This is a genomic window from Rummeliibacillus suwonensis (assembly GCF_007896435.1).
Classification (GTDB): Bacteria; Bacillota; Bacilli; order Bacillales_A; family Planococcaceae; genus Rummeliibacillus; species Rummeliibacillus suwonensis.
This window is the reverse complement of the sequence record NZ_VCBL01000002.1, coordinates 288,356-456,569: the sequence shown is the minus strand read 5'-3', so window position 1 is coordinate 456,569 and position 168,214 is coordinate 288,356. Positions and strand designations below refer to the sequence as shown.

Annotated in this window: 143 protein-coding genes, 7 tRNA genes, 1 other RNA gene and 4 riboswitches (1 of these 155 only partly in view); of the genes, 107 read left to right on the top strand and 44 right to left on the bottom strand. The window is 36.2% G+C overall.

Going from position 1 to position 168,214, the window contains the following annotated elements; translation table 11 throughout:
• Nucleotides 1-120: 120 nt before the first annotated feature.
• The 7 genes from FEU33_RS15420 to FEU33_RS15390 all read left to right on the top strand — a co-directional run bounded on the left by FEU33_RS15420 (nucleotide 121) and on the right by FEU33_RS15390 (nucleotide 716).
• Nucleotides 121-197, top strand: a tRNA-Asp gene (locus tag FEU33_RS15420).
• Between the two features lie 26 nt (nucleotides 198-223).
• Nucleotides 224-299 (top strand) — tRNA-Phe (locus FEU33_RS15415).
• 7 nt (nucleotides 300-306) lie between these two features.
• Nucleotides 307-379: transfer RNA gene (locus FEU33_RS15410), tRNA-Thr, on the top strand.
• 9 nt (nucleotides 380-388) lie between these two features.
• A tRNA-Tyr gene (locus FEU33_RS15405) sits at nucleotides 389-472 on the top strand.
• An 8-nt stretch (nucleotides 473-480) separates the two neighbouring features.
• Nucleotides 481-557 (top strand) — tRNA-Ile (locus tag FEU33_RS15400).
• Nucleotides 558-566: 9 nt separating this feature from the next.
• Nucleotides 567-643, top strand: a tRNA-Asn gene (locus FEU33_RS15395).
• A gap of 1 nt (nucleotide 644) precedes the next feature.
• Nucleotides 645-716 (top strand) — tRNA-Glu (locus FEU33_RS15390).
• 542 nt (nucleotides 717-1,258) lie between these two features.
• Here FEU33_RS15390 and FEU33_RS15385 read toward each other — a convergent pair.
• From FEU33_RS15385 to FEU33_RS15375, 4 genes are all read right to left on the bottom strand, one after another.
• Nucleotides 1,259-1,639, bottom strand: a complete 381-nt coding sequence (locus FEU33_RS15385; protein ID WP_146550362.1) for a MerR family transcriptional regulator — start codon at nucleotides 1,637-1,639, stop codon at nucleotides 1,259-1,261.
• A 79-nt stretch (nucleotides 1,640-1,718) separates the two neighbouring features.
• A complete protein-coding gene (locus FEU33_RS18900) occupies nucleotides 1,719-1,886 on the bottom strand; it encodes a Rossmann-fold NAD(P)-binding domain-containing protein (protein WP_186731446.1) in 168 nt (55 codons plus the stop codon).
• A 109-nt stretch (nucleotides 1,887-1,995) separates the two neighbouring features.
• A complete protein-coding gene (locus FEU33_RS15380) occupies nucleotides 1,996-2,733 on the bottom strand; it encodes an SDR family oxidoreductase (protein WP_146550361.1) in 738 nt (245 codons plus the stop codon).
• A gap of 618 nt (nucleotides 2,734-3,351) precedes the next feature.
• Nucleotides 3,352-4,251 (bottom strand): LysR family transcriptional regulator, encoded by a 900-nt coding sequence (locus tag FEU33_RS15375; RefSeq protein WP_146550360.1) that lies wholly within the window; start codon nucleotides 4,249-4,251, stop codon nucleotides 3,352-3,354.
• A gap of 132 nt (nucleotides 4,252-4,383) precedes the next feature.
• Here FEU33_RS15375 and FEU33_RS15370 point away from each other — a divergent pair, with 132 nt between their 5' ends.
• From FEU33_RS15370 to FEU33_RS15260, 24 genes are all read left to right on the top strand, one after another.
• The gene (locus tag FEU33_RS15370; protein WP_146550359.1) at nucleotides 4,384-5,085 is read left to right on the top strand and encodes a CoA transferase subunit A; all 702 of its coding nucleotides are present in this window, start codon (nucleotides 4,384-4,386) and stop codon (nucleotides 5,083-5,085) included.
• A gap of 23 nt (nucleotides 5,086-5,108) precedes the next feature.
• Complete coding sequence (locus FEU33_RS15365; RefSeq protein WP_146550358.1) at nucleotides 5,109-5,762, top strand: 3-oxoacid CoA-transferase subunit B; 654 nt, start codon at nucleotides 5,109-5,111, stop codon at nucleotides 5,760-5,762.
• 130 nt (nucleotides 5,763-5,892) lie between these two features.
• Nucleotides 5,893-7,077, top strand: a complete 1,185-nt coding sequence (locus tag FEU33_RS15360; RefSeq protein WP_146550357.1) for an acetyl-CoA C-acetyltransferase — start codon at nucleotides 5,893-5,895, stop codon at nucleotides 7,075-7,077.
• Nucleotides 7,078-7,373: 296 nt separating this feature from the next.
• A complete protein-coding gene (locus tag FEU33_RS15355; protein WP_146550356.1) occupies nucleotides 7,374-8,804 on the top strand; it encodes a GntP family permease in 1,431 nt (476 codons plus the stop codon).
• A 41-nt stretch (nucleotides 8,805-8,845) separates the two neighbouring features.
• The gene (locus FEU33_RS15350) at nucleotides 8,846-9,631 is read left to right on the top strand and encodes a 3-hydroxybutyrate dehydrogenase (protein WP_146550355.1); all 786 of its coding nucleotides are present in this window, start codon (nucleotides 8,846-8,848) and stop codon (nucleotides 9,629-9,631) included.
• 47 nt (nucleotides 9,632-9,678) lie between these two features.
• A complete protein-coding gene (locus FEU33_RS15345; protein ID WP_146550354.1) occupies nucleotides 9,679-10,620 on the top strand; it encodes a 3-hydroxyacyl-CoA dehydrogenase family protein in 942 nt (313 codons plus the stop codon).
• A gap of 390 nt (nucleotides 10,621-11,010) precedes the next feature.
• Complete coding sequence (locus tag FEU33_RS15340; protein WP_146550353.1) at nucleotides 11,011-11,196, top strand: hypothetical protein; 186 nt, start codon at nucleotides 11,011-11,013, stop codon at nucleotides 11,194-11,196.
• Between the two features lie 509 nt (nucleotides 11,197-11,705).
• Nucleotides 11,706-11,864: a hypothetical protein gene (locus FEU33_RS18895; protein WP_186731445.1), complete on the top strand. Its 159-nt coding sequence runs from the start codon at nucleotides 11,706-11,708 to the stop codon at nucleotides 11,862-11,864.
• A gap of 1,176 nt (nucleotides 11,865-13,040) precedes the next feature.
• Entirely contained in the window at nucleotides 13,041-13,925 is an 885-nt protein-coding gene (locus FEU33_RS15335; protein ID WP_146550352.1) for a LysR family transcriptional regulator, read from the top strand.
• A 152-nt stretch (nucleotides 13,926-14,077) separates the two neighbouring features.
• Complete coding sequence (locus tag FEU33_RS15330) at nucleotides 14,078-15,403, top strand: LLM class flavin-dependent oxidoreductase (RefSeq protein ID WP_146550351.1); 1,326 nt, start codon at nucleotides 14,078-14,080, stop codon at nucleotides 15,401-15,403.
• A 60-nt stretch (nucleotides 15,404-15,463) separates the two neighbouring features.
• Entirely contained in the window at nucleotides 15,464-16,477 is a 1,014-nt protein-coding gene (locus FEU33_RS15325) for an LLM class flavin-dependent oxidoreductase (RefSeq protein WP_146550350.1), read from the top strand.
• A gap of 259 nt (nucleotides 16,478-16,736) precedes the next feature.
• Nucleotides 16,737-17,009, top strand: a complete 273-nt coding sequence (locus tag FEU33_RS15320; RefSeq protein WP_146550349.1) for a glutaredoxin family protein — start codon at nucleotides 16,737-16,739, stop codon at nucleotides 17,007-17,009.
• 271 nt (nucleotides 17,010-17,280) lie between these two features.
• Nucleotides 17,281-18,591 carry an IS4 family transposase gene (locus FEU33_RS15315; protein ID WP_186731444.1) on the top strand — a complete coding sequence of 437 codons (1,311 nt, stop codon included), beginning with the start codon at nucleotides 17,281-17,283 and terminating at the stop codon, nucleotides 18,589-18,591.
• A gap of 510 nt (nucleotides 18,592-19,101) precedes the next feature.
• Entirely contained in the window at nucleotides 19,102-19,854 is a 753-nt protein-coding gene (locus FEU33_RS15310; protein ID WP_146550347.1) for an amino acid ABC transporter ATP-binding protein, read from the top strand.
• A gap of 98 nt (nucleotides 19,855-19,952) precedes the next feature.
• The gene (locus FEU33_RS15305) at nucleotides 19,953-20,771 is read left to right on the top strand and encodes a transporter substrate-binding domain-containing protein (RefSeq protein WP_146550346.1); all 819 of its coding nucleotides are present in this window, start codon (nucleotides 19,953-19,955) and stop codon (nucleotides 20,769-20,771) included.
• Nucleotides 20,772-20,804: 33 nt separating this feature from the next.
• A complete protein-coding gene (locus FEU33_RS15300; RefSeq protein ID WP_146550345.1) occupies nucleotides 20,805-21,509 on the top strand; it encodes an amino acid ABC transporter permease in 705 nt (234 codons plus the stop codon).
• A 14-nt stretch (nucleotides 21,510-21,523) separates the two neighbouring features.
• A complete protein-coding gene (locus FEU33_RS15295; RefSeq protein WP_146550344.1) occupies nucleotides 21,524-22,231 on the top strand; it encodes an amino acid ABC transporter permease in 708 nt (235 codons plus the stop codon).
• Nucleotides 22,232-22,866: 635 nt separating this feature from the next.
• Complete coding sequence (locus FEU33_RS15290; RefSeq protein WP_146550343.1) at nucleotides 22,867-23,145, top strand: glutaredoxin family protein; 279 nt, start codon at nucleotides 22,867-22,869, stop codon at nucleotides 23,143-23,145.
• Between the two features lie 82 nt (nucleotides 23,146-23,227).
• Nucleotides 23,228-24,160: an ABC transporter permease gene (locus tag FEU33_RS15285; RefSeq protein WP_146550342.1), complete on the top strand. Its 933-nt coding sequence runs from the start codon at nucleotides 23,228-23,230 to the stop codon at nucleotides 24,158-24,160.
• A 3-nt stretch (nucleotides 24,161-24,163) separates the two neighbouring features.
• Nucleotides 24,164-25,057 (top strand): ABC transporter permease subunit, encoded by an 894-nt coding sequence (locus FEU33_RS15280; RefSeq protein ID WP_146550341.1) that lies wholly within the window; start codon nucleotides 24,164-24,166, stop codon nucleotides 25,055-25,057.
• Between the two features lie 13 nt (nucleotides 25,058-25,070).
• Nucleotides 25,071-27,095 (top strand): ABC transporter ATP-binding protein, encoded by a 2,025-nt coding sequence (locus FEU33_RS15275; protein WP_146550340.1) that lies wholly within the window; start codon nucleotides 25,071-25,073, stop codon nucleotides 27,093-27,095.
• 26 nt (nucleotides 27,096-27,121) lie between these two features.
• The gene (locus FEU33_RS15270; RefSeq protein ID WP_146550339.1) at nucleotides 27,122-28,786 is read left to right on the top strand and encodes an ABC transporter substrate-binding protein; all 1,665 of its coding nucleotides are present in this window, start codon (nucleotides 27,122-27,124) and stop codon (nucleotides 28,784-28,786) included.
• Nucleotides 28,787-28,857: 71 nt separating this feature from the next.
• On the top strand, nucleotides 28,858-29,913 hold the full coding sequence (locus FEU33_RS15265; RefSeq protein ID WP_146550338.1) for an LLM class flavin-dependent oxidoreductase: 1,056 nt from the start codon (nucleotides 28,858-28,860) through the stop codon (nucleotides 29,911-29,913).
• A 254-nt stretch (nucleotides 29,914-30,167) separates the two neighbouring features.
• The gene (locus FEU33_RS15260) at nucleotides 30,168-30,593 is read left to right on the top strand and encodes a hypothetical protein (RefSeq protein WP_146550337.1); all 426 of its coding nucleotides are present in this window, start codon (nucleotides 30,168-30,170) and stop codon (nucleotides 30,591-30,593) included.
• 292 nt (nucleotides 30,594-30,885) lie between these two features.
• Here FEU33_RS15260 and ssrS read toward each other — a convergent pair.
• Nucleotides 30,886-31,079, bottom strand: a non-coding RNA gene (gene ssrS, locus FEU33_RS15255) — 6S RNA.
• Nucleotides 31,080-31,643: 564 nt separating this feature from the next.
• On the opposite strand from ssrS, the gene FEU33_RS15250 reads away from it, so the two are divergent.
• Nucleotides 31,644-32,243, top strand: a complete 600-nt coding sequence (locus FEU33_RS15250; protein WP_146550336.1) for a nitroreductase family protein — start codon at nucleotides 31,644-31,646, stop codon at nucleotides 32,241-32,243.
• Nucleotides 32,244-32,263: 20 nt separating this feature from the next.
• The gene (locus FEU33_RS15245) at nucleotides 32,264-32,758 is read left to right on the top strand and encodes a flavin reductase family protein (protein WP_146550335.1); all 495 of its coding nucleotides are present in this window, start codon (nucleotides 32,264-32,266) and stop codon (nucleotides 32,756-32,758) included.
• 89 nt (nucleotides 32,759-32,847) lie between these two features.
• Here the strand turns inward: FEU33_RS15245 and FEU33_RS15240 are convergent, their stop codons facing one another.
• Complete coding sequence (locus FEU33_RS15240) at nucleotides 32,848-33,486, bottom strand: YfbR-like 5'-deoxynucleotidase (RefSeq protein ID WP_186731443.1); 639 nt, start codon at nucleotides 33,484-33,486, stop codon at nucleotides 32,848-32,850.
• Nucleotides 33,487-33,902: 416 nt separating this feature from the next.
• Here FEU33_RS15240 and FEU33_RS15235 point away from each other — a divergent pair, with 416 nt between their 5' ends.
• A complete protein-coding gene (locus FEU33_RS15235) occupies nucleotides 33,903-34,340 on the top strand; it encodes a hypothetical protein (protein ID WP_146550334.1) in 438 nt (145 codons plus the stop codon).
• A 306-nt stretch (nucleotides 34,341-34,646) separates the two neighbouring features.
• Here FEU33_RS15235 and FEU33_RS18890 read toward each other — a convergent pair whose 3' ends face one another.
• Entirely contained in the window at nucleotides 34,647-34,814 is a 168-nt protein-coding gene (locus FEU33_RS18890) for a hypothetical protein (protein WP_186731442.1), read from the bottom strand.
• A gap of 808 nt (nucleotides 34,815-35,622) precedes the next feature.
• Here FEU33_RS18890 and FEU33_RS15230 point away from each other — a divergent pair.
• The gene (locus tag FEU33_RS15230) at nucleotides 35,623-36,150 is read left to right on the top strand and encodes a thioredoxin domain-containing protein (protein ID WP_146550333.1); all 528 of its coding nucleotides are present in this window, start codon (nucleotides 35,623-35,625) and stop codon (nucleotides 36,148-36,150) included.
• A gap of 974 nt (nucleotides 36,151-37,124) precedes the next feature.
• On the opposite strand, the gene pbp4 is transcribed toward FEU33_RS15230, so the two are convergent.
• Nucleotides 37,125-39,122 (bottom strand): penicillin-binding protein PBP4(5), encoded by a 1,998-nt coding sequence (gene pbp4 / locus FEU33_RS15225; RefSeq protein ID WP_146550332.1) that lies wholly within the window; start codon nucleotides 39,120-39,122, stop codon nucleotides 37,125-37,127.
• Nucleotides 39,123-39,243: 121 nt separating this feature from the next.
• Between pbp4 and FEU33_RS15220 the strand changes: the two genes are divergently transcribed.
• Nucleotides 39,244-39,729 (top strand): hypothetical protein, encoded by a 486-nt coding sequence (locus FEU33_RS15220; protein ID WP_146550331.1) that lies wholly within the window; start codon nucleotides 39,244-39,246, stop codon nucleotides 39,727-39,729.
• 249 nt (nucleotides 39,730-39,978) lie between these two features.
• Here the strand turns inward: FEU33_RS15220 and FEU33_RS15215 are convergent, their stop codons facing one another.
• A complete protein-coding gene (locus FEU33_RS15215; RefSeq protein WP_146550330.1) occupies nucleotides 39,979-40,488 on the bottom strand; it encodes a ferritin in 510 nt (169 codons plus the stop codon).
• A gap of 534 nt (nucleotides 40,489-41,022) precedes the next feature.
• Between FEU33_RS15215 and FEU33_RS15210 the strand changes: the two genes are divergently transcribed.
• The 5 genes from FEU33_RS15210 (at nucleotide 41,023) to nrdF (ending at nucleotide 45,983) form a co-directional block, all read left to right on the top strand.
• The gene (locus FEU33_RS15210; RefSeq protein WP_244951060.1) at nucleotides 41,023-41,553 is read left to right on the top strand and encodes a hypothetical protein; all 531 of its coding nucleotides are present in this window, start codon (nucleotides 41,023-41,025) and stop codon (nucleotides 41,551-41,553) included.
• A 432-nt stretch (nucleotides 41,554-41,985) separates the two neighbouring features.
• A riboswitch (cobalamin riboswitch) is annotated at nucleotides 41,986-42,168 on the top strand.
• Nucleotides 42,169-42,326: 158 nt separating this feature from the next.
• Nucleotides 42,327-42,557 (top strand): glutaredoxin family protein, encoded by a 231-nt coding sequence (locus tag FEU33_RS15205; RefSeq protein WP_146550329.1) that lies wholly within the window; start codon nucleotides 42,327-42,329, stop codon nucleotides 42,555-42,557.
• A complete protein-coding gene (nrdI, locus tag FEU33_RS15200) occupies nucleotides 42,554-42,925 on the top strand; it encodes a class Ib ribonucleoside-diphosphate reductase assembly flavoprotein NrdI (RefSeq protein ID WP_146550328.1) in 372 nt (123 codons plus the stop codon). The genes FEU33_RS15205 and nrdI overlap by 4 nt, the downstream gene beginning before the upstream one ends.
• A complete protein-coding gene (nrdE, locus tag FEU33_RS15195) occupies nucleotides 42,922-45,015 on the top strand; it encodes a class 1b ribonucleoside-diphosphate reductase subunit alpha (RefSeq protein WP_146550327.1) in 2,094 nt (697 codons plus the stop codon). Before nrdI ends, nrdE begins: the two co-directional genes overlap by 4 nt.
• Nucleotides 45,003-45,983 carry a class 1b ribonucleoside-diphosphate reductase subunit beta gene (nrdF, locus tag FEU33_RS15190; protein WP_146550326.1) on the top strand — a complete coding sequence of 327 codons (981 nt, stop codon included), beginning with the start codon at nucleotides 45,003-45,005 and terminating at the stop codon, nucleotides 45,981-45,983. The genes nrdE and nrdF overlap by 13 nt, the downstream gene beginning before the upstream one ends.
• A 373-nt stretch (nucleotides 45,984-46,356) precedes the next feature.
• Here nrdF and FEU33_RS15185 read toward each other — a convergent pair whose 3' ends face one another.
• The gene (locus FEU33_RS15185; RefSeq protein WP_146550325.1) at nucleotides 46,357-47,154 is read right to left on the bottom strand and encodes an HAD family hydrolase; all 798 of its coding nucleotides are present in this window, start codon (nucleotides 47,152-47,154) and stop codon (nucleotides 46,357-46,359) included.
• A gap of 365 nt (nucleotides 47,155-47,519) precedes the next feature.
• Between FEU33_RS15185 and FEU33_RS15180 the strand changes: the two genes are divergently transcribed.
• From FEU33_RS15180 to mprF, 5 genes are all read left to right on the top strand, one after another.
• Complete coding sequence (locus FEU33_RS15180; protein ID WP_244951059.1) at nucleotides 47,520-48,641, top strand: sensor histidine kinase; 1,122 nt, start codon at nucleotides 47,520-47,522, stop codon at nucleotides 48,639-48,641.
• 331 nt (nucleotides 48,642-48,972) lie between these two features.
• Complete coding sequence (locus FEU33_RS15175) at nucleotides 48,973-49,191, top strand: hypothetical protein (protein ID WP_146550324.1); 219 nt, start codon at nucleotides 48,973-48,975, stop codon at nucleotides 49,189-49,191.
• A gap of 147 nt (nucleotides 49,192-49,338) precedes the next feature.
• Complete coding sequence (locus FEU33_RS15170; protein ID WP_146550323.1) at nucleotides 49,339-49,764, top strand: helix-turn-helix domain-containing protein; 426 nt, start codon at nucleotides 49,339-49,341, stop codon at nucleotides 49,762-49,764.
• Nucleotides 49,765-50,348: 584 nt separating this feature from the next.
• The gene (locus tag FEU33_RS15165) at nucleotides 50,349-51,140 is read left to right on the top strand and encodes a LysM peptidoglycan-binding and 3D domain-containing protein (protein WP_146550322.1); all 792 of its coding nucleotides are present in this window, start codon (nucleotides 50,349-50,351) and stop codon (nucleotides 51,138-51,140) included.
• Nucleotides 51,141-51,453: 313 nt separating this feature from the next.
• Entirely contained in the window at nucleotides 51,454-54,033 is a 2,580-nt protein-coding gene (gene mprF, locus FEU33_RS15160) for a bifunctional lysylphosphatidylglycerol flippase/synthetase MprF (protein ID WP_146550321.1), read from the top strand.
• A 322-nt stretch (nucleotides 54,034-54,355) separates the two neighbouring features.
• On the opposite strand, the gene FEU33_RS15155 is transcribed toward mprF, so the two are convergent.
• Nucleotides 54,356-54,679, bottom strand: a complete 324-nt coding sequence (locus FEU33_RS15155; RefSeq protein WP_146550320.1) for a hypothetical protein — start codon at nucleotides 54,677-54,679, stop codon at nucleotides 54,356-54,358.
• Nucleotides 54,680-55,283: 604 nt separating this feature from the next.
• Here FEU33_RS15155 and FEU33_RS15150 point away from each other — a divergent pair.
• A complete protein-coding gene (locus tag FEU33_RS15150) occupies nucleotides 55,284-56,399 on the top strand; it encodes an amidohydrolase (protein ID WP_146550319.1) in 1,116 nt (371 codons plus the stop codon).
• 246 nt (nucleotides 56,400-56,645) lie between these two features.
• On the opposite strand, the gene FEU33_RS15145 is transcribed toward FEU33_RS15150, so the two are convergent.
• Nucleotides 56,646-57,890: a hypothetical protein gene (locus FEU33_RS15145; RefSeq protein WP_146550318.1), complete on the bottom strand. Its 1,245-nt coding sequence runs from the start codon at nucleotides 57,888-57,890 to the stop codon at nucleotides 56,646-56,648.
• Between the two features lie 100 nt (nucleotides 57,891-57,990).
• Here FEU33_RS15145 and FEU33_RS15140 point away from each other — a divergent pair, with 100 nt between their 5' ends.
• Complete coding sequence (locus FEU33_RS15140) at nucleotides 57,991-59,100, top strand: mandelate racemase/muconate lactonizing enzyme family protein (RefSeq protein ID WP_146550317.1); 1,110 nt, start codon at nucleotides 57,991-57,993, stop codon at nucleotides 59,098-59,100.
• Between the two features lie 15 nt (nucleotides 59,101-59,115).
• Nucleotides 59,116-59,796, top strand: coding sequence for a GNAT family N-acetyltransferase (locus tag FEU33_RS15135; protein WP_146550316.1), 681 nt, complete (start codon nucleotides 59,116-59,118; stop codon nucleotides 59,794-59,796).
• Between the two features lie 285 nt (nucleotides 59,797-60,081).
• Here the strand turns inward: FEU33_RS15135 and FEU33_RS15130 are convergent, their stop codons facing one another.
• From FEU33_RS15130 to pepT, 5 genes are all read right to left on the bottom strand, one after another.
• Nucleotides 60,082-60,291 (bottom strand): hypothetical protein, encoded by a 210-nt coding sequence (locus tag FEU33_RS15130; RefSeq protein ID WP_146550315.1) that lies wholly within the window; start codon nucleotides 60,289-60,291, stop codon nucleotides 60,082-60,084.
• Between the two features lie 45 nt (nucleotides 60,292-60,336).
• Nucleotides 60,337-61,617 (bottom strand): Nramp family divalent metal transporter, encoded by a 1,281-nt coding sequence (locus tag FEU33_RS15125; protein WP_146550314.1) that lies wholly within the window; start codon nucleotides 61,615-61,617, stop codon nucleotides 60,337-60,339.
• Nucleotides 61,618-62,567: 950 nt separating this feature from the next.
• A complete protein-coding gene (locus tag FEU33_RS15120) occupies nucleotides 62,568-63,278 on the bottom strand; it encodes a hypothetical protein (RefSeq protein WP_146550313.1) in 711 nt (236 codons plus the stop codon).
• A gap of 726 nt (nucleotides 63,279-64,004) precedes the next feature.
• The gene (locus FEU33_RS15115) at nucleotides 64,005-64,994 is read right to left on the bottom strand and encodes a DMT family transporter (RefSeq protein WP_146550312.1); all 990 of its coding nucleotides are present in this window, start codon (nucleotides 64,992-64,994) and stop codon (nucleotides 64,005-64,007) included.
• A gap of 27 nt (nucleotides 64,995-65,021) precedes the next feature.
• Complete coding sequence (gene pepT, locus FEU33_RS15110) at nucleotides 65,022-66,248, bottom strand: peptidase T (RefSeq protein WP_146550311.1); 1,227 nt, start codon at nucleotides 66,246-66,248, stop codon at nucleotides 65,022-65,024.
• A gap of 480 nt (nucleotides 66,249-66,728) precedes the next feature.
• On the opposite strand from pepT, the gene FEU33_RS15105 reads away from it, so the two are divergent.
• Nucleotides 66,729-68,417 carry a hypothetical protein gene (locus FEU33_RS15105; RefSeq protein WP_146550310.1) on the top strand — a complete coding sequence of 563 codons (1,689 nt, stop codon included), beginning with the start codon at nucleotides 66,729-66,731 and terminating at the stop codon, nucleotides 68,415-68,417.
• Nucleotides 68,418-68,617: 200 nt separating this feature from the next.
• Here FEU33_RS15105 and nfsA read toward each other — a convergent pair whose 3' ends face one another.
• Together nfsA and FEU33_RS15095 are read right to left on the bottom strand one after the other, a co-directional pair.
• Nucleotides 68,618-69,349 carry an oxygen-insensitive NADPH nitroreductase gene (gene nfsA, locus FEU33_RS15100; RefSeq protein ID WP_146550309.1) on the bottom strand — a complete coding sequence of 244 codons (732 nt, stop codon included), beginning with the start codon at nucleotides 69,347-69,349 and terminating at the stop codon, nucleotides 68,618-68,620.
• Between the two features lie 258 nt (nucleotides 69,350-69,607).
• Nucleotides 69,608-71,080 carry a DASS family sodium-coupled anion symporter gene (locus FEU33_RS15095; protein WP_425328619.1) on the bottom strand — a complete coding sequence of 491 codons (1,473 nt, stop codon included), beginning with the start codon at nucleotides 71,078-71,080 and terminating at the stop codon, nucleotides 69,608-69,610.
• A gap of 808 nt (nucleotides 71,081-71,888) precedes the next feature.
• Nucleotides 71,889-72,004, top strand: a riboswitch (SAM riboswitch).
• 576 nt (nucleotides 72,005-72,580) lie between these two features.
• Between FEU33_RS15095 and FEU33_RS15090 the strand changes: the two genes are divergently transcribed.
• Nucleotides 72,581-73,861, top strand: coding sequence for an O-acetylhomoserine aminocarboxypropyltransferase/cysteine synthase family protein (locus tag FEU33_RS15090; protein ID WP_146550307.1), 1,281 nt, complete (start codon nucleotides 72,581-72,583; stop codon nucleotides 73,859-73,861).
• Nucleotides 73,862-74,232: 371 nt separating this feature from the next.
• A complete protein-coding gene (locus FEU33_RS15085) occupies nucleotides 74,233-75,219 on the top strand; it encodes a homoserine dehydrogenase (RefSeq protein WP_146550306.1) in 987 nt (328 codons plus the stop codon).
• Nucleotides 75,220-75,596: 377 nt separating this feature from the next.
• Here the strand turns inward: FEU33_RS15085 and FEU33_RS15080 are convergent, their stop codons facing one another.
• Entirely contained in the window at nucleotides 75,597-75,827 is a 231-nt protein-coding gene (locus FEU33_RS15080; protein ID WP_146550305.1) for a MerR family transcriptional regulator, read from the bottom strand.
• A 291-nt stretch (nucleotides 75,828-76,118) separates the two neighbouring features.
• Here FEU33_RS15080 and FEU33_RS15075 point away from each other — a divergent pair, with 291 nt between their 5' ends.
• Both FEU33_RS15075 and FEU33_RS15070 read left to right on the top strand, forming a co-directional pair.
• Complete coding sequence (locus FEU33_RS15075) at nucleotides 76,119-76,820, top strand: response regulator transcription factor (RefSeq protein ID WP_146550304.1); 702 nt, start codon at nucleotides 76,119-76,121, stop codon at nucleotides 76,818-76,820.
• Between the two features lie 143 nt (nucleotides 76,821-76,963).
• Nucleotides 76,964-79,171 carry a sensor histidine kinase gene (locus FEU33_RS15070; protein ID WP_146550303.1) on the top strand — a complete coding sequence of 736 codons (2,208 nt, stop codon included), beginning with the start codon at nucleotides 76,964-76,966 and terminating at the stop codon, nucleotides 79,169-79,171.
• Nucleotides 79,172-79,385: 214 nt separating this feature from the next.
• On the opposite strand, the gene FEU33_RS15065 is transcribed toward FEU33_RS15070, so the two are convergent.
• Nucleotides 79,386-80,678, bottom strand: a complete 1,293-nt coding sequence (locus FEU33_RS15065; RefSeq protein WP_146550302.1) for a helix-turn-helix domain-containing protein — start codon at nucleotides 80,676-80,678, stop codon at nucleotides 79,386-79,388.
• A gap of 474 nt (nucleotides 80,679-81,152) precedes the next feature.
• Between FEU33_RS15065 and FEU33_RS15060 the strand changes: the two genes are divergently transcribed.
• From FEU33_RS15060 to FEU33_RS15010, 11 genes are all read left to right on the top strand, one after another.
• A complete protein-coding gene (locus FEU33_RS15060; protein ID WP_146550301.1) occupies nucleotides 81,153-81,506 on the top strand; it encodes a lmo0954 family membrane protein in 354 nt (117 codons plus the stop codon).
• Between the two features lie 15 nt (nucleotides 81,507-81,521).
• Nucleotides 81,522-82,178, top strand: coding sequence for a PspA/IM30 family protein (locus FEU33_RS15055; RefSeq protein ID WP_146550300.1), 657 nt, complete (start codon nucleotides 81,522-81,524; stop codon nucleotides 82,176-82,178).
• Nucleotides 82,179-82,634: 456 nt separating this feature from the next.
• The gene (liaF, locus tag FEU33_RS15050; RefSeq protein WP_146550299.1) at nucleotides 82,635-83,330 is read left to right on the top strand and encodes a cell wall-active antibiotics response protein LiaF; all 696 of its coding nucleotides are present in this window, start codon (nucleotides 82,635-82,637) and stop codon (nucleotides 83,328-83,330) included.
• Nucleotides 83,327-84,376: a sensor histidine kinase gene (locus FEU33_RS15045; protein WP_146550298.1), complete on the top strand. Its 1,050-nt coding sequence runs from the start codon at nucleotides 83,327-83,329 to the stop codon at nucleotides 84,374-84,376. Before liaF ends, FEU33_RS15045 begins: the two co-directional genes overlap by 4 nt.
• Nucleotides 84,354-84,986, top strand: coding sequence for a response regulator transcription factor (locus FEU33_RS15040; RefSeq protein WP_146550297.1), 633 nt, complete (start codon nucleotides 84,354-84,356; stop codon nucleotides 84,984-84,986). Before FEU33_RS15045 ends, FEU33_RS15040 begins: the two co-directional genes overlap by 23 nt.
• Nucleotides 84,987-85,076: 90 nt before the next feature.
• Nucleotides 85,077-86,168, top strand: coding sequence for a metallophosphoesterase (locus FEU33_RS15035; protein ID WP_146550296.1), 1,092 nt, complete (start codon nucleotides 85,077-85,079; stop codon nucleotides 86,166-86,168).
• Between the two features lie 405 nt (nucleotides 86,169-86,573).
• A complete protein-coding gene (locus tag FEU33_RS15030) occupies nucleotides 86,574-87,401 on the top strand; it encodes an undecaprenyl-diphosphate phosphatase (RefSeq protein WP_146550295.1) in 828 nt (275 codons plus the stop codon).
• A gap of 226 nt (nucleotides 87,402-87,627) precedes the next feature.
• Nucleotides 87,628-88,353 (top strand): response regulator transcription factor, encoded by a 726-nt coding sequence (locus FEU33_RS15025; RefSeq protein ID WP_146550294.1) that lies wholly within the window; start codon nucleotides 87,628-87,630, stop codon nucleotides 88,351-88,353.
• On the top strand, nucleotides 88,343-89,698 hold the full coding sequence (locus FEU33_RS15020; protein ID WP_146550293.1) for a sensor histidine kinase: 1,356 nt from the start codon (nucleotides 88,343-88,345) through the stop codon (nucleotides 89,696-89,698). Before FEU33_RS15025 ends, FEU33_RS15020 begins: the two co-directional genes overlap by 11 nt.
• Nucleotides 89,685-90,374: a PepSY domain-containing protein gene (locus tag FEU33_RS15015; protein ID WP_146550292.1), complete on the top strand. Its 690-nt coding sequence runs from the start codon at nucleotides 89,685-89,687 to the stop codon at nucleotides 90,372-90,374. The genes FEU33_RS15020 and FEU33_RS15015 overlap by 14 nt, the downstream gene beginning before the upstream one ends.
• 81 nt (nucleotides 90,375-90,455) lie before the next feature.
• Nucleotides 90,456-91,778, top strand: a complete 1,323-nt coding sequence (locus FEU33_RS15010; RefSeq protein WP_146550291.1) for a PepSY domain-containing protein — start codon at nucleotides 90,456-90,458, stop codon at nucleotides 91,776-91,778.
• 167 nt (nucleotides 91,779-91,945) lie between these two features.
• Here the strand turns inward: FEU33_RS15010 and FEU33_RS15005 are convergent, their stop codons facing one another.
• From FEU33_RS15005 to FEU33_RS14990, 4 genes are all read right to left on the bottom strand, one after another.
• Nucleotides 91,946-93,637, bottom strand: coding sequence for a b(o/a)3-type cytochrome-c oxidase subunit 1 (locus FEU33_RS15005; protein ID WP_146550290.1), 1,692 nt, complete (start codon nucleotides 93,635-93,637; stop codon nucleotides 91,946-91,948).
• Nucleotides 93,634-94,116, bottom strand: coding sequence for a cytochrome c oxidase subunit II (locus FEU33_RS15000; protein WP_146550289.1), 483 nt, complete (start codon nucleotides 94,114-94,116; stop codon nucleotides 93,634-93,636). Before FEU33_RS15000 ends, FEU33_RS15005 begins: the two co-directional genes overlap by 4 nt.
• A 24-nt stretch (nucleotides 94,117-94,140) precedes the next feature.
• Complete coding sequence (locus tag FEU33_RS14995; RefSeq protein WP_146550288.1) at nucleotides 94,141-94,263, bottom strand: cytochrome c oxidase subunit 2A; 123 nt, start codon at nucleotides 94,261-94,263, stop codon at nucleotides 94,141-94,143.
• A 718-nt stretch (nucleotides 94,264-94,981) separates the two neighbouring features.
• Nucleotides 94,982-95,773 (bottom strand): TIGR00266 family protein, encoded by a 792-nt coding sequence (locus FEU33_RS14990; protein ID WP_146550287.1) that lies wholly within the window; start codon nucleotides 95,771-95,773, stop codon nucleotides 94,982-94,984.
• A gap of 836 nt (nucleotides 95,774-96,609) precedes the next feature.
• Here FEU33_RS14990 and FEU33_RS14985 point away from each other — a divergent pair.
• Nucleotides 96,610-97,782 (top strand): saccharopine dehydrogenase family protein, encoded by a 1,173-nt coding sequence (locus FEU33_RS14985; RefSeq protein WP_146550286.1) that lies wholly within the window; start codon nucleotides 96,610-96,612, stop codon nucleotides 97,780-97,782.
• Nucleotides 97,783-97,841: 59 nt separating this feature from the next.
• Here FEU33_RS14985 and FEU33_RS14980 read toward each other — a convergent pair whose 3' ends face one another.
• Nucleotides 97,842-99,242 (bottom strand): polysaccharide deacetylase family protein, encoded by a 1,401-nt coding sequence (locus FEU33_RS14980; protein ID WP_146550285.1) that lies wholly within the window; start codon nucleotides 99,240-99,242, stop codon nucleotides 97,842-97,844.
• Nucleotides 99,243-99,381: 139 nt separating this feature from the next.
• Between FEU33_RS14980 and FEU33_RS14975 the strand changes: the two genes are divergently transcribed.
• Together FEU33_RS14975 and FEU33_RS14970 are read left to right on the top strand one after the other, a co-directional pair.
• Complete coding sequence (locus FEU33_RS14975; protein WP_146550284.1) at nucleotides 99,382-100,131, top strand: threonine/serine exporter family protein; 750 nt, start codon at nucleotides 99,382-99,384, stop codon at nucleotides 100,129-100,131.
• Between the two features lie 10 nt (nucleotides 100,132-100,141).
• Nucleotides 100,142-100,606 (top strand): threonine/serine exporter family protein, encoded by a 465-nt coding sequence (locus FEU33_RS14970; protein WP_146550283.1) that lies wholly within the window; start codon nucleotides 100,142-100,144, stop codon nucleotides 100,604-100,606.
• Between the two features lie 195 nt (nucleotides 100,607-100,801).
• Here the strand turns inward: FEU33_RS14970 and FEU33_RS14965 are convergent, their stop codons facing one another.
• The gene (locus FEU33_RS14965; protein WP_146550282.1) at nucleotides 100,802-102,814 is read right to left on the bottom strand and encodes a putative bifunctional diguanylate cyclase/phosphodiesterase; all 2,013 of its coding nucleotides are present in this window, start codon (nucleotides 102,812-102,814) and stop codon (nucleotides 100,802-100,804) included.
• 203 nt (nucleotides 102,815-103,017) lie between these two features.
• Here FEU33_RS14965 and FEU33_RS14960 point away from each other — a divergent pair, with 203 nt between their 5' ends.
• The 3 genes from FEU33_RS14960 to FEU33_RS14950 all read left to right on the top strand — a co-directional run bounded on the left by FEU33_RS14960 (nucleotide 103,018) and on the right by FEU33_RS14950 (nucleotide 108,038).
• Nucleotides 103,018-103,932, top strand: coding sequence for a DMT family transporter (locus FEU33_RS14960; protein ID WP_146550384.1), 915 nt, complete (start codon nucleotides 103,018-103,020; stop codon nucleotides 103,930-103,932).
• Between the two features lie 556 nt (nucleotides 103,933-104,488).
• The gene (locus FEU33_RS14955; protein ID WP_146550281.1) at nucleotides 104,489-106,222 is read left to right on the top strand and encodes an ABC transporter ATP-binding protein; all 1,734 of its coding nucleotides are present in this window, start codon (nucleotides 104,489-104,491) and stop codon (nucleotides 106,220-106,222) included.
• Complete coding sequence (locus tag FEU33_RS14950) at nucleotides 106,215-108,038, top strand: ABC transporter ATP-binding protein (RefSeq protein WP_186731441.1); 1,824 nt, start codon at nucleotides 106,215-106,217, stop codon at nucleotides 108,036-108,038. The genes FEU33_RS14955 and FEU33_RS14950 overlap by 8 nt, the downstream gene beginning before the upstream one ends.
• Before the next feature lie 271 nt (nucleotides 108,039-108,309).
• On the opposite strand, the gene FEU33_RS14945 is transcribed toward FEU33_RS14950, so the two are convergent.
• Nucleotides 108,310-109,362, bottom strand: coding sequence for an acyltransferase family protein (locus tag FEU33_RS14945; protein ID WP_146550280.1), 1,053 nt, complete (start codon nucleotides 109,360-109,362; stop codon nucleotides 108,310-108,312).
• Between the two features lie 116 nt (nucleotides 109,363-109,478).
• On the opposite strand from FEU33_RS14945, the gene FEU33_RS14940 reads away from it, so the two are divergent.
• Complete coding sequence (locus tag FEU33_RS14940) at nucleotides 109,479-110,342, top strand: GNAT family N-acetyltransferase (protein ID WP_146550279.1); 864 nt, start codon at nucleotides 109,479-109,481, stop codon at nucleotides 110,340-110,342.
• Between the two features lie 263 nt (nucleotides 110,343-110,605).
• Nucleotides 110,606-110,746 carry a hypothetical protein gene (locus tag FEU33_RS18885; protein ID WP_186725895.1) on the top strand — a complete coding sequence of 47 codons (141 nt, stop codon included), beginning with the start codon at nucleotides 110,606-110,608 and terminating at the stop codon, nucleotides 110,744-110,746.
• Nucleotides 110,747-110,943: 197 nt separating this feature from the next.
• Here the strand turns inward: FEU33_RS18885 and helD are convergent, their stop codons facing one another.
• Nucleotides 110,944-113,175 (bottom strand): RNA polymerase recycling motor HelD, encoded by a 2,232-nt coding sequence (helD, locus tag FEU33_RS14935; RefSeq protein WP_186731440.1) that lies wholly within the window; start codon nucleotides 113,173-113,175, stop codon nucleotides 110,944-110,946.
• A gap of 139 nt (nucleotides 113,176-113,314) precedes the next feature.
• Between helD and FEU33_RS14930 the strand changes: the two genes are divergently transcribed.
• The 5 genes from FEU33_RS14930 (at nucleotide 113,315) to FEU33_RS14910 (ending at nucleotide 115,973) form a co-directional block, all read left to right on the top strand.
• The gene (locus FEU33_RS14930) at nucleotides 113,315-114,049 is read left to right on the top strand and encodes a glycerophosphodiester phosphodiesterase (RefSeq protein ID WP_146550277.1); all 735 of its coding nucleotides are present in this window, start codon (nucleotides 113,315-113,317) and stop codon (nucleotides 114,047-114,049) included.
• Nucleotides 114,050-114,523: 474 nt separating this feature from the next.
• Nucleotides 114,524-114,742: a hypothetical protein gene (locus FEU33_RS14925; protein ID WP_146550276.1), complete on the top strand. Its 219-nt coding sequence runs from the start codon at nucleotides 114,524-114,526 to the stop codon at nucleotides 114,740-114,742.
• A 169-nt stretch (nucleotides 114,743-114,911) separates the two neighbouring features.
• A complete protein-coding gene (locus tag FEU33_RS14920) occupies nucleotides 114,912-115,277 on the top strand; it encodes a DUF2089 domain-containing protein (RefSeq protein ID WP_146550275.1) in 366 nt (121 codons plus the stop codon).
• A 14-nt stretch (nucleotides 115,278-115,291) separates the two neighbouring features.
• A complete protein-coding gene (locus FEU33_RS14915) occupies nucleotides 115,292-115,681 on the top strand; it encodes an SHOCT-like domain-containing protein (RefSeq protein WP_146550274.1) in 390 nt (129 codons plus the stop codon).
• Between the two features lie 10 nt (nucleotides 115,682-115,691).
• Complete coding sequence (locus FEU33_RS14910; RefSeq protein WP_146550273.1) at nucleotides 115,692-115,973, top strand: hypothetical protein; 282 nt, start codon at nucleotides 115,692-115,694, stop codon at nucleotides 115,971-115,973.
• 236 nt (nucleotides 115,974-116,209) lie between these two features.
• Here the strand turns inward: FEU33_RS14910 and FEU33_RS14905 are convergent, their stop codons facing one another.
• On the bottom strand, nucleotides 116,210-117,232 hold the full coding sequence (locus FEU33_RS14905; protein ID WP_146550272.1) for a DUF2804 domain-containing protein: 1,023 nt from the start codon (nucleotides 117,230-117,232) through the stop codon (nucleotides 116,210-116,212).
• 180 nt (nucleotides 117,233-117,412) lie between these two features.
• Here FEU33_RS14905 and FEU33_RS14900 point away from each other — a divergent pair, with 180 nt between their 5' ends.
• Nucleotides 117,413-117,892, top strand: a complete 480-nt coding sequence (locus FEU33_RS14900) for an amidase domain-containing protein (RefSeq protein ID WP_146550271.1) — start codon at nucleotides 117,413-117,415, stop codon at nucleotides 117,890-117,892.
• A gap of 118 nt (nucleotides 117,893-118,010) precedes the next feature.
• Nucleotides 118,011-118,589, top strand: a complete 579-nt coding sequence (locus FEU33_RS14895; RefSeq protein ID WP_146550270.1) for a nitroreductase family protein — start codon at nucleotides 118,011-118,013, stop codon at nucleotides 118,587-118,589.
• Between the two features lie 257 nt (nucleotides 118,590-118,846).
• Here FEU33_RS14895 and FEU33_RS14890 read toward each other — a convergent pair whose 3' ends face one another.
• The gene (locus FEU33_RS14890; RefSeq protein ID WP_146550269.1) at nucleotides 118,847-120,229 is read right to left on the bottom strand and encodes a dipeptidase; all 1,383 of its coding nucleotides are present in this window, start codon (nucleotides 120,227-120,229) and stop codon (nucleotides 118,847-118,849) included.
• A 160-nt stretch (nucleotides 120,230-120,389) separates the two neighbouring features.
• On the opposite strand from FEU33_RS14890, the gene FEU33_RS14885 reads away from it, so the two are divergent.
• Nucleotides 120,390-121,625 carry a hemolysin family protein gene (locus FEU33_RS14885; protein ID WP_146550268.1) on the top strand — a complete coding sequence of 412 codons (1,236 nt, stop codon included), beginning with the start codon at nucleotides 120,390-120,392 and terminating at the stop codon, nucleotides 121,623-121,625.
• Nucleotides 121,626-122,356: 731 nt separating this feature from the next.
• A complete protein-coding gene (locus tag FEU33_RS14880) occupies nucleotides 122,357-122,905 on the top strand; it encodes an RNA polymerase sigma factor (protein WP_146550267.1) in 549 nt (182 codons plus the stop codon).
• A gap of 601 nt (nucleotides 122,906-123,506) precedes the next feature.
• On the opposite strand, the gene FEU33_RS14875 is transcribed toward FEU33_RS14880, so the two are convergent.
• The 6 genes from FEU33_RS14875 to FEU33_RS14850 form a co-directional block, all read right to left on the bottom strand.
• Nucleotides 123,507-123,932: a MarR family winged helix-turn-helix transcriptional regulator gene (locus FEU33_RS14875; protein ID WP_146550266.1), complete on the bottom strand. Its 426-nt coding sequence runs from the start codon at nucleotides 123,930-123,932 to the stop codon at nucleotides 123,507-123,509.
• A gap of 24 nt (nucleotides 123,933-123,956) precedes the next feature.
• On the bottom strand, nucleotides 123,957-124,361 hold the full coding sequence (spx, locus tag FEU33_RS14870; protein WP_146550265.1) for a transcriptional regulator Spx: 405 nt from the start codon (nucleotides 124,359-124,361) through the stop codon (nucleotides 123,957-123,959).
• Nucleotides 124,362-124,610: 249 nt separating this feature from the next.
• Entirely contained in the window at nucleotides 124,611-125,498 is an 888-nt protein-coding gene (locus FEU33_RS14865) for a YitT family protein (protein WP_146550264.1), read from the bottom strand.
• A gap of 355 nt (nucleotides 125,499-125,853) precedes the next feature.
• On the bottom strand, nucleotides 125,854-127,416 hold the full coding sequence (locus tag FEU33_RS14860; protein ID WP_146550263.1) for an ABC-F family ATP-binding cassette domain-containing protein: 1,563 nt from the start codon (nucleotides 127,414-127,416) through the stop codon (nucleotides 125,854-125,856).
• 297 nt (nucleotides 127,417-127,713) lie between these two features.
• Nucleotides 127,714-127,902, bottom strand: coding sequence for an SE1832 family protein (locus FEU33_RS14855; RefSeq protein ID WP_146550262.1), 189 nt, complete (start codon nucleotides 127,900-127,902; stop codon nucleotides 127,714-127,716).
• A 47-nt stretch (nucleotides 127,903-127,949) separates the two neighbouring features.
• Nucleotides 127,950-129,026 (bottom strand): PseG/SpsG family protein, encoded by a 1,077-nt coding sequence (locus FEU33_RS14850; RefSeq protein ID WP_146550261.1) that lies wholly within the window; start codon nucleotides 129,024-129,026, stop codon nucleotides 127,950-127,952.
• Nucleotides 129,027-129,306: 280 nt separating this feature from the next.
• On the opposite strand from FEU33_RS14850, the gene FEU33_RS14845 reads away from it, so the two are divergent.
• The 3 genes from FEU33_RS14845 to abc-f all read left to right on the top strand — a co-directional run bounded on the left by FEU33_RS14845 (nucleotide 129,307) and on the right by abc-f (nucleotide 131,863).
• Complete coding sequence (locus tag FEU33_RS14845) at nucleotides 129,307-129,870, top strand: NADPH-dependent FMN reductase (RefSeq protein ID WP_146550260.1); 564 nt, start codon at nucleotides 129,307-129,309, stop codon at nucleotides 129,868-129,870.
• A gap of 116 nt (nucleotides 129,871-129,986) precedes the next feature.
• Nucleotides 129,987-130,127 (top strand): RAxF-45 family protein, encoded by a 141-nt coding sequence (locus FEU33_RS18880; RefSeq protein WP_186725898.1) that lies wholly within the window; start codon nucleotides 129,987-129,989, stop codon nucleotides 130,125-130,127.
• Nucleotides 130,128-130,228: 101 nt separating this feature from the next.
• Complete coding sequence (gene abc-f, locus FEU33_RS14840; protein ID WP_146550259.1) at nucleotides 130,229-131,863, top strand: ribosomal protection-like ABC-F family protein; 1,635 nt, start codon at nucleotides 130,229-130,231, stop codon at nucleotides 131,861-131,863.
• Between the two features lie 292 nt (nucleotides 131,864-132,155).
• On the opposite strand, the gene FEU33_RS14835 is transcribed toward abc-f, so the two are convergent.
• Complete coding sequence (locus tag FEU33_RS14835) at nucleotides 132,156-134,345, bottom strand: DNA topoisomerase III (protein ID WP_146550258.1); 2,190 nt, start codon at nucleotides 134,343-134,345, stop codon at nucleotides 132,156-132,158.
• Between the two features lie 315 nt (nucleotides 134,346-134,660).
• Here FEU33_RS14835 and FEU33_RS14830 point away from each other — a divergent pair, with 315 nt between their 5' ends.
• The 12 genes from FEU33_RS14830 to FEU33_RS14775 all read left to right on the top strand — a co-directional run bounded on the left by FEU33_RS14830 (nucleotide 134,661) and on the right by FEU33_RS14775 (nucleotide 148,671).
• Nucleotides 134,661-135,479: a histidine racemase CntK family protein gene (locus tag FEU33_RS14830; protein ID WP_146550257.1), complete on the top strand. Its 819-nt coding sequence runs from the start codon at nucleotides 134,661-134,663 to the stop codon at nucleotides 135,477-135,479.
• A 17-nt stretch (nucleotides 135,480-135,496) separates the two neighbouring features.
• Nucleotides 135,497-136,285, top strand: coding sequence for an SAM-dependent methyltransferase (locus FEU33_RS14825; protein WP_146550256.1), 789 nt, complete (start codon nucleotides 135,497-135,499; stop codon nucleotides 136,283-136,285).
• A gap of 27 nt (nucleotides 136,286-136,312) precedes the next feature.
• On the top strand, nucleotides 136,313-137,632 hold the full coding sequence (locus FEU33_RS14820; protein ID WP_146550255.1) for an opine metallophore biosynthesis dehydrogenase: 1,320 nt from the start codon (nucleotides 136,313-136,315) through the stop codon (nucleotides 137,630-137,632).
• 194 nt (nucleotides 137,633-137,826) lie between these two features.
• Entirely contained in the window at nucleotides 137,827-139,401 is a 1,575-nt protein-coding gene (gene cntA, locus FEU33_RS14815) for a staphylopine-dependent metal ABC transporter substrate-binding lipoprotein (protein WP_186731450.1), read from the top strand.
• Nucleotides 139,402-139,464: 63 nt separating this feature from the next.
• Nucleotides 139,465-140,400, top strand: a complete 936-nt coding sequence (opp1B, locus tag FEU33_RS14810; protein WP_146550254.1) for a nickel/cobalt ABC transporter permease — start codon at nucleotides 139,465-139,467, stop codon at nucleotides 140,398-140,400.
• Nucleotides 140,397-141,287 (top strand): staphylopine uptake ABC transporter permease subunit CntC, encoded by an 891-nt coding sequence (cntC, locus tag FEU33_RS14805; protein ID WP_146550253.1) that lies wholly within the window; start codon nucleotides 140,397-140,399, stop codon nucleotides 141,285-141,287. Before opp1B ends, cntC begins: the two co-directional genes overlap by 4 nt.
• 3 nt (nucleotides 141,288-141,290) lie before the next feature.
• Nucleotides 141,291-142,106, top strand: a complete 816-nt coding sequence (cntD, locus tag FEU33_RS14800; RefSeq protein ID WP_146550252.1) for a staphylopine uptake ABC transporter ATP-binding protein CntD — start codon at nucleotides 141,291-141,293, stop codon at nucleotides 142,104-142,106.
• Nucleotides 142,100-142,843, top strand: coding sequence for an ABC transporter ATP-binding protein (locus tag FEU33_RS14795; RefSeq protein ID WP_146550251.1), 744 nt, complete (start codon nucleotides 142,100-142,102; stop codon nucleotides 142,841-142,843). The genes cntD and FEU33_RS14795 overlap by 7 nt, the downstream gene beginning before the upstream one ends.
• Before the next feature lie 37 nt (nucleotides 142,844-142,880).
• A complete protein-coding gene (gene cntE / locus FEU33_RS14790; protein ID WP_146550250.1) occupies nucleotides 142,881-144,056 on the top strand; it encodes a staphylopine family metallophore export MFS transporter CntE in 1,176 nt (391 codons plus the stop codon).
• A gap of 1,056 nt (nucleotides 144,057-145,112) precedes the next feature.
• Nucleotides 145,113-145,766, top strand: a complete 654-nt coding sequence (locus FEU33_RS14785; RefSeq protein ID WP_146550249.1) for a hypothetical protein — start codon at nucleotides 145,113-145,115, stop codon at nucleotides 145,764-145,766.
• Between the two features lie 15 nt (nucleotides 145,767-145,781).
• Nucleotides 145,782-146,264, top strand: a complete 483-nt coding sequence (gene ybaK, locus FEU33_RS14780) for a Cys-tRNA(Pro) deacylase (RefSeq protein WP_146550248.1) — start codon at nucleotides 145,782-145,784, stop codon at nucleotides 146,262-146,264.
• A 289-nt stretch (nucleotides 146,265-146,553) separates the two neighbouring features.
• Nucleotides 146,554-148,671: a choice-of-anchor J domain-containing protein gene (locus FEU33_RS14775; RefSeq protein WP_146550247.1), complete on the top strand. Its 2,118-nt coding sequence runs from the start codon at nucleotides 146,554-146,556 to the stop codon at nucleotides 148,669-148,671.
• Between the two features lie 82 nt (nucleotides 148,672-148,753).
• Here FEU33_RS14775 and kdpC read toward each other — a convergent pair whose 3' ends face one another.
• Genes kdpC through FEU33_RS19440 form a run of 4 tightly spaced genes read right to left on the bottom strand, consistent with a single transcriptional unit; the run spans nucleotide 148,754 to nucleotide 153,230 of the window.
• On the bottom strand, nucleotides 148,754-149,362 hold the full coding sequence (gene kdpC, locus FEU33_RS14770) for a potassium-transporting ATPase subunit KdpC (RefSeq protein WP_146550246.1): 609 nt from the start codon (nucleotides 149,360-149,362) through the stop codon (nucleotides 148,754-148,756).
• A 21-nt stretch (nucleotides 149,363-149,383) separates the two neighbouring features.
• A complete protein-coding gene (gene kdpB, locus FEU33_RS14765) occupies nucleotides 149,384-151,429 on the bottom strand; it encodes a potassium-transporting ATPase subunit KdpB (RefSeq protein ID WP_146550245.1) in 2,046 nt (681 codons plus the stop codon).
• Between the two features lie 11 nt (nucleotides 151,430-151,440).
• Nucleotides 151,441-153,144 (bottom strand): potassium-transporting ATPase subunit KdpA, encoded by a 1,704-nt coding sequence (kdpA, locus tag FEU33_RS14760; RefSeq protein WP_146550244.1) that lies wholly within the window; start codon nucleotides 153,142-153,144, stop codon nucleotides 151,441-151,443.
• A 14-nt stretch (nucleotides 153,145-153,158) separates the two neighbouring features.
• On the bottom strand, nucleotides 153,159-153,230 hold the full coding sequence (locus tag FEU33_RS19440) for a potassium-transporting ATPase subunit F (RefSeq protein ID WP_425127966.1): 72 nt from the start codon (nucleotides 153,228-153,230) through the stop codon (nucleotides 153,159-153,161).
• 278 nt (nucleotides 153,231-153,508) lie between these two features.
• Here FEU33_RS19440 and FEU33_RS14750 point away from each other — a divergent pair, with 278 nt between their 5' ends.
• The 5 genes from FEU33_RS14750 (at nucleotide 153,509) to FEU33_RS14730 (ending at nucleotide 161,183) form a co-directional block, all read left to right on the top strand.
• Nucleotides 153,509-156,166 carry a sensor histidine kinase gene (locus tag FEU33_RS14750; RefSeq protein WP_146550243.1) on the top strand — a complete coding sequence of 886 codons (2,658 nt, stop codon included), beginning with the start codon at nucleotides 153,509-153,511 and terminating at the stop codon, nucleotides 156,164-156,166.
• A complete protein-coding gene (locus FEU33_RS14745; RefSeq protein ID WP_146550242.1) occupies nucleotides 156,156-156,875 on the top strand; it encodes a response regulator transcription factor in 720 nt (239 codons plus the stop codon). The genes FEU33_RS14750 and FEU33_RS14745 overlap by 11 nt, the downstream gene beginning before the upstream one ends.
• 163 nt (nucleotides 156,876-157,038) lie before the next feature.
• Nucleotides 157,039-158,235: a glycine C-acetyltransferase gene (locus tag FEU33_RS14740; protein WP_186731449.1), complete on the top strand. Its 1,197-nt coding sequence runs from the start codon at nucleotides 157,039-157,041 to the stop codon at nucleotides 158,233-158,235.
• Nucleotides 158,236-158,801: 566 nt separating this feature from the next.
• Nucleotides 158,802-160,487: a methyl-accepting chemotaxis protein gene (locus FEU33_RS14735; RefSeq protein ID WP_186731439.1), complete on the top strand. Its 1,686-nt coding sequence runs from the start codon at nucleotides 158,802-158,804 to the stop codon at nucleotides 160,485-160,487.
• Nucleotides 160,488-161,021: 534 nt separating this feature from the next.
• Entirely contained in the window at nucleotides 161,022-161,183 is a 162-nt protein-coding gene (locus tag FEU33_RS14730; protein WP_146550240.1) for a YezD family protein, read from the top strand.
• A gap of 124 nt (nucleotides 161,184-161,307) precedes the next feature.
• Nucleotides 161,308-161,418: riboswitch (SAM riboswitch) on the bottom strand.
• Between the two features lie 124 nt (nucleotides 161,419-161,542).
• On the opposite strand, the gene FEU33_RS14725 is transcribed toward FEU33_RS14730, so the two are convergent.
• The gene (locus FEU33_RS14725; protein ID WP_146550239.1) at nucleotides 161,543-162,718 is read right to left on the bottom strand and encodes a pyridoxal phosphate-dependent aminotransferase; all 1,176 of its coding nucleotides are present in this window, start codon (nucleotides 162,716-162,718) and stop codon (nucleotides 161,543-161,545) included.
• A gap of 163 nt (nucleotides 162,719-162,881) precedes the next feature.
• On the opposite strand from FEU33_RS14725, the gene FEU33_RS14720 reads away from it, so the two are divergent.
• From FEU33_RS14720 to FEU33_RS14705, 4 genes are all read left to right on the top strand, one after another.
• Nucleotides 162,882-163,670 carry a carbon-nitrogen family hydrolase gene (locus tag FEU33_RS14720; protein ID WP_146550238.1) on the top strand — a complete coding sequence of 263 codons (789 nt, stop codon included), beginning with the start codon at nucleotides 162,882-162,884 and terminating at the stop codon, nucleotides 163,668-163,670.
• A gap of 193 nt (nucleotides 163,671-163,863) precedes the next feature.
• Nucleotides 163,864-163,963: riboswitch (SAM riboswitch) on the top strand.
• A gap of 124 nt (nucleotides 163,964-164,087) precedes the next feature.
• On the top strand, nucleotides 164,088-165,101 hold the full coding sequence (locus FEU33_RS14715) for a methionine ABC transporter ATP-binding protein (protein ID WP_146550237.1): 1,014 nt from the start codon (nucleotides 164,088-164,090) through the stop codon (nucleotides 165,099-165,101).
• Nucleotides 165,091-165,783, top strand: a complete 693-nt coding sequence (locus FEU33_RS14710) for a methionine ABC transporter permease (protein WP_146550236.1) — start codon at nucleotides 165,091-165,093, stop codon at nucleotides 165,781-165,783. Before FEU33_RS14715 ends, FEU33_RS14710 begins: the two co-directional genes overlap by 11 nt.
• Before the next feature lie 146 nt (nucleotides 165,784-165,929).
• The gene (locus FEU33_RS14705) at nucleotides 165,930-166,769 is read left to right on the top strand and encodes a MetQ/NlpA family ABC transporter substrate-binding protein (protein ID WP_146550235.1); all 840 of its coding nucleotides are present in this window, start codon (nucleotides 165,930-165,932) and stop codon (nucleotides 166,767-166,769) included.
• A gap of 154 nt (nucleotides 166,770-166,923) precedes the next feature.
• On the opposite strand, the gene FEU33_RS14700 is transcribed toward FEU33_RS14705, so the two are convergent.
• Complete coding sequence (locus FEU33_RS14700) at nucleotides 166,924-167,559, bottom strand: hypothetical protein (RefSeq protein WP_146550234.1); 636 nt, start codon at nucleotides 167,557-167,559, stop codon at nucleotides 166,924-166,926.
• A 243-nt stretch (nucleotides 167,560-167,802) separates the two neighbouring features.
• Here FEU33_RS14700 and FEU33_RS14695 point away from each other — a divergent pair, with 243 nt between their 5' ends.
• Nucleotides 167,803-168,214, top strand: the beginning of a protein-coding gene (locus tag FEU33_RS14695) for an L-threonine 3-dehydrogenase (protein WP_146550233.1). It continues 536 nt past the right edge of the window; 412 of the gene's 948 nt are visible here — the first part of the coding sequence; the start codon lies at nucleotides 167,803-167,805; its stop codon lies off the right edge, out of view.

The following is a 168,214-nucleotide window of genomic DNA, read 5'->3' as shown; positions in this document are numbered from 1 at the left end:
GGAATACCCAAGTCTGGCTGAAGGGATCGGTCTTGAAAACCGACAGGCGGGTCAAACCGCGCGGGGGTTCGAATCCCTCTTCCTCCTCCATTTTGTTTAGATGTTTCTACATAAATAATTGGTTCGGTAGTTCAGCTGGTTAGAATGCCTGCCTGTCACGCAGGAGGTCGCGGGTTCGAGTCCCGTCCGAACCGCCATCTTTTATAATGTATAAATTTATAGTGGGTCGGTAGCTCAGTTGGTAGAGCATTAGATTGAAGCTCTAAGTGTCGGCAGTTCGATTCTGTCCCGACCCACCATAATTATGCCGGTGTAGCTCAGTTGGTAGAGCAACTGACTTGTAATCAGTAGGTCGAGGGTTCGACTCCTTTCGCCGGCATCGTCAGTTGGAGGGGTAGCGAAGAGGCTAAACGCGGCGGACTGTAAATCCGCTCCTTCGGGTTCGGCAGTTCGAATCTGCCCCCCTCCACCAAAGTATATGGGCCTATAGCTCAGCTGGTTAGAGCGCACGCCTGATAAGCGTGAGGTCGATGGTTCAAGTCCATTTAGGCCCACCATAATATGATTCCGAAGTAGCTCAGTTGGTAGCAGCATCTGACTGTTAATCAGAGGGTCGCAGGTTCGAGTCCTGCCTTCGGAGCCAAGGCCCCTTGGTCAAGCGGTTAAGACACCTCCCTTTCACGGAGGTAACATGGGTTCGAATCCCGTAGGGGTCATATAAAAATCCTTAAGAATTATTATTTCTTAGGGATTTTTTTTGTGGAAATCGTAGCTAAGTGCTATGATTTTATACTATTTGTGTTTTATGTTGGCATTGAGAGAACAGAACCAGTTTAAACTATGACAAAAAATGATGCCTACCACATTTTTTACACAACTTCTTCAACCTTTTTTCTGATCAGTTTTTTTAATGTTATCTAAGAAAAACTTTATCCTCGTAAGCTAGTGGGATTTTACCGTTACTGGATCGTATGCAAGAAGAATAAGCTTTTTACTGGATAGAGTGTAGCGATTTTTTTTATTTCATTATTTGTTAGCGCAAAGTCAAATACATCAAAACTTTCTTAGGTCAGTGATTTGATATACACCATAACCGAGTTTTGGCATCTGTATACCATTTGATAATGTGACTGTTTCCATAATGCCCCTCCCTCAAAAAATATTACTTCTTAAAAGTGCGTCACTGTATATTGAACAAAAAAGAGGAGTAATACAAGAAAGGTGTATCTCTGAACTTTGAAGCTGTTATACCCTAGTGCTATCGTTCTAATTTTTTCTCTGCAGGAATCATGTGTGTTTCATAGTTATTGATTTTAAAAACTAGCTTGTCATGCGCTTCTTGCATTTCTTGCATACGTTCTTTCAGTAGATTGACTTGGTCTTGTAAGATTTCAATTCTAGCAGGGATGGTTTTATCATCACCTGTTTGAAAAGGTTGAATATATTCGATGAGTGCTTCCACTGACAAACCAGCATTTCGCATATGTCTGCTAAATTCAATCCAACGAATATCGATGTCTTGAAAATTACGTACGCCGTGCATATTTCTTGTCACTGGTGGAATTAATCCAATACGCTCGTAATAGCGAATGGTATCAGAGGAGACACCGGTTAATTCACTTACTTTTTTGATATTCATACATAGCGCCTTCCTTCAAACAAAAACTTTATTTAGTAAATACTTTATCATAGACTCCTAATACGCCAACTACAATTAATCACGAAACATTGTTTTCATTCATCGCTTGAATGGTTGCGACCACAACGTTTGGTTTATCTGTATTTAGATAAACCATATCTTGGTCAACCATTGTAAAAGAAAGGGTAGCATGATCCAGAATATCACCATCAACTATTGTTTCTCTTTTTTTAACTTCTAGTTGCACACGTTTTTATCAAATAATATCAATTGTGCCTCTGTTTATACAAGGAGCATAGAAACCAGAATTCTAGAAATTTAACCAGCGGCACCTAAAATGACTATCTTCCCTTTCATTAAGGTATTTGTACCGTCGGACGAACGATGATTTCGTTCATTGTTGTATCTTGCGGCATATCTATTGCAAAGGCAATGATTTCAGCCATACGTTCTGCTGGAACGGCCACCGCATCATATAATTTATCCATACCATTTTTCAAATCTGCATCGGTGATATGTTGTGGTAATTCAGTGTCAATAGCTCCTGGAGAAAGAACGGTGACGCGGATGTTACTACCCACTTGTGCTTCTTCTTGACGTAACGCTTCGCTAATTGCAAGCACTGCATATTTTGTTGCACTATATACACCACCACCTGGATGGGTCATGTGCCCAGCAATAGAAGAGATATTAATGAAATGTCCTGCTCGTTGTTCACGCATAGTTGGCAGGCCAGCGGCAATACCATGTAGCACACCTTTGATATTGACATCAATCATTTGATTCCATTCGTCAATTTTTAGCTTATCAAATGTTGAATGCGGCATTAATCCAGCATTATTGATCCATACATCAATGCGGTCAAATTTTTCAACAGCTAGTTTTCCCAGTGCTTCAACATCTGCCAATTTTGTCACATCTGTGGCTAAAATTTCTGCAGCTCCGTCTTTTGCTTCGATATCTTCTTTAATTTTAGTTAAACGTTCCATACGACGCGCACCAAGTACGACCTTGTTGCCTTTTTCAGCAAGTAATTTTGCGGCTGCTTCTCCTATGCCACTTGAAGCACCAGTGATAACGATAACTTTTGGCATTTTTTATTCCCACTTTCTTTGATTCAATTTTTAATACTCGTCAATAGTAAACCTTGAAGTGAACTCTAAGGCAAGCGATTTGGTTGCTCACTTACCCAATGGAAAGATAAAGCCTAAAGCAAGGGGTGCGGAGGGAAGAAGGGATGCAAAAAGTAACGGCAAGAAGGATGCCAGATTTTATGATTTTGCTTGCGACTTCAATAATTCACTTGCAAATCATCTCAATTTGAATACTCCTTTGCGACTTTGGAAAAGTAAGGGTCTTATTCAATTGGTTAAGTTGGCAACGGCTTCGGAGCCAATATCGTGTTGATCCGAGGAGATTGAAGCCGAGCCTGTGGAAAGCGCCGTTTGGAGCAGAACATACAAGTCTGAGCATCAATGCTCGTATTAATGGAAAATGTTCGCGTTTTTTATCTGGATTTTGCAGTATGAAATTGATTTGAGTAATATTTTATCCTGCTTTAACGGGCAGTAAGAGATCAACTACCCTTAAAAGTCCGATTGGTTCGGGCGGGCAAGATGTTGGTCACTCAGATGTTGCCACAGGATGTGACAACACCTGAGTTCCTTTAGTTCAGTGGGGGATAAAGAAAACCCCACTCGTGGAGTTTCACTTTATTTCGCAGAATTTTTCTCATTTGGATTTTCTATAAGCATTTTTAGTAATTCTCTTGTTGCAAAAGAGTGATAGGTGTCCTTTTTAGTGATAATGCCAAGTCTCCAATGAAAAACAGAATCTTTGATTGAAATCATTTTAACCTTTGGATTATTTTGTTTATAAAAGATTGATTTTGGCAAAAGGGCAATGCCCATCTTAGCTGAAACTAGTTCAGTGATTAGATCCCACTGAGAAGTCTTGTACGAAACGTTTGGTTCAAATCCATTTGCTTGACAAGCATTTATGACTGAATCATGTATGGTGAAATCATCCGAAAACAGGATGAATTTTTCATCTTTTAATTCACTAATGGACAATTTTTCTCTGTTTGCAAGTGGATGCTCATCGTAAATAAATACTACAAATTCATCTGAAATAAAGGGATAAACGTTCAACTTTTCTTCATCCACTGGTAGTACACAAATCGCCAAATCAACCTCGCTATTTTCTACAAGCTGAACAATTCTTTTAGCACCTAATTCAACAAGTTGAAGCCATACTTTTGGATATTTTGCATGAAATTTAAGGGCCATATCGGGGAAAACAAGGGTACCTACTAATGGTGGTATGCCTATTTTGATTTCCCCTGTTTTAACATTTCTTAGTTCGTCTAATAGGATCTTTAGTTCTGAAAGAGATTCTAAAGATTTTTGACCTTGTTGATAGACAGTTTTGCCGGCATCTGTTAACGAAAGGTGTCGTGTAGAGCGATCAAATAGTTCTACCTGCAATTCCTCTTCTAGCCTTTTGACAATTTTACTGAGGGAAGGCTGGGATAGGAATGTATGCTCGGCTGCTTTTGTAAAACTTTGCTGGTCTGCTACCTCCATAAATAACTGTATCTGTCGTAGATCCATGATATGTCCCCTCCATTTATTCGCTGTATTCATACTATTTATTCTATTTATGAATTTTACTTATAAAAGGCTAAATTGTAAACTAATTTATGTAGTAATAAGAAGCTAGTATCCATGCAAAGGGGTAATTATATGAAGAAAAGTAAAGTGATGAATTCATTTGTGGAAGCGGTTTCTGATATTGAAGACGGATCTACTTTAATTGTTGGTGGTTTTGGACTTTCAGGGATTCCTGAATTTTCTATACAAGCACTTAAAGAAAAGGGCACAAAAGATTTAACTGTTGTGAGTAATAATTGCGGAGTAGATGATTGGGGATTGGGGTTATTACTTGCTAATCGTCAAATTAAAAAAATGATTTCTTCATATGTAGGAGAAAATAAAACGTTTGAACAGCAATTTTTAAGCGGTGAATTAGAAGTTGAGCTAGTCCCACAAGGTACTCTTGCAGAAAGAATTCGTGCTGGTGGAGCTGGAATCCCAGGCTTTTATACAGCAACAGGAATGGGGACGCCAATTGCTGAAGGGAAGGAAACCAAGGATTTTGATGGTAAAACATATCTTCTTGAACGTGGAATTGTAGGGGATTTTGCACTAGTAAAAGCTTGGAAAGCAGATACACTTGGAAACTTAGTATTTCGAAAGACAGCTCGTAATTTTAATCCACTTGCAGCTATGGCGGGAAAAATAACGATTGCGGAAGTGGAGGAAATCGTTGAACCAGGAGAATTAGATCCTGATGAAATTCATTTACCAGGCATTTATGTACAACGACTTCTACTTGGAACGGATTATCAAAAACGAATTGAGAAACTCACAGTTGTGAAAGCTTAATTTAATAGAATGGAGTGTCGGAAATGAAAGATACACATCTTAAAATTGTGAAGAGAGCCGTTAAGGAAGTTGAAGATGGTATGAATGTCAATCTTGGTATTGGTATACCTACGCTTGTCGCAAATGAAATTCCTACTGATTTTAACATTTTACTTCAATCGGAAAATGGACTATTAGGTATTGGGGCTTATCCGTTAGAAGGAATGGAAGATCCAGATCTCATCAACGCTGGTAAGGAAACCGTTACAGCGGTACCGGGTGCATCCTTTTTTGATAGTGCAGAATCATTTGCCATGATTCGAGGAGGGCATATAGATTTAGCGATTCTTGGTGGTATGGAAGTATCTGAACAAGGGGATTTAGCAAACTGGATGATTCCAGGAAAAATGGTAAAAGGGATGGGCGGAGCCATGGATCTTGTGAATGGTGCCAAAAAAGTGATTGTTCTAATGGAGCATGTTAATAAACATGGTGAATCAAAGATTAAAAAAGAATGTACATTACCTCTTACTGGAAAGCAAGTTGTACAACGATTAATCACTGATTTAGCAGTTTTTGATTTTACTCCGAATGGAATGCTTCTAATCGAAATACAAGAAGGGGTATCGATGGAAGAAGTGAAAACGAAAACAGAAGCTTCATTTACAGTATCGCCTGAGTTAGTTTCTACACGATGATCTTTATATAGACAGAACAAAGGGTGTTCAATAAAACAAGTCTAAAAGATTAGTATATTTTTTAGAAGAGAACGACATATGACGGAGAAAAATAGCGTTTTAAACATGAAGAAATAAAGGGGATAACTATATGCGTGATGTTGTTATTGCAAGTGCTGTTAGAACACCAATTGGTAGTTTTATGGGTGCTTTACATAATACACCTGCTACAGAGCTAGGGGCAATTGTTATTAGAGAATCTTTAATTCGTGCAGGTATTCAAGGGGAACAAGTGGATGAAGTCATCATGGGGAATGTTCTTCAGGCTGGTCTCGGTCAAGGACCTGCGCGACAAGCCGCACTTAAAGCGGGATTACCAATTGAAGTAACTGCTATGGCCATTAATAAATTATGTGGTTCTGGATTGAAGGCTGTCCATCTTGCTACACAAGCTATCCAGATAGGTGATGCTGAAGTTATAGTGGCAGGTGGAATGGAAAATATGAGTATGGCACCTTACTTATTGACAGAAGGACGTTCGGGGTATCGTATGGGCGACGGGAAAATATACGACAGTATGATTTTAGACGGTCTACAATGTTCTATTAATTCTTATCATATGGGAATCACTGCTGAAAATATAGCAGAAAAATACAATATCAGTAGAGAAGAACAAGACGAATTTGCAGCTTGGAGCCAACAAAAAACAGAGGTAGCTATTAAGACAGGAAAATTCAAAAATGAGATTGTGCCAATAGAAATTCCTCAACGTAAGGGTAATCCAATTGTTTTTGATACAGATGAATTTCCACGTGAAGGAGTCACTTCTGAAAAGCTCGCTAAATTAAAACCAGCTTTTAAGAAAGACGGTACTGTAACTGCAGGTAATGCATCTGGTATTAATGATGGAGCAGCTGCATTGGTATTAATGAGTCGAGAAAAGGCAAAAGAACTGGGCGTTAAACCACTCGCGATCATTCGTGGCAATGGTTCAGCAGGTGTAGATCCAAAAATTATGGGGATTGGGCCAGTACCTGCAACAAAAAAGGCACTAAAAAAAGCAGGGCTAACGATGGATGCAATAGATCTTGTTGAAGCAAACGAAGCATTTGCTTCACAATCACTGGCAGTAGGGAAAGAATTAAACATTCCTAGAGAAATACTGAATGTCAACGGTGGTGCGGTTGCATTAGGCCATCCTATAGGTGCTAGTGGTGCACGTATACTGGTCACTTTGTTATATGAAATGCAACGTCGTAATGCTCACTATGGATTGGCTACCTTATGCATTGGAGGCGGCCAAGGAGTTGCGACTATTATTGAAATTGAAAAATAAAGTGAAACTCCATCAGTGGGGGTTTTCTTCATCCCCCACTGAACTAGAGGAACTCAGGTTAAAAGCGCCACGTCCTGTGACAACACCTGAGGAACCAACATCTTGTTGGCCCAAACCAATCGGACTTTTACGGGCAGTTGATCCCCCATCTATCTTTTTCGTTTCTCCCTAAATCTTGAGATGGGGTCTTACTGCTCGTTAAAGCGGGATAAATAGAGGCGCAGTATGAAAAGATAAGGGTTAAAAGTCTACTTGGATGGGTTTCATATGATGTTCAATTTTAAAGGGGGATCCTTATGGATTTATTGATTATTCTACTTGCGCTAGGACTTTTAATATTTTTTGCCTACTGCGGATATTCAGTTATATTAATGGCACCTATTTTTGCGTTACTAGCAGTTTTATGTATAGATCCAGCAAATATTTTGCCATTCTTTTCTGGCATATATATGGAAAAAATGGTGGGGTTCATTAAAAATTATTTCCCCGTTTTCTTATTAGGGGCGATATTCGGGAAAATCATTGAAATGTCTGGAATTGCTGAATCTATTGCAAAAACGATTATTCGTTTGATAGGAAAAAAGCAAGCGATGTTAACCATTGTCCTTTTAGGTGCCATTTTAACTTATAGTGGGGTTAGCTTATTTGTAGCAGTTTTTGCCATCTATCCGTTTGCTGTCCAATTATTTAAAGAGGCAGATATACCAAAAAGACTTATGCCAGCAACCATTGCACTTGGAGCATTTACATTTACAATGGATGCTTTACCTGGAACACCACAAATTCAAAACGTTATCCCTACTACTTTCTTTGGGACAGATATTTATGCTGCACCTGTTCTAGGAATACTAGGTGCCATTGTTGTCTTAGGTGGTGGCCTAGCTTATCTAGAGTTTAGAAGGAGACAGGCTAAAAAAGCAGGGGAAGGTTATTCTGGAATTGCAGATGAAACTGCTGCAACAGCTGAAGTGCCTATAAATGAAGAAAATTCTATTACGATAAACTCAAATCCATCTGTATTTCGACAAATTTTTGCGTTTATACCGCTTGTCCTCGTAGCAGTGATGAATAGATATCTGACTACGGCTATACCAAGATGGTATCCGGATGGCTTTGATTTTGCTGCCATTGGATTAGATAACTATACAGTGGATGTAAAGGCAAATGCTGCAATTTGGGCAGTTGAAATTGCATTAGTTGTCGGAATCGTTACGGCTCTTGCTTTTGGGTGGAATCGAGTAACGACAACGGTGAAAGAAGGGCTTAATACTAGTATTGGTGGTTCATTACTAGCGGTTATGAATACTGGATCTGAATATGGTTTTGGTGGAATTATCGCTGCACTTCCTGGATTTGCTCAAATCAATCATGCATTATCAGGTACTTTTTCCAACCCTTTAGTTAACGGAGCTGTTACGACTAGTGCTCTTGCTGGTGTTACGGGTTCTGCATCAGGAGGTATGGGGATCGCATTAAGTGCAATGGCCGAAACATACAATAAAGCAATTACTGCGGCTCATATTCCACCGGAAGTCATGCACCGTATTGTGGCAATGGCATCAGGGGGAATGGATACACTTCCACATAACGGGGCAGTTATTACTTTGCTTGCGGTAACAGGATTAACTCATAAACAATCATATGGTGATATTTTCATGATTACAGTTATTAAATCATTGGCTGTGTTCGTCGCTATAGCTCTTTACACTTGGTTTGGTATTGTATAAAAAATATATTCAGAGACATCCTTGATAAAGGAGGAGAAATAATGAGTGGAACATTAGAAGGAAAAGTAGCATTTATTACCGGATCGGCAAGTGGGATCGGGTTAGAAATTGCTAAAACTTTTGCAAAAGAGGGAGCAAAGGTTGCTATTTCAGATATGAATAAAGAAAAAAGTGATCAAATAGCATTAGAATTAAAGGAACAGGGATTTGAAGCTTTATCGGCTCCTTGTGATGTTACAGATGAAGAAGTCTATAAAAATAGTCTGGAACTTGCATATGAAACCTTTGGTAAACTTGATATTTTAGTCAATAATGCAGGACTTCAGCATGTAGCGCCAATCGAGGAATTTCCGACTGATAAATTCGAATTATTAGTAAAGGTCATGTTAACGGCACCATTTATAGGGATTAAAAATGTGTTTCCAATGATGAAAAAACAAGGCTTTGGAAGGGTTATTAATATGGCTTCTATAAATGGAGTAGTTGGTTTTGCTGGGAAAGCTGCCTATAATAGCGCCAAACATGGAGTGATTGGATTAACAAAGGTTGCAGCTTTAGAGGGTGCTGAACACGGAATTACAGTGAATGCTTTGTGTCCAGGCTATGTTGATACGCCACTTGTACAAAATCAATTGAAGGATATAGCAAAAACAAGAAATATTAGTGTGGATAAAGTTGTTGAGGAAGTATTTTTCCCGCTTGTCCCTCAAAAAAGATTATTAGATGTATCTGAGATTGCTGACTACGCTGTATTCTTGGCAAGTGACAAAGCAAGAGGTATCACAGGACAAGCAGTCATTCTAGATGGCGGTTATACTGCTCAATAGTTTTCATATTAATTTTTTTGATCCGGGTAATTAGGAGGTTATATTAGATGAAAGCACAAGATATTCAAAACGTTGTTTGTGTTGGCGGAGGAACGATAGGAGCAAGTTGGGCAACCTACTATCTTTGGAAAGGGTTAAATGTGACCATTCAAGATATTAATGAAGAAGCATTAGCGAGAGCGAAAACTTTAATAGATTCTAACCTGGATTTCTTAGTTGAAAAAGATATTATAACAACTGAAGTGAGTAATGATGCTAAAGAACGAGCAGTTTACACTGTTGATATGGAGAAAGCGTTTACTAATGCTCAATTTGTTCAAGAATCAGCTTATGAAAGCTATGAAGTCAAGCAAAAAATTGTTAGTGAAGTGGATAAATACGCTCCTAAAGCTATCTATGCAAGCAGTTCTTCGGGTCTTTTAATCAGTGAAATCCAAAAATTTTCTCAGTACCCAGAAAGATGTATAATAGCCCATCCTTTTAACCCACCACATCTTATCCCTTTAGTTGAGATTGTTAAAGGGAAGAAAACAAGCGATGAATTTGTATCAGTAGCCTATGATTTCTTTAAATCCATTGATAAAGAACCCATTATTCTTCATAAAGAAGTTCCAGGTCATGTGGCAAATCGTATTTCGATGGCAGTATGGAGAGAGGCTACTGATTTAGTTTTAAATGGCGTATGTTCAGTAAAGGATGTAGACAGAGCCGTTTGTTATGGTCCAGGGTTACGATACGCATTAATGGGGCCACATTTAATTTATGAACTTGCCAATCCCGATGGTATTATTGGAACGATCCGTCATCTTGGTCCATCTATGAATTCTTGGTTAGAAGATATGAATGATTGGAAAAAAATACCTGATAATGCTGAAACAATCATTAATGAAGGACTTCAAGATGAAATGAAAAACATTTCTCCACAAGAATTAATGGCATGGCGTGATGATAAGCTGATCGAAATCTTAAAGCAAGTAGGCAAACTTTAATTATATTTTCCAGTATTCTTATAGAAGAGGCTGTCCTAAAATGGACAGCCTCTTTTTGAATATGAATTAATACACTTTTACATATATGTTACGAGGAAATCTATACTGAAAAATATCACACAGGCTTTTAGGTTGAAAAGCCTTAATTGAACATAACATGCAAGCAGTTAGTTATAATGTAGATAATAACGATTTTGAATTTAAAACAACAGCTTTTCTATAATAAATGGAGCTGGAAATACCTATTTTTCCTAATCAATACTTCTGATAAAGTGAAACTCCATCAGTGGGGGTCTTACTGCTCGTTAACGCCGGATAAATTATAAAACTAAGTAAGAGAATAATTTGATAAGCATAACATTTCAATATCCATTATTATGGGGGGATTTAATGAATAAACTAGTATCATTAGCTATTGCGGCTCTAATTTTTTCGGTAATATTAGGAATTGCATTAGTAATTGATTTTATTCATGAGGGAACTTTTAATAGACTATTAACAACCAATTCTATTTTATTATTCATTATAGGTATTATTTATCTTTTTTTAGACAAAAGGCAGAAGAATAAAACTTGAAAGAGGGGTGAGCTTTAGGCTTTTGATAATTTACAATGTTAAGTTTTAAAGTATTTTATCAATAGAATAAATGGAGACAATAATATACGAAACAAACCTAATAATTCATATTCATTCATTAACTCAACTTCTCCATACAAAGTGAAAGGATATTTCAATATCTTTGACCATTCTTAAATGTATATAAATTAAGATCTGCATTATAGTATTCTTTAAAGATGTCTTTTACAACTTTCGGTTGGTCATCAAAATCAATATTATTAATTTCAGAATATTGGACAGGAAAATAGGGGAATTCTCTAAAGTGTTGACCGCATTTTTAGCGGATGCATTAAAGGTAAAAAGAGAAACAGATGAAATCAAGAAAGCACATAAAATAATTGCGATTTTTTTCATGTCTATATCTCCTCATTATTTGTATTTATTATTACAAAGCACTATTATATATGTAATGATAAGTATATTTTACTACTTAACTAAAATATGTAAGATAAAGGATGATATAGACCATGATGGATGTTATTATATTTTTTACATTAGGTGCGACATTTTTAGTAATAATATTGGTCTTATTTGTTATTTCTTTATTAAAAAGAAATAGTCAGAAAGAGGATTCTGAAATTTATAAAGAATTAAGAAAAATACAAGATACTCTAGAAAAAAATTAAAATAAATTTCTAATATTTATATTAGAATCAATTTCATAAATCATTTTCTTCTTAAAAAATACAAACATTTAACAATAACTAATTTTGATAGTTGTGGAGCGGAGGACGGCAACTTTTCGAAAACGCATGCGCATTTCCTTCGTGCGGTGTTAGTTCAAGGAGGATTATTCAAAGTCCTACGAGAAAAGCTTGAGTTGAAAGCCCCGCAGTAACCTTTTGAAGGACAAAGTTCGCCGCGTCCTATGACAATGGCTTCGGGGTCAACATCGTATCGATCCGAGGAGATTGAAGTCAAGCCCGTGGAAAGCGCCATCTGGAGCGGAACAAAATTTCTGAATATTCATGTTCATGTCGATTTAAAATGTTCGTGTTTTTTATCTGAATTTTACGTTATGAAATTGATTCATTTATATTTAAATCAAATATCTCGATAAATAAAAGGTTAGCTCTTGACTCTACGCGACTTCATTTTGAAGCAGTTTCCATTTCTAGTAGCTTTGTTCTTACTTAGAATGTGAGGTAAATCAATTGTAAAGATCGTTTCTAAAAATATAGAGTGGAAATTTGTCTGTTTTCTTTGAATCATCTCTTTCAATATACATGAGGCATTATTGATAAAATAAAAAGCAGAACTAGGTAAAAGAAACAAAGCGTGAAAAATGTAGTACAACACATTTTTCACGCTTTGTTTTGCTCATTTTTAAAGGATTGTTCAAAAAAGGGTGGTATTTTTTTAAATATATCTCTCATGAATGGGCAGTAAATACTCCACCGTAAGATCCAGCAAAAGGAAAGAAGATAGGAGGGGGATCAACTGTCTCATACGCCCGATTGGTTCGGGACAATAGGATGTTGGTCACTCAGGTGTTGCCACAGGACGTGGCGTTCTTAACCTGAGTTCCCCTATTTCAGTGGGGATGAAGAAAACCCCCACTGATGGAAGCTTCACTTTATCCTATATGAAAAAAGGAGTAAGCTCCCATATCAAGAACCAAGTAATCAGAAGAGGATAAGATTAGTGGCATACTACGTGCATAAGTCTGATTAGTTTCATGCCACGTCTAGTGGTGGGATCAAGAAGCCCCAACTGGATGAAATTTCATGCTATGAACATTGCAAAAAGGAAGTGAACATCGTAATGTTAAATAAAATCTAAAAAAAGAAAGGAGATAGACTATGAATATCGATCACCTAGAAGCATTTATGTATGTGGTTCATTTAAAAAGTGTCCATAAAGCATCTAAAGCGCTATTTTTATCTCAACCGACAGTGACTGCGCGTATTAAAACGTTAGAACGAGAATTGAGTACGAATTTATTTATCCGACAAGGGAAAAATTTAATCTTAACGTCACAAGGCAAGGAATTTATTCCATATGCTCAACAGATATTGAAGACATTAAGAGAAGGAAAGCTTCAACTAAAGCAGCAAACTGCTCAAAATGAAATTGTCATTGGTTCCAATGTTATTACTTCACAATATTTTATCCCGCATGCCATTACTTTATGGAAAAGGGCTCATCCTCAACTGCGCTTTAAACTTACGGCAACTACAAATGATGATTTGATTACTAAATTATTAAATCATCAAGTAGATTTTGCTTTTATGAGATTGATGGGGAATGAGGGAATTCATCAAGAAGCATTATTAGATAATTCAGTACGACTAATTGTTTATCCGGATCATCCATTTTTAAAGCATCAAAAAGTGACAGTAAAAGAATTAGCAAAAGAATCACTCGTTTTTTTTGAGTGTGGTGCATTCGATTGGGATTTAATTTATAAATTGTTTGAAGTGGAAGGGATAGAACCAAATATTGACTTCAAAGTAGATTATCTGGAGGTCGCTAAATCCTTAATCAAACATAAGCAAAGTATTGGTTTTTTACCTTATTTATGTGTGAAAGAAGAATTAGAAAAAGGTGAGTTATTTGAAGTTGATACAACTCATTTACTTCAAATCAAACAGCATATCTATTTATCCTATATAGAACAGGATGCCGTCAGTCTACTGAAAGATAGTATTAAAGAATCTGTTCAACAATTTAATCAATTGGATTGATAGAATTTTTTTATTGATCTAAAAATTTTTCTATCGTAAAAGGTATTGTCATATGTCTCTTATAAATGTTAGGATTATTTTCAACAATAATTTCTTATAATTCTTATAAATATACTTAGAATTATAGGAAAATAAAAAATGGAGGGATTTATATGGCTGGACAAAGAAAGATTAAATTTGGCGCAATCATTCATGGGGTAGGGGGCAATATTTCTGGATGGAGACATCCAAAGGCATTAACAAATGCAAGTGTCAACATAGACTTTTATAAACAGCAGGCTTTAAAAGCAGAAGAAGGCAAATTTGATTTGGTCTTTATTGCAGATGGGTTATATATAAATGAACAATCGATACCGCACTTTTTAAATCGTTTTGAACCAATCACGATTTTGTCAGCTTTGGCAACGGTGACTTCTCATATTGGTCTCGTAGGGACAGTATCTACTTCTTATAGTGAACCTTTTACCATTGCTCGTCAGTTTGCTTCTTTAGATCAGATTAGTCATGGTCGTGCAGGATGGAATGTTGTGACAACACCGCTTGAAAAAACAGCTCTAAATTATAACAAGACAGTTGATGAACATCCTAATCATGCGAAACGTTATCGAATAGCCGAAGAATATTTAGAAGTCGCAAAAGGTCTATGGGATTCTTGGGATGATGATGCTTTTGTAGCAGATAAAGAAAATGATATCTTTTTTGATCCTAAAAAATTGCATCATTTAGATCATCAGGGTGAATTCTTTTCTGTTGCTGGTCCCTTAAATATTGCACGCAGCAAACAAGGACAACCAGTTGTTTTCCAAGCGGGATCTTCAGATGCAGGAAAACGTTTAGCAGCGAAAGAGGCCGATGCTGTGTTTACAGGTCACCCAACGTTAGAAGAAGCACAAAGTTTTTATCAGGATGTTAAACAAAGAGCTGTTGAGTTTGGACGGAATCCAGATGAAATCGTGATTTTACCGGGCATAGCACCAATTATCGGTGATACAGAAGAAGCAGAGCAAAAATACGAGGAATTAGCAAATTTGGTTTCAATTGATAGAGCCATCGCTTATTTAGGCCGTTATTTTGATCATCATGATTTTTCACAGTATCCATTAGATGAATCTTTCCCAGAATTAGGAGAAATCGGTTCAAATAGTTTCAAAAGTCATACAGATCGCATTAAGAAAGAGGCAAAAGAGCAACATTTGACATTACGCCAAGTAGCTTTAAGAGAAGCAACACCACATACCGATTTTATCGGAACACCTGAAAAAATTGCAGATTTGGTACAAGAATGGTTTGAAAAACTTGGTGCAGATGGTTTTATTGTTGGCTCTACACTTCCTGGTGGACTAGATGATTTTGTGGATAAGGTGGTACCTATTTTGCAACAACGAGGTATTTATCGAGAAGATTATGAAGCAGATACATTAAGAGGAAATTTAGGATTACCCTTTAAAGAGAGTCGTTATGTGAAAGAAACTGTGTAAAATTTTTTATCGATAAAACCTAGTTAACAAATAGATATAGTAAATAAGGAGGGAATCTTAATGGGGTATAAAATCGGCATTTTAGATCAAAGTCCGGTAATTGAAGGCTTATCAAATCACGACATTCTACAGAGAACCGTCCAATTAGCGCAAAAAGCTGAAAAGTGGGGGTATGAAAGATTTTGGGTGTCTGAACATCATAACTCACAAGATGTACTTGGATCGGCCCCTGAAGTATTAATTCCTTATCTTTTGGCTAAGACAAATACGATTCGCATTGGATCGGGTGGTGTGATGCTGCAGCATTATAGTCCATATAAAGTGGCTGAGGCTTTTCAAGTATTGGCCACATTAGAACCGGGACGTGTGGATTTGGGTGTTGGTAAAGGACCTGGCGGATTACCATTATCAACGAGAGCATTACAGTATGGTACGGTCAATACAGGTAAAGACTTTGAGGAACGTCTAACATTTTTGCAGCAAGTATTAAACGGCAATATACCAGCTGATCATCCGTTAGCAGGTATTCAAGCCATACCCAAACCGCCTAAACAGCAAGAGCTTATTTTATTGGGTGCAAGTCCAAATAGTTCTCGTCTGGCAAGCAAGTTAGGCTTAACATTTTCGTTTGCTCGTTTCTTTAATAGTGATGATCGTAGTCTAATAGAAGCGGCTAAAGACTATCGAGAAAATCATAAAGATGGCCATTTTATCTTAGCCGTTTCAGTTATTGCTGCGCCTACAACCGAGGAAGCAAAACAGCTTGCCGGCATTCAACAACTTGTTAAGATCCATTTGGCTAGTGGTCGAGTCTTAACACTTCAAAATGAAGAAGCAGCAGAAAAGTTCGGCAAAGAATCTGGAGAGGAATACGAAGTGAAAGTGCATGAGGCAAACTTCATTGCGGGCACGCCTGCTGAGGTGAAAGAAGAACTGGATCGCTTACATCAACAGCTTAATGTGGATGAATTTATCATTCATACGCCTGTCAAAGATGACAAAGCAAGACTCCGTTCATTTGAATTATTAAGCCCGCTTTCACTTTTTAAAGAAAAAGAATCCATTACACTTTAAAATTTCTCTCACATTAACGGGCAGTAAGAAACCACTTCGACTCAAGAAAAAAGTAGAGGGTAAGTGGGGGAGGGGATCAATTCCAGGTGAAAGCCGATTGGTTCGGGCCAACAGGATGTTGGTCACTCAGGTGTTGCCACAGGACGTGGCGCTTTTAGCCTGAGTTCCTCTATTTCAGTGGGGGATGAAGAAAACCCCCACTGATGGAGTTTCACTTTATAATAAAAAAGATTTTTTACACATTAGGAGGAATAGGAACATGGCAGAAAATTTATCAATCGTCGTTTGGGCAAAAAAAGGTTGCAGTTATTGCAATGAGGTAAAGGAATATTTAACGGCAGAAAAGCAAGATTTTAAGGTAGTTGATGTAACAGATCATGATGAATTCCGAGATATTTTAGATATTAAATATGGTGTACGACATGTACCTGTTGTAGAGATCGGGCGTAATGATACGTATCAAGCTGTCACAGAAGTAGGAATTGAACATTTACAAAAGGCTTTGCAAGAAGCAGATTTGGCAGTTCATTAGTTGTACTTCCTATTAATAGGCACTAAGATTCCCTATCAAGAATCCAATATAAAACAGGAGAATAGGTGGGGGAACTAGCTGCTAGAAAAGTACGGTCAGTTCAACAAGCACACAGTGGGGATCAGGAAAACTTCTCTACTGTGTGAAGTTTTATTTTATCCCGCGTTAACGGGCAGTAAGACCCCAATGTTGTCAGGTTAGTAGATTTTGGTATTATAAAGGAAAACGATAGAAATGGGCGATGCAACGTGAAAAAAAAGGAAAAACACTGTTGGAACGTGCAATTCTTATGATTCAGGGAGAAGAATTTAAAAATAAGTCAAAAAAAAGCGAAAAAGATTTTACGAGAAAAAGAAAAATTGGATTTGTACCCTTGGTTTGTCTTGTGCTTCGAATGATTCGAAAATCAACGCAATTAGAGTTGGATGAGTTTCGAGAAAGATTTATGCCAGAATTGGCAGAGAAAACTTCCTATACAAAGCAATCATTTTCGGAGGCAAGACAAAAGCTGTCTCCAGTCGCCTTTACCCTTCTAAACGATGAAATCGTTCGAGGGTTTTATGAAGACGATGATTTCAAAAAGTTTAAAGGATTTCGTCTGTTAGCGAGCGATGGCAGTTTAATAGAAGTGCCAAATACATTAGAAACCCAGCAAACCTACGGATATATAAGTACTCATAAGGATGGGGTTAAAGCGGCACGCGCCCTCTCGTCTTCTTTATTTGATGTTGAAAATAAAATTCTTATCAGCAGTTGTCTAAGCAGGTATGACGATAACGAGCGAAGCCTGGCTAAACGAAATATTGATAACCTTCTGAGCTTTGAAGGCTCTTCTATTCCTAATTTGATTCTGTTTGATCGTGGGTATCCATCAGCCGACTTCATCAAGTACTTGGAAGAAAAAGGGATCAAGTATGTCATGCGATCCCATACCTCTTTCTACAAAGAAGTGGTCAATACCTCCATGCCTGATGAACAAGTACAAATCGAAATTACAAGAGAAAGGGCATATTTTTTAAAAAGACAAGGAACCCCAATCAAGAAAGGAACCCTATTAGGGCTTCGCGTGTTGACAGTAGAATTACCCACTGGAGAAATAGAAATTTTGCTTACAAACCTAAACAAAGATGAACTTAGCTATGAAGAAAGCAAAACACTCTATTTCAAAAGATGGGGAATTGAAACTAGATTTAATGAGCTAAAACATAAATTTGAGATCGAAAATTTTTCTGGAGAAAAACCAATCATAATTGAACAAGACTTCTACGCAGCGGTGTTCTTGAGTAATATTGCGTCCATCTTTGAGCAGGAAGCTGAAGCAGAGTTACGAGAAAAGAATAAGAACAAAACACTCAAATATGAAGAATACCGAATCAACAAAAACATTCTCGTAGGCAAATTAAAAAACCGTTTGATCGAAATGATTTTGGAAGAAGACAATGGTAAAAAAGATGTTCTTTACAAGCGATTCTTAAAGGAACTTCAGCGAAATATTGTTCCTGTTATTCCTAATCGATCGTACAAACGAGATAAACAAACAAAGTGTAATCGTTACGCAAAATCAAAACGGCGTAGCTTATAACTCACATTCCGCATGAAAAATAATCCAATTTATACGCAAATTATAAGTCTGGCCGGATAGACATGAATATTTTTATGTCAAACCAGCTCGAAAAAACAAATGCTTAATAGGAAATTCTGCAGGACCGTCAGAGAAATGTCGAATAAAGCCGATAATCTAAGAAAAAAGCAAGGAATTGTCGGCTAGCCAGCTGAAACAAACAATTTTTATCAGAAATTATTCGAGGTGTGTCTTTGGCCTGCGAAATGTGAGTTTTCATACGGTTTTAAAGACGTTAACCTGACAACATTGAGTAAGACCCCCACCTCAAGGTTTAGAGAGAAACGAGAAAGATAGGTGGGAGATCAACTGCCCGTAAAAGCCCGATTGGTTTAGCTAACCATCAGTGGGGGATGAAGAAAACCCCCCACTAATGGAAGCTTCACTTTATCTGACATATAAGTGAACAATACTAGGTTTTCGGTTCAGGGTTACTTAAGCAAAAAAATATTCAAGAGAGGGAGGGGTACAATGATTGATATTGTAGGGCTGAAGAAGAGCTTTGGACATAACGAAGTATTAAAGGGAATCAATATACACGTTGAAAAGGGTGAGATCATCTCGATTTTAGGGCCGAGTGGCTCAGGGAAAACAACGCTTTTGAGATGTCTGAATTATCTAGAAAGTCCAGATGAAGGGGAAATCATAATTGACGATGTTTCGATCAACGCACGAAAAGTAAATAAAAAGGAAGTCTATCAATTACGAAAAAAATCTGCAATGGTCTTCCAAGGTTATAATTTATTTCAACATAAAACGGCATTACAAAATGTAATGGAAGGGCTTGTTGTGGTGCAAAAAAAGAGTGTCAGTGAAGCTAAAGAGAAGGCACTTAAAGTTTTGCAAAAAGTAGGATTGGAAAATAAAATCGATGCTTACCCTAGTCAGTTATCAGGCGGGCAACAGCAACGCGTGGGAATTGCTAGAGCACTTGCCTTGAATCCAGAAGTTATCTTATTTGATGAACCAACTTCAGCTCTCGATCCTGAATTAGTAGGAGAAGTATTAGCGGTCATTGCTAAAATCGCTCGAGAAGGAAAAACAATGATTATCGTTACTCATGAGATGAATTTTGCGAGAGAAATATCTAATAGAATCATCTTTATGGATGGCGGTGTAGTGGTTGAAGAAGGTATTCCACAACAAATCTTTACAGAACAAAAAGAAGAACGAACGAAGCAGTTTTTAAAACGAATGACACCTGAATTGGATTATTCAATCTAAAATGGCATGGTCATGACCATTTTGTGCATAAATATATTACGTTTTCACTATAAATCATAGTAAACAAATTAGAATAATATAAATAAGGAGATGAACGGATGAAACATATAAAAAAACTTTGGATTGGAGTCATGATCTCCTCAATTGCTTTATTAGGTGCATGTTCTTCTAAAGCGCAATCAGATGAAAAGGAAAATGGAAGTTCTTCTAAGGTCAAAACCATTATTGTTGGGACAGGTACACAATTTCCCAATGTTTGCTTTATCGATAAAAACGGCAAGCTGACAGGGTATGATGTTGAAATTGTACGAGCAATCGATAAAAAGCTTCCAGAATATAAATTCAAGTTCAAAACGATGGAATTTTCAAACTTGTTATTAAGCCTACAAACCAAAAAAATCGATCTAATCGCACATCAAATGGAAGTCAATAAGGAAAGGCAAGAAAAGTTTCTATTCAACAAAGAACCGTATAATGTTTTCCCACTAAAAGTAACCGTTTTTAAGGGAAACAATGAGATTAAATCGATTAATGATTTAAAAGGTAAGAAAGTAAGTGTCACGGCAACTAGTAACTCCGCTGTGTTTATAGAAGATTACAATAAAAAACATCATTTAGGAGCCAAAATCGTGTATGGATCTAGTTCAGCTGATAGTAATGAACAGTTGAAAAAGGGAAGAATTGATGCGCTTATTTCAACGCCATTTGCAGTGGATTTCAATAATGAGCAAGTAGATGCACAACAAAAGGTCGTTGGCGATACATTATTAAATTCTAAAGTATATTTCTTATTAAATAAAGATGAAACAACGCTTTCCAATCGAATCGATGAGGCATTAAAAGAGTTAAAAAAAGAAGGAGTCGTTAGTGAATTGAGTAAAAAATGGCTTGGAGCAGATTACTCAGTAGATTTTTAATATCGTTGAGAAAGTTTTAAAGGAGGTGAGTGGATGGGGAAAGCATTCGATCCCGCGCTAATCATTGAGTTTATTCCTATGCTCGTAAAATACTTAGGTGTGACCTTAGAAATTTTATGTTTCTCAATCCTGTTCGGAACGATCCTTGGAATAATCGTAGCATTACCAAAACTCTTTCATGTTCCAATAGCAAGGCAGATCGTTACAGTATACATTTCATTCATAAGAGGAACCCCCATTCTTATTCAACTTTTTCTAGTTTATTACGGTTTACCAGCATTTTTGAGTATATGGGATATTGATATCACTAGGATGGATGCTCTTTATTTTGTCATCATTACGTATTCATTAAGTCACGGTGCTATTTTTGCAGAGATTTTTCGAAGCGCCATTCAAGCAATTGACGTTGGGCAGACCGAAGCAGCCTATTCCGTTGGCATGAAACCTATCCAAAGTTTTTTTAGAATTGTATTTCCACAAGCGATTCGAATTGCCTTTCCGAATATGGCCAATTCGGTTATTGGTTCTCTGAAAGATACTTCGTTAGCTTTCACTATTGGTGTGATGGATATGATGGGTAGAGGTGAAACGTTGATTGCATCTACAGCACATGCTTTAGAGGTATATATTTCATTATCGATCGTGTATTACGTAATAGTGCTGCTATTCGAAAAAGTGTTCAGTGTTTCTGAGAAATATTTGAATCGTTATCATTCTCAGGGCATTTCTTCTATTTGATAGGGGGCAACAGTATGGTTATTGATTTTTCTTTTGTATGGATTGCTTTCAAAGAAATTTTAAAGGCGGTTCCTTTAACTCTAATACTTACATTTGTACCTATTGTGGTTGGGTTTTTGATTGGTTTAGCTGTAGCTTTGATAAGAGCTCATAACATAAAATTTTTAAGCCCAATAGCTAATTTCTATGTTTCTTTTTTTAGAGGCACGCCTGCAATTATGCACATTATGGTGATCTATTTTGGATTTCCTATTCTTTTAGATTATGTCATCAAGAAATTCAATTTACCTTTCCAATCAAATCATGTACCAATTGTAGTATTTGTGATAACAGCATTATCTTTGACTGCCGGATCTTACTTATCTGAAATTATTCGATCGGGGATCTCAAGCGTTTCAAAAGGTCAAATCGAAGCGGCTTATACAATTGGTATGAATACATTCCAAGTTGTAAAAAGGATTATCTTACCACAGGCACTCGCTCAATCTGTTCCGAATATAACGAATCTTATCATTGGCTTTTTGCATACGACCTCCATTGCCTTTCTTGTTTCACAAAAGGAAATTACTGGCGCCGCTAATATAGTTGCTTCAAAGAATTTAAAGTTTCTAGAAGCTTTTATAGCTGCTGGGATTATTTACTGGGCGATTACGCTGATCATTGAAACCATTGCATATTTTCTTGAAAAGAAGGCAAAGTCCTATAGTAGAAGCGCATTTTAAAAGGCAAAATCTAGATATTATTTGGAGAAGAAAAGGAATTTTATGGAGAGCATTATCACAATCGATCCCTTATCACAAGGGGTTGCGCGATATTCTAGTTGCTAGCCATTGACATAACGATAGTTACAAAAAATAGAAGATTGACTTGTACGAAAAACTAGGCGTTCAACATGATTACACAAAAGAATTCCAAAGCGCGTTTTAAAGCAAAATGTCATCGCTTTGATATTCAGAAAAATTTAATGACTGTTTTAAATATTTTTAAAGAAAAGGGTATCAGGTACGTTTGTGTTTATTATCCAATTTTATCTATTGAAATATAGATAATCGGCTGATTTCCGCTACGGCTTGCTCGCTTTCCTGCGAGCGAGCGCTGAGCCGCTTCCTTCGCTGCGCTCGTGCAGGGTCTCAGCTGTCTCGCTTTTCCCGCGGAACATTGAATTGGCTTCCTGAATCCACACCGCACGAAGGAAATGCGCATGCATTTTCGAGGAGTCGAGCAAGCCTCCGCTCCAATCTATATAAATGGAAGCTTAAAATAGGGGATTTTTCATATTTATGCTCATATTTATCTTATTTTTTCCTAATCAACGCGTCTGACAGAATAAACAAAATTTTGAATGGAGGAGTTTTAAATGGCACAACAATTATCAATCGTCGTTTGGGCAAAAAAGGGATGCAGTTACTGCAATGACGTAAAGGATTATTTAAAGAAACATCATTTGGAATACCAAGTGGTCGATGTAACAGATCACGATGAATTTCGCGATATTTTAGATGTTAAATACGGCGTTCGCCATGTACCAGTCGTAGAACTTGGCGTTAACAACCAATTTCAAGGTGTAACAGAAATAGGAATCGAACATTTAGAAAATGCATTACAAGCAGCAAGTGAAGTTGCCCCATCTAAATAGAGGGTCAATCCAAAACAGCATTTAGGATAAGGAATACGCAAATACTTTCTGCTGTACCTTGTGGAAGAAAGGATAGTGGAAGATGTTAAAATTATTGATTAATCGTTGTTGTACCGCTCTATTTGTATTATTTGGTTCATTGCTCGCTGTTTTTTCTATTAATTATTTTTTACCAACGGATGTCGTGGATTCATTATCAGCATCCAATGCCTCGAATCCAGAGATAGCAGAAAATTTAAGAAAAGAATTGGGACTGAATCAGCCTTTTTATACACAATTTTCCCATTATATCATTGGTATTTTACATGGTGACTTTGGGGCATCCGCAATTGATGGAGAACCTGTTATCGATAAAATCATCACACAGTTTCCGGCAACCCTTTCGCTTACATTAACAAGCATTTTAATCGCTATGATTGTTGGTTTGACATTAGGTGTACTAGCAGCAGTACATCAAAATACAGTCATTGATTATGTGGCAAGAGTGATCGGTTTATTTGGTATTTCAATGCCAACATTTTGGTCTGGTATATTACTTATTCTTATTTTTTCAATTTCTTTAGGATGGTTTCCAGCAATGGGGTCTGAGGGCTTTTCCACTTTAGTTCTTCCATCCATTACTCTGGGGCTTGTAGGGGCAGGGTTCATCGTTCGAGTTGTTCGTAATAGTATGCTGGAAATTATTAGCGAGAATTTTATCCAGACTCTACGCGCAAAAGGGCTTTCTGAAAGAATGGTTATCTATAGACATGCATTACGTAATGCACTCATTCCTGCTATTACGATCATTGGTGTAATTATCGGCGACTTTTTAGGAGGAACTGTAGTCATCGAAACAGTATTTGCTAGAAAAGGGATTGGCCGTTTAGTAGCAGACGCTATCATTGCAAAAGATTTGCCAATTGTTCAGGGAGTCGTATTCTTCACAGCTATATTTTATGTTGTCATAAACTTATTGGTCGATATTTCTTACTCAGTTATAGATCCACGGATTCGTAGACAGATAGGGAGGTAATGTATGAGACAGGTTATTTCAGAGTATAAGAATCACAAGGATGTCACGATATTAAAGAAAAAGCCTATGATATTACATTCACCGAAGTTCAGCAATATATTCCTATGGTTGTCCATTCTCGTTATTATTTTTTTAGGTAGTTGTTCAATTATACCAGGATGGATCACACCATATACACCTACAACGATGCAGGCTGATCAAATTTTACAAGCACCATCGTTCAAGCATTTATTTGGTACAGATTATTTTGGTAGGGATGTTTTTAGTTTAGTTGTCTATGGTAGTAGGGCTTCTTTGTTAGTCGGCATTTGTGCAGTATTAGTAAGTAGTTTAGTTGGTAGTGCGTTAGGCATGATTGTAGGATATATTGGTGGATTTATGGATGTGATTTTCATGCGTATTGTGGAAATCATTCAAACCATCCCAAGTATTTTGTTAGCATTAGCTCTGGCTGCAGCGATGGGACCTAGCTTTGTAAATTTGGTCATAGCTATTACAATATCAGCTATTCCCGGTTATGCAAGAGTCATGAGAGGACAGATATTGAGTATTAAAAATCGCCCTTTTATATTAGCTTCTCGATCCATCGGTACACCAAGCTATATTATTTTTTTAAAACATATTTTGCCTAATTCTTATTCACCATTGATCGTAATGGCAACAAATGGTTTAGGAACTGCTATTTTAACCAGTGCAGGATTAAGTTTTTTAGGGTTAGGTGTGATAAGGGATATACCAGATTGGGGGCTTTTGCTCTCACAAGGCCGAAACTATTTAACTGCTGGTTGGTGGATTGCTACTTTCCCAGGACTTGCGATTGCTCTATTTGTGTTAGCTGTCAACATCATTGGTGATAGTTTAAGGGATTATTTTGATCCGAAAAAAAGAATAGAGTAGGGGGTGATGTACCTTGGGGAAACCATTATTAAATGTAAGCGAGTTAACAGTAGATTTTAAAACAAAAAGAGGCTTATTAACAGCCATTTCTAATATTTCTTTAACTATTAAGCCTAGTGAAACGGTATGCATAGTTGGAGAATCAGGAAGCGGCAAATCCGTAACTTCAAAAGCGATCATGCGCTTAATAGATGATGAAAATGGTGTGATTTCGAAAGGATCTATTCAACTGGAAGATCAAGATTTAAACCTATTAACTAAGAGAGATTTAAATCGTATTCGAGGCAAAAAAATCGCTATGATTTTTCAGGAACCTTCATCGGCTTTTGATCCTGTTTTTACAATAGGTGATCAGATTGTTGAAACGATTGTGAAGCACTTGAAACTTTCGAAAAAGGAAGCTTGGCAAAGAGGCATCGAATTATTAAAAAAAGTTGGGTTATCTGAGCCTGTAATCAGGATGAAGCAATACCCAAACGAGTTATCGGGTGGAATGCTACAACGGGCTATGATCGCTATGGCTCTATCCTGTAATCCTGATTTGCTGATTGCGGATGAGCCGACTACTGCCTTAGATGTGACCATCCAATCGCAAATTATTGAATTATTAAATTCTTTAAAAAAGGAATTTCATATGGCCGTGCTATTGATCACACATGATTTAGGAGTGGCTGCACAGTTGGCCGACCGAATTGTTGTGATGTATGCTGGCACAATTGTAGAAGAGGGAAAGGTTGAAAAAATTTTCTCGCAACCACATCATCCATATACAAGCGGATTGCTGCAATCCATTCCAAAGCTAGATGCTAAAAAGGAAACTAAATTATTCTCTATAGAAGGAACGATCCCTAGTTTATCAAATATCCCGAGCGGTTGTCGTTTCCATCCAAGATGTCCCTTTGCAACGGAAAAATGTCGTTTAGAAAGTCCGCCGTTAAAAAATATTGATGGGCAACAGAGTGCATGCTGGCATACGAGTGAACTGATCAATCATGAAAATAAGTTTCACGATGAATTACAACTGGGGCGAACGCAAGAAACGATCCCTATTCAACAAGAAGTCACTGAACAGGAGCCATTGTTCGAGGTTCGCGAGCTAAGTAAGTATTACCCTATCAAACATTCTCATAAAACGATTAAAGCAGTCGATCATGTTTCCCTAAAGATTTATAAAGGAGAAACATTTGGATTGGTAGGGGAATCGGGCAGTGGTAAATCGACATTTGGCCGAACACTTTTACAATTGGAAAAACCTACAGACGGTGAAGTGTTATTCGATGGCCAATCTCTAGCTGCATTCAATCATCGTGAATTACGCCAAAAGCGCCGAGAAATGCAAGTGATTTTTCAAGATCCGTATGGTTCTCTTGATCCGAAATGGACAATCGGCAGTATTATTGCGGAGCCTTTAAAAACGCACTTAAAAAAACAAAGTAGGAAGGAAATTTTAGCGGCTGTAAAAGAACTTATGGTGAAAGTAGGCCTAGAACCAGAATGGATCGACCGACATCCGCATGAATTTTCTGGCGGGCAACGGCAAAGAATTGGTATTGCCAGAGCCATGGCAGCTAATCCCTCATTTGTGTTAGCGGATGAAGCTGTTTCTGCTTTAGATGTTTCGGTACAAGCACAAATTATTAATCTTTTAAAAGAATTACAGCAATCATCAGGATTGACCTATCTGTTTATCGGGCACAACTTAAATGTCGTTCGGCATATTTCGGATCGTATTGGTGTGATGTATTTAGGGAAAATAGTTGAAATTGCTTCAAGCGAAGAATTATTTGAAAACCCTTTACACCCATACACATCAGGCTTGATCAAATCAATTCCAAGTATTGAAACGATCGGTACACATCAAATAGATACATTGAAGGGCGAAATACCATCACCCTCTGATCCACCATCTGGTTGTGCGTTTCGTACAAGATGTCCATTTGCTACAGAATTATGTCATAAAGAAGTACCTACGTTAAAGGAATATCAAACAGCCCATTTTGCGGCATGTCATTATGCAGAAAAAAGAAAAGTCGATTGAAACGATCGTTGAGAGGATGAATAGTTATGTTGAAAATAAGAAAGTCTTTATTATCCATATTTTTATTGACCCTGAGTCTAGCGCTCTTACTAGCGGGATGTTCTTCTAATGGAGATGCAGGATCAAAGACCTCTAGTTCTAATAATACACAGGCTGATGAAAAAGAAAAGGCTCCAAAAGAAGGGGGAGAACTTACTTACGCTTTAGCGACTGCACCGGATACTTTAGATCCTCACGTCAGCGGTATGGCGGTTGCAACGCGTGTCATTAAGAGCATTTTTGAATCACTTGTTTATAAAGATGAAAATAATGAAATCCAACCATGGCTTGCTACTGAGTGGAATGTGTCTAATGACAAAAAGACCTATACTTTAAAATTAAGAAAAGATGTAAAGTTCCAAGATGGAGAGCCATTTAATGCAGAGGCAGTAAAATATAATTTTGAGCGAATTGCTGATCCAGCTACGAAAGCACTTACTGCTAGTGTTTATACAGAGCCAGTGAAATCAGTAAAAGTAGTAGATGATTACACAGTGAAAATCGAACTGAAACATCCATCTGCTAGTTTCTTAGCTATATTAGCTCATTCTAATTTATCCATCGTATCACCTAAAGCTGCCAAAAAATATGGAAGTCAGTTTGGCTTGCATCCTGTAGGAACAGGTCCATTCAAGTTTGAAGAGCTTTCAGCAAATAACAAAATCGTACTATCTAAGTTCAAAGATTACCACGGACAATACCCTCTTGCTCAACATGAAGGTGCAGCTTATTTAGATAAATTGACATTTAAAATTGTATCAGAAGAGGCAACACGTATTGGTAGTGTACAGAGTGGGCAAATAAAGGCTGCAGAAACAGTACCACCACAAGATATTGTTTCGATCAAAAAAGGCAAACAATTAAAGCTGTGGGAGGCTGAAGCAGCTGGGTTATCTTATACACTTTTTGTCAATAACACAACTGCTCCATGGAATGATGTAAAAGCTCGCCAAGCATTAAAACAAAGTATTGATGTTGATCGTATTGTTAAAACGCTCTATTTGGGTACCTACAAAAGAGCTTGGTCTGTTATTACACCTGCAACTCTTGGTTATGACAATACTTTAGAAAATCAAAAGACTTATGATGTTGAACAAGCCAATAAAGCATTTGATGAATTGGGCTGGAAAAAGGATTCAGATGGATTCCGTAAAAAAGACGGTAAAACTTTAACATTGAGAATTCTTGATGATGCGATAAACCGAGAAAAACGCCAAGATATTTCATTGATGGTGAAAGAACAATTGAAAGAAGTAGGGGTTGATGTGAAGATTCAAACTTCTACAGAGGTTCAAGCGCTTCTTGCTGATAAGACAGCATACGATTTACGAGGCAATAGCCGCGTAGCTCTTGATCCAGAAGATTTGACGCTATTCTATCATTCTAAACAAATATACGGCAAAGGCGGTATTAATATAGGATGGTATAAAAATAAAGAAGTTGATCATTTGCTTGAACAAGCATCCGTTGAATTTGATGTAGAAAAACGAAAAGAACTTTATAAGAAGGTTCAAAAGATATTGATTGAGGATGTGGCAAGTATTCCAGTATATGTATTCCCATATACAGTGGCGACAACTCCAGATGTACAAGGCCTTCAATTCGATTCAATTGGTTATCCATCATTCTATGATGTTAATTTAACCAAATAAGATGATAGATGATCAATCCTTTTAAAATTACTTGTTTCAGTTACACATATTAAAAATGGAGGCTATTAAAAATGAAATTTGTTCTATTTAACTTGCTTCAGAACATTCCCAATAAGTTAACAGGCAAAACAATCACAACGCAACAATTTCTTCAAAACACGATCCGGCAAGCTAAATTAGCTGAAAGTCTTGGATATGATGGTTATGGCGTAGGGGAGAGACATGGTACACCGTTTCTTTCTTCTTCACCAGCTGTTTTGCTAACAGCTATTGCGGCTAATACATCAAAAATTCGTCTATTAACGACCGTTACAGTATTGAGCGTACTCGATCCAGTTCGTGTGGCTGAAGATTATGCCACACTTGATCATTTGGCTGGTGGGCGATTGGATTTGATGATTGGAAAGGGAAATGATCCACGCCACTATCCTCTATTTGGTATTAAAGAGGAAGAACAATGGGAAGCATTGGCTGAAAAGTATGATCTATTAAAAAAACTATGGCATGAAGAAAATGTGACTTGGGAAGGGAAATTCCGGACACCTTTAACGCAGGTAACAACCGAACCTAGACCATTGCAAAAAAATATCCGCATTTGGCATGGCAGTGCATCAAGTAAGCTTTCTACGGAGCTTGCTGCCAAAAATGGCGACCCTATTTTTTCATCCAACACATTCCATCCACAAGCGAAGTATAAGGCGTTAATCGACCATTATCGTGAACGTTTAGACTTTTATGGTTATGATGCTAAAAATGCTATTGTCGGGGCAGGAGCTAGAGGGTTATATCTAGCAAATACTTCGGAAGAAGCCATAAAGCGTTATCGCCCATACTATAATGCGTATATGAATACGGAGGCTTCTAAATTGAATGAATCACCATTTAAAGATTTAGAAGATCATATCCAAAACGGATCGGCATTAGTAGGTAGTGCTGATCAGGTTATCGAAAAAATATTGAATTATTATGAAGCTTTTGGTCACCAAGTTCAAGCAATCAGTGTGGAAGGTTTAACTGCAGAAGAACAGCAAGAACAACTTGAAAGATTCGCCACGGAGGTCATCCCTGTTTTAAAACGTGAAATTCCAAGTACAGTTTGGGATGAAAAGAGACCCATTTTAACTTAAAGGGTACCAAGTGTTCTGAAAGTTATTACATGAGCATTATCTAAGATCCGTTACAAAAGCCTGCTATATTTTTGAAATAGCAGGTTTTTGTTTATTTCACAATATATAATTTTTGTAATAAAAAGGATCATGAATCATGCTATAATTTAAAATAATATTAAGAAATGTATTATTATGTAAGAGATAGAGAGGATGTAATTTAAATAAAAAAGGTCACAATTTTAAGCTTTATCATGATTTTAAGCATTGTTGTTGTGGGTTGTATTGGTGAAAGATACGAATTTAAACCTCCGAAAGCGACAATCGGTGATAATGACCAAGCATTAGTTGAAGCGAACGTATCTTGGACTGGTGAAGATAATAAGGAAATAGAGCATAAAGTGGACGATCCTCTACAGTTAGCTCTTTCCCAAGAACCGATGAATGTTTCATCAAACGCTGACAATACTTTAGATTTTTCTGTACATGATTCTAATAAGTCTCTTAGCTATGAACCCCAAAAAGTAACCATCATATTTTGGAAAGATGGCCATAAGGTAGCGTCGAATGATATGGATGTAAGTGATATGAATTCATTTCAATTTAAAAATCCTTCTGAACCAGGGAGTTATGTAATTGAAGTCAACCTAGATACAGATAATGGAAAGGCACAATATGTAGGTAATCTTATAGTAGAGTAGGGAATAGAAAAGCGCCCATATTAACGGATTGTTCACATGAATGAAGTCCTACTCACAATCCTAATATTAATAGCAATTTATGCCTAAAATAAATTAAGGTAAGATGATCTCACCAATAAAGAGCATTTTCTCAACCTCCAAAATTAACATCTGAAAAGTTTATATTCATAACATTATTCTCAATAATTATCATATAATATGGTGAATTTTAACCCCAATTTAACCACGACATCAAAAATGCACCTACCATAAAGGTAAGTGCAAAATATGATAAATGTTGATATGACGCTGTTTAGAAGCCGCTTTTGCCGTAATTTTTAATATCGAAAGTTTTAAACCACCACTCCTCAAAGTGGGTGTTCGCAGAGTCTTTCATGTTCGTCCACATCAAAGTGGGATGTGGCATACCAATCCGTACTCAATTAAAACTCCCTATTACAGTTCAAAGGTTAAAACTTAATATTATTACGCACAACGCAGCTTGTATTCATATATTACTGCATAGGTGAATAATCTGCAAGGAATCATACTTTATTTATAATAGGTGAAAGAAATATCTGTTAGCAGGTATGTGCGGAAGTATGAAAAAAACTATATTTTATGCTCGCGAAATATTATAAATTTTTACCTTGTGTGCCTTGTAAAGTATATGCACTGATGTTAAAATGTACATATATTTTATTATTCATATTGATTAACTATGTTTTAACCTCTAATTAGCATTATATGTTGATTGGAGTATAGTAGGATATTATTGATGATTCAAAGCTTTATTTAAAAATGTGATGGACATTATTTGAAGACAGGTATTTCTGTAGGCGAACGGATGGGTTTCCTTTGTTGCGCTAAAATCATATAAAAAACTTACTTCTTCGTTATTGTGCTAGTTCCTTAGTGAAGTAACTTTTCTCTGTCAATACAGATTGTACGTAGAGTTTCCTACAAGGTCTCATCTGACAGAAGTTTTGTCCTTCGCTTGATAAGAAGATTCATATATCCAATCACAAGGGTATTCAGAAAAAACTTGAGTAAAAACAGGGAGGAATAAATATGACCAAGAATTTTTATGAAGCAGTTGAAAATAGACATTCGATCTATGGATTATCCGATGAATTTGTTATTTCCGATGAACGCTTACAAGAGGTATTACATATAGCGGTAAAGCATGCACCATCTGCTTTCAATTCCCAAACAGCACGTTTGGTGGTGTTATTAGAAGATCAAAATCAAGAGTTCTGGAAACAAGTTTTTGATGGGATTAAAGATGGTCTAAGCGAAGAACGATATGAACGAAATAAAAAGCGCTTTGAAGGTTTTGCGAGTGGTCATGGAACCGTTCTTGTTTTCGAAGACGAAAAGGAAATCGCTACCTACCAAGAAAAATTCTCTGATTTAGCAGATGTATTTCCTATTTTTTCACAACAATCATCTGGTATGCTGCAATATCTCGTTTGGACGACACTTGAAAATGAAGGATTTGGTGCTAGCCTACAGCACTACTATCCACAATTATCTGAGGAATTTAAGAAACAATGGGGCATTCAAGAAGGATGGAAACTGATTTCGGAAATACCGTTTGGTGCACCTACAGAATCGCCAAAGCCAAAAGAATATAAACCAGCAGAAGATATGGTGTTCATCGTAAAATAATAAGGAAAGGTAGATGTGAAGTGGTACAAAAACAAGATGATTTTAAAAAAGCATTAGGAAATTATCCAACAGGTGTAACAGTTGTTACAACATTCGATAAAGAAAATCATCCAGTCGGTCTTACGGTTAATTCGTTTGCTTCTGTATCATTAGATCCATTATTAATTCTCTGGTCAATTGATAAAAAATCGAAGTCCTTATCTGATTTTATAAACAGCGGAAAATTTGCAGTCAATATTTTGGCTAGCGATCAAGAAAAAATATGTTTCCTTTTTTCAAGCAAGGAAGTAGATCGTTTTGGACAATGTGAATGGCAGCGTTCAGAAAATGATTTACCGGTTTTGGGGGATGTCGCATCCGTCTTAGAATGTGAAACAGTTCAACAAATAGAAGCTGGAGATCATATTATATTGATAGGGCAAGTTCATCATATAGTGAATGCGGATAAAGCACCTTTACTTTATCATCAACGAAATGTGGGAGAAATTCCGAGAACATTTTATCAAACAATATAAACGGGTAAACTGCAGGCAATGGATGAAAACAGATTGTTTGCGGTTTATTTTTGAGTAAAATAAAAAAGCATATGCCTTAGTTGTAAGGCTTAAGCTTCTGATAGTACTTCCTTGGTCAATGCAGTAATATCAACGGATGTTTTTTCCGTTACAACATCTGCCAGAATGACGTTTTTGAAGTAATCTACACTTGAAGGTAGGGGAATGATGAGTAATTTTTTTAATGCTTCTTGATACATGCTGATAAACTCATTGTCGGAATTGCCTCGTTTCAGCTCTGCAAATGCCTCGTAAAATAAATCCAGTTTATCTGCAAATTCCAGTAAACGCCCTTCTACCGTAGCATCCTTTCCTTCTTTCATACGTTCAAAGAAAATTTCTTGGAACTCCTCTGGAATTTCATTGAATATAAATTTTTCCATCATTTTTTCTTCTACATGAGAAATCATCTGCTTTAGTTCTGGCGATGCATGTTTGACAGGTGTTTTAATATCTCCGATAAATACTTCAGCAAAATCATGATTGATGGTTTTTTCATATAATGATTTCCAATTAATAATGGATCCATTCATTTCTTCAATCGTTCCAAAAAACAAGGCGTATTGTGATACTTTCCATGAGTGGGCTGCTACATTATGTTCTTCGAATTTGAAGCGGCCTGGACAACGTATGATACGCTCTAAATCATTTAGACTAGTAAAAAATTTATGAATACCTATAGCAATCATCTCCTTTAGATTATATAGCTAAATTGACCGTTTCGTAATGACCATAAGGAACAGATAACTGCCAATAAAGCTTAGTGTGTTTGGAAATACAGACATTGTCAAAGAAAGTGTTGTCTGAATTTCTGCGGACATCAATAGTAAAGAGAAAGGTTTTTGGGTGAAAGGTTTGTTTATTTATTGTATGTTACTTTATCAAGAATGTGATTAGGATGTCCACTAATTCCTCCTTGATACAGATATTATTATATAATATTATTTGTGCTGCATTTGCTTATTTACAAAGAAAACAAGTTATCTTTACACTGTATTACAAAGTGCCAAGTCGTCAAAATATGTTCATTTTTTTGTCCATTGCTTGTATGTGTTATTTCCTATATTGTTGAGGTAAGAATTATATATGCAAAGGAAGCTTATTTATGCTCTATTCAACAGTATTATTTATACATGTATTTAGTGCAATATTATCGATTGGTCCTTTTTTTGTACTCATTCCTATGTTAAAGAAGATGAAAATCGCTAAAACTCATGAAGAAATGACCGCTTATGTTACAACATTTTCACTTGCGATTCAAATCGTAAAACATGCGGGACATATTCTCATATTATCGGGTATTTATCTTTTATGGAGTGGAGGCTACTCCATCACTTCACCATTCATCGTTATGACCATTGCCTTACTCATGGCATCCATTGTATTTTTAGCTAGAGCGTTTAAGCCAACGATAAGAACTTTTAATACACCAGAGTATCATCAACAGTTATTTGTCGCAAAACTTAAAAAGGCTGTTTGGATTTATACGATTTTGTTGCTGATTATGCTATGGTTTATGGTAACAAAGCCGCCTTTATGGTAAATTCTCATAGAGGCATTCATCCTTTTGCATAGAGTAGAATGGTGGGATTTAGAGGTTAATGCAAAAAGCCTCCTGCATGTTGATCTGGTAACATGCAGGAGGCTTTTTAGGTAGCATCATCAAGAACGATAAATGTCATCGCAGCATCGCTTGAAAAAGGGCGCTTGAGGATACTTCTTGATAAATCTCATATTATTTTGAGTGTATGAATCGAATCAATTTTCCCCCGCCTACGAGCCAATTTGATAAGGACTGTCGCTTTTTATAGACATACTATATTCGACCGCTTCAAGTACATACAGTTTTTTACGGATTATTCTTTAAAAATTTATACCAAGATTCACCTAAAAAGAAAAATGGCGTGAGCAACAATGCAAAAATAACTTTTTTATCCAGTTCATCACTGAGCAATATAATGACAATCCCTATGGCGCCTAAAAGTCTTATAGCACTTATGGCAACTTTATTTTTCATATAATGTTTTCTCCTTATTTTTTTATTCAATATGTAAATCAAGAATATAAGAGACTTAATATATAGCATAAACTAATTTATCTATATGGAAATATAATCCTTATATATACTTAACTATCCTTATTTTAACAGGCAAAGCTTCCATAACTAAAATTTTGTCGTGACATTATAATAATTGATCACAAACGTTAAATGGAAATATGGATTGTAACGTTTATGATGAAAAATCTAACGTTAAGTACATAGACGACTAAAAGTAAATGGATTTCTTTACGAGGACACAGAATGAGGAATCATCAATCGAATCCTTGTTATTTTAAATAAGTCAAAGGTACAATTCACTCCGATGAATGAATCATTTATATCGATTGTATGATGAACATTTGAATCGTCTTTTTTGTGGAAATGGTATTGAATCGATGATCATACAGTAGTATATTAAATTTATATAAATAGATAGGAATAATAAGGAATAGAAATGAACAGATGTGTATTTTTAGTTGTATGATTAATCCCGCTTTAACGGGCAGTAAGACCCCCATCTCAAGATTTAGAGAGAAACGAAAAAGATAGATGGGGGACCAACTGCCCGTAAAAAGTCCGATTGGTTCAACTAACTATCAGTGGGGAATGAAGAAAACCCCCACTGATGGAGTTTCACTTTATCAGAGTTCAATTGGTTTCTTTTCCTATTATATTGTTTACAATATGTTCAAAAGATTTGCTATGGCAGTTTGAAAGATATGGTCTTTTCGTTTTTAAAGTTCCTATCTTTTTTAGAGAATAAATATGGAAAGGATGATTACATATGACAGCGATAAAAAATAAGTATTTAACAAAAGGGAGCGAGGATGCACCTTTAAAACTAGAAGCCTTTTTAAATTTAGCTTGTCCGGGAAGTGCAGCTTTTTATAATTATGCAAAGGAAATACTGCCTACATATATTGAAAATGGGCAAATCCAGTACATTGTAAAATTGTATGATAAACCACGTGAAGAATTATTACCAGGTACGCTTGTCCATCTTGCATTGGATTACTCAAAACCTGAGGAAACATTCCAAATCATTGACAAATTATATGCAACACAACCTGAGTGGCGCGATTTGCCAGATAAAGAGATTAAAGCATTGCTGATCCGCGAATATAATCAACAACAAGAAGAACGAAAAGAGAATACAGCGATCAGTTTGTCTATTACGGGTGAAGCTATTGAAAGAGATGTGCAAGGCGTTCCGACGATCTTCATCAATGGTGAACGTAAAGCTTTAACATTCCCATTACAGGAAGAACAAGTCAAAACAATTATCGAAGAAGAAGTAGCAAAATTAAAATAATAGGCATGTGGATTAGGAAAAAATTAGAGAATATATTAACATAATCCTTAGAAAAACATGGATTTTTAGCTCGATTCCTTCGAGTAAGTGCATACTCGGTGAAGACAACTCAATGTCCTAAGGAAAGAGCGAATAGAGTCTCCGAGAGAGCGAATAAAATCCTGGAAAGAGCAAATAAATCTTCTGAGAGAGCGAATAAAATCTCTGAGAGAGCGAATAAATCTTGAGAGAGCAAATAAAGTCTTCGAGAGAGCGAATAAAATCTTGGAAAGAGCAAATAAATCTTCCGAGAGAGCAAATAAAATCTTTGAGAGAGCGAATAAATCTTGAGAGAGCAAATAAAGTCTCTGAGAGAGCGAATAAAATCTTTGAGAGAGCGAATAAATCTTGAGAGAGCAAATAAAGTCTCTGAGAGAGCGAATAAATCCCGAAAGAGCGAATAAAGTCTCCGAGAGAGCAAATAAAGTCTTCGAGAGAGCGAATAAAATCTCTGAGAGAGCGAATAAATCTTGAGAGAGCAAATAAAGTCTTCGAGAGAGCGAATAAAATCTTGGAAAGAGCAAATAAATCTTCCGAGAGAGCAAATAACTCCACGAAAAGGGCGAATAACTCCATGAGAAAAGCGAACAATTGAGACCCCACGGCTTCGCTAAGGAGGCCGCTGAAAAAACTATAGAATCGCCACCTTTATTGATAAAAATCCATCTTTTCTATCGCTTTATGATCTAAAAAGCTGATCTTTATCATGCTTTTGAAGATGAATGGACTTTTTTAGGGGCCTCTCGCTAAGGAGGCTCAAGCCGCGCTCATATGAGTTGTACAAGCCTTAGCGGAAATCAGCGAATATGCTATATTTTATGGAAGAAGTAAAATAAGTATTTATAAAAAGAAGAACAAGGCAGATCTTTGTAAGGATCTGTTTTGTTCTTCTTTCATTCATGTAATTGTTAAGGATTAAATGGGCTACAGTGTCATTATTTTTCCAATTCTTTGATTAAAGGTTTTGCTAGTTCGGTTGCTGTTTTGCCGATTTTTTGATGGTTCTCTACGACAGATAACACTAAGAACTCTTGGCTCTTTTTCGTGTCAAAGGCTACGATGAAGCTATTTTCTTGTCCTTTTGTTCCTTGTGTTTGTTTCAGTTCAGCCGTTCCAGTTTTGGCAGCTAAAGTAGAGCTGATTCCATTTAAAATATGTGCCGTTCCGTTTGGATTTTGAATGACCTGTGTCATTGCCTGATGGACGATTTCAGCAGATTTTGAGCTAACAGCATCTTTTGCCTTTGTTTTTTCATTTGCTAATAGATGTCCATAAATGATTTTACCGTTGTTAGCAAAAGCACTATAGGTAATGGCCTGTTGAATTGGAGACATTAATACTTGACCTTGCCCATAAGCAGTATCTGCTAATAGAATTTGCGATTTAAATGATGTTTTATTGGAAATTTGAGCAGGTTCCATTGAAAAAGGTAAGTCTAATTTTTCACCAAAGATAAACTGATTGAATCCTTTACGTAATATCTTTTCGCCCATTTCAAGCCCTGTTTGAGCAAAGAAAATATTATCAGAATAGATGAAGGCTGTTTCTAAATTGACTTTAGGAACGTTGGAAACACGTGTGATATAATAATTGCCCCATGATTTATCTTTTTGCCATTTCAATCCGCTGATGGTTCGTGTCTTATCTGTTGTTAATGTGCCAGCATCAAGTGCAACACTGGCCGTTACAGTTTTCAAGGTAGAACCGGGTGCATATCGTTGCGTAAAGCGATTGGCGAATGGTTTTCGTTCGTCATTTAGGTAAGCGTCATATTCTTTTTGTGAAATGCCACGAATCATTAGGTTTGGATCGTAAGAAGGTTTGCTGACAAGTGCTGATAGCTCACCTGTTTTGGGCTGCATGATGACAGTCGCACCTGTAGCATTGTCAAGTGCATTATATGCTTTTACTTGCGTGTTCGCATCAATGGTTAGTTGAAGATCCTTGCCATCCTCGCGATATGCTTCTAACAACACTTCTTTTACTTTGCCGTTTTGATCGATAAGTGAAATCTTACCACCATTTTTTCCACGTAATTCTTTATCATAAGCTCTTTCTAAACCACTTTTTCCAATATTCGCATCAGCCGATAGTGTTTTGTCCTTTTTTAAATCCTCTGCTGTCACTTTTCCAGTATAGCCGATCATTGCCGATGCAGCTTTGCCAAGTGGATAATAACGAATATCGACCGCTTGATATTGTACAGCTGTCATCTTCTTGATCTGATCATCTTCAACGACCATCAGAGGAACAAACAAATCTTCCTTTACCCATTTTTGGTCAAGCTTTGCTTCAATTTCCTTTACACTGATGTGAAATTGTTGAGCAATGGCGTTTATATTTTCTGTTCTTTCAGTGCCTTTACCAAGTTCTTTAGGAATGATCCCGGCTTGGTGGAATTCAGCATTGGTTGCAAGTGCGCTGCCATTTTTGTCGAGAATCTTTCCCCGAACGGCATCATCTTCTGTGTAGGATATTTTATCGGTCGCTTCCATGTGGGGGAAGATTAAATTTGGTTGCCAGTCAATGACATAATCTTTTCCTTGTTTGATAAGTCTTCCTTTGTAGGAGAGGGTAGGTAATTTACCTAATCCTGTGGCTAAATTTAGTTTGTATGAAAATTGAAATTGTCCATTTTTTATTTTGGAGATTTTCAAATCGCTTGCTTTTAGATTTTCCGCACCAATACCGTTAAATATATTGGTATATTTATCAATGAATGTTTGTTTGGTGTAATGTGCTTTTTGCAGTGATTGGTTGGATACGACAGATGGCAATTGATCAAATTGTTGTTGTGTGAGGATTTGAATAAATTGTTTTGCTTTTTGTGTTGCCTTTTGTTCGGCATTTTTGTGTGCCATATAATAAGAGCCACCGGATATCGCTAGAACGAGTACCACAATTATTCCGATAAGCAATGGTTTCTTTTTCATAATACGTTCCCCCTTCTTAACGTTATTATCGATGATATTAGGCAAAAAGTATATAGAATGAGCACATAAATGTTAAAATGGGAAAAGAAAATATCAATATAGCAACAGAAAGAGGCATCATATGAAAAAAATGAGGATTGGTCTTATCTTTATTGCGATTGTCCTAATCATTCTTGGATGGGGAGCACATAAAGAAAAGGTACAAAAACAACAAATCAATACGATTCTAAATAATCAACAGGATGTCAATCAAATAGTGGTCATGAATCATCAAACGAATAAAGAAAAAGAACTGAACAAAAGCGAAGCAGCACAATACAAGGAAGAAAATCCATTAAGTCATATTGAAAAATTGGATAGCGGAGATCGCAAATTATTTGCGGATAAGGCTGACTATAGCATTACTTATCGAATAGATAGCAAAAAATTATACTCTGTTGAGATATTACGTTTAAAGGGAAAAGATGCAGCCATTTCAGATGAATTGCGCCCATTTCTTTTTGAAGTAAATGGGAAAAACTATATGATCTATTGGCCTGAGCAAAACAAAGTATTGGAGCAATCAGAGAATACACAAAAATTACTAAATAATCTTATAAAATTATAAAAGTTGAATAGCCAACGAAAAAAATCAAAGTATGAATGTTGTTTTATCCCGCTTTAACGGGCAGTAAGACCCCATCTCAAGATATAGAGAAACGAGAAAGATAGATGGGGAACAACTGCCCGTAAAAGTCCGATTGGTTCAGCTAACCATCAGTAGGGGATGAAGAAAACCCCCACTGATGGAGTTTCACTTTATCAGCACTCATACTTTGATTTTATATGTCTATTCTGTATTTAGTTATTCCTGAATTTATTCTGCATTAGCTTCCGTAAATGTGCGATTACCTAATTCAGCATCTAACATGAAAATAGCGTTTGAATCGTTTTCGATACGTTCAAATTTATGAATAATAGTATCTAAAGTAGATTCTTCTTCTACTTGTTCATCGATGAACCATTTTAAGAACGCCATCGTAGCATGTTCACGTTCATCTAAAGCAATATCGGCAAGTTCATAAATTCGATGTGTTACCTTTTTCTCATGTTGAAGTGCTGTTTTGAATGTTTCTAAAACGGAGGAAAAGTCATTTTTAGGGCTTTCAAATCCTTCAATTGTTACGCGATAGCCCATATCATTTAAGAAATTATAAAATTTCATCGCATGGAAACGTTCTTCTTCAGCTTGTACTAAATAGAAATTAGCAAATCCATCGTAATTTTCATTTGTACAATAAGCAGCCATAGCTAAATAAGTATGTGCGGAAAAGAATTCAAAATTCATTTGATCATTAAGTGCGGCATGAAGCTTTTCAGATAACATAAAAAGCCCTCCCTGTCATATTATTATTTAGAGATTTTCTCTTTTTAGTATACAACCGTCATCATCAAGTATTCGAAAATAATTTGGAAAAATAAGGGGTATAATAGAAGTAAGAAAATCATTTGTTCCTCATATTCTTATAGAAAATAATAACTTTCCCATGACTATTATTATAACATTTTTCCTTTTAAAGTACATCGGATAGATGTATGCTCCTCATAATTTTCCTTTAAAAGGTAGTACAAGAGGATAGAAAACTATTTTAGTTGAAGCGATTGGATTTTTACAGGCAACTGATTTCTAAGGTTAACAAGGCGATCAAGAATGTTTGCTGATTAGGAAAAAACAAGAATTTGCTAGAAAAGAGTAAGATAAAAATTGAAGAGTTAGGCTAGTACCAGTCATCGAAAGGAAGTGCTCTTTATGAATGGACATTGCATAAAAAGAAAAATACTTCATGGTAATATTTCGATGGATTGATTTTTTGGGTTCATCATCAGTAGAAGTTGCTATCTAGGAAGGAGATGTACTACTATGATTGACTGGCGGTGGAATGAAGTTGATATAGTAGAAAGTCAAGAAAGATGGTATGAAGCAAAATCATTCCTCACAAAAAAGTGGAAGCAGAATCCTGAAAATTTGAAAATTCTTATTAGGCTTGGCTTTTTTTGCTGGTATGTTTTGGTTGAAGAGGACTGTATAAGGGGAGAAAAATTAGATTCCGATGAGTTAGAGTCTATGTTAAATGAAGTCACACATTTTGGTTTGACCAATTTTATGGAAAATGAAGATTTTCTTTGGTGTTTTGGTTATATGATTTCACAGTTTCCGTATTACTTCGGTGATTATGAACATTGGGAAGAAAAAGGAATTTCAATGTTAAAACGTGCTTATGAACTATGTCCTGATGACCCAGTGTATAAATATTCTTATTTAGGTTCTCTCCCTGATAGTGGGGGAAAACTTAAAGCTGAATTACAACAAGTACTGTTCTTGAAGATAGATTTCAAGAAGAAGGCGTATTATCCGATTATTTTAAAGATGTATGGCGAAATTAGTAGGTAAATTAAATAAGCCAAAGAGTTCATTCAATAAGAATGTGGAAACTTTATTTTATTCCGCTGTGGGAAAAGACCAATTATATCTTTCTAATACCTTTTTCCATAATGAAACTCTAGATACAGCTTCAGGTGCTAAGTAAAGAAACAATTCTTAAAATAGGATATAATCATAGAGATTGTCTAAAAAGTTTTATTGTCAAAAAATAAAATGAAAATAGCATGGGGGATTATTTATATTTTATAAATGAAATTGGATAATCATGACACCTGATTCCTACGCAGGTTTGAAGAGGAATAGTAGTTTTTAACTAATATTTGAAGCAGGACTTTTTGGATAGACCCGTATATTCTTAAAACAATTTAAAGTTTAAAAACAAACTTTAGTCGCTTGTACAAAAAGCGGGAAGATGATATTATTAGAATAACAACACAATATATAGTATGCTGTTTATCTTGGTTCTACTATATGTAGATTAATAGGGAAATCAGTGAGAATCTGATGCTGTCCCCGCAACTGTAAATGTGAAACGAATGTCAACAGCCACTATGTTTTAACATGGGAAGGTGACTAGTAGGGTGAAGCATAAGCCAGGAGACCTGCCTAATAAACAATTGCACATTTTTTCGGGGGCTAGGAAATGGAGGCAAATAAGTCTGCATTTCCATCGACCTAATTGTTTCCATTTTGAAATAAAGCTATTCCCGATAAGACGGGGATAGCTTTTTGTGTTACTTATGTAAAAGTGTAAATTACTTTTTAAAGAAAGAGGAGATCTTATGAAACTTTATACGAAAACAATTTGCCCAAAATGCATGTTTGTAAAGTCATTTTTAAAAGAAGCAGGCTTTGAGGGAAAATATGAATTAATTAATGTAGATACAGATGAACAGGCAAAACAAGAAATAGTCGAAGCAGGCTTTTTATCTGTTCCAATTTTAGAGTTGAATGGGGAACTAATCCAAGATGTTGCGCAAATGAACGAAGAGATTAGTAAGATCGCCATATGATTGCATTTGCCAGCAGAACGGGAAATGTTCGATCCATCATTCATCGGCTAGGATTGCCTAATGTTGAAATAACAGAAGATTTGATGATGACAGAACCCTTTTTCGTTTTTACTTATACAGACGGATTGGGCGATGTGCCACTAATTGTTGAGAAATTTCTTCAAAACAATCATTCTTTTTGTAAAGGTGTGATCGCTAGCGGAAATTCCAATTTTGGTCACTCCGTTTTTTGCAAATCAGCAGATACAATCAGCAGAAAATACCATGTGCCTATTATTCGAAAAATAGAACTACGGGGATTTCCACGGGATTATGCGGCAATCGTTGATCAGTATCAAAACGTTTTTGAAAGAGAGGTTTCTTTATGAAAGAATACTTAAAATTAAACAATGAAGTGTTAAATAAATATAGCTCAACAGGAACCATTGATTTGCAAAAAGATAAAGAAGCTACACGCAAATATTTTTTGGAAAATGTCAATGTCAGAATGCGCTATTTTATCGACTTAGAAGAAAAAATAAGCTATTTAATGGAGGAAGGATATTACGAAGAAGAATTTTTGAAAATGTACTCCATGAAATTTATCAAAAAGTTATTTAAATATGCTTATGATTATCATTTTCGCTTTCCGTCCTTTATGAGTGCCAGTAAATTTTATGAAGGGTATGCTATGAAAAGCCGAGATGGAAAGGAAATTTTAGAAAAGTATGAGGATCGCATCATCATCATTGCCCTCTATTTAGCACAAGGCGACGAACAGCTAGCTGAAAAGGCTGTTCATCATATGATGGAATCGTATCAGCCTGCCACACCGACAGCTTTAAACAGTGGTAAAAAAGCGCGCGGGGAGCTGGTCAGTTGCTTTAAATTAGCGATGGATGATACGATGAACAGCATTGCAGAAAATATTGGCTATTGTTTAGAACTATCTCGCTTAGGTGGTGGAGTTGGTACTTTATTAACCGATTTGCGCCCATTAGGGGATCCAATTAAAGGAATCTTAAATCGTGCAAGTGGTGTCATGCCCGTTACGAAGTTATTAGAAAATGCCTTTTCTTATTCCAACCAATTGGGACAACGAAATGGCTCCGGTGTGGTCTATTTAAATATTTTCCATGGGGACATTGAAGAATTTATCTCATCGAAAAAACCAAATGCGGATGAAAAAATTCGACTTGCCACATTGTCAACAGGCGTCATCATTCCAGATATTTTCTTCGAATTAATGAAAAAAGATAAAGATATCGTTTTATTTAGTCCTTATGATATTTATAAAGAATATGGCAAGCGCATGAGTGAAATCAGTATTACTGAGATGTATTATGAACTATTGGATAATCCCAATATTCGTAAATTAAAACGCTTAAATGCACGAAAATTATATACAGAAATAAAGAAAACACAATTTGAATCAGGCTATCCATTTGAAATATTCGATGACAATGTAAATCGTGTTCATCCTTTAAAAGGTCTTGGTCGGGTGAAAATGTCCAATCTTTGCACGGAAATTCTGCAAGTTCAAACGACCAGTATTATTACAGACATGGACAAGCCAAACGAATATGGCTTAGATGTATCTTGTAATTTAGGTTCTTTAGACATTCATCATGCGACAGAAACAAATAATTTTGAAGAACTAGTTGATACAGCTATGCGTCTACTGACAAATGTTTCTCAAATGACGGATATCGTCAATGTCCCTTCCGTCGCAAAGGCAAATAAATTGATGCATTCGGTTGGATTGGGTACGATGAATCTTCATGGACACCTTGTCACGGAAAATATTCTATATGGTTCAGATGAATCTATCGAATTCGTTGATTTCTTTATGGAAGCATTAAATTACTACTCCTTAAAAGCTTCCATGCTAATTGCGAAAGAAAAAGGCGAGACTTTTTATGGATTTGACAAAAGTGAGTATGCAAATGGCCAATATTTTGAGCATTACATCCATAAACAAGAAAAAATGCCAACTGAAAAAGTACAAAAAGCACTAGGAAATGTGCCGATCATTACAGCGGATATGTGGAAAAAGTTAAAGAAAAATGTTATGAAATATGGCGTATTTAATGCATATCGTCTCGCTGTTGCGCCAACAGGCAGTATTTCCTACATTCGTAGCTGCACAGCATCCATTGCTCCATGTACGGAAAGAGTAGAAATTCGTGATTATGCGGATAGCCGGACCATTTATCCAATGCCTTATTTGAATAATGAAAATCAGCATTTATATGTAGAAGCTTATGATGTTGATAGTTATCGTATGATCGATTTATATGCAACAGCTCAAAAACATGTTGATCAAGGTATTTCAATGACATTATATGTAACGGATCAATGGACAACTGAGCGCCTTGCGAAACTTTATATTTATGCATGGATGCGCGGCATTAAGTCGATTTATTATGTTCGCCAACGCTTGCAAACATTGGAGGAATGTGTGTCATGTTCAATATAGGACCATTTGAAGCGGTCAATTGGAATAAACCAACGAGTGATTTGGCTAAAACATTTTGGGATCAGCAGTGGAAACAAATGTGGTTTCCTGAAGAAATCGCGGTCAGTAAAGATTTGAAGCAATGGAAAGACTTCGAGTTTCGAGATACGTATACAAAAGTATTCGGCGGACTTACTTTACTGGATACGCTTCAAACCAATATAGGGATGAACGAAATTGCTAGATACCATGAAGACTTACAAGAAAAGGCTGTACTAACAGTATTTGATGCATTTGAAGCTATCCATGCAAAATCCTATTCTTATATTTTCACAACATTGTGCAATAACGATGAAATTGATGAGATCTTTGCTTGGGTCAAGAAAAATGAATTTCTACAATATAAAGCGAAAAAAATTGCAGATATCTATTCTTCTATTCAAGAAAACGACCCTGAAAGTTTATGGAAAGCTATGTTTGCGTCTGTTATGCTTGAATCGTTTTTATTTTATTCTGGATTCTTTTATCCCTTATATTTGGGTGGACAAGGAATTTTACGAAATAGCGCAGAAGTGATTTCTCTTATTTTAAGGGACGAATCTATTCATGGTGTGGCAACAGGATATTTCGCTCAAAATCTTTTTAAAAAGTTCTCAAAAGAAAAACAGGACGAATTAAAAGTATGGGGCTATGAGCTTCTGCTAGATTTATATGAAAACGAAATGAAATATACAGATGATATCTATGCGGAAACAGGTTTAAGTCCAGAAGTGAAAGCCTATGTACGCTATAACGGCAATAAAGCACTCATGAATTTAGGGTTAGATACGATGTTCCCAGAGGAAGAGATCAATCCTATTGTTATGAACGGCATTCGAAATGAAGGCTCTACCTATGATTTCTTCTCACAAAAGGGCTCTACCTACGCAATTGCTAAAGTTGAACCTATATCCGATGAGACCTTTAACTTTGATTTTTTAAAGAAATAACCGTGATCTAAGGTGTCGAACTAAAACAATTCGGACAATAGAACAATTGAAGGTCCTTAATCTCTTTGGAGGTTAAGGATTTTTTGGTTTAGAGATGAAAATATGGAGTGAAGATGATCCAAATACCCTCTGCTCGAATGTCATGAAAAACGACCAGTTAAAGGAAAACGTGAAAATCTATTGAAATTAGTTGGTGATATATTTCACAAAGTGGTAATCCAGATAAAAAGAGATAGCCTCGTCTGTTAAGAAAGCTAGAGCGAGGCTACCGAAAGAAAACTTTGGGTCGGATGCTGGATGTAGAAACGAAAATCTAGGAAATAAGAATTTTGTCATAATATATTTCCTGAGAAATAATATTGTCGATAAAGGTCTAATGGAATAGCTGTTGTAGTTGATGATATAGACCGTTTTGATCGTTTGTATATGTTGTTACTTCATCGGCTTGCAATTGAACTTCTTGACGTGCATTTTTCATGGCGATACTTTTTCCAACCTTTTCAAAGAGCGGGATATCGTTCCCTCCATCACCAAATGCTATGACATCTTCAAAGCGAATCTGTAATTCAGATAGTAAAGTGGTAACCCCAATAGCCTTTGTTGCATTGGCTCCGTTCACATCTATTAAATCAGATGAAGATAATGCAGCGGAAAAAGCATAGTCTTTTTGTAGTTGTTTTATTGTCTCGAACCACTCAGCAACAAGTGATATGTTTTCATCAAAGAATAGTATTTTTTCGACATGATTGGCATGTAGTGCAGTTGTCCATTTTACATTTTCGTGTCTGTGAGATATCGATGTTGAAGTTTCTGTTTGGAAGGGCGTTATTTGTGCGGTTAATGTTCCATCTTTGTGATAAATTTCATGATAGATCCCAAATTCAATTGATTCTTCTATTAAATGCTGAACAGTGTTTGCAGGAATCTCACTTTTATATATCTGCTTCTTCCCAGCAAAAACATTCATCCCATTTGATGCGACGATTCCATCCACAACAAATTCTTTTGGGAGAATTCGTTGAACTTCAAAAATAGTACGACCTGTTGCGATAAAGACCAATAGTCCTCTTTTTCTGAGTGTTTGTATATATTGAACTAATAACGGATGAACAGTTTTCTTACTTGTTAAGGTTGTTCCATCTAAGTCTAAAATGATTCCTTGTGAATCCATTGTGCCATCTCCAGTGTAAAAGTTTAAGAATGATTTAATTATTTGGCTTTATTATAAATATGGTTGATGTTTCAACTCTAATCAGTAAATGAGAGCAGGTCAAGCTTCCTTACCGAACATTGTCGAGAAGGCTTGATGTTCATTCACAGAAAAGAGCTCACCTGTGATGAATCGAATATGTCATCAATATGATTAAACAGAGCTAATCATTAAAAGTCAAAAAATTATATAATTAAGACTTGCCATTTTTATTGTAGTAAAAATGATGATTATGTAAAGGGCCTATTGTAACAATAGGGTAGGGTCAGGGCAAAATAACCATTCTTTGATATAATGGAAGTAGCTAAAAGGCGGTGAAAGTTTACGTGACAAAATGGTACAGTGTCTTTCCAAAAAATCCAGTGATGAGTATGATCGCATGGATTGCGTTTTGCTTTATCCCGTTTTATTTAATATTTCATTCGGCATCAAAGCTTGAAGGGTCTATCGCACTTGCAGTTCTCATCATGTATTTAATCTGTTTTCGTTTTGCTTATAGTGCGACAAATGGGCTTGTCTATATGTGGATTGCCCTTGGAATGGTTATTAATGCAGCCATGACAGTATTGTTTGGATATATATATTTTGCTTTTTTTACGGCATTTTCTATAGGAAAAATCCGCCATACAGTAGGATTTTATATTATGTATGGACTTCATATTGCAATGACGGTTGGTTCAGTCATTGGAGGATTCTTTATCGAAACAGATCTATTTATTCAAGAGATTCCTTTGATCGTTATTATTTTATTTAGTGCGATTTTGGGTCCTTTCTATCTTTATAGTGAAAATAAAAGTAAAAGACTTGAGGGCGCATTAGAAACGGCAAATGCACGCATTTCCGAATTAAGTGTATACGAAGAGAGACAACGAATTGCAAGGGATTTACATGATACGTTAGGCCAAAAGCTTTCGATGATTGGCTTAAAAAGTGACTTGGCTGTACGGTTAGTCAAAAAGGATCCAGAGGCTGCTATTCAGGAATTGCATGATATCCGGCAAACTTCTAGTATGGCCTTAAAGGAAGTTCGTGAGATGGTATCGAATATGAAAAAGGTCAAACTACAAGAGGAAATCACACACGTACAACAAATATTAAAGGCAGCGAATATCCAGCTGAAATTGGAGGGGAATCCGCAGTATGATCGCATTCCCACGATGCTTAGTAATTCGTTAAGTATGTGTTTAAAAGAGGCAATTAATAATGTGGTGCGTCATAGTCAAGCGACAGCATGTAAAATTAAGATATTGCAAACCGCTGATTTCATCGAAATGATCATAAGTGACAATGGTATCGGTCTTTCAAAAAGTACTAAAAAACCATCAAGTAATGGGTTGAATGGTATGAAAGAACGTGTTGAGTTTGTGAATGGTGAATTAGAATTACTAGAAAAAAAAGGAACTACAATAAAAATTACCATTCCTATTGTTATTACGCACAATGAGTAATTGACTACATGAGTTGGTCCGCTTCGTAGAAAAATATCCAGAGTATTTTGGATCTCTTTTTCATGCAAGAATACAACTTTTCCTGAATCTTTGGATCATTTTTTTTAATTTAGTCTTCCTTTTAAAGATAAAAATTTAGGAAAAGGAAAAGGATTCATGTGATCGACGTCGAAATGTAAATACTATGGAAATTTTAATTTTTTCGGAAGAAGTCCCACTTCTATGAAGAATAAGATGAATGTAGCTTTTTATTTGCCTCGCATGAATGGGCGGGCGGTAATACTCCTCCTCAAGATTCAGTGAGAGCAAAGAGGTAGGAGGAGAACAACTGTTGCATGCGCGCCCGATTGGTTCGGGCCAACAAGATGTTGGTTACTCAGGTGTTGCCACAAGACGTGGCGCTTTTAGCCTGAGTTCCTCTAGTTCAGTAGGGGATGAAGAACCCCCCACTGATGAAAGTTTCACTTTATCTCGCATCAAGATGTATGTAAAAAGTAGGGGGAAGTTAAGTAAAGGGCGATCGATTGGCTGTGAAAGCTCGATTGATTGAACGAACAACAATGTGAGGATGAAGAAAACCTCACTGGGTAAAGTTTCACTTTATTTTCCATAAAAGTGGATGGGTAAAGTAGAAAATTTTTCAGAACACATGTAAGCGTTTGATATGGGTATGATTAACACAAGGGAGAGATGGCAAATGTTTAATCCGCGTGATTTTGGTGAAAAGTTAAAAGAATTACGTATTCAAAATGGATATTCGATGTTATCGTTGGGAAAAGCAATTGGTACATCAGCAAGTCGTATCAAAAGCTGGGAAATGGGAGAAAGTGTGCCTTCTGCTAGCTGGATCGTCAAGCTAAGTAATATTTTACATGTTTCAGCTGATGAGCTATTACTGAATATCATCGATAAAACACCGTTAAAGGGAGAAAAGGTGTTTCTTAAAAAGCGAAATGTTATTTTAAATGATCTGACTATTTTATTGCATGAATTAGATAAAAAAGACCTTTGGGAACTTTATACTTTAGCTGAAGTAAAGGTTATGCAAAAAGATGTGTCGTTACAGAACGATCCATATAATATTGAACTAGGGGAAAGAAGTCCCAAGGCTCATTTGCTTTGATCTTCTTTGAGTTATCTGCTATCTAAAAGAGCCTTTTTAAAAGAAGAATATGTTCATATACAGGGCACAGAATACTGTTTCATCGGTATTCTGTGCCCTTTTTGCAAGGAATAAAGATAAACTTCTTCCTTTAGAAAGTTTCTTTTGCCCGTTTTGAACAATTAATGATGTTTTCCAGTAATAATAGGTATATTCTTTACACAAAAAGGCAAAAATAATTTTATATGGGAGTATTTTTGTAATATTTCGACGCCAAAAAAGGTATTTTTTTTCGTAAAATCAACTGATTTTCTCTTTTTTCACGAAAAAAAGAGAAAAAATTTTTAAAAGTTATCTCTTTATTTGTATAAAAAAGGAAAATAAAATAAATAGATAGTTAATTTATTCCACATAACACTAACCTAGTCATATCAATAGCTATGAAAATTTTGATTAAAAAATTTTTATAATGATGTATGAAATATCAGAAAATTGGCAAAGATTGTAACACGATTGTTACAGTGCATACATTGATTAGCAACAGTTATGACATGTGACGATGGTAAAGTAAGTCGTGTTAGTACAAAGGAGGTCGTTTTTTAACGATGAAAAAATATTTAATTGCACTAGCAGGTGTTTTCGCACTAGGAACTGCAGCTCTATCAACTCAAGCATCTGCTGCTAGTTACAAAGTGGAAAAAGGAGATACACTTTGGGGCATTTCCCAAGACGAAAAAGTATCAGTAGAAGATTTAAAAGAAATGAACAATCTAAGTTCAAATGTAATTGTCCCATCACAACAGCTAGAAACTAGCCCTAAAGCTAAAACATATAAGATTAAAAAAGGCGACACATTATTTAAGATTGCTAATGAAACAGGCGTTTCTGTAGGAGATTTAAAATCTTTCAATAATCTAAGTGGCGATCTAATCTATGCAGGTGAAAATCTTGCATTAACAGGAGATTCAAATAGTCATAATCTTGCTTCTGTTTCAACTAAGCAAACACAAACACCAGCTAATACACAACTTGCCAATAAACAGGCAACAAATAAACAAGCGACTTATACAAAACCGTCTACAAGTCAGTCTGCACCACAATCGTCAGGAAAGACTTTGACTGTTACAGCAACAGCATATACACCTAATTGTGCAGGTTGCTCAGGCATCACTGCTACAGGAATTAATGTAAAGGCTAATCCTAATATGAAAGTCATTGCAGTAGATCCTAGCATCATTCCATTAGGCTCAAAAGTATGGGTTGAAGGATATGGTACAGCAATCGCTGGTGATACTGGCGGTGCCATTAAAGGTCATAAAATCGACTTGTTAATGCCAAGTAATGGACAAGCTAATAGCTGGGGCGTACGCACAGTAACCATCAAAATATTGAACTAAATGATGACCAGCTAGAGAATAGTTATCCAAGAAAGTCTTTTGAAAAGAAGAATATTGTCTATATAAGAAGCACAGAATGTTATTCAATCGGCATTCTGTGCTTTTTTATGGAATTAAGCCGGATCGCTACTTTGTAAAAAAAGAAAAGGACAAATAAAATGATTTCAGACAATTTTTTTGCCACACTGCAAGACGCAAGTAATTAAACAAATCTTTTACAAAAAATCATGAAATTGAGTAATATGAACTGCATAAATTTAGTCATAACTGTATAGTAGAAGGTATATGAAGATAAAAAATTAGGTGGATATGGATGAAAATCAATAAGTCAACGATCTTTCAATGGCTAAAAGTCATTTTACCAATTTTGCTGATGATTTTTGCAATTCGTGAGATTGGTGGAATCTTAAGAAATGCAAATGGTCGCGAAATGACAGATAAATTAGAGAGTTTAGATATCAGAACAATTGCATTAATTGTTTTATTGTCATTAATACTTGTTTTTCCGATGTTTTTTTATGATTATTTTATTATTAAAAAATTAAAGTTAAAGCGATCTTTGCGCCGTTTGATGAAGGAATCATTGATTATTAATTCTTTTTCGAATCTTATTGGCTTTGGAGGATTAGTGGGCGTATTGTTACGCACACACTATTTTAAAAAGAAAGAAGTAGATAGTGCTGCTTTTTTTAAAACGATCACATCAGTCACATTATTTTATCTAGCAGGAATTTCTCTATTCACTTGGATGTTACCGATATTTTATAGGGATTTCCCCTTATTTAAAGAGCATAAAATTTTAGTCATAGCGGCAAGTGTTATTGGATTATATGTGCCATTTCTTATGGTCAAAGCATTTATACAATTGTATAGGGGAACAACGACCAATCGTCGCTTGATAGATGATCTAGCATTGGTTGGTGTTTCCATTTTAGAGTGGCTTGGCGCACTTACGTTTATGACAGTATTAGTAAATATTTTGCATATTCCGATGAGTGTCCAAAATCTACTTCCTATATTTATCGTTGCTTCCTGTGCAGGGATTGTGAGTATGATTCCTGGTGGTCTTGGTTCTTTTGATTTGGTGTTTATTTGGGGAGCACAAAGTCTACAAATTTCTGAAGAATCCATTTTAGTATTGTTGCTATTTTATAGAATCGGCTATTATGTAGTACCTTTCTTGGCAGGATTAGCTTTATTCATCCGTGAATTATGGAGAAGATTTAATGTGGGGCTTAATGCGATCCCACGATTCTTCTTAGAAAAAACAAGTCATATGTTAGCGACGGCATTAGTATTTTCCGCAGGGCTGACACTTTTATTGTCATCGGTGGCACCAGGAGCGATTGAGCGAATTCGCTATGCAAAAGAGTTAATGGCGTTTCCTATTATTAATATTTCACATCAATTAGCAGTTGCGACAGGTTTTGTGTTACTTGCGTTATCAAATGGTATTTCTTATAAAGATAAGAATTCCTACCGAATGACGGTATTTGTGCTACTCTTTGCTTCAGCCCTTTTTATTATTAAAGGTATACAGTATAAGCAGGCATTATTTATGTTATTTGTGGCAGGCTTGTTGTATTTGTCACGCCGTCGATTTTATCGAGAAAGCTATATTGTGACGTGGGGAAGAAGTATTTTAAATACAGTGATTATTTTTGTCATTTTATTGCTTTATATGATGATTGGATTCTTTGTTAATCCATCTATAAAATACTCTATTCCAGAAAGCGTAAAGCCATATTTGACGACGGATTCAGATGATTTATTTAAAAGTGCATTTATGGGGCTCATTGTAGTGACGATCGTGGTCACTTTTGAAATTTCGCTCAGAAAGCTTACTCAATTTACGAAGACATCATCTTTAGAATACGAAGAGGAGATTTTCCTTCATCTCAATAAATACGGTGGTAAGGAATTATCTCATTTAATCTTTCTTCATGATAAGTATGTTTATTGGAATAAAGAAAAAACAGTCCTATTCCCATACCAGGTAATCGCAGATAAGTTAGTCGTGCTGGGAGATTTGGTTGGGAAAAAGGAAGATTTTAAAAAAGCGATCGAAGAGTTTATGACATTTGCGGATGACTATGGTTACACACCGATTTTCTATGAAATCAGTGATCAATTTGTGCCGTACCTTCATGGCTATGGTTATCGATTTTTCAAACTGGGAGAAGAGGGATACATTGACTTGTCAAAGCTGCCATATTCAAAAGAGGTTATGCGAAAGGCGGAGAACATAAACGAGACCTTCCTAGCAGAGGGGTATTCTTGTGAAATCATGCAACCGCCTTATTCGACTGAAGTGATGACTCAATTACGAGATATTTCTGATGAATGGTTGGATAATCGAAAGGAAAAAGGATTTTCACTCGGCTACTTTGATGAAGATTATTTACAATTTACGCCCCTTGCTGTTTTGAAAAATAATGATTTTGAGATCATTGCTTTTGCTAACTTGATTCCATTGTATGATGAAGATCGTACAGCCAAAATCGATCTGATCCGCTCTAAGAAAGGCGCTTTGCCGGAACAGGCCATGGATTATTTATTCTTAAATATTTTCTCAGCTTCTAAGGCCAAAGGATTCGAACGATTAAATGTTGGTTTGACGCCGCTAGCGCGTGTAGGCGTTTCAAAGTTTGCTGGCATAAGCGAGAAGATCGCTACTCAAATAATGGTTGATGGTCAGGATAGTTATACTTTTCGCAATGTACGAAATTTCAAAGAAAAGTTTGCAAATGATTGGCAGCCCAAATACCTTGCGTATCGGAAAAAAACTTCTCTACCATTTACGATGTTGCAAATTATGATGTTAATCGAGGACAATAAATATGCAACCATGAGGAAACAAGTTTCAGAAGCCAAGCAATCGAGAAGGCCTTAAGAGAGAGTCGTAAATTGCAGAGAAATTGAATATAATTTTCGCCAGTCAGGTTCTGGGACCTCGTTAGGAGATTAGTTAGTAATGGCCATGTAAGATGGAGTATGTATGTTACTGATAGTGGATGAGGTAATAGGATAATCTGGTACGACAACTGTTGTAGATTTTTCTTCGTATACTGTGGATAGTGATGAGGTAATATAGTCTTTTTGTGGCGAAAAATAGATTCGTGTAAGTGGAAAACAAAGTGATTTTGTATAAATTTCGAAAATAGAACCGTATGAAAACAAGTTTTATCAATTTGATTTCATGCGGTTTATTTATTTTAATCAGGCTTTGTCCCCGCTTCTTTTGGTTGGCTGGGATCAACATTTGAAAGAGAGTCAATTCCAGAACCAAATCCAAGTTGCTTAAAGTCCAATAATTCAGCTTTAGTAGAGGTATTGCTCTGGATTTGTTGTAGCTCTAATCGAAGCTTTTCGTTTTCCAATAAATAATTTTTTTGTTTGATCTCTTCTAGTTTAATCTCATCTTTTAGCATATTGTGTTGTAATTCTAAACGCTTGTTTTTATTTTTAACAATTGTTCTAATAACGTTAGCTCCTACAGCTATTAATACGATTAAAACAACATATAGCATGTCCTGCAAGTCAAATCACCTCGTTAAATTTGAATGTTCAGTATATATACATAATGGTCAGGAAAAAAGTTTCATGTTTGTTGAAATTATTTGGATTTTTTCTAAGCCGTAATATAAAGATACAGAAAGAGCTGTTAATTCATTAATGCTGAAAGTTTACTGCTCAGGTCAGGTAGAAAATAAAAGACATAAATTGTTGGAAGGGTGAATAAATTTGTCGAAGGAGTGAATAAAGTCTCCAAGAGAGCGAATAAATCCATCGAAAAAGCAAATAAATAGTCTAGAAGAGCGAATAAACTGTCAGAGAGCAGATAAGTCCTGATTTGTCGAAATAGCGAATAAAACCTCAAGAGAGCGAATAACCCCTCCAAAAGACGAATAAATCAGCTATCATTGAAATCTAAAATAATTTGAGGTAAAGTTATCCATAGTCCTAAAAATCCTTCTGCTGGTTCACTTGTCGTTGCGTAGACTTTAATCAGAGAGGGATTCTTTTTTCATTTTTATCTCACATGAGTGGACAATAAAATCCTACTGTGTGAAGTTTTACTTTATTTAGTGTGTTAGATTAAAAGCGTGAGACTTCTATGAAAAAAACAAGAGGTGTAAGCAAATGACAACGGATGAACAAATCTTAGAATGGTTCGATTATTTTCATAAATATCCAGAAATCAGCTGGAAAGAGCATAAAACAACGGAGAAAATTGCAAGTATTTTAGATGATCTGCATATTTCTTATCGATTATTTGGTGATGTGCCGGGGCTGGTTGCTGAAATAGGCGAAGGAGAAGAAATTGTGGCTGTGCGTGCAGATATCGATGCGCTATGGCAAGAAGTGGATGGGGAATGGAAAGCCAATCATTCATGTGGACATGATGGCAACATGTCAATGGTGCTTGGTGCGCTATTACGTTTAAAGAATCAACCTTTAATGCATAAAGTACGCTTTATCTTCCAGCCCGCTGAGGAACTGGGAAATGGTGCGATCGCTGCATTTGAACATGGGGCAGTGGATGGGGTATCACATCTTTTTGGCGTACACTTACGACCAATTGAAGAATTAAAATTAGGAAAAGTATCTCCAGCCATTCATCACGGAGCTGCTATTTTTCTGGAAGGATCTATTCATGGTACGGATGCCCATGGAGCGAGACCACATCAAGGGCAAAATGCGATTGATGTCCTAGTGGCTATTCAACAAATGATCAAAAACATCTACATATCCCCATTTGAGCCGCACTCTGCAAAGCTAACGAAAATTGTAGCAGATGGAGGAAGTATGAATATCATTCCTGGAAATGGGAGTTTTACAATGGATATTCGTGCACAAAAAAATACTATTTTAAATGAAATACAGGTGCAAATTGATGAAGGATTAAAGGCTATAGCACAACAATTCAAAATGGATTTGGACTGGAAATGGGTCGACTATACACCAGGTGCAGAAGTTTCAGAGGAAGCAGCTAAAATGGCAGAGGAAGCCATTATTGAAACTTTGGGAAAAAATCATTTAGCACCACATGTGATCACATCTGGAAGTGACGATTTTCATTTTTATACAGTAAAGAACCCACAACTAAAAGCAACCATGATCGGAATTGGTGCGGATCTATCACCAGGACTACATCATCCGAAAATGACCTTTAACCATGAGGCGTTATTAGATGCTTCAAAAGTGTTAGCAGCTGTATTAGCGAAAGATCCCTCATCTCACATGAGTGGGCAGTGAGTTTTTCACATCAAGGCACAAACGAGAATAACCAATTGCCTTCAACCTTAAACATGAAAGAGATGGAGCCAATTGCTTGTAAACCCACGATTGGTTTGCCAACAACCAGTGGAATGGAGAACCCCTTCATTAGGGGGAATTGCATTTTATAAAGTTATTGAAGTCAAGTCATCTGGCCTTGTCGTCAGCCAGTTTCCCATTTGGATCATGAATCCATAAAAGGGCGTATCCAAAATTTTAAGCCAATCAGTGATAAGTGGAAAAGTTCAGTTCATAAATAGCACGTGGTCTACCTTGATGATAGGACATTTCTTCCCCAATCACTTTGGCATAGCCGTGTTCAACTAATTTTTTTAATATGCGTTCAGTCGATCTTCGTGTTACTTGTAGATATTCTGCTAAATCGACAGCTGTAAACTGTAAGGATTGCCTTGAAACACTAAAAGCCATGATTTTCGAAATATTGAGTGGACTCAATTTTGTTTCTTTTGCCATCTGTAATATATAAGGATCCTTTGTTTGCAAGGACAAAATAGTAGGCTGATTTGGGAATGGTCCCTGTAGTTCTTTATTTTCATTCATAATATAGACGACATTGGGTGTTGCAAAATTTAATGCTTGCCGCGCATTTTTCTGTGCTTCTAAAATCGAGCCGCCGTAGCCAAAAGTAAGCTTAATCGGGTCTTTTGTTATGTTGAAAAAAGATTCTACTAAATGATGTTGAAAAGCATTTTGGATATGACCAAAGGTAGTAAATAATTCAAAATGATGATCATCTATTTTTTGATAGGATGCATGCGTAGCCTCAACGATTTGTTGTAATACAAGTTGATCATCCTCTGTAGATTGGGAGAATTCTAGCATTCCGACAACTGCTCTTGCAGATTCTGATTTCGTCATTTTTGATAATGCCATTGTCTGTTCTAAACAATGGATAATGGAGCTATTAGGATCGTGCATACGCATCGCGGGAACTTCATCTGCGGTAAGCGCATCGTATACACTATGAATACTTGTGATAACAAATTTAATCTTATCATTTAACCATAGTTGTTTATGCTTTTGATAAATTTGGTCAAAGGGTCGTTCCATATTGATTTCTTGTATAAAAGGTAATGCTCCCTCATACTGTATATCGTTGAAAACATTTTTGATATGCTGTGCATTCATCACATCGATTGATAGCTGAGAAAGCTGTAGATTCTGGTTGGCTAGAACAGATAAAATTGATGTCGATATCGCAACCTCATCTTGCTTTAAATATGTCCATGGTATTGGCCAATCGGACAAAAGAGGCTTGGCGTATAAATAAGGCAATGTACCGGATAATAATAAGACATCACATGGCTTAATCTGCTTCATTAATTGGGGTGTTTCATCTGGCATTTTATAAATGTAAAATTCTAATTGGATATTCTCCATTTCTTGTGCGATACTTAGTAAACGATCCCTAAAAGCAAGAGAGCTAATGACTGCAATTTTTGTAGGCATTAAAACGACTCCTTTGTTATTTTTTTAATTCTTAATAACGACTATTTAACGACAACTATATCAAGAGGAATTCTAATTGTAAAGAAAAGAGTGGAAAAATATGGAAATAACCGCAGTGGAAATTTATGCTATTCAGTTACCGTTAATTGAACCTTTTATTATTAGTTACGACAAATATGATACAATGCCCTCTATTATTGTCAAAATAACTACCAATGAAGGGATCATTGGTTACGGAGAAGCTGTGCCTGATGAACATGTGACGGGTGAAACATGGGACAGTACGTATATGACTCTTAAACATCAACTAGCTCCAGCAATTATAGGAGAAAATCCTCTTTGCTTTGAGAAAATCCATGATTTGATGGATCGAACAGTCTATCAAGTGCCGGCTGCAAAGACCGCCATCGATATTGCTTGTTTTGATATCGCCGGTAAAAAACTAAATGTGCCTGTTTACCAACTCATTGGTGGCCGATATCATGAAAAATTTCCAATTACACATGTGCTAAGTATTGGTACACCAGAAAAAATGGCTGAAGAAGCAGCAGAACGTGTGGCAATGGGATATCGATCATTTAAGATGAAGGTCGGTACAGAAGTAATGAAAGATGTGGAGCGCATTCAAGCAGTACGTGAGAGAGTAGGAGATTTGATCAATATTCGGGTGGATGTCAATCAAGGCTGGCATAATGCCTCTACAACTTTAAAAGGATTACACGCATTGCGAGATGTCCATTTAGATTGGCTAGAACAGCCGGTAGATGCCGATGATATTGATGCTATGGTCGAAATAAAGTCTAAAACTGATGTCACATTGATGATTGACGAAGGATTACATGGTCAGAAAGAAATGCGTGAAATTATCGCAAAGCGTGCAGCAGACAAAGTGAATATAAAATTAATGAAATGTGGGGGTATTTATCCCGCTATGAAATTAGCCAATATGGCGGAGATGGCAGGAATTGAATGTCAAATCGGTTCAATGGTTGAATCTTCCATCGGTTCAGCAGCAGGATTTCATGTAGCCTTTTCAAAGAAGATCATGAAAAGTGTCGAACTGACAGGTCCTCTTAAATTTTCAAAAGATGTCGGTGATCTTCATTATGATATACCATTTATCTGTCTAAATGAACAACCGGGATTAGGTGTAAATGTAGATGAAGAAGTAATACAAGAACTTTGTCATCAATCATGCATTGTTCGCTAGAAAGGAAGGATTATCATGACTAATATTACCCAAGGTTTTCTTGGCGAGACACTTTATAGAGTCCAAGTATTAACGAAGAAGGATATTCCCCGACTTTTAAAATTACAGGATGAGGTAATGGCTGCACTATCTGATCGTCATACAGTGCAGCCTCTTAGCGTAGGAGAACTGAATAATATTTTAACAGGTAATGGTTTAATGATCGGGATATATGTAGAGGATGAATTAATCGCATTTCGTGCAGTACTTAAGCCTGTGATTGATGAAGAACATTTGGGAAGAGATTGCGGCATTCCTGATGAGGAGCTATCACGCGTACTCTATCAAGAAATTTCGAATGTTTCCCCACGCTATCGTGGTTATGGATTACAAAAAAAGATGGCACAAATCATTATGGCACAGGTCGATTCGAATCGTTTTGATTATATTTGTGCTACAGTGCAGCCATTAAACATCCCTAGTTTAAAGGATAAATTTTCTCAAGGACTAATGATTGCCGGATTAAAAGTAAAGTATGGGGATAAATTGCGTTACATTTTTTATAAAGAGTTGAAGGGGGAAGTACCTACTTTTTCTGAAACTCGGGCTTTACGCATGTCCGATATCACTGGGCAACAACAATTATTAAAAGAAGGTTTTCTTGGAACGGATATGTTTGAAATGAGGGATCATTGGTTTGTAACATATAGAAAATAAAGTAAAAACTTAATGGAAGAAAGGACTGGTGTTGGTACAGTCTAATTGCGGTTTTACTTATTTTTACATTAGAGATTACTTTATCATATTTCGTTTTCTTTATGTACGATTTTTATAATTTTAAATAATGGCATAACTACAGTCTCCATCTAATTCCTCTTATATTAAACGGATTAACATCCAGTAGAGATCAGGTGCTATAAAAGCCTGATTAGTTCAACTAACACACAGTGGTGACGAAAAATCTCCACTGTGTGAAGTCTCACTTTATGGGAGAAAATCTTTTTATGAAGTCCAATCTCCGTTATACTTGTCATCTAATTTTTCTTTTTCTAAATCTTTCGTTTGTGCTTCCACAGGGATCGGGTCCACTGTGTGCATATCTTCATGTAGATCGTAAATGCTAATATTCTCTGAATTCATCATATCTGGGCGATCTTTATAAGGAAGATCAGCAATTTTTCTTTTGTCTTTCGGCACAGAATCTTTGTTCATTTTAGTACACTCCTTTTAAAAGTAGTATGTACTAAACAACTGGTGTTATGCGCCAAAAGCTGTTTGATAAAGAAGATATATATTTAAAGCTACCACAATGGCAGCTACAATCCAGCCAAGAATAGTTGTTAGCTTATGATTGACTAATCCCCCCATGATTTTCTTGTTACTTGTAAACATGATGAGTGGGATTAAAGCAAAAGCGATACCGAATGATAATATGACTTGACTCCATACAAGCGCTTTTGTTGCATTAGCGCCAAAAGCAATGATTAAAAGAGGTGGAATCATGGTAATAGCACGTCTTAAATAAATAGGAATACGTTTTTTGATAAAACCTTGCATTACGATATCGCCAGATAATGTACCTACAGATGAACTTGCAAGACCAGCGATCAGTAAGCCTAAACCAAATAAGATGGCTGCCGTTGGACTAACCATATCATGAAGTGATTGGAAGGCAACGTCTAAGTCTTCTACATTCATGCCTTTTGAATGGAATACAGCAGCGGCAATGATCAACATACTCATATTGATAGCACCTGCGATAATCATCGCTATCATAATATCAATGAATTCAAATTTAAAAATTTTACGTTTTTCTTCATCATTTTTACCTACGATACGGTGTTGGGTAAGTGATGAATGAAGGTAAATAGCGTGTGGCATAACTGTAGCACCCAAAATGCCTGTTGCAAGTAAGATGGAATTGACATCATCAAATTTTGGTATAAATCCTGCAGCAATTGCACTGGCATCTGGATGTGCCAAAAATGTTTGGAATGCAAAAGCCAATACGACCATCATCACCATTCCAGAAATACCAGCTTCAAATGGACGCACGCCACGGCGTTGTAGCTCTAAAATAGCAAATGAGCAAACAGCAGTGATCAAAGCAGCTGGGAGCATCGGAATATTAAACAATAGATACATGCCGAGTGCCGCACCGATAAATTCCGCTAAGTCTGTTGCCATAATAACGAGTTCCGCTTGAATCCATAGCAGAATAGAGGTCTTTTTAGAAAAGTTTTCACGGGCAACCTCAGGCAAATTTTTTCCCGTTGCAATACCTAGTTTTGCAGAGAGTGATTGGATCAATACAGCCATTAAGTTTGAAAAGGCAATGACCCATAATAGTAAATATCCATATTCAGAACCTGCAGTAATGTTCGTCGCGAAATTTCCTGGATCTATATAAGCTACAGCAGCTATAAAAGCAGGGCCTAAGAAGGGAAGCACGCTTTTATAGCCATGTACTTTACCATTTAAAACATCCTCGGCAGCTATACGATTAGTCCTTGGATTTTGTACTTTATTATTACTCATGTTTTTCCTCCATTCCCAAAAGTGTTATTGCTGAAATAAAATTTCCTTTAGGAAAATTTGGTGTATATAGTGTAATTCAAGTATTAGAAAATGTAAAGATGTTAGAATAATAATTTACTTTATTTTTAGATTCTATTTGAATCAATTTCATAATGCAAAATTCAGATGAAAAACACGAACATTTCGAATCAACATGAACATTAATATTCAGAAGTTTTTGTTCCGCTCCAGACGGCGCTTTCCACGGGCTTGGCTTCAATCTCCTCGGGTCGACACGATGTTGACCCCGAAGCCGTTGCCACAGGACGTGGCGAACTTAGGCTTTGTCCCTTAAAACGTTCCTGCGGGGCTTTCAGCTCAAGCTTTTCCCGTAGGACTTTGAATAAACTTCCTGAACTAACACCGCACGAAGAAAATGCATGCATTTTCGAGGAGTCGCCGTCTTTCGCTCCACAACTATCAAAATTAGTTATTCTTAAATGTTCGTATTTTTTAAAAAGAAAATGATTTATGAAATTGATTCATTTAAAAAAAGATTGAGATTTATTGGATTTCGTTAAGGAGGAACGCTTTTTTTCATAGTAATCAAGAGCCGAGTTCTGCTTTTGTCAAAAAATTTTGTTGTGAGATCTTATTTTTCAATTGGGAGAATACAGAAAAAATCGATTAAGAGAGATAATGAAAATGGATATCCATCGTTTTTCAGAGAGTTGCTTGCTTGACATCATCAATTATTGTTTCAAATTTATCTAAAACGAAAAATCGGCCATAACATACAACAGAGTTTAGCTTAAAAATGGAGTGATTTTTTTGCTGGATGGAATATAGAGCTTTATCCCATATTAAAGAGTAGCAAGACCCCTGCATCAAGATTCAAGTAACCAGCAGATGGGGATCCGGACTGCTTGTAAGAGTCGGCCTTCCAATTCATACAGAGTAACGGATAAATCTTATTTTAACGGACAGAATCCACATTGCATCCATCCGGGAATATCCTTAGAAAAACAACAAGTTTTACGGACGGGGATATTGATTAGTTTTGAAGGGTGCATCCCCCCAGTATATTCTTTAAAATACGAATGCTTTGCAAAAGAGGACCATAGGGAGTCATTTTCTAATAAGGCAACAGCGATCTCAGCTTGTTCTTTTGTACCAGGATTAGAAAGTAGTATATGAAAATGCCATAACATATAACCAAAAACATTTTCCCATAGCATTTTAGGTGATGCAGAAGTGATTTTACGAAGCTGCACAAAAATTTTGTGACATTGCTGTTCTAAAATTTTTTGAAAGTGAGCTTCTCGTTCTTCTTCATCAATCCATTGCCAATCGGAGGATTGGATAAATGTACACAAGGCTTTCTTTCCAAATTCCTCTTTAACGCCGAATTTTAAATGATTGAAGGAACCATCCCAGACTTCGTCGTACATTGTCATCATATAAAATTGCATAGCGATAAACATACCATAACGACGAGTAAAATAGGATATCGCGATAACATCTGATGGAGCCTGACTAATGGATTTTATAAGGATTAAGAAATCCTCTAAAAACTCATCTGTTTCAAGTTGTTGTAAGTTAAAGATAGTATTTGTTGAATCATCTGCATAAATACTAAAAGACTGTAATTGCCGTAATTGATCCTTCGATAGAGTACTCATTAAATCACCTCTTATTTATCCCGCATTAACGTGCAGTAATACTCCCACCTCAAAATTTAGCGAAAGGAAAGAAGTTGGGTGGGAGATCAACTGCCGCATGCGCCCGATTGGTTCGGGCGGGCAAGATGCTGGTCACTCAGGTGTTGCCACAGGACGTGGCGCTTTTAACCTGAGTTCCTCTTCTCCAGTGTGGGATGAAGAAAACCCCCACTAATTAAAGTTTCGCTTTATTACTAGACAATAATTATGTAATTTTTTTAAAAAAGTGTTGACAATTCAATTGATAATGATTATCATTGTCATATAAAGAAATAAACCTCCTCTAAAAATGCAAGTAGAGCAGGGTTCAATTAGCTACTTTTCTCCAAAATTTAGCTAATCATGATATTTCTAAACTAACCCCCCCTCAAAAGTTTGGGAATGTTTAACAAGACTGTGGCGATAAGATTTCATCGATCTTATCGTTTTTTTATTGATTTAGCAAAAGACTCTCACCTCTATAGGTAGTGAGATGAATGCTGTTTTTCCACATTCAGCGGGTGTACAAACGCCTGCTGAATCAAGATAAAGCCTCCGACGGATGTCATGGATTTTGAAAAGGAGTTTTTCGAGCGAGCTCGAAAAAAATCCGGACGCTGGTTAGCTGGAGGTGTAATTGATGTCATCATTTTGCTGCTTAAAAAATTACCCCAAAAGTGAGTAATGCAAACTTTTAGGGTTCGTCTATTAACTATGATTTTTTAATTCAGTAGTTGTTTGGCGTGATTGCACAACAAGGCTGCTTTTTTTCTTCAATAGCATAGTGTAATAGCTATGTAATGACATCCCAATGATAATGATAGCTATCCCTAAGAGAGCAAGAGGCTCTGGTAGCGGAACGTTTAATAGCACCATTTCACCTATAATCACAAACAGGATTTCGGTAGATTGTGTCGCTTCAACAGCGGCTAGCTTTCCTTGGTCATTATGGACGCGATCCGTTGCGATGAAGAAGAGCACAGTCGCGATCACACCGGAACTTATACCGACAATTAAAGATTGTATCATCTGACTCACCGATGGAAGTCCAACAGTGAGAAGGGCATAAATGGCAATGATGATCCATCCAGGCATAGATGCAATAGTCATTCCTAGCACACGTTGAAAAGTATCTAGTGTTCCATTACATATATCCATCATTTTACGATTTCCAAGGGGATATGCAAATGCAGCGATTATGACAGGAATAATCCCAAATAGTAAACTTTCTATTGAGATTCCTTTTGCACTTGGAATTTGTATGAAAACAATACCAATCAAAATAACACTGGAAATAACTAATGAGACGAGCGGTATTTTTTGTCTTATGGCTTTTCCATCTACATATTGAATAAAAAAGGGTGCAAGTAAAACGCCTGCTATAATTGTGAATTGCCATGTTCCTGATACAAGCCATCCGGGACCATATGCAGCAGCGAAAGTAAGGGGAGCATAGAAGAGCACAAAGCCTACAAAACTCCACAGTAACCACGCTCTTGGTCGCATTTTAATTGCCTGTGTAACTGCTGAAAGCCCCTTGCGTGACACCACGATAATCAGTAAGAAGGGGAGCATGAAGAAATAGCGTAAAGATGAACTCCATAACCAGCTCCCACCCTCTAATTCCATGGAGTGATTCAAAATAAACGTTACCGCAAAAAATAAGGATGCTAAAATGCCCAGTACAATCTCCCTCACAATATCACCTGCCTATGAATTCACCAACTATGCTTTTTGCTCAAACAATTGAACGATTTCTATGATGACTTCTGTTGCTTTGACCATCGTTTCAGCAGAAACATATTCATATTTACCATGCATATTTTCGCCACCAGCGAAGATATTAGGGGTTGGAAGTCCCATATATGAAAGTTGAGATCCATCCGTCCCACCACGAATTGGTAAAATTAAAGGTTTAATATCTAGATTTTCCATTGCTTTCTGTGCAATGTCAACAATTTCTTTTACAGGTAGAATTTTTTCTGCCATATTGTAGTATTGATCATGAATGTCTACTGTGATTGCATCTTCGCCATATTCGGATTTGATCGCTTTTTCAGCTTCTTTCATGAGTGCCTTTTTCGCTTCAAAGGCTTCACGGTTATGATCGCGTACGATATAAGAAAGTGTTGTTTTTTCAACTTCACCGTTGAAGTTCATCAAATGGATGAAACCTTCGCGATCTTCTGTAGCTTCGGGAACGGCTTCTTTTGGTAGCATTTCTTGGAATTTGATCGCCATAGTAATAGAATTGACCATTTTTCCTTTAGCAGAACCTGGGTGCACATTTGTACCATGAGTTGTTACTTTGGCGGCTGCAGCATTAAAGCTTTCGTACTGAAGTTCTCCCAGTGGACCACCATCTATTGTATAAGCATAATTTGCATTAAAACGTTCTACATCAAATTTATGAGGACCACGACCGATTTCTTCATCAGGTGTAAATCCTACACGAATTTTGCCGTGTTTTACTTCGGGATGTTGGATCAAATATTCCATAGCAGTTATGATTTCCACGATCCCAGCTTTATCATCAGCTCCAAGTAGGGTAGTTCCATCTGTTGTAATTAATGTTTGGCCAACATAATTGACTAATTCAGGTGAAATTTTGGGTGATAATACAACTTCTGCATTCAGTTGAATGTCGCCTCCATCATAATTGTCATAACGTTGAGGTTTTACATTTGTCCCTGTATAGTCAGTTGCTGTATCGACATGGGCCAAAAATCCGATGGTTGGGATTTCTTTGTCAGAATTTGAAGGTAGTGTTGCAAATAAATAACCATTTTCATCAACTGAGATTTCCTCCATACCAATTTCTTTTAATTCGTTTTCTAGTATATGGATCAGATCCCATTGTTTTTCAGTAGAAGGCGTAGTTTGGCTTTCTTCATTTGATTGTGTATCAATTTTTGCATAGCGAACTAATCGTTCGATAACAGTTTCTTTCATGAATTTGAATCCTCCTTTTATTTGAAGCATTGTCATCATTCTAACACTTTCTTTCGGACTACGGAATAATTTCGTGCACTCATTGCGAAGAAAAACTAGCTTATTATAATCGGTACATCAGCCACCTGAACATCTATGATAAACTTGGAATGAGGAGATAAATGATGCGGCCTCCATCATAATAAGTGTAGGTGAATATGTTTGCACATCAGCCACCCCATCATTTAATCATAGCGTAAATCATCATGCTATATATGATTATCCGATCTGAATACATTTATCCCATATTAATGGGCAGGACAGTAAGATTACTACTGTAGCACTCTGGTAAAAAAAGAAAATGGATAGGAATGAAGAAAGATCATACTGGATGAAGCTTCACTTTACCTCAAATGATTTGAACCATTATATTTGAGCAAAATCTCTACGAAACTTTCTTTGAGGTTATTCGTATTTTAATATGAGAAAGGATGAATAACTATGACAACAACTTTGCTTATGTCTGCAATTATGGCCATTGTAGCGGCAATTCTAATCACACCATTAGCTAGTAGAACAAATGATGGTGATTTTAAGACAAAGTTCAAGATGCAATTTGGCATTATCGTATGGATCTTAGCCTTTGTTATTACTGCGGCAATTTTTTATATCACGAAAGTTGATCAAAGCTGGTCGCTTTCATGGTCAATCATTTTTGTGATTGCCTTGATCGGTACTCTATTGGCAAATGGGTTTGAAAGAAAGATTAAAGGAATAATAACTTTAGCAAGCTTGGTTTTTGGTGCTTATCTTTTATCTGCTCCATTATTTAATGCTCATCAAAAGTATCAATCTGCGGAGATGACAAAAAAAGTTGAGATCAAGGCGTTCGATGATACAAAAACGCCTGCTAGTGTACCGCCTAAGTATGCTCGCAATAAAATGAAAAAAGCATTTAGTCAAGTGCCTAACACCAGTTATTATGAGTTAGGTAACTTACAAATTCAAAAAGTAAAAGGTGAGTATGTTTATATTGCACCAGTGGAATTTTCCGATTTCTTCAAATGGATGAAAGGGAAAGAATCACCAGGGTATTTAATCATGAGTGCAACCAATTCATCTGATAATCCAAAGTTTGTGAAATCGCCAATGGTTTATACGACTTCCGCCTATTTAAATAATAATGTGGAACGTCATATGCGCTTGGCGAATACACAGAAAATTTTTTATGGTGATGCTCAGTTGGAGGTTGATGACAATGGGAAGCCATACTATATCCGTACCTACGGTGACTTTATCTCAGGACGTAATGGCTTTGATCCAAAAGGGATTGTGATGATCGATGCAAAAACAGGCGATTCTAAAACTTATGCATTAAAAGATGTTCCTGAATTTATCGATGGTGCGATTTCTCCCGAAGCTGTAAGTCGACAAAATGAATACTTTGGCAAATATGTTCATGGTTTCTGGAACAGTATGTTTGGTAAGAAAGATGTGAAGATTCCATCAGATGAAGGAACAGAAGCCAATGTCAGTCCAGTATTTGATGAAAACGGAACGATGTATTATTTCACTGATTTCACAAGCCCTAAAGAGGGTGTAGATTCAATGCTTGGTTATTCACTAACAAACGCTCGTACAGGTCAAGCAACCTACTATTCGGGAAATAAAGATGAAGCTTATATGGATTCACAAGGTGCTATACAAATTATTGAGAAAAAATTTATCGAAAAAAAATGGCAAGCTTCTATGCCGATTATTTATAATTTCTATGGTGAAGCAAGCTGGTTAGTGCCAGTGCTTGATTCCAATGGATTCTTACAAAATTATTCGATTGTCTCAGCAGCCAACCCTGAACTTTCAGTCTCAGCAGCTACTCCAAATGAAGCGCTGCGACAATATAAAACATTGATCAATCGCTCCGGTAACAGCTCTTTAAATAGCAGTTCTTCAAACGAAGAAAAAACAGTAAAAGGGAAAGTATTGCGTGTTTATAAAGAGAAGAATAATGATTATACAACTATTTCTTTCCTATTAGACAATAAAGAAAATTATATTGTAAGTTCAGAGGTAGCGCCTCTTGCAGTGTATTTAAAAGAGGGAGACAAGGTAGAAGTAAAATATGTAAACTCAACAGATGTTTTCTTACCTGTTAAAGAGATTGTGATTGAAGATATCGAGGAAAAGTAAGCTAATTGAATTTAATTTGTAGGGGATTGTTTAATAACTTTCTTTTAATAAGAGGAAGTCTGTAGAATCACAAAGCACAAATGTCGATTGAACAGCATTTGCGCTTTGTGATTTTTTTTGTAGAAGTTTTTGGGTGGATGCTTTCGCGCCACTATTGCGAAGCCTTTTCTTATCTGTAGGTCATTCGCTTCACCAATCTTTTATTTCCAAGTAAATCCTTTTTTTGCTAAAAAGTCTTTGATAAAAGGGCGACGTTGTTCAATTAGGAAGTCAGCCATTTGTTTCGTCCAATTGGCTATTTTCTGATTGGATGAACGACTAGCGTAATATTGTTCTAATGTTGCATCATAGGCATCTAATAGCTGATCGTACTTTTCTACATCATAGCTATTTTCATGTAGTACAGCATCTAAAGGGAGACGAGGTTTCGCTTCGTTCCGCTTTGTAGGTGTACCAATTGTCATGGCGAATAACGGGAAGACGTAATCAGGTAAATCGAATAACTCGCTGATTTCTTCGGGGTTATTACGGGCGCCACCAATATAGCAAATACCATAGCCCTCTGATTCAGCCGCAATCACGAAGTTTTGTGCAAAAAGAGCAACGTCAGCAACACCAACTAAGACGTTTTCAGCTGAATCTGCTACGATTTCTACTCCTTGCTTTTGACCAGCAATTTGTAAACGTTTGAAATCCACACAGAATAGAAATGCTGCGCCGGCAGTCTGGAATTGGAAAGGATTATTGGATAATTCTCCAAGCTTCTGTTGTTTTTCTTCATCAGTTACCCAAATAACGCTATAAGCTTGAACAAAGTGAGATGTTGCTGCCATTTGAGCAGTTTCAATCAAATCTTGTACGGTTTCCTTTGAGATTTTTTCACCAGTATACTTCCGAACAGAGGTATGACTACGTAATAGTTCCTTGACCATTAGAATGTCAACTCCTTTATAATAGGTATCCATTTCACTATAAGGGATTTTGTAGAAAGTTACTACTGAAATCTTTTTTCATAGATATCGTCAATAAAATATGATATACGAATAAATTATTGTACTGAATATTAGAAAGAGAAAGTGGATACTTAAAACGAAATCAATTATTAAAGGAAAAGAAGTGCAATTCAACGTTGATATTGAATCACACTTCTTTTACATTTCGAATAGCTTCTTATTTGTAACAATCTATCCTTAGAGTAATCCGATCCATTTCCAATAAGTCGCACTAAATAATAGAATGAGTAGATAGCCAATCACTGTAAGGGGTATACCTGATTTTAAGAAGTCTTTAACAGTGAAAGCACCTGTACCATAGGCAAGCATATTTTGCGGTGCGCTGACAGGTAGCAAGAAACCAAAACTAATGACAAATTGTTGGATTAATACGAAACCAACATTGTTGACATCAAAGTGAATGGTGGTCGTTAATGCGATAAAGATAGGAATTAACGCAGAAGAAAGACTTGTTGCACTCGCAAAGCCAAGGTGAATGAGAATGTTAAATGCTGATACTAAAGCGATCGTTGCTAAAATGGGCATATGCTCTAAGCCAAGTGAGCCGAACACTTTTGTAGATAGCCATTGGGCGCCTTGTGTATCAAGTAACACTGTGCCAAGTGCGATGCCCACTGCAAATACAATGATTGTTCCCCATGGAATAAGTACTTCCACTTGTTTCCAATTAAAAACACCTACTTTAGGAGCCAATAAAATAGCAATAGCGACAATAGTGACGGTTGTTGTATCAAATGGGTGTAATTTACCTTCTGTTGCCCAGAAGAATAGTAATACCAAAGAAATAATAATCAGACGAATTTCAGATGCTTTGACAGGTCCTAATTCTTTCAATTGAGACTGGATCAAATCTTTTCCACCCTCAATTTTTTGCGTTTCCGGTTTAATCAAATGAATCATAACGAAAAATAGCACGATTGACATAATAACCGAGAATGGTGCTGCATACATGAACCATTCGCTCCAAGAAACATCCGTTTGGAATTCCTTATTGATAAAGCTTAATGCAACCATATTTTGGGCAGCGGCTGTTTTAATCCCCACATTCCAAATAGAGACAGCTTGTACAGAAGTAATGACCAATAATGCTGCGAGTTTACTATCTTTTGGAAGACCAAACGCTGCGACCATACCTAGTAGGATCGGTACGACAGCCCCTGCTCGAGCGGTAGCACTTGGTACGAAAAACGCTAAAATAATAGATACAATAATAGCTCCGAACACAATGCTTTTTGTTTTCGTACCGACCATCGACAAAATCCATAAGGCAAGTCGTTTATGTAAATTTGTTGCTTGCATGGCAGCGGCTAAAAAAAGAGCAGCGGCAACGAGTGCAACGGCAGAATTACTAAAGCCGCCTAAAGCCATTTTTAAAGCATTAGCAGTACCGTATTCTAAAGAAGGATCTTCAATCGTTGGCGCTAGACCGATTGATACGGCTGTGATGGCGATAATCATAGCGGCACTAACTGGATAAGAAACTGCTTCTGTTACCCATAAAATAACAGCGAATCCAAGAATAGCTAGACTTCTTTGGCCAGCTACAGGTAGATCTCCACTGTTTGGCCAAAATGTAATAATAATTAGTACAGCAAAAGCTAGTCCAATCCATAATGGTTTTAAATTTTTTTTCTCTTTCGCTTTATCCATTCTTCTCATCCCTTTCTTATAATTCCATTATAAGGTGAAAACATAGGATAAACATATGGAATTATGTCGAAAAAAGGAAAATATATGAAAATATTTTATTTAGATAGTAAATGTTTGACCTATCAAATAGAGCCTTCAAAATCGTGTAAAAGCAAAAGAAAATAAGAATATAAATGTAAAAATATTGTATTGGTAAAGTAAAAATAAAAATAAATACAGATAGATTTCCTTATCCCATGACCAGGCAATGTCTCAATTCAAGTCGCAAGTATGAGGCAAGGGATAAAGTGGGGGATGAAAAAATTTGCTATGTGAAATTTTACTTTATTAAGATGAATCAATTTCATAAATCATTTTCTTCTAAAAAAATACGAACATTTAATAATAAATAATTTTGATAGTTGTGGAGCGGAAGACGGCGACTCCTCGAAAATGCATGCATTTTCTTCGTGCGGTGTTAGTTCAGGAAGTTTATTCAAAGTCCTACGGGAAAAGCTTGAGCTGAAAGCCCCGCAGGAATGATTGAAGGGACAAAGCCTAAGTTCGCCACGTCCTGTGGCAACGGCTTCGGGGTCAACATCGTGTCGACCCGAGGAGATTGAAGCCAAGCCCGTGGAAAGCGCCGTCTGGAGCGGAACAAAAATTTCTGAATATTAATGTTCATGTTGATTTAAAATGTTCGTGTTTTCTATCTAAATTTTGCATTGTGAAATTGATTCAAAATAATTAATAATTTTGAAAAATTCATTGACTTTTCATCCGATTATCTTCTATACTTACGACAATAAGATGGAACAAAATCAAATAACCTTTATCAAGAGTGGCGGAGGGATAGGCCCTGCGATGCCCAGCAACCAGTGAGTGTATATGCACTTGCTATGGTGCTAATTCCTACAGATTTTATTCAAATCTGAAAGATAAGGGGAGGAAATTGCGAATCAACCCTCTTCTTACACGAAGAAGGGTTTTTATTTTTAGGTTCTATACGGAAAAGAAAGACATTGAGATAAGTGTACGATCAATATTTTGTTTGCTAACTCTAACATTTTACATAGAACTTTTTTATCCTGCTTTAACGGGCAGTAAGACCCCCATCTCAAGATTTAGAGAGAAACGAGAAAGATAGATGGGAGATCAACTGCCCGTAAAAGTCCGATTGGTTCAGCAATGTTTTTTGTACCGAAAGCGTAGCAGCAGGCACAGAAGGCTACCACCTTTAAAAGTGGTGAGATGAATGCTTGTTTATCCTCATTACAGTGGGGGTACAAACGTTTGAAGGAATGATCAAAGCCTAAACCACCGCATCCATGCGGCAAATGGCTTCGTGACCAACATCGTGTTGCACCATAGCCTCTGGCAGATGTCACGGATTTGGAAGAGGAGTTTTTCGAGCTTGTTCGAAAAAAATTCCGGACGCTGTTTAGTTGGAGGCGTAATTGACCCAAATTCCTTTTACACCCTCCATTTTCCATCTAGAACCTTAACTTAGGAGGAAATACAATGACAGAATTACACAAAGAAACTTTAGCAGTACATGGTGGTCAAACACCAGATCCAACAACAGGTGCAATCGCTGTACCTATATATCGTACAACTGCATATAAATTTAAAAGTTCAGAACATGCACGTAAATTGTTTGCATTAGAAGAACCAGGTAATATCTATTCACGTATTATGAATCCAACAGTAGATGTTTTTGAAAAACGACTTGCTTTACTGGAAGGTGGTGTAGCTGCAGTTGCTTTATCATCAGGGATGGCAGCTATAGCATTTTCAATTTTGAATATTGCGCGTGCAGGAGATCATATTGTTTCAGCATCTAGTATTTATGGTGGTACTTATAATTTATTTGCTAATACATTACCTCGATATGGCATCACAACAACATTCGTAGATGAAAGAAATAATGATGAGTTTGAAGCTGCTATCCAAGAAAATACAAAGGCAATCTATGCTGAAACAATTGGTAATCCAAGCCTTTCAATAGTGGATATTGAAGCATTGGCTGAAATTGCACATAAGCATGAAATTCCTTTAATCATTGATAATACATTTGCTTCACCTGTAGGCTGCAACCCTATCAAATTCGGTGCAGATATCGTTGTACATTCTGCAACTAAATGGATCGGTGGTCATGGCACAACAATCGCTGGTGTAGCAGTTGATGCTGGTACATTTGATTGGACTCGCGGTAAATTCCCTGATTATACAGAACCAGACGTGTCCTATCATGGTTTACGCTACGGAATCGATACAGCAAATGCAGCGTTTGCTACGCGTTTACGTGTCCAATTATTGCGCGATTTCGGCCCAACACTTAGCCCAGACGCAGCATTCCAACTACTTCAAGGACTAGAAACATTGCACATACGTGTTCCTTACCATAACGAAAATGCTCGAAAAGTGGCTGAGTACCTTCGCCAAAATGATCAAGTAGAATGGGTCCATTTCAATGGTTTTGAGGATAGCGAATTCGCTCCACTAGCTAAAAAATATTTATACAATGGTTATGGATCAGTATTAACATTTGGTATCAAAGGTGGTCGTGAGGCAGGTCGTCAGTTGATTGATCATATCGAATTGTTCTGCCATGTCGCAAATGTTGGGGATGCTCGTTCACTCATTATTCATCCAGCATCTACAACTCATCAACAATTGAGCACAGAAGAATTAGAAAAAGCTGGAGTTCCAGAAGAATTAGTACGCCTTTCAATTGGATTAGAATCAGCAGAAGATATCATCGCTGCATTAGAAGCGGCATTTGCAAAGGTAGGTAAGTAGTACATTGAAAGCTGAAAAATAATAAAAATCTTTTTGTGAATACTATAGAAAGGGTGACGTAGTGGCGGCGTTTACTCTTTTCTTCTCTGTTGTCTAAAATAATTTTTTTATTTTTTTGAAAATGAGAAAATTTGATAAAGTCAACGATGTAAGCGTTTTTCATGACCTCCCAGAAAAAACATTTGTCCTTCTCAGAAAGATTTTCCTTGTAATCTGTCCGCATGTAAGCTAAAATCATCATTAAGTTCAATAATTGAGAATTTCTTTACATGTACGGGTCACATATTCATGATACAAAATGATCATTTGAATACGTATGATGTGGTTCTGCGTATTTTTAGATATAGAGAAAAAATTTGGAGGCGAATAATATGACAACGGTGAAGGTAGCAATTTTAGGTTTCGGCACAGTTGGTCAAGGAATTTTTCATATTGTTAATGAAAAGCGAGAGCAATTTAAACATACTTTAGGAGTAGACATTGAGATCGCTAAAATTCTTGTAAACAATGTGAATAAGCCGCGTCCGCATGCTCCAAAAGAATTACTAACAGACAGTTTTGAAGATATTCTTGCAATCCCTAATTTAGAGGTTGTTTTTGAGGCAATTGTTGGAGAGGAGCCTGCATTTAGATATTTGTCTAAAGCTATTGAAAAAGGTTGTAACATTATTACAGCAAATAAAGTGATGTTTTCTAGGTATGGTTTAGCCTTACAAAAAAAGGCAAAAAAATATGGTGTTCAGGTTGGGTATGAAGCGACTGTGGCTGGTGGTGTACCAGTTATTAAAACAATGCAGAACATCTTACGTGTAAACGAAGTAAGCCATATCCAAGGTATCTTAAATGGAACTTCCAACTATATCCTAACGCAAATGCGTAGTGAAGGCTTACCATTTGATAAAGCATTACGAGATGCACAAGATTTAGGGTATGCTGAAGCTGATCCATATAATGATATCTCAGGTCAAGATCCATTCCGTAAATTAATGATTCTAAGTGCATTAGCATTTGGAGAACAACCGAATTGGGATGATGTAGATGTCGTGGGTATCACTGGAATAACAGCTAAACAAGTAGCAGAAGCAAAAGCAAAAGGCTTACGTTATCGTCACATAGGAGATGTTCGCCGTGATAAAGTAACGGGTAAAATCGTTGCGACAGTTGGACCACAATTAGTAGGTCCGGAACATCCTCTCTATAATATTGAAGGTGTAAATAATGCAGTGGCATTAGACACAAATTATATCGGAACACTTACGCTTGTAGGCCCAGGAGCTGGTATGTTTCCAACAGCAAGTGTAATGGTTGAAGACTATGCAGATATGTTGGTGAAAACGCCTGCTGTCGTTTCGATTTGACCATTAAAGAACTTTGTTATGTTATACAAAAAGGTTTCATATCAGGTAGTAAAGCTCCCATATAAAAAAACTTCCATTGATGAAGTTTCATTTTATCCCGCGTTAACGAGCAGTAAGCTCCCCACCTCAAGGTATAGAGAGAAAAGAGAAAGATAGGTGGGGGAACAACTGCCCGTAAAAGCCCGATTGGTTTGGTCCAACAAGATGTTGGTCCCTCAGGTGTTGCCACAGGACGTGGCGCTTTTAACCTGAGTTCCTCTAGCCCGGTGGGGGATGAAGAAAACCCCCACTGATGGAAGCTTCACTTTATCAAAATCTGCTTATTCTAATTTTAGAGATAAGCAGATTTTTTTGTTTTTGGGACATGTTATTACAGTTTAATCTTCATCTTTAATATCAATATCCTCAGGTATAGGGGTATTTTTCCATATTTCAATTTCTTCTTTTATTCGTTGTAGTTGTTCGTGATAACGTTCGAATTGATCACTACTAATTAGCATCTGTTCACCATCATAGACAGCACGAATTCGGCCTTCTAACACATAACGCATCACTTGCTGTTCTGGCATAGAAATATCCTTTGCCGTTTCCGCCACTGATTTGTACATCACGCAAGGCCTCCTTTTTCCCTTTTATCCTTCACATTATAATCAATGAAAGTACAATCCTCAACTTTTTTATAAGATGATAAAAATTATCAAGACCATTTATGGAAAATATTAACTAATGCTTTTTAAATGGGTTTTAAAAATTTTTTTGGAAGAAACATGGGAATCCTGTAAACTATAAGTAACTATATAGAAAATCTTAAGAATTTCTTCATTTTTATGATGACTGCTTTTTAAGATTTCATCTGTAAGATGATACCCATAAGGAAATAAAGAAATGAGGTGTAAGACGTGGAATCTTATACAATTCTAGTAACAGATGATGATCAGGATATACGAGATGGTATTGAGATTTATTTAAAAAACGAAGGATATCACGTGTTAAAGGCTGCAAATGGTGTGGAAGCACTTGAACGATTAACGGAAAATGAAGTACATCTCATTATTCTAGATATTATGATGCCTGAACTTGATGGCATCCAAACCACTTTTAAAATTCGAGAAGAGCGCAATATCCCGATCATTATATTAAGTGCCAAAGTGGAAGATTCAGACAAAATTCATGGCTTGTCTGTTGGAGCAGATGATTATGTGACGAAACCATTTCATCCGTTGGAATTGATGGCTCGGGTAAAATCCCAACTGAGACGTTATGTAAAATTAGGTACTTATAGTGAACATCCAGGGAAAATAGTAGTTGGTGGTTTATCGTTAGATACAGAAGCGAAAGAATTGTTACTTGATGGCGAACCTATTAAATTAACGAAAATCGAATATAACATTACAGAGCTTTTATTAACGAATGCAGGTCGCGTTTTTTCCATTTCCGAAATTTATGAGCGAGTATGGCAAGAACCTGCCTATAACGCAGAAAATATTGTTGCGGTACATATTCGTAAAATTCGAGAGAAGATTGAAGTAGATCCTAAAAATCCAAGATATTTGAAGGTGGTGTGGGGAATTGGCTACAAAATGGAGAAGTCATCGTCGTAGTACGTTTATTTGGTCGGTCATTGCACTTGTGATGGCCCTATGCAGTTTGCTCTATTGCTGTACGTTTATTTTTCAATTGATCGATTTTAGTCTGATCAAAAAAATGGCCCGACTCACACGAATGATGATAGGGAGAGTGTAATATGGGAAAATTTAAAAACATCCTAATATTGTCATCCATTTGTATCATTCTGATAGGAGCAATGACATTATTCGAATATCGTCATCAATTTATGAATAATTTTTTTGAATCAGATCGATCAGATTATTCAAATTATACAAGCCGATTAGGAGCACTTGTATTAAATCCAATGGATACTGATAAAGTGAGAAGAAATATTCAAGTGAAGAACAAGGAAATAGAGGATTATCGCCATTATAATGGTAGTCTAAGTGAGCAAATCTCGGATATTAACGTCCATTATAAAGAAAAAATTGCTGAAGCGAAGGATGCAAAAGTGACTTCTGTTGTAAAAGCATTAACGGCAGAACGAGATAAAGAAATAAAGAAAATCACAAAAACATTTGAAGATGATAAGTATGTTCGAGCACAAATTAAAAAACTTAAAATAGAGGAAATCGATCGCTATGCTAAAAATTTGGAGGAGGGCAAGCAAGAGTTTTTAAATAATTTTGACTACGTGGCGTATGAGCTAACAGATTTATCTACAGGGCAAACTTATACCCATGGGAATATGCAAGATCCAGCGCTTTATACACAAAAATACGATGGAAAACAACAAGTTTTGGAATTGCCAGGTATTGATGATGAATCCAGTTGGACGACATCTAATGATATGACGACAGAAAGTAGAGGAATATCGTATGATTTAACAGACATAGTCCCAAGTGTCTCGCATTCCTATAAAGGTGAAATTCGTGTTTCTAAGACAGCTTTTCAAAACTCACCTCAGTATCAAGAATATCAAAGTTTTTATATCCATAAAATATTATTAATAGCACTATGGATATTGAGCATGATCGCTGTTTTAGCTTTAGTCCGCAATAGACCTTTGAAAATAAACGTCAACAATGATCATTTTTTATTCCATACGATTCATAAATGGCCAATTGATATACGACTGGCTATTATAGGTGTGAGCGGAATGGGTATGATCATGGATTTATTTATATTGTCTGATTTTCTTGCCAACTCATCTTTTAATATGTTTGTAGAGTATTTCAAGATCATGGTAGCGATTCTTATTCTCTATTTGTTTGTTTGGTTCATCACGGTACAGCTTCAATTATTGATAGAAGATATGAATACAGAAGAAAAAAGACTAAGTGCTTATAAAAAAACATTATGCTTTCGTATTTTAGAGGGTATTCGCTATTTATTTTGGTCCATGAGTCTAATCTTACAAGCAATGGCGCTTCTAATCGTTATCTTTCTAGCAGGAGTTGGGATTGCAATAGCTGCACCGTATGCAAATGGGCTGATAGGCATTTATTTCTTTTTATTCATAACGGTCGCTATACCAACGATCATTATTTTCTTACATCGTATCAGCTATATCAATGAAATCATGAAACAGACAGAGGAAATGGCAGAGGGACGCTTAAACAGTGAGATAAAAGTTCGTGGTAGATCCGTTTTTGCGAAGCATGCTGCTAATCTGAATCGATTGCGTGAGGGGGTTCGTATCTCTTTGTCTGAACAAGCGAAAAGTGAGCGTTTAAAAACGGAATTGATTACGAATGTCAGCCACGATTTAAGAACGCCGCTTACTTCTATCATTACGTATACAGATTTACTCAAAAATCCTGATCTAACGGAGGATGAACGCAATAGCTATATAATGATCTTGGATAAAAAATCACAACGTTTAAAAACATTGATTGAAGATTTGTTTGAAGTATCCAAGATGGCTTCTGGAAATATTGAATTGCAAAAGCAGAAGGTCGATTTAAATCAACTATTGCAACAAGCACTTGGTGAGCATGAAGAAGATATGGAAAAAGCAGATATGACATTCCGTGTCCATATAACAGATGAAATAGTAATGGCATATGTAGATGGTCAAAAATGGTGGAGAGTGCTGGATAACCTGATTATGAATGCCTTAAAATATGCAATGGAAGGGACAAGAGTATATATTTCTTTAGAAAAAATTGGTCAAGATGCTCAATTTGTCATCAAGAATATTACGAAATATGAACTGGGTGATCAAAACATAGAGGAACTGTATGAACGCTTTAAACGAGCAGATGCATCACGCCATACAGAGGGCTCCGGCCTAGGATTAGCGATTGCTCAATCGATTGTTGATCTGCATGGTGGCAGTATGGAAATAACGGTAGATGGTGACTTGTTTAAAGTGACCGTCACCGTCCCGATCGTTAGTTAGAAATAAAGGGAAACCTCACACAGTGGGGAGACTTCTCATCCCTCACTGTGGAACAATTGAACTTTTGCAGGAAGTGATGCCTAATTTGATCTTCTTACTTTTAACTGAGGTCTTGCAGTGGAATTCATAATGCCTTTAGTATGAAATACATTAAAAATAGAAGAAATTAATCGAAAACTATCCCGTAACTAAAGAATTTACATGTATTTCATCACTATAAGTCTTCCCATGTTGTTATTTTTTTCATAGCATACATTGCTTTATTTGCTTTTTGATAATAATGTGTCGCCTTTTGGTATTCTTCTCGTTCGCATAATAATGAGCCCAGTAGAATAGTGTATTTATAAACATTTGGGTAATCCTGATTTTGGTCGAAAAAGTTAATAGCGCTTATGAGCAGTCTTTCATCAAAGTGATTTTGTTGATGCGTTATTTGATAAATTTGAAAATGGTAGATATATTCTTTCACTTCCTCTTCAATATGATGCTTTTCAATCAGTTCCAATCCTTTTCTACACCATATTTCTACATTTTTTGCATTTTTAAGTTTTGAATATTCTTTTACTATGGAGTAAATGTTCATCAGATTATGAACAGGGTCCTTTTTGATAGCCAGGCTTTTTCTATAGTAAGAAATGGCCTCCTTTGAATTTCCTTCTAATGCATAACTATAGCCTAAATTTTGAAATATAATGCTATAGTTATTTTTTAAGTTATATTTTTCACATATATGATAACAATCATGAAAAATTTCGAGAGAGCAATGATAGTGGCCATTTTGAATATGTGAAAGTCCTAATCTGATAGAACAATTTACGATTTGCTGAGGATATTCTAATTCTGTGAATAATTCTAGAGCCTGCTGTGCATATTCGATGGCACTAAGTGTACGATATAGCTTATGATGTGCAGAGCTTAGCATGTAATAATACTCAGCTTTTTCGACCTTTGAAAGTTGGATTTTTGAAACAAATAAACTAGCTTTTTCGAGAAAAGATAATCCGATTTGATATTGATGAAAACGATAGTAATAGAGAAAACAATTTCCATAATAGAAAAATTTTTGCCGGTCAGTTAGGTTTTCTTCCACTGCTGAAAATGCTTTGAGGAGGGGATCTATTTTTTCTAAGGGCTCCTTGGCCAATAAAAACATTCGAAGTAATCTTAAATTAAATGTATAGAAATTTTCAACACTGCTAAATTCGAGATTCATGGATCGATAATAATTTAGTGTTTTTTTTATTTGTAATGGATCGCTTGTCATAAGTGCATTTTGAATGATTTGATAGCTTTCTTTCATAAATTGTTCTTCATCCACATTGAGGTAATGCTCTAGGTTTACTTGCAAGCGGTTGAGGAGTGCATTTTTAACTTCATCTTGAGGGATTTGTTTACCACTTTCAATTTTACTTAAATAAGAAGTAGAACAAATATCTTGGGCTAATACTTTTTGTGTTATATGCTGTTTCAAACGTTCTATTTTTATGATATTTCCGATATTTTGCATGATAAACCTCTCAGCTTTTGTACTGTTTTTAGAATTATTGCATGATTCAAACAGAAATAAAATCGGCTGAAAGGTCTATTTTGCTTATTTAATTTACAATTTTGTGAAATTTTTATTATATAATGGAAAATTTATGGAAAATAAACTCATACTTTTAGCATTGCTATAAGTTATGTGAGTTAGTCTTTTGGCTTTTACCATCTTTAAAATATAAGGAGAAAAGCACCTTTTGTGTGAAGATTGTTTTATGTATATATTCTCGTATTTATCATACTTAGTGTTTTGACCGAATTCGTCTTTTACAGACAGCAGATTTTAAAGTTATTGGGAGCATACTGCTTGTTTGTAAGGAATAAATAGCTAGGCTGATGCGCACTCAGTCTCTAGACCTAGATGAAAATCCATTTCTAGCCCGTTTGGACAAACTAAATTTCTACGTATTATAGAGGTACAAACGAAGGGAGGAAATAACCAATGAAAAAATTTGGTTTATTCATCATCGGTATCACAGCCGCTATTACAATTTTATGTTCTCTAGGTGCTTTAGCAGGTTTAGCGATCTCAGCAGCGATCCTTTATGTGGGGATCCATTTCTATTTAAAAAGTACTTCCACTTTTTCAAAGATCGTGTGGGCACTTGTTGCCATCGCTGGATTACTAACAGCTACTGCAAATATCCCAGGGTTCATCGGTTTAACTGCAATTGTTATCTTATGGTACATCTTACGCAAATGGGATGGATCAAATAATCAACAATCTTTCGTAGCACCAAAATCAGATGACCCATTCACCAATTTTGAAAACCAATGGAAAGAACTAACAAAATAACAGGGGGTACCGAAAATGGTCAACTTATTACAACGTTTAAAATATTCTATTGAAGCAGATCTCAATCAATTTTTTGATAAGAAAGAAGAAAAAAATCCAATCGCTATGTTAAACCAATATATTCGCGAAGCAGAAAAACAAACAGAAGAAACTGGGAAATGGTTAGAAAGACAAAGTACTTTAAAACAAAAATTAGAACAAGAACTTGAAGTAACAACCGAGATGCTTGCTAAACGAACGAAACAATTAGATCTCGCCAAATTAAGCGGTGAACAGGATTTAATCAGCTTTGCAGAACAAGAAATTCAAGCTTATGAACAACGCAGTATGGTGTTGCAAAATAGCATCGACAAAACAACGGAAGAACTATTTGGGCTAGAACGTAAATTTGAAGAGATGAAACATAAAATCAAAGATATGAAAGTTCGCCAATTACAGCTTATGGGAAAGGAAAATGTCGTTCGCGCACATCATCAAATGGATCACGTCCTACATCCAGAAACAGCGGGCAATATTAGTGAAAGACTTGAAACATTTGAAGCAATGGAAAGCTATATTGAACACCTTGGTCAAAAAATCGATCAGCAGCATGAAATTACTTCTATGGAAGAGCGCCTTGCACAACTTGAAAAACAAACAGTGAAAAAAGAAATACTTGAATTACCACAATAACTAGACTTCCACAGGACGATCGTTATACTAAAAAAGAGAAGGAATTCCTTCTCTTTTTAGCTTATAGTGAAACTTCTCGCAGTTGGGATTTTCTTCATCCCCCACTGAACCAGATGAACTCAGGTTAAAAGCGCCACATCCTGTGGCAACACTTGAGTGACCAACATCTTGTTGGCCCGAACCAATCGGGGTATATACAGGCAGTGAACCCCCACGTATCCTTGTCTTATGTGGAAGATTTGAAATGGAGAGTCATAGTCATACTGCCTGTTGATGCGGGATAAAGTGAAACTTCCCCCAGTGGGTTCTCTTCATCCACTGGGGGCTAGTAGAACCAATCGGGCATATACAGGCAGTGAACCCCCACGTATCCTTGTTTTATGTGGAAGTCTTGAAATAGAAAGTAGTCATACTACTGCCTGTTGATGCGGGATAAACTTTTAGGAGGGGACATCTATGATGCAATTCTCAACAAACAAACTAACCATGCTTATTATTGTTGCATGTCTACTTGTTTTTATAGAAGCAACATTTTTTGAAAATGGCAGTATTATGTTTGTGGTTCTCGGCGTATTTTTTATTTATATAAGCATGCGGAAAAGACGAAAGTGGCTTTTTTGGTCTGGCATCATCTGTATAGCGATCGCGCTTATGTCCATGTGGAGTTTGCGAATCATTGTTATAGTTACATTGTTTTATATATTATGGCAACTAAAAAAGGGAGATCCTATTCACCTATCATTTTCGAAGTCATCAGCACAGCAAACAATAGATCAACCTGTTAAAAATAAATTTTTTTCATTTCAAAGCACACCATTGCAATCCTACGAATGGCAAGACGTGCATATTCAGAGTTTGGTAGGGAACTTGCATATTGATACGACACAAACAGTTTTACCGAAAGGAACTTCTCTCATCTCGATCCGTCAAGGATTTGGAAAGGTCAAAATTATTGTCCCATATGAAATACCTGTACGGCTTCATTACAATACATTTATTGGGGATGCTAAATGTTTTGAAAATACTTATTCCCGAATATGGAATGACACGATTACGTTGCGGGATGGATATGAACATATCGAGGAAGCGTCTACTGAATTGATCATTTCTGTGTCAACATTATGTGGAGATATCGAGGTGATTCGTCAATGACAAAACTTCTTGCACGAACCATTAGCACCTTCCTATTCGAAATCATCATACTTGCTATCATCTTCTTTATGCTATACGGGACAAAACTGTCGAGATGGGAAATGCTTTGGACATCACATTATTGGAATTTACCAATTGCTATTTTATTTGTTACCTTATGTTTTATATTTAGTATTTGTATTGCGATGTGGAGCATTTTTTTAACTCGTCAAAAAGAACAGCAATTTGAACAAGCTTTACAAAATGTATTAAAAAGCGACAATGTCCCACAAGAAACATTTGATGTCAATGTAAGCCTGCAAAAATCATTGGCCATAACAAGAGAATTAATCAGTACGCAGCGCAAGAGTTTGCAAAAACTAACAAATGATAAAGCTGTCAACCAAGATCAAATGATTCAAGAGCGAATTATTCAGGAACGGCAACGATTAGCTAGAGAATTACATGATTCAGTTTCTCAACAACTGTTTGCTGCTTCTATGTTACTATCAACAGTAAATGAAACCGCATCGGAAGATTTACCTGAGCATACGAAGAAAACACTGCTTCAAACTGAACAAATTGTTCAACAGGCACAACTGGAAATGCGAGCGCTATTACTTCATCTCCGCCCTGTCGCATTAAAAAACAAGTCCATTATGCAAGGATTAGAAGATTTATTAGTTGAATTACAACAAAAAGTAACATTTAAGATTCAATATCGTCTAGAAGAAGTACATTTATCAAAAGGGGCTGAGGATCATTTATTCCGCATCGCACAAGAAACTTTATCGAACACATTAAGGCATGCGAAAGCGACCGAATTAGAATTATTGTTAGTTGAACGCAATAAACGTGTTATTTTTCGTGTACGTGATAACGGTGTTGGCTTTAGAATGGGCAATGAAAAGGCAGGATCTTATGGTTTACACAATATAGAAGAACGTGCAGTTGAAATTGGTGGAACCTGTAAAATTGTCTCTGTCCCAACACAAGGTACAGTCGTCGAAGTACAAATACCCGTAGAGAAGGAGACGTTAAAAGATGATTCGAATTCTATTAGCTGATGACCACGAGATGGTACGTATCGGCGTATCTTCATACTTACAAGCACAGCCTGACATGGTGGTTGTGGCGGAAGCTTCAAATGGTCAAGAAGCTGTCGACCTAGCATTAGCACATCGTCCAGATATCATTCTAATGGATATGGTTATGCCTATTATGACGGGCGCTGAAGCTACAGAAGCCATTATCAGCCAATGGCCAGAAGCTAAAATCATGATCGTCACCAGTTTTTTGGATGATGATAAAGTCTACCCGGCTTTAGAAGCTGGAGCTATTAGCTATCTACTAAAAACAACAAACGCCAAACAAATTGCCAATGCTATTCGAAATACTTATAATGGTCAACCAATATTAGAACCAGAAGTAACCAATAAAATGATGCAAAGGATGCGCCATAAAGAAAAACCGCTTCATGAAGATTTAACAGAACGTGAATATGAAGTCCTTTTATTAATGGCTCAGGGTAAAACGAACCAAGACATCGCAGATGAACTATTTATCGCTTTAAAAACAGTTAAAACACATGTTAGCAACATCCTTTCAAAATTAGAAGTACAGGATCGTACCCAAGCAGTTGTTTATGCTTTTAACCATCAACTCGTTAAAAGCTAATGCCGTTTTTTAAGTTTGAAAATGACAACAAAAGCTTTCGAATATTTACGAGGTGATTGAAACTTTTCTTCAGAAAAGGGGACTACATGGATGCGTAATAAAGTAGTGATCGGTGTCATATTTTGGGTCATATATAATGCTATTGTTTTTTATCTTGGTTGGAATGTATACCAATGGTTGAGGATCGTATTTCATATGGATTTCCCAATTGTTTTTTCAATTATTTGGTTGTATTGTGCCTACAGTATCGTGCTTAGTCATATCGATCAACGTTTTCGGATGACAAAGGTAGTGAGTTGCTATTGGATGATTATAATGGAGTATGGTCTATTGTTATTTCCAATCGCCAATTTGTTGTTATGGTTCATCCCTTCTATACATATAATTTGGATAGGCTATATCATTTTCGGTCTATTTGTTGTGATCATTGGGTTTGGTTCATATATGGCTTACTCACCAATTGTTCGAACCAAAACCATTCAAGTAAAAAAACAAAAGGGAGAAAAGGAAAGTTTTCGAATGGTGATTGCTTCCGACTTTCATCTCGGCATATTGTCCAATAAAAAACTTTTACAAAAATTTGTATCGAAATCGAATGCGGCTAAACCGGATCTTGTATTTCTAGTAGGGGACATTGTGGATGATCATCCTTATTGGTTTAGAGCCTATCGAATGGATGAAGTCATGAAAACATTGACTTCTACATATGGTGTTTATGGCGTATTGGGTAATCATGAATACTATGGTAAACAAATTCCATTATTTATAGATGAGATGAAAAAATCAGGAGTAAGGATTTTACAAGATGAAACAATTTGTATAGCCAATTCGTTTTATGTAACAGGAAGAGAAGATAAAACCAATAAAAATCGTCAATCTTTAGAACAATTATCAAAGAGGGCAGAGCATCAATTGCCATGGATTGTTATGGATCATACACCATCGGATTTAATAACCCCTGTCAAGCTTGGAGTGGATATACATCTCTCTGGTCATACTCATTTAGGACAAATGTGGCCGAATCAGTGGATTACACGTAAAACTTTTGAGTTAGACTATGGCTATTTATTGAAACAGACCACTCATATCATCGTTTCTTCTGGGTTTGGATTTTGGGGTCCACCAATTCGTACCAATAGTCGTAGTGAAATGTGGGTCGTTGATGTCGAATTAGTGGATTAACGAAATTTAATGAAACTTTAAGAAAGCTTTTCTTTCAATATGTTATGATAGTTTTGCTAGAAATGAGTGGAAGCTGGTCATTGGAATCTTTCTCGTTTTGTTATACTAATTTTTACTGCGCCAGTTTCGCTTGGTATATCAGGTAGGAGAGTTTACTTCACCTGATGAAAAAGTTCCACCTATACTTTGAGTAAGACCACTGAAAAAATCATTTCACCTCCGAAAGTTTGATAAAAATCAGCTTTAGTTAGCAAGATGAAAGAAAAGATGGATGAATATCCATAAAAATAGGGGTGTTATAGCTTTTCATTGACCTCGCTTTGTATAAAAGTGGAGGGACACTTTATCCCGCTTTAACGGGCAGTAAGTTTCACTTTACAAACATAAAAAGAATAAGGAGATACTATGGACTTTTTAGAGTTATTAAAATCCATTATTTTAGGATTTGTAGAAGGAATGACAGAATTTGCTCCAGTATCGTCTACAGGTCATATGATTATCGTGGATGATATGTGGTTGAAAACGGAGGAGTTTTTAGGAAAATCTTCTGCCAATACATTTAAAGTGGTTATTCAGTTAGGATCTATCCTAGCGGTTGTTGTTGTTATGTGGAAACGAATGTTAAGTCTTATTGGTTTATATCATTTTGAGGGACAAAAACCACATCATCGATTTAATTTGTTGCACGTCATTATTGGCGTTATTCCAGCAGGTGTTTTAGGCGTATTATTGGAAAATTTCATAGACAGCCATTTATTTGGCATTGAAACGGTTATTTTCAGTTTGTTCTTTGGTGCCCTATTCATGATTGCAGCAGATAAATTTGGACCCAAAAGACCAAGGGTTACATCACTTGACGATCTATCTTATGCTCAAGCCTTCAAAGTTGGCTGTATTCAATGCTTATCATTATGGCCTGGATTTTCCCGTTCAGGAGCTACGATATCAGGTGGGGTATTGCTAGGATTAGACCATCGTACGGCTTCGGATTTCACCTTTATCATGGCTGTACCGATTATGGCAGGTGCAAGTTTCATATCATTATTGAAACATGTAAATGAGATCAATTTTGATGATATGGGCTTTTATGTCGCAGGATTTATCAGCGCGTTCGTCTTTGCACTTATTTCTGTAAAATTCTTCTTGAAGCTTATAGCCAGAGTAAAATTAGTCCCATTTGCCATTTATCGTATTGTCTTAGCCATTGTACTTGCCATCATCGTGTTTATGTAATAGATGATTATAAGTACGAATTGTGCCAAAAATATTATCTGAAAAAGTAGTATGTGAGGTTTTCTCATATGCTGCTTTTTTGTATAATCATCTTTATCCATCTATGAATCCTTCGTTCTTCTCATCATATTTTCATAAAAACATGTTACGATAAAAGGCAGAATATTAGACTATTTCAATCCTGTTCATGGAGAAGGATATAAAGAAATTTGGCAGGTGAAGATGTTTGGCAGAACGGGAACGGATTTTGATCATAGAAGATGAAGAAAAAATTGCACGGGTATTGCAATTGGAATTAGAGTTTGAAGGATATGAAACGGGTATTGCTTATACTGGATCGGATGGACTTATTTTATATCGTGAACAGCAATGGGACTTAATTTTATTAGATATTATGCTGCCGGTTATGAGCGGGATTGATGTTTTAAAAAGAATACGAGCAACCGAATATTCAACGCCCATTATTATGTTAACGGCAAAAGATGAACTGGAAGACAAAGTAACAGGATTAGACTTAGGTGCAAATGATTATATTACGAAACCCTTTGAAATCGAAGAATTGCTGGCTCGTATCCGAGTGGCATTAAGATTTCAAAAGAAAAATCAAGCACCCAGCTCGATTCCTCCCAAAAAGGATCCCTTTTTACATGAATATGGTGGTCTTTCCATGCACGAAAAAACGCGGGAAGTGATTAAAAATGGTGTTTCCATCGATTTGACTCCTCGTGAATTTGAACTACTCCTATATTTAATCAAACATCCAAAACAAGTATTAACACGTGAACAAATATTAGATAGGGTCTGGGGATATGATTATTATGGAGATACCAATGTTGTTGATGTTTATATTCGATATGTACGTCAAAAGATAGATAAGGGCAGTAATCATCCACTCATCCAAACAGTGCGCGGTGTGGGGTATGTATTAAAGGAAAAAAACTATGAAGCTTAAAACAAAAATTCATATTTTCTCAACGATTTTAATGCTCCTTATTTTAGTTTTGATGACAATTGGCATCTATTTTATGTATGAGAAGATGGCCTATGATACAGAGTATAAACAATTATTAGATGAATCACAGGAGCTTGTAACGTCTATTAGTCAAACGAGTAATATCAACGATCCAGCAACTATTTTAAGAGCATACATTCCATCTAACGGTGCTATTCGAATAATGGATAAAAATGGTAAAATGATCGTCACTGTCCAATCAATGGAAGGTCTCGAGTCTTACAAGCCTAGATTGCAATTGGAAGATTACCAAGTAGAAACATATAAAGAAACGGCTATTTTGTCTTTTAGTGTACCAGTAGTATGGACGGATGGTTCTATCGTATATGTTCAAATGATGCAATCGATGAAAAGTGTAGCAAGCACGCTATCTTTGCTAAGGCTTGTACTGAGTGGAATGTTTATTTTAGCAGCTATCTTTGTTGTATTATCCAGTATGACACTAGGTGAAATCGTTCTGAAGCCTATCCAACGTTTAACAGCTACGATGAAAAAAAGTAGCCAATCAGGGACCTTTGAAAAAATTGATATACGAAAGCAAGGAAAAGATGAGTTGAGCGAAATGAGTCAAACATTTAACGATATGATGGCGCAGCTTGAACAAAATTATCGTAAACAAGAGCAATTTGTCTCGAATGCTTCACATGAGCTAAAAACGCCTCTGACAGTTATTGAAAGTTATGCAAGACTATTAAAACGTAGAGGCTTTGAACATAAAGAAATCGCAGAAGAATCAGTAAATGCTATTCTAAGTGAATCGGTTCGAATGTCTGAAATGATCCAACAAATGTTGGATCTTACTAAAAATAAAGAAAGAATGCCCCTGCAAAAAGAACATATAGATATTCATCATTTACTTCATCAAACATTACAGCAAATGCATCAAACTTATAATAGAAATTTTTATTTACATGGCGAGGGACCCGTATTTCTTACTACAGATGAACAGAAGATGAAGCAATTATTCTTTATTTTTCTTGAAAATGCAAGACGCTATAGCAGTGAGGACATCCACGTATATTTATCTGAAAATCCTATTGTAGTCAAAATTCAAGATAGTGGTGAAGGCATTGCAGAAGCACATATACCTCATCTTTTTGAACGCTTTTACAGAGTAAGTCAAGATAGAAATCGGAAAACAGGGGGAACCGGACTAGGTTTAGCAATTGCAAAAGAAATCGCTGAACAATTGAACATCGATTTAACCGTAGAAAGTACAGTAGGAATGGGTACGACAATGATATTAACTTTTAAAGAACAGGAGGAGCAAAATGTGGAAATATAAGCATTGGACACTCCTCACGTTCATCATACTCATCTTTGTTGCTATCTTCACCGCTTTCTTCATGTGGAATCACATGTCAAACAAAGATAAAAAATCGACTATAGAAGTTTATAAAAATATTGAAACAATGTATGGTGGAGAGATTACATCATTTGAAAATAATGGTGGTCAATATGCGATGGAGCTTTCAAAAAATGGTGCAGTCTATCATATTGAAGTGAGAGCAAAAGACGGTAAAATCCTGCACATGAAAAGAACAGATTTAGGGCGCTTAAAGAAAAGAGATTTACTTTCTAAAGAAAAAATCAATCGAATTATTCGAAAAAACTATGATGGAAATATTGTCAGTGAACTTTTAAATACATGGAATAATATAACAGTCTACCAAGTGAGAGTAACAAATCGAGATAAAAAATTGAGTATTATCGTTGATGCAGTTACAGGCGATATTTTATCGGAAACGCGTATAAATGCTCATTCGGAAAACATTGCAATAAGCAAAAAAGAAGCTCAACGAATTGCTAAGCAAAAAATGAAAGGGACTATTCAGCATACAAGTTATTTTGAAACAAGTAGTGGGGGCTATTATTTAGTAGAGATAAAAGCCAAAGGACATACGAAAACGTTCCAAATTCATGCTGTATCAGGAAAAATAATGTCGATCACAAATGATTGATCTTCTCATTAAATTCTCATCTTTTTCTACTAGTATTTTCATTTTCATCCTGTAAATTGTAGTTAAAAGGAGGGCGAAATTATGAAAAAGACGATAATTGCATTAGCGATTACGGGTTCTATAGTCATTTCAGGTGTTGTTGCGGTAGCAGCGCAAAACTCAAACAAGCAAGATGTTCTATCATCACAGGAAATTTCTAAAAAGGCTCTAAGTTATGTGAAAGGCAAAGTGTATAAAATCGAACTTGAGCAAGAAAAAAGCGGTCCAGTGTATGAGATTGATGTGAAGGGGACTAAGGCGGAGTACGAGTTAAAATTAGATGCTAAAACGGGTGAGTTATTAAAAAAATCGACCAAATATAATACGTCTAATCTAACAGGCAAGAAAATTGGTATAGCAAGGGCAAAACAAATTGCGCTGAATTCTGTTAAAGGTAAAATTCGGAAAGCAAAATTAGATAAAGAAGATAACATGTACGAAATCGAAATCATCAAAGGAAAATATGAATATGAATTTGATATTAGTGCTTATACAGGCAAAATCCTAAAGAAAGATAAGGAAAAAATAACATCTGCTAAAAAGGGTAACGTGATTAGTTTAAGAAGAGCCAAACAAATTGCACTCCGTTCAGTTAATGGAGTCGTGCAACAAGCACAATACAATCAAAACAATGGCTTATATGAAATTCATATTGTCAAAAATTCAAAAACATACAAACTAAATATTGATGCGCATACAGGTGCGATTATCAATCAGAGAGATGGCAATTCAGTATATACAGCATCAATTGGTAATATAATTGGGCTTGAAGAAGCCAAACAAATCGCTTTAAATGCTGTTGGTGGGGTAGTAACATCTGCCAATTTAGACAACGAAGATGGCGTTTACGATGTGGAGGTACAAAGCGGCGAATTTGAATATGAATTTGAAATCAATGCGCATACAGGTGCGATTGTTAAACAACAAAAAGAGTCTATTTCACAAACATTCGCTAGCATCGGAGCAAATACGATTAGTATGGAAAATGCCAAACAAATTGCTCTATCCAAAGTATCTGGAACGATATTGTCTGCAAACTATGAACAGACCAGTAATCTATATGAAATTTCAATCAGTGCCAATGGCTACGAGTACGAATTTGATATTAATGCACAAACTGGTGCAATCGTAAAGCAAGATCAAGAGCCATTAGAAAATACTGCGACTAACAATGATGCTGCCATCATCAGTTCACAAAAAGCATCCCAAATCGCACTATCAAAGGCAAAAGGGACAGTTACGAAAATCGACCTTGAAGAAGGTATATATGAAGTAGAAGTAAAAGATGGCACATATGAGTATGAGATCGAGATCGATGCAAAGACAGGAGATATCCTAAGCTTTGATAAGGAATATGAAGACTAAAAAGTCTAAGAAGAGGATAGGTGGGTAGTCAACTGCCTGTAAAAGCTCGATTGTTAATACTTAAGGGGACAATCTGCAAATATTCGTTGCCATTTAACTTGGTGAAAAATTCAACATATAAAAGAATGACAGTTCATTGTAGAAATGAACTGTCATTCTTTTTGCTTTTACCAGAGTTTAAAGCCTTTCGAGCCTAATGGAGAATTTTCGATAATACTATAAATAGGGAATGTATAAGCGATAAGGATTAAAGCAGTTAATACGACGATCCAAACTTTGAAATTTTCTAAAATTGGCGGTGTCCGTTCAGCTTGTGGGGCTACTTCTGCGATAGGGAAATCCTGCTCACCTTTAGGTGCAAACCAAATGAGTTTTACACTGATGTAGAGGAATAAAACAATTCCTATGAATAGGAAAGTACCCCCAACTGCTTCAGCCAACTGATAGGAAGCCCAAGTTTTTGCGATTTCTGCTCCACCATAATCAGAAAAGGTGGATCGTCTAGGTGCACCCGTCAATCCTTCAAAATGCATTCCGAAAGACATGATCGCCATACCAATGGCCCAACAAACCGTTTGAATAATACCTAATACATTTAATGACGATGTAAAAGTGCGTCCCGTTAAATGAGGTATCAGCCAATAGGAAGCTCCAAAGAGAGTTAAGATAACAGTAGTCGCAAGGGTTAAATGAAAATGTCCAGTTACCCAAATCGTATTATGGACAACTTGGTTCATTTGGAAAGAAGCATTGATGATACCACCTGCACCACCGGGAACAAAAGCTAACATGCCAACAAAAGGTGCAAAAAAGCGAGCATCTTTCCATGGTAGCTTCCTTAGCCAGCCAAACAATCCTTTGGCTCCAAGTTCACGCCCACGCATTTCAAATGTCGCCAGCATTGAAAAGGCTGTGATCAAGGATGGGATAACAACCATCATTGTTAAAACAACTTGTATATATTTAGAAAAGCTATCGATACCAGGTTCGGTTAATTGATGATGTAGTCCAACTGGAATCGAAAACAATACGAACATGATAAATGATAAGCGAGCCAAACCGTCAGAGAATATTTTACCTCCAATGATCTTAGGAATGACGCAATACCAAATCATATAGGCTGGTAATAGCCAAAAGTAAACAAGCGCATGCCCAAAATACCAAAAAAGTGTTCGAGTTAATAAAACATTTACACGCTCTATGAATCCTAATGACCAAGGTAATAGGAAGAAAACGACTTCGATGGCAACCCCTAATGTTGCAACAAACCATAATAGACTATTACAAACTGCCATATAAGACATTAACGGAGAAGTTTGATGTGGGTGTTCTTTTCGCCATTGTTCCCATCTCAAGCAATGTCCCAGACTGTCAATCCATGAACCAACAACGACAAGTGCTAATCCTAGATAAAAGATCCAATGTGCCTGCAATGGAGCATAGAAGGTGTAAAGGACGGAGGCTTGATTGGTCAAGATCATGATGGAAGCCATAATTGTGCCGATTGTCATCATCCAAAAACCGATCCACCCGATGATCCTTTGTTTAGTTGAAAGCGCTCCTGAGGTTCTACTCACAGACGCTGCTTGAAAGCCCATGATAAAAAAGGTGGTGAAGATAAGTGCTAATAACACGCCATGAATCGTTAAAATTTGATAATACCCAAATGGTGCTGGAAGCTCAAAAAGTCCTGAGCGAACAAGCACTTGCAAGAGTCCAGCGGCTCCTCCTAGAAACAGTGCAAGAAAAGCTACATACATATGTGCCATCACCAAACGAGCATCTTTTTCATTTACCTTCAAGACGCCTGGTGTTTTAGCCGTAAATTTTTCTGTTGGTTTTTGTTTTTGCTTTCTCATTTAGAATCCACCACCCTTAACATAGAATGCATTTGAGCATGACCTACACCACAATATTCACTACAAACAATTAAATAATCACCGGCCTTATCGACTGTTGTGGTGTATTCAGAGATATAGCCAGGCTCTGCCATCATGTTGACATTTGTTCCAGTTATTTCGAATCCATGAACCACATCTTTTGAAGTAATGATGAATTTCACTTTTGAACCAACAGGCACCTTCAATTCAGGTGGATTATAATAGAATGCTGAAGCTACCAATACGACTTCATAATCCCAATCCTTTCCTGATACCTTATGAACACCTGGTTTGTTGAATGGAGCTATTTGTTCCACTTGTTCATAGTTAATCGTTTTTTTGGCGCTTGGTGGGTGACTTCCATAATGGAATGCCATAATACCTGTAATTAGAAGGAAGATCACAAGAGAGGCTCCACCAAATATCAGCCAGTATCTTTCATATTTATGCAGATGCATTTAGTTTCCTACTTTCTTCTTGATTTAGAAACGATCAAAATACAGGTTTAATACTAGTGACCAAACTACTATAATAAAAATCCCCAGAACTACAACCAAAAAGAGAGTTCCTTTCAGATTTGCATCTGGTTGTTTTTTGTCTCCCATAATCTAATTGACCTCCATACTAAATTTTTATTCTGTAAATAGACAGTAAGCCTCGACCGACGCAAGATTTCAAGAATTCTATAGAAGATAGGAAAAGGAATCCACCACCAGTAAAAGTTCAATCTGAAGTACAAGTGATACTATAGGTAGCCTGTGTTCCTTTTACTCTTAATGGAAAAAACTTTACTGAAGGAAGCTTGCTTTATCTCACATAACAGGAAGTACCTCCACGCCAAAATGCAAGTCATGAGCAGACGATAAGTGAAGGGTAAAGAAAATCCCTACTGTGTGATTTTATTGGAACCTATTACAGGAATCTTTGCCTACATACTTCCCATTTTGGGAAAAAATCATTCAAAAAGCTGTTATTTAGTAAGTGAAGCTACATGATAGGGATACATGGGGGCGATTTCCAAAGAAGCTTTGTTAGAGGTTTCATTAAAAAAGTATCCATTTATATTAAATTGGAGATATGCACGATGAAGCAGAACCTTAGAAAAAATAAAAGCTCTCCATTATTGTTGTAATAATGGAGAGCAAATCATTTAATTTATTCCTTTATCTTGCACTAGCAGGAGTACGGTTCCTACCTTAGTATGATAGGGATCAACTACCTGAAAAGAACAATTGATTCAATTACCCTTCGGTGAGGGCCGACAAGAATCTTACTAAGGAAGCGTTCCTCTTATTGTAGAATCCGAGCTATTGATTTTTTTAGTTAATCATCACTAAACAAGTCAAATAAGCCACCGATACCTTTTTCATCGGTAGAGCCTCCTGGTGTTTGAGGAGCCGCTGCGAATACTCGGCTCGCTAAGCGACTGAATGGCAATGATTGAATCCATACGGTCCCTGGTCCATTAAGTGTTGCAAAGAACAGGCCTTCACCGCCAAATAACGCAGTTTTTACACCACCAACGGCTTCGATATTGTAATCCACAGAGCTTGTCATGGCAACGAGACAGCCTGTATCGACACGCAGTTTTTCTCCTGGTTGAAGTTCTTTGCGAACGATTGTACCGCCAGCATGAACAAATGCCATGCCATCACCTTCTAATTTTTGCATGATGAAACCTTCACCACCAAAGAAACCAGTACCCAATTTTCTTTGGAATTCAATTCCTATGGAGACACCTTTGGCCGCTGCAAGAAAAGCGTCTTTTTGGCAAATGATTTTGCCATTAAGGGTACTCAAATCCATTGGAATAATTTTGCCGGGATAAGGGGCTGCAAAAGAAACATGTTTTTTGCCATCACCCTCATTAGTGAATGTAGTGATAAATAAACTTTCGCCAGTAATTAAACGTTTACCAGCACCCATTAGCTTACTCATGAATCCACCACCGCCACTTCTTGAACCATCACCAAATACAGTTTCCATACGAATACCGTCTTCCATCATCATCAAGGCGCCAGCCTCGGCAATAACTGTTTCATTTGGATCTAGTTCTACCTCAACAAATTGCATATCATCGCCATGTAGTTTGTAATCAATTTCATGATTATTCATTTTAATACCTCCGAATCATTTGATGACCTCAATCTAAGTATAAATACGTAGTAAAAATAAAAAAAGTTTCAACTTTTTAAACTTATCGTTAATTGTAAAAAAATTAAATCAATTTCATAATGTAAAATTCGGATAAAAAACACGAACATTTTAAATCAACATGAACATTAATATTCAGAAATTTTTGTTCCGCTCCAGACGGCGCTTTCCACGGGCTTGGCTTCAATCTCCTCGGGTCGACACGATGTTGACCCCGAAGCCGTTGCCACAGGACGTGGCGAACTTAGGCTTTGTCCCTTAAATTGTTCCTGCGGGGCTTTCAGCTCAAGCTTTTCCCGTAGGACTTTGAATAAACTTCCTGAACTAGCACCGCACGAAGAAAATGCATGCATTTTCGAGGAGTCGCCGTCTTCCGCTCCACAACTATAAAATTAGCTATTATTAAATGTTCGTATTTTTTAAGAAGAAAATGATTTATGGAATTTATATAAAAATTTAATAAGCATTCACGCTTTCATAATTACGTTTTTGCATGAAATTTTCTCTAAGGAGGTTCCTTATCCTCTACTGGGTATCTATGGAGCCAATCAAGCTTAAAAGACAGTGCCTCCATTATTTTCTACTTCATGCCTGAGTCTTGAGGAGGAGGTCGCCTATTGCCTGTTACGAAAGTAAAAATATAGAATTTCTCTGCGCTATTTGTATATGAGGAGTTGAGGGATGGTCATGGAGAGTTATGAGGGCATGAGGTCATACCGTTATGCATAGAGATATAAAGAGCACTTAGAAAAGCACAAAGTTATACAAGTGACATCAAATAAGGGGAGGTATATAGTATGAAGATTGTCGTATTAGGTGCTGGTTTAATGGGGAAAGAAGCTGCTCGTGATTTAGTAAAAAACCCTAAGGTTGGGAAAGTTTTTTTGGCCGATTTAAACGTAGCACAGGCACAGCAATTTGCAGATACACTTCAAACGAATAAGATTGAGGTCTTAAAGTTGGATGCTACAGATGACCAACAGCTTAAAATCGTGATGTCGAAGGCAAATGTTGTCGTGAATGCACTATTTTATAAGTTCAATGAAAAAGTGGCTCGAACTGCCATTGAGGTAGGGGTCCATTCTGTTGATCTCGGTGGGCATATCGGAGGAATAACAGATGAAATATTGAAGCTGAATCCTGCGGCAAAAGCAAAAGGATTGACACTGATCCCGGATATAGGCGTTGCACCAGGGATGGTCAATATTTTAGCTGGATTAGGTGCTTCTAAATTGGATAATGTAAAATCGATCAAAATTTATGTAGGCGGTATTCCTGTTGAGAAGGAGCCACCTTTAGAATACAATGTCGTCTTTTCGTTAGAAGGTGTTTTTGATCATTATACAGATCCATCCCATGTTGTTCGAAATGGGGTATTGCGTGAAATTCCATCCTTGTCTGAAGTTGAACCTTTCTATTTCAAAGGATTCAGTGGGCTGGAAGCGTTCCATACATCAGGGGGATTATCGACATTGGCGCAATCTTATCCAGGTGTTCAAACATTAGAATATAAAACGGTCCGTTATGCAGGACATGCGAAAAAGTTCCAATTATTAGTGGACTTAGGCTTAACAAGGAAAGATACAGAAGTAAATATTAATGGTCAAACGGTGAAGGTAAGAGATGTGTTGCGAGAAGTATTACAAAGTAAAATTGCGCTCGGCAATAAGCAAGATGTTGTTTTATTACGTGTCGTAGTCAAAGGCGAACGTAATGAGGAAGCAGTGACCTATGAATACGAAATGATAACGTATAGAAATCAAGAAAATAATGAAACTGCCATGGCTTTAGCAACAGCAAATTCTATTTCAGTAGTTGCGCAGTTAATAGGGGATGGCACTATTAAGGAGCGGGGAGTGTTACCACCAGAAAAAGTTGTCCCAGGAGAAGCCTATATTCGTGAAATGAAAAAAAGAGGTATTACGATTACGGAAACAAAGCACCGTTCTACAAATATCGTGAAGGGGTAAGAGGAAGAGAAAAAAAGGGCATCTAAAAATTCAAAATTGAATTTTTAGAATGACCCTTTTTATTTTTTCTTTTTCATCTTATTAAGTTCGGAAACCGTAACAAATGTATATCCTTCTTTTTCAAGATAAGTAAGTACTGCATCTAGTCCATTCGCAGTCGGCATATGGATATCATGCATTAAAATAATAGCTCCAGGATAAGTATATTGTTTAACATAGGCTAGCAGCTTGTGTGCATTACGATGCTCCCAATCTCTTGTATCGACATTCCATAAAATAACAGGTAGTTTTGTTTGTTCTCGAACTCTTTTGTCACATGATCCATAGGGAGGTCTAAAGACGGTTGGATTATGACCAGTTGCTTTTTTGATGGCCTTGTTTGTTCTAGATATTTGACTCTTAATTTTTGCATTTGAAAGTCGTTTTAAATCAGCATGTGAATAGGAATGATTGCCAATTTCATGTCCTGCATTGGAAACTTGTTTAGCTGTTTTTGGATGCGCATTCACTTGAGTGCCAACCATAAAAAAAGTTGCCTTTGCATGATGCTTTTTTAATATCTTTAATACTTTGGGTGTTACAGAATCGCTTGGACCATCGTCAAATGTTAGCGCTACAAATTTTGTCGGCTTTTTCTTAACCAATTTTTTGATTTCTACTTTATATGGCTGTGCAAGTATGTTATTAATAGAAGATAAAGGAATATGAACCGCTTTAATTTTGTCTATATTTTTAGATAATGCGCGACCATCATAGTAAACGGTAAATGTTTTGTCGGATAGAGAATATTTGGCGAAATTTGTCCAAATAGGTTGAGTCGATTCTTGAATAATGGTTGTTTTCATTAATTTTTTTAGCTCGGTATCTTTACTCATCTCTTTTTTGACAGCTTGTGATAATGGAGTCAAATTTTTTTGAGATGGAATCACATCTTGGAGCAAGATTTGCTTTTTATTTTTTTGATCATACGTAAAAGTTTTTATACTTTTTTGTTTAGAGTCTATACCATTGTATAGGGATTGTGTTAAAACAAATGAGTAGTAATTTTTTTTATGTACGATCGTTTTGTATGAAATCGTTAGACTGCTGGCAAGCTTGTCGTCCTTATGGAGTAATTTTTCCATATCCTTTAAATATTGATCGCGAACTGTATGTATAGTATCTGTTACAGATTGGTTGAATGCTTTACTTGATGTACTAGGATATTGGAGTGTATAGGGCGCATTTTTATCGGATGATTTCTCAGTAATTATATATATACCATTATATTTTGTTTTTTCTTTCACAGCTTTCACAGCGTCTGATGATGTCGCTAATGCAATATTTTCGGGATCATTGGAAGAGATATCTTTATCTCTTGCACTAACTAGAAAGATAATAAGGGCGGTCAATGTTAGGGCGGAACCTATTAATATAAGATCAACCCAACGATGTTTCTTCTTAAGATGAATAGTAGCCACTTTCCAACGGCCTCCTTTATACTTGATGACTCTATTCTAACTTATTTGACATCAAAAAAGAGCAAGAAATTTAAAAAAATTACATTTTTATTAAAAAGTTTTCAAAAAAATTAAATTTATGTATGAGGTGAGAGGGAAAATGATTGAAACAACACAAGAAGAATTAGCGATTGATTGTTTTCTTCTCGCAGGGCGTTTGTTAATTCAAAGTGGTGCAGAAACGTATCGAGCAGAAGATACGATGCTAAGAATGGCAAGTTCTCAAGGATTAACGGATGCTCAAAGTTTTGTTACACCTACTGGCATTATATTTTCGGCAGGCCATAAAAGACCTACAAGGATTGCACAAATTTCGAGTCGTACAACGGATTTAGAAAAGATTGCCTTTATTAATTCTGTCTCCAGGAAATTAACAGCGGGTGCAATTACGCTCGAAGAAGCTTATGAAGAATTGATAAGAATCGAGCATACCAATCTGTTTTTTCCGATTTGGGTACAAGTTTTAGCTTCGGCAATTGCCAGTGGTTGCTTTTTAATTATGTTTAACGGCATATGGAATGATGTTCCATATGCTATAGTAATCGGTGGAGTTGGATATCTCATTTTTTTAGCGATGCACTTTTTAACAAAAGTAAAATTTTTTGCTGAATTTACGGGCTCGTTATTTGTGGGTTTACTTTCTGTTTTGGTGTATCAGGCAGGCTTAGGCTATCAGCTTGATAAAATCATCATTGGCTCGGTTATGCCGTTAGTACCTGGTCTGCCAATAGCGAATGCTGTACGTGATTTAATGGCGGGGCATTTTGTTTCGGGTGTTGCAAAAGGAATGGAGGCACTTCTAACTGCCTTTGCTATTGGTGCTGGTATAGCTCTTGTATTGTCATTTTAGGAGGAGTTTTATGGATTGGATCGTTCAAGGTGTTCTAAGTTTTCTAGCAACGGCAGCATTTGGTGTTATTTTTAATGCGCCTAAAAGAACATTGTTTCATTGTGGATTAGTCGGTATGACTGGGTGGATGATCTATTATGCCTTTATTCGCCAAGGTGTAGATGAAGTGTTTGCGTCATTTATAGGCGCTTTTGTCATTTCAATTGTTGCGCATATGCTTGCACGACAATTCAAAACGCCGATGATTGTATTTAGTGTGGCTGGAATCATTCCTCTGGTTCCAGGAGGGCTTGCCTATAATGCGATGAGAACAATCGTAGAGAATGATTATGCTAAAAGTATTCAATATGGTGCAAGAGTATTTATCATTTCAGGAGCCATTGTTATGGGGTTAGTGTTTGCTGAAGTATTTATGCAATTGATTTTTAATGCAATACGTAAAAGAAAGGCAAGATTGGCAAAGGTCTCTTCATAAATAAGCGGAGGTTTGTTTAAAATTTTGTTGTTCCGTTAGGTATTGGAAAAGGGAGGAACAGAAAGAGTCAGCGAATTTTCCTCATTCCTTTGCCAAATATTTGACATAGAATTGAAAATGCAAAAGGTACAATCCATCATCAAATCGATGCTGATGAATTGTACCTTTTGGCTTTTCGGATAGATCTGTTTTTAATTATAGTAATTTTTCGACTTCTGATGCTTCGATTGGATGGCTTACATGGAACCCTTGAATGGCATCACAATCGTATTCGGCGAGAAGATCTTGTTGTTCTTGTGTTTCAACACCTTCTGCCAGGACACGCATATTAAGTGATTTTACAAATTGTATAATACCTTGGACCAATTTTTGACTTTTTGGTTGATATTGAATAGAAGAGACAAATGTTTGGTCAATTTTGATTTGAGATAATGGTAACAACTGCATATAGCGGAATGATGCATAGCCAGTGCCAAAATCATCAAGCACAAACGAGATCCCATCATTTTGTAATTGTTTCATTTGTTTAATAATGGAGGTTTCTGCCTCAGCCTCTAATGCAAATTTTTCTGTTATTTCAATACGAAGTAATTTTGCAGGGCAACCAGTTTCTTCAAGGATTTTGCGTATCTGTTTGACCATATTTTTATCGCGGAATTCCCTAACAGATGAATTGATGCTAACCTTTATATCGATTCCTTTTTTGTGCCATTCAGCAGCCTGTTGACACGCATTTTCTAGCATAAAAGAACCAATATCATTGATCAATCCCGTTTCTTCTGCGATAGGGATTAAAACATCCGGTGCAACAGTTCCAATTTCTTCATCATCCCAACGAACTAAAGCTTCTACAGTTGTAATTTTTCCTGTTTTTAAGTCCAACTGTGGTTGATATAAGACTTTTAAATCTTTTTTATCTAATGCAACAAGCAGTCTTTTTTCAATGATTGATTTTGTATGTAAGGCTTTGTGATCAGCTTTTGTTAGGCTGACAATGCTGCCGCCGCCTTCAGCTTGCACTTTTTGAATCGCAGCATGTGAGGCTTTCATCAAATGTGTAAAAGAAATTTGATCATCTGGATATTTTGTGATCCCACCACTTATTGAAAGCGGGAGAATGGTGTTATTTACGTATATTGGGTGCTGTTCTAAGTATGTTAAAAAACCTTGGATAAACCATTCACCAAGCGGCGTTAGCACAACAAACTCATTGATATTTACACGGGCCATGGAACTATCTTGGAAATACATCTTCATTCTTTGCGTGAATTCTTGGAATATTATTTTTTCAGCTTGATTGTCATACAGCTCTTTTAAGGAGTAAAATTTATCGATGCTAAAATAGACAAAAGTAAAATGTTGATTGTTTGAAATCATTTTATTCACAATTTGTTCCAAACGATAACGGTTCATAAGTCCAGTTTCTTGATCGATATAAGCGATTTTTTCGAGACGATTTTGTAATCTCTTTTTTTCGGTAATATCGTTCTCTAATGTTAGAAAGCTGGAAAGTACTTTTGCAGAAGTATAAATTGGAATTGCGATCAGGTCTACCCAATAGGATTGACCATCTTTCGTAATTTTTTCAACTTCACCTTTCCATTGTTTTCCGTTTTGCAAGTCTTTCCAAATAACATCAGCTATAGATGAGCCATCTGCGGCTTGAGGAAACATTTGCCAGAAGCTTTTTCCAATTATTCGTTTTGGGGTCCAATTGCTATATTTTAGAAATAAATCATTCGCATATGTAATTAATCCTTCTTGATCGATAGAGAGCATCATAAAAGAGGATTCTAAACCTTCTCGGATGCTTGAAAACTCATTAAAGGATACGATTTCTCTTTGTTCTGCCGAAATCAATAAAAATTGACAATAAACGAAACGACTATTTTCAATTGTAAATGATTTAAATATAATAGGGACATTCATGCTTTCCCCTTTTTTAGTATGCAAAGCCATGGAATCGAGTTGTATTGAATCGACGGAGTGAATAATTTTTTGCCATAGCCCCTTATAAAAATTTGCTTTTTCTTTTTCCATAAAGGGAGTAAAATTTCCGAGTATTTCTTCCGCAGCATAGCCGAATGTCTTTTCTGCTTGTCGGTTCCAAGCAACAACTATACCTTCAGCATTCAAAATCATCATAGGATATGGTGTTTGGTTTAATACAGGATTTGCAGCTTGAAAAATTGTTTGAATATCATTCATGAATTCTACGTCTCCTTGAATTTTCTATATTATTATTATAGTAAATAGAAAGTGATAAGTCATTAGTAATAGAGAGTAAAGTGAAAAATATTTTTTTAGGACATAAGAATATGAAATTAATAATGTGTCATAAATTTTTTTGATAAATACAGTAATATATATTCATAAAGAAGGGATTCGTGTTGAGTAATACGTCATATAGAATGAAAGGAATTGTGATGATTATATCAGGCGCAATGCTTTGGGGCGCCACTGGTCCGATGATGGAATGGGTGCTGTCTCATAGCGGTTTGACCGTACCATTTATGTTAACAATTCGCTTATTTTTTGCTGGATTATTATTGTTAGCATATTTGATTGTCACTAAAAAAGATGTACTAACGATTTGGAAATATCCTGTATGGTGGAAAAAGCTTATTACTTTTGGCGTGTTAGGCGTGTTAGGTGTTCAATATACATTTGTAGCAGCGATCAATGCTAGTAGTGCAGTGTTGGCCACTCTATTACAATTTTTAGCCCCTATTTTTGTGGTTCTATTCGTGTCGTTTTCCAATAAAATGTTGCCGCCAAAGTACCAGGTTTTTGGTATATTAGGGACTTTAGTTGGTTTATTTTTGCTGCTGACCAATGCATCGATGGCGAATCTACTCGTTAGTAAAGAAGCACTTGCGTGGGGAGTAGGTGTTGGCATAACATTTGCCTTTTATACTTTGTATCCCGGTATTTTGATGAAAGAGTGGGGAGTACTGCTTGTAATAGGATGGGGAATGTTGATAGGTGGCGTCATACTAGGGATAGCTACGAATGTTTTGGGCTCTAATTTATGGTATATCCTTTTAGACCCAGTGGTTGCTGGCATGTTAGTGGGGATTATATTCTTTGGAACAATTGCTTTTGTTTTATTTTTGGGGAGTATGAAATATATATCACCAGTTGAAACAAGTATTTTATCAAGTATGGAGCCATTAACAGCTATGGTCATTTCTGTTTTTTGGTTTGGTGAAACACTTGCTTTGTGGCAAGCAATCGGCGTGGTGGTCATGCTAGTTTGTGTAACATGGTTATCTATCGAAGGAAATCGCCAACAAAAAGTAAAAGATGTCAGGCGTGTTGATTAGGAAAAAATAGGTGACAAATTTAGCATAATTCTATAAAAACATGTATTTTATCTCCATCTATGTAGATCTTCGCTGCGGCTTGCTCGAGTCCTCGAAAATGCAAGCATTTCCTTCGTGCGGTGTGATTCGAGGAAGAAAATTCAACGTTCCGCGGGAAAAGCGAATAGATGAGACCCCGCAGCGAAGCGATTAAGGAACGGAGTCTAAGGGCGCCACGTCCTGTGGCAACGACTCCGTGACCAACATCCTGTTGCCACCAGCGTTCGCCCGCAGGAAAGCGAGCAAGCCGTAGCGGGAATCAGCGAATACACTATATTTTGTGGGGAAAATTGGATAATCAACACGCTTGAAAAGATGTAGATAGTAGATAGCGATCAATTCCTAATAATCCTAGTTGATTCCAATGCATCAGTGTATAAGTACAGGTGTGCTGTCATGGGCTATCCTGTACTCTTTTTATAATGGATGAGGGGGAATAAGGTTTATCATTTTGAAGACGAATAACTATGGAATAATTAGATCATATGTTACATTTTGAATAGAAAGGGGCTTTCTATTGAAAACGATATTCCAATACATAAAAACATATAAAGTATCTGCTAGTATAGCTTTTATGCTTATGCTAGTGGAGCTTACTGTCGAACTTACACAACCATTATTAATTCGAAAGATTATTGATGATGGCATTGTTGAAAAAGATAGTCATACCATTTGGCTCTGGGGCTCTATCATGATGTTATTGGCATTGCTGGCTTTTCTTGCTGGAATCAGTAATTCCTTTTTTGCAGGATATGCAGCGCAAAACTTTGCATATGATCTACGTAATGCATTGTTTCAAAAAATCCAATCATTTACAATGACCACTTTTCTGCGCTTCCCTTCTGCGAGTTTAATCACACGGCTGACCAATGATGTATCTCAAGTGCAGCAAGTATTTTTTATGAGTTTGCGGATTATGCTTCGAGCTCCATTAGTTGTTCTGGGGAGTTTAATCATGGCATTTTATGTGGATGCATCATTGGCTATCTATTTAGGGATCGGGCTACCATTCCTCGCAATTTTTATGTTGATGATGGTCAAAAAGAGTATTGTCCAATTTTCAGCCGTACAACGGAGAGTGGACCGTGTTAATCGAATGATCCAAGAGAATTTACAAGCAATGCGGCTAGTGAAGGCTTATTTACGAGGGGTATATGAAGCTAGTCGTTTTGAAAAGGTGGCAAATGCATTAAAGAAGGATACTTCTAGTGCTTTGCGTTTAATGGAATATATTCAACCTATTTTACTAATTGTCATGAACTTGGCGATGTTGGTTATTCTATGGTTTGGAGCAGGACAAATTCAAAAAGAACAAACACAAATTGGTGATATTGCGGCAATTGTGAACTATACCATGCGTATAACAGGATCTTTTTCAATGTTTGCCTTTATTATTACTTTATTTTCTCGGGCTAAAGCATCAGCCGATCGTATGGAAGAAATATTGTTGATCGAGGATGGGGTAGAGAATGTTATTTTACATCCTCAAATAGAAGTACCAAGTAAAAAGGGCGAGCTCGTATTTGAAAATGTTTCTTTTCAATATCCACGAACGGATCGGTATGTATTGAAGAATATTTCGTTTACTTGTAAGCAAGGTGAAAAAGTGGCCATTATGGGCGCAACAGGTTCAGGAAAATCTACGTTGTTACAACTGATCACAAACTTTTATGAAGTTGAAGAAGGACGTATCTTAGTAGATGGGTTAGATTTGAAGGAATGGAATGTAGAAAAACTCCGTCAGATAATTGGCTATGTGCCTCAACGTGCACTGTTATTTACAGGAACCATTTTTGACAATATTACATGGGGAAAAACGGATGCAACGCTTGAGGAAGTGATGACGGCAACAAAACAAGCACAGATTCATGATTCTGTCATGCATTTTCCAAACAGCTATCAAACACGTGTAGGACAGAAAGGTGTCAACTTGTCTGGAGGCCAAAAGCAAAGATTATCAATTGCAAGGGCAATCTTGCGCAAGCCTGAGTTTCTTCTTTTTGATGATAGTACAAGCGCTTTGGATATAAAAACGGAGTCTGCATTATGGGATGCATTAGCTGATGAACGGGCGACCATGCTTGTTGTGACACAGAAGATTCAAACAGCAAAAGATGCTGATCAAATTATATTGTTAGAAAATGGTGTTCTTTCTGCATGTGGAACGCATGATGAATTGATGACAAGTTCCACTTTATATCAAAGAATTGCGCAATCTCAAGCAGATCTGGGGGAAAAGAGTGATGATTAAATCATGGCTTCAATCATATGTATATGAACCTGTTCTAACGAAGGAAGATATTAAGTCTTCAAAAAAGAAAAAAGGTGCACGAGCAAGTAATTGGCGAAAAGTATTAGGACGTATTTGGAAAATTGTTGATGAGCAACGAGGTTTGCTAGTCATCGTACTATTAATGGTCATTTTGAGTTCCATTTTGTCACTATTAGGTCCATATTTAATCGGTAAGATTATTGATGATCATATGATGAAAGGAGAATATTCAGGTTTAAAGGAAATGATTTTCGGTCTAGTATTTATCTATATGGGGCTATCCATTTCAATATTTTTGCAAAACTATTGGATGATTGGTGTCGCACAACATACAGTCTACCAAATGCGGACAGGACTATTTTCAAAGCTGCAACAATTACCAATTACCTTCTTTGATAAAAGACAGCATGGTGAATTAATGAGTCGGATGACGAATGATATGGATAATATTAGCTCGACTTTAAATAGTACGTTTATACAAGTATTTTCAAGTGTTCTAACATTAGTTGGGACGGTTGTAGTTATGCTGACGATGAGTCCATTTCTCACATTTTTAACAATGTTGATCATCCCGATCATGTTTATTTCTACTCGTTGGATTACAAGACGAACAGGAAAGTTATTTAAGACTCAGCAGCAAGCGTTAGGCGCACTGAATGGCATGATTGAGGAAACCATTTCCGGTCAAAGAGTCGTGAAGGCTTTTTCCCAAGAGCAGCGGATGATTGATGAATTTACAGAGAAAAGTGCTTATTTACGCAGAGTTGGTTATTGGGCAAATGTTTATTCGGGAGCGATTCCTAAAACGATGAACCTATTGAATAATTCAAGTTTTGCTATTGTTGCAGGAGTGGGAGGATTACTCGCGTTAAAGGGTTATGTTTCTATTGGGACAATTGTTGTATTTGCAGAATATACTCGACAATTTACAAGACCTTTAAATGATTTATCCAATCAATTTAATAATGTATTGTCTGCTATTGCTGGAGCAGAACGTGTATTTGCCATCATGGATGAAGAAGAAGAACAAGATCAAGGAAAAAATGAAGCGAAGCACACAATACAAGGTGATGTTAAATTTGAGGATGTATCTTTTCGATATGATGTAGAAGAAGATGCGCCAACTATTTCGCACATTAACTTCCATATCCAAAAGGGCCAAACAGCTGCCTTAGTTGGTTCTACGGGGGCTGGTAAAACAACGATCATGCAGCTGCTCGCTCGTTTTTATGATAGCCAACAAGGGAAAATTTTAATCGATGATCGTCCAATTCAAACAATGTCTCGTCAAAATTTACGTAGTCAAATGGCTTTTGTTCTTCAAGAACCTTTTTTATTTGAGGCAACCGTTAAAGACAATATCCGATATGGTCAATTACAAGCAACAGATGAGGAGATCATAGATGCAGCTAAAAAGGCGAATGCGCATGATTTTATCATGTCGTTGCCAGATGGTTATGATACCTTTTTAACGGCAGATGGAGGAGAAATTAGTCAAGGGCAAAAGCAATTATTATCTATTGCTAGAGCGCTAGTGGCCAATCCGTCCATCTTATTGCTAGATGAGGCGACGAGCAGTATTGATACAGTAACCGAATTAGCCATTCAAGAAGCATTAGAGCGATTAATGAAAGGACGTACAAGTTTAGTGATCGCGCATCGTTTAAATACAGTAAGAACAGCTGATCTTATCCTCGTTATGGAAGAAGGAAAGCTAGTAGAATCCGGAATGAGAGAAAAATTAATCGCTAAGAAAGGAATATTCTATCAAATGTTGCAGCAGTCCATTTTATAATGCAAAGCATCACTTATTGCTCGCTCCGAAGAGGTTCAGCACTTGTCAGTAGGAAGGCGAACAATCCATAGCGGAGGCCAGTTGGCAAAGGTTATTGTTATGGACAAAATGAAATCATGAAATGTTGAAAAAGAAAAGATACAATTCAGATCGACGTTGAATTGTATCTTTTCTTTTTGAAATAAGTTTTATTGTGGTGAAAGTTAAATGAGTTGTTTTGTGAATAGCCAACTGAAAAATAGCAACGATATCTGCTAAAAATAAACGGCTTTCAGGATTTTGCCCATTTTTTGAATCGGAAATTCCCCATTAATGGAGAGGCATAAGGCATAAAACGTTGTACAATAACAGAGATAATCAGCGGGATGATTAGACAAATCAATGTATACCCAAACAACCCATATTCAATGAAATCATTCATAAACTTATCTACTGATATATGCAGATACATGATGGCTATAGAATGCATTTCGATAAACTCTAATATCTTAAAGCGAATATACTTCGTTATCAATTGGAAAAATCCAAAAATGACAAGTAAAAATGCTATTGGAAGAGCTAGATCCAATATGGGATGACTATAACGAATAAATTTCATACTAAGATGATAGTCTAATTCCTCATTCCAAGTTAACCGCATGGCCATTAACGTGATGGCTATACAAATAATCCATAGTGGAAAGCGCACATGTAAAAAAATCTCTTTTGCATAGTAGCCGATTGCAAAATAAACGATCGCAATCAGCACAACATCTAAATCCCAAGGTACTAATATTGTTTGAGATGCTTCATCTACATTGCCACCAATAACATACACCACATAGAAGCTTTCAAGTTCGGCAAGTATATAACATAACATAAGGAACAGAATTTGATTTACTCGATTTAAATAGCGTGTCACAAATAAGAAGGCAATGTACGTAAAGAATAAGGTTGTGATAAACCAAATAACTCCGTAGGACCCTCGAGCAAAGCGTCCACCAAAAAGGATTGTAAGTAAATCATGTTTATAATAGTCAAAATCTACGGTCCCATTTATAAAGGCTAGTACATAGCGTAAACATGTTATGATGAATACAAAGAAAATATATGGGACTAATAATTGTATAGATCGTTTTTTTATGGATTGCCACATGCTGATATTAGAGTCTGCTGGTCTAAAAAATAAACCGCTGAGAACAAAAAAAGCGGGCATATGAAACCAGTAAATGTATGTTAGTAAAGGGTGGTCCAATTGTTCTGGTTCTGGATAATGTCCAATTACTACTAATATCATTAAAAAACCTTTTGTCGCATCGACCCAGGTTAATCTTTTCTTAGTCATTATTTCATCCTCCAGAGCGTTATTCTAAACCTTTAGTTTTAGGATTAAAAGTAGGAGAAAATAATATTTTTATATCATTTATATTTCAAAACGATTACAAAACGGAGGACTTATGGATGAATATCTTTTTAATGAGCGCTTCTTTTCCAATTGACCATTTAACCATTCAAGAAATGGAGGATTTAATAAAAATGGCAAATGCAAGAGATGAACAAGATGTTTCTTTTTTAATGAATACGAAAGATTGGAAAGATGATAGAAACACAGGTTTTGTTATCTTAGCATATAGCGAACAAGATCAACTTTTAGGATTTTTGGTTGCCTATGACTTATTTGGACTCAATACTTATGAATGGAGCATCGTTGTGCATCCCAATGTTCGTAGACGCGGAATTGGCTCTGCGCTTGTCCAAGGTTTACAAAATTCTTTAAAAGAACGAGGTGCTTTAGGTGACATGGCTTTGTCATTCACAGACGAAGTAGGACACCAATTTTTACATCAAACAGGATACGAGTACAATTCTTCAGAAGCAACATTACAAGCAGTTCCAGAAAATAATGATCTTACTAAAAACATTTTTGTTCGAACATTTAAAGAGGAAGACAAAAATCAACTAATTCAGTTAATGCAAGATGGCTTTGGGGATATGCCATATGAAACAGAAGAACTCATCTCTATTAATACGACTGTCCAAGGACGTACACTGTACATAATAGAACTCGACCTACAAATTGTCGCCACTGTTTCGCTAGTAGAAAACGATATGGGTATTTGGGTTACAGCGTTTACAGTAAAACAGTCACTTCGAGGTCAGGGGATTGGTTCAAGTGTTTTACAATGGGTAAAAAATGATGCATATGCAAGACATCAGCCAAAAGTGCTATTAGATGTCGAAATTGATAATAAGGATGCACTTAGTGTATACAAAAAAGCAGGATTTACACCAATACATCAAGTAGATTATTTCACAAGAACGTGAAAAGTATACAAAATTTACCCCACATTAACTTGTTAGTAAAAGGGATGAAAAGTAACGAATTGTGCATTGAAAAAGGCGGATGAGATCAGTCATTATGGAAAATTTAGGTTGATAAAAAAAGCTGTAGTATTAAAATAGAGATAGATGTATTTTAATAAACGTGATTAAATATAATTTCAAAATAATTCCTAATTTATGTATATACCTTTAAAGGAAAGACATATTATAGAAGTAGATACCATTTACTTTTAGGAGGGATTTTAATGAGACTACCCGCATTACAAAAAGTAGAAGTGTTACACAAGAGCTTGATCAGTCAAATTCTAAGCAAAATGGTAAGACGAAATTTAAGTAAGCTAGATAGTCAAAAAAAGCGTTATTATCCTATTTCTTATCGAAGGTAAAAAACATGGAAACATCATGAAGCTGGATGTTTCCATGTTTTTTTACGTACATTAACGAGTAGACAGCAGGATTCCAACTATAGATTTTAGCAAAAAGTAGGAGGATAAGGGAGGGATTCACTGTTTGCCAAATCAGATTGGTTTCGACTAATGTTCAGCGTGGGGATAAAGAAAATATCATGCTCTGAAGTTTTATTTTAAGATTTTAATAACAGGTCTTCTTTCTTAGGAGCCAACAAATGTAACTCATGCATGGCACGGGTCAATGCTACATATAAAAGTTTTCGGTCAATAGGTGTATCTCGGAATGGTTGATCTATAGTCGCAATGATAACAGCATCAAATTCAAGACCTTTGGCGAGATGGCTTGGAATGATGAGAAGAGCCTCTTGGTCGATTTCGGATGCCTCTGATAATGTTTGTACTTTTATCTTTGTTTTTTGCAATGCTTTTGTTGCTTTTTTGACCTCGTCTGTTGTTTTACAAATAAGAGCAATTGAACGATGACCTTTAGCTCGAATTTGTTCATACATTTCAACGATTTTCGCCACATCAAAGTTTTCCATTTTATAAAAAGTAGGGTCTTCTCCATGACGAACAACGGGTTCTACTAAAGGTAAATGATCATCCATTTTTGCTAAAATATTATTAGCAACTGCCATGATTTCAATGGTCGTCCGATAGCTTTTTTGTAAGGTTTTATAGCTAGCTCTTGGAAAGAGTTCACGTACAGGAGCCCAGTCTGTCAATGAACGATAGCTATGAATACCTTGTGAAAGGTCACCAACCATTGTGAACATATCTGTTTCGAGGCCTTCCTTTAAGGCAGCCAGTTGGAATAAACTATAATCCTGCACTTCATCGATGAAGACGACCTTCATCTTCCATTCATCTTTTATCCCCTTAATCTTGGCGTGTAAATAAAAAATTGCAGCCAAATCCTCTAAAGCCCACACCTCTTTCTTGTGAACTTCCTCAAACTGATTATGCTTTTCCTCTGACCATTCAGGTGCTAATTCTTCTTGTAAAACTCTATTTGTCAAAAATTCGCGATAAAGTGCTTTAATTTTATATTTTTCAAAGCGTTTCATATAGCGTGTCACAACGGTTTTTGATTCCTTTTCAACGGCGGGGAGCCTTTCGTCACGTTCATCAATCCATTTTGTTACAACTTCTTTTCGTTTTGCATCATCATGGATACCAAATAATGCTTTATCTAAAACAGCATCATAGCGTTTTTTGAGCGTATAAAGGATTTGCTTTCGTTTTTGACGAACATGATTTTGCATGACGGAACGAATTTTGGCTAGCCTTTTTTCTAAAGGTAAATAATTGTAATCTTCGAGAAATAGTCTACGCAAATGAGAGGCTTTTAAAATGCGATATTTTTCAATGAAAATATCTTCAAATTGATCTGCTATTTCACGTTCCATTTTGGCAATATATCGTGCCATAATATCTCGATATTCAAGTGTTCCTTTCATTTTAGATACCCATAGCATTGTTTCATCAATTTCATCTTGTTGTAAGATGTCTTCGAGTTGTTTGTTTGGATCTTGGAGCTTCAATTTGATATGGGTAGCATTTTGTACATATTCGGCAAAGGTTGTTTGACAAATTTGTCCAACGCCAAGTTCTGGTAATACATCCGCGATATAATCGATAAATAATTTGTTTGGGGCTAAAATCATTAAATCTTGTGCTCGGAAGTGTTCTCCCATTGTGTATAAGAAATACGAAATCCTATGTAGGGCAATCGTTGTTTTACCACTACCAGCAGCACCCTGAACAAGGATAGGCTGCTTCAAATGTGCACGTATGACCTCATTTTGCTCTGCTTGAATCGTTGAGACAATTTCTGTTAAGCGAACATCCGCCTTCCCAGCTAAAGCTTCTTGTAACAGCTCATCATTTGTCGTGAGGTCGATATCACGGATCTCAAGTAAACGACCCTTTTCAATTTTGTATTGTCGCTTGGAAAAAAGGTGCCCCTCATGTTCCTCGCCATTTACTTCATATGTTAAATCACCAAGTCGTCCATCATAATAGACGTTCGCTACTGGAGACCGCCAATCAACGATAATGGGTTCTTGCGTTTCACGATCAAAGAGTGATGTTTTTCCAATATATAGTTTTTCAGCAGGTTCGTTTTCTTTTTGAAAATGGATACGTGCAAAATAAGGCTTCTGACGGATCGCTTCTAATCCTTCACGTTGATTTTTCGCCATATCAAAGAAACGAGCATTTGTTAAGATATTTTGATAGCTTAGACTTGAATCTAAATAGTCTAAGTCAGCCATTGCAGTCCGAATATTTGCTTGTGCATTTTGTACATCTTGTTTTGATTCTTCTAATAATTTTTGCATATAATATTTTGTATAAGCTAAATGCTGCTCTTCTTCTTTAAAATCAGGATGTCGTGTCATCAATTTGGCCTCCCTTACTCATAGGGTGATTATTAATAACTATACGCTTATTACTCATTTAAATGAAGTTTAACATTGTTTAAAAGCTGCCAGAGCGGTAGGATAAAAGTGATAAGTAAAAAAATCGCTGGAGGAAAATCAGATGAATATATTTGCGCATCGTGGTGCATCAGGTACCTATCCGGAAAATACATTACTTGCATTTAGAGAAGCAGCTAAAATGCCAATTTACGGTGTTGAATTAGATGTTCAGCGTACAAAAGATGGTGTCTTAGTCATTAATCATGATGAAAAAATAGATCGTACATCAAATGGCAAAGGCTATATTCGGGATATGACGTTTGAAGAGATTCGTTCCTATGATTTTGGCATATGGAAAGGCGAGCAATTTGCAGGCGAAAAAATACCTACACTTGATGAAGTACTTGATGTTTTCAGAACGACACATCATATGATCAATATTGAATTGAAAACAGATGTCTTCGAATACCCCGGTCTTGAAGATGATGTGATCGAAACAGTGAAGTCACATGATATGATGGAGCGTGTATTATTTTCATCATTTGACCACGAAATCGTAGAAAGAGTTCTCGAAAAAGCGGCCTACAATGAAGTCGGTGCATTATTTATGAAGATTTTAGTGAATCTTGATGCGTATGGACAAATGCTTGGTACAAATGCCCTTCATATTTCACTCGTTGCTGCTAAGCGTGAATCTGCGAAGAAAGCGATAAAAGCTGGAAATAAAGTGCGAGTATACACCGTCAATACACCGGAGGATTATGACTTTTTAGAGAGTATGGGAGTAGATGCTGTATTTACGGATTATCCAGAGCTATTATATCGTCACGCATTTAGCAAAAGATATGAATGTTAAAATGGACAAGGGTAATAGAAAGCTTTTTTGAAAATAAAGGATATTAATGAATGGAAATTAGTTTTTTACAAGAATCTAAAAAGTATTTTACTACTTCAAGCATCAGCTAAGAGGGGATGGTTCATCTATCCTATTTCATGCTGCTTAGTGTGCAAGACAAAGGCAGGATAATCTGATCTGAAAAAGTAATACTTCTGCTACATTATGTGAAAGAGAAAGAGCGTAGAATGGTGTTGAACCAATATTCTATGCTCTTTTTTCTTGAGTTAGCAGAAGAAAAACGTCTCTATAGGTGGCGAGGTGTATAAAATTTTATTCTCCTTTTTCAACGGGTGTGTCGCTCACTGAAACATTAGAACTCAGGGCTAAAGGCACGGCATTCTGGGGGAATTTATCCCGCTTTAACGGGCAGTAAGACCCCCATCTCAGGATATAGAGAGAAACGAGAAAGATAGGTGGGGGAACAACTGCCGCATGCGCCCGATTGGTTCGGGCCAACAAGATGTTGGTCCCTCAGGTGTTGCCACAGGACGTGGCGCTTTTAACCTGAGCTCCTCTAGTTCAGTGGGGATGAAGAAAAACCCCACTGATGGAAGCTTCCCTTTATCTGTGCAAAAGCGGAGTGGGACGAAGCGTCAGTTGTACTTATTGTGTATCTGTAAAATTTTACTAATAGAATATTTAAAGTTATAACGATTTTAGTAAAAACAATACTCAAACGAATGACTAAAAACAAATAATTAATTATATTAAATAAAAAATTAATATTATTTATTTTTCATATTAAAAATTTTAATTTTATTATTTATATTTTTAATTATTTGTTATATAATAAACTCAATTAAAAGAAAGGAATTTCATTATGGCTTATAAAGTAATTACAAATTGTCCTGTCTGCGGTAAAATATTGAAAATTACAAAGTTGCAGTGTTCTCATTGTCACACTACGATTGAAAATGAGTTTGAATTCTCTAGGCTGGCATCTCTATCAAAGGATCAGCTTCATTTTGTGGAAGTATTTTTAACCTGCAGAGGGAATATCAAAGAAGTTGAAAAGGAACTAGGAATTTCATATCCAACTGTTCGAGGCAAACTAACAGACATCATTTCATCTCTTGGATATGTGCAGAAGAAGAAAAATGAAGTAGACGAGAAAAAAGTTGTTACCATGTTGGAAAATGGCGAAATTACACCAGAAGAAGCTATTAAGCTCTTAAAAGAAGAATAGAGGAGGGATTTATCATGAAAGAGGAAATTACAAGAGTGTTAACAATGGTTCAAGAGGGAAAGATTGATGCCGATAAAGGATCAGAACTGATTCAAGTATTACAAGAGAAAGAAGCAACAGATACGAAACTTGTTGAAAAATCTACGAACTATTTAGATAAAACATTAAAAGTTCGTGTTGTATCAGCTGAAAATGATAACGTCACGGTCAATTTGCCTATAAAACTTCTCAAGGTAGTATTAATGGCTGGGCACAGTATCGCAGCGAGTATACCTCAATCGGAAAAATACGTGAAAGATATAGACATCAACCTTCTTACTGAAGCAATCGAAAACGAATTAGATGGCCAAATTGTTGATATTAAGTCAGCAAACGGAGATACCGTTTCGGTCATCATTGAATAGTGATTTGCTTATGATGCATGTAAAAGTTAAAGCAAAAAACGTCCGGTTGATCATCCCAATTCCATATGCTGTTTTAAACATTGTTATTTCAATTTTGTCTTCAAAATTTTTTCAACAAAATTTAAACAAATGGACAAAAGAAGCCTTCGAAAGAAAAAAACTGGACTTTACCTTTCCACTAATAGACAAAAAAACGCTAAAGCCGATCGTCAAGGAACTGAAAAATTATAAGGGAATCGTGCTAGTAGATGTCAAAGCTAAGGACGGTACCGAGGTTAAGGTTAGACTATAATTTATAAATAAACCGACAACTGGCCTGGTATTTTGAAAAAGGATTAATTTCTCCTTACAATACTTAGAAATTTAAAAAAACAATAAAGGATTTCACTTTAAAGGCTCAAGCAAGTATAACCCCGTTCTAAATTTAGGACGGGGTTAAAAATATAGTTGTTTAAGAAGGAAATGAACTTGGTTCAACTAACATCCAGTGGGATAAAGGGAACCCACTGGGGAAAGTTTCATATTATATTACCATTTTGCAATATGCTCTTCTATTGTTCCGAGTAATTGCTGAATAGGGATATATCGATCATTTTCTAAACGGATGCGGCCATTATAGTAGCCTACCATTTGGTGAACAGTAGATTTTATGAGTTTTATATCCGTTGTCGCTTCACGTTCAAAAAATGGTGTAAATGTAAGATGTACATCATGTGTGAATTTTGTTTGAATATACCAAGGCTGCATGAAGTTTTTATTATTATATTTAAAGATGACATCTTCATGGATCTTTTTCATCTTGCCATCAATAAAAATAGCGTTTTCAGTCATGCCTGTTCCATCTGTCCATTGACCACCGAAGTTTAAACCAATACGATGATTACCGTAACGTTGTGATGCCATTCCCCAATTCCAAATGGCTTGTCGGGGCCATACACCTCGTCCATAGTCGAGAACTGCGAAACAATCTTCCTCATGAAAGCTATAGCGTTTATCTCCAATTTTCACATATCCACTTGCAGGAAGAGAATGATGCTTGGCCGTAAATTGGAAAGTTTGGCGGTTCCACGGAATAACAACATTTAGTGACTCATCTTCCTGTGGATGTTTAATGGTTAAGTCAGCATGCAAGAGATCATCATCAAAATCGGGTATTGTCACCGTCATTTGTGTTTCTCCTTGAAAATACAGTATTTGAAGTTTCATATCATTATTAGTAAGCGAGATCGTTTCTAAAACATTCTCGGGCATCTTCAACCTATTACCAAGAGGGATTGTCACCGTTTTTTCAAAATACCTCTGGGTTTCATATTCTAAGAAATAAACAAAACAAACTGCTACATAATCTAGGTGACTAATGGTTGCCGAAAACATAATATCATCACCAAATATACACCAATAATTCCACTTTTTCTTGCGCATGAAATGACCCTTTAAATTACATTGAATGATAGGCTTTCTAGCGTAACCGATAGCAGCAGGATTCAAGTTGCCTTTTTTATCGCATAGTAATGTTGTGTCAACAATCTCTTTTTCAGCGTGCTGAGTCAATTCAAACATCCTTTCGAACAAAAATAAGAGATATATAAAGTTAGTTGTTCTAATTGTACCAAAAAATATGTGATTTTGGTCACTTCATTACGGTAAATATAATTAGTTTGTTGCTAATCTTTAGAAAAAGTATCAATCGGAGCTGTCCAAACATAAGGTAACTACAGGAGGTTATGGACTATGTACAATAGGCAAGCGGCTGTTGACTATGCTAATCGTTGGTGGAACAACTTCAATCCTGCATTTCCAAAATTTGATGATGATTGTACCAATTTTATCTCGCAATGTTTGTTAGCAGGAGGGGCACCAATGACAGGTGCACCTAATCGTGCAAAAGGCTGGTGGTTGAAAGGAGGCACCTGGAGTTATAGCTGGACTACTTCGAATGCACTTCGCTGGTATGTGGAAACTTCTAAAAAAGGGTTAGTAGGGAAGAGGGTTTCAAGTGTCAGTGAGCTACGTTTAGGTGATCTAATCTTTATCGATTTTGATGGGGATGGAAGAATCAATCATTCATTAATCATCACTAGTATTGTTAAAGGGGTACCATATGTGAATGCACATACGACAAATAGTTATCATCGATTATGGACATATGAAGATTCAAGTGCATATACGCCAAATATAAAATATTATTTCTTTCAAATAGATGTAATTTAAACAAGGTGACGGTGTTCTTTTTTTATATTTTAGACGGATTGTGGTAAGGTGAAGAAAGATAATATACATACAAGTATATTCACCATAAAATTATGTTCGTTTTATAGGAGTGATGATAATGAGTGAACAATCTTTAACAGTTAAAGAAGCAATTCGTGGACGTCGTTCTATAAAATTATTCAACGGTCAGCCAGTAGATCGTGAAGATTTAATAGAAATCATTAACACAGCAGTATGGGCGCCAAATCATGGCAACCGTCAGCCTTGGCGTATCATCTTGGCATGTGATGCGGGCTTAGATGCTGTAAAAGAGCTAATTCGCGAATATGCAGTACCAGATTGGAAAGAACTTTCTGAAGAAGTGCTTGCGAAAAAAATGCAAAAATTCGCTACACCAGGCGCTTACGCATTTGTCATTGTACCTCAGGATGTTCGCCAAAAAGAACGTTATGAAGATTTTGCAGCGGCTAGCAGCTTTATTCAAAATATACAGTTGTTAGCGTGGGATGAGGGGATCGGTGCATGCTGGAAAACACCAAACTGGATTGATCACCCAAAATTCCGTACATCATTAGGTGTAAAACCAGAAGAACGAATCATCAGCATGCTTCAATTCGGTTATTTTGATACGATTCCTCAAGAAAAACCACGTAAATCTGCTGAAGAAATCGTTACCTTCTTTGGAGAAAAAGAATAATTTCATCAGTGATCATTCGCTTTAAAGAAATAAATATAGTGTAATTAGTGTTCAACGATGTCACCCGAAATCTGTAATTGTTCACCTTAATTTAGGTCAAAAATTAATATAGTTGGTGTTTCACCGCTGAAAAAGCAAAAGTACAATTCAGATTGTTGCTCTATCCTGAATTGTACTTTTTTCCTTTTTAGGTGATTTTAAAGTGTTGATTATAGGTCGATAATTAATCATTAATCACAAGCTATGATGCGAACTAATTATTTTGATAAATTAGCGATTTCATCATAATAATCACTAACAACCCGAAGGCCTTTATCAAAGTTTTCTAAATGGAAATGTTCGTTTGGTGCATGGAAGTTTTCAGTTGATAAAGCAAAGCCCATCATAATGACGGGTACGCCTAAAATTTCATCAAATGTAGCAACGATCGGGATGGACCCACCAGCACGAATATAGGCTGTTTTCACATGATATTGTGTTTCATAGGAGCGGCCAGCGGCTTGGATGTAAGGATGGTCAAGTGGTGTGATAAAAGGTTTTCCTTTATCAAAATCAGTCACTGTGATATCGACACCTGCTGGTTTATGTTTTTCAATATGCGCACGTAATTGTTCTACGATTTCTTCAGGATCTTGATCTGGAACTAAGCGGCAAGTAATTTTAGCGCCAGCAGTTGCGGGAAGAACCGTTTTAATCCCTTCACCAGAAAAACCGCCAAATACGCCGTTTGCCTCTAAAGTTGGACGAGCCCAAGTTCGTTCAAGATACGTATAGCCTTCTTCGCCATATAATTCTTTTACACCAGCCTCTTTTTTTATGCTTTCTTCGTCAAAACCTAATGCTTCATAGGCTGCTTTTTCATCAGCTGTAATCGGACGAACCTTGTCATAGAAGCCTTCTACTGCAATAGAGCCATGCTCATCGTGGAATGATGAAAGAATATCGGCTAGAGCATGTATAGGATTTTGAACACCACCGCCATAAATACCTGAATGAAGGTCTCCCTTTGCAGCACGAACATCAATTTGAACACCTGTTAATCCACGTAATGCATAACATACAGCTGGACGTCCTGGTGCATAAAGGCTTGTATCTGAGATCAATACTAGGTCTGTAGCAAGTTCATCCTTGTGTGCTTCAACAAATGCAGGAAGATGTACGCTGCCGATTTCTTCTTCGCCTTCAATTAAGAATTTTACGTTGACAGGCAATGTACCATTTTCTTTCATGAAGCCTTCAATGACTTTTACATGCATGAACACTTGTCCTTTATCATCGCTTGATCCACGCGCATATAAAATATTGTCACGGATCTCAGGTTTAAAAGGATCACTATCCCATAATTCGATAGGATCTACTGGTTGGACATCATAGTGACCATAAACTAAAACAGTTGGCTTGCCCTCAGCATGTAACCAATTGGCTGTTACAACTGGATGCCCTGCTGTTTCATGGATCTTCATATTTTCTAGTCCAGCATTTTTCATGGAGTCCCCAAGGAAAGCAGCGGCTTTTTTCATATCTTCTTTATGTTCAGATAAAGAACTGATGCTTGGGATAGATAAAAATTGTTTCATTTCTTCGAGTTGTTGATCACGATGTGTAGTAAAGTAAGTATCTAATGCTTTCAATTGACTCACTCAAATCCCTCATTTCAGTATTTCGATAATAGAATTATTATATCACAGCCATCATTTTATTGAGAAAGTGCAGCCCTCTGAAACACAGGAATCGTTAAAATATGGTATATTATAAAGTATATATTTTGTGCGGAAGAACAGTCTTTTGGGAGGAATATAGTTGGAATTTTTCGGGTTAATCATCTGTTTGCTCATCTCATTTTTCTCTTCGGGAAGTGAAACAGCTCTAACAGCTATCAGTAGGATGAAGATCCAATTGCGAGCAAACCAAGGGGATCGTATGTCTCAAAAACTCAACCTCTTAATTGCTCAACAGGATCGTATGATCACGACGATATTAATTATCAATAATACAGTGAACATTTTGATGCCGACATTATTGACGATTATTGCCTTGCGTCATGGTTGGAAAGTTTCAGTGGCTACGACGATTTTAACGATTATTATTATCGTATTTGGTGAAGTATTGCCGAAGACGATTGCTGTTACATTTGCTGATCGACTTGCCTATGTAGTAGCGCCGATTATTGCATTATGCGTCAAAATCTTTACGCCAATTACTTGGATTTTGCAGCGCTTTACGAATATATTTATCCGTATTATTTCAAATGGGGCAGTGACTAAAGCGACTTTAACAAAAGAAGAATTAAGAGGAATGGTTGATGTTGCGTCAACAGAAGGTACATTTGATGAAAGTGAATCTGATCGATTGAAGGAAATGTTGGATTTTCCAGACAAAGATGTATCAGATGTAATGAGCACACATCGTACGGATGTTATTGGTTTAACAGTTGATGCTACATATGACGAGGTAAGAAATACGATTTTAGAGTATTCGTTTACTCGCTATCCAGTTTATGAAGAAAGTTTAGATAATATAGTGGGGATGTTTTATTCAAAAAAATTCGTAGAATGGTCATTAGATCCATCAAAAAAACTGGTTGATTTCGTGGATACAGAACCCTTATTTGTCGTTTCCACTGTGAGTGTTGAAAAGGTATTTACAATGATGCTTACACAAAAGAAACATTTAGCGATTGTATTAGATGAGTATGGCGGTACACTTGGAATCGTTTCACATGAAGACATAATTGAAGAAATGATCGGTCTAGAAATCGAAGACGAGTCGGATGAAGAAGAAAAGTCATTAGTTTATGAATTAACAGAAGATAAGCTAGTGTGTCACGGTCGATTAGAGATCGAAGAAGCCAATGAAATCTTCCATGTTCATATTCCTCAAGATCATGAAACAGTTGGCGGATTTGTGCTTGAACAAAGCCTGCATATTCCTGAAACAGGTGAATCGTTTGATTTTGAAAATCTTCATATCGTTGTCAATGAGGTAGATGATAACCGAATTACCAAATTGACCATTACAAAACAACCGATAAAGTGAATTTGGATACAGTAATCCAAACAGTGTCAGGTAACATGGAAGTGATGGCTTTTTCAAAGGAATTCCTCTTTTATACATTTTTGTTAGTGTATAATAAGCTGTAGATAAATAAGATAAATTATGAATTTCAGATGGAGGATTATTTTGAAAAAGAATATAAATACGCAGGCGTTTTGATTATCCGATTTTGCCCATAAAAGCAGGAAGGATTTGTTGATTTCCGCTACGACTTGCTCGCTTTCCTGCGGGTGAACGCTGGGGGCAACAGGATGTTGGTCACGGAGTCGTTGCCACAGGACGTGGTGTTCTTAGATTCCGTTCCTTCAATCGCTACGCTGCAGGAGGGTCTCAGCAGCTCGCTTTTCCCGTGGGAGTCGAGCAAGCCGCAGCGAAGATCTATATAAATGGTTTTAAAAATACAGAGTTTTTCGAAAATTACACCAAATATGTATTCCTAATTTTTGCAAAATCAACACGTGTGATAATTTTAATTGGGGGAAACTAACTAAAAATAATTTTGCCTCCCAACAATGCTATATAGATGGCATTGGGTAAATCTCAGATGGCTTTAAAACCCTTGAGATCATTCATATAAAGCGAATATTACATCTTTCATTTACAAACCTTACATGAATGTAATAAAATTGAAAGTTAATCCGATAGAGTGAAAGCTTTGTTTTTGCGAAAATAGGTTTATCAAAGCAAGATGATAAACCCGGAGGATGTTAAAAATGAAAACTACACTTGAACAAGTTTATGAAGAATACAATCGTTACATATATCATTTATGTTTGAAACTGACTCGCAATAGTGCAGAGGCAGAAGACTTAATGCAAGAAGTTTGGGTAAAGGTTGTCCGTTATGAATCATATGTTGCAGAAGTTGAACATGTGAAAGCATGGCTTACTACTATTTGTATGAATACTTTTCGTGATCGCTATCGAAAAAATGTTCGCCGCAGCAAATATATGATGAGTCAACCTGAAACATTAGACGTACCAGTATTAGATTTGGTTCCCAATGAAGACCCATCTACTGAAACAGTGGTGGAACAAGAAGTTATTTCTAAAATTGTACAAGATAAGATCAGCCAGTTAGATAGTATCTACCGCAATACGCTTTTGTATTTCTATGTAAATCAATATTCTTTAGTAGAAATTGCTGAATTGATGAAAGTGTCAATAGGAACCGTGAAGTCTCGTCTGTTCCGCGCCAAACAACGTTTAAAAGATCTTATGATGTCTGATGCAACATCAGCAGAAGTCGTACTACCAGCTTAGAAATTCATTTAATCACTGCAACACACAATCTATGCAGAGGTTGTTGGCTGTGAATAAAAATACAAGGAGTTGTCTCTTGATTTTTTGAGGGATAACTTCTTTTTTTGCAATGACAGCCGGGGGAGATGTTTATATTCTATTGGGAGTGGAAGGTGACAACTTCTCGAGGATGCATAAGGATCGCCTTCATATGGTGCGTTTGTTGATTAGTGAAATTAATTCAAGGGCTTATGAGAAAAGCATGAGTCTTAAAATGCCGGTCATAGTGAAAGGGGAGGCGGGGAGGCTCAAACCCACAGCCTAAGAAAGCAAGCCATAGCGGAAATCGGCGAATACTCTATATTTTAGTGGATAAAATTGGATAGTCGCCACGTCTGATTAAAAGCAAAAAGGCACCATTCATCGCTATATTTCATCATATAAAACACCCCAAAAGTTAAGTTTTTTACTCTAACTTCTGGGGTGCAGTACCGAATTGTACTTTTTTATTTTTCAAACAGCTACTCTTTCATTTGGGGGTAAGCCTTTTTTGTTTTAAATAATTGCTTTTTACATAGATATAATAATATATGGTTTATAAAAACAAGGGTTTTCTTTAGATTTATCCAAGTAAGCATTTAGAGAAAATAGATCGCAAAGAATCAATCTCTTCTTCTGTGAGCATTCCAAACATACGATCAACAATATTGGTAATATGTTCATGAGCGGTTTCTAAAAGTTCATGTCCCGTATCAGTAATCTCAAGTTGAGAAGCGCGGCGATCGGTTTCGTTTTGTGTTTTGTTAATATAACCTGCTTTTGTCAACTTAGTAGTGAGTACAGTGACTCCACCTGTCGTAACATGAAGTTTTTCTGCTAGAGCAGAAGGGCGCATAGGTCCTTCTGCATCAAGCAAATCAAGTATGAATATATGTGTTTTAGACAATCCTATTGTATTGTGACTATTCCACTCATTTGCCCATTTTCTTTCTAGCGAAGATACGATTTCAAAAAGGGAAGTGATACTTTCTCTTCTTGCCTCATTCATAATTTTCATCTCCAAAATGTATCATTAGCTTTCGTATGATAAACGTTGCATTTCATACAGTTCATAAGCGCGGACTTTTCGTGGGATAAAGCGGCGAATGTCCATTTCGTTATAGCCAACTTGAAGACGCTTGTCATCTAGAAGGATAGGGCTACGTAACATTTTTGGATGATCTTTTATGATGCTATAAAGTTCTTGTATAGACAGTTGTTCAATGTCACAATTTAAGTTTTTAAAGTCTTTAGAGTTTTTTGAAATGATTTCATCGGTACCATCTTCAGTCATGCTTAGGATGCGTTTGAATTCTGAAAGTGTCAAGGGTTCAGATGTAATACGTTTTTCTTTATAGGATATATCATTGTCCCTTAGCCATTGTAAAGCCTTTTTTGACGAAGTACAGCTTGTTTGAGTATAAATTGTAACTGTCATATGGATTCCCACTTTCTTTATCTTTATTATATTTATATCTTACCAGTAAGATATAAATAAATCAATAGAATTTTAAGAAAAAAAGCGCGAAATTTATGAAAAAATGAGCAAATTCGTGAAATGTTTATTTTATCAGATTCTCATAGGAATCTACATGGGTTGTTTTTTGTACCTCAAAAAAATAGTATGCTAGAAGCGATTCTAGCATACTATTTTTATCTTTGGGACAATCCCATGCTATGAATAAAGTTAGTGAATATCCTTTTTCTTAAAATTGCCACCTAGAATTTCAGTCATATTGCTGAAGGCCAAGAATGCCGTTGGATCAACGTCTTCTACAATGGATTTTAGTTTTGCTTCTTCTAATCGGTTAATGGCACAGAAGATAACCTGTTTGTCATCTTTTGAATAGCCACCTCTACCGTTAAGATAAGTAATCCCATGACCTAACCGATCCATAATGGCTTCACCAATTTCTTCTGCTTGGTCACTGATAATCCAAATTGACTTTGTTTGGTTGAAGCCTTCTGATACAAGATCAATTGTTTTAAAAGCTATGAAGTAAGCGATTAAAGAATACATGGCACGGTCGAAGCCGAATACAAATCCAGCACTCCCTAAGATGAATAGATTCATAAATAAAATGATTTGTCCAACAGAGAATGGTAGCTTTTTATTAAATAAAATAGCTAGTGTTTCGCTACCATCTAAACAGCCTCCAGCACGAATAGCGATCCCGACACCTATTCCGAGCATAATCCCACCGAGCACGGTTGCTAAAAGCGTATCATTTGTAAATACTTGTCCATGTGGAAAAAAAGATGTTGCAAGAGATAATACGACAATTCCATATGCTACTGAAATAGCGAAACTTTTGCCGATTTGTTTATACCCTAAATAGAGAAATGGTAAGTTGAATAAAAAGAGGAATAGACCAAGAGATATGCCTGTTATGTGAGATGCCATCATGGCAATACCCGTAACACCGCCATCAATTAAATGATTGGGGATCAGTACTCTTTCAAGACCAATAGCCATGATTAAAGCACCAAGAGTGATAAAAGCAAAGCGTAAAATAATTCTTTTATGTTTTGCTTTCCTTTTCGATATACTATCTGATTTGTCATTGTTGCCCATAGAAACACCATCCTTATATCTTTTTTACCATGAATAATTATACGTTTTCAAGTGATAGGCCTGGAAAATAAAAAATTTTTTCATAGGAGGCTTCAATAAAAAGAATGATGAAGCGTATAAAATAAAGGGATAAAGTTGTTCAAAGTTTAATATAAGAAACTCAGGCGTATTGATTAATTTTGTCCATAAAAACAGGGAAATTCGTTGATTTCCGCTTATGAAAATGAAACGAGCATCCTTAAAGGCTTTAAAATAATCTTTAAGAATGCTCGCTTATATAAGCGTATGAAGGATAAATCTTATTATTGCCATTTTTGACAAGCAAATAATTTCTCTAAAGAAATTTTGCCATTCATTATTGATGTCCTTGAGCAAACCACTCTGCGACATTCCATACCTTTGTGACAAGTCCATCGTAGAATTCTGGCTCGTGGCTGACCAAAACGATGGTTCCCTTATATTCTTTCATGGCCCGTTTTAGTTCGTTTTTGGCATCGATATCTAAGTGGTTTGTTGGTTCGTCGAAAAGCATCCAGTTACTTTCTTCCATCATTAATTTACACAATCGAACTTTTGCTTGTTCGCCACCGCTTAATTGGTTGAGTGGGCGGGAAATATGCTCATTTTTTAAGCCTGTTTTCGCAAGTAATGCTCGAACCGTTGCTTGTTCTAAAGAAGGGAAAGCATTCCATACATCATCAATTGGTGTAATTGATTCAGCTTTTACTTCTTGTTCAAAATAAGAAGGGAATAAGAAATCACCATGGTCGACTTTACCGCCAAGTTCTGGGATTTTGCCTAACATAGTTTTTAATAATGTCGATTTACCAATACCATTCATCCCAACGAGGGCGATTTTTTCGCCACGTTCAATCTGGAAGGTAAGTGGCGGAAGCAATGGCTTATTCTTGTCATAACCGATTAGTAAATTTTCAGCCTCTACCACATAACGACTAGAGCTACGAGCTTCTTTGAAGGAAAATTGAGGCTTCGCAGCTGTTTCAGGACGATCAATCCGCTCCATGCGATCCAATTGTTTTTGACGAGATTTTGCACGACCAGTAGTTGAAAACCGAGCTTTGTTTTTGGCGATAAAGGTTTCTTGCTTTTTGATAAATTCTTGTTGCTTTTCATAAGCATCTATATGTTGGCGCTTATTGATTTCTGCAAGCTCAAGGAATTTTTCATACGTCGCAGTATAACGTGTTAGTTTTGAAAATTCCAAGTGAAAAATAACATCGACGATACCATTCATAAATTCTGTATCATGTGAGATTAATAAAAAGGCATGCGGATAATCTTTCAAATAATTACTTAACCAATTGATATGTTCTTCATCTAAATAGTTTGTTGGTTCGTCTAATAGTAAAACTTTTGGCTTTTCTAAAAGGAGTTTTGCAAGTAAAAGCTTTGTACGCTGACCACCAGATAGTGCAGTAACATCACGATTCAAACCGATTGCATCAAGGCCAAGTCCCCGAGCCACTTCTTCGATTTTCATATCCAATGAATAGAAATCGCCAGCATCTAAGGCATCCTGTATAACAGCCATATCTTCAAGAAGTTTTTCTAATTCTTCAGGTGTAGCATCAGCCATTTTAGCTGTAATTTCGTTAAGTTCTTCTTCTTTTTTATAAAGAGGTAAAAAAGCATCACGTAATGTATCACGCATAGTTCTACCAGGTGTCAATACAGCGTGTTGGTCTAAATAGCCATAGTGTGTGCCTGGAAGCCATTCCACACGTCCTGTATCGTGAATAAGTTCTCCTGTTAGGATATGCATCAATGTGGATTTACCAACACCGTTTGCACCAACAAGACCAACATGTTCTCCTTCTACAATTCGAAAAGAGACATCTTTGAATAGGGTACGATCGCCAAAAGTATGGCCTAATTTTTCAACTGTTAATATACTCATTGATTTTGGGTCCTCCGTATCCATGCATAGAGTATGCATGGGTAGTGTAATTAGTAGTGTATTGGATAAAGCGAACTTCATTCAGTGGTGGATTTTCATCTTCCTCACTCACCGTGAATGGGTTGAACCGATTCGATCTAGCTTATACAGGCAGTCGCTTCATACAACTTTTGTTTTACGGGAATTTCAGAGTAGGGTCTTACTGCCTGTTTATGGGGGTTAAAAGGTATCTGTATAAAATTACTTGAAAATTTATCGAACAGTAAAAGCGCCTCTATGAAGGCAGGCGCTTGGGGATTATTCATAAGCTTTTAACTGTTTGTTTAATTCAGCTAGCTGTTGCTCCATATCGGCAAGTCGTTTTTCAGCTTTTTCAATCAGTTCAGGATATCCTGTAGATTCTAACTTTTCGATATCGCCTTGTTGACGAATATAGTCACTTTTTAATTCAGCGATTTGGAATAGTATTTCATCTTTCATTGGCATGTTCAATCTCCTTTATGGATAAGATCAATTGAAGTTCTATCTTTTTGTTATTGTATCATACCACTTGTTTTTTTGGCTTGCTCTTCTACTAAAAAAGCAGTTGATTTTGTTCGGCTGGAGATAAAACTTTTTAATAACGACTGAATGTATTGATTATTGCGATTTAAATCAATATTGAGTTGTTTACGAACCGCATGTTCGCGCCTTGCATCATGTAACAGAAATTCCATGACAGCATTTTGCAAGAGAGATTGTTTTAGTTTTTTACCCAATCCTAGATTAATAAAACCATTCGTTTCAGTAGGAAAAATATGCTGCATATCTAATTCATCTTGACAAGTTACAATACAAGGGATACCGATCGTCGCAACCTTATAAGGTGTATATTTTGCACCACAAATAACGATATCTGCCGTGCCTAGTAACTCATAAAAGGCATTGTTTTTTTGGATGATCTTAATATTTTTTCGGCTAAGTGCCATTAATTTAAGTTCATCTACATCATGTGCATAACTAGACTGTATGATAACCGATATTTTAATAGGAATTTGCAATTGTAATAAATGGCGTAAAACACGATAACTGGTGTTGTCTGGATCCATTCCTTCGATTGCCACAACAATATGAGGTTTATCGAATGAATCATTTGCTGTTTTTTGGATCGCCTGTAATTGCTTTGGTACAACATATGAAGAAGGGCCAATTAAAAAATGTGGTAATAATTTTTCACGTTTTTCTTGATAAAGTGTTTGAAAAACACAGTTTGCAGCTGTTCCGCCATCTCCGAAATCATCAAAATGAAGAATTGTGGGAATAAACGTCTTTAAATGATCGACCAAAGGTAATTCAGTACTCCCTGCATCATGAATAAGTATATCAGGAGAGAGCCTAGAAAGTTCTGATATCAATTGTTTTTCGTTTTTATAAACAATTGGATTGAAGCCTTTTTGAATAAGAAAATCAATCGCTTGTTCGTCGTGTTGAACAAGTATCTGAGTTTGCTGTTTATCGAACATTGTAGAGAGCGTAATGATTCTTTCGATCGGGTAAAGATTGTGGCAAGAAGTTACAGCTCCTACAAAGGCTATCTTTTTCGTTGTTTCCTCATTGTTTTGATATTTCATACATCTCCATCCTTTCCACTGCTCTTTTCAATTTATGGGATGAAGATGTGTAATATGTATAAAATCATCGTGAAACTCTAGGAACTTTGGATACTCTCCATAAGAAGCATAAAAATGCTCGTCCATCCTGACTTACAAAAAATCTATATATAACTGAAAAAATGATTTTATTTTTCCGTCAAAAGACTGATTTATTTGTTATTTTAAGCGTGACACCTTATATAGGGCTGCTGCATTTGTTACAATAAATTTAGGAATTCTGAATTGGAGGAAACAACTTATGAAAATCTTACTTGTTGACGGCACCATCATAGGACGAAAAACAGGTGCCATTTTAGAGCAAGTTGAGCAATATATTAAAGAATTTGACCATCATTTAGAAATTGAACAATTGCATTTAGCTGATTTTGATCATCAATTCGTGGATGGCCGCCCATTTGACGAATACAATGATGATATGAAAAAATTGGTAAAAACAATTGAGGGAGCAGATGGCTATATTTTTGCAACACCCATTTTCCAAGGCTCTATCCCAGGTGTTTTAAAGAATACATTTGACTTTCTCCATCCAAAAGCATTGCGATATAAACCAGTTTCAATCGTTGCAAACGGGGGCACTTATCAACATCATTTAGTAGTGGAAAATCAGTTAAAACCAATCCTTGATTATTTCCGCGCATTAGTAACACCTAACTATGTTTATACACATGCTGGTCATTTTGATAAAGAGTATAAAATTATTGATAAAGACGTTCATGAGCGACTTCGTGAAATGGCACGCGTCTTTGTGAAATATTGTAGATTAAGTGAGGATCTACCAAAAGAAACGATCGACCAACATTAGATGCAACAATAAGTTACTCTAATTAAGAAGCATAACGATCCTTTCCTGTATAAGATTGTTATCAATTGGATGATATGCTATAATTTACTTAATAGATTTGAACGGAGGTGAAAAGAATGAAAAATTCAGCTATGGTGACAAGTGTAAATGTAGATACAGCTATGTATTTTGCACGTGTCATTACTTTTGATTTTGCTCATAACGGGATAACTATGTCCTTTTTTAAAGCAAATCAAATAAAAAACGTAGCTGATTAACCATTCTTTTCACCTATTTTTAAAAAGAAGAGACTGCTCGTTAATGAGCAGTCTTTTTTGTATGTGAAGACTTTTCCGCTACGTATTCGGAGGGAAAGAAAATGTCTATAAAGGCAGAAAACATCACCAAGTCATTTGGTGGTCATATGATTTTTGAAAATTTAACAGTTGAAGTTCAGACAGCTGAACATGTAGCTATAGTAGGAAATAATGGATGCGGGAAAACAACATTATTACAATTATTAGCCGGTGTAGAAATACCTGATGAAGGAAGGATCATAAAAAAGAAAGATCATATGATTGGCTATTTGCATCAAATTCCTTTTTATCCTGATCATTCAGTAATAGATGTCTTAAAGGAAGCATTTTCTCCACTATTAACGATTCAGCGCAAAATGACAGAACTTGAGCAGCAAATGGCAGTAGCAGAAAAACTTGAAAAAATATTAAATGAATATGGACAATTACAGGAACAATTTATGCAATCAGGTGGTTATGAAATAGAGTCCAAAATGACAAGTGTCGCCAACGGCTTAGGGATTCATCAATTGCTGGAGCAGCCTTTTGAAAATCTGAGTGGTGGCGAAAAAACAAAGGTTATGCTAGGACAGCTTTTGCTTCAAAATCCTTCTATTTTGTTGTTAGATGAGCCGACCAATCATTTAGATTTACTAGCTATTGAGTGGTTAGAGGAATATATCAAAAATTTTTCTGGTACAGTACTTGTTGTTTCGCATGACCGCCAATTTATGAATAATGTTGTACAAAAAGTAATCGAGCTAGAAGATGGAGAAGCGAGTATTTTCCATGGAAATTATGATGACTATGTAAGGGGAAAAGAAGAACAGATTGCTCAACAATTTGCCCAATATCAGGAGCAACAAAAAAAGATTAAAAAAATGAAAGAAGCCATTAAACGTCTAAGACAATGGGCGAATGAAGCATCACCGCCCAATCCAGATTTATATCGTAAAGCAAAGAGTATGGAAAAAGCTCTGGCTCGAATAGAATTAGTTAAAAAGCCAAAAAACAGTCAGAAAATGTGCTTACAATTAGAGGCCAAGGATCGAAGCGGTAAAGAAGTCATTTCCGTTAAGAATGCTGCAAGGATTTATAAGACAACATTGCTGAAAGACGTTAGTTTTTCTGTATATTGGCAAGATCGTTTAGCGATTGTGGGCGAAAACGGTACAGGAAAATCCACCTTACTCAAAATGATGCTTGGGGAGGTGAAGCCAGATAGAGGACAGTGTATCATTGGTCGTAATGTGAAAATTGGTTATCTTGCTCAACAATTTGAAACGTTTGATGACCAAGCTAGATTAATCGATGCCTTCCGTGAAAATATCTCTATGACTGAAGGAGAAGCAAGGCATGTACTCGCACAGTTTCTATTCTATGGCTTTGATGTATATAAAAAAGTGTGTGATTTAAGTGGTGGGGAGAAAATGCGCTTACGGCTTGCTCAACTGATGCAGCAAGATATCAATTTATTGATTTTGGACGAACCGACCAATCATTTAGATATTGAATCGCGAGAAGTATTAGAGGATAATCTTCAAAATTTTACAGGAACCATCATTGCAGTAAGCCATGATCGCTATTTTTTACAAAAAATTTTTACGAGGATTGCGTGGATTGAACACCAAACCGTGACAATTCATCAAGGCGATTATCAATGGGCGAAGGAAAAGCAACAGGCAAAAAGTTTCCAGTTTAAAAACAAACGCGACTAAAGTGAAAAAGATAAATCTTTTGTTATCCTAGTAACCAATTGAAAATGTAATTGGGATGCAAAAGTCTAATGTATCTAGCTATACAATAAGAAAAGGGAGTTACGAATATATTCATGGATATTCGTAACTCCTTCGTCTTTGCATTCAAATTATTTTATCTATATAAACAGAACGTAAACTCCTCACTTCAAACTTCAAATTAAAAGCAGGGAGCACTGATTGATTCAACGCATGTGCAGTAGAGAATGAAGAAAACCTCCACTGCGTGAAATTTCCTTCATTAGAAAATCATTTAATCCAGCTTCATGTCTTTTAATAACTCTGCAAATGGATTATTAACCGCTTCTTCTTTTTGTTGTTTTTTTAAATACTTTTGCACACTTCGTTTATCCACTTTTCCGTTACCTTCCTTTTCACGGCGGGCTTTAAAAGTAGACAGTTTTTCTCGATAGCCACATTTGCATGCAAAGAATTGACCTTCACCCTCTCCTCGAAGCTCCATTTTCTTTTTACATTGTGGGCAGCGAGCATTAGTGATACGTGATACATTTTTTCGATAACCACATTCCCGATCCTGGCAGACGAGCATTTTGCCTTTTTTTCCATTGACTTCGAGCATTGGCTTCCCACAATCTGGACAGCATTTAGTGGAAATATTGTCATGCTTATATTTTTTGTCACTTTTTTTAATTTCCATGACGATTTTTTTCGTATGATCCTTCATTTCATTGATGAATAGGTCTTTTTTGAGCTTTCCTTTTGCAATTAGCTCAAGTTTTTGTTCCCATTCTGCTGTTGTTGCGGGTGATTTTAATTCTTCTGGCACTAAGTCCAGCAACTGCCGTCCTTTAGAGGTGATAAAGATCTCTTTGCCACCTCTTTTTTCGATTAGGAATGAGTTGAATAATTTGTCGATGATATCGGCACGCGTGGCAACTGTACCGAGTCCACCTGTTGATCTTAGTGTATCTGCTAACTTTTTATCATTTGATCCCATATATTTTGTAGGGTTTTCCATAGCAGATAGCAAGGTAGCTTCTGTAAAACGAGCTGGTGGTTTGGTTTGACCAGACGTTTGTATAATGGATTTTGTTTTTAATATATCCCCTTTTTCAAGCTGAGGTAACCGTTGCTCTTTTATATCATCCGTTGTTTCTTCATCATCAAAATGATTGGCGTATATTTCTTTCCAACCAGCATTGAGGATCAATTTACCCTTAGCGATAAATTGTTGCGTACCTATTTTTGCTTTTACAGTTAATTGTTCATATTCAAAGGCAGGGTACAGCACTGCTAAAAAACGTTTTATGACAAGGTCATATATTTTACGTTCATTACTTGAAAATTTTGCTAAATTTACATACCCTTCAGTTGGGATGATAGCGTGGTGATCGTTTACTTTTTGATCATCTACAAATGCTTTCGTTGCTTTAATCGGTTTTGCGGCTATTTTATGAGCATAAGAGCGATATTCTCCTATACCGCATGCTTTTAAACGTTCTGGAAGCGTACCTACGATATCTGAAGACAAATAACGCGAATCCGTGCGAGGATAAGTTAAAACTTTATGGTGCTCGTACAATTTTTGCATGATATTTAATGTTTCCTTGGCTGAAAATCCAAAAATTTTGTTGGCATCACGTTGAAGTTCTGTTAAATCGTATAAAGCAGGTGCAAAGGTTTTCTTCATCTTACGTTCAACGGAGAAGATCGTTGCATTTTTATGTTCAAGTGATTGAATTATCGTATCCATCTTTTCTTTTGAAAAGCTGCGACTGCTACCATTTGCATCTTGCCATGTCAATTGAAGTCCATCTGTTGTTTGAATTTCGATGCCATAGTAAGTTTGAGGTTTAAAATGTTTTATTTCATCTTCACGTGCGGCAACCATTGCAACTGTTGGCGTCTGTACACGGCCGCAGTTTAGTTGAGCATTAAACTTTGTTGTTAAGGCACGAGTGGCATTTAAACCCACATACCAATCTGCTTCAGCCCGTGCTACTGCCGCAGTATATAAATTTTCATAGGCTTTGCCAGGTTTCAAATGGTTAAATCCGTCTTTAATCGCTTTATCTGTAACGGAGGAGATCCATAATCGCTTAATCGGTTTACGAATTTTGGCTTTTTCAATGATCCAGCGAGCGACTAATTCTCCTTCGCGCCCTGCATCCGTTGCGATAATGATTTCATCGATGTCATTACGATGTAATTGTGCTTTCACAGCATGGAATTGTTTTTGAGTTTGTTTGATAATCACTAATTTCATATGTTGTGGAAGCATAGGAAGATCGTTTAAATTCCATGTTTTATATTTAAGATCATATTCTTCAGGATCAGCTAAAGTGACTAAATGTCCTAAAGCCCACGTAACGATATAGTTGTTTCCTTCTAAAAATCCATTGCCCTTCTTTGTACACTTCAAAACATTTGCTATATCACGTGCAACAGAAGGCTTTTCCGCAATTACAATTTTTTTTGCCATTTTTCGAACTCCTTTACTAACCATGTCCCGTCTACTATACCATACTTGCATTTAGGTAGCTTTAACCATTCTTGGTTAGAAGAATAAATTTACGTTTTTGTTTTATTAAAGTGAATAATTTCAAGTGTTCTGCAAAAATGATAGTCTTCCTATATATTGTAAAAAAATAAAAATATTTAATTTTTTGTGTTGACATTATCAATAAGTATGTTAGATTAAAATATGTAAATGATAATAGTAATCATTACGATTTATGAAGTTTTTGTGAAGTAGAACTTTAAAGAAAACAGAGGACACTTTCAGAAGGGGGTTATCATGCAGCAAGAAGTAGAATTTATAAAATTGAGTGCTACACAAAATATGACAATCCTTATTAAAACAAATCATCCTTTAAAAGACTATCCCAAAATTGCCGCGAAAATCATGTCTTATGATAGCGTACATGCCGAACAAGTAGGTTTTATAGAAAAATCAACAAATGATCAAGCTACTGCTAAGCTTTTTATGGCGGGAGAAGAATTTTGTGGCAATTCTTGTATGGCATTAGCTTGTTTAATCGCATCTGAACAACAAGCTGAAGCTAATGTCGTATTAGAGTCTTCTGGTATAGATGATTTAGTTTTATGTAATGTGCAAAAAAATATAGACCGATATGAATGTCAAGTAAAAATGCCAATTCCTCAAAAGATCTGGCAGAGTACGATTGACTATGAAGGTATTGGTAGGGACATCGTATTTATAAGATATGATAGTTATTTGCATATTATTTTAAAAGTAAGGTCATTCAGTAATCATTTGAAAGAAAGGATTCAAGATTTAGCGAGACTGCTTGGTAAAGCGTTGGACGAGCGATTAATAGGAATACTATTGTATAGGGAAGAAAGCAATGAGTTAGCCCCTTTAATCTATGTACCTGCCTTAGAAAGTATGGTTTGGGAACGAGGGTGCGGCTCAGGTACTGCATCTATAGGAATATATTTAGCATGGAAAAAGAAGAGAGAGATTATGGAGAAAATAAAGCAGCCAGGTGGCACCATTCAAGTATCGGCAAATTATACTGAAAAATCAAAGCATGTACAGATTAAAGGAATCGTCGACATTGTTGCAAAAGGAAGGGCGTATATTAAATTGTAAAAATAGGAGTGAAGTCAGTGGAGAAGACAGAAGAGTTTATAAGGAGTTTACATCTTTTTGCTGATCAATTTGAACAAATGGTCAAGGCTTATGATGACACATTCAATCGCTATATTGAATTGGAGAAAACGATTAATGACTATTCCGTCTTTATTACAAAAGAGAGCAACCAAATTCCGTGGAAAGTATTGAAAAAATCAGGAGAAATAAAGGATCTTATTAATAATTTGAGAGAGAATTCAGCTTATAGTGTAAAGATTATGGAGAAATACCGTGCTTTAAAATTATTAAATGAAGATGAAAAAAGTAATCGTTATTTTCAAAATATAGAGAGCTGTATTGAAGAGGAGTTTAGTAGTTTCCATATTACTGCCCAATCGAAAGTATTGTTAGTAGGTTCGGGATCTTTTCCGATGACACCATTATTAATCGCAAAACGAACAGGTGCTGAGGTTATCGGCATTGACATCGATGATGAGGCGATAATATTAGGAAGAAGAGTGGTGGCGAAATTAGGAGATCAACTAAATATTCAAATTGAAAATAAGTTTGTTGAGGAACTTGAATGCATCCATGATATTACACATATTATTTTCAGTTCCACAGTTAGCCGTAAATATGATATTTTAGATCAATTGTATGATCTCACGAATAACGAGGTTTTAATCGCTATGAGATACGGTGATGACTTGAAATCACTGTTTAACTATCCAATGAAAACAGTGGATGATACTAAATGGCATTTAATTGAACAGGTACTTCAACCTCATAATGTATTCGATGTGGCTTTATACCAAAAAGCATGATCAGAAAATATGGAGATGATATTTAGTATGACACCGTTCGAACGGGTTTTATTGTTAGGGACAGGGCCGACATCCATTCAACTGGCTGTTAATTTTAAGAATAATCTGAATTGTGAAATAAGTATTGCTGGTAGGGAGTCTATTCGCTCGAAGAACGTTTATGAAAACATAGCAAAGCAAGGCTTTTTAGTGAAGGCTAATACACAAAATAAACAACATCATACATTAAATGGAGAATGTGTCATCGACAAGCTTTATAAAGGTTACCACAAGATAGCAGGTAATTGGGATACGATTATTCTTTCGGTAACTACAGACGCTTATACCACAGTATTAAAGCAAATGGATCAGAAAGTATTATTGGATGCTAAATGTGTTGTTTTGATTTCCCCCACATTTGGTTCTAATAGTTTGATTGCTAGTTATTTAAAGAGCGTATCCTCTCAGGCAGAAGTTATTAGTTTTTCTACATATTATGGGGATACTCGATGGTTGAATGATACACCGTCCAATGAAGTACTAACAACAGGTATGAAGAAAAAGGTATATATAGGTTCGACGAAAAACAACTCTGAGCGGATGACCATATTAAAGAATTTGTTTCATCAATTGGGTATTCAGCTAGAAATGATGGCATCTCCATTAGAAGCGGAGACAAGAAATATTTCTTTATATGTACATCCTCCCTTATTTATGAATGAGTTCTCACTAAAGGAAATATTTGAAGAGACTACGGTCAAGAAATATGTTTATAAACTATATCCTGAGGGACCAATCACAAAGCAATTGATCCATAATCTATTGAATCATTGGAAAGAGATCATGGCAGTTGTTCAGCGATTAAACATTAAGACTCTTAATCTTTTGCAGTTTATGGTAGATGACAATTATCCTTTGAGGTCAGAAAGTTTATCACGTTCTGATATTGAAAATTTTGAGCAATTTGAACCTATCCATCAAGAATATCTGCTATATATTCGCTATGCATCATTATTAATCGATCCATTTTCTACTCCTGACGTAGAAGGAAGATATTTTGACTTTTCAGCTGTTCCAATTCGAAAAATGTTTCTTAATCTTGATGGTTATTGGGACATTCCAAGAATGCCAAAGGAAGATTATTACCGTGTGAAAATCATTCAAGGGATTGCTAGGTGTTTAAACGTTGATTGTCCAATGATCGATCAATTTATCCAAATTTATGAGAAAAAAATACAAGAGGTTGTGGCGGCTTCATCTGAAGTTTTACGATCAGACGCATTTACTGTGCGAACTTATTCAGAAGATATCCAGTTGATTTGCAATGAAATAAAGTCAAATTTAGAAACAACCACTTTTACAAAGTAAAATTTCATATAGTGCTGAGGGGCTTTTCTAAGATGAAATGTTCACTGGCTGAATCGGACTCTTAATAAGTTGGTCCTCTGCTTTACTTGAGTCTTGAAATGGGTGGATCTGGTCTTATTACCCGTAGTGCAGGATTGAATAATATGTTTTTGAAGAGAAAAGGAGAGAAAATCGTGTTTAAAAAAACTTGGTTGATGATTTCAATTTTTGTAATTTTATCGGTTATATCGGCATGCTCTACCTCAAAAGAAGGGGAAAAAGAAAAGTCAGACGAGTTAACATATGCAACAGTAAAGGATATCAATGATATGAATCCTCACCTCTATCCAGGTTCTATGTCGGCTCAAGGAATGGTGTATGAATCTTTAGTAGAAAATACAGAAGATGGCATTAAGCCACTATTAGCAAAGTCTTGGGATATTTCAGAGGATGGGAAGGCTTATACATTCCATTTGAGAGAAGACGTAAAGTTTCATGATGGAGAACCATTTAATGCGGATGCAGTGAAGAAAAACTTTGATGCTGTGCAAAAAAATAAAGAAAAACATTCGTGGATAAAATTATCGACCAAGATTGTAAATGTAGAGGCTACAGATGAATACACTGTGAAATTGACCTTATCGGAAGCTTATTATCCAACATTAGAAGAATTATCAATGACACGCCCTTATGTTTTTCTTTCGCCAAAAGATTTTAAGGATGGTGGAACAAAGGATGGCGTTAAAGGATTCCATGGGACAGGACCTTATAAATTAACAGAGCATAAGGTCGATCAGTATGCCATTTTTAAAGCAAATAAAGACTACTGGGCTGGTGCGCCGAAAATCAAGAAAATCACAGCAAAAGTGCTCCCTGCTGGAGAAACGACACTTTTAGCTTTACAAAAAGGAGAAGTGAATTTTACTTTTACAGATGATTGGGGAACAGACAGCATTAATGTTGAAGGAATGGAACAATTGGCGAAAACAGGGGATTACCAAGTAGTGAGAAGTAATCCAATGAATACGAGTATGATCGTGGCTAACAGTGGGAAAAAAGATAGTCCTGTTCATGAACGGAGCGTACGTGAAGCAATTTGGCATGCGATTGATCGGGAGACGATTAGCCGTGACATCTTTAGTGGGACTGTTAAGGCAGCAGATACACTTTTTGCTTCTAATGTGCCGTATGCAAATGTTGAATTAAAGAAAAGAGACTATGATGTGAATAAGGCAAAAGAAATTTTAGAGGAAGCAGGATGGAAAAATAGTGAAAAGGGAACGGCAATGAAAAAAGAAGGAAAGCCATTGACCATGAAGCTTTATTACGATAGTACGTCGCCATCGCAGAAAGCACAAGGGGAATTGATTCAAGATTCACTGAAAAAAATTGGTATGAATTTAGAATTAGTAGGAGAAGAATCATCTTCCATCGCTAATAGAAGAACAACAGGAGATTATGATTTATTATTCAACCAAACGTGGGGATTAGCCTATGATCCGCAAAGCACGATCTCAGCGTTTACATCAGAGTCTTCCTATTTGCATGCTACTGAAGGGATACCTAATGCAGAGCAGCTCTATCAAAAAATCGAAGATGTTTTAACATCTACAGATGAAGACAGTAGAAAAGCATTATACAAGGATATATTAACAACCGTTCATGAAGAAGCTATTTTTATACCGATTACAAATGGTAATGTAACAGTTATTGCTCCCAAAAGTTTAAATGGGATTTCATTTGAACAAACACAATATGAATTGCCTTTTGAAAAAATGTACTTTGAATAAGCGGTGAAATCTCTTAACGAATGATGTTGACTCATTACAAGATATTTGGAAAGGAAAATGTCGATGGGAGTCTTTATTGTAAAAAGGATACTTATCACAGTACCAATTTTACTGGCTGTATCTTTTTTAACCTTTGTATTAATTAGCTTTTCTCCCATGGAACCGGCCGAGGCGATACTGCGAGCACAGGAGGTCCCTGTTATTACAGATGAGCTAATTGAACAAACAAATGAAAAGCTGGGTCTAAATAAGCCGTTCATCATTCAATATATTGATTGGCTAATGGACTGTTTACAATTAGATTTTGGTGATTCATATGTGAAAAATGAGTCAGTGTGGCAATTAGTCGGACCTTCTTTTTTCAATACGTTAAAGCTTACAGTTGTTTCTTCTTTGGTAATTATTCTTTTTTCTGTTTTATTGGGTGTGATTTGTGCTCTTCAAGAAGGAAAGATAATAGATCGTATTTTACGGACGGTTTTGTTCGTGTTAACAGCTGTACCAACGTATTGGCTTGGTGCAATACTCATTTTATTCTTTTCGGTTAAATTAGATTTATTGCCAACCAGTGGGATGAGCGGAATGAAGAGTTATATTTTGCCGGTTATCGCAACCTCTTTAGGGTATATCGGTATTTATTTTAGAACGATTCGCAGTGCAATGTTAAACAATTTAAACGAAGATTATGTAATTTATGGTCGATCTTCAGGGTTATCAGAAAAGAAAATTACGATGCATATTTTGAGAAATTCTTTACAGGTCTCGATTTCAATATTTTGTATGTCTATTCCTATAATCCTAGGAGGGACAGTGGTTGTTGAAAATGTTTTCGCATGGCCAGGAATAGGGAGTCTAAGTATAGAGGCTATTTTGAGCAGAGATTTTCCAGTTATTCAAGCCTATGTTCTGATCGTCGCAGTCGCCTTTGTTATTTTTAATATGATTTCAGACATTTTGAACGCTGCGTTAAATCCTCGAATAAGGAATGATAACTCATGAAAGTAGTGAAAAATTTATATAGGGATAAATTAGGGAGGGCATCTTTCATTTTTATCTTGCTGGTAATGTTGTTGGGGGTATTTGCCCCCTTCATTGCCCCTCACGATCCTTTGGCTGTGGATATGAAGCTTCGCTATGCAGCACCTTCATGGGAGTATTTATTAGGAAACGATCATTTAGGAAGGGATATTCTTTCAAGAATGCTCTATGGTATTCGCCCAAGTATCCTATGGGTTTTTGTTGCCTTGATCCTTTCGGTTTGTATAGGAGCCATTATGGGGTTCATAGCGGGTTATTTTAGAGGAAATGTAGATGCCATTGTGATGAGGATTTGTGATGTGATGTTGTCCTTTCCAATTTATGTGATTACCATTGCTATCGTCGCTATTTTGGGACCAGGTTTAGGAAATATATTGATCGCTTTTATCTTAATGAAATGGGCTTGGTTCGCCCGTATCATTCGAACTTCTGTTATGCAGTATGTTGAATTGGATTATGTGAAATATGCTCGAGCAATTGGCCGTTCACATATTCATATTATTGCTAGACATATTCTTCCGGTCACTTTTTCAGATATTGCAGTAACTGCAAGTAGTTCAATGGGATCGATGATTCTACAAATATCAGGGCTTTCTTTTTTAGGACTAGGAATTAAAGCGCCTAATCCAGAGTGGGGAATGATGCTTAGTGAAGCGAGAGAAGTAATGTTTACTCGTCCCGAGTTAATGATTGCTCCTGGTGTCGCTATCGTGATTGTTGTTTTAGCATTTAATTTTTTATCAGACTCTTTACAAGTAGCGTTAAATCCCCAATTACGAAAGCCAAAGAACCGTAGTGGGCTAAAACCTTTTAAGACAGTGTTGAACGAAAAAGAGGTGGCTAAATAAGTCATGAAAATATTAGAAGTAAAGAATTTGAATGTTTGGGATATACACACGGGTCGCATCATTGTACACAATACATCTTTTAAATTAGAGGAAGGTCGATGTCTCGCTATTGTAGGGGAGAGTGGCAGTGGTAAATCTGTAACCTGTAGAGCCATTATGAAACTAAATAAAAGATCGTTACAGCAAACAGGTGAAATTTTTCTTAAAAATGAAGGATTGCATCAACTTTCAGAAAGACAGATGCGGAGAAAAAGAGGAAAACATTTATATATGATTCTTCAAAATGGGATGACCGCTTTCGATCCTTCTTGTGTGATAAAGGTCCATTTGCAAGAAACGCTGCAGACACATTTCGATTGGAAAGAGAAAGAAATTGAACAAAAAATGATTCAAGCTATGGAAAGTGTCAATTTAAAAAATGCAAAAGAACTTATGCATAAATATCCTCATCAATTATCAGGTGGAATGCTACAACGTATTATGATTGCACTGGCCCTTGTGTTAGAGCCGGACGTTCTGATTGCGGATGAGCCCACCACAGCATTGGATACGATTTCACAGTATGAAGTTGTCGAGCAGTTGATGAAAATACGTCAAAATATGAAAAGCGCTATTATATTTATTTCACATGATCTAGGGATTGTACAAAAGATCGCGGACGAAGTATTAGTAATGAAAGATGGAGAAGTGGTGGAACAAGACGATACGCAAACAATCTTTGTAAATCCACAACATGAATATACAAAATATTTGATCAACACTCGCAGGGCATTAAGTGACAATTTTAAAAACGTAATGAGGGAGAGCCTGTATTGTTAAAAGTTAATAATGTAGATAAATCGTATGGAACGAACGGATTTTTTAAAAATAATAAGCAGAGAATTTTGAGGAATATAAATCTTGAATGCGATCGCGGGGAATGTCTCGGAATTATTGGTGAAAGTGGTAGTGGTAAATCAACATTAGGCCGATTATTGATTGGTGTGGAAAAACCAGATAATGGTTCTATTGAGATCGATGGAAAGAGTATTTATGATAGGGAAAATCGAAAAGAAAACATAAGTGCTGTGTTTCAAGATTATCGATCTTCCATTAATCCGTTTTTTTCAGTAGAAGAAGCAATTTTAGAGCCTTTAAAGATATATAAAAGCAACAAAAATTTAACTAGATTAATTGACCAATTGCTGATTCAAGTTGGTCTATCCCCAGTATATAGGCATAGGTATCCTCATGAATTATCGGGAGGAGAAGCTCAAAGGGTATGTATTGCACGTGCCATTGCAACAGAACCAACATTTATCCTTTTAGACGAAGCTATTAGCTCACTGGATGTATCTATTCAACTGCAAATTCTTGATTTGCTAAAAGCATTAAAAGCTACTTATGATATGGGATATATCTTTATTACTCATGATATTCAAGCGGCAGCTTATATTTGTGATCGTATGATCATTTTCAAAGATGGTCAGATTCAGGAAACAATTGAAACAAATAATTTGCCAAATGTAAAGTCATTATATGCTAAAAAATTATTACACAATCTTATTACATTTTAAAAAGAAATAGCAACATGAAATGGAAGGAGAGAAAATTTTGAAAGGAGCTATGTCTTGGCCATTTTTACGCTTATATTTGTTAGTGCTTCTTTATTTTAGTGCGAATGCCATTTTAAATGTGATCATCCCTTTACAAGGGGGAGCATTAGGAGCTACTAATACAACAATAGGTGTTATTATGGGTGCTTATTTATTTACAACGATGTTTTTTCGACCTTGGGCAGGACATATTATACAAGAGCATGGTCCCATAAAAGTGTTACATATCATTTTAGTTGTCAATGGTATTGCTTTGATTTTATATCCATTTACAGGATTAGGGGGATATTTGATTGCCCGAATGATGCAAGGGGTGTCAACAGCCTTCTTTTCTATGGCTTTACAAATTGGTATTATTGATGCTTTACCGGAAGAGGATAGGTCGCAAGGAATTTCACTTTATTCGTTGTTCTCTTATATACCGGGTATACTGGGACCAATTTTAGCGCTAAGTATATGGCAGCAAGGAATGGACTTATTTATGGTTGTGATGGTAGGAATCGCAATCATTACAGGTTTGGTTGGATTTAATATCAAGATAGAATCTAAAAAAGAACAATCTCGATCAACAGCTATTGACCAAAACGCGAATGTTCTAAGCTCTTTTAGAGAATTAGTAAAGAATCCTTTTTTATTCAAATGTAGCGTCTTAATGCTGACGGCTTCTATCGTTTTTGGAGCAGTAACAACTTTTGTCCCATTATACGCCAAAGAAATTGAAAGGGGAAACGCAGGTCTTTATCTGATGCTTCAAGCAGCAGTTGTGGTCATTGGTCGTTTTACGTTAAGAAAACGAATACCCTCAGATGGTAAGTGGCACCCTGTTTTCATGATGGGAGCGATGTTTATTTTGGCACTAGCTTCATATTCTATTAGCTTTGCGTCAAGAGAGGGTGCTATCTTCTTTTATCTTGGCGCATTTTTGATGGGAATAGCCCAAGCATTGATCTACCCGACATTAACAACCTATTTGAGCTTTGTTTTAGAGCAAAATAACCGTAATATATTATTAGGGTTGTTTATTGCAATGGCCGATTTAGGTGTTTCGCTTGGGGGTATTATTATGGGCCCGATCGCAGACATTTCGTCTTATTCATTTATGTATGGGATATGTTCAGTTTTAGGATTATTAATGGTCCTGTTTGCCTATGAAAAAAGGGAAAATGCACATTAAAATATCCGTATATATAGCAAAAAAAAGATTTGTATGCAAAATTGATATGATGTGAAAAAATTATATTTTAAAAAACTGGTTTTGGAAAAATTTTGCCAAAATCAGTTTTTTCTTTTGACTAACTGCTTGTGAAGTTCACTTTATTTAAAATCTTTTTTAAGGGAATCAATTTCATAAATCATTTTCTTTTTAAAAAATACGAACATTTAAGAATAACTGATCTTGATAGTTGTGGAGCGGAAGATGGCGACTCCTCGAAAATGCATGCGCATTTCCTTCGTGCGGTGTGAGTTCAAGGAGGCCTATTCAAAATCCTACGGGAAAAGCTTGAGCTGAAAGCCCCGCAAGAACGTTTTAAGGGACAAAGCCTAAGTTCGCCACGTCCTGTGGCAACGGCTTCGGGGTCAACATCGTGTCGACCCGAGGAGATTGAAGCCAAGCCCGTGGAAAGCGCCGTCTGGAGCGGAACAAAAACTTCTGAATATTAATGTTCATGTTGATTCGAAATGTCCATGTTTTTCATCTGAATTTTGCATTATGAAATTGATTCAAGGAAATGAAAAATAAAATAAAATTGTTAAAGGTTTGGCAAAAAGAACCGATTATTATTAATAATATGATTGTTTTTCTAAAAAACAGAAAAAGATATTGAAATGAGCTACAAAAGCTTAGATATGAATATAACAGTGATCACTGCTCAATTTACTTAAAACCAGCATTATGTGGTAAAAATATTGGATGTATTTTTGTATGTTCATATGGTCATACAGGAAACGGTCAACTTTTGAAGGTCGTAAAAAATGATCAAGTCATACTAAAGTAGCTAAATGTAATATTCAAAAGTATGGGAAAAAGAAAAAAGAGCCAATCGATAATGCTAGGGTCAAAGCATTACAAAATCATTTAGATATAAAGGTTTAATAGAACTACCAATAAATAGTTATATTTTCCCTTGTAATATTATTGGTGGATTTGAGAAAATAGACATTTTTATCTCTCATATATTGTTGCTAATATGATAATAACTATATAAATATTTGAAAAGAGGTGATTGACATGAATGTGACTTCTCTTGTAAATGATCGTTATATTGAAATGGAGAATCGTAAGAGAGCGCTTCGTCAGAAAACAGCAGATGATGCTTATAGAAAAAACGCCCAATATTTTAAGCCTAAATTTAATCCAGCACTTGAAGAACTGGTAGATTTATTGACAGGAAAAAAAGAAAAAGAGCATCAACCTGAAGTTCAAGCGGCTATTCGCGATTTACAACAAAGGAAAGATTATGTAGTACAAAAAGAAGATCCAAGTTTGACTGCGAAAAATGAGGTATCTTCAAATCAATTAACGAACATGGCATCCCAGGAGGATACTTATGCTCAAACGCTTGCCATTTTAGAGGATGTACGTGATGCAGCATTAGCTTCTGAAAACCCAAGTGAACAAGATCTACAAGTGGCTGCAACTACTACCGAAACAATTCAAAAAGTACAAGGTCAATCTACTCCAAAAAGCGAATTATCAAATGTTATACAAATGAGTGAGCATGAAAAGTCTGATAGTACTACTGCAATGGATAGGGCTACAATCGCACAAGAAAAGGGGAAACAGCGTCTTTTTAAAAAGGCCATTTCTTTATATTCCTTCCACATGCAAATGGCTAAACAACGATTCCAATTTACAGAGCCAACCATTTATCGTGCTGTCTAGAGGAAGTGATATTCTGTGGCAAAACATAAAATACAAAAAACAAACGCAGTGAGGCTCTTGGATCAACAAAAGATCCCATATATACTTGCGGAGTATGAAGTAGAAGAAGGAAAAATAGATGGTGTTTCGGTTGCTGAGAAGATCCATCAACCTGTAGAAAAAGTTTTTAAAACACTCGTGGCTACGGCTGGTAAAGGAAATCTTTATGTTTTTGTGATCCCAGTAGCTGAAGAATTGAATTTAAAAAAAGCAGCAAAAGTTGTTGGGGAAAAGAAGATTGAAATGCTTCATGTAAAGGATTTGCTCCCTAACACAGGTTATATCCGTGGTGGTTGTTCACCAATCGGCATGAAAAAGCATTATCCAACATTTGTCGATATTTCTGCTGAACAAGTGGAAGAAATGTATGTGAGTGCAGGGAAGATCGGTATGCAAATTCTTATTACACCAGAGAATCTTGTCAAAGCAGCAGAGGGGAAATTCGCGTCACTTACTTGAATTTCATCGTTGTCTTGATAATATTAAGAATCAGGGGTATCGTGCTAAATACATGTCCCTTTAAAAGGAGTTTCCCAGAAAACAAATGGGAGACTCTTTTTTTGTCGATAAAAGATGTAATTATTAACAGTTGTTAAATAATTCTTACAGTAAATTCCTATATTTTAACATTTATTTAGGTACTTTCGTTAGAACAAAAATCATACTCCTGCATCATTTTCAGAATATTCTATCATGTTAGGATTATTTATGTAAGTGTTTCAAAATATTGGGTGAAAGGGGTTATTTTATGAAGAAGATTAAGTGGATTCCTTTGTTACTTTCAAGTAGTTTAGCTCTGTCATTACTAAGTCCGGTGTCTGCTGAAAATGCAAGAGCCGAGACAAAATCTTATGAGAATTGGAATACAGATCGATATGGAGATCGAATTGATATCGATCACCAACTAAGGGGACAAGCTGAAAGTGAAGAATTTCAAAAGAAAGCTGAAGCAAAGATTAAAGAACAGGCTAGTAAAGCAAAAACTTTAGCATTATCTGATGAAGAAGTGGATCCTAACTTCACCTATGATGGTGGCACCAAAGTATTCCTAAATAGAAATCTACAATTTAAAGAATTTACTTTAAGGAGTGTTGGGGATAATGTTGAAATTTGGGTAGCCCATGATTTATCGTATGGTCCAGATAATCCTAAAAAACCGGATGTTGTAACGCAAACACAAGTGGACGAGCTTCGCGATGAATTTGATAACAATATTTACCCAAAGGCAACAGATTTTTTTGGTACACCTGAGACATTAGATGGCTCTGAATCGCCTTTACCGGAAATGGTAGGATTACCAAAAGATTATTATACAGGATCAGATAAAGTGATCATGCTAGTTGACAATATCCAAGATGAAGGATGGAATAATCCAGACTATCCGTTCTTTGTTGCCGGGTTCTTCTGGCAAACAATAGAAAACTATATTAATCGTAATATTGTTACGATCGATACAAATTCATGGGATACTCGTTTAGAAAATACTTTCTTTGGTACGACGATTCACGAATTACAGCATTTAATTCAAGCTGATCATGATCCTTCTGAAGAATCATGGATCAACGAAGGGTTATCTACCTTTGCAGAATATCTAGGTGGATACGGACATGATGATGGTTCGATCAATTTCTTCCTAGATCATCCGGAAAATTCACTTGTCAATTGGGATGAGCATGATCAGGCAGAAACAGGACCAGAAACGATTGCAGATTATGGTGAAGTATACTTGTTCATGCTGTATTTATATGATAAGTTTGGCCATAATTTCATCAAATCTTTAGCAACAGATGGCTCATCGCAAGGTATTACCAGTGTCGAGAAGATATTAAAAAAATATAAGAAGAAAAAGGATTTTACAGATGTTTATCAGAATTTCATAACAGCCATTACACTAGATGATAGCTCGATCAGTAAAGATTACAATATTGATAGCATTGATTTACGAAATTTAGCCGTTGATCAACAAGGGACAAAACGTGGTGAAACGATCGATTTTGAAAAGGCACTAGTTTATGAAAAGCAGGGTGTCCCTGCATGGGGTGGAGATTTTAAATCTCTTGATTTTCCGAAAGAAATAAGAGGTTTGAAATTTAACGGAGTAGATTTCTTACCATTACAATGGAAGTCTGTAGTAGATCCACTTGGTTCTGGTAAGCAGGTTCTATGGGGGAATACAGGAAGTCAGGCTGATAACCAAATGATTTTTGAGGCGGATTTATCTTCTACTAATAAGGCAACCTTGAATTTTGATCACTATTATCAAATCGAAGAGCAATGGGACTTTGGAGCAGTTCAAGTATCTACAGATAATGGAGAGACTTGGACGAGTCTAGGAAATAACAATACTAGATCGGACATTACGGAGGAAGGCTATCCAAATACGAAACAAAATTTGCCTGGATTTACGGGAACAAATGGCGGATGGACGACAGAATCATTTGATCTATCTAACTATGCTGGTAAAAAAGTATTGATCGCATTTCGCTATATGACAGACTGGGGTTCAGAGGAAGCTGGTTGGTATGTAGATAATATCAGCATCCCAGAGATCGGACTTTTAAAAACAGGTGATTCAACAGATGGATTCCAATCGATCGGACAGATTAAAAAAGAATATCTGGAATATGTTGTGACTTTTATACAAACAAAGAAAAATGGAAAAGAACGTGTTTATCATGTTGATCCATTTAATGTCACAGATTCACAAGCACTTGATATTAGAAGAATATTAAAAGAGGGCAATGTGAAAATGATTACTTCTTATGCAGCAAAAGCAGGGCAATTAAATCCAATTGATTTTTCATATGAAGTCATTTTAAAAGGTGATAAACCGAATAAAGGAAAGAAAAAAGATAGGAAAAAATAGTTGGATGAAAAGATTAATAGAAACGAAAAACTGTACCATTTGTTTTTCGTTTCTATTTTTTTATGATGTTGAGAATAAGTTCTTATTTCATCTTTTGGTCAATTAATATATTTGCTTCCAGCACATTCATCTTGTCTTCTCCCAACACCCCAAATGTCTTTTGGGATGTAGTCTTTCTTATAATATCCTGTATTTCTTCTTTTGATAAATGAGATGCTGCTGCAATTCGATCTATCTGTATTTCTGCTGCTGCAATTGAAATATGTGGATCTAGGCCGGAGCCAGAACTTGTCATTAAATCAGCAGGAATATCTGTCCTAGAAACAGTAGGGTTTTCTTTTAAAAATTCATCAACACTATTCGTAATTCGCTTTGTTAATTCTGGATTTGAAGGAGCGTAGTTAAAGTTACCGGAACTTACACCTGCATATTTCGTGTCATTTTTTTCGTATATATTATAGTTTACACTTGAAACACGACTTATAAAATGAGCAGGATTTTTATAATTTTGACCGATTAACTTGGAACCTACGACTCTATTATCTATTTTTATCAGGCTGCCATTTGCCTGATCATGGAAGGCAAGCTGTGCAAGTGCAGTTACAGCGAATGGATAAATAAGCCCGCAAATAATCATCATTACAATAGAGGTTAAAAATGCTGTTTTGAGTTGTGAAATGATTTTTTTCATCGTTCATACCCCCTGTACTTATTAAATTCCCATCGTTTTTAACAATGGTGAAATGATCATATCAATGATTTTAATACCGATAAAAGGAACGATTGCTCCTCCTACTCCATAAATCAGCGTATTTTTGATTAGCAGTTTAGATGAACTCATTGCTTTATATTGCACGCCCTTCATAGCTACAGGAATAAGCAGGGGAATAATAAGAGCGTTAAAAATGAGTGCTGATAAGATAGCGCTTATAGGTGAATCTAAGTGCATAATATTTAAGCGACTCATTTCTGGAATACCGATTAACAAAATTGCAGGAATGATGGCAAAGTACTTTGCAATATCATTGGCAATGCTGAATGTTGTTAATGCTCCCCGCGTCATTAGAAGCTGTTTTCCAATTTCAACTACTTCAATGAGCTTGGTTGGATCGGAATCCAAATCGACCATATTTGCTGCTTCTTTTGCGGAATTAGTGCCTGAATTCATAGCCATACCTACATTTGCTTGTGCAAGCGCTGGCGCATCATTCGTTCCATCTCCAGTCATTGCAACGACTTTTCCTAATTTTTGTTCATCTCTTATGACTTGAATTTTGTCTTCCGGCTTGCTTTCTGCTATGAAGCTATCGACTCCCGCTTCTTTTGCAATAGCTGCGGCTGTAAGTGGGTTATCTCCTGTACACATAATGGTTTGAATACCCATTTCACGTAATTGTTTAAAACGCTCTTTCAGACCAGACTTGACGACATCCTTTAAGTAAATAACGCCAAGAATGATTTCATTTTTCATCACAACTAGAGGTGTACCACCTTCGTTAGATACAAAATGGATTAGTTTTTCTAGATCTTTGGGTACAACTTTACTTTGTTTTTTCATTACATCGTAAGCACCTTTACGAAATTTTGTACCATCTGCTGTATCGAGACCACTCATTCTCGTTTGTGCCGTAAAAGGGATATGCTCACTTGTTTGTATAAGCTCTTCGACATTTTGAATCGAAATATTTTGCTCTTTAGCTAATGCAACAATCGATTTTCCTTCTGGTGTATCATCTGTCAATGAACTTAAATAGGCTGCTACTTTCAGTTCCTCTTGAGCTATGCCGGATACCGGAAGAAATGCTGTTGCCATACGGTTTCCGTAAGTAATGGTTCCTGTTTTATCTAAAATTAATGTATCCACATCACCACATGCTTCAACGGCCTTACCGTTCATGGCGATTACATTAAATTGAGTAACACGATCCATTCCCGCAATGCCAATTGCAGACAGTAATCCTCCAATGGTTGTGGGAATTAGGCATACTGTTAAAGCAACCAATGTTGCAATTGAAATATCGATATTCAAATAGTGCAGCATAGGATAAAGTGTCAAAACTACTAACAAAAAGATAATTGTTAAGCTTACGAGCAAAGTGCTCAATGCAATTTCGTTGGGAGTCTTTTTTCTATTTGCTCCTTCGATAAGAGAAATCATTTTATCTAAAAAAGATTCTCCAGGGAGTGAAGTGATTTTAATGGTTAATTCATCGCTTGTCACAACGGTTCCTCCGGTAACAGATGAAAAGTCCCCGCCCCTTTCTTTTATCACTGGTGCAGACTCTCCAGTGATAGCAGATTCATCTACTGTAGCAATGCCGTCGATTACTTCGCCATCATTTGGAATCGTTTCACCTGCCCGTACAATAACAATATCTCCATGTGAAAGTGTACTTGCTGGTTTCATCACTTCTTTACCATCTATCACAACTCTAGCTGAAGTAGAGGATTTTGTTTTTTTCAATGTCGCGACTTGCGCTTTCCCTCTACCTTGTGCAACTGATTCTGCAAAATTGGCAAATAGAATAGTCAGGAATAACACAACTGCCACAATCCCGTTATATAAACGTAATTCCTGATTGCCTGAGTGAAATAATGAAGGGAAGGCTGTTAATAGCACGACTAGGAAAAAGCCGATTTCCACTACAAACATAACAGGATTTTTAATCATATAGACCGGATTGAATTTTTTGAATGCACTAGCAAGTGAGGTAGCGATTATCTCTTTTGTTAAGAAACTATTCTTTTTTGTTTCCATATTCTCACTCCTTATGAGTTAAGTTGTAAATATTCAGTAATAGGTCCAAGAGCAAGCGCTGGTAGGAAGGTCAACGCACCTACAACAAGGACAATTGCGACAAGAAATATGGTAAATGTTGCATTGCTCGTATTTAAAGTTCCAACGGATTCATTGTGTACAAGTTTTTTAGCCAATAATGAGGCAATAGCAATTTGTAGCACAATAGATATATAATGACCGAAGAACATGGCTAAACCAGTTGTGACATTCCAAAAAGTTGAGTTGTCGAGTAGTCCTTCGAATCCAGAACCATTATTTGCCGAGGATGAAGCAAATTCATAAAGCACTTGTGATAATCCATGTGCACCCGGGTTCGTAATACCTGCGATTCCACCATCTGTGACAACAGCTAATGCTGAGAATCCAAGAATAAGGGCAGGGTGAATTAAAATACAAAGTGCAATGAGCTTCATCTCCTTTGCTTCAATTTTCTTTCCTAAAAACTGTGGTGTTCGGCCAATCATTAAACAAGCAATGAAGATGGTCAGGAGAACATACATCATCATATTCATTAGCCCGACACCTTTACCGCCAAAAACAACATTGAGCATCATATTAAATAATGGTACTAGACCTCCGAGGGGAGTTAATGTGTCATGCATATTATTTATAGAGCCGGTAGTGAATGCTGTTGTAACAGCAGTGAATAATGAAGATTGAGCGATACCAAAGCGTGTTTCTTTTCCTTCCATATTGCCTGTATGATCATCAATGCCAATCGCATGGATAGCCGGATTACCAGATTTTTCACTTATATATACAGCAGCGACCCCTATTAAGAAAATGATACTCATCGCAATGAAAATAGAGGCACCTTGTTTTCCGAGCCAAACGTTATTACTGCGCTTTTTTCGATAGGCAATCATTAGACCAAGTGTCACAACACAAGCTCCTGGTAGTAACATCATCGAAAGGATTTCTACTATATTTGTCAGTATTGTTGGATTTTCAAAAGGAGCAGATGAGTTTGCTCCAATAAAGCCACCACCATTTGTTCCTAGATGTTTAATGGATTCCATTGCTGCAATCGGTCCAAGAGCAATATCTTGTTGTTTATCTTCAATCGTAGTTAAAGTAATATTTTCTTGAAAGGTTTGGGGAACGCCTTGTGATACTAGAATAAGAGAAACAATAAAAGACAAAGGTAATAAAATACGAGTAATGACACGTACATAGTCAACATAGAAATTACCGAGCGTATCTGTTTTCGCTATTAATCTTCGACAAAAGGCCATACATACCGCATACCCAGATGCAGCAGACGTGAACATCATGAAAATAATAACGAGCATTTGTGATAGGTAGCTCAGACCGGATTCACCGCTATAATGTTGCAGATTTGTATTTGTCATAAAGGAAATGACCGTATTAAATGATAGTGTAGTTTCCATATTGCCAATATTGTTAGGATTTAAAAAAAGTACAGATTGAAGACGTAATAGACAGTATCCTATGGCAATCATCACTGCATTTGAAAATAGTAAGGAAAATATATATTGTTTACCTGTCATATCTTCTTGTTTCACTGCACTAATTTTATAAATGATGCCTTCTATTCTTTGAAAAAAGGAATCTCCCCACATCTTTTCTCCCATTGTGACTTTATACAGATAACGTCCAATGATCAGGACAAGTGGTAAATAAATGACTAAGACGAGTATAATTTGCCACATAATTAAAACCTCCTCTAATACTTTTCTGGATTAAGTAAAGCGTGAATTAGATATACGATGACAAGGATCGTGATTGCTAATAACATCCACATTTAATCTTCACCTCTATTTTTCAACTAATTTGTAGCAGTATGTTGTTAAGGCAAACAAACTCAAAAAGCTTGCTAGTAATATGAAAATCATGCACAATTCCAGCATTTTATCCTTCCATCCTTTCTTTCTTATGATTGGTTTTACTATAGTTGAAAAGAAATTAATGTAGTGTTTGGATTAAAGCTTAGATATTAAGATGGCATTAAGATGTTGAGAAGAATGTCCTTTTTTTGTAAAAAGTAATTATAATGAGGGCAAGGTGGTGAGGAAAATGACTCACAATTCAAATCGCAAAAGTGGTCAGTTAAAAATCTTCTTGGGGTATGCGGCAGGTGTTGGAAAGACCTATGCCATGCTCAAAGAGGCTAAAGAGCAATTACAGCAAGGGACTGATGTTGTCATCGGTTATATTGAACCGCATCCCCGTAAGGAAACAAATGCACTAATTGAGGGTTTTGAGGTAGTACCTACAAAAGTTTTTTCATATAAAGGAAAGTCATTTAGGGAGTTAGATTTAGATGGGATTATTCAACGAGCACCGGATCTAGTTTTAATCGATGAATTAGCTCATACAAATATACCTAATCTGCGTCATGCTAAGCGCTATGGAGATGTTCAAGAACTGCTCAATCAGGGAATTAATGTTTATACAACTTTAAACATTCAACATATTGAGAGTCTTCATGATCTTGTTGAGGAAATAACACAAATTAAAGTTCGAGAGCGAATTCCAGATGCTATCGTTGATCAGGCGTCACAGATTAAACTCGTTGATATTGAACCTGAGGAGTTAATCAAGCGATTAAAAGAGGGCAAAATATATAAACAACCTTATGTAGAAAAGGCATTAAACCATTTCTTCCAGCAAGACAACCTCATTGCACTCAGAGAAATTGCTCTTCGGAGAATTGCTGACACGGTTCATTTGAAGACAAAGTGTATACAGTTAAATACTGTACAAAATAATGTGCTTGAGCATATTCTAGTGGGCATTAGTAGTTCTCCAACAAATGCAAAAGTAATTCGAACTGCTGCCAGACTTGCTCAAGCATTGCACGGTAAATTCACTGCACTTTATGTAGATAGAGGAAATAGTTTGACATTATCAAAAGCAGACGAAGAACGATTGAAGGATCATATGAAATTGGCACAACAGCTGGAAGGAAAAGTTGTCACTGTTCAAGAAGACAGTATTGCTACTGCCATTGCAAATTATGCACAAATTAGCGGTGTAACAAAGCTAGTCATCGGAAGAACGATGACAAAATCAAACTTTTTCGGGAAAACGAAAATAACTGATAAGATAAATGAGCTTTTACCAGATTTGTCTATATATATTGTACCGGATCAAGAGAATACGCCAAAGAAAAAAATAGATGTTAAAACAGATTTCAAATTACAACCTCTTGATTTTTTGAAGATGATTTTTGTCTTTGTAATCGTAGCACTTGTTGGGCTATTTTTTAAATCGCTTGGCATCAGTGAAGTGAATATTATAACGATTTTTATATTAGGAGTCTTAATAGTTGCTATCTGGACGACAGGGTGGTTAATGAATATCATTAGCTCACTTGTGGCAGTGTTGAGTTTTAACTTTCTATTTACGAAACCTATTTTTTCGTTTGAGGTATATCATCAGGATTATCCAATGACGTTTACCATTATGTTCGTTTCGGGTGTTATTACCAGTAGCTTAATGAAAAAAGTAAAAATGCAAGGACGACAGGCTATCCAGAAATCCTATCGAATGGAGACTTTATTGGAAACGAATCGTAAGCTACAGTCAGCATCAACATATGAACGGCTCATAGAAGAAGGAGCTATGGAAATTGTTAAAATAACAGAGCGACCTGTGTGTTTTTATTTGGTTGATGATAAGCAAATGCTCCATCATACATTTTATAAATCACCTTTTCTTTCTACAACACAAAATTGTGAGCAGGAGCATCGATTTAGCGATAAAAATGAGGTAGCTATTGTGTATTGGGTTATAAATAATGAGCGTACAGCGGGGATGACAACAGATGTTTTTAAAGAAGCACATGGCTATTATGTTCCTTTTCTATCGAATAATAAGGTAATAGGTGTAATGGGTATTTCTCTTCATAAAAAAGAACAGTTGCCATCCTTTGAATGGCAAGTATTGCATGCGATTCTAAATGACTTTTCACTAGCACTTGATAAATGGCAATTATTACGTATTAATGAGGACGTACGTCGCGAAAAGGAGTTAGAACAAATTCAATCCAATCTCTTACGTTCAATTTCACATGATTTACGCACACCACTCACCAGTATTTCAGGTCATGCAGATATATTGAAAACGAATGATCAAAAAATGTCAGGCAACCAACGTCAAACATTGTATGAAGATATATATTATAATGCTAATCGACTTGTCCAACTTGTTGAAAACTTACTAGCTGTTTCAAAATTGAGTAATGGACATTTTCCTCTTCAAATGCAGGAGGAATTACTTGAAGATGTTATACATGAGGCTATTCACCAGCTTTCCAAAAATAGTACCCGCCCAATTCAAGCATATATTGAACCTGAATTCCTTTTAGCGCATATGGATACGAGGCTAATTGGGCAAGTTCTTATTAATTTATTAGATAATGCTGTGAGCTATACTCCTGTAGAAAGTATCGTCGCTGTATATGCTTTTGAAAGGGAAAGCAACGTTATCATTGAAGTACGGGATACTGGAAAAGGTATCCCGGATGAACAAAAAATAGAGCTATTTCAAACGTTTAAAAAGAGTCATATGGGGCAAGGTGATACAAAGCGGGGATTAGGCATTGGTTTATCTCTGTGTCAAACCATTTTGAAATTACATGAAAGTGAATTAACGGTTCGAGATAATATACCTCATGGAACGATTTTTAGCTTTTATCTAAAACGGGGAGGTGTAGTAAATGAATCTTAAAAGAATTCTCATTATTGAAGATGATATTGCCATTGGAAATCTAATGAAAATGACGATTGAGCTCCATGGTTATCATTATAAACTTGCCACAAAAGGTAAAGAGGCATTAAGAGAAGTTATATCGATGCAGCCAGATGTCATCATTTTAGACCTTGGTTTACCTGATATAGATGGTATCGATATTATTCTAAAAGTTCGTACTTGGTCGCAAATACCAATTATCGTCGTTAGTGCCAGAGGAGAAGAAACTGAGAAGATTAAGGCACTCGATATGGGAGCAGATGATTATGTTGAAAAACCTTTTAGTGTTGATGAACTGCTTGCCCGTATTCGTGCTGCTCTAAGACGCTCAGTTTCTAATGTTGTTACCATGAAAGAGCAACCTATATTTACTAACGGGCCACTTTCTATCGATTATTTATCTAATACGGTGTTTGTTAACAATAAGGAAATTCATCTCACGCCAAACGAATATAAGCTATTAGAAACTTTAAGTAAAAATCTTGGCAAAGTACTTACGCACAATTATCTATTAAAACAAGTGTGGGGAGATGCATTGGATACAGATATACCTAATTTACGTGTTTTCATGGCTACACTTCGAAAGAAAATTGAAAAAGATTTAAATCAGGGAAAATTCATTCAAACACATATTCGAGTAGGTTATCGCATGATTCATTGGGAAAAAAGTGAAGAAAAGAAGAACTAGTCTTTTTTTAAAAGTATTGTGTTCAAATACAACTGTATTTTTGGAAAGAACAATGAAAGAAGATTTATAAGGGAAAAAGAGTAATATTTTTATAATAGTTCTTTTCAGGTGTACAAAATGATGAAGGTATATGCTACAATATCGGTATACTCGTATGAAAGGGATGAAGACCTTGTCAAACGTACTCAATACGTTCGTTAATAAGAATTTACAACAGCTTCGCGACCAAGGCTTATATAATGAAATAGATCCTGTAGAAGGTGCTAATGGTCCAATTATTCAAGTACGTGGTAAGAAACTGATCAACTTATCTTCTAATAACTATTTAGGTTTAGCTACAAATCCGGAATTAAAGGAAATTGCTAAGAAAACGATCGATGTTTATGGTGTAGGTGCAGGAGCTGTCCGTACGATTAACGGAACGCTCGATTTACACGTTAAATTAGAAGAAAAATTAGCTGAATTTAAGGGAACAGAGGCTGCGATCTCCTATCAATCTGGTTTTAACTGTAATATGGCAGCTATCTCTGCTGTTATGGATAAAAATGATGCGATTCTTTCTGACCAATTAAATCATGCTTCCATTATTGATGGTTGTCGTCTCTCAAGAGCAAAAATTATTGCATATAATCACTCTGATATGGAAGATCTTCATAAAAAGGCAAAAGAAGCAACAGAATCTGGTCTTTACAATAAAGTCATGGTCATTACTGACGGTGTTTTTTCTATGGATGGTGATATTGCAAAGCTTCCTGAAATCGTTGAAATCGCAAAAGAATTCGACCTTATTACATATGTCGATGATGCGCATGGCACAGGTGTAACAGGTAAGGGCAAGGGGACTGTTAAGCATTTTGGTTTACAAAATGACATCGACTTCCAAATCGGTACATTATCAAAAGCCATTGGTGTAGTTGGTGGATATGTAGCTGGTAAGAAAAACCTGATTGATTGGTTAAAGGTCCGTTCACGTCCATTCTTATTTTCCACAGCTCTACCACCAGGTGACGTAGCAGCGATCACTCGAGCAGTTCAAATGTTAATCGATTCAACAGAGCTTTGTGATAAGCTTTGGGAAAATGGAAACTACCTAAAAGCAGGTTTGAAAAAGCTTGGCTTTAACATCGGTCATTCTGAAACACCGATAACTCCATGTATTATTGGTGATGAAAAACTAACACAACAATTTTCATCTCGCTTAATCGAAGAAGGAGTCTATGCAAAAGCTATTGTTTTCCCAACTGTGCCTAAAGGTACAGGACGTGTACGCAATATGCCAACTGCTGCACATACAAAAGAAATGCTGGATAACGCGCTTGCTATTTATGAAAGAGTAGGAAAAGAGCTTGGTGTTATCTAAAATCTATCCAAGCGATTTAATCGTTATGACAAGATGTTTTCATCTGTCATAACGATTTTTTTGTTCAATTTAATCATCATTTTTTTCATATGGATTTATATGACATATGATGTTAATTTGTCATATGTTAAATTGCAATAAGATCACTATCATGGATCAAAAAGTTTATGCTGTGATACAGAATGTTTGCGCATACAACTACATGATCGTTTATAAAATATACATATTTTAATATATTAAAATAATAATTGAATAGAATTCAACAGTTAACATATCAATGATAGGTATACATAGATTTTGTAAGTGTTATAAAATGACTATAATAAAAATAGGTTTAAATAACTATATATTAGATATTTTATATAAAATAAAGAGATTTTATATGAAAAAGGCATTAATTTATCATTAAAAAATTCATTCATCCAATAAAGTTAAAAATTTTCAAATAATTTTTAAAAAAGAATAGAAATTATATTATTAAATTGATATAGTAATTAATATCTATTTTCTTTTAAAATGTCATGAGTAATCAGTAGGCCATGACAATTATAATGGGGGGCGACAGTATGAGTATTAGTAAAAAGCTATATTTAGCATTTTCCATATTGATTATTTTTATGGTCGTTATTACGATTACTGGATATGTACAATTAAAAAATATACAAAATACATATCATGAGATTTTAGATCAACGTGTAACAAAAACGATGACGATTAAAGAGATTAAATACGCCTCTGCTATGCAAGGTACATTTGTTACTTCATATGCATTAAATCCGATCCAAGACAATTTAGATAGCTTAAAGGAGCAGCAGGAGCATGTCTCCAAAATTATAAAAGAAGTTGAACCTGGCTTAAAGTCAGGACCAATGAAACAAGAACTAGAAAATATTAAAAATAATCAAGATATCTTTTTAAAAAGTACACAAAATGCTATTGAGATGGTTGATAAAGGAAATAAATTTCAAGCAGCGGATATCATCGCTAGTGAATCTCGCCCTGCTAATGAAATGATTTTAAGTAGTGTAGAAAGAATTGTTGATGATCAAACAAAGCAGATGAATGAAAGTCGTCAAGCAGCAGAAGATAGCGTACAACAGGGGATCATCATAATGTTAGCAGGTGCATTCATCGGTCTATTAGTTGCCATTGGATGCTCATTATTTATAACGAAAAAAATCACGAAATCTGTACGTGCTTTAGATAAGGCAGCTATTACTATTGCAAAAGGAGATCTAACACATCCCGATATCATCGTTCATACAAAAGATGAGATCCATTCTTTAGCACAATCATTCAATTCCATGAAAACCAATTTACAGGCATTAATTTCAGAGGTAATGGAAAATGTTGAACATACAACGGCTGTTGCAGAAGAATTAACAGCTAGTACGGATGAAGTCGCAGTTACCTCTCATGAAGTCGCCGAAAAATTGGCGATGATCAACGAGGGAGCGAATTCAACGGCTAAAGTGGGGAATGAATGTGCAACTGCTATAGAGGAAACTGCCAGTAGTGTGCAAACCATTGCGAATGCTACCCAAGAAGTGCATAGTAAAGCCGTGGAGACGCAAGAAATAGCGCAAAAGGGAAATGGAACATTGCAAACAACTTCCAACCAATTAAAAGTTATTCAAAAATCTTCATCTATGACAAGAGATAAGATTCGAAAACTAAGCCAACAATCAGCAGAAATTGGCAATATCACGAAGGTCATCACGGAAATTACAGATCAAACGAATTTACTTGCTTTAAATGCAGCGATCGAAGCAGCTCGTGCAGGTGTGCATGGAAAAGGTTTTGCAGTAGTAGCTGATGAAGTAAGAAAATTAGCAGAAGAATCTAGAAATTCTGCTGAAAAAATCGTTCATCTAACGTCGGTTATTCAATCGGATACAGCAGAGGTTGAGGATGCTGTCGAAGTGACAGTATCAAATGTTGATGATGGTGTTAACTTTATACAGAAGGCTCAGCAAGCATTTGATGAAATCTTAAATTCGGTGGATGACATGACACAGAAGACGGAACATATATCGTCAGCAACACAACAAGTATCCGCTTCTACAGAGGAGGTTGCCGCATCTGTTCAAGAAATGGCGCAAACTGCAAATGTTGCAGTAAATGAAACAGAAACAATTGTTGCTATTACAGAAGAACAAGTTGCGACAATTGCAGATATTAACTCTGCCTCCAAAACATTGACAGCTAGTACAGTTCATCTACAAGAGCAAGTTCAACGATTTAAAGTATAATCATTTCGTATAAATTTTGGATGTCAGTATATCTATGATATTAGGGTCAAAAAGGAAAATTCATTCAGTATCGGCGTTTTAGGACGATACTGGATGAAAGTTGAACCAAATCGCTTTTTACAGGCAGACAGCACCTCTACTTAACTTCTGGATGTTACTAGAGTGATGAAGAATGGGATTGCTGCATGTTAATGTAAGATAAAGTTTAAAAATGGACCGTGTGAGTAAAGAAATGAAACTCACATAGTCTTTTTTGTGTTGGCTAGGTTGATTAGAAAAGTAGGATATGTATTTTTAATTTAAAATGTGTCATAGGATGAAATTAAATACTTTAGTATTTAACTAGGAATTATAAGAATTTGTATTGACTTTTTAATTGTTAATAATTATAATAAATTTCAAAATAAAATAAAAAACGGAAAATATTTGTTTGGTTCTTTTAACAATAAAAACACTATGATAATAGAACTTGAACGTAAATCATTTTTGATCTCAAATAGTACGGAAAAATCAATTTGTAAAGGAGAAAATCATATGACCCAACAGTTGAATGAGGACTCAGAACAAATTAGAGCCATTTTAAATGCCATTAAAGGACTTCAATTTGGAGAAGTGCATATTACGATTCAAGATGGAGTAATCGTACAGATTAATCGCCTTGAAAAGCAACGATTCAGCAAATCAAAAGCTAAATAATATGAGTATGCTTAGGTAAGTTTGGTCATTAACTAGAAATAGAAAGATCGATCCATCATGTTTCATAAAAAAAGCCCCTCTTTCTTTTAAAAGTAAGAGGGGCTTCACCTTTGTGAGTTCACCTCTCTTATCGATCAAAACATTTGTCATGCTTTGCAGGAATTAGCACCTTTCCTCAATATGGGAAGGTTGCCGAGCTTCATAGGGCCAGTCCCTCAGCTACTCTTGATAAGAGATTATTTTTAAATTTACGATTATTTAGTCTAAAGTAAAAAGTTAGTACATTGAAATACTATTTTCTGTAAAAATAAATTAGGATAATAGAAATATTGACCTTCATTCATTAGCCAATATTTTTCTTATACCGTTTCTTTAAATAAATTGAGTTGTTCAATTCTTTTGATCGCTTCTGTTAATTTTTGTTCATCTACTAATAATCCTACACGTATATAACCTTCACCGTGTTCGCCAAAACCATTACCAGCAGCTACAGCGACATCTGCTTTCTCTAAAAGAAAATCAGCAAATTGTTGACTTGTGAATCCTTTTGGAACAGGAAGCCATGCAAAGAAAGAGCCCTTTGGAGCGGTTACAGGCCATCCTACTTCTTTACATGCTTTGATAAGAGTTTTTCTTCTGCTTTCATAAATAGCTACTTGTTTTTTGACACAAGATTGATCTCCAGTTAATGCTTCAACTGCTGCTAATTGTATTGCTGGGAATAGGCTAACAAAGAGGTGATCTTGTATAAGGTTTAATGCTTCAACAATTTGTGGGTTGCCGATGGCGAAACCAACACGCCAACCAGCCATGTTAAATGTTTTTGATAATGTATAAACTTCAATGCCTACTTCTTTTGCTCCTTCCGTTTGGAGGAAACTGATGGGTTTGTTGCCATCAAAGCCAATTGCACCATAGGCAAAGTCTTGCAATACGGCTATATTATTTTCTTTTGCTAGTTTGACAGTTTCTTCATAAAACTCTTTTGTAGCGATACCACCTGTTGGGTTGTTCGGGTAGTTCAAGTACATTAATTTAGCTCTTTTTTTAACATCTTCAGAAAGCTGTTGATAGTCTGGAAGAAAATCATTTTCAGCTAATAGTGGCATCGTTTCAAATTTTACATCTGCCAATGTTACACCCGATAAATAATCTGGATAGCCGGGGTCTGGCAACAACATTGTATCCCCAGGGTTGAGGATCGCTAAAGGCAGTTCAACAAGTCCAGCCTTGGCACCGAAAAGAATAGACACTTCTGTATTAGGATCAATGTCTACATTGTATTCTCTTTTGTAAAATGTAGCGATGGCTTCTTTTAATTCAGTTAATCCTCGAAATGGGGAATATTTATGCGTTTCTGGATTAGCCGTTGCTTCTTGCATTGCTTTGACAATATGCGCTGGGGTTGGTTTGTCAGGATTACCCTGCCCTAGATTGATAACATCGCGACCTTCTGCGACCGCTTGATTTACTTGTCTTACAAGGTTTGCGAAAAATTGTTTAGGTAGATTTTGTAGTTTTTCAGATAACTCCATCGTATAATTCCCTCCAAGTCTCTCATAAATGTATTAAGACGCTGTACTATACATTTGAATTAGAAATAGCTAGAATAATATAAAGCTTAATTTTCAGAATAAAAAAATGATTTAGTAAAAATAGTATAACCTTTTTAAGAAAATGTCTATAGGTGGTGCAAAAATGAAAGTAGGATGTATTCAATTAAATGTAGCTTTTGGGGATGTTGAAAAAAATTTTACAAGAGCAGAGGAATTTATTCGCCAAGCAGCAAGTAAAGGGGCTGAACTCGTCATTTTACCGGAAATGTGGAACACGGGTTACGCTTTAGAAAAACTAGATGAACTTGCAGATGTGAATGGTGAAAGAACAAAGAAATTTCTTCAATCACTAGCATCAGAGCTCCATATTCATATTGTAGGTGGTTCAGTAGCAACCAAAAAAGAAAAGGGATTCTTTAATACGATGTACACCGTTGATCATCATGGTGAATTAGTAGGCGAGTACGATAAAGTCCATTTATTTCGCTTAATGGATGAACATCTGCATTTATCGGCAGGGCAGACACAAAACAATTTTGTATTAGGCGATTTGCCAGCAGCCGGCGTGATCTGCTATGATATTCGTTTTCCAGAATGGCTGCGACTTCATGCATTAAAGGGAGCTAAAGTCTTGTTTGTATCGGCACAATGGCCAACTGCAAGAATCGATCATTGGAAAGTGTTATTGCAAGCACGCGCTATTGAAAATCAATGCTTTATCATTGCAGTTAATCGGATCAGCCACAAAGAAGAAAACTTTAATGGTCAATCGATGGTTATTGAACCATGGGGCGAAGTGTTATGGATCGGTCAGAAGGACGAGGAATTGTCCATAGTCGATGTGGACTTTTCAAAAGTGGATGAAGTACGTAAGAAAATTCCAGTGTATGATGACAGACGCCCAGAATTATACAAGGATATTTTAAAGTAGAAATGTTTAACCTATATATGAAAGAATAGGATTTTAATGGTTCATCATCTGGTGATCATCTATTTTTAATGGGTGCATCATATACAATCTTACAGATGATGAATAGGAGCCATATATAAATTTTTAAAATTCATTGACAAATGACTTAAAAGGAAATATGATGAGTATCATAAACTTACAACTTGACAAATGGAATTTATCATGAGCGACTGAGGGAAAGGCCCTATGAAGTCCAGCAACCCCCATTAGGGAAGGTGCTAATTCCTACAGAATTTATTTCTGAAAGATAAATAAACGTCGATAAAAAGATACGTCTTTCAGTAGAAAGGTGTATCTTTTTTTATAAGAATACGTAGTTTACTGATAGATTATGTATATTTTATACAATAGCAATTTGATAGGATTAGAGGGATGTATGTGCTGGAAATACAAAATGTATCAAAGGTATACAAAGCAAAAAAGAAATCAATAATTGGTGTAGATCATGTTTCTTTAACAATTAGAGATGGAGAAATATTTGGTATCGTTGGTTATTCCGGGGCAGGAAAAAGTTCTTTATTGCGCTGTATTAATTTGTTGGAACAACCAACGGATGGACAAATTCTAATTGATGGACAAGATTTAACAAAGCTAAAGGGCGAGAAGCTTCGTCAGGCACGCTTGAAAATCGGTATGATCTTCCAGCACTTTTATTTAATCAGCCAAAAAACAGTCGGTGAAAATATTGAATTTGCACTGAAGGCTGCGAAATTACCAAAGGAATCGCGCAATGAACGAGTTGAAGAATTGCTCAATATGGTAGGACTGACGGATAAAAAAGATGTGTTTCCATCCCAACTAAGTGGTGGACAAAAGCAACGTGTAGGGATAGCAAGAGCATTAGCTAATAATCCATCTGTATTGCTTTGTGATGAAGCAACGTCAGCACTTGACCCAACTACTACCACCTCTATTTTACGACTATTAAAGAAAATTAATCGTGAACTCGGTATTACGATTATTCTTATAACCCATGAAATGGATGTTGTAAAAGAAATCTGCGATCGTATGGCGATTATGCAGAATGGTAAAGTGATAGAAGAGGGCCCTGTTTATGATATCTTTGCCAATCCAGAAAAGCCGTTAACACAAGAATTTATTAGCAGTATCGTATCCTTTGATATTCCATCAGCGATTCTACAAAATGTCCAAGGACAGATCGTTAAAATTTTGTTCAAAGGTGATATAGCTGGTGAAGGAGTCATTTCGGACATGCTTCAGCAATTTAAAGTACAAGGTAATTTCCTTCATGGCACGATTGAATATATTCAGGAAAAACCACTCGGCATTTTTCTAATGGAGTTGGATGGGCAAGTAGAAGATATAAAACGTTCGATTTCTTATATGGAAAATCGAGGAGTAACAGTGGAGGTGTTAGACCATGTTATTTGATCCAAGTCATTTTGCTGAGATGCTTCCAGATATTTGGAAAGCATTTGGTCAGACCCTTCTAATGGTGGGCATTGCCTTATCAATCGCTTTAGTGATTGGTTTACCACTTGGGTTACTACTGTTCATCACCAGTAAAGGTCTATTTTCTACAAGTAGATCAGGACTGCTTGGGAATCGTTTCATTAATATAGTTGTTGGTTTTATCGTCAATTTAATTCGCTCGATTCCATACATTATTCTTTTAGTAGCATTATTCCCATTCACAAAATGGTTAGTAGGTGACACGATAGGGCCGATTGCTGCAAGCGTTTCTCTATCTGTTGCATCGACGCCATTTTTTGCAAGACTTGTTGAAACATCTCTTCGTGAAATTGATAAAGGAGTCATTGAAGCATCAATTGCTGTTGGGGCAACACGTTGGATGATTATTAAAGACGTATTGCTTCCTGAGGCAAAATCAGGTGTGATTCAAGGGGTTACGATGACGATTATTAGCCTAGTTGCTTCTTCAGCGATGGCAGGAATTATTGGTGGTGGCGGTATCGGTGACTTAGCCATTCGGTTCGGCTACTACCGTTATGACAATACCATCATGATTGCAACAGTTGTTATTTTAATCGTGATTGTCCAAGTGATTCAATTAGCTGGTGATGCAATAGCAAAAGTAGTAGATAAACGTTAAGCGGAAATGGCTCGTTCAGTTGCGACAGTTGTTTTAGGAGCTTGAAACAAAAGCGTCATCTTCGTTTTTGACGGAAAGCGACCTTGAGCAGTTGGAAAATGATAAGTCAGAGATTTTCATAGATAATAATAGGAGGCTTTACAATAATGAAGAAATTTTTACTTGTTTTATTGACTTTAGTATTAGCTACAGCTTTAGCTGCTTGTGGCGAAGATAAAGCAAAAAAAGACACAGACAAAGCGACAGAAACAAAGGATATTAAAATTGGAGCAACAGCTGGCCCTTATAGTGATATGCTAAACAAGGCAATTGTTCCTGAACTTGAGAAAAAAGGTTATAAAGTAAAAGTAGTAGAATTCAGCGATTATATCCAACCAAACAAAGCTTTGGATTCAGGAGATATTGATGCAAACTTGTTCCAACACTCTATATACTTGGAAAACTTCAATAAACAAAATGGTACAAAAATCAAAGGATTAATCATTGTACCAACTGCACCAATGGGCTTCTTCTCTAAGAAATATAAAACAGTAGCTGACATTAAAGACGGTTCAACAATAGCAATTGCTAATGACCCTTCAAACTTAGCTCGTACTTTAAAATCATTACAAGAACAAGGTTTAATCAAAATTAATGATAAAATCGATGAATTAAAAGCTTCTACAAAAGATATTACAGAAAACCCTAAAAATTTAAAATTCAAAGAAATTGAAGCTGCAGGTCTTCCTCGTGCTGTTGAAAGTGCTGACATAGCCGGCGTACCAGGAAACTTTGCATTAGCTGCAGGTATGAAATTACAAGACGCTGTTTTCCTTGAAAACATGCCAGATCAATTCCGTAATGTTGTAGCAGTACGTCAGGCAGATGAAAATTCACAACTTGCAAAAGATCTTAAAGCAGTTGTAGAATCTGCTGAATTTGAAAAAGTAATCGATTCAGACTTCAAAGGATTTGGTAAACCTGAATGGATGAAAAATAGAAAATAAGCAAAATCAATGAAAAGATGGTATATGTAGTTTACTTAAGAAATCTTTTTCAAGAAGAATATGTCAATACTAAAGGCGCAGAACACTGTTTGATCAGTATTCTGCGCCTTTTTCTCGTATATTTTAACCGAATGAAATGTCACAACCAATTTACTTACTTCAATTTCTCCCCCAATTTTCGAAAATTATGAACGAGCAAATACTTTTGAATGCCCCTCGCTTGTTGAATGGCCTTTGTAGCATAATGTTTAAAATTTTCGCCATCCTGCTGTTTAAAGGAAATCAAGCTTTCAATCGAAGGCGACATCCAGTTTTCTGTGAGCTTCGGTATTAAGGTTTTCGCCTGTTCAAAGTTTCCTAAATAGGCTTCACTATGTGCAATCATGTAACTTTGAAAAGGCTCTTTTGTAATTTGCTTTGCTTCTGATAAAGCACGATCATAATCTTTTTCAAGAATCGCTAATATAGAAGCATAATTGTGTTTTATATAGGGTTGCTGATGGGAGGTAATAATTTTTTGTAGGGCAGCTCTTTGTTCAACTACAGATTGGTTGGCGATCGCATATGGGTATGCATATAAGGATCGATGTTTATTGGCTTTAAGAAAACGTTCAACTGTCTTGAGATTATTTGTCCATAAAAGTGCGTTGAAGTAAGGGTACATGGTGAATGAAAAAACATAAAGAAAAAGCAAAATGAAAATTAGCCATTTTGGAATATCCATTAACAACAAAAAAGTACAAGCGATAATTGCAAATAAATAAATCAGCGTTAATTTCCATAACTGCATAAATTTCACTCCTTTTTACTCATTATAATCAAAACTTTCAAAAAAGTCTTTTGATATATATGTTCACTGAAGAAAAACAAATATTGTATTTTTTAAAAATACATTATATAATTGCTGTAATAGAAACACTGATTAAACGCAAATTAAATAGAATAAATTGTATTTCTGAAAAATACAATTGTATTTATATAAAACGTGTATATTCCAGAAGTACATTTGTAGTTAGCAAGAGGAGGAAATAAAATGAAGAAAATTATGATCACTGGTGCGTGCGGTCAAATTGGTTCAGAGTTAGTAGCGAAGCTCCGTGATGAATATGGTACAGACAATGTATTAGCAACAGATATAAGAAAGGTTTCCACACAGGCTGGACCTTTTGAATTATTAGATGTCATGGATGCACAGCGTATGCATGATATAGCAAAAGAGTTCGGCGCAGATACGATGATGCATATGGCAGCGTTATTATCCGCAACGGCAGAGGCAAAACCTTTAATGGCTTGGAATTTAAACATGGGTGGGCTTGTCAATGCATTAGAGGTTTCTCGAGAATTAGATTTACAATTCTTCACACCAAGTTCTATTGGCGCATTTGGACCATCAACCCCAAAACACAATACACCACAAGATACATTACAGCGTCCAACAACGATGT

Excerpts from the sequence above, each read along its gene's own strand:
- FEU33_RS15385 (WP_146550362.1), bottom strand. The coding sequence starts at position 1,639 with ATGAATATCAAAAAAGTAAGTGAATTAACCGGTGTCTCCTCTGATACC.
- FEU33_RS15380 (WP_146550361.1), bottom strand. The coding sequence starts at position 2,733 with ATGCCAAAAGTTATCGTTATCACTGGTGCTTCAAGTGGCATAGGAGAA.
- FEU33_RS15375 (WP_146550360.1), bottom strand. The coding sequence starts at position 4,251 with ATGGATCTACGACAGATACAGTTATTTATGGAGGTAGCAGACCAGCAA.
- FEU33_RS15370 (WP_146550359.1), top strand. The coding sequence starts at position 4,384 with ATGAAGAAAAGTAAAGTGATGAATTCATTTGTGGAAGCGGTTTCTGAT.
- FEU33_RS15365 (WP_146550358.1), top strand. The coding sequence starts at position 5,109 with ATGAAAGATACACATCTTAAAATTGTGAAGAGAGCCGTTAAGGAAGTT.
- FEU33_RS15360 (WP_146550357.1), top strand. The coding sequence starts at position 5,893 with ATGCGTGATGTTGTTATTGCAAGTGCTGTTAGAACACCAATTGGTAGT.
- FEU33_RS15355 (WP_146550356.1), top strand. The coding sequence starts at position 7,374 with ATGGATTTATTGATTATTCTACTTGCGCTAGGACTTTTAATATTTTTT.
- FEU33_RS15350 (WP_146550355.1), top strand. The coding sequence starts at position 8,846 with ATGAGTGGAACATTAGAAGGAAAAGTAGCATTTATTACCGGATCGGCA.
- FEU33_RS15345 (WP_146550354.1), top strand. The coding sequence starts at position 9,679 with ATGAAAGCACAAGATATTCAAAACGTTGTTTGTGTTGGCGGAGGAACG.
- FEU33_RS15340 (WP_146550353.1), top strand. The coding sequence starts at position 11,011 with ATGAATAAACTAGTATCATTAGCTATTGCGGCTCTAATTTTTTCGGTA.
- FEU33_RS18895 (WP_186731445.1), top strand. The coding sequence starts at position 11,706 with ATGATGGATGTTATTATATTTTTTACATTAGGTGCGACATTTTTAGTA.
- FEU33_RS15335 (WP_146550352.1), top strand. The coding sequence starts at position 13,041 with ATGAATATCGATCACCTAGAAGCATTTATGTATGTGGTTCATTTAAAA.
- FEU33_RS15330 (WP_146550351.1), top strand. The coding sequence starts at position 14,078 with ATGGCTGGACAAAGAAAGATTAAATTTGGCGCAATCATTCATGGGGTA.
- FEU33_RS15325 (WP_146550350.1), top strand. The coding sequence starts at position 15,464 with ATGGGGTATAAAATCGGCATTTTAGATCAAAGTCCGGTAATTGAAGGC.
- FEU33_RS15320 (WP_146550349.1), top strand. The coding sequence starts at position 16,737 with ATGGCAGAAAATTTATCAATCGTCGTTTGGGCAAAAAAAGGTTGCAGT.
- FEU33_RS15310 (WP_146550347.1), top strand. The coding sequence starts at position 19,102 with ATGATTGATATTGTAGGGCTGAAGAAGAGCTTTGGACATAACGAAGTA.
- FEU33_RS15305 (WP_146550346.1), top strand. The coding sequence starts at position 19,953 with ATGAAACATATAAAAAAACTTTGGATTGGAGTCATGATCTCCTCAATT.
- FEU33_RS15300 (WP_146550345.1), top strand. The coding sequence starts at position 20,805 with ATGGGGAAAGCATTCGATCCCGCGCTAATCATTGAGTTTATTCCTATG.
- FEU33_RS15295 (WP_146550344.1), top strand. The coding sequence starts at position 21,524 with ATGGTTATTGATTTTTCTTTTGTATGGATTGCTTTCAAAGAAATTTTA.
- FEU33_RS15290 (WP_146550343.1), top strand. The coding sequence starts at position 22,867 with ATGGCACAACAATTATCAATCGTCGTTTGGGCAAAAAAGGGATGCAGT.
- FEU33_RS15285 (WP_146550342.1), top strand. The coding sequence starts at position 23,228 with ATGTTAAAATTATTGATTAATCGTTGTTGTACCGCTCTATTTGTATTA.
- FEU33_RS15280 (WP_146550341.1), top strand. The coding sequence starts at position 24,164 with ATGAGACAGGTTATTTCAGAGTATAAGAATCACAAGGATGTCACGATA.
- FEU33_RS15270 (WP_146550339.1), top strand. The coding sequence starts at position 27,122 with ATGTTGAAAATAAGAAAGTCTTTATTATCCATATTTTTATTGACCCTG.
- FEU33_RS15265 (WP_146550338.1), top strand. The coding sequence starts at position 28,858 with ATGAAATTTGTTCTATTTAACTTGCTTCAGAACATTCCCAATAAGTTA.
- FEU33_RS15250 (WP_146550336.1), top strand. The coding sequence starts at position 31,644 with ATGACCAAGAATTTTTATGAAGCAGTTGAAAATAGACATTCGATCTAT.
- FEU33_RS15240 (WP_186731443.1), bottom strand. The coding sequence starts at position 33,486 with ATGATTGCTATAGGTATTCATAAATTTTTTACTAGTCTAAATGATTTA.
- FEU33_RS15235 (WP_146550334.1), top strand. The coding sequence starts at position 33,903 with ATGCTCTATTCAACAGTATTATTTATACATGTATTTAGTGCAATATTA.
- FEU33_RS18890 (WP_186731442.1), bottom strand. The coding sequence starts at position 34,814 with ATGAAAAATAAAGTTGCCATAAGTGCTATAAGACTTTTAGGCGCCATA.
- FEU33_RS15230 (WP_146550333.1), top strand. The coding sequence starts at position 35,623 with ATGACAGCGATAAAAAATAAGTATTTAACAAAAGGGAGCGAGGATGCA.
- pbp4 (WP_146550332.1), bottom strand. The coding sequence starts at position 39,122 with ATGAAAAAGAAACCATTGCTTATCGGAATAATTGTGGTACTCGTTCTA.
- FEU33_RS15220 (WP_146550331.1), top strand. The coding sequence starts at position 39,244 with ATGAAAAAAATGAGGATTGGTCTTATCTTTATTGCGATTGTCCTAATC.
- FEU33_RS15215 (WP_146550330.1), bottom strand. The coding sequence starts at position 40,488 with ATGTTATCTGAAAAGCTTCATGCCGCACTTAATGATCAAATGAATTTT.
- FEU33_RS15210 (WP_244951060.1), top strand. The coding sequence starts at position 41,023 with ATGATTGACTGGCGGTGGAATGAAGTTGATATAGTAGAAAGTCAAGAA.
- FEU33_RS15205 (WP_146550329.1), top strand. The coding sequence starts at position 42,327 with ATGAAACTTTATACGAAAACAATTTGCCCAAAATGCATGTTTGTAAAG.
- nrdI (WP_146550328.1), top strand. The coding sequence starts at position 42,554 with ATGATTGCATTTGCCAGCAGAACGGGAAATGTTCGATCCATCATTCAT.
- nrdE (WP_146550327.1), top strand. The coding sequence starts at position 42,922 with ATGAAAGAATACTTAAAATTAAACAATGAAGTGTTAAATAAATATAGC.
- nrdF (WP_146550326.1), top strand. The coding sequence starts at position 45,003 with ATGTTCAATATAGGACCATTTGAAGCGGTCAATTGGAATAAACCAACG.
- FEU33_RS15185 (WP_146550325.1), bottom strand. The coding sequence starts at position 47,154 with ATGGATTCACAAGGAATCATTTTAGACTTAGATGGAACAACCTTAACA.
- FEU33_RS15170 (WP_146550323.1), top strand. The coding sequence starts at position 49,339 with ATGTTTAATCCGCGTGATTTTGGTGAAAAGTTAAAAGAATTACGTATT.
- FEU33_RS15165 (WP_146550322.1), top strand. The coding sequence starts at position 50,349 with ATGAAAAAATATTTAATTGCACTAGCAGGTGTTTTCGCACTAGGAACT.
- mprF (WP_146550321.1), top strand. The coding sequence starts at position 51,454 with ATGAAAATCAATAAGTCAACGATCTTTCAATGGCTAAAAGTCATTTTA.
- FEU33_RS15150 (WP_146550319.1), top strand. The coding sequence starts at position 55,284 with ATGACAACGGATGAACAAATCTTAGAATGGTTCGATTATTTTCATAAA.
- FEU33_RS15145 (WP_146550318.1), bottom strand. The coding sequence starts at position 57,890 with ATGCCTACAAAAATTGCAGTCATTAGCTCTCTTGCTTTTAGGGATCGT.
- FEU33_RS15140 (WP_146550317.1), top strand. The coding sequence starts at position 57,991 with ATGGAAATAACCGCAGTGGAAATTTATGCTATTCAGTTACCGTTAATT.
- FEU33_RS15135 (WP_146550316.1), top strand. The coding sequence starts at position 59,116 with ATGACTAATATTACCCAAGGTTTTCTTGGCGAGACACTTTATAGAGTC.
- FEU33_RS15130 (WP_146550315.1), bottom strand. The coding sequence starts at position 60,291 with ATGAACAAAGATTCTGTGCCGAAAGACAAAAGAAAAATTGCTGATCTT.
- FEU33_RS15125 (WP_146550314.1), bottom strand. The coding sequence starts at position 61,617 with ATGAGTAATAATAAAGTACAAAATCCAAGGACTAATCGTATAGCTGCC.
- FEU33_RS15120 (WP_146550313.1), bottom strand. The coding sequence starts at position 63,278 with ATGAGTACTCTATCGAAGGATCAATTACGGCAATTACAGTCTTTTAGT.
- pepT (WP_146550311.1), bottom strand. The coding sequence starts at position 66,248 with ATGAAAGAAACTGTTATCGAACGATTAGTTCGCTATGCAAAAATTGAT.
- FEU33_RS15105 (WP_146550310.1), top strand. The coding sequence starts at position 66,729 with ATGACAACAACTTTGCTTATGTCTGCAATTATGGCCATTGTAGCGGCA.
- nfsA (WP_146550309.1), bottom strand. The coding sequence starts at position 69,349 with ATGGTCAAGGAACTATTACGTAGTCATACCTCTGTTCGGAAGTATACT.
- FEU33_RS15095 (WP_425328619.1), bottom strand. The coding sequence starts at position 71,080 with ATGGATAAAGCGAAAGAGAAAAAAAATTTAAAACCATTATGGATTGGA.
- FEU33_RS15090 (WP_146550307.1), top strand. The coding sequence starts at position 72,581 with ATGACAGAATTACACAAAGAAACTTTAGCAGTACATGGTGGTCAAACA.
- FEU33_RS15085 (WP_146550306.1), top strand. The coding sequence starts at position 74,233 with ATGACAACGGTGAAGGTAGCAATTTTAGGTTTCGGCACAGTTGGTCAA.
- FEU33_RS15080 (WP_146550305.1), bottom strand. The coding sequence starts at position 75,827 with ATGTACAAATCAGTGGCGGAAACGGCAAAGGATATTTCTATGCCAGAA.
- FEU33_RS15070 (WP_146550303.1), top strand. The coding sequence starts at position 76,964 with ATGGGAAAATTTAAAAACATCCTAATATTGTCATCCATTTGTATCATT.
- FEU33_RS15065 (WP_146550302.1), bottom strand. The coding sequence starts at position 80,678 with ATGCAAAATATCGGAAATATCATAAAAATAGAACGTTTGAAACAGCAT.
- FEU33_RS15060 (WP_146550301.1), top strand. The coding sequence starts at position 81,153 with ATGAAAAAATTTGGTTTATTCATCATCGGTATCACAGCCGCTATTACA.
- FEU33_RS15055 (WP_146550300.1), top strand. The coding sequence starts at position 81,522 with ATGGTCAACTTATTACAACGTTTAAAATATTCTATTGAAGCAGATCTC.
- liaF (WP_146550299.1), top strand. The coding sequence starts at position 82,635 with ATGATGCAATTCTCAACAAACAAACTAACCATGCTTATTATTGTTGCA.
- FEU33_RS15045 (WP_146550298.1), top strand. The coding sequence starts at position 83,327 with ATGACAAAACTTCTTGCACGAACCATTAGCACCTTCCTATTCGAAATC.
- FEU33_RS15040 (WP_146550297.1), top strand. The coding sequence starts at position 84,354 with ATGATTCGAATTCTATTAGCTGATGACCACGAGATGGTACGTATCGGC.
- FEU33_RS15035 (WP_146550296.1), top strand. The coding sequence starts at position 85,077 with ATGCGTAATAAAGTAGTGATCGGTGTCATATTTTGGGTCATATATAAT.
- FEU33_RS15030 (WP_146550295.1), top strand. The coding sequence starts at position 86,574 with ATGGACTTTTTAGAGTTATTAAAATCCATTATTTTAGGATTTGTAGAA.
- FEU33_RS15020 (WP_146550293.1), top strand. The coding sequence starts at position 88,343 with ATGAAGCTTAAAACAAAAATTCATATTTTCTCAACGATTTTAATGCTC.
- FEU33_RS15015 (WP_146550292.1), top strand. The coding sequence starts at position 89,685 with ATGTGGAAATATAAGCATTGGACACTCCTCACGTTCATCATACTCATC.
- FEU33_RS15010 (WP_146550291.1), top strand. The coding sequence starts at position 90,456 with ATGAAAAAGACGATAATTGCATTAGCGATTACGGGTTCTATAGTCATT.
- FEU33_RS15005 (WP_146550290.1), bottom strand. The coding sequence starts at position 93,637 with ATGAGAAAGCAAAAACAAAAACCAACAGAAAAATTTACGGCTAAAACA.
- FEU33_RS15000 (WP_146550289.1), bottom strand. The coding sequence starts at position 94,116 with ATGCATCTGCATAAATATGAAAGATACTGGCTGATATTTGGTGGAGCC.
- FEU33_RS14995 (WP_146550288.1), bottom strand. The coding sequence starts at position 94,263 with ATGGGAGACAAAAAACAACCAGATGCAAATCTGAAAGGAACTCTCTTT.
- FEU33_RS14990 (WP_146550287.1), bottom strand. The coding sequence starts at position 95,773 with ATGAATAATCATGAAATTGATTACAAACTACATGGCGATGATATGCAA.
- FEU33_RS14985 (WP_146550286.1), top strand. The coding sequence starts at position 96,610 with ATGAAGATTGTCGTATTAGGTGCTGGTTTAATGGGGAAAGAAGCTGCT.
- FEU33_RS14975 (WP_146550284.1), top strand. The coding sequence starts at position 99,382 with ATGATTGAAACAACACAAGAAGAATTAGCGATTGATTGTTTTCTTCTC.
- FEU33_RS14970 (WP_146550283.1), top strand. The coding sequence starts at position 100,142 with ATGGATTGGATCGTTCAAGGTGTTCTAAGTTTTCTAGCAACGGCAGCA.
- FEU33_RS14965 (WP_146550282.1), bottom strand. The coding sequence starts at position 102,814 with ATGAATGATATTCAAACAATTTTTCAAGCTGCAAATCCTGTATTAAAC.
- FEU33_RS14960 (WP_146550384.1), top strand. The coding sequence starts at position 103,018 with ATGAAAGGAATTGTGATGATTATATCAGGCGCAATGCTTTGGGGCGCC.
- FEU33_RS14950 (WP_186731441.1), top strand. The coding sequence starts at position 106,215 with ATGATTAAATCATGGCTTCAATCATATGTATATGAACCTGTTCTAACG.
- FEU33_RS14945 (WP_146550280.1), bottom strand. The coding sequence starts at position 109,362 with ATGACTAAGAAAAGATTAACCTGGGTCGATGCGACAAAAGGTTTTTTA.
- FEU33_RS14940 (WP_146550279.1), top strand. The coding sequence starts at position 109,479 with ATGAATATCTTTTTAATGAGCGCTTCTTTTCCAATTGACCATTTAACC.
- FEU33_RS18885 (WP_186725895.1), top strand. The coding sequence starts at position 110,606 with ATGAGACTACCCGCATTACAAAAAGTAGAAGTGTTACACAAGAGCTTG.
- FEU33_RS14930 (WP_146550277.1), top strand. The coding sequence starts at position 113,315 with ATGAATATATTTGCGCATCGTGGTGCATCAGGTACCTATCCGGAAAAT.
- FEU33_RS14925 (WP_146550276.1), top strand. The coding sequence starts at position 114,524 with ATGCGCCCGATTGGTTCGGGCCAACAAGATGTTGGTCCCTCAGGTGTT.
- FEU33_RS14920 (WP_146550275.1), top strand. The coding sequence starts at position 114,912 with ATGGCTTATAAAGTAATTACAAATTGTCCTGTCTGCGGTAAAATATTG.
- FEU33_RS14915 (WP_146550274.1), top strand. The coding sequence starts at position 115,292 with ATGAAAGAGGAAATTACAAGAGTGTTAACAATGGTTCAAGAGGGAAAG.
- FEU33_RS14910 (WP_146550273.1), top strand. The coding sequence starts at position 115,692 with ATGATGCATGTAAAAGTTAAAGCAAAAAACGTCCGGTTGATCATCCCA.
- FEU33_RS14900 (WP_146550271.1), top strand. The coding sequence starts at position 117,413 with ATGTACAATAGGCAAGCGGCTGTTGACTATGCTAATCGTTGGTGGAAC.
- FEU33_RS14895 (WP_146550270.1), top strand. The coding sequence starts at position 118,011 with ATGAGTGAACAATCTTTAACAGTTAAAGAAGCAATTCGTGGACGTCGT.
- FEU33_RS14880 (WP_146550267.1), top strand. The coding sequence starts at position 122,357 with ATGAAAACTACACTTGAACAAGTTTATGAAGAATACAATCGTTACATA.
- FEU33_RS14875 (WP_146550266.1), bottom strand. The coding sequence starts at position 123,932 with ATGAATGAGGCAAGAAGAGAAAGTATCACTTCCCTTTTTGAAATCGTA.
- spx (WP_146550265.1), bottom strand. The coding sequence starts at position 124,361 with ATGACAGTTACAATTTATACTCAAACAAGCTGTACTTCGTCAAAAAAG.
- FEU33_RS14865 (WP_146550264.1), bottom strand. The coding sequence starts at position 125,498 with ATGGGCAACAATGACAAATCAGATAGTATATCGAAAAGGAAAGCAAAA.
- FEU33_RS14860 (WP_146550263.1), bottom strand. The coding sequence starts at position 127,416 with ATGAGTATATTAACAGTTGAAAAATTAGGCCATACTTTTGGCGATCGT.
- FEU33_RS14855 (WP_146550262.1), bottom strand. The coding sequence starts at position 127,902 with ATGCCAATGAAAGATGAAATACTATTCCAAATCGCTGAATTAAAAAGT.
- FEU33_RS14850 (WP_146550261.1), bottom strand. The coding sequence starts at position 129,026 with ATGAAATATCAAAACAATGAGGAAACAACGAAAAAGATAGCCTTTGTA.
- FEU33_RS14845 (WP_146550260.1), top strand. The coding sequence starts at position 129,307 with ATGAAAATCTTACTTGTTGACGGCACCATCATAGGACGAAAAACAGGT.
- FEU33_RS18880 (WP_186725898.1), top strand. The coding sequence starts at position 129,987 with ATGAAAAATTCAGCTATGGTGACAAGTGTAAATGTAGATACAGCTATG.
- abc-f (WP_146550259.1), top strand. The coding sequence starts at position 130,229 with ATGTCTATAAAGGCAGAAAACATCACCAAGTCATTTGGTGGTCATATG.
- FEU33_RS14835 (WP_146550258.1), bottom strand. The coding sequence starts at position 134,345 with ATGGCAAAAAAAATTGTAATTGCGGAAAAGCCTTCTGTTGCACGTGAT.
- FEU33_RS14830 (WP_146550257.1), top strand. The coding sequence starts at position 134,661 with ATGCAGCAAGAAGTAGAATTTATAAAATTGAGTGCTACACAAAATATG.
- FEU33_RS14820 (WP_146550255.1), top strand. The coding sequence starts at position 136,313 with ATGACACCGTTCGAACGGGTTTTATTGTTAGGGACAGGGCCGACATCC.
- cntA (WP_186731450.1), top strand. The coding sequence starts at position 137,827 with ATGATTTCAATTTTTGTAATTTTATCGGTTATATCGGCATGCTCTACC.
- opp1B (WP_146550254.1), top strand. The coding sequence starts at position 139,465 with ATGGGAGTCTTTATTGTAAAAAGGATACTTATCACAGTACCAATTTTA.
- cntC (WP_146550253.1), top strand. The coding sequence starts at position 140,397 with ATGAAAGTAGTGAAAAATTTATATAGGGATAAATTAGGGAGGGCATCT.
- cntD (WP_146550252.1), top strand. The coding sequence starts at position 141,291 with ATGAAAATATTAGAAGTAAAGAATTTGAATGTTTGGGATATACACACG.
- FEU33_RS14785 (WP_146550249.1), top strand. The coding sequence starts at position 145,113 with ATGAATGTGACTTCTCTTGTAAATGATCGTTATATTGAAATGGAGAAT.
- FEU33_RS14775 (WP_146550247.1), top strand. The coding sequence starts at position 146,554 with ATGAAGAAGATTAAGTGGATTCCTTTGTTACTTTCAAGTAGTTTAGCT.
- kdpC (WP_146550246.1), bottom strand. The coding sequence starts at position 149,362 with ATGAAAAAAATCATTTCACAACTCAAAACAGCATTTTTAACCTCTATT.
- kdpB (WP_146550245.1), bottom strand. The coding sequence starts at position 151,429 with ATGGAAACAAAAAAGAATAGTTTCTTAACAAAAGAGATAATCGCTACC.
- kdpA (WP_146550244.1), bottom strand. The coding sequence starts at position 153,144 with ATGTGGCAAATTATACTCGTCTTAGTCATTTATTTACCACTTGTCCTG.
- FEU33_RS14750 (WP_146550243.1), top strand. The coding sequence starts at position 153,509 with ATGACTCACAATTCAAATCGCAAAAGTGGTCAGTTAAAAATCTTCTTG.
- FEU33_RS14745 (WP_146550242.1), top strand. The coding sequence starts at position 156,156 with ATGAATCTTAAAAGAATTCTCATTATTGAAGATGATATTGCCATTGGA.
- FEU33_RS14740 (WP_186731449.1), top strand. The coding sequence starts at position 157,039 with ATGAAGACCTTGTCAAACGTACTCAATACGTTCGTTAATAAGAATTTA.
- FEU33_RS14735 (WP_186731439.1), top strand. The coding sequence starts at position 158,802 with ATGAGTATTAGTAAAAAGCTATATTTAGCATTTTCCATATTGATTATT.
- FEU33_RS14730 (WP_146550240.1), top strand. The coding sequence starts at position 161,022 with ATGACCCAACAGTTGAATGAGGACTCAGAACAAATTAGAGCCATTTTA.
- FEU33_RS14725 (WP_146550239.1), bottom strand. The coding sequence starts at position 162,718 with ATGGAGTTATCTGAAAAACTACAAAATCTACCTAAACAATTTTTCGCA.
- FEU33_RS14720 (WP_146550238.1), top strand. The coding sequence starts at position 162,882 with ATGAAAGTAGGATGTATTCAATTAAATGTAGCTTTTGGGGATGTTGAA.
- FEU33_RS14710 (WP_146550236.1), top strand. The coding sequence starts at position 165,091 with ATGTTATTTGATCCAAGTCATTTTGCTGAGATGCTTCCAGATATTTGG.
- FEU33_RS14705 (WP_146550235.1), top strand. The coding sequence starts at position 165,930 with ATGAAGAAATTTTTACTTGTTTTATTGACTTTAGTATTAGCTACAGCT.
- FEU33_RS14700 (WP_146550234.1), bottom strand. The coding sequence starts at position 167,559 with ATGCAGTTATGGAAATTAACGCTGATTTATTTATTTGCAATTATCGCT.